At 63.2% G+C, this 228,950-nt stretch carries 195 protein-coding genes, 3 tRNA genes and 1 pseudogene; 121 read left to right on the forward strand and 78 right to left on the reverse strand.

Going from position 1 to position 228,950, the window contains the following annotated elements; all coding sequences use genetic code 11:
* Window positions 1-272 precede the first annotated feature (272 nt).
* Window positions 273-644 carry a ribonucleotide reductase subunit alpha gene (locus ACP7DW_RS03630; protein WP_071077550.1) on the reverse strand — a complete coding sequence of 124 codons (372 nt, stop codon included), beginning with the start codon at window positions 642-644 and terminating at the stop codon, window positions 273-275.
* 243 nt (window positions 645-887) lie between these two features.
* Between ACP7DW_RS03630 and ACP7DW_RS03635 the strand changes: the two genes are divergently transcribed.
* The 9 genes from ACP7DW_RS03635 to ACP7DW_RS03675 all read left to right on the forward strand — a co-directional run bounded on the left by ACP7DW_RS03635 (window position 888) and on the right by ACP7DW_RS03675 (window position 13,359).
* Window positions 888-4,586, forward strand: a complete 3,699-nt coding sequence (locus tag ACP7DW_RS03635; RefSeq protein ID WP_426053928.1) for a nitrate reductase subunit alpha — start codon at window positions 888-890, stop codon at window positions 4,584-4,586.
* Window position 4,587: 1 nt separating this feature from the next.
* Window positions 4,588-6,138: a nitrate reductase subunit beta gene (narH, locus tag ACP7DW_RS03640; protein ID WP_426053929.1), complete on the forward strand. Its 1,551-nt coding sequence runs from the start codon at window positions 4,588-4,590 to the stop codon at window positions 6,136-6,138.
* 9 nt (window positions 6,139-6,147) lie between these two features.
* Window positions 6,148-6,816, forward strand: a complete 669-nt coding sequence (gene narJ, locus ACP7DW_RS03645; protein WP_426053930.1) for a nitrate reductase molybdenum cofactor assembly chaperone — start codon at window positions 6,148-6,150, stop codon at window positions 6,814-6,816.
* Window positions 6,817-6,850: 34 nt separating this feature from the next.
* On the forward strand, window positions 6,851-7,537 hold the full coding sequence (gene narI / locus ACP7DW_RS03650; RefSeq protein WP_096235238.1) for a respiratory nitrate reductase subunit gamma: 687 nt from the start codon (window positions 6,851-6,853) through the stop codon (window positions 7,535-7,537).
* Between the two features lie 25 nt (window positions 7,538-7,562).
* A complete protein-coding gene (locus ACP7DW_RS03655) occupies window positions 7,563-8,324 on the forward strand; it encodes a peptidylprolyl isomerase (RefSeq protein WP_426053931.1) in 762 nt (253 codons plus the stop codon).
* A gap of 88 nt (window positions 8,325-8,412) precedes the next feature.
* Window positions 8,413-9,399 (forward strand): GTP 3',8-cyclase MoaA, encoded by a 987-nt coding sequence (moaA, locus tag ACP7DW_RS03660; protein WP_426053932.1) that lies wholly within the window; start codon window positions 8,413-8,415, stop codon window positions 9,397-9,399.
* A gap of 44 nt (window positions 9,400-9,443) precedes the next feature.
* Window positions 9,444-11,330 carry a type IV pili methyl-accepting chemotaxis transducer N-terminal domain-containing protein gene (locus ACP7DW_RS03665; protein ID WP_426053933.1) on the forward strand — a complete coding sequence of 629 codons (1,887 nt, stop codon included), beginning with the start codon at window positions 9,444-9,446 and terminating at the stop codon, window positions 11,328-11,330.
* Window positions 11,331-11,354: 24 nt separating this feature from the next.
* Window positions 11,355-12,017: a response regulator gene (locus tag ACP7DW_RS03670; protein ID WP_034781594.1), complete on the forward strand. Its 663-nt coding sequence runs from the start codon at window positions 11,355-11,357 to the stop codon at window positions 12,015-12,017.
* Between the two features lie 130 nt (window positions 12,018-12,147).
* Window positions 12,148-13,359 (forward strand): NnrS family protein, encoded by a 1,212-nt coding sequence (locus ACP7DW_RS03675; RefSeq protein WP_426053934.1) that lies wholly within the window; start codon window positions 12,148-12,150, stop codon window positions 13,357-13,359.
* Between the two features lie 4 nt (window positions 13,360-13,363).
* Here the strand turns inward: ACP7DW_RS03675 and ACP7DW_RS03680 are convergent, their stop codons facing one another.
* The 10 genes from ACP7DW_RS03680 to ACP7DW_RS03725 all read right to left on the reverse strand — a co-directional run bounded on the left by ACP7DW_RS03680 (window position 13,364) and on the right by ACP7DW_RS03725 (window position 25,740).
* On the reverse strand, window positions 13,364-13,489 hold the full coding sequence (locus tag ACP7DW_RS03680; RefSeq protein WP_426085189.1) for a hypothetical protein: 126 nt from the start codon (window positions 13,487-13,489) through the stop codon (window positions 13,364-13,366).
* Window positions 13,490-13,515: 26 nt separating this feature from the next.
* A complete protein-coding gene (locus ACP7DW_RS03685) occupies window positions 13,516-16,920 on the reverse strand; it encodes a response regulator (RefSeq protein WP_426053936.1) in 3,405 nt (1,134 codons plus the stop codon).
* A gap of 48 nt (window positions 16,921-16,968) precedes the next feature.
* On the reverse strand, window positions 16,969-18,678 hold the full coding sequence (locus ACP7DW_RS03690; protein WP_426053937.1) for an ATP-binding protein: 1,710 nt from the start codon (window positions 18,676-18,678) through the stop codon (window positions 16,969-16,971).
* A gap of 114 nt (window positions 18,679-18,792) precedes the next feature.
* A complete protein-coding gene (locus ACP7DW_RS03695) occupies window positions 18,793-21,054 on the reverse strand; it encodes an ATP-binding protein (protein ID WP_426053938.1) in 2,262 nt (753 codons plus the stop codon).
* Entirely contained in the window at window positions 21,051-21,413 is a 363-nt protein-coding gene (locus tag ACP7DW_RS03700) for an Hpt domain-containing protein (protein ID WP_426053939.1), read from the reverse strand. Before ACP7DW_RS03700 ends, ACP7DW_RS03695 begins: the two co-directional genes overlap by 4 nt.
* Window positions 21,414-21,446: 33 nt before the next feature.
* On the reverse strand, window positions 21,447-22,073 hold the full coding sequence (locus tag ACP7DW_RS03705; protein ID WP_426053940.1) for a response regulator: 627 nt from the start codon (window positions 22,071-22,073) through the stop codon (window positions 21,447-21,449).
* Window positions 22,074-22,147: 74 nt separating this feature from the next.
* Window positions 22,148-23,062, reverse strand: coding sequence for an HDOD domain-containing protein (locus tag ACP7DW_RS03710; RefSeq protein ID WP_426053941.1), 915 nt, complete (start codon window positions 23,060-23,062; stop codon window positions 22,148-22,150).
* Complete coding sequence (locus tag ACP7DW_RS03715) at window positions 23,059-23,691, reverse strand: hypothetical protein (RefSeq protein WP_426053942.1); 633 nt, start codon at window positions 23,689-23,691, stop codon at window positions 23,059-23,061. Before ACP7DW_RS03715 ends, ACP7DW_RS03710 begins: the two co-directional genes overlap by 4 nt.
* A 93-nt stretch (window positions 23,692-23,784) precedes the next feature.
* The gene (locus ACP7DW_RS03720) at window positions 23,785-25,488 is read right to left on the reverse strand and encodes a methyl-accepting chemotaxis protein (protein ID WP_426053943.1); all 1,704 of its coding nucleotides are present in this window, start codon (window positions 25,486-25,488) and stop codon (window positions 23,785-23,787) included.
* Between the two features lie 102 nt (window positions 25,489-25,590).
* Entirely contained in the window at window positions 25,591-25,740 is a 150-nt protein-coding gene (locus ACP7DW_RS03725; protein WP_426053944.1) for a hypothetical protein, read from the reverse strand.
* A 62-nt stretch (window positions 25,741-25,802) separates the two neighbouring features.
* On the opposite strand from ACP7DW_RS03725, the gene ACP7DW_RS03730 reads away from it, so the two are divergent.
* Both ACP7DW_RS03730 and ACP7DW_RS03735 read left to right on the forward strand, forming a co-directional pair.
* Complete coding sequence (locus ACP7DW_RS03730) at window positions 25,803-28,253, forward strand: membrane-bound PQQ-dependent dehydrogenase, glucose/quinate/shikimate family (RefSeq protein WP_426053945.1); 2,451 nt, start codon at window positions 25,803-25,805, stop codon at window positions 28,251-28,253.
* A 439-nt stretch (window positions 28,254-28,692) separates the two neighbouring features.
* The gene (locus tag ACP7DW_RS03735) at window positions 28,693-28,905 is read left to right on the forward strand and encodes a hypothetical protein (RefSeq protein ID WP_426053946.1); all 213 of its coding nucleotides are present in this window, start codon (window positions 28,693-28,695) and stop codon (window positions 28,903-28,905) included.
* Between the two features lie 424 nt (window positions 28,906-29,329).
* On the opposite strand, the gene ACP7DW_RS03740 is transcribed toward ACP7DW_RS03735, so the two are convergent.
* Window positions 29,330-32,791, reverse strand: a complete 3,462-nt coding sequence (locus tag ACP7DW_RS03740) for a DUF748 domain-containing protein (RefSeq protein ID WP_426053947.1) — start codon at window positions 32,789-32,791, stop codon at window positions 29,330-29,332.
* A 237-nt stretch (window positions 32,792-33,028) separates the two neighbouring features.
* Between ACP7DW_RS03740 and ACP7DW_RS03745 the strand changes: the two genes are divergently transcribed.
* The 10 genes from ACP7DW_RS03745 to ACP7DW_RS03790 all read left to right on the forward strand — a co-directional run bounded on the left by ACP7DW_RS03745 (window position 33,029) and on the right by ACP7DW_RS03790 (window position 42,602).
* The gene (locus tag ACP7DW_RS03745) at window positions 33,029-35,161 is read left to right on the forward strand and encodes a TonB-dependent siderophore receptor (RefSeq protein WP_426053948.1); all 2,133 of its coding nucleotides are present in this window, start codon (window positions 33,029-33,031) and stop codon (window positions 35,159-35,161) included.
* Between the two features lie 55 nt (window positions 35,162-35,216).
* On the forward strand, window positions 35,217-35,612 hold the full coding sequence (locus ACP7DW_RS03750) for a DUF2946 domain-containing protein (protein ID WP_426053949.1): 396 nt from the start codon (window positions 35,217-35,219) through the stop codon (window positions 35,610-35,612).
* 93 nt (window positions 35,613-35,705) lie between these two features.
* The gene (locus ACP7DW_RS03755; RefSeq protein WP_426053950.1) at window positions 35,706-37,784 is read left to right on the forward strand and encodes a TonB-dependent receptor; all 2,079 of its coding nucleotides are present in this window, start codon (window positions 35,706-35,708) and stop codon (window positions 37,782-37,784) included.
* 229 nt (window positions 37,785-38,013) lie between these two features.
* Window positions 38,014-38,235 carry a hypothetical protein gene (locus ACP7DW_RS03760; protein ID WP_426053951.1) on the forward strand — a complete coding sequence of 74 codons (222 nt, stop codon included), beginning with the start codon at window positions 38,014-38,016 and terminating at the stop codon, window positions 38,233-38,235.
* Between the two features lie 22 nt (window positions 38,236-38,257).
* On the forward strand, window positions 38,258-38,536 hold the full coding sequence (locus ACP7DW_RS03765) for a hypothetical protein (RefSeq protein WP_426053952.1): 279 nt from the start codon (window positions 38,258-38,260) through the stop codon (window positions 38,534-38,536).
* A gap of 44 nt (window positions 38,537-38,580) precedes the next feature.
* A complete protein-coding gene (locus tag ACP7DW_RS03770) occupies window positions 38,581-38,778 on the forward strand; it encodes a hypothetical protein (RefSeq protein ID WP_426053953.1) in 198 nt (65 codons plus the stop codon).
* Window positions 38,765-39,334 (forward strand): DUF6891 domain-containing protein, encoded by a 570-nt coding sequence (locus tag ACP7DW_RS03775; RefSeq protein ID WP_426053954.1) that lies wholly within the window; start codon window positions 38,765-38,767, stop codon window positions 39,332-39,334. Before ACP7DW_RS03770 ends, ACP7DW_RS03775 begins: the two co-directional genes overlap by 14 nt.
* A 169-nt stretch (window positions 39,335-39,503) precedes the next feature.
* Window positions 39,504-40,823, forward strand: a complete 1,320-nt coding sequence (locus ACP7DW_RS03780; RefSeq protein ID WP_426053955.1) for a D-serine ammonia-lyase — start codon at window positions 39,504-39,506, stop codon at window positions 40,821-40,823.
* Between the two features lie 11 nt (window positions 40,824-40,834).
* Window positions 40,835-41,743: a DNA-binding transcriptional regulator DsdC gene (dsdC, locus tag ACP7DW_RS03785; protein WP_426085168.1), complete on the forward strand. Its 909-nt coding sequence runs from the start codon at window positions 40,835-40,837 to the stop codon at window positions 41,741-41,743.
* A 43-nt stretch (window positions 41,744-41,786) separates the two neighbouring features.
* Window positions 41,787-42,602, forward strand: a complete 816-nt coding sequence (locus tag ACP7DW_RS03790) for a ferritin-like domain-containing protein (RefSeq protein ID WP_426053956.1) — start codon at window positions 41,787-41,789, stop codon at window positions 42,600-42,602.
* A gap of 13 nt (window positions 42,603-42,615) precedes the next feature.
* Here the strand turns inward: ACP7DW_RS03790 and ACP7DW_RS03795 are convergent, their stop codons facing one another.
* Entirely contained in the window at window positions 42,616-46,002 is a 3,387-nt protein-coding gene (locus tag ACP7DW_RS03795; RefSeq protein WP_426053957.1) for a hypothetical protein, read from the reverse strand.
* Between the two features lie 265 nt (window positions 46,003-46,267).
* Here ACP7DW_RS03795 and ACP7DW_RS03800 point away from each other — a divergent pair, with 265 nt between their 5' ends.
* Complete coding sequence (locus ACP7DW_RS03800) at window positions 46,268-46,492, forward strand: hypothetical protein (RefSeq protein ID WP_298408093.1); 225 nt, start codon at window positions 46,268-46,270, stop codon at window positions 46,490-46,492.
* Between the two features lie 156 nt (window positions 46,493-46,648).
* Window positions 46,649-47,032, forward strand: coding sequence for a YkvA family protein (locus tag ACP7DW_RS03805; RefSeq protein WP_426053958.1), 384 nt, complete (start codon window positions 46,649-46,651; stop codon window positions 47,030-47,032).
* Here ACP7DW_RS03805 and ACP7DW_RS03810 read toward each other — a convergent pair.
* Together ACP7DW_RS03810 and ACP7DW_RS03815 are read right to left on the reverse strand one after the other, a co-directional pair.
* Complete coding sequence (locus ACP7DW_RS03810) at window positions 47,029-48,219, reverse strand: serine hydrolase domain-containing protein (protein WP_426053959.1); 1,191 nt, start codon at window positions 48,217-48,219, stop codon at window positions 47,029-47,031. The genes ACP7DW_RS03805 and ACP7DW_RS03810 overlap by 4 nt on opposite strands.
* Window positions 48,220-48,445: 226 nt before the next feature.
* Entirely contained in the window at window positions 48,446-49,573 is a 1,128-nt protein-coding gene (locus ACP7DW_RS03815; RefSeq protein WP_426053960.1) for a mechanosensitive ion channel family protein, read from the reverse strand.
* Between the two features lie 260 nt (window positions 49,574-49,833).
* Here ACP7DW_RS03815 and ACP7DW_RS03820 point away from each other — a divergent pair, with 260 nt between their 5' ends.
* The 3 genes from ACP7DW_RS03820 to ACP7DW_RS03830 are packed head-to-tail and all read left to right on the forward strand — an operon-like array spanning window position 49,834 to window position 54,710.
* The gene (locus tag ACP7DW_RS03820; RefSeq protein ID WP_426053961.1) at window positions 49,834-52,101 is read left to right on the forward strand and encodes an alpha,alpha-trehalose-phosphate synthase (UDP-forming); all 2,268 of its coding nucleotides are present in this window, start codon (window positions 49,834-49,836) and stop codon (window positions 52,099-52,101) included.
* The gene (otsB, locus tag ACP7DW_RS03825) at window positions 52,101-52,865 is read left to right on the forward strand and encodes a trehalose-phosphatase (protein WP_426053962.1); all 765 of its coding nucleotides are present in this window, start codon (window positions 52,101-52,103) and stop codon (window positions 52,863-52,865) included. Before ACP7DW_RS03820 ends, otsB begins: the two co-directional genes overlap by 1 nt.
* Before the next feature lie 3 nt (window positions 52,866-52,868).
* On the forward strand, window positions 52,869-54,710 hold the full coding sequence (locus ACP7DW_RS03830) for a glycoside hydrolase family 15 protein (protein WP_426053963.1): 1,842 nt from the start codon (window positions 52,869-52,871) through the stop codon (window positions 54,708-54,710).
* A 50-nt stretch (window positions 54,711-54,760) separates the two neighbouring features.
* Here the strand turns inward: ACP7DW_RS03830 and ACP7DW_RS03835 are convergent, their stop codons facing one another.
* A complete protein-coding gene (locus tag ACP7DW_RS03835) occupies window positions 54,761-57,091 on the reverse strand; it encodes a TonB-dependent receptor (RefSeq protein ID WP_426053964.1) in 2,331 nt (776 codons plus the stop codon).
* 250 nt (window positions 57,092-57,341) lie between these two features.
* Entirely contained in the window at window positions 57,342-58,589 is a 1,248-nt protein-coding gene (locus tag ACP7DW_RS03840; RefSeq protein ID WP_426053965.1) for a PepSY-associated TM helix domain-containing protein, read from the reverse strand.
* Between the two features lie 232 nt (window positions 58,590-58,821).
* On the opposite strand from ACP7DW_RS03840, the gene ACP7DW_RS03845 reads away from it, so the two are divergent.
* The 6 genes from ACP7DW_RS03845 (at window position 58,822) to ACP7DW_RS03870 (ending at window position 64,473) form a co-directional block, all read left to right on the forward strand.
* Window positions 58,822-59,652, forward strand: coding sequence for an alpha/beta fold hydrolase (locus ACP7DW_RS03845; protein ID WP_426053966.1), 831 nt, complete (start codon window positions 58,822-58,824; stop codon window positions 59,650-59,652).
* Window positions 59,653-59,660: 8 nt separating this feature from the next.
* Window positions 59,661-61,199 (forward strand): ATP-binding protein, encoded by a 1,539-nt coding sequence (locus ACP7DW_RS03850; RefSeq protein ID WP_426053967.1) that lies wholly within the window; start codon window positions 59,661-59,663, stop codon window positions 61,197-61,199.
* A gap of 478 nt (window positions 61,200-61,677) precedes the next feature.
* Window positions 61,678-62,076 carry a hypothetical protein gene (locus ACP7DW_RS03855; protein WP_426053968.1) on the forward strand — a complete coding sequence of 133 codons (399 nt, stop codon included), beginning with the start codon at window positions 61,678-61,680 and terminating at the stop codon, window positions 62,074-62,076.
* Between the two features lie 308 nt (window positions 62,077-62,384).
* Window positions 62,385-62,906 (forward strand): hypothetical protein, encoded by a 522-nt coding sequence (locus tag ACP7DW_RS03860; protein ID WP_426053969.1) that lies wholly within the window; start codon window positions 62,385-62,387, stop codon window positions 62,904-62,906.
* A gap of 215 nt (window positions 62,907-63,121) precedes the next feature.
* A complete protein-coding gene (locus ACP7DW_RS03865) occupies window positions 63,122-64,015 on the forward strand; it encodes a hypothetical protein (protein ID WP_426053970.1) in 894 nt (297 codons plus the stop codon).
* Between the two features lie 161 nt (window positions 64,016-64,176).
* Window positions 64,177-64,473, forward strand: a complete 297-nt coding sequence (locus ACP7DW_RS03870) for an aspartate/glutamate racemase family protein (RefSeq protein WP_426053971.1) — start codon at window positions 64,177-64,179, stop codon at window positions 64,471-64,473.
* Between the two features lie 50 nt (window positions 64,474-64,523).
* Here ACP7DW_RS03870 and ACP7DW_RS03875 read toward each other — a convergent pair whose 3' ends face one another.
* Both ACP7DW_RS03875 and ACP7DW_RS03880 read right to left on the reverse strand, forming a co-directional pair.
* Window positions 64,524-65,741: an MFS transporter gene (locus ACP7DW_RS03875; RefSeq protein WP_426053972.1), complete on the reverse strand. Its 1,218-nt coding sequence runs from the start codon at window positions 65,739-65,741 to the stop codon at window positions 64,524-64,526.
* 283 nt (window positions 65,742-66,024) lie between these two features.
* The gene (locus ACP7DW_RS03880) at window positions 66,025-66,498 is read right to left on the reverse strand and encodes a DUF6328 family protein (RefSeq protein ID WP_426053973.1); all 474 of its coding nucleotides are present in this window, start codon (window positions 66,496-66,498) and stop codon (window positions 66,025-66,027) included.
* Window positions 66,499-67,030: 532 nt separating this feature from the next.
* Here ACP7DW_RS03880 and ACP7DW_RS03885 point away from each other — a divergent pair.
* Entirely contained in the window at window positions 67,031-67,450 is a 420-nt protein-coding gene (locus tag ACP7DW_RS03885; protein WP_071077506.1) for a YidB family protein, read from the forward strand.
* A 53-nt stretch (window positions 67,451-67,503) separates the two neighbouring features.
* Here the strand turns inward: ACP7DW_RS03885 and ACP7DW_RS03890 are convergent, their stop codons facing one another.
* Both ACP7DW_RS03890 and ACP7DW_RS03895 read right to left on the reverse strand, forming a co-directional pair.
* A complete protein-coding gene (locus ACP7DW_RS03890; protein ID WP_116744289.1) occupies window positions 67,504-68,613 on the reverse strand; it encodes a LacI family DNA-binding transcriptional regulator in 1,110 nt (369 codons plus the stop codon).
* A 166-nt stretch (window positions 68,614-68,779) separates the two neighbouring features.
* Entirely contained in the window at window positions 68,780-70,864 is a 2,085-nt protein-coding gene (locus tag ACP7DW_RS03895; RefSeq protein ID WP_426053974.1) for an Ig-like domain-containing protein, read from the reverse strand.
* Window positions 70,865-71,041: 177 nt separating this feature from the next.
* Between ACP7DW_RS03895 and ACP7DW_RS03900 the strand changes: the two genes are divergently transcribed.
* The 5 genes from ACP7DW_RS03900 (at window position 71,042) to ACP7DW_RS03920 (ending at window position 75,561) form a co-directional block, all read left to right on the forward strand.
* Window positions 71,042-72,292 carry an Hsp70 family protein gene (locus ACP7DW_RS03900; protein WP_426053975.1) on the forward strand — a complete coding sequence of 417 codons (1,251 nt, stop codon included), beginning with the start codon at window positions 71,042-71,044 and terminating at the stop codon, window positions 72,290-72,292.
* A 53-nt stretch (window positions 72,293-72,345) separates the two neighbouring features.
* On the forward strand, window positions 72,346-72,975 hold the full coding sequence (locus tag ACP7DW_RS03905; protein WP_180287949.1) for a 3'-5' exonuclease: 630 nt from the start codon (window positions 72,346-72,348) through the stop codon (window positions 72,973-72,975).
* A 178-nt stretch (window positions 72,976-73,153) separates the two neighbouring features.
* A complete protein-coding gene (locus tag ACP7DW_RS03910) occupies window positions 73,154-74,542 on the forward strand; it encodes a tetratricopeptide repeat protein (protein ID WP_426053976.1) in 1,389 nt (462 codons plus the stop codon).
* Between the two features lie 102 nt (window positions 74,543-74,644).
* Window positions 74,645-75,121 carry a DUF4262 domain-containing protein gene (locus ACP7DW_RS03915; protein WP_426053977.1) on the forward strand — a complete coding sequence of 159 codons (477 nt, stop codon included), beginning with the start codon at window positions 74,645-74,647 and terminating at the stop codon, window positions 75,119-75,121.
* A complete protein-coding gene (locus tag ACP7DW_RS03920; RefSeq protein WP_426053978.1) occupies window positions 75,118-75,561 on the forward strand; it encodes a DUF6386 family protein in 444 nt (147 codons plus the stop codon). Before ACP7DW_RS03915 ends, ACP7DW_RS03920 begins: the two co-directional genes overlap by 4 nt.
* A gap of 44 nt (window positions 75,562-75,605) precedes the next feature.
* Here ACP7DW_RS03920 and ACP7DW_RS03925 read toward each other — a convergent pair whose 3' ends face one another.
* A complete protein-coding gene (locus ACP7DW_RS03925) occupies window positions 75,606-77,393 on the reverse strand; it encodes a GGDEF domain-containing protein (protein WP_426054419.1) in 1,788 nt (595 codons plus the stop codon).
* A 415-nt stretch (window positions 77,394-77,808) separates the two neighbouring features.
* On the opposite strand from ACP7DW_RS03925, the gene ACP7DW_RS03930 reads away from it, so the two are divergent.
* Complete coding sequence (locus ACP7DW_RS03930; protein WP_426053979.1) at window positions 77,809-79,992, forward strand: prolyl oligopeptidase family serine peptidase; 2,184 nt, start codon at window positions 77,809-77,811, stop codon at window positions 79,990-79,992.
* Window positions 79,993-80,082: 90 nt separating this feature from the next.
* Here the strand turns inward: ACP7DW_RS03930 and ACP7DW_RS03935 are convergent, their stop codons facing one another.
* The 6 genes from ACP7DW_RS03935 to ACP7DW_RS03960 form a co-directional block, all read right to left on the reverse strand.
* Window positions 80,083-80,979: an STM4011 family radical SAM protein gene (locus tag ACP7DW_RS03935; RefSeq protein ID WP_426053980.1), complete on the reverse strand. Its 897-nt coding sequence runs from the start codon at window positions 80,977-80,979 to the stop codon at window positions 80,083-80,085.
* Complete coding sequence (locus ACP7DW_RS03940; RefSeq protein WP_426053981.1) at window positions 80,973-82,352, reverse strand: STM4012 family radical SAM protein; 1,380 nt, start codon at window positions 82,350-82,352, stop codon at window positions 80,973-80,975. The genes ACP7DW_RS03935 and ACP7DW_RS03940 overlap by 7 nt, the downstream gene beginning before the upstream one ends.
* On the reverse strand, window positions 82,349-83,191 hold the full coding sequence (locus tag ACP7DW_RS03945) for an STM4013/SEN3800 family hydrolase (RefSeq protein WP_426053982.1): 843 nt from the start codon (window positions 83,189-83,191) through the stop codon (window positions 82,349-82,351). Before ACP7DW_RS03945 ends, ACP7DW_RS03940 begins: the two co-directional genes overlap by 4 nt.
* Complete coding sequence (locus ACP7DW_RS03950) at window positions 83,184-84,272, reverse strand: STM4014 family protein (protein ID WP_426053983.1); 1,089 nt, start codon at window positions 84,270-84,272, stop codon at window positions 83,184-83,186. The genes ACP7DW_RS03945 and ACP7DW_RS03950 overlap by 8 nt, the downstream gene beginning before the upstream one ends.
* A gap of 13 nt (window positions 84,273-84,285) precedes the next feature.
* Window positions 84,286-85,212, reverse strand: a complete 927-nt coding sequence (locus tag ACP7DW_RS03955) for an STM4015 family protein (protein ID WP_426053984.1) — start codon at window positions 85,210-85,212, stop codon at window positions 84,286-84,288.
* Between the two features lie 91 nt (window positions 85,213-85,303).
* Window positions 85,304-85,879 (reverse strand): helix-turn-helix domain-containing protein, encoded by a 576-nt coding sequence (locus ACP7DW_RS03960; protein ID WP_034751403.1) that lies wholly within the window; start codon window positions 85,877-85,879, stop codon window positions 85,304-85,306.
* 200 nt (window positions 85,880-86,079) lie between these two features.
* Between ACP7DW_RS03960 and kbl the strand changes: the two genes are divergently transcribed.
* From kbl to ACP7DW_RS03975, 3 genes are read left to right on the forward strand one after another with little or no spacing between them, the layout of a single operon-like run.
* Window positions 86,080-87,306, forward strand: coding sequence for a glycine C-acetyltransferase (kbl, locus tag ACP7DW_RS03965; RefSeq protein WP_426053985.1), 1,227 nt, complete (start codon window positions 86,080-86,082; stop codon window positions 87,304-87,306).
* Window positions 87,307-87,326: 20 nt separating this feature from the next.
* The gene (locus ACP7DW_RS03970) at window positions 87,327-88,292 is read left to right on the forward strand and encodes an NAD-dependent epimerase/dehydratase family protein (RefSeq protein ID WP_426053986.1); all 966 of its coding nucleotides are present in this window, start codon (window positions 87,327-87,329) and stop codon (window positions 88,290-88,292) included.
* A gap of 48 nt (window positions 88,293-88,340) precedes the next feature.
* Window positions 88,341-89,741, forward strand: coding sequence for an L-serine ammonia-lyase (locus tag ACP7DW_RS03975; protein WP_426053987.1), 1,401 nt, complete (start codon window positions 88,341-88,343; stop codon window positions 89,739-89,741).
* A gap of 145 nt (window positions 89,742-89,886) precedes the next feature.
* Here the strand turns inward: ACP7DW_RS03975 and ACP7DW_RS03980 are convergent, their stop codons facing one another.
* From ACP7DW_RS03980 to ACP7DW_RS03990, 3 genes are all read right to left on the reverse strand, one after another.
* Entirely contained in the window at window positions 89,887-90,627 is a 741-nt protein-coding gene (locus ACP7DW_RS03980; protein WP_426053988.1) for an AAA family ATPase, read from the reverse strand.
* Window positions 90,628-90,721: 94 nt separating this feature from the next.
* The gene (locus ACP7DW_RS03985) at window positions 90,722-92,191 is read right to left on the reverse strand and encodes a hypothetical protein (protein ID WP_426053989.1); all 1,470 of its coding nucleotides are present in this window, start codon (window positions 92,189-92,191) and stop codon (window positions 90,722-90,724) included.
* A gap of 55 nt (window positions 92,192-92,246) precedes the next feature.
* The gene (locus ACP7DW_RS03990; RefSeq protein ID WP_426053990.1) at window positions 92,247-92,660 is read right to left on the reverse strand and encodes a hypothetical protein; all 414 of its coding nucleotides are present in this window, start codon (window positions 92,658-92,660) and stop codon (window positions 92,247-92,249) included.
* Between the two features lie 219 nt (window positions 92,661-92,879).
* Here ACP7DW_RS03990 and thrC point away from each other — a divergent pair, with 219 nt between their 5' ends.
* From thrC to moaD, 3 genes are read left to right on the forward strand one after another with little or no spacing between them, the layout of a single operon-like run.
* Window positions 92,880-94,361, forward strand: coding sequence for a threonine synthase (thrC, locus tag ACP7DW_RS03995; protein ID WP_426053991.1), 1,482 nt, complete (start codon window positions 92,880-92,882; stop codon window positions 94,359-94,361).
* A complete protein-coding gene (gene glp / locus ACP7DW_RS04000) occupies window positions 94,361-95,581 on the forward strand; it encodes a gephyrin-like molybdotransferase Glp (protein WP_426053992.1) in 1,221 nt (406 codons plus the stop codon). The genes thrC and glp overlap by 1 nt, the downstream gene beginning before the upstream one ends.
* 10 nt (window positions 95,582-95,591) lie before the next feature.
* Window positions 95,592-95,846 carry a molybdopterin converting factor subunit 1 gene (moaD, locus tag ACP7DW_RS04005; RefSeq protein WP_426053993.1) on the forward strand — a complete coding sequence of 85 codons (255 nt, stop codon included), beginning with the start codon at window positions 95,592-95,594 and terminating at the stop codon, window positions 95,844-95,846.
* Between the two features lie 46 nt (window positions 95,847-95,892).
* On the opposite strand, the gene ACP7DW_RS04010 is transcribed toward moaD, so the two are convergent.
* Window positions 95,893-96,135, reverse strand: coding sequence for a hypothetical protein (locus ACP7DW_RS04010; protein ID WP_426053994.1), 243 nt, complete (start codon window positions 96,133-96,135; stop codon window positions 95,893-95,895).
* Between the two features lie 155 nt (window positions 96,136-96,290).
* Here ACP7DW_RS04010 and ACP7DW_RS04015 point away from each other — a divergent pair, with 155 nt between their 5' ends.
* Window positions 96,291-97,532, forward strand: a complete 1,242-nt coding sequence (locus tag ACP7DW_RS04015; RefSeq protein WP_426053995.1) for a TIGR03862 family flavoprotein — start codon at window positions 96,291-96,293, stop codon at window positions 97,530-97,532.
* Between the two features lie 13 nt (window positions 97,533-97,545).
* Here ACP7DW_RS04015 and ACP7DW_RS04020 read toward each other — a convergent pair whose 3' ends face one another.
* The 6 genes from ACP7DW_RS04020 to hpnC all read right to left on the reverse strand — a co-directional run bounded on the left by ACP7DW_RS04020 (window position 97,546) and on the right by hpnC (window position 102,602).
* Window positions 97,546-98,352, reverse strand: coding sequence for a head GIN domain-containing protein (locus tag ACP7DW_RS04020; RefSeq protein ID WP_426053996.1), 807 nt, complete (start codon window positions 98,350-98,352; stop codon window positions 97,546-97,548).
* Window positions 98,353-98,362: 10 nt separating this feature from the next.
* Entirely contained in the window at window positions 98,363-99,151 is a 789-nt protein-coding gene (locus tag ACP7DW_RS04025) for a DUF1700 domain-containing protein (protein ID WP_426053997.1), read from the reverse strand.
* 31 nt (window positions 99,152-99,182) lie between these two features.
* Entirely contained in the window at window positions 99,183-99,338 is a 156-nt protein-coding gene (locus ACP7DW_RS04030; RefSeq protein WP_298414455.1) for a hypothetical protein, read from the reverse strand.
* 124 nt (window positions 99,339-99,462) lie between these two features.
* Window positions 99,463-100,833 carry a hydroxysqualene dehydroxylase HpnE gene (gene hpnE / locus ACP7DW_RS04035; RefSeq protein WP_426053998.1) on the reverse strand — a complete coding sequence of 457 codons (1,371 nt, stop codon included), beginning with the start codon at window positions 100,831-100,833 and terminating at the stop codon, window positions 99,463-99,465.
* A gap of 7 nt (window positions 100,834-100,840) precedes the next feature.
* Window positions 100,841-101,674: a presqualene diphosphate synthase HpnD gene (gene hpnD / locus ACP7DW_RS04040; RefSeq protein WP_426054420.1), complete on the reverse strand. Its 834-nt coding sequence runs from the start codon at window positions 101,672-101,674 to the stop codon at window positions 100,841-100,843.
* Window positions 101,675-101,720: 46 nt separating this feature from the next.
* On the reverse strand, window positions 101,721-102,602 hold the full coding sequence (gene hpnC / locus ACP7DW_RS04045; protein WP_426053999.1) for a squalene synthase HpnC: 882 nt from the start codon (window positions 102,600-102,602) through the stop codon (window positions 101,721-101,723).
* 287 nt (window positions 102,603-102,889) lie between these two features.
* On the opposite strand from hpnC, the gene ACP7DW_RS04050 reads away from it, so the two are divergent.
* The 11 genes from ACP7DW_RS04050 (at window position 102,890) to ACP7DW_RS04100 (ending at window position 117,417) form a co-directional block, all read left to right on the forward strand.
* Window positions 102,890-104,053 carry an efflux RND transporter periplasmic adaptor subunit gene (locus ACP7DW_RS04050; RefSeq protein WP_426054000.1) on the forward strand — a complete coding sequence of 388 codons (1,164 nt, stop codon included), beginning with the start codon at window positions 102,890-102,892 and terminating at the stop codon, window positions 104,051-104,053.
* Entirely contained in the window at window positions 104,050-107,148 is a 3,099-nt protein-coding gene (locus ACP7DW_RS04055; protein WP_426054001.1) for an efflux RND transporter permease subunit, read from the forward strand. The genes ACP7DW_RS04050 and ACP7DW_RS04055 overlap by 4 nt, the downstream gene beginning before the upstream one ends.
* Window positions 107,149-107,312: 164 nt before the next feature.
* A tRNA-Leu gene (locus ACP7DW_RS04060) sits at window positions 107,313-107,395 on the forward strand.
* Between the two features lie 714 nt (window positions 107,396-108,109).
* A complete protein-coding gene (tig, locus tag ACP7DW_RS04065; protein WP_099764600.1) occupies window positions 108,110-109,450 on the forward strand; it encodes a trigger factor in 1,341 nt (446 codons plus the stop codon).
* 87 nt (window positions 109,451-109,537) lie between these two features.
* Window positions 109,538-110,155: an ATP-dependent Clp endopeptidase proteolytic subunit ClpP gene (gene clpP, locus ACP7DW_RS04070; RefSeq protein ID WP_369811567.1), complete on the forward strand. Its 618-nt coding sequence runs from the start codon at window positions 109,538-109,540 to the stop codon at window positions 110,153-110,155.
* Between the two features lie 200 nt (window positions 110,156-110,355).
* On the forward strand, window positions 110,356-111,624 hold the full coding sequence (clpX, locus tag ACP7DW_RS04075) for an ATP-dependent Clp protease ATP-binding subunit ClpX (RefSeq protein ID WP_010398446.1): 1,269 nt from the start codon (window positions 110,356-110,358) through the stop codon (window positions 111,622-111,624).
* Window positions 111,625-111,897: 273 nt separating this feature from the next.
* Complete coding sequence (gene lon, locus ACP7DW_RS04080) at window positions 111,898-114,309, forward strand: endopeptidase La (protein ID WP_116744313.1); 2,412 nt, start codon at window positions 111,898-111,900, stop codon at window positions 114,307-114,309.
* A 204-nt stretch (window positions 114,310-114,513) separates the two neighbouring features.
* A complete protein-coding gene (locus ACP7DW_RS04085; protein WP_010398442.1) occupies window positions 114,514-114,786 on the forward strand; it encodes an HU family DNA-binding protein in 273 nt (90 codons plus the stop codon).
* A 125-nt stretch (window positions 114,787-114,911) separates the two neighbouring features.
* Window positions 114,912-114,988: transfer RNA gene (locus tag ACP7DW_RS04090), tRNA-Asp, on the forward strand.
* A 17-nt stretch (window positions 114,989-115,005) separates the two neighbouring features.
* Window positions 115,006-115,082 (forward strand) — tRNA-Asp (locus ACP7DW_RS04095).
* 409 nt (window positions 115,083-115,491) lie between these two features.
* The gene (locus tag ACP7DW_RS04100) at window positions 115,492-117,417 is read left to right on the forward strand and encodes a SurA N-terminal domain-containing protein (protein ID WP_426054002.1); all 1,926 of its coding nucleotides are present in this window, start codon (window positions 115,492-115,494) and stop codon (window positions 117,415-117,417) included.
* 78 nt (window positions 117,418-117,495) lie between these two features.
* Here the strand turns inward: ACP7DW_RS04100 and ACP7DW_RS04105 are convergent, their stop codons facing one another.
* On the reverse strand, window positions 117,496-118,185 hold the full coding sequence (locus ACP7DW_RS04105; RefSeq protein WP_426054003.1) for an arylesterase: 690 nt from the start codon (window positions 118,183-118,185) through the stop codon (window positions 117,496-117,498).
* On the opposite strand from ACP7DW_RS04105, the gene ACP7DW_RS04110 reads away from it, so the two are divergent.
* Entirely contained in the window at window positions 118,184-118,936 is a 753-nt protein-coding gene (locus ACP7DW_RS04110; protein WP_426054004.1) for an ABC transporter ATP-binding protein, read from the forward strand. The two genes, ACP7DW_RS04105 and ACP7DW_RS04110, sit on opposite strands and share 2 nt — an antisense overlap.
* Window positions 118,937-119,116: 180 nt before the next feature.
* Here the strand turns inward: ACP7DW_RS04110 and ACP7DW_RS04115 are convergent, their stop codons facing one another.
* Complete coding sequence (locus ACP7DW_RS04115) at window positions 119,117-120,670, reverse strand: NAD(P)H-hydrate dehydratase (RefSeq protein WP_426054005.1); 1,554 nt, start codon at window positions 120,668-120,670, stop codon at window positions 119,117-119,119.
* Between the two features lie 130 nt (window positions 120,671-120,800).
* Between ACP7DW_RS04115 and ACP7DW_RS04120 the strand changes: the two genes are divergently transcribed.
* Window positions 120,801-124,373, forward strand: a complete 3,573-nt coding sequence (locus tag ACP7DW_RS04120) for a hydantoinase B/oxoprolinase family protein (protein ID WP_426054006.1) — start codon at window positions 120,801-120,803, stop codon at window positions 124,371-124,373.
* Here ACP7DW_RS04120 and ACP7DW_RS04125 read toward each other — a convergent pair.
* A complete protein-coding gene (locus tag ACP7DW_RS04125) occupies window positions 124,355-125,323 on the reverse strand; it encodes an AraC family transcriptional regulator N-terminal domain-containing protein (protein ID WP_426054007.1) in 969 nt (322 codons plus the stop codon). The genes ACP7DW_RS04120 and ACP7DW_RS04125 overlap by 19 nt on opposite strands.
* A gap of 176 nt (window positions 125,324-125,499) precedes the next feature.
* Between ACP7DW_RS04125 and ACP7DW_RS04130 the strand changes: the two genes are divergently transcribed.
* The 5 genes from ACP7DW_RS04130 (at window position 125,500) to ACP7DW_RS04150 (ending at window position 131,203) form a co-directional block, all read left to right on the forward strand.
* Complete coding sequence (locus ACP7DW_RS04130) at window positions 125,500-126,546, forward strand: NAD(P)-dependent alcohol dehydrogenase (RefSeq protein ID WP_282408872.1); 1,047 nt, start codon at window positions 125,500-125,502, stop codon at window positions 126,544-126,546.
* Between the two features lie 363 nt (window positions 126,547-126,909).
* Window positions 126,910-129,255 (forward strand): membrane-bound PQQ-dependent dehydrogenase, glucose/quinate/shikimate family, encoded by a 2,346-nt coding sequence (locus ACP7DW_RS04135; protein WP_426054008.1) that lies wholly within the window; start codon window positions 126,910-126,912, stop codon window positions 129,253-129,255.
* Window positions 129,256-129,266: 11 nt separating this feature from the next.
* The gene (locus ACP7DW_RS04140; protein ID WP_298409340.1) at window positions 129,267-129,902 is read left to right on the forward strand and encodes a TetR/AcrR family transcriptional regulator; all 636 of its coding nucleotides are present in this window, start codon (window positions 129,267-129,269) and stop codon (window positions 129,900-129,902) included.
* 262 nt (window positions 129,903-130,164) lie between these two features.
* Window positions 130,165-130,467, forward strand: coding sequence for an HNH endonuclease (locus ACP7DW_RS04145; RefSeq protein WP_298409341.1), 303 nt, complete (start codon window positions 130,165-130,167; stop codon window positions 130,465-130,467).
* Between the two features lie 265 nt (window positions 130,468-130,732).
* Window positions 130,733-131,203: a S41 family peptidase gene (locus ACP7DW_RS04150; RefSeq protein WP_426054010.1), complete on the forward strand. Its 471-nt coding sequence runs from the start codon at window positions 130,733-130,735 to the stop codon at window positions 131,201-131,203.
* A 97-nt stretch (window positions 131,204-131,300) separates the two neighbouring features.
* Here the strand turns inward: ACP7DW_RS04150 and ACP7DW_RS04155 are convergent, their stop codons facing one another.
* Entirely contained in the window at window positions 131,301-132,422 is a 1,122-nt protein-coding gene (locus ACP7DW_RS04155; RefSeq protein WP_426054011.1) for a GGDEF domain-containing protein, read from the reverse strand.
* A gap of 360 nt (window positions 132,423-132,782) precedes the next feature.
* Window positions 132,783-134,408, reverse strand: a complete 1,626-nt coding sequence (locus ACP7DW_RS04160; protein ID WP_426054012.1) for a tetratricopeptide repeat protein — start codon at window positions 134,406-134,408, stop codon at window positions 132,783-132,785.
* A gap of 324 nt (window positions 134,409-134,732) precedes the next feature.
* Between ACP7DW_RS04160 and ACP7DW_RS04165 the strand changes: the two genes are divergently transcribed.
* Together ACP7DW_RS04165 and purL are read left to right on the forward strand one after the other, a co-directional pair.
* Complete coding sequence (locus ACP7DW_RS04165; protein ID WP_426054013.1) at window positions 134,733-135,797, forward strand: GGDEF domain-containing protein; 1,065 nt, start codon at window positions 134,733-134,735, stop codon at window positions 135,795-135,797.
* A 195-nt stretch (window positions 135,798-135,992) separates the two neighbouring features.
* A complete protein-coding gene (gene purL, locus ACP7DW_RS04170; RefSeq protein WP_426054014.1) occupies window positions 135,993-140,030 on the forward strand; it encodes a phosphoribosylformylglycinamidine synthase in 4,038 nt (1,345 codons plus the stop codon).
* 131 nt (window positions 140,031-140,161) lie between these two features.
* Here purL and ACP7DW_RS04175 read toward each other — a convergent pair whose 3' ends face one another.
* Window positions 140,162-142,504, reverse strand: coding sequence for a diguanylate cyclase (locus ACP7DW_RS04175; protein ID WP_426054015.1), 2,343 nt, complete (start codon window positions 142,502-142,504; stop codon window positions 140,162-140,164).
* Window positions 142,505-143,118: 614 nt separating this feature from the next.
* On the opposite strand from ACP7DW_RS04175, the gene ACP7DW_RS04180 reads away from it, so the two are divergent.
* Window positions 143,119-143,574: a tellurite resistance TerB family protein gene (locus ACP7DW_RS04180; protein ID WP_099763903.1), complete on the forward strand. Its 456-nt coding sequence runs from the start codon at window positions 143,119-143,121 to the stop codon at window positions 143,572-143,574.
* A 38-nt stretch (window positions 143,575-143,612) separates the two neighbouring features.
* Here ACP7DW_RS04180 and ACP7DW_RS04185 read toward each other — a convergent pair whose 3' ends face one another.
* From ACP7DW_RS04185 to ACP7DW_RS04200, 4 genes are all read right to left on the reverse strand, one after another.
* Window positions 143,613-144,134 carry a hypothetical protein gene (locus ACP7DW_RS04185; protein WP_426054016.1) on the reverse strand — a complete coding sequence of 174 codons (522 nt, stop codon included), beginning with the start codon at window positions 144,132-144,134 and terminating at the stop codon, window positions 143,613-143,615.
* Between the two features lie 61 nt (window positions 144,135-144,195).
* On the reverse strand, window positions 144,196-144,435 hold the full coding sequence (locus tag ACP7DW_RS04190; protein WP_426054017.1) for a hypothetical protein: 240 nt from the start codon (window positions 144,433-144,435) through the stop codon (window positions 144,196-144,198).
* On the reverse strand, window positions 144,432-145,589 hold the full coding sequence (locus ACP7DW_RS04195) for a helix-turn-helix transcriptional regulator (protein WP_426054018.1): 1,158 nt from the start codon (window positions 145,587-145,589) through the stop codon (window positions 144,432-144,434). The genes ACP7DW_RS04190 and ACP7DW_RS04195 overlap by 4 nt, the downstream gene beginning before the upstream one ends.
* 26 nt (window positions 145,590-145,615) lie before the next feature.
* Window positions 145,616-146,059: a hypothetical protein gene (locus tag ACP7DW_RS04200; RefSeq protein WP_426054019.1), complete on the reverse strand. Its 444-nt coding sequence runs from the start codon at window positions 146,057-146,059 to the stop codon at window positions 145,616-145,618.
* Window positions 146,060-146,334: 275 nt separating this feature from the next.
* Between ACP7DW_RS04200 and ACP7DW_RS04205 the strand changes: the two genes are divergently transcribed.
* Genes ACP7DW_RS04205 through ACP7DW_RS04225 form a run of 5 tightly spaced genes read left to right on the forward strand, consistent with a single transcriptional unit; the run spans window position 146,335 to window position 152,829 of the window.
* Window positions 146,335-147,018, forward strand: a complete 684-nt coding sequence (locus tag ACP7DW_RS04205) for a vWA domain-containing protein (RefSeq protein WP_426054020.1) — start codon at window positions 146,335-146,337, stop codon at window positions 147,016-147,018.
* 14 nt (window positions 147,019-147,032) lie between these two features.
* Window positions 147,033-147,791, forward strand: a complete 759-nt coding sequence (locus ACP7DW_RS04210; protein WP_426054021.1) for a PP2C family serine/threonine-protein phosphatase — start codon at window positions 147,033-147,035, stop codon at window positions 147,789-147,791.
* Window positions 147,788-150,133: a hypothetical protein gene (locus ACP7DW_RS04215; protein WP_426054022.1), complete on the forward strand. Its 2,346-nt coding sequence runs from the start codon at window positions 147,788-147,790 to the stop codon at window positions 150,131-150,133. Before ACP7DW_RS04210 ends, ACP7DW_RS04215 begins: the two co-directional genes overlap by 4 nt.
* 9 nt (window positions 150,134-150,142) lie before the next feature.
* Window positions 150,143-151,489, forward strand: a complete 1,347-nt coding sequence (locus tag ACP7DW_RS04220; RefSeq protein ID WP_426054023.1) for a toxin-antitoxin system YwqK family antitoxin — start codon at window positions 150,143-150,145, stop codon at window positions 151,487-151,489.
* Window positions 151,474-152,829: a toxin-antitoxin system YwqK family antitoxin gene (locus ACP7DW_RS04225; RefSeq protein ID WP_426054024.1), complete on the forward strand. Its 1,356-nt coding sequence runs from the start codon at window positions 151,474-151,476 to the stop codon at window positions 152,827-152,829. Before ACP7DW_RS04220 ends, ACP7DW_RS04225 begins: the two co-directional genes overlap by 16 nt.
* Before the next feature lie 55 nt (window positions 152,830-152,884).
* Here ACP7DW_RS04225 and ACP7DW_RS04230 read toward each other — a convergent pair whose 3' ends face one another.
* The 3 genes from ACP7DW_RS04230 to tssK (ACP7DW_RS04240) form a co-directional block, all read right to left on the reverse strand.
* Window positions 152,885-153,250 carry a helix-turn-helix domain-containing protein gene (locus ACP7DW_RS04230; protein WP_426054025.1) on the reverse strand — a complete coding sequence of 122 codons (366 nt, stop codon included), beginning with the start codon at window positions 153,248-153,250 and terminating at the stop codon, window positions 152,885-152,887.
* Between the two features lie 379 nt (window positions 153,251-153,629).
* Complete coding sequence (tssK, locus tag ACP7DW_RS04235; RefSeq protein ID WP_426054421.1) at window positions 153,630-154,508, reverse strand: type VI secretion system baseplate subunit TssK; 879 nt, start codon at window positions 154,506-154,508, stop codon at window positions 153,630-153,632.
* Window positions 154,478-154,633 carry a type VI secretion system baseplate subunit TssK gene (gene tssK, locus ACP7DW_RS04240; protein WP_426054434.1) on the reverse strand — a complete coding sequence of 52 codons (156 nt, stop codon included), beginning with the start codon at window positions 154,631-154,633 and terminating at the stop codon, window positions 154,478-154,480. The genes tssK (ACP7DW_RS04235) and tssK (ACP7DW_RS04240) overlap by 31 nt, the downstream gene beginning before the upstream one ends.
* Window positions 154,634-154,860: 227 nt before the next feature.
* Between tssK (ACP7DW_RS04240) and ACP7DW_RS04245 the strand changes: the two genes are divergently transcribed.
* The 3 genes and pseudogenes from ACP7DW_RS04245 to ACP7DW_RS04255 all read left to right on the forward strand — a co-directional run.
* Window positions 154,861-155,742, forward strand: a complete 882-nt coding sequence (locus ACP7DW_RS04245) for a type VI secretion system baseplate subunit TssF (protein ID WP_426054026.1) — start codon at window positions 154,861-154,863, stop codon at window positions 155,740-155,742.
* Window positions 155,742-156,305, forward strand: coding sequence for a hypothetical protein (locus tag ACP7DW_RS04250; RefSeq protein ID WP_426054027.1), 564 nt, complete (start codon window positions 155,742-155,744; stop codon window positions 156,303-156,305). Before ACP7DW_RS04245 ends, ACP7DW_RS04250 begins: the two co-directional genes overlap by 1 nt.
* 63 nt (window positions 156,306-156,368) lie before the next feature.
* Window positions 156,369-157,178 (forward strand): annotated as a pseudogene (locus ACP7DW_RS04255) (IS3 family transposase); the annotation flags it as partial.
* 288 nt (window positions 157,179-157,466) lie between these two features.
* Here the strand turns inward: ACP7DW_RS04255 and nadB are convergent.
* Window positions 157,467-159,080 carry an L-aspartate oxidase gene (gene nadB, locus ACP7DW_RS04260; protein WP_071078363.1) on the reverse strand — a complete coding sequence of 538 codons (1,614 nt, stop codon included), beginning with the start codon at window positions 159,078-159,080 and terminating at the stop codon, window positions 157,467-157,469.
* A 45-nt stretch (window positions 159,081-159,125) separates the two neighbouring features.
* Complete coding sequence (locus ACP7DW_RS04265) at window positions 159,126-159,305, reverse strand: hypothetical protein (protein ID WP_426085190.1); 180 nt, start codon at window positions 159,303-159,305, stop codon at window positions 159,126-159,128.
* On the opposite strand from ACP7DW_RS04265, the gene ACP7DW_RS04270 reads away from it, so the two are divergent.
* The 6 genes from ACP7DW_RS04270 (at window position 159,285) to ACP7DW_RS04295 (ending at window position 166,399) form a co-directional block, all read left to right on the forward strand.
* On the forward strand, window positions 159,285-160,673 hold the full coding sequence (locus ACP7DW_RS04270; RefSeq protein WP_426054028.1) for a TIGR03013 family XrtA/PEP-CTERM system glycosyltransferase: 1,389 nt from the start codon (window positions 159,285-159,287) through the stop codon (window positions 160,671-160,673). The genes ACP7DW_RS04265 and ACP7DW_RS04270 overlap by 21 nt on opposite strands.
* Window positions 160,670-162,772, forward strand: coding sequence for an XrtA/PEP-CTERM system histidine kinase PrsK (gene prsK / locus ACP7DW_RS04275; RefSeq protein WP_426054029.1), 2,103 nt, complete (start codon window positions 160,670-160,672; stop codon window positions 162,770-162,772). The genes ACP7DW_RS04270 and prsK overlap by 4 nt, the downstream gene beginning before the upstream one ends.
* A gap of 15 nt (window positions 162,773-162,787) precedes the next feature.
* Window positions 162,788-164,143 (forward strand): PEP-CTERM-box response regulator transcription factor, encoded by a 1,356-nt coding sequence (gene prsR, locus ACP7DW_RS04280; RefSeq protein ID WP_426054030.1) that lies wholly within the window; start codon window positions 162,788-162,790, stop codon window positions 164,141-164,143.
* Window positions 164,144-164,235: 92 nt separating this feature from the next.
* On the forward strand, window positions 164,236-164,679 hold the full coding sequence (locus ACP7DW_RS04285) for a hemerythrin domain-containing protein (protein ID WP_426054031.1): 444 nt from the start codon (window positions 164,236-164,238) through the stop codon (window positions 164,677-164,679).
* Between the two features lie 34 nt (window positions 164,680-164,713).
* A complete protein-coding gene (locus ACP7DW_RS04290) occupies window positions 164,714-165,622 on the forward strand; it encodes a hypothetical protein (protein WP_426054032.1) in 909 nt (302 codons plus the stop codon).
* A 207-nt stretch (window positions 165,623-165,829) separates the two neighbouring features.
* Window positions 165,830-166,399 carry a DUF1439 domain-containing protein gene (locus tag ACP7DW_RS04295; protein WP_426054033.1) on the forward strand — a complete coding sequence of 190 codons (570 nt, stop codon included), beginning with the start codon at window positions 165,830-165,832 and terminating at the stop codon, window positions 166,397-166,399.
* 1 nt (window position 166,400) lies between these two features.
* Here ACP7DW_RS04295 and ACP7DW_RS04300 read toward each other — a convergent pair whose 3' ends face one another.
* The gene (locus ACP7DW_RS04300; protein WP_426054034.1) at window positions 166,401-166,784 is read right to left on the reverse strand and encodes a DUF7661 family protein; all 384 of its coding nucleotides are present in this window, start codon (window positions 166,782-166,784) and stop codon (window positions 166,401-166,403) included.
* A gap of 95 nt (window positions 166,785-166,879) precedes the next feature.
* On the opposite strand from ACP7DW_RS04300, the gene ACP7DW_RS04305 reads away from it, so the two are divergent.
* Window positions 166,880-168,925 carry a M13 family metallopeptidase gene (locus ACP7DW_RS04305; protein WP_426054035.1) on the forward strand — a complete coding sequence of 682 codons (2,046 nt, stop codon included), beginning with the start codon at window positions 166,880-166,882 and terminating at the stop codon, window positions 168,923-168,925.
* A gap of 34 nt (window positions 168,926-168,959) precedes the next feature.
* Here ACP7DW_RS04305 and fdx read toward each other — a convergent pair whose 3' ends face one another.
* The 3 genes from fdx to lpxO all read right to left on the reverse strand — a co-directional run bounded on the left by fdx (window position 168,960) and on the right by lpxO (window position 170,734).
* Complete coding sequence (gene fdx, locus ACP7DW_RS04310) at window positions 168,960-169,292, reverse strand: ISC system 2Fe-2S type ferredoxin (protein ID WP_426054036.1); 333 nt, start codon at window positions 169,290-169,292, stop codon at window positions 168,960-168,962.
* Window positions 169,293-169,352: 60 nt separating this feature from the next.
* On the reverse strand, window positions 169,353-169,751 hold the full coding sequence (locus ACP7DW_RS04315; RefSeq protein WP_426054037.1) for a DUF6331 family protein: 399 nt from the start codon (window positions 169,749-169,751) through the stop codon (window positions 169,353-169,355).
* 83 nt (window positions 169,752-169,834) lie between these two features.
* A complete protein-coding gene (gene lpxO / locus ACP7DW_RS04320) occupies window positions 169,835-170,734 on the reverse strand; it encodes a lipid A hydroxylase LpxO (protein WP_426054038.1) in 900 nt (299 codons plus the stop codon).
* 144 nt (window positions 170,735-170,878) lie between these two features.
* Here lpxO and ACP7DW_RS04325 point away from each other — a divergent pair, with 144 nt between their 5' ends.
* From ACP7DW_RS04325 to ACP7DW_RS04335, 3 genes are all read left to right on the forward strand, one after another.
* Window positions 170,879-171,304, forward strand: coding sequence for a hotdog fold thioesterase (locus ACP7DW_RS04325; protein ID WP_426054039.1), 426 nt, complete (start codon window positions 170,879-170,881; stop codon window positions 171,302-171,304).
* Between the two features lie 254 nt (window positions 171,305-171,558).
* Window positions 171,559-173,139 (forward strand): methyl-accepting chemotaxis protein, encoded by a 1,581-nt coding sequence (locus ACP7DW_RS04330; protein WP_426054040.1) that lies wholly within the window; start codon window positions 171,559-171,561, stop codon window positions 173,137-173,139.
* A gap of 94 nt (window positions 173,140-173,233) precedes the next feature.
* Window positions 173,234-173,770, forward strand: a complete 537-nt coding sequence (locus tag ACP7DW_RS04335; protein WP_426054041.1) for a hypothetical protein — start codon at window positions 173,234-173,236, stop codon at window positions 173,768-173,770.
* 100 nt (window positions 173,771-173,870) lie between these two features.
* Here the strand turns inward: ACP7DW_RS04335 and ACP7DW_RS04340 are convergent, their stop codons facing one another.
* Complete coding sequence (locus tag ACP7DW_RS04340) at window positions 173,871-175,370, reverse strand: MFS transporter (RefSeq protein WP_426054042.1); 1,500 nt, start codon at window positions 175,368-175,370, stop codon at window positions 173,871-173,873.
* A gap of 108 nt (window positions 175,371-175,478) precedes the next feature.
* Between ACP7DW_RS04340 and ACP7DW_RS04345 the strand changes: the two genes are divergently transcribed.
* From ACP7DW_RS04345 to ACP7DW_RS04365, 5 genes are all read left to right on the forward strand, one after another.
* Window positions 175,479-176,366: a LysR family transcriptional regulator gene (locus ACP7DW_RS04345; RefSeq protein ID WP_426054043.1), complete on the forward strand. Its 888-nt coding sequence runs from the start codon at window positions 175,479-175,481 to the stop codon at window positions 176,364-176,366.
* A gap of 108 nt (window positions 176,367-176,474) precedes the next feature.
* A complete protein-coding gene (locus tag ACP7DW_RS04350) occupies window positions 176,475-176,972 on the forward strand; it encodes a VOC family protein (protein ID WP_426054044.1) in 498 nt (165 codons plus the stop codon).
* Window positions 176,973-177,083: 111 nt separating this feature from the next.
* Window positions 177,084-178,319 (forward strand): formate-dependent phosphoribosylglycinamide formyltransferase, encoded by a 1,236-nt coding sequence (gene purT, locus ACP7DW_RS04355; RefSeq protein ID WP_426054045.1) that lies wholly within the window; start codon window positions 177,084-177,086, stop codon window positions 178,317-178,319.
* Window positions 178,319-178,750, forward strand: coding sequence for a DUF6678 family protein (locus ACP7DW_RS04360; RefSeq protein ID WP_426054046.1), 432 nt, complete (start codon window positions 178,319-178,321; stop codon window positions 178,748-178,750). The genes purT and ACP7DW_RS04360 overlap by 1 nt, the downstream gene beginning before the upstream one ends.
* Window positions 178,751-178,766: 16 nt before the next feature.
* Entirely contained in the window at window positions 178,767-179,504 is a 738-nt protein-coding gene (locus ACP7DW_RS04365) for a hypothetical protein (RefSeq protein ID WP_426054047.1), read from the forward strand.
* Here the strand turns inward: ACP7DW_RS04365 and ACP7DW_RS04370 are convergent.
* The 6 genes from ACP7DW_RS04370 to ACP7DW_RS04395 are packed head-to-tail and all read right to left on the reverse strand — an operon-like array spanning window position 179,491 to window position 184,204.
* The gene (locus ACP7DW_RS04370; RefSeq protein WP_426054048.1) at window positions 179,491-180,186 is read right to left on the reverse strand and encodes an ABC transporter permease; all 696 of its coding nucleotides are present in this window, start codon (window positions 180,184-180,186) and stop codon (window positions 179,491-179,493) included. The genes ACP7DW_RS04365 and ACP7DW_RS04370 overlap by 14 nt on opposite strands.
* Window positions 180,183-181,469: a glycosyltransferase gene (locus tag ACP7DW_RS04375; protein WP_426054049.1), complete on the reverse strand. Its 1,287-nt coding sequence runs from the start codon at window positions 181,467-181,469 to the stop codon at window positions 180,183-180,185. The genes ACP7DW_RS04370 and ACP7DW_RS04375 overlap by 4 nt, the downstream gene beginning before the upstream one ends.
* A complete protein-coding gene (locus tag ACP7DW_RS04380) occupies window positions 181,463-182,350 on the reverse strand; it encodes a hydrolase 1, exosortase A system-associated (RefSeq protein WP_426054051.1) in 888 nt (295 codons plus the stop codon). Before ACP7DW_RS04380 ends, ACP7DW_RS04375 begins: the two co-directional genes overlap by 7 nt.
* Window positions 182,347-183,213: a hydrolase 2, exosortase A system-associated gene (locus ACP7DW_RS04385; RefSeq protein WP_426054052.1), complete on the reverse strand. Its 867-nt coding sequence runs from the start codon at window positions 183,211-183,213 to the stop codon at window positions 182,347-182,349. Before ACP7DW_RS04385 ends, ACP7DW_RS04380 begins: the two co-directional genes overlap by 4 nt.
* Window positions 183,210-183,455: an acyl carrier protein gene (locus ACP7DW_RS04390; protein ID WP_141169180.1), complete on the reverse strand. Its 246-nt coding sequence runs from the start codon at window positions 183,453-183,455 to the stop codon at window positions 183,210-183,212. Before ACP7DW_RS04390 ends, ACP7DW_RS04385 begins: the two co-directional genes overlap by 4 nt.
* Window positions 183,434-184,204, reverse strand: coding sequence for a hypothetical protein (locus tag ACP7DW_RS04395; RefSeq protein ID WP_426054053.1), 771 nt, complete (start codon window positions 184,202-184,204; stop codon window positions 183,434-183,436). The genes ACP7DW_RS04390 and ACP7DW_RS04395 overlap by 22 nt, the downstream gene beginning before the upstream one ends.
* 186 nt (window positions 184,205-184,390) lie before the next feature.
* On the opposite strand from ACP7DW_RS04395, the gene ACP7DW_RS04400 reads away from it, so the two are divergent.
* Genes ACP7DW_RS04400 through ACP7DW_RS04410 form a run of 3 tightly spaced genes read left to right on the forward strand, consistent with a single transcriptional unit; the run spans window position 184,391 to window position 189,170 of the window.
* Window positions 184,391-185,989 (forward strand): acyl-CoA ligase (AMP-forming), exosortase A system-associated, encoded by a 1,599-nt coding sequence (locus ACP7DW_RS04400; RefSeq protein WP_426054054.1) that lies wholly within the window; start codon window positions 184,391-184,393, stop codon window positions 185,987-185,989.
* Window positions 185,986-187,245, forward strand: coding sequence for a pyridoxal-dependent decarboxylase, exosortase A system-associated (locus tag ACP7DW_RS04405; protein ID WP_426054055.1), 1,260 nt, complete (start codon window positions 185,986-185,988; stop codon window positions 187,243-187,245). The genes ACP7DW_RS04400 and ACP7DW_RS04405 overlap by 4 nt, the downstream gene beginning before the upstream one ends.
* Window positions 187,242-189,170: an asparagine synthetase B family protein gene (locus tag ACP7DW_RS04410; protein ID WP_426054056.1), complete on the forward strand. Its 1,929-nt coding sequence runs from the start codon at window positions 187,242-187,244 to the stop codon at window positions 189,168-189,170. The genes ACP7DW_RS04405 and ACP7DW_RS04410 overlap by 4 nt, the downstream gene beginning before the upstream one ends.
* On the opposite strand, the gene ACP7DW_RS04415 is transcribed toward ACP7DW_RS04410, so the two are convergent.
* Both ACP7DW_RS04415 and ACP7DW_RS04420 read right to left on the reverse strand, forming a co-directional pair.
* Window positions 189,079-190,014 carry a polysaccharide deacetylase family protein gene (locus ACP7DW_RS04415; RefSeq protein WP_426054057.1) on the reverse strand — a complete coding sequence of 312 codons (936 nt, stop codon included), beginning with the start codon at window positions 190,012-190,014 and terminating at the stop codon, window positions 189,079-189,081. The genes ACP7DW_RS04410 and ACP7DW_RS04415 overlap by 92 nt on opposite strands.
* Entirely contained in the window at window positions 190,011-191,303 is a 1,293-nt protein-coding gene (locus ACP7DW_RS04420) for a putative O-glycosylation ligase, exosortase A system-associated (RefSeq protein ID WP_426054058.1), read from the reverse strand. Before ACP7DW_RS04420 ends, ACP7DW_RS04415 begins: the two co-directional genes overlap by 4 nt.
* A gap of 137 nt (window positions 191,304-191,440) precedes the next feature.
* Here ACP7DW_RS04420 and ACP7DW_RS04425 point away from each other — a divergent pair, with 137 nt between their 5' ends.
* From ACP7DW_RS04425 to ACP7DW_RS04455, 7 genes are all read left to right on the forward strand, one after another.
* Window positions 191,441-193,525: a glycosyltransferase gene (locus tag ACP7DW_RS04425; protein ID WP_426054059.1), complete on the forward strand. Its 2,085-nt coding sequence runs from the start codon at window positions 191,441-191,443 to the stop codon at window positions 193,523-193,525.
* 15 nt (window positions 193,526-193,540) lie between these two features.
* Window positions 193,541-195,019 (forward strand): lipopolysaccharide biosynthesis protein, encoded by a 1,479-nt coding sequence (locus ACP7DW_RS04430; protein WP_426054060.1) that lies wholly within the window; start codon window positions 193,541-193,543, stop codon window positions 195,017-195,019.
* Between the two features lie 37 nt (window positions 195,020-195,056).
* On the forward strand, window positions 195,057-196,130 hold the full coding sequence (locus ACP7DW_RS04435) for a glycosyltransferase family 4 protein (RefSeq protein WP_426054061.1): 1,074 nt from the start codon (window positions 195,057-195,059) through the stop codon (window positions 196,128-196,130).
* Window positions 196,120-197,667, forward strand: a complete 1,548-nt coding sequence (locus ACP7DW_RS04440) for an MBOAT family O-acyltransferase (RefSeq protein WP_426054062.1) — start codon at window positions 196,120-196,122, stop codon at window positions 197,665-197,667. The genes ACP7DW_RS04435 and ACP7DW_RS04440 overlap by 11 nt, the downstream gene beginning before the upstream one ends.
* Window positions 197,668-197,669: 2 nt before the next feature.
* On the forward strand, window positions 197,670-198,860 hold the full coding sequence (locus ACP7DW_RS04445; RefSeq protein ID WP_426054063.1) for a hypothetical protein: 1,191 nt from the start codon (window positions 197,670-197,672) through the stop codon (window positions 198,858-198,860).
* Between the two features lie 46 nt (window positions 198,861-198,906).
* The gene (locus tag ACP7DW_RS04450; RefSeq protein WP_426054064.1) at window positions 198,907-200,100 is read left to right on the forward strand and encodes a hypothetical protein; all 1,194 of its coding nucleotides are present in this window, start codon (window positions 198,907-198,909) and stop codon (window positions 200,098-200,100) included.
* Between the two features lie 87 nt (window positions 200,101-200,187).
* Window positions 200,188-201,192: a 2-hydroxyacid dehydrogenase gene (locus tag ACP7DW_RS04455; protein WP_426054065.1), complete on the forward strand. Its 1,005-nt coding sequence runs from the start codon at window positions 200,188-200,190 to the stop codon at window positions 201,190-201,192.
* On the opposite strand, the gene ACP7DW_RS04460 is transcribed toward ACP7DW_RS04455, so the two are convergent.
* On the reverse strand, window positions 201,181-201,543 hold the full coding sequence (locus tag ACP7DW_RS04460) for a TfoX/Sxy family protein (RefSeq protein ID WP_426054066.1): 363 nt from the start codon (window positions 201,541-201,543) through the stop codon (window positions 201,181-201,183). The two genes, ACP7DW_RS04455 and ACP7DW_RS04460, sit on opposite strands and share 12 nt — an antisense overlap.
* 97 nt (window positions 201,544-201,640) lie before the next feature.
* Here ACP7DW_RS04460 and ACP7DW_RS04465 point away from each other — a divergent pair, with 97 nt between their 5' ends.
* The 3 genes from ACP7DW_RS04465 to ACP7DW_RS04475 all read left to right on the forward strand — a co-directional run bounded on the left by ACP7DW_RS04465 (window position 201,641) and on the right by ACP7DW_RS04475 (window position 205,126).
* Window positions 201,641-201,874, forward strand: coding sequence for a hypothetical protein (locus ACP7DW_RS04465; RefSeq protein ID WP_426054067.1), 234 nt, complete (start codon window positions 201,641-201,643; stop codon window positions 201,872-201,874).
* A complete protein-coding gene (locus ACP7DW_RS04470; RefSeq protein WP_426054068.1) occupies window positions 201,871-202,347 on the forward strand; it encodes a MepB family protein in 477 nt (158 codons plus the stop codon). Before ACP7DW_RS04465 ends, ACP7DW_RS04470 begins: the two co-directional genes overlap by 4 nt.
* A gap of 229 nt (window positions 202,348-202,576) precedes the next feature.
* On the forward strand, window positions 202,577-205,126 hold the full coding sequence (locus tag ACP7DW_RS04475) for a cation-translocating P-type ATPase (protein WP_426054069.1): 2,550 nt from the start codon (window positions 202,577-202,579) through the stop codon (window positions 205,124-205,126).
* Window positions 205,127-205,142: 16 nt separating this feature from the next.
* Here ACP7DW_RS04475 and ACP7DW_RS04480 read toward each other — a convergent pair whose 3' ends face one another.
* The 5 genes from ACP7DW_RS04480 to ACP7DW_RS04500 form a co-directional block, all read right to left on the reverse strand.
* Window positions 205,143-206,099 carry an FAD:protein FMN transferase gene (locus tag ACP7DW_RS04480; RefSeq protein ID WP_426054070.1) on the reverse strand — a complete coding sequence of 319 codons (957 nt, stop codon included), beginning with the start codon at window positions 206,097-206,099 and terminating at the stop codon, window positions 205,143-205,145.
* Window positions 206,083-208,302 carry a PepSY domain-containing protein gene (locus ACP7DW_RS04485; protein WP_426054071.1) on the reverse strand — a complete coding sequence of 740 codons (2,220 nt, stop codon included), beginning with the start codon at window positions 208,300-208,302 and terminating at the stop codon, window positions 206,083-206,085. The genes ACP7DW_RS04480 and ACP7DW_RS04485 overlap by 17 nt, the downstream gene beginning before the upstream one ends.
* A gap of 10 nt (window positions 208,303-208,312) precedes the next feature.
* Window positions 208,313-208,783 carry a DUF2271 domain-containing protein gene (locus ACP7DW_RS04490; protein WP_071077411.1) on the reverse strand — a complete coding sequence of 157 codons (471 nt, stop codon included), beginning with the start codon at window positions 208,781-208,783 and terminating at the stop codon, window positions 208,313-208,315.
* A complete protein-coding gene (locus ACP7DW_RS04495) occupies window positions 208,780-209,121 on the reverse strand; it encodes a PepSY domain-containing protein (RefSeq protein ID WP_426054072.1) in 342 nt (113 codons plus the stop codon). Before ACP7DW_RS04495 ends, ACP7DW_RS04490 begins: the two co-directional genes overlap by 4 nt.
* Window positions 209,122-209,363: 242 nt before the next feature.
* Window positions 209,364-210,245 carry an MBL fold metallo-hydrolase gene (locus tag ACP7DW_RS04500; RefSeq protein WP_426054073.1) on the reverse strand — a complete coding sequence of 294 codons (882 nt, stop codon included), beginning with the start codon at window positions 210,243-210,245 and terminating at the stop codon, window positions 209,364-209,366.
* 229 nt (window positions 210,246-210,474) lie between these two features.
* On the opposite strand from ACP7DW_RS04500, the gene ACP7DW_RS04505 reads away from it, so the two are divergent.
* From ACP7DW_RS04505 to ACP7DW_RS04515, 3 genes are all read left to right on the forward strand, one after another.
* Entirely contained in the window at window positions 210,475-211,800 is a 1,326-nt protein-coding gene (locus ACP7DW_RS04505) for a sigma-54 interaction domain-containing protein (protein WP_426054074.1), read from the forward strand.
* Between the two features lie 229 nt (window positions 211,801-212,029).
* On the forward strand, window positions 212,030-212,221 hold the full coding sequence (locus ACP7DW_RS04510; protein WP_071077404.1) for a YgaP family membrane protein: 192 nt from the start codon (window positions 212,030-212,032) through the stop codon (window positions 212,219-212,221).
* 22 nt (window positions 212,222-212,243) lie between these two features.
* Entirely contained in the window at window positions 212,244-212,600 is a 357-nt protein-coding gene (locus ACP7DW_RS04515; protein WP_298402168.1) for a carboxymuconolactone decarboxylase family protein, read from the forward strand.
* Between the two features lie 72 nt (window positions 212,601-212,672).
* Here ACP7DW_RS04515 and ACP7DW_RS04520 read toward each other — a convergent pair whose 3' ends face one another.
* The 3 genes from ACP7DW_RS04520 to ACP7DW_RS04530 form a co-directional block, all read right to left on the reverse strand.
* Window positions 212,673-213,650 carry an ATP-binding protein gene (locus ACP7DW_RS04520; RefSeq protein ID WP_426054075.1) on the reverse strand — a complete coding sequence of 326 codons (978 nt, stop codon included), beginning with the start codon at window positions 213,648-213,650 and terminating at the stop codon, window positions 212,673-212,675.
* A gap of 11 nt (window positions 213,651-213,661) precedes the next feature.
* Window positions 213,662-214,396, reverse strand: a complete 735-nt coding sequence (locus ACP7DW_RS04525) for a response regulator (RefSeq protein ID WP_426054076.1) — start codon at window positions 214,394-214,396, stop codon at window positions 213,662-213,664.
* A gap of 66 nt (window positions 214,397-214,462) precedes the next feature.
* Window positions 214,463-215,041: a hypothetical protein gene (locus ACP7DW_RS04530; RefSeq protein ID WP_426054077.1), complete on the reverse strand. Its 579-nt coding sequence runs from the start codon at window positions 215,039-215,041 to the stop codon at window positions 214,463-214,465.
* A 357-nt stretch (window positions 215,042-215,398) separates the two neighbouring features.
* On the opposite strand from ACP7DW_RS04530, the gene ACP7DW_RS04535 reads away from it, so the two are divergent.
* From ACP7DW_RS04535 to ACP7DW_RS04560, 6 genes are all read left to right on the forward strand, one after another.
* Window positions 215,399-215,539: a hypothetical protein gene (locus tag ACP7DW_RS04535; RefSeq protein WP_426054078.1), complete on the forward strand. Its 141-nt coding sequence runs from the start codon at window positions 215,399-215,401 to the stop codon at window positions 215,537-215,539.
* A 72-nt stretch (window positions 215,540-215,611) separates the two neighbouring features.
* Complete coding sequence (locus ACP7DW_RS04540) at window positions 215,612-215,896, forward strand: hypothetical protein (protein WP_426054079.1); 285 nt, start codon at window positions 215,612-215,614, stop codon at window positions 215,894-215,896.
* 54 nt (window positions 215,897-215,950) lie between these two features.
* Window positions 215,951-216,421, forward strand: a complete 471-nt coding sequence (locus ACP7DW_RS04545; RefSeq protein ID WP_426054080.1) for a hypothetical protein — start codon at window positions 215,951-215,953, stop codon at window positions 216,419-216,421.
* Window positions 216,422-217,223: 802 nt separating this feature from the next.
* Window positions 217,224-217,406 carry a hypothetical protein gene (locus ACP7DW_RS04550; protein WP_426054081.1) on the forward strand — a complete coding sequence of 61 codons (183 nt, stop codon included), beginning with the start codon at window positions 217,224-217,226 and terminating at the stop codon, window positions 217,404-217,406.
* Between the two features lie 203 nt (window positions 217,407-217,609).
* Entirely contained in the window at window positions 217,610-217,798 is a 189-nt protein-coding gene (locus tag ACP7DW_RS04555; RefSeq protein ID WP_426054082.1) for a hypothetical protein, read from the forward strand.
* Window positions 217,799-218,059: 261 nt separating this feature from the next.
* A complete protein-coding gene (locus ACP7DW_RS04560; protein ID WP_426054083.1) occupies window positions 218,060-219,421 on the forward strand; it encodes a chitinase in 1,362 nt (453 codons plus the stop codon).
* Window positions 219,422-219,457: 36 nt separating this feature from the next.
* On the opposite strand, the gene ACP7DW_RS04565 is transcribed toward ACP7DW_RS04560, so the two are convergent.
* Complete coding sequence (locus tag ACP7DW_RS04565; RefSeq protein WP_426054084.1) at window positions 219,458-220,042, reverse strand: TetR family transcriptional regulator; 585 nt, start codon at window positions 220,040-220,042, stop codon at window positions 219,458-219,460.
* Window positions 220,043-220,134: 92 nt separating this feature from the next.
* Between ACP7DW_RS04565 and ACP7DW_RS04570 the strand changes: the two genes are divergently transcribed.
* Together ACP7DW_RS04570 and ACP7DW_RS04575 are read left to right on the forward strand one after the other, a co-directional pair.
* Window positions 220,135-220,536 (forward strand): nuclear transport factor 2 family protein, encoded by a 402-nt coding sequence (locus tag ACP7DW_RS04570; protein WP_426054085.1) that lies wholly within the window; start codon window positions 220,135-220,137, stop codon window positions 220,534-220,536.
* 164 nt (window positions 220,537-220,700) lie between these two features.
* The gene (locus tag ACP7DW_RS04575; RefSeq protein ID WP_426054086.1) at window positions 220,701-221,123 is read left to right on the forward strand and encodes a DUF2061 domain-containing protein; all 423 of its coding nucleotides are present in this window, start codon (window positions 220,701-220,703) and stop codon (window positions 221,121-221,123) included.
* 17 nt (window positions 221,124-221,140) lie between these two features.
* Here ACP7DW_RS04575 and ACP7DW_RS04580 read toward each other — a convergent pair whose 3' ends face one another.
* The gene (locus ACP7DW_RS04580; RefSeq protein ID WP_426054087.1) at window positions 221,141-222,577 is read right to left on the reverse strand and encodes an amidase; all 1,437 of its coding nucleotides are present in this window, start codon (window positions 222,575-222,577) and stop codon (window positions 221,141-221,143) included.
* Window positions 222,578-222,678: 101 nt separating this feature from the next.
* Here ACP7DW_RS04580 and ACP7DW_RS04585 point away from each other — a divergent pair, with 101 nt between their 5' ends.
* The 5 genes from ACP7DW_RS04585 (at window position 222,679) to ACP7DW_RS04605 (ending at window position 226,956) form a co-directional block, all read left to right on the forward strand.
* Window positions 222,679-223,587 carry a LysR family transcriptional regulator gene (locus ACP7DW_RS04585; RefSeq protein ID WP_426054088.1) on the forward strand — a complete coding sequence of 303 codons (909 nt, stop codon included), beginning with the start codon at window positions 222,679-222,681 and terminating at the stop codon, window positions 223,585-223,587.
* Window positions 223,588-223,798: 211 nt separating this feature from the next.
* The gene (locus tag ACP7DW_RS04590; protein WP_426054089.1) at window positions 223,799-224,311 is read left to right on the forward strand and encodes a MarR family winged helix-turn-helix transcriptional regulator; all 513 of its coding nucleotides are present in this window, start codon (window positions 223,799-223,801) and stop codon (window positions 224,309-224,311) included.
* On the forward strand, window positions 224,308-225,318 hold the full coding sequence (locus ACP7DW_RS04595) for an FAD-dependent monooxygenase (RefSeq protein ID WP_426054090.1): 1,011 nt from the start codon (window positions 224,308-224,310) through the stop codon (window positions 225,316-225,318). Before ACP7DW_RS04590 ends, ACP7DW_RS04595 begins: the two co-directional genes overlap by 4 nt.
* A gap of 18 nt (window positions 225,319-225,336) precedes the next feature.
* Window positions 225,337-225,507, forward strand: coding sequence for a hypothetical protein (locus ACP7DW_RS04600; RefSeq protein WP_426054091.1), 171 nt, complete (start codon window positions 225,337-225,339; stop codon window positions 225,505-225,507).
* Window positions 225,508-225,675: 168 nt separating this feature from the next.
* On the forward strand, window positions 225,676-226,956 hold the full coding sequence (locus ACP7DW_RS04605) for an NRAMP family divalent metal transporter (RefSeq protein WP_426054092.1): 1,281 nt from the start codon (window positions 225,676-225,678) through the stop codon (window positions 226,954-226,956).
* Between the two features lie 3 nt (window positions 226,957-226,959).
* Here ACP7DW_RS04605 and ACP7DW_RS04610 read toward each other — a convergent pair whose 3' ends face one another.
* Window positions 226,960-227,754, reverse strand: coding sequence for an SDR family NAD(P)-dependent oxidoreductase (locus tag ACP7DW_RS04610; protein ID WP_426054093.1), 795 nt, complete (start codon window positions 227,752-227,754; stop codon window positions 226,960-226,962).
* Between the two features lie 71 nt (window positions 227,755-227,825).
* On the opposite strand from ACP7DW_RS04610, the gene ACP7DW_RS04615 reads away from it, so the two are divergent.
* Together ACP7DW_RS04615 and ACP7DW_RS04620 are read left to right on the forward strand one after the other, a co-directional pair.
* Window positions 227,826-228,218: a MerR family transcriptional regulator gene (locus tag ACP7DW_RS04615; protein ID WP_071077380.1), complete on the forward strand. Its 393-nt coding sequence runs from the start codon at window positions 227,826-227,828 to the stop codon at window positions 228,216-228,218.
* A 3-nt stretch (window positions 228,219-228,221) separates the two neighbouring features.
* Window positions 228,222-228,872 (forward strand): SMI1/KNR4 family protein, encoded by a 651-nt coding sequence (locus ACP7DW_RS04620; protein WP_426054094.1) that lies wholly within the window; start codon window positions 228,222-228,224, stop codon window positions 228,870-228,872.
* Window positions 228,873-228,950 lie beyond the last annotated feature (78 nt).

The following is a 228,950-nucleotide window of genomic DNA, read 5'->3' on the forward strand; positions in this document are numbered from 1 at the left end:
GTGGTCCTCTTGCGATCTACCTTGTGAATGCGGGCTAACCGGCATGCCGGTGCCAAAGATACTGTCCGATCTTGACATGGAGGATGGGTAACTGGTGCGAGATCTACGAAACTGGCTCGAAGCCTAAGGGCGGATACGGCATCCAGTTACCCGGTCTTGATATGCCTACCAAGATTTTGACAGCGGTCGATACCGTTCGCAATATCGCGAACGGCATGAAGGGAATAATACAAGGTCGGATTAGCCCGTAGGGCGTAATCCGACAAGTCCGCTCAGCTAAAACGCAATAAATCCCCGCTGCGGTCAAACGCCAGCAGGCCGTCGATGCGGCCTTGCTCGATGGCCGTCACCATGGCGCGCAGGGGCGCTTCGCATTCCTGCGCGGCGGGCGGCTGGCCGTCCTGGCCCGCCAGTCCCGCCACGAAGACCACGTCCCAGTGCGTCTGCATCTGTTTCGACTCCTCCATCAATGTCTCGAAGCTGCCCAGTTCATCGGGCAGCTTGTCGGCGCACATCACGGGCGTGAGGGACTTGCCCTGGCCGCCTGGCTGGGCCTGCGCCTGGGTAAAGGTGAACAGCAGGCGTTGCGGCTGTTCCTGGTCGCGGGCGCTGCGCAGCAGGCTGGCGTAATCGGTAATCGACATGGTGCTCTTTCTGTGTGTTGAACGATGACGACAGGTATACCGCAGCACGCTCGCGGCGCCCATAGGCAATAGTGACTATCCGGGTGACTACGCATCTATGCATTCCTGGTGCGCGAAACCGACTTCTTGCCAATACCGCCGCCGCGCCCGCCTCGCTAGACTGTTTGTATCGACGCTTGAGCCATCCTGCTTGCAGCGTTTTTATGACCTGGCGCCGCTCCTGCGGCGCAATGTGGAGGTAGCATGAGTCACTTTCTGGACCGTCTTAAATTTTTTAGCAAGCCCGCCGAGCCGTTCTCGAACGGCCATGGCACCGTGGTCGATGAAGACCGCACCTGGGAAAACGCCTATCGCCAGCGCTGGCAGCACGACAAGATCGTGCGCTCCACGCATGGCGTGAACTGCACCGGCTCTTGCAGCTGGAAGGTGTATGTCAAGAATGGCCTGATCACCTGGGAAACCCAGCAAACCGATTACCCGCGCACGCGGCCCGACCTGCCCAACCACGAGCCGCGCGGCTGCCCGCGCGGCGCCAGCTATTCCTGGTATGTGTATTCGGCCCAGCGCGTGAAATACCCGATGGTGCGCGGCCGCCTGATGGAAATGTGGCGCGAAGCACGCAAGACCATGGACCCCGTTACCGCCTGGGACTGGATCAGCCAGGACCCCGTGCGCTCGCAGCAATACAAATCCATCCGTGGCCTGGGCGGCTTCGTGCGCGCCACGTGGGACGAATCGAATGAAATCATCGCCGCCGCGAATGCGCTGACGATCAAGAAATACGGCCCGGACCGCATCGTCGGCTTCTCGCCGATTCCCGCCATGTCCATGGTCAGCTATGCCTCCGGCACGCGTTATCTGTCCCTGATCGGCGGCGTGGCCCTGAGTTTCTATGACTGGTACTGCGACTTGCCGCCCGCCAGCCCGCAAGTGTGGGGCGAACAGACGGACGTGCCGGAATCGGCCGACTGGTATAACTCGACCTATCTGATGGTGTGGGGCTCGAACGTGCCGATGACGCGCACGCCGGACGCCCACTTCTACACGGAAGTGCGCTACAAGGGCACGAAAACCGTGGCCATCTCGCCCGACTACGGCGAAATGGTGAAGTTCGGCGACATCTGGCTGGCGCCCAAGCAGGGCACGGACGCCGCGCTGGCGCTGGCCATGGGCCACGTCATCCTCAAGGAATTCCACTCGGAAGGCCAGTCCGACTACTTCCGCGAATATGCGCGCCAGTACACGGACTTCCCCATGCTGGTGCTGCTCAAGGAGCATAACGGCACCCTGGTGCCCGATTACTTCCTGCGCGCTTCGCACCTGGACAACAACCTCGACGAAACGAACAATCCGGAATGGAAAACCCTGGTCATCGACGAAACCACGGGTGCGATTACCGCGCCGGCCGGCTCGATCGGCTTCCGCTGGGGTGAGTCGGGCAAGTGGAACCTGGAACAGAAGGCCGGCGGCAGCGGCGTGCCCATCGTGCCGATGCTCTCGATGATCAACGACAGCGACGCCGTCACGGAAGTGGGTTTCGCCTACTTCGGCGGCAAGGATGCGTCCGACATGCTGCTGCGCAAGGTGCCGGTGAAAACCATCCGCCTGGCCGACGGCACGACGGCTCTCGTCACCACCGTGTTCGACCTGACCCTGGCCAACTACGGCATCGACCGTGGCCTCGGCGGTGAAAACGTGGCGGAAAGCTATGACGACGACGTGCCGTACACGCCGGCGTGGCAGGAAAAGCACACGGGCGTGAAGCGCGCCGACGTCATCACCGTGGCGCGCCAGTTTGCGCAAAACGCGGACCAGACGCGCGGCAAGAGCATGGTCATCGTGGGCGCCGGCCTGAATCACTGGTACCACATGGACATGACCTATCGCGGCATCATCAACATGCTGATGATGTGCGGCTGTATCGGCCAGTCCGGCGGCGGCTGGGCCCATTACGTGGGCCAGGAAAAACTGCGTCCGCAAACGGGCTGGACGCCTTTGGCCTTCGCCCAGGACTGGGTACGCCCGATGCGCCAGATGAACGGCACCTCGTTCTTCTATGCGCACACCAGCCAATGGCGCCACGAAAAGCTGGAAACGGGCGACATCGCCTCGCCATCGGCGGCCGGCGGCACGGGCGACCTGACCCTGCTCGACTACAACGCCAAGGCTGAACGCATGGGCTGGCTGCCATCGGCGCCGCAGCTGCAAACCAATCCGCTGGAAGTGGCCAAGGCCGCCAAGGCGGCGGGGCAGGCGCCGGCCGCGTATGCGCTCGACCAGATCAAGGCGGGCCAGCTGCAGTTTTCGTGCGATGACCCGGACAATCCGGCCAACTTCCCGCGCAATATGTTTGTTTGGCGCTCGAACATCCTGGGCAGCTCCGGCAAGGGCCATGAGTACTTCCTGAAATACCTGCTGGGCACGCAGAATGGCTTGCTCAGCGACGAAGACGACTGCATCACGCCGAAACAGGTGAAAGTGCGTCCGGCCGCCGAAGGCAAGCTCGATCTGCTGGTGGTGCTGGACTTCCGCATGTCGACCACCTGCCTGTATGGCGACGTGGTGCTGCCGACGGCCACCTGGTATGAAAAAGACGATTTGAATACATCGGACATGCACCCGTTCATCCACCCGCTGTCCGAAGCCGTGCAGCCACTGTGGCAATCGAAGTCGGACTGGGAAATCTACAAGGGACTGGCCGAAAAATTCTCGGAAATCGGCGGCGAACTGCTGGGCACCCAGCAAGACATCATCCTGACGCCGCTGATGCACGATACGCCCGGTGAACTGGGTCAGCCTTTCGATCCGAAGGACTGGCGCGCCGGCGAATGCGACGCCATTCCAGGCAAGACCATGCCGAACATGACGGTGGTCGAGCGCAATTACCGCGACGTGTACAAGAAGTTCACCTCGATCGGGCCGCTGCTGGAAAGCATCGGCAATGGCGGCAAGGGCATTTCCTGGAAAACGGGCCATGAAGTCGAGATCCTGCGCGGCATCAACCGCACGGTGCTCGATGAAGGCGTGTCGAAGGGCCAGCCGCGCCTGGACACGGCCATCGACGCGGCGGAGATGATCCTGACGCTGGCGCCGGAAACGAATGGCCACGTGGCCGTCAAGGCCTGGGCCGCGCTGTCGTCCATCACGGGACGCGAGCACACGCATCTGGCCAAGCCGCGCGAGCATGACAGCATCCGCTTCCGCGACGTGCAGGCGCAGCCGCGCAAGATCATTTCCTCGCCCACCTGGTCGGGTCTGGAAAGCGAAGAAGTCAGCTACACGGCCGGCTATACGAATGTGCATGAAATGATCCCTTGGCGCACCCTGACGGGCCGCCAGCAGTTTTACCAGGATCACCTGTGGATGCGCGATTTCGGCGAAGGCCTGTGCGTGTACAAGCCGGCCATCAACACCAAGACGACGGAAGCGCTGCTGGGTACCAGGCCGAACGGCAACAAGGAACTGGCGCTGAACTTCCTGACGCCGCACCAGAAGTGGGGCATCCACTCGACCTATTCGGACAACCTGCGCATGCTGACCCTGTCGCGCGGCGGACCGCACGTGTGGCTGTCGGAGACCGACGCGAAGACGGCCGGCATCGTCGACAACGACTGGATCGAAGTGTTCAACGTGAACGGCAGCCTGACGGCGCGCGCCGTCGTCAGCCAGCGCATCCCGGCCGGCATGACGATGATGTACCACGCACAGGAAAAGATCATCAACGTGCCTGGCGCGGAGATGACGGGCAAGCGGGGCGGCATCCATAACTCGGTGACGCGCGCCGTGCCCAAGCCGACGCACATGATCGGCGGCTACGCCCAGCTGGCGTACGGCTTCAATTACTACGGCACGGTGGGCTCCAACCGCGATGAATTCGTATTGGTGCGCAAAATGAACAAGGTTGACTGGCTCGAAGGCCCGTTGCAGGAAGAAGGAGCATAGTATGAAAATCAGAGCGCAAATCGGCATGGTGCTGAACCTGGACAAGTGCATCGGCTGCCACACCTGTTCCGTCACCTGCAAGAACGTATGGACCAGCCGCGACGGCGTTGAGTACGCATGGTTCAATAACGTGGAAACCAAACCGGGCATCGGCTATCCGAAGCAGTGGGAAAACCAGGACAAGTGGAACGGCGGCTGGCGCCGCACGGACGCCGGCAAGATCGAGCCGCGCCAGGGCAGCCGTTTGAAAATCCTGGCGAACATCTTCGCCAACCCGAACCTGCCCGCGATTGACGAGTACTACGAGCCGTTCACCTACGACTACGAGCACCTGCAAAGCGCGCCGCTGTCGCAGACGCCGCCGACGGCCCGTCCGATCTCCGTGCTGACGGGGAAAAAGATGGAAAAAATCGAGTGGGGTCCGAACTGGGAAGATGACCTGGGCGGCGAATTTGCCCAGCGCAGCAAAGATAAGCTGTTCGATAACATGCAGAAGGAGATGTACGGCACCTTCGAAAACACCTTCATGATGTATCTGCCGCGCCTGTGCGAGCATTGCCTCAATCCGACGTGCGTGGCGTCGTGCCCGTCCGGCTCCGTGTACAAGCGCGAAGACGACGGCATCGTGCTGATCGACCAGGACAAGTGCCGCGGCTGGCGCATGTGCATCTCCGGTTGCCCATACAAGAAGATTTACTACAACTGGTCGTCCGGCAAGGCCGAGAAGTGCACCTTCTGCTTCCCGCGCATCGAGGCTGGCCAGCCTACCGTGTGCTCGGAAACGTGCGTGGGCCGCATCCGCTACCTGGGTGTGCTGCTGTATGACGCCGACAAGATCGAGGCAGCGGCCTCCGTGCCGCAAGAGCAGGACCTGTACCAGGCGCAGCTCGATCTGTTCCTCGATCCGCACGACCCGGCCATCATCGCCGAGGCGCGCCGCCAGGGCATCCCGGACCTGTGGCTGGAAGCGGCCGTCAAGTCGCCCGTCTACAAGATGGCCGTCGAGTGGAAAGTGGCGTTCCCGCTGCATCCCGAATACCGCACCTTGCCGATGGTGTGGTACGTGCCGCCGCTGTCGCCGATCCAGGCGGCCGCCGAATCGGGCAAGCTGGGTGTGAACGGCATGCTGCCGGACACGCAAAGCCTGCGCATTCCCGTGCAGTACCTGGCCAATTTGCTGACGGCCGGCGACCAGCCGCCCATCGTCACGGCGCTGGACCGCATGCTGGCCATGCGTGCCTATATGCGCAGCAAAACGGTCGAGAAGGTGGAGAACCTGACCGTATTGAAGCAAGTGGGATTGACCCAGGCGCAGGTGGAGGACATGTACCACATCATGGCGATTGCCAATTACGAAGACCGCTTCGTCATCCCCAGCAGCCACAAGGAAATGGCCGAGGACAGCTTCAACGAGAAGGGTTCGTGCGGCTTCAGCTTCGGCAACGGCTGCTCGGACGGCACCAGCGAACCGACCTTGTTCGGCAAGAAAAAACACGGTTCGGCCATCTTCATGCAGATGCCGAAGTCGCGCAAAACGGCGCCTGGCGCTTAAGGAGCTGAGATGACACACGCTATGAATCAGTATCAAATCCTCTCGCGGCTGCTGCTGTATCCCGAGCCCGAGCTGATCGCGCATCTGCCCGAGCTCGATGCCGCGCTGGCGGCCGTGCCGGAACAGCACGCGCTGTTGCGGCCCTTGCTGGCGCACCTGGAAAGCAGCAGCCTGATCGACCTGCAGCAGCAGTACGTGGCCACGTTCGACCGCAATCCGTCGCACTCGCTGCACCTGTTCGAGCATATCCACGGCGAATCGCGCGACCGGGGTCAGGCCATGGTTGACCTGATGGAGGAATACAAGCGCCATGGCTTGCAGATGACGGGCGACGATTTGCCCGACTTCGTGCCGCTGTTCCTGGAATTTTTGGCGCAGCTTGACGAGCAAGCATCGGCGCCGCTGCTGGGCGACGCCGTCCATGTACTGGCGCATATCGGCCGCAAGCTGACGGCCAATGGCAGTCCGTATGCGCCCGTCTTCACGGTGCTCGAACGCCTGAGCCCGGTGGCGGCTGAAATGCTGGCCGAGCCGCCGATCCGCGACATGGATGAAGCGCTGGAAACCTTCGGTCCCGGTGCGGATGGCGTCGAGCCCTTGCTGCGCCCAGGTTTGGGCCAGGCCCCGGGCGGCGTCCATCCCGTGCATTTTCACCCGCAGCCGCGGCGCGCCGCTTAATGGGCCGCCTGCGCCCGCATGAGGAGAGTACATCATGAGTAATTACTTGCATCAATTTGTGTATGGCATTTATCCATACATCGCGCTGGCGATCTTTTTCCTCGGCAGCCTGATCCGTTTCGACCGCGAGCAATACACGTGGAAGTCCGATTCCAGCCAGCTGTTGCACCGCGGCAGCCTGCGCCTGGGCAATATCCTGTTCCACATCGGCATCATCGGCCTGCTGTTCGGCCATGCGGCCGGCTTGCTCACGCCCGTCTGGGTGTGGGATACGCTGGGCGTGACGCACAGCCTGAAACAGGGCGTGGCCATGGCCGCTGGCGGCATCATGGGCGGCCTGTGCCTTGCCGGCCTGCTGATCCTGCTGGTGCGCCGCTTTTCCAATGACCGGCTGCGCGCCGTCACCACGGCTGGCGACAAGCTGGTGATGCTGTGGATTTTGCTGACCTTGCTGCTGGGCCTGTCGTCGATCTTTGTCTCGGCTTCGCACATGGATGGCCACATGATGGTCTTGCTGATGAACTGGGCGCAGCACATCGTCACCTTCCGCGGCGACGCCGCCAGCTTCATCGTCGATGCGCCGCTGGTGTTCAAGCTGCATCTGTTCATGGGCATGTCGCTGTTCGTCATCTTCCCGTTCACCCGCCTGGTGCACGTGTGGAGCGGCTTTGGCGCAGTTGCCTATTTGGGCCGCGCCTATCAACTGGTGCGCCGCCGCTAAGGCGGTCATTGAAAGGAGAATCATCATGGGAATTTCCGTCAATGGCATCGATATCGACGATGCCGACATCGCGCAGGAACTGCCGCACCACCAGCAGGCGGGCAATCCGTTGAAGCAGGCCGTGCATGAACTGGTGCTGCGCCGTCTGCTGCTGGACGAGGCTCGGCGCCTGGGCTTGCAGGCAGAGAGCGACGATGCCCTGGTCGAAGCGTTGTTCGCACAGGAAGTGCGCGTGCCGCCCGCCGACGATGCGGCGTGCCGCACCTTTTATGCGCAGCGCCCGCAGCTGTTTCGCAGCGGGGCGCTGGTCGAGGCGCGCCACATCCTGTTCCAGGTGACGCCGGAGGCGCCGCTGGAGCTGCTGCGCACGACGGCGCAAGCCGTGCTCGACGCCCTTAAACTGGCGCCGGAACGCTTCGCCGAACTGGCGGCGCAGTATTCGAACTGCCCCTCGGGCGCGCTGGGCGGCAACCTGGGCCAGCTGTCGCCGGGCCAGAGCGTGCCGGAATTCGACGCGCTGCTGTTCCGCCTGGAGGCGGGCGCGCTGGCAGGCCACTTGCTCGAAACGCGCTTCGGCTACCACATCGTGCAAGTGCTGCGCCGGGTCGAAGGCCAGGCCATCGCCTACGAGGCGGTACAGGCGCAGATCGCCGACCGCCTGGCGCGCGCCGCGTGGCAGCGCGCCGTGCACCAGTATCTGCACTTGCTGGTGGGGCGCGCCGAGATCGCCGGCATCGAACTGGAAGGTGCCAGCGGCGAAGGCACAGCCAGTCCATTGGTGCAATAGACCGGAAGGCGTAGGCCGCTAGGCCTTCTGGGGCACAGCCAGATCGTGCCCCAGCCTTTACAATCACGGAAGAATCAGGAGTAGCGTCATGGGTAGCGTCAAGTTGCAGGACCGTTTTGGCCGTTCGATCGATTATGTGCGGCTGTCCGTCACCGACCGCTGCGATTTGCGCTGCAGTTATTGCATGCCCAAGGGCTTTCGCGGCTTCGAGGAGCCGAAGGGCTGGCTGACGTTCGACGAGATCGAGCGCCTGCTGGGCATCTTCGTGCGCCTCGGCACGCGCCGCGTGCGCCTGACGGGCGGCGAGCCGCTGTTGCGGCGCAACCTGCCCGAGCTGGCGCAGCGGCTGTCCGCGCTGCCCGGTTTGCAGGACCTGTCGCTGTCGACGAATGCCACCCAGTTGGGCAAGCACGCCGTGGCCTTGCGCGCGGCGGGCGTGGACCGCATCAACGTCAGCCTGGACTCGCTGGACCGCGCCTGCATGCAGCAGATCACGGGACGCGACAGCCTGCAGCCTATTCTGGACGGCCTGATGGCGGGCAAGGCGGCCGGTTTCGACCCGATCAAGATCAATATGGTGGCCATGCGCGGCGTCAATGACGGCCAGATCGAGGCCATGGCGGCTTTCTGTATCGAGCAGCAGTTCATCCTGCGCCTGATCGAAGCCATGCCGATGGGCAGTACTGGCCGCAACGCCAGCTACATGCCGCTGGGCCCCGTGCGCGAGCGCCTGGCGGCCCGCTTTGGCCTGGTGCCGCAGGCGCAAGAACTCGGTGGCGGGCCGGCACGCTATATGGCGACAGCCGATGGCCGCTCGAGCATCGGCTTCATCACGCCCATGTCGCAACATTTTTGCGCCACCTGCAACCGCGTGCGCCTGTCCGTCGATGGTACCCTGTATCTGTGCCTGGGGCAGGAAGAGAAATTCGCCCTTGGCCCCATGCTGCGCGGCGGGGCCACCGATGCGGAAATTGAAGCGGCGATCCGCGCCGCCATCGAACTCAAGCCGCAGCAGCATGATTTCAATACGCAGCCCGATAAAATCATCAGGTTCATGGCGCAGACGGGCGGCTGAGGCAGTTTGCATTTACATTCAAGGGCGGTATGAAATTCAAGGCGATGTTTTCCTCCTGGCAGAAGCTGTCGACCAAGATCGTCGGCGCGCTGCTGCTCATGCTGGTGCTGGCCCTGAGCGCCATCGGCTGCACCCTGTTCCTGTCGTGGCAGCTCGAAGGCAGTTCGGCCGCCATCAACGAGACGGGGCGATTGCGCATGCAGACCTACCGCCTGACCCTCTTGATTGCCAGCGACGCCGGCGAGCAGGCGCGCCAGCAGGTGCTGCTGATCGACGAGACCCTGGCCAAGATCGGCCACGGCGACCCGCAGCGCCCCTTGTTCCTGCCCCCCAGCACTGCCATCAAGTCGGAATTCGAGCGCATCGGCGCCGCCTGGCGCGGCGCCTTGCGTCCGGCCGCACTGGCCGCCGATACGCCCGCGCGGGCGCGCCAGTTCGGGCATGACGCCGACACCTTCGTCGGCCAGGTGGACCAGCTGGTGCGCCTGATCGAGCACGATAGCGAGCAGCGCACCTTCTGGCTGCGCGCCTCGCAACTGATCCTGGTCGGCATGGCCGTCATCGGCACGGTCAGCATGATTTACCTGATGTTCATGCTCATCATCGAACCGGTGACGCGGCTGCGCCTGGGCATGCAGCGCATGAAGGAGCGCGATTTCAGCGTGCGCCTGGCCGTCGAAAGCAATGATGAATTCGGCCAGCTGGCCAGTGGCTTCAACCAGATGGCCGACCGCCTGCAGGCCCTGTACGGCAATCTGGAAGAGGGCGTGCGCAGCAAGACGGCCACGCTCGAGTACCGCAACCGCGAACTGGCGCTGCTGTACGAAAGCGCCGCTTTCCTGCAGCGCCCGCAGCCCCTGGAAGACATCTGCGGCGGCTTCATGCAGCGCATCGTCGACTATTTCGAGGCGGACGGCTCCACCGTGCGCGTGCTCGATGCGGAGCGGGGCAATCTGCACATGGTGGTGCATACGGGTCTGTCCGAGGAACTGGTGGCGTCGGAACACTGCCTGAAAGTGGGCGACTGCCTGTGCGGCACGGCCGTCGAGATGAAGGTGGCGAAGGTGCACGACATGCGCCGCATCGACAAGGCGCACGAGCTGCGCTGCCACCGCGAGGGCTTTGCCACCGTCTCCGTCTTCCATATCCATGCGCACGAACAGCACCTGGGCTTTTTCAACCTGCACTTCCGCCATGCGCGCGTGTTTTCCGCGCGCGAGCTGGCGCTGCTGGAAACCCTGGGCCAGCTGCTGGGCATCGCGCTGGAAAACCTGCGCCTGGCCGCGCGCGAGCGCGAGATGGCCATTTCCGAGGAGCGCAACCTGGTGGCGCAGGGCCTGCACGACAGCATCGCGCAAAGCCTCAATTTCCTCAACCTGCAGGTGCAGATGCTCGACGACTCCGTGCGCAATGCGCGGTTCGATGAAGTGGCGGGCATCGTGCCGGCCCTGCATGCGGGCGTGAAGGAAAGCTACGAGGACGTGCGCGAACTGCTGGCCAACTTCCGCAGCCGCCTGATGGAGGACGACCTGATCGGCTCCCTGCGCGCGGCAATCGACAAATTCCGCCGCCAGACGGGCATCGAGGCCGAGCTGCTGGCCGATGTCGACGGCGCGCCATTCCCCCGCGAGCAGCAATTGCAGTTACTATTCATCGTGCAGGAAGCGCTGTCGAACATCCGCAAGCACGCCCAGGCAAGCCACGTCGAGGTGCGCCTCGCCGATCACCAGGACTTTACCTTGACGATCAGCGATAATGGCGTCGGCTTCGATGCTGTCGCCGCGCTGGAAAAGGGCGACAGCCATGTCGGCATCCATATCATGCGCGAGCGGGCACAGCGCATCGACGCCACGTTCGACGTGCACGCCTGTCCCGGTGGCGGCACGACCGTCGAACTGCACCTGTCGCGCGAACAGCGCCGCGCCGCCTAAGCCACTATCTGAAAGTACAAAAAAATGGAGACTCCCGATAAACCGATCACCGTCATGCTGGTGGACGACCACGCGCTGTTCCGCAGCGGCATACGCTCGCTGCTGCAGCGGCATACCGATTTTTCCGTGGTGGGCGAGGCGGCCGATGGCGTCGAAGGCATCAAGCGCGCCATCCAGCTGCAGCCCGACGTGGTGCTGCTGGACCTGAACATGGCCGGCATGTCGGGCGTGGAAGCGCTGCAGCTGATGCAGCACGACTGTCCCGACACGGCCATCGTCATGCTGACCGTGTCGGAAGACGCGGAGGATCTGGCGACGGCCCTGCGCGCGGGCGCCTGCGGTTACCTGATCAAGAATATCGACGCCGACTACCTGGTGCGCGCCATCCGCCGCGCGGCCGCCGGCGAAGTCGTCATCGCCGAAGCCATGACGGGCAAGCTGGTGGCGCAGCTGCAGGCGGGCACGCGGCGCGAGGAACCCGTGTCGGAACTCGACAAGCTCACGCCGCGCGAAAAGGAAATCATCGACTGCCTGTCGCGCGGCGAGAGCAACAAGGGCATCGCGCGCACCCTCGACCTGGCCGAAAGCACGGTCAAGATCCACGTACAGAACGTGCTGAAAAAACTCAACCTCACCAGCCGCGTGCAGGCGGCCGTGTATGCGGTCGAGCACCGGCAAGGCAAGTAGCCGAGTAGTCGCGGTCTGACCCGCCGGGTCAGACCGCATGGCTGTTATCTCTCTCTAGTCCTTTTTGCCGATGGTTGTCCTTGCGCTTTTAAAGTAGTATATTGAATATATCTTTAAAAGCGAGCCCATCATGGCCATTACCCCGATCAGCGAACCTTCTCCACCTTCCACGACAGCCGGCGCCGCTCCCTGGCATGCCCGCCATGCCGTCTGGCAGCTGGGCTTTCGCCCGTTTTACCTGCTGGCGGCCGTGTTTGCGGCCATCAGCATTCCCTGGTGGCTGGCCAGTTATGCCGGCTTGCTGACGGGCGGCCTGCAGGTGGGGCTGGGCTGGCATATGCATGAAATGGTGTTCGGCTTCGCGCTGGCCGTCGTCGTGGGGTTTTTGTATACGGCGGGGCGCAACTGGACTGGCTTGCCCACGCCGCATGGTGCGCCGCTGATGGCGCTGGCGGCGCTGTGGCTGGCGGGGCGCATCGCCATGCTGTGCGGTCCCGGGCTGGTGCCGGCGCTGGTCGAGTGGCTGTTCCTGCCGCTGGCCGCCTGGCCCCTGTACCAGGTGCTGCGCCGTTCCGGCAACACGCGCAACCTGTTCCTGGTCGCTTTGCTGGCCTTGCTGGCGCTGGCCAATGGCCTGTTCCACGCGGCCGTGCTGGGCTGGCTGACGTTATCGCTATTCGTGCCCGTGCAGGCGGCCATCTTCATCATCGTGCTGATCGAATCGGTGATCGGCGCGCGCGTCATTCCCATGTTTACCCGCAATGGTGCGCCAGGCAGCACGCCCGTGGCCAGCCCGCAGCGGGCCTTGATCGCCGTGGCCTGCATGGCGGCCGCCGCCATCGCGTGGCTGGCAGGCGCGCCAGCCTGGCTGACGGCGCCGCTGGCCCTCGTGGCAAGCGGCGTGTCGCTGGCCAATCTGCTGGCCTGGCAGCCGCAGCGCACCTTGCGCGTGCCCTTGCTGTGGATCTTGCACCTGTCGTATGCGTGGATAGGCGTCGGTTTTGCGCTGCTGGCGGCCGCCAGTATGGGGCTGCTGCCGGCCAGCGCCGCATTTCACGCGCTGACGGTGGGCTCGATGGCGGGATTGATCATCGGCATGATGACGCGCACCACCCTGGGCCACACGGGCCGTCCGTTGAAGGGAGGCCGGGCGGAAGCGGCGATGTACTGGCTGATCCAGCTGGGCGCGCTGGCGCGCCTGCTGGCCGCCGTCGGTCCCGCAGGGCTGGCCATGCCGCTGCTGCTCGCTGCCGGCGCGTGCTGGTCGCTGGCCTTTGGCTTGTATGCGTGCGTGTATGCACCCTATCTGTGGCGTGTCAGGGTGGATGGGCGCGAAGGCTAAGCTGTCAGAAAGGGCGCCAGGCCAGCAGTTTTCTGATCTCCGGCGTCCAGTAGGACAGCGATTCGCCCACGACGAAGAGCAGCATGCCCAGCATCAAGGCCCTCAGCAGCAAATCCCTGCACCAGATCATGGCATCCCCCCGAGTTTTCATAGTGATCATTTTGTCATTGGCATGGCTGGCTGGCCGGGCGGCGTCTGTGCCGTGAATGCGGCGGCGGCCTCGATGGCGCGCGCCAGCGCCTGTTCCAGCGTGTCGAGCGCGGCCGACGCATCGTCGCCGGCATGCAGCAGCTGTTCCGCTTGTTGCGCGGCTTGCACGGTGGCGGGCAGGGCCAGGCTGCCCGCCTCGCCCGCCAGCTTGTGCGCCAGCGCGGCGGCATCGTCGCGCGCATCGGCGGCCAGCAGCGCGCGCATGGCGCCCACCGTATTGCGATAGTTGCTGCCAAAACGCGACAGATGCTGGCGGTAGGGCGCTTCATCGAGCCACTGCGCCATGCCTTGCTGCAGGTCGATCACGGCTGCCGCGCCGCACGGCGGCACGCGCATCGTCGCTTCGGTCACGACCGGCGGCAGGGCTGGCAGACCTTGCGCATGGCGCCGATGCGCGCGCGCGATCAGGGCGATGGTCTGCGGCACGTCGAACGGCTTGCTGATGAAATGGTTCACGCCCGCTTCCAGCGCCGCCGTGCGCTGTGTCTGGAACGCCCCGGCCGTCAGCGCCACCACGGGCAAGTCCTGAAACTGCGGCAGCTGGCGCAAGGCGCGCGTCGCCTGCAAGCCATCCATGACAGGCATCTGCACATCCATCAGCACGATGTCGACATCGGCGGGGTGGGCCAGCAGCCAGTCCAGCGCCTGCCTGCCATCGCAGGCGAACGATGGCACTGCCCCCTGGTCGCACAGGATATGCTTGACCACATCGCGGTTGATTTCGCTGTCATCGACCACCAGCACGCGCACGCCGGCGAGTACGCGTTCTTCCGGCGTACCCAGGCTGGCGTCCAGGCCGGCGGCCCGGGCGCGCTGCTGGCGCGCTTCCATCGTCGCGTTGTACAGGCTGGAAGCGGTCACCGGTTCGTTGAGGATGGCGTCGGCCGGATCGGTATCGTCGGTATGGCGGCGTGCCGGCCGCGTGGCCGGCACGCCGCCCGCTGCCAGGATGACGACGGGGCAGTCTTGTGGCGGCAGGTATTCGCGCAGCGCGCGGGCCGTCGCCTCGCCGTCCAGCTCCGGCATGCGCGCGGCCAGCAGGACGACGCCGGGCCGCGCGTCTTCGGCGCAGGCCAGCGCATAGTCGAGGGCCGCCCGCCCGTCGGAGACGGCATGCACGCGCCAGCCCAGGCCCCGCGCCACGGCGGCAACGGCCTCGCGCGCGTCGGCGTTGGCATCGGCCAGCAAGGCATGCAAGGCTCGCATGTCCGGCGAGGACAGGTTGCTGGCGGGCAGCAGTCGCAGCGGCAGCGTGAAGCTGAACTCGCTGCCCTGGCCCAGCCCGCTTTTCAGGTGCAGCGAACCGCCCATCAGGCGCACCAGCTGGCGGCAGATGGTCAGGCCCAGGCCCGTGCCGCCGAAGCGGCGCGTGGTGGACGTGTCGGCCTGGGCAAAGGCGGAAAAGATCGTTTCCTGCACCTCGGGCGCGATGCCGATGCCCGTGTCGCGCACGCTGAAACGCAGCATCGCGGCGTCGCCGTCGCGGCTTTCCAGTGCGCTCGACAGCTCGACCGTACCCTGCGCCGTGAATTTGATGGCATTGCTGGTCAGGTTGACCAGCACCTGTTCCAGCCGCAGCGCGTCGCCCAGCACCTGGTCCACGCCATCGGGCAGCGGTCCGATCCGCACGGCAATCGGCTTGTCATGCGCGGCCACGCCCATGCTGGCGGCGATCTTCTCGATCACCTCGGCCAGGCGGAACGGCGCCTGTTCGATGCTCATGTGGCCAGCCTCGATTTTCGACACGTCGAGCACGTCGTTGATGATGCCCAGCAAGGACTGGCCGGCGGCGCGGATCTTGCGCGTCATTTCAAGTCCTTCCCCGTCCAGCTTGCCCCGTTCCAGCAGCCATGCCATGCCGAGGATGGCGTTCAGCGGCGAGCGGATTTCATGGCTCATGTTGGCGAGGAATTCCGCCTTGCTGCGGTTGGCCGCCTCGGCCGCATCGCGCGCCAGCAGCATGGCCTCTTCGGCCTGCTTTTGCGCGGAAATATCCTGCGCAAAGATCAAGGTGGCCGGTCCATCCTTGAGCATCACGCGCGTGGTGGTCTTGAAGACAGGCACGGGAATGCCCATACAGATGGCTTCGAACACCTGTTCGCTGGGCGAGTCCGCCTCTATCAGCGCTTCGTTGGTGGCCAGTGCCGCCTGCGATTGCGCGGCAATCATGGCGGACCAGGGCAGACCGTTCAGATCGTCTTCGAACGAGTAGCCATGCAGCCTGCGGTAGCGCGGATTCGAGTAGATGAAGCGGCCGTGGCGCAGGATGGCGATGGCCACGGGCGCATCTTCGATCAGGGTGCGAAAGCGCGTTTCGCTGTCGGACACGGCTTGCATGGCCTGGCGCTCCGTTTCCTGTTCCGCCTGCCAGGCGGCCTGCTGCCGCCGCCGCCGCTGGCTCCAGAGCAGCAGGCTGGCCCCGGCCAGCGCCAGGATGGCAAAGCAGAGGATGTAGCCCGTCGCCTGACGCCGCAGCGGGGCGGCGATGGCCGCTTCTTCGCGGCTCAGTCCAATGATGAGGGGACGGTCCATGTGCAGCGCGAGGGGGGCGATGGTCGCCATGGTCATGACGCGGGGGGCGGCGGCGCCGGCAATCCCGACGCCGCTCAGGACGCCAGCCTGATAGCCGCTGTCGCGAAAGCGCCGCAGGAAGCTGCCGGGCAGGTCCACATTGCCGCCATTGGCGCTCCTGAGCGGATAGTTCAGGAATTGCCGCCCGTCGCCATGCACGACGACGGCCCAGACGTCGGGGGCATACATGGCGGTGCGGAACTTGGCCGTGAAGTATTCGGGGTCGAGGGTGGCCACCACCACGCCGGCAAAGCGGCCCTGCTGGTCCTGCACCATGCGCGACGCCGTGATGACCAGGTCGCCCTTGTAGGACAGGAAGGGCGCCGAGATGTACAGCATGCGCGCATCGGGGGCGTCGCGCGCCGTCTGGAAGTAGCTGCGGCGCGAAAAATCCTGCTCGGCCAGTTCCGGGACGTTGGTGGCGATCGGCTTGCCCTTCGCATCGATGACCAGCATGGTGCGCACGCCCGGCATGGCGTCGACCAGCGCGGCCAGCCGCCGCGGCAGGGCTTGCGCGGAACCCGTCGCGGCGCCATTGCCAAGATAGTCGCGGATCACGCCGTCGAGCACCAGGTTGGTCGCTGCCAGGTCGACTTCGATATTTTTTGCCAGCAGCGCCGTCAGCACGCTCAAGCGTTCACGCTCGGCCGCGTCGTGCCGCGCGGCTTCCGCCAGATGCGCGTAGGCGAAGGCGGCAGCCACGAGGAGCAAGCCGAGGAGTAATAACAGCCATTCGATCCATTGTCTGCGTACCGCCGCCGCATCTGTGTGATAGCTCATGGGGCGATGCTATACCCGATAGGCACGCAGGACAACTTTTACGTACGACTATGCATGCGAAAGTGTGGTCAATTTGCCGTCCGCCGCCGTCGCGCGGGCCGTGCCGCCCAGCGGCAGCCGCAGGCGGAAGGCGGCGCCGTGGCCCGGCGCGGATGCCACGCCGATGCTGCCGCCCATCAAGGTGACGAGCTGGCGCGCGATGGCCAGGCCCATGCCGGCGCCGCCATGGGCGCGGCTCGGCGAGTCGTCCGCCTGCGAGAATTTGTCGAAGATGTCGGCTTGCTGCGCTTGCGCGATGCCGATGCCCGTATCGCGCACCTCGATCTGCAGCTCCGCGCCACTCGCCATGACGTGGACATCGACCCGCCCTGCGGACGTGTAGCGGATGGCATTGTCGAGCAGGATATCGAGTACGCGCACCAGACGCACGCGGTCGCAATCGATGCTCAGCGGCGTTGCCGGCGCGACGTGCGCGGCCAGCAGCAGGCCCTTGTGCGCCGCGCGCTGCCGGTGCGGCGCCAGCGCCAGCGCCAGCAGCTGGTCCAGCGGCGCAGCGGCAGACTCCAGCCTCACCTGGTGGTTTTCGAGCGCGCTCAGTTCCATCGCCGCCTCCACCATGGCCAGCAACTGGCGGCCGCTGTCCTGGATCGTTTGCGCGTAGGCGGCCTGTTCCGGCTCGCGCAGCTGCTCCAGCAGCAGCTCGGAGAAACCGAGGATGCCATTGAGGGGCGTGCGCAATTCATGCGACATGTTCGACAGGAAGCGCGACTTGGCCTCGCTGGCGGCGATGGCCCTGGCGCGGCTGTCGACCAGGCGGCCGATCAGCAGCACCAGCGCCGCCCACGACAGCACGATCAGCACGCTCGTGACGGCGGCCATCAGCAAGGCCTGGTTGCGGCGCGAGACGTAGTCGGCCAATACCGTATTGCGGTCCAGTCCGACCAGCATGTAGAGCGGATAGTTGGCCAGTTTTTCGAAGGCGTAAATGCGCAGGGTGCCGTCGACGGGACTGCGCTCGGTGAAGCTGCCGCGCGTGTTACCTTGTATCAAGGAAAATACCTTGCTGCCGTCGACATCCTGGCCGATGGTGTTGACGGCGCCGACCCGGCGCGCGCGCACCACGCCGTCACTGCCGACGAGCGTGATGGAGCTGTTGTCGCCCAGGTCGACTTCGTCGTACAGGCGGGTAAAGTAATACGGGTCCATCGAGACCACCACCACGCCCTTGAAGCGGCCATCGGCATGGTTGATGCGGCGCGTCATCTGGATCGACCATTTTTTCGACACGCGCCCCAGCACCGGCTTGCTGATATACAGTTCGCCGCTGTCGCGCTGCATGTGTACCCGGATGTGTTCGCGGTCGGCCAGGTTGGTCGGTTTGAAGGGGCGGCTCGACAGTACCGTGTCGCCCCGTTCGTCGACGATGGTAAACAGGTTATACAGGGGGCCGGGATTGAGGCCTTGCTGCAGGTCCGCCACGATGTCGAGGCGGTTGCCCAGCGCCTGGTAGCGGCCGCGCAGGTAGGTGACCGCCTGGTCCGCCGCCTCGATCGTGCGGATCGCGTGTTCGTCGAAGACGCGCGCCATGCTGCGCGCCTCGCGCCCGGCATCGGTGATGGCGGCGTCGTGCGCGCGCTGCAATTGCAGCAGGGTGATGCTCCACAGTCCCGCCAGCAGGACCGCCATGAAGAGCGACAGCAGGGTGCGCGTATCAAAGCGCTCCCAGGCCATGGCCTTCCAGTATCTGTACTGCCGCATGCTGCCTCCGCAAGGTCTGCCAGGTTGTTGATTCCGCGCGGATGTCCGGCGTCACCGGCCCGTCGATTTGTTAATTATAGCGAATATAATTGATTTTATCGAATAAATTGATTTTTATGCGGAAGTGTTGTATTCAGCGCCGGCCGGTGATGAACGGGTCAGCCAGCGCTCTACCATTGCGCGCAGCTGGGCGGCCGTAAAGGGCTTGGACAGATAGTCGTCCATGCCGGCCGCCATGCAGCGCTGCCGGTCGTCCTCGGTCACGCCGGCCGTCAGGGCGATGACGGGCAGGCGCGGCGCACCGCTGGCCGCTTCGCGGGCACGCAGGGCCTGGCACGCCTGGTAGCCATCCATGACGGGCATCATGCAGTCCATCAGGACCAGGTCGTACTGCTGCCCGGCCAGGGCCTGCAGGCCCAGTGCGCCGTTCTCCGCCGTGTCGATGTGGTAGCCGCGGGAGGCCAGCTGCAGGCACACCAGTTGGCGGTTCAGCGCCGTATCCTCGACCAGCAGGATGCGCGCGCCCGGCCCTGATGCGGGCGCGCGCAGGGCCAGGGGAGCGGGCGCCGGTTCCACTTCCGCTTCCGGTCCCGTTTCTGGCGTGGGGGCGCCTGGCGCCTGCGCCACCTGGCAGGGAATGCGCACGGTGAAGCGGGAGCCGGCGCCCGGCTCGCTGCTGCAGAAAATCTCGCCGCCCAGCAGCGCCAGCAGGTGCTTGCAGATGCTCAGACCCAGTCCCGTGCCGCCATACGCGCCGCTGATGCTGTCGTCGGCCTGGCAAAACGGCTCGAAAATGCGGCTCAGCTGCTGCTGGTTCATGCCGATGCCCTGGTCGTTGACGCTGGCGACGAGGCAGGCGCTGGCGCCGTCCGGCGTGGCCGCTTCCAGGTGCAGGCGCACGGTCACGCTGCCGGAGGGTGTAAACTTGATGGCATTGCTGAGCAGGTTGCCGAGGATTTGCGCGATGCGCGTGCGGTCCGAGCACACCCGCTGCGGCACGCTGTTGCCGATCTCGCTGACAAGGTGCAGCTTCTTCCGGTCGGCTTGCGGGCGGTGCAGGGCCAGCACGTCATCGAGCAGCAGGCGCGGGTCGAAGTCGCGCAGTTCGATGTTCATCTGGCCTGCCTCGACCTTGGACAGGTCGAGGATATCGTTCAGGATGCGCATCAGGTGCTGTACGCCATCGCCGATACGCTGCGCATATTGCTGCTGTGACGCCTCGAGTTCGGTTTCCTGCAGCAGTTCGGCCATGCCGGCGATACCGGCCATGGGCGTGCGGATCTCGTGGCTCATGATGGCCAGGAAGCGCGACTTGGCGGCATTCGCCGCTTCCGCGCGCGCTTGCAGCGCCAGCGCCATGGCCGCGTCGCGCTCCTGGCGCCGCAGCAGGGCCATGATCAGTGCGATGGCCCCGGCCAGCACGAGCAGACTGACCACGGCCGCGCCGCCCATGGTGCGCAGCATGCGTCGCCAGCCCGCCAGGTAGACCTCGTCCGTGATGGTCACGTTGATGGCCAGCGGATAGTCGCGCACCAGCCGTACGCCGGCCAGGCGGTCGACCGCGCGCCCCTGCTCGGCCGCGCGCGGCGAGTCCACCTGCAGCACGCCATGCGTCTTGCCCTGTTCCAGCAGGCGGTAGGTGCTGCCCGTCAGGTTGCGCTGGCCCATCATGGCGGGCACGGCCGGCCAGCGGGCCAGCAGCGTGTAGTCGTTGCGGTACAGGGAAAAGGCCGTGTGTTCGCCGATGCTGGTGTTCTGGAAGAATTTGCTGAAGAAGTCGCACGACAGGCCCACCAGCACCACGCCCAGGAAGTGGCCGTCCGGGCTGTTGATGCGCCGGCTGATATAGAAGGTCCAGGCGCCATTGCCCTTGTTTTGCACGGGCGCGCTGACATGCATGCCGCCGTCCGGGTGGCGCCGGTGATATTCGAAGTAATCGCGCTCGCCGAGGCGGATGGGTGGCGCGGGATAGGCGCGGCTGAAGACCAGTACGCTGGCGTCGCTGCCGACGATGGACACCACATCCACTTGCGGCACGCCGCCGATCTTGTGCCGCAGCATCTGCTGCATGGCCGGGGTGCCGACGCTGGTGGCCAGCGCGTGCGCGTCCGCGGGGGCGGCGGCCTGGATGTCGTTGCTGACGCTGTCGAGCACCAGGCGGGCCGCCGTCATGCTTTGCGCCGTGTTTTCCGCCAGCAGCAGCGACAGGTTGGACAGATCCTGCTTCCAGTCATCAACGGCTTCGCGGTACAGCAGCGCGCCGGAAACGACGATGCGCAGCGCCAGCAGGCACACCAGCACCAGGCCCACCACGGCTGCCGTGGTGCGCGGGCGATAGCGGTGCGCCAGGCGCAAGACGGCCTGGCGCAGGTTCATGCCTGCGCGCCCGTGTACTCGCGCAGGCTGCGGTGTACTTCCTGCTCCACTGCGCCGACCAGCACTGCCGTTTCCGCCAGCCAGTCCGGCGCCGCCACGCCCTGGTGGCGCACCAGCTGCTCCAGTGCCGCCAGCCGAGCCGTCAGGGCACTGGCGCCCAGCAGGGCGACGGTGCCGCGCAAGGTATGGCAGCTATGCACGATGGCTGGCGCCGCGCCGCTGCGCACGGCCTGCTCGACGCGCGCATACATGGCTGGCGCCGTATCGAGGTAGGTCTGCGACAGGGCGCGGAACATCTCCAGGTCGTGGCCGGTGGCCTGGAACAGCACGGCTGGGTCGATGTGGCGATAGGCTTGCATGGGAGCTCCGTGGCGAAGGAAAACGGTGGCGCGCTAGGCGGCCAGGCTGTTGCGCCGCGCATGGCCGGCGCAGCAGGCGCGCAGATAGCCACGCAGCTCGTCGTAATTGACGGGCTTGGCAAAGAACACCACGCCGGTCGGCACGCCACCGCGTTCTTCCAGCTCCTCCGGCGTCAGGCTCGACAGCATGGCGATATGCATGTCCGCCAGCAGCGGGTCGGCCAGGATGGTGCGGATCACCTCGTAGCCGTCGATGCCTTCCATGATGATGTCGGCCAGCAGGATGTCGGGCTGGTCGCGGGCGATTTCCATCAGCGCCTGGTAGCCGTTCTCGCAAAAGCGCAAGCTTGCCTGCAAGCCCCATGAGCCGATCTGCTTTTCATACAGCGCGCGTTCGATCGGATTGTCTTCGATCACCAGGATGGACGGCGGGCGGCCCGATGGGGCGGGGCGGCTGACGCGTGCCGCGCGCTGGTCCTGGCCTTGCTGGCCGGGATTGCCCTTGTAGGCCTCGACGGCCGCGAGGGGAATGCGCCGGTGGCCGCCCTTGGTCTTCCAGGCTTCGATAACGCCCGCCTCGACCAGTTGCTGCACCGATGTGACCGAGATGCCGAGGATTTCGGCAGCCTTTTGGGTAGTGCATACGTCTGCAGTGTGCATGATGGACTTTATGGTCGAGGATGAAGTTGAATGGAATGATACGCAATCATGCTCAAAAAATCAATTTCAACAAATTAGATGAATTCACTAAAAACCTGCCGCGCGGTGGGCCCGATTCTGCTGCGCGTGCGGCCAAGGGCAATGTGGGCGTGCGGTTCCAGGATTGCGCGCCATTCGCTCCACTCCGCGTGACTGTGGCGCAGCAGCGTTTCCATGTGGTTCTCATCCAGACCCAGTACCCGCGCGGCGGCCGTGGCCGGCCCGCGCGGCCCCACGCCATTGCGCAGTATCAGGTCGGCGAAACTGCTGGCCAGTTGCAGCAGCCAGGCCAGCTCTGTCATGCGTCCGGCCTGCCCGAAGCCGGGCGGCGCGGCATGGCAGCGCACGGCGTCGCACAGGATGTCCGGCATGCCCCAGCCCCGCATGAGGCTGGCTGAAAGCGCCAGTTGATGGTGGCCGAAGCGCCGCGATTCCTCGCACAGCAGCAGCGCCCTGGCAGCACTGCCGTGCTGGCCCAGCAGTTCTCCATACGCTTGCGGATGCAGCAAGGCCAAGGCCAGTTGGCCGATGTTGGCCAGCAAGCCGCAAGTGTACAGCTCTTTGGCCGGTGCCCGTTGCAGCGCTTCGCCCACCACGCGGGCGGCGCAGGCCATGGCCTGCGAGTGCGACCAGAATCGCTGTTCGTCGAAGTGCGCACACGTGGCCGTTGGCCGGTCCGGGATGGCGAACGCCTGGCGCAGGGCGGGCAGGCCGATGGCGGCCAGCATCGCGGCGTCGATTGCCGCATGCTGGCGTGCGCCCGCCGGCACGGCCCCATTCGCCAGGCCGATGACCTTGCCGGTCAGGGCCGGATCGCAGCCCAGTTGTTCGGCCAGCTCGTCGAACGGCACCTGTTGCTGGAACAAGGTCGCCAGCCAGTGGCGCCGCCAGGCGGGCGAGGGCAGGATGGCGTCGCCGAGCAGGCTCGCCAGATCGAGCTGCGCATTCATGGCCGGCTCCCGATGCCGCTGCAGTCATGCACCTGCACGGCGCCCGTTTGCAGGGCCGTGACCGCTTGCGAGAGCACGTCGAGCGCCATCAGCAGGTCCGCATGCAGGCGGCGCAGCGCGCCCATATCGTTGGAAAAGCCCGCATGCACGGCCTGGCGCGCCAGCGCCTGCAAGGGAAGCAGGCCCATGGCGTAGCTGCTGTCGACAATTTCCTGGGCCAGTACGCGTGCCGGGGCCGGACGTTCGCAGCGCAGCGCATGGGCGATGCCGGCCAGCCGGTCGCGCGTCTCGGCCACGAAGAGCGCCAGAATCTCGCCTTGCAAGCGCCGGTCGTAGCCGAACATGGCGTCCAGGCGGGCCAGATCGAATGGCGCCGTGTCCAGCGCCTCGGGCTGTGGCGGCGGTGCCGTGTCTGCCGGCTTGGCCGGCTCGGTGGCCCTGCGCCTTTGCAGCTGCTGATGCAAATCGGCAGCTGTCGTGCTGGCGGCCGCCCTGCTCTGGCGCCAGTGGAGGCGGCGCCAGAGCAGGGCGGCCAGCAGCAGCAAGAGGCCCGCCAGCGCCAGCGCCGGCCGCATCAGCGAGACATCGTCGCAACGAAGGTAAGGATGGACCGTGAGGAAGGAGTTCATGGCAATGCCTGCATGCAGATAAAGTGGTTGACAACGGATGTCATGGCGATGCTCCGGGATCATCGATGCCGGTGAGCCTGCATGACGAGGGGTTCAGAATTCTTCCCAGTCACCGCCGGCGCTGGCGCTGGCCTTGCTGCTGGCCGGGCCGGGGGCGCGCCGGGTGACCAGCTTGAGCGGCGCCGCCTTGCGCGCTGCAGGTGGCTTGGCGGCTGGGGCTGGCGCTTGGCGCACCGGCGTGCTGTGTTGCGCCGCGCTGGCCTGGTCATGCGCCAGATTGAAGGCGCCGACCACGCTGGCCAGGTTGCTAGCCTGCTCCTGCAGCGATTGCGATGCCGCCGCCGCTTCTTCGACCAGCGCCGCATTCTGCTGCGTGACTTCATCCATTTGCGTGATGGCGCGGTTGATTTCGTCGATGCCCGTGCTTTGCTCGGCGCTGGCGGCCGAGATTTCGCTGACGATGTCGGTAACGCTGCGTACCGTGTCGACCACTTCCGTCATGGCCGCGCCGGCTTGCTGGACGAGCTTGCCACCTTGTTCCACCTGCTCCACCGAGTCGCTGATGAGTGTCTTGATTTCCTTGGCGGCCGCCGCCGAACGGTGCGCCAGGTTGCGCACTTCGGTCGCCACGACGGCGAAACCGCGTCCTTGTTCCCCGGCCCGCGCCGCTTCCACGGCCGCATTCAGGGCCAGGATGTTGGTCTGGAAGGCGATGCCGTCGATGACGCTGATGATGTCGGCGATCTTGTTGGAGGCGCTGTCGATCGCTTCCATGGTGCGTATCACGTCGCCCATCACCTCGCCGCCGCGTACCGCCTTGTCCGAGGCGCTGACGGCCATTTGCTTGGCCTGGCGGGCATTGTCCGAGTTTTGCCGCACGGTGGCCGTCAGTTCTTCCATGGCCGAGGCGGTTTCTTCCAGCGAGCCGGCCTGCTGTTCCGTGCGTGCCGACAGGTCCAGGTTGCCCGCCGCGATCTCGCTCGAAGCCGTGCCGATGGTCTCCGTGCCGGAACGCACTTCGGAGACGATGCGCACCAGGCTTTCGCTCATCTCGCTCATGGCTGTCATCAGCTGACCCACTTCATCGTTGGAGGTGGCGCTGATTTGCACGCTGAGGTCGCCTCCGGCGATGGTGTGGGCCACGTCGATGGCGTTTTTGAGCGAAGCGGCAATGCGCCGCGCCAGCAGCAATCCCATGCCGGCCACCAGCACCATCACGGCCAGGGCCACACTAATGGAAATCCAGCGCGCGCTGGCAGCGGTGGCACTGCCCTCGGCCGCACCCATGTTGGCCAGCTTTTCGTTGTAGCCGTGGTGGGCGGCAAACGCGTCGACCAGTTCCTTGATGATGGGCTGGTTGGTCAACAGCAACTCGCGCGCCGCGTCGAGCTCGCCCGCCTTCGACAGGGCCAGTACCTTGTCGCGCATGGCATCGTAGCGGGCCAGCACAGCGCGGTCGGCCGCCAGCAGCGCTTTGTCTTGCTCATCGGAGAGGTTTTCCTTTTCATACTTGTCGAGCGCCTTGCCGATGGCCGTACGTGCCTCGACGATGTCCGCTTCCAGTTTGTCGTGCTTGGTGGCATCCTTGCTGGCCAGATGCTGCCAGAGAGCCGCGCGGACTTGTGAAAAGGGCACGAATGCATCGTGGAGCGTCAGCAGGCTGGGAACGGTGTTGGTCGTGGCATAGCTGGCCGTCGTGTACACGCGATCCATTTCATAGATGCTGAAACCCGCCAGGGCGACCAGTCCCAGGACGACGGAGAGTATCAATGCATACAGGCGTTTGGCGATGGTCATGATGAGTGCCGCTCCACATGAAGGTTGAAAATCGGGAAATTCGGTTGTCAGAGTTTATGATTTGCATTTTACGATAAAAATTTGATTTATTCGAGAAATTTGTTATTTATTTGATTTATTTTGTGTTTTTTTTTGAAACCACAGAGAAAAGGCGGGCTGGCGGGAATGGTCTGTGATGAAAAGCAACACCGCGCGGATGGCGCGCTCTGGCGTGTGCCATGCTTTGCCAATTAGTGAAAAAATGGCACTCATTGATCGCCATCAACTACGGTGTGCAATCGCATGCCGCCGACTGACTCTTGTAAAGGAGCATCATGACTGCCTCTGCCCGGCCTGGACCCTTGCTTATCATTACCGCAGTCATCTTCATCCTGCTGGGCCTGGCGCTTGCGGGCGGCGGCGCCTGGCTCGTCAGCCTTGGCGGCTCCTGGTATTACGTCGTCGCCGGCATCGGCATGCTCATCACGGGTGCGCTGGTGTGGAAGGGGCGGCGCAGCGCCCAGCTGTTTCTTGCGCTGCTGCTGTTCGCCACCCTGATCTGGTCCGTCATCGAAGTGAAATTCGACTGGTGGCAATTGCTGCCGCGCCTCGATATCTGGTTCGCCGCCGCCGTCTGGCTGCTGCTGCCGTTCGTCGACCGCCGGCTCGCTCCATCGTTGAGCGCCGGAGCGAAACCGCGCGACGCGGGCAAGAGCGCGCTGGCCGCCGCCGTGGTGGCCACCGCCGCCGTGGGCGTGTTTGCGCTGTTCCAGGATTACCATACCTTGCACGGCGAAGTGCCGGCCGAGAACATGGCGGCCGCGCCGCAAGGTGATTTTGCGCCGGGCGTGGCGCCCAACGACTGGGCAGCGTATGGCCGCTCCGGCTATGGCGACCGCTACGCGCCGGCCGCGCAGATCACGCCGGCCAACGCCGCGCAGCTGAAACAGGCGTGGGTGTACCACACGGGCGACTTCAAGGGGCCAAACGACCCGGGCGAGATCGCCAACGAAGTCACGCCGCTGAAAGTGAACGGCATGCTGTACCTGTGCACGCCGCACAGCATCGTCATCGCGCTGGACCCGGACACGGGCAAGGAGCTGTGGCGCCACGATCCGAAGATCAACCGCGATGCGTCCAGCTACCAGCACATGATTTGCCGCGGCGTGGCGTACTGGGACGTCAACGCGGGCCGCGCCAAGGACGATCCGGCGCCCGAGGCGGCCGGCATGGAGTGCCCGCGCCGCATCTTCGCGCCCACCATGGACGCGACCCTGATCGCCATCAATGCCGATACGGGCGCAGCGTGCAAAAGCTTCGGCGAGAACGGCGTGATCGGCCTGTACCATGGCATGGGCATGAAGAAGCGGGGCTTTCTGATGCCGACGTCGCCACCGGCCGTGGCGCAGAACGTGGTGGTGATGGCCGCCAGCGTCACCGATAATTTTTCCACGGAAGAGCCCTCGGGCGTGATCCGCGGCTACGACCCCGTCACTGGCAAGCTGATGTGGAACTGGGATGCCGCGAATCCCGACGATACGGCGCCGATTGCCGAGGGAAAAACCTACACCAACAATTCACCGAATTCCTGGGGCGTGTCCAGCGTCGATGAAAAGCTGGGCATGGTGTACATTCCGATGGGCAATGAAACCCCCGATACCTGGGGCGGCAAGCGCAACCCGAACGGCGAGAAATACAATAGCGCCATCGTCGCGCTTGATCTTGTCACCGGGAAAGTGCGCTGGGTGTACCAGACCGTGCACCACGATATCTGGGACATGGATATCGGCGGCCAGCCCACCCTGGTCGATATCGACACGCCGAAAGGCAGAGTGCCGTCCGTCGTGGCAACCACCAAGCGCGGTGACATCTACGTGATCGACCGGCGCGACGGCAGCCTGGTGGTGCCGGCGCCGGAAAAACCCGTGCCGACGGCCAACGCCGCGCCTGGCGACAAGCTGTCGCCCACGCAGCCGTTCTCGGCCCTCACTTTCCTGCCGGAGAAACATATCAGCGAAACGGATATGTGGGGCACCACGCCGTTCGACCAGCTCGCTTGCCGCATCATCTTCCGCCAGCACCGCTACGAAGGGCCGTTCACGCCGCAAACGGTGGCCGAAGGCAAGATCAAGGGCGCCATCATCTCGCCGGGCCCCTTGGGCATCTTCGAGTGGGGCGGGGCGGCCGTCGATCCCGTGCGTCAGTTGCTGCTGGTGAATCCCGACTACATGGGCTTCCTGGAACGCCTGGTACCGCGCGCGCAAGCGAACGCGAAGGGCGGTACGGGTTCGGAAATGGGTTTACAGCCGCAGACGGGCGTGCCGTTTGCCGTGGAAATCAAGCCCTTCCTGTCGCCGCTGGGCTTCCCATGCCAGGCGCCGCCCTGGGGCTATATCGCCGCCGTCGACTTGCGTACCATGAAAAAAGTGTGGATGCACAAGAACGGCACCACGCGCGACAGCGCTCCCGTGCCCATCGCCTTGCCGCTGGGCGTACCGAGCCTGGGCGGCATGAGTACCACGGGCGGCGGCGTGGCTTTCCTCAGCAGTACGCTCGACTACACCATCCGCGGCTATGACGTGCGCAACGGCAAGACGGTATGGAAAGCCCGCCTGCCGGCCGGCGGCCAGGCCACGCCGATGAGTTACATCTCCGACAAGACGGGCAAGCAGTATGTGGTGGTGATGGCCGGTGGCCACGGTTCGCTGGGCACGAAGATGGGCGATAGCCTGGTGGCGTTTGCCTTGCCGGATGAGGCGGTGAGGGAGGCGGGGAAAGCGAAGTAAGTCAATCTGGTGCGGCACCGTCCTCACATCGGATGGCCTTTCAAGCGCAAAAGATGGGCGCAGGCACCATCAACATTTAGATGAATGCGGTGGGTGAAAAGTTAAGAGCCGAAGATCTAAATCATTCATGGGAAAGATATTGGTCATTGTGGCTGTGATTTTAAATCGATAAGGACTTGATACTATTTGTTTTTTTCTGAATTGGCTTGACAGTGCGCGCAATTGTGATAAATTCAACTGCCTGGCAATTTATATGCAAGGCAGAGCGTCACTCTTGATGTGAATGGTGTTATTAGTATTTTTGGATGAGGTGCCCAGGTAATTTTTACCGAAAGATTGCTGGCGCTATTTCTGTAACGACATGCCTGGCAATATCTGGCTGTCTCTTACGTCAGAGACCATAATAAATATGGTTATTGATTAAATTTCAGGAGCAACAATGATTGAATTGAATTTCGAGCAATTGGATTTGGTTTCCGGTGGAGATGACACGCCATCGGGGTTGACCTCGTTGGGACAGGGAGACTGGCAGGTATATACCGGGCCTTTGCCATCTGTCCATACCCGGATTAGAAGCGGCAATAAGTCGATCCTGATGCAATCCGATGGTTCGGACGGCGATACGCCGCGGCCAGCGGGTTGGGGCGGATAACCGCCATTCATTTCCAACGCTGGGCTGGAACGCCGGAAATGGCGTATCCAGTTTAAGGTGTATTGTTGCAATATTGCGGGTAACAAACCGTGAAAATGGGAACGTAAAGAGCTTTGCTCTTTACGTTTTTTATTTTCATGAACGTCATGCGGGAGAGATGCAAGCATCAATGTTTGCATTTTCAGAATGTATTTCTACGATTGCATAGCTGTCCAGTGCTGTTTTCAATGCGCGTCCTGATTCATCGAATTTGGCTAATATATTACTTTCATTTCACGCCCACATAGAAAAGCGGGGGAATGATTTGCCAAGACGTACAGCAGTTTTCCATTTTGCAGCAAATCGTTGCTACATGCGATTGCTGGACCGTGCTTTGCCGCCGCGCCTAAACAGCGTTCTTTCGGCCGTTATTTAACGCCATTTTTTATTTCGCCGCCAATCCCAGCTTCAGTCCCACCAGCTTGCCCGGCGCGGCCTCGGTTTTTTCCGGCGCACCCGCGCTGACCCTGGCCGCCGGCGTGCCGTCCTGCTGCAGGGCCGCCAGAATCGCTGCGCTGCGCTGGGCGCCCAGTTTATTCAAGGCATCGGCAGGCAGGGGTTGTTTGGCTTCCAGCTGCTCGCGCAAGCCGTTATAGAAGGCGCCCGTGTCGGCCACTTGCGGTTCGCCTTCGATCAGCTTGCCCAGGCGCTGCAGGACGGGGATTTTGGCTGTTGCCGCCGGTGCGGAGGCGGCAGCTGAGGCCGCCACTACCGCAGGAGCGGCCGACTCCGCCGCTTTCTTCTGCTTGTCCAGCTCGGCCTTGCCGAAGCGTTCGCCGTACAGCTCGCGCAGGGCGCCGCGTACCTTGCGTTCGCCCAGGTTCAACGGTCCAGGTTCTTCGCCCGCTTCGAGCTTGATGCCGCCCTTGGCGGCCACGGCGCGGCGCACGGCCTGGGCGCGCAGGGCGGCCCCGTCCGTGTCGCTGTACTGGCCCGGTACGGCCAGCTTCAGCTGTTCGCGCTTGGCGAGGATTTGCGCCACCTGCTTGAGCTTTTCCCGCTCGGGCGGCAGCAGCACGGCGCTGCCCGCATCGAAGTCGATCGATTCGAGCTTGTCGGCGCTGATGCCCAGCAAGTTGCCCAGCGCGCGGAACGGCGCCGTGACGATTTTCGTCAGCACGTTGCCCACGGCTTTCCAGATCAAGGCGCCATAGCTGAATTGCGGGTCGTTCATGTCGCCCGACACGGGCAAACCGAGGTCGATGCGCCCGTCGCTATCCTTGAGGATGGCCAGCGCCAGTTCCAAAGGCAGTTTCAAGGCGTCCGGACTGTCGATGCGTTCACCCAGGGTCAGCTTGTCGAGCACGACCTGGTTGGTGCCGTCGAGCTGGCGGTTGCGCACCTTGTATTGCAAGTCCAGCGAAATCTTGCCTTCGGCCACCTTGTAGCCGGCGAACTTCATCGTGTACGGCGAGGCGGACACCATGTCGACGTTCTTGAAAACGACGTTCAAGTCCGTGTTGTCGGTCGGCGCGAACGGATTTAATTGACCACGCACGCGGGCCAGGCCGAATTCATCGATGCGGCCATCGAGTTCGATCTGGCTGCGCGCATCGCGCTTGGTCGACAGACCCGTGACGACGCCATTGAGTTCATAAATCTTGGCGGCGAACTGGGGTCGCAAGCTCAGGTCGGCAAAGTCCAGCTTGGCGTTTTGCAGGCGCACGCGGCGCACGCGCACGGGGAAGGCAGCGTCGGCTGTTGTCGGCGTCGCCGTGGTCGCTGGCGCCGCAGCTGGTTCCGGCGCCTTGACCAGCAAACGCTGGGCATTGAGGCTGCGGTCGTTTTCGATGATCAGCTGGGCGTTCGGTTCGACCACGCGCAGCTCGGGAATGTCGACAAAATCGGGGCCCACGCTGGCCGTCAGCTTGTCGGCGCGCACGCTTTTCCACGAGGCGAAACGCTTGCCATCCGTTTCATTGAGCACCAGGCCGGCGATATCCACGCCGCCCTCATAACGGACCTTGGGCGCTGTTGGCGCGCCGCCGCCCGTCGTCAGGCGGCCGCTGCCGGAGAGGGTACCGCCTGCCAGCTTCAGTTTCACATGCTGCGCCAGCAAGGGTTGCACGGGCGCCAGGGTCAGTTGTTGCAGATTCAGCTGCGCATCGACGGCGCCCGTGCCCGGCACGAACTTGCCCTTGGCGGTGAGCAAGCCGCCTTCGCGCAAGCCCACGCCCAGCTCGAACGGCAGCGCCTGCTGCATGTCGTTGCTGACGTTTTGCAGGGACAATCTGGCATCCTGCAGGTTGCCCTTGATGCCAGTGCCCGCATCGTCGAAACGGGCGCCGAACTTGCTCAGTTCCACCTTGTCTACCTTGGTGGACCAAGGCGCGGACGGGGTTTCCCTGTCTGCGTCGGCTTTGCCGGAGGCAAACACGGGCAGCTTTTGCGCAATCGCAAACTCGCCCTGGCGGTTGCGCGCCAGGTCGATCTGCGCGCCGCTGGCCGTCACGGCGCCCAGGTGCACGGTATGCGCCGCCAGGTCGATCTTGCCGTCTCTAAATCCTAATTGGGCCAGCCTGAACGGCGTTTGCGCGCCCCGTTGCATGGCCAGATCGGCCAGGCTGAAATTGGCGCCGTCGATCACGGTGGCCATGCCCGCTGGACCTTGTTGCAAGCCCAGTTGCAGCTGCAGTTGCAACTGTTTCGCGCTCAGCTGCAGGGCCGGCGAGACGGTTTCATCAATGGCGGACACGTCCACGTTGGCCAGCGCCAGCTGATGCAAGTCCACTTTCCATTTGCCAGGTTTCGATGGCGCGGCGGGTGCGGCGGCCGACGCCGCAGGTGCGGGATTGCCTGGCAGCATCAGGTTCGCCACGTCGATCTCGCCGCGGCTGTCGCGCCGCACGGCCACCTTGCCGCCGTACAGATTGACTTTATCCACCGTGACGCTCTGGCGCGCCAGGTCCACGTTGACGCCGGCAATGCCCAAGGTGTCCAGCGATGTAAATGGCGCACCCTTGCCGTCTTGCACCAGCGCCAGGTCGCGCAAGGCCAGGCCAGCGCCTTTGACGGTCGCTTGCAGCGTGCCGTCCGCATAGGAAAAGGCGTAGGGCAGGCGCGCCGACAGCTTGCCGCTGGTCACCGTGGCGCGCGTATAGGCTTTCAGATACGCGGCCAGGCCGGGCAGGGAAGCGTCGTTCAGTATCAGTTCGCCTTCGCCACGAATCGGGCTGAGCGAAGCCGTGCCGCGCCAGTGCAGCTTGCCGCCGCGCGCCGCATCGGCGCTGAGGCTGTAGCTGCCGTTGGCGTCGGGCAGGGTGGAAATATTGTCGAGCGTAAAGTTGATTGGCGTGAAGTTGTCCGCATAGCCCGCCTTCTGGTCCTGCCAATCCACTTTGCCTTGTTCCAGCGCAAAGTGGGTGATGACGAGGCGCGGCATGCCGCCTTCGCTTTTTTCCGGGTGATTGCGTTGCCAGGTGGCCAGCACTTCAGCCAGGTTGAACTTGCCATCCGGCGTGATCGTCAGCTGCGCCTGCGGCGCCGTGATGCGGATTTCCGCCAGGCTCCAGGCGCGGCGCACGATGGATTTCCATTCCAGCTGCACGGCCAGGGCGCCGATGGACAGCAGCGGCGCATTGTTTGCGCTGGACGCTTCCCTGAAAGCGATCTGGTCCGCTTCCAGGCGCAAGGTGAACGGGTTGAAGCGCACGTCGGCGATGCTGGCCTGGCGCGCGAGTTCTTTTTCTGCAAATGTGGGCAGCTGGTGCTTGATGACGTAGGGCACCAGCCAGAAGCCGGCCGCGCTGTAGGCGGCCAGGGCGCAGCCTGTGCCAACGGCCCAGCGTTGCCAGCGTTTCCAGCGAAATGTTTTCGTCTGCACGCTTTTCTTGTCAATTGTGTTCACGAACTTACCTTTTGATCTTGTTGGGCGGCGCATCGGGTGCGCCGTGACTGTCAGTATGCCTCTTTGCGGCCTCGTCTGCAAAATCCAAACGTGTTCATATGATAACAGGCGCCATGGTGGCCTTGTTTCTTCTATAAAACTCACACAAACTCACTCTCACTTGATAATGATTCTCATTATCGGTATCATGGCCGTTAACCGTAAGTTTCCATCTGTACATATTGAAAGCCTGAACTCATGCCTGTCATTTTTCCCCGCACCCGCTTGCTTCCAGTCGCCGCCGCCCTGTCGCTGGCCTTCGCTTCCCCTGCGGCCTTTGCCACTGGGCAAGACGATTTGACGGCTGGCGATGAGAAAGTCATGCAAGCCGTGCAGGTGACGGGCGCCCGCGCCCAAGGCCTGGTGCCGCTCACCACGGAGGCGGGCAGTTTCCGTGGTGCCAGCATCATGGACGTGCCATCGACCGTCAACGTGATCACGCGCGCATTGCTGGAACAGCAAGCCGTCTCCGGCCTGTACGATGCCGTGCGCAATACGGCCGGCGTGACGCGCCAGCAAAACGGCGGCGAAACGTGGGATCAGTTGGTGATACGCGGCATCGCCGTGGAAAACCGCACGAATTACCGCCTCAACGGTTCCATGCCCATCATGAACTTCTCGCAAGTGCCCATGGAAAACAAGGAGCGCGTGGAAGTGCTGAAGGGCGCCTCGGCCCTGTACTACGGCTTTACCTCGCCGGCCGGCGTGGTCAACTTCGTCACCAAGCGGGCCGGCAGCCTACCCGTCACCAGCATGGGCCTGGTTCTGGACGACCGTGGCAGCGCGGTGGCGAATGTCGACGTGGGCCGCCGTTTTGGCGAAGAGCGGCAATTCGGCGTGCGCATCAACGCGGCCGGCGGCACCCTGGGTTCTTATCTGGACCATGTCGGCAACGGCAACCGCCGCTTCATTTCCACGGCGCTCGACTGGCGCGTGAGCAATAAACTGCTGCTGAAGGCGGACCTGGAATACGAGCGCCGCAAGGTGACGGAGCAGGCGGGCGTGGCCTTGCCCACGGCCGTGAAAGGCGTGATCAGCCTGCCGCGCGCCGTCGATCCGCGCCAGCTGATCGGCCCCGACTGGTCGGCTTTCGAAGCGCAAACGAAAAACGCGCAATTGCGCGCTGATTACGCCATCACGGACGGCTGGGCCTTGACGGTGGAAGCGGGCCATTCGGAAACGGCGCGCGACCGCCGTCTGGCGATCTTTCGCCTGAATAACGCGGCGGCACTGGCCACAGGGGCGGGGCGCATCACGGGCAATATCCAGCACAGCGTGACGGCGTCGGACTTGCTGCGCGCTGAACTGGCCGGCAATTTCCACACGGGCTACATCGCCCATGAACTGACCCTGGGCGCCTCGCGCACGGACAAGTCGCAAGATCCTATTTACCAGAGCAATTACACGATTGCATCGCAAAACCTGTACAACCCCGTGCCCGTGACGAATGTCGTGTTCGGTCCCAAGCCGGCTTCGCCCACGACGGCCGCGCTCGACACCCGTGACACGGGCTTGTACGCGCTTGACCGCATGGTCTTCAGCCCGCAATGGCAAAGCGTCATCGGCGTGCGCCGCAGCAGCTACCAAAGCGACCAGGGCGCCAGCCACTATGACGTCAGCAAGACGACGCCGATGGCGTCATTGATCTACAAGGCCACGCCCGAGCTGTCGTTCTACGCGTCCACGGCGCGCGGGCTGGAAGAGGGCGAGACGGGCCCGACGGGCACCGCCAACCAGGGCGTCAAGATGGCGCCCGGCGTGAGCAAACAGCAAGAACTGGGCGCGCGCTGGCTGACGCCGGGCGGCACCCTGGTTTCCGCCGCGCTGTTCGACATCACGCGCCCCGGCTACTACACGAATGCCAGCAATGTGTTTACGTCGGACGGCGAACAGCGCTACCGTGGCATGGAACTGTCGACGCAGGGCAAGCTGACGCGCCAGTTGTCGTGGCAGACGTCGGCGCAGTTGCTCGACCCGAAGTTTGCCCACATCAACGCCGATTACAACGGCAAGGCGCCGGAAAACGCGTCGAAACGCACGGGCAGCGCCTTTCTCGCCTACGCGTTCGACGCCGTGCCGGGCCTGTCCGTCAATGGCGGCGCGTATTACTATAGCGCCCGTCCCGTCAACGACCTGAACCAGGCTTTCCTCGGCGGGGTGACACTTTTCAGCGCGGGCGCCCGCTATGCCAGCACGCTAATGAACAAGTCTGTCGTGTGGCAGCTCAACGTGGAGAACCTTGCCGACAAGCGCTACTGGGCCGGCGCCGGCACGCGTCTGGCGTCCGGCGCGCCGCGCGCCATCAAGCTGAGCATAAAGGTGGATTTGTAAGTCAGGTTTGACCTGCGCCCTGTGCGCAGGGTGCTTGCCCTGATACAATGTTGCCATGTTCATCAGCAAAGGCAAGGCCGGCATCGTCCTGTGGATCGCGTGTATCGCCATCTTCCTGGCCACGCTCGCCCCTACGGTGTCGCGCGCGCTGACGGTCGCCAGCGGCCTGGCCGTGCCCAGCCTGGAAATCTGCTCGGTGGCCGGTGGCATGACCATGCTGCCGGCAACACTCTCCACGGACGCGCCCGATACCTCCAAGGGCAGCATGCGCATGGGCGATTGCCCGTGCTGCAGCATGCATGCGGCCACCCTCGATATTCCCCCAACGACCCTCGTGCTCGCTTCCGGAGAAATCCTCACGGGCTTGCTGCCCCTGTTGTTCTACCAATCCGCCACGCCACTGTTCGCCTGGACGCCCGTCCAGCCGCGCGGCCCGCCCGCCGCTTTCTGATCTGTCCTTTTCCCTGAACGGCCTTGCGCCGCGCGGCACTGCGCTGCGCTGGCGTCCGTTCGTCTTACCCATACAGAATCTGAAAGCAGCACCATGAAACATTTACCGTTATTGATTTCCCTCGCCATCGCCATGCCTGCCGTGGCGCAAACGCGCACTGAAGATGTTTTGCCCGAGATGAAAGTCATCGTGACAGCCATCGGTGACGGCTACCGTCCCGCCGCCGACACGGCCCTGATGCTCAGCAGCACGCCCGGCTACAGCGTGGCGGCCGGCGGCGGCGTATCCGGCTTGCCTGTAGTGAATGGCTTTGCGGACGACCGCATCAAGATTCGCATCGACGGCATGGAACTGACGTCGGCTTGCGCCAATCATATGAATGCGCCGCTGTCCTACATTGATCCGCAACAAGTGCAGCGCATCCGGCTGATCGCGGGTGTCACACCCGTCAGCGCGGGTGGCGACAGCATCGCCGGCACCATCGAGGTGCAATCGAACGCGCCCGTGTTCGCCCAGCCTGGCGCAGGGCTGCTGACGCAAGGCGGCTTTGCCGTCTCGGGGCGCAGCGTCAACAACAGCGTGGCGACCAGCGTGAACGCCTCGGCCGCCAGCGACAGCCTGAGCGTCGGCTACAGCGGCGCCTATACGCGTGGCCACAGCTATGACGATGGTCACGGCAATAAAGTGCTGGCCAGCATGTTCGAGAGCATCAACCAGGCCATCGTGCTGGCGGCGAAACGCGATGGACAGCAACTGACCCTGCGCGCCGGCGTGCAGCACATCCCGTACCAGGGTTTTCCGAACCAGTACATGGACATGACGGACAACCACGGCCAGTTCGCCAATCTCGCCTACAAAGGCGAGTTCGGCTGGGGCGTGCTCGATGCGCGCGCCTACTGGCAGCAGACTGACCATGAAATGGGCTTTTTCTCGCCTGAGCGCAAGGGCACGATGCCGATGCTCGCGCATGGCCGCAACACGGGCTATGCGCTGATGGCCAGCCTGCCGATGGCGGCGGGCGAGTTGCGCCTGGGGCAGGAGTGGCACGCTTTCCGCCTCGACGACTATTGGCCTGCCGTGCCCGGTTCCATGATGATGGGGCCGCGCACCTATTTGAACATCAACGACGGCAAGCGCGACCGCACCGTGCTGTTCGGCGAGCTGGAAACGCGGCACGATGCGCGCTGGACGAGCGTGCTGGGCGTGCGCGGCGAATCCGTGCGCATGGATGCGGGCGACGTGCAATCGTACGGCACCAACATGATGAACATGCCGGACCTGATGGCCGCCAGGGCTTTCAATGCGCGCAGCCGCAGCCAGCGCGACACGAATATCGATGCCTCGGCGCAAGCCACCTTCACGCCGGATACGGCCAGCAGCTATGCATTCGCGCTGGCGCGCAAGGTGCGCTCGCCCAACCTGTACGAGCGCTATTCGTGGGGCCGCGGCTCGATGGCCATGACCATGACCAACTGGTTTGGCGACGGCAACGGCTATGTGGGCGATATCGACTTGAAACCCGAGACGGCTTACACGGCGGCCTTCACGGCCGACTGGCATGGCGGCGGTGAGGACGGCTGGTTCCTGCGCGTCAATCCTTACTACAGCAAGGTCGACAATTACATCGACGTCGATGTGCTGGCGTCCTTCCACCCGTACATGAAAATGGGCGCGAATGGCAACTTGCTGCGCTTTGCCAACCACGACGCCAAGCTGTATGGCGTGAATCTGGCGTGGCAGCTGCCTTTGGTGCGCAGCACGCGCTGGGGCAATTTCACGGCCAGCGGCAACGCCGCATACACGCGGGGCAAGCGCAGCGATGGCGGCGACCTGTACCGCATGATGCCGTTCAACGCCTTGCTGGCCGTCGAGCACAAGCTGGGCGCCTGGAGCAGCCGCATCGAAACGAAGATCGTGGCCCGCAAGGACAAGGTCGATGCGCGCCGCGTCGAACCGGAAACGGGCGGCTACGCGCTCGTCAACCTGCGCAGCAGCGTGGCATTGAGCAAGATGGCCAGCCTGAGCGCGGGCGTGAGCAACCTGTTCAACCGCGCGTATGCGGACCCGCTCGGTGGCGTGTATTTGTCGGGGCTGAAAGCGAATGGCGGGGCGTTGCAAGCCTTGCCGGCCGAGGGCAGGTCGATTGATCTGGGGCTGCAGCTGACGTTCTAAGCCTGGCAATTGGTGTTGGCGCCTTCCTGCCGCCGTTGCGGAAGGAAGGCGCCCGCCGGTATCGCCGCAGCAGCGAGCGCCATGTTCGTGACAATGTGTGCATGTTTCATCCTGGCAATTTGTTATCCTGTCTGGCGCCTGCTTCGGCGTTTGGCGCACATGGCTACGATAATGAAGGCGGAAGGCTTTGTCTGCTGAAATGATGCTGACTTAATAAAAAAAGGTGTACATGATCGCATTTAAAGATTTTCGCTCGACCACGCCGGGCAGTCCGCTCTCTGACGGCATGGACCGGTCGCTGGTATTGGCCAATGAATGGCTGATGAATAACGGAATTCGTCCGGTTAGTATCGAAACCATCACGGAAACCAGGGGCTGGATGGCGCTAGTCAAGGTTGAGCGCGGTATTCGGGTATGGTATGAAGCCGGTTCTGCCTCGTTGAAAGCATAAGTGGATTTACTGTTGATTCAACATGAATAAAAGTAAAAATGATGTATTCATTGGATGTGTTGCCATTGCTGTCATTGTTGGCCTGTCTGCGCTTGCAGGTGGATTGAAAGTCCTGGCATATACGGGATGGGCTCTTGGTGCTGGAGTACTGATCCTTTTCCTTCTTCAGTTGAAGCGCAAGGATGCCACCATGGTGGCAGTGATGTTGATGCCGATTATTATGCTTAGGAAATTTTTTATGCCGAAGAAAGTGCGTGAGCAGTTGAAAGAAAAAAACGGTGACAGGTCGGCCCGGCCGTAAGCGGCCAGGGAAAGAAAATCACACGCTAACAACATAGGATTGCCATGGTTGCGGCCACGCTATCGCCACCTTACATTGCGCTGGAACAAGTGATGATTGATGTATTTGAAGTCATGCGGGAAAAGCAAGTACAGTTGTGTAATTTTGAGATAGTCACGTCGGGCATTTTTTTGGTGTTTGCATTGTCTATGCTGAAAATGCGGATACTGACCTTTAAAGAGGGCAGGCATGAACGAAGATGAATTGTATCTCGCAGAGCAGATCAAAAGCTGGGTATGGTCCGGTTTCTATGATAGCCGCGCGGCAAATGAATGCCTGGACGATGTATTGGACGGCGATGTCGATGAAGCGATGTTGCGGGATCTGATCGCGCAGGAATTGCATAAAAAGCAGGAGCAAGAGAAGGACTGGCCATTGCAGACCGATTGCGACCGGCTCGATGCGGTCTTTGCCGACTTGCATGGCGCGATGCTTATCGCGCTGCAAAATGCCGGTTACACGACCGATGACGCCTTTGACGACGTTGGCGAGATGCACGCCCAGCAGCCGGACGGGACTTACCGAGGCTACTGCTTTTATCATGGTCAGGACCTGGAAAGGGCCGTGGCAGGAGAGGGCATCATGCTGTCGTTTGGCGACCTGCAGGATACCGACGAAGGCAAGGCGGCGATTGCCGCGCTGATCATCAGTACCTTGCAGCGCCATGGTTTTGTTACCGAATGGAATGGCAGCGTCCAGACCCGGATCAACGTTCCGCATATTCACTGGCAGCGCAGACTGGCCCGCCAACGCGCCTGATGCCCGGCTGTCTGTGCCCGCGCGAGTCCGGACAGCTGTCCCTGGGTATGTCACTGACCCATCAGGGCGTCGATAGATGACGGTTGATCACCCATTGCCTGATCAACCATCCTTTGCCAGCGGCGCCCGGATGCGGTCTAATCATGGCTTGTTCCTTGACGAGGTTGCCATGCTGCCCACTCCCGCCATCGCCGCGCTGCGCGAAAAATTTCCCCTGATTACAGAACTGATGGCCTTGCAGCCCTTGAGCTGGTTCAATCCCGGCATTGCGCCGGCAGCCGAGGCCTTGAACGAGGTGGGCTTGACGGCGGACGATGTGGCGCAGGCCAGCGCGCGCCTGGCGCGCTTTGCGCCCTACCTGGCCAGGGCGTTTCCGGAAACGCAGGCCAGCGGTGGCATCATCGAGTCACCCGTCGTGCCGCTGCCGGCCATGCAGGCAACGTTGGGCATGACGAGCGGTCAGCTATGGCTCAAGCAGGATAGCCATCTGCCCATTTCCGGCTCGATCAAGGCGCGCGGCGGCATCTATGAAGTGCTGAAACATGCGGAAATGCTGGCGCTGGACGCCGGTTTGCTGAAGCAGGGCGACGATTACAGCCTGCTGGCCAGCGACGCCGTGCGCGCCTTCTTTGGCCAGTACGCGATCGCCGTCGGCTCCACGGGCAATCTGGGCTTGTCGATCGGCATCATGAGCGCGCGCCTGGGCTTTCGCGCCACCGTGCACATGTCGGCGGACGCGCGGCAATGGAAGAAGGACACATTGCGTAGCCATGGCGTCACCGTCGTCGAATACGCGAACGACTACAGCGTGGCCGTGGAAGCGGGGCGCAGGCAGGCGGAGAATGATCCGACTTGCCACTTCGTCGACGATGAAAACTCGCACGATCTGTTTCTCGGCTATGCGGTGGCGGGCCAGCGCCTGCAAGCCCAGTTCGCCGCAAGCGGCGTGACCGTCGATGCGCAGCACCCGCTGTTCGTGTACCTGCCGTGCGGCGTGGGCGGCGGCCCCGGCGGCGTGGCCTTCGGCTTGAAACTGGCCTTTGGCGATGCCGTCCACTGCGTCTTCGTCGAGCCGACCCACTCGCCGTGCATGCTGCTGGGCGTGCACACGGGCTTGCATGACGGCATCAGCGTGGGGGAGATCGGCATCGACAACCTCACGGCCGCCGATGGCCTGGCCGTGGGCCGCCCGTCGGGCTTTGTGGGGCGCGCCATGCAGCGGCTGATCGACGGCTACGTCACCGTCAGCGATGAAGAACTCTACCGCTTGCTGGCGCAGCTTGAGCAAACGCAAGGCCTGCGCCTGGAACCGTCCGCCGTGGCCGGTTTCGCGGGCATCGCCCCCGTGCTGGCCGCGCCGCAATATCAGCCGCACCTCGATACCGCCACGCACCTGGTGTGGGGCACGGGCGGCAGCATGGTGCCGGAGCAAGAAATGGCCGCTTACGTGGCGCGTGGCCGCGCGCTGCTGGCGGCCGGCGGCGCGTGATGCCGGCCGGCGTGGCGCTCACAGGTACGCTGACGGCCAGCCAGTTCGCCAATCTGCATACGTTTCTCGTGGCGGCGCGCCACGCCAGCTTTGCGTTGGCCGCGCAGGAACTGGCGCTCACGCCCAGCGCCGTCAGCCACCGCATCGCGCGGCTGGAGGCGAGCCTGGGCCTGCGCCTGTTCGAACGGCTGACGCGGCAAGTCAGGCTGACGCCAGACGGCGAGCGCATCTTCGCCGCGTTGCAAATTGGCTGGGACGGCTTGCAGGCGGCGCTGGCCGGCGGCGACACGCTGGCGGGCAGCGTCAGCGTGCATGCGCGCCCCTCGGTGGCGCAGTGCTGGCTGGTGCCGCGCCTGGCAAGCTTCGCTGCGCAATATCCCGATGTGTCGATCGACTTGCGCGTGGGCAATGACAGCGTGGACTTTCGCGCCGGCCAGGTCGACCTGGCCTTGCACTATGGCGACGGGAGCTTTCCCGGCCTGGCCTCGCGCAAGCTGATGGATGAATGGCTGGCGCCCGTGTGCAGCCCGCAATATGCACGCGAGCACGGCTTGCAAGATGCGCCGCAACACCTGTCCAGCGCGACGCTGTTGCACGACACGCTGGCCTGGCCCGCCTGCGCGCCCGATGCCGAATGGCGGCTGTGGCTGGACGGGCAGGCGCCTGCGGTGAACTTGCCCACGCGCAGCCTGCGCTTCGACCGCGCCGACCTGTGCGCGCAGGCGGCCATCCACCATGCGGGCGTGGCCATGGGCCGGCGCCAGCTGGTGCAGCCGTGGATCGACAGCGGCCAGCTGGTCTTGCCGTTCGGCGGGTTTGCCTTGGCCAGCCCGCAGGCGTATTACCTCGTGCATGCCGCCCGGCCACTGCCGGCGAGAGTGCAGGCGCTGCTGGATTGGCTGGTGGGGCAGGCTATTTGATACACTGCGCCCCTTGCTCAAGAACGCGCACGAAGGAAACACCATGCACGCAACATCCCCACTGACCTTCACCGCGCCGCAGGAATTGCGCGCGACTGCGCTCGCCTGCCTGCTCGAACCGGACCCGGCCACCAAGGTGGCGATGGTGGCGGCCATGGCCGAAGCGCAGCTTTCTCTCGATGCGCAATCGCCGCTGGCGCCCACCGGCTCCGTGCCGGGCCGGCCCGAGCGTCCGGAACTGGTGCCGCCGCGCCTGGTGGGGAGGCGCTCGATGATCACGCCGGAAGGGCGCGCCATGCTGGTGCACGCGCTCGCGCACATCGAGTTCAACGCGATGAACCTGGCGCTCGACGCCCTGTGGCGCTTCCCGGACTTGCCCTTTGACTACTACACGGACTGGCTGCGCGTGGCCAAGGAAGAAGCCACGCACTTTGCCATGCTGCAGGCGCACCTGCAGGTGCTGGGCCATACGTATGGCGACTTTCCCGGCCACGACAGCCTGTGGGAAATGGTCGACAAGACGCGCGGCGACGTGCTGGCGCGCATGGCGCTGGTGCCGCGCACCCTGGAAGCGCGGGGCCTCGACGCGATTCCGCCGCTGCGCGCCAAGCTGGCCCAGGCGGGAGACCTGGCCGCCGCCGCCATCCTCGACATCATCCTGCGCGATGAAGTGGGGCACGTGGAAATCGGCAACCGCTGGTATGGCTACCTGTGCGACCAAAGGGGCCTGGAACTGCGCGCCACGTATGCCGAGCTGGCGCTGCGCTACGAAGCGCCCACCCTGCGCGGCCCGTTCAACCTGGAAGCGCGGCGCCGGGCCGGGTTTTCGGAGCTGGAACTGGCCGATTTGCCCGCCTGAATCTGTCGCGGCGTCACGGATGGGCCGTCAGGCTGATGTGCCAGTGGCTCAGGTGTCCCGCTTCGATATGCACTTTGATCGGCTTGCTCCAGCTCCCCGCGCCCGGGATCTTGTCGGTCGGTGCGGCGGAAAAACGCCCGTCGACGAGGGCCAGCTTGACGAAGCTGGGGCCGATGTAGATGACGCGCGTGCTGGCCGGCGCCGCTTCCAGGGCCAGCATGGCCCGGTTCGCCGCGATCCACGCCAGCAGGGCCGCCAGTTTCGGCTTTTGTGCGGGGTTGGCCGCCACTTCCGCCTTCGCGTCGAGGATCAGCTGGTAAATGGCCGCGCCATTGTTCTGCCCGCCCAGCGCATCGGTGTAGCCGCCCGCGCCGTCCGCGTAGCGCAGGTCGATCTGCTGGCCGTCGCTGTGGCCGCTGTGGCCGAGGATGGAACGGCCCGTTGCTGTCTGCGTCACGTGCTGGCCGCTGATGTCGTCGAAGCGGTAAGCCTTGCCCGCCAGCCACGCGATGGCCAGGCGCGTGGCCCACGAATCGCCACCCGCATCGCGCGTGCCGTAGCGCCGCGCCGCCAGCGCTGCCTCGTTGTTGGCCAGGTACAGGGGGATGTAGGCCGTGTCGCCCTTGAATTCCACTTGCCCACCTTCGGCCGGATCGGAGCTGGCGTCCGTATTGTCGACTTTGCCCTTCAGGCGCAAGGTGACGACGGCCTTCTTGTCGAGTTTTGCGCCGGCAAAGGCGGGCAGCACCAGGCTGGGGAATGTCACCTTGCCCGCGCTCTTGGTATTGGCCTGGGACAATAAATTCTCCGTGCTGAATGCGGGATCGCCGCCGCCGGACGAAATACCGATATGGACTTCCGTAATCGTCGCCGCCGCCGGCGTGTAGTGCAATTCCAGCGGCAAGGTGTGCGTGGCCGTGGCCGCGCCTTGCGACACGGATACATACGGCCCCGGCAGATTGCCCGTCAGCTTGATCGGCTGCAGCACGGGATGGGCGGCCTTGTTCGGCGAGCTGAACTTCGCCTGCGTCACCTTCAAACCCTTGCATACGAGACTCAGCTCCACCGTCGTGACGGTGGCCAGGGCGCTGTCGCCGATATTCGTGGCGCTGACATTGCCGCCCAGGCTCAAATCCCCCTCCTTGGTTTGCTTGCTGACATCGACGCATTCCGTCCTGACGATGCTGCCCCGCGTGTAATGCGTCTGGTTGACGGCGCCTGTGGCGGCCAGGTTGACGCCGGGCAGTCCCGTCACGGCGTACGACCAGGTATCGTTGTACTGGCTTTGCGCCGTCGTGTAGACGGGGTACTCGGCCGTGCTGACGGTGATTTTCACGCCCACGTTTTTCGTGCCCTTGGGCACCGTGAAGGCGACGGGCGAGGTGATGGTCTGGTTTTGCGCGGCCGCCGTGGCCGTAAACGTCTTGCTGCCCTCGTCATCCTGCGGCGTGACGTCGCCCGCGGCACGGGGACTGGCGGGCACCGCGCGCACGGGCGGCGCGGCGCCATCCTGCGTGACCGTGCCCGCCACATAGCTCTGCGCCGTGGCGGCGCGCTGGGCCAGGCCGGGTCCGTACGGATACACGATGCCGACGCTGACGGTGCTGCTGTTGTCGAAGACGACGGCGCTGACGCTGACCACGTTCGGGTGGACCAGGTCGTTCAAGGTCAGCTGGTAGGTGTCGGGCAGCACGCCATCGAAGTGGAAGGCACCTGTGGCGTCGACCACGGCCACCTGGCGCTGGTGGTTGTTGTAGCCAGTCAATAACATTTTCTTGCCGGCCAGCCCTGTGGCATTGCCGCCCGCCGGTGTGCGCAGCTGTCCTTGCAGCACGCTGCCAGATTTGACGACGATCAAGGCATAGCTGGCCGTGAATTCGCCATCCTGCGAGACGAAATTGAGGTTCAGGTCATAGCTGCCGTTGGGCAAGGACGCCAGCAATTGCTGCATGGCCGTGGCGCTGATGCTGAAGGTGCCGCTGGCCGCATCGAATGCCCAATACTGTCTGAGGCTGACGGCCACGCCGTTCGGCCTGGACAGCAAGCCGTCGCTGTCGTCCTGCAGGGCCAGTGACGGCGCGCCCACCAGGCGGAACGCCAGGGCACCCGGCTGCAGGCGGTTGTTCGCTCCCAGCCCCGCAATGGCCAGCACGGGCGCGGTGGCGGGCAAGTTGCCGTCGTCGTCCGCTTCCACATAGGTTTCCACGGCCGTGGGCAGTTCCGTCTGGATCAGCAGGTTCAGGGTGGTGACGCTGTTGCCTTTGCTGAGAAAAAACTGCGCGTGCTGGTCGACGCCCGTGTCGCCGGGCGTGGAAAAGCGCAGGCTACCGTCCTGCAGCAGCACGTCCGTGACGGCGCCGCTGACCTTGACGCTGTCGGCGCCGTCCGTCAAACCCAGCTCGGCCAGCGACAGCGTCACCACTTGCGCGGGCTGCACGGGAGCGAGGACGATGCCGGCGTTGGCGCTGAAGGTCCACGTCAGGCCAGTGCTCTGGAAGGCGATGCTGCGCTCGATGCGCAGGGTGATGGTGTCGTCGGGCGTGACGGTGGTGCCCGCATCGATGCTGCCGGCCAGCACCTCGCCATCGATGATGGTGCTGCCTTCGGGCGCGCTGGCCAGCACGGCTTGCACATTGCTGGCCGCCGCGCTGCTGTTGTTGCGGATGTGCACGCGGTAGGTATAGTCCCAGACCGTGCGGCTGACGCGCTGCTCGCCCACTTTCTCCAGCCGTGTCACTTCGAAGTCCCCGGCGGCCTGGGCGGTGGTGCTGGTAGCCGCTGCGGCGGCCAGCATGACTTTCGGCGCGGGCGGCTGGGTGGGATCGTTCGGCCCGCCGCAGGCGCACAGACTCATGGCCAGCAATGGGGCCAGCGCGGCGGCGGCCAGCCGGCGCCGGCCCAGGCAGGCCATGGCCAGCACGCCAGCCAGCAGCAGCCATGGCGTGGAGGGCAGGGCGACGGCGGCCGCCTGCGTGATGCCCGTCTCGAGCTCGATGAAGGAGACGGGGTCGAGGATGGAAAAGGGCTGCGCGCCGGGGCTGCCCGCACCCAGATAATCGAAGGTGATGGAAAACCCCGTGGCCGTGGCGCCGGGATGGATGCCGCCGGCCAGCGCCAGCGCATCGAGGTAGCCGCTGGCGGGAATGGCGGGATCGGGCTGCACCAGCAGCACGTCCCAGCCCGGTGCCGTGGAAATGTCGTGCAGCATGGCGTGCTGGCCCACGCTGAAGAACAAGGTGAATTCGGCGATGGGCACGGCCAGGGTGGTATTGCTGACGGTATAGTCGTAGCGCCACTGCGTGCCGCCCAGCGGGGTCGCCGTGTAGCCGATGCTGGTGGCGTGCGCGGCAGACATTGCGCACAGCAGCAGCGCCAGCAGTACCTGTTTGATAAAGCTCATGATCGTTCCCCCGTCGACTGGCGCCAAGCGTGCCCAGGCAAGAGGTCAAGCAGGAAGCGTTCCCGTACACATTGTGCTGTCAAAACAAGGGCTTGGCTGGACGTGGCCGGTGCCGGTGTCAAGTCTGCCGACACGCGTCTCGATGGATGAACGCTGTCAGCGCTGTCCTACCCATCTTGTCGAAACTGTCCGATTGTATGCCTTGGGGAAACACGCGATGATCGTGCCCATGCTGCAACAACCAACCAGTCCGATGGAGTATGCGATGCAAAAGCCAGACCAGTCCATTCACGTGAACAAGCCGTTCCTGCTGATTTGCCTGTTTACCTTGGCGATCCTGTCGGCCACGCTGTTCACCACGGACGATGCGTCGGCGGGCGATGCCGCGCCGGCGCCTGTGGCGCGCGACGTTGGCCACGGCGCCTTGCCCGTCTGCGGCAGCGATGCCCTCACCCTGTCTGCACACTGCCAGCCGGGGCGCCAGGCTTGATCACCGGCTTGCCGCCCGGTTTTTTGCCATCGATGCGAGCACAGGCACGAGGTTTTCCGCGTTTGCGCATTGAAACAGGCCTGTTCGAACGCCCCTGCGCGCCGTTATGCTAAGGTGCGCATTCGTAACGCCGTGCGCGGCAGACAGGAGCAGCAGATGTTTGGCAGAAAAAAGAATCTGGAACAAGACCACGCCCCCCAAGCCGACAAGCAGTATGAAAAGAAATACACGGAAGACAGCTTCTGGGACAAGGTCGTCAAGTTCGCCAAGACGGCGGGACGCGAAGTCATCGAGAAAGCGCTGTGGCTGTACTACGCGGCGCAGCAGCCGAATACCCCGCTGTGGGCCAAGACGGCCATCTATGGCGCGCTCGGCTATTTCATTTCGCCCATCGATGCGATTCCCGACATCACGCCCGTGGTCGGCTATGCGGACGACCTAGCCGTGCTGGCGGCGGCCGTCGCTACGGTCGCCACCTACATCACGGCCGACGTCAAGCAGCGCGCGGCCGAGAAGCTGCGCGGCTGGTTCGGCGCCTAGCTTTTCCTGACAACTGGCGCGCCGCTGCCCCCATGCGCCAGCAGGCGCAGCACGACTTCTTTCTGGAATGAACGAAACTCCTTGTCGGCGCTGACGTTGGCGAAGGCCAGCACGGCTGTCCTGCTGGCGCGGTTGACGCAGACGACGGACGCGGCACCCGGGTCGCCGCCGCTGTGCGTGGCCAGCGGTTTGCCGTCGACATCGCGCAGCAGCCACACCAGGGCCTGGCGCACGGACGAGTCGGCAGGCACGACGGGGGTCGCTTGCGGGGCGAAAAACAATTGCAGGGTGGCATCTTGCAGATAGCGGTGGCCATCGACCCTGCCGCCATTGCTGAAAATGGCCAGGAAACGGGCAAAGTCATGCGCCGAGCTGCGCAGCAGGCCGGCCGGCCAGTCCGGATAGCCGACGGGCGGCAGCACTTGCAGGCCCGGCTCCTTGTGCGCATACGGTTGGGCCACGACGGCGCGCCGCGGCAAGCCGGCCAGGTTCCAGGCCGTGTTGTCCATGCCCAGCGGTTCGAACAGGTGCTCCTGCGCAAAGGCGTCGAGGCCGTCGGGGTTCAAGCGGCCCACCAGATAGCCGAGCAGGGCGATACCCACATTGCTGTAGCGCCATTCCGTGCCGGGCCGGGCGGCAAACGACAGATCCGCGTCGTACCAGGCGCCGCCGCGCGACAGATAGCCCTTGACGAAGTCGCGCAGCGGTAATCGCGGGTCGCCCTGCACGGCAAACGCCGTCGTCTTGTCGTACACGGCATCGGAAATGCCCGAGGTGTGATTGAGCAAATGGCGAAAGGTAATGGGCACGTCGGGAAACTTCGGATGCATGAGCGGGAAGTCCAGATAGGCCGCCACCTTGTCGTCGAGCTGGAAGGCGCCTTGTTCCAGCAGCATCATGACGGCCGTGGCGGTGACGAGCTTGCTGACTGAGGCGACATGGAACACCGTATTGGCATCGGCCTTCTTGCCGGCCTGGATGTCGGCCCAGCCATAGCCGCGCGCGAAGATGGTTTGCTCGCCGCGCACCACGGCCACGCTCATGCCCGGCGTTTCCGTGCGGGCCAGGCCATCGCGCATGAAGCCGTCAAATTCCGTTTCCCACGCCAACCGGGCCGGATCGGTGGCGCAGCCCGTTTGCAGCAGGGCCAGTGAGACGCCGAGTCCCAGCACGCTTCTTCGTTTCATTGATTCTCTCTTTTGCCATTTTTAATGATCTTAACAATATTTCCGGCCGCCATAGGGGCAATTGACAAAACATTGCTTTGCAGCAATGACAAAGGGGGCTGGCCAGTGCTTATTTGCACCCGTTATTTGCGCCAGTAGCGTTCCAGCAGGGGTTTGACGGTCAGGCCGTGCGCGACGATGGGGACGACGAGGGTGATGTTGCCCAGGCCCGCGCCGCAGGGTTTTGTCAAGCCTTGTTCTGCGCCTTGTACAGCGACACGCTGTCGTTCTGCGCCTGCATGCCATGCACCTCGATGGGGTCGTGCGTGGAACGCAAGCGGGGCAGGCTGTGCGGATAATTGCTCGTGATAAAGGCCAGCATCTGCTCGCGCACGATGCAGCGCAGCTCGAAGGCCGTGCCCGAATCGACCGCGCTGATGAGAAAGCGCACGCGCACGGCCCGCTCGTTCGAATCCGTCGCCTGCACGGTACAGACGCGGCCATCCCATTGCGCGGCGCCTTCGCAGATGCGCGTCAGTTCCGCGCGCAGCGGTTCGATCGGGACGCTGAAATCGAGCCACAGGAAGACCGTGCCCAGGATGTCCGAGGAGGTATGCGTCCAGTTCTCGAACGGATTTTCGATGAACCACTGCAGCGGCACGATCAAACGCCGTTCATCCCATACGCGCACGACCACATACGTGCCCTTGATTTCCTCGACCGTGCCCCATTCGCCATTGACGATCAGCACGTCGTCGATGCGGATGGGTTGAGAAAACGCAATTTGCAGCCCTGCAATGAAATTGCCGAGCACGGGGCGGGCGGCGATACCGGCCACCAGGCCCGCCACGCCGGCCGAAGCGAGCAGGCTGGCGCCGATCTGCCGCGCGCCGGGCAAGGTCAGCAGCACGAAGGACAGGCCCAGCAGGACCACGATGGCGTGCGCGCTGCGCGTCAGCACGCGGGCCTGGGTGATGCGGCGCCGCGCGCGCAGATTGTCGGCCGCGTCGACGGGATTGATCTGGGAAATCGTGATGGAAAGCGACTCGATGCATTGCATGGCCAGCCAGGTCAGCGCGATGATCAGCGCCACGCTGGTGATATGCGACATGGCGACCAGTGCCGGCGTGTCGTCGGGCGCGCTGGCCAGCACCATGCGCAGGCCGAAGACGATCATGGACAGCTGGCTGGCGCGGAAGGCCACGCGCGCGAGGTTGCGGGTGAATGGGTGGCCATTGGCGAGTTTTTTCAGCAAGCCGATGCCGGCCCGGTGCAGGCCGATGGCGACCATGGTGACGAGCAGGGCGGAGAGGAACACGGTCAGCGCCGAGCGCAGCGGGCCTCCCATCAGCGAGTGGAACGTGCTGAGATCCATAGGCGAAAACTCCTTCGTGATTGGTGAAATGGATGTCGGAAGCCGGTATTTTACGGGCAGATGGCGTCACGGGGGCGTGCGTTGCCGAACGGATAAGACTTGGATCAACGTGGATACTGGAGGAAATTGCTGCGCTGCGCCATGTCACGTTGACGTTTCAATACGCAAAGCAAACGCGCGTCGCCGCAGTGGAAATATAGTCATACTTGCCATGCTTTTTGTTTTTGCAAAGGAAAACGATGATAGTACGATCACTCCGAATGTCCTTGCGCTTCATCCTGCCACTGGCCCTGGTGCTGGGATTGTTTGCTTATATCGTGGTACCCTTGCTCGACAATATCACCCTGCGCTGGTATGTGCGCGACCTCGACAGCCGGGCAGAATTACTCGCCGGAACCCTCCGGCCTTCGCTCACCGACTACCTGCCCGCGCAAGACGCCACCCGCATCGGCGAACTGTTCCAGGGCGCCACGCGCGACGAACGCCTGATCGCCATCGGCTTTTGCGACAATGCGGGCCACTTGCTGTATCAATCCGCGCAATACCCGGCCTCCATCGGCTGCTGGAGCACGCCTCCCACGGGCGGCTTGTACAAATCCCTGGCGCAACTGCCGCAAGGCCAAGTCCACCTCAGCGAAACGCCCGTCATGCAGGACGCGTCCCAGCTGGGCCGCCTGGTGCTGGTGCAGGACATGAGCTTTGTCGAGCGCCGCAATACCGATACCAAGCGTTTCATTTTTGCCTTCCTGGCCGTGCTGGCCGTGCTCATTTCCCTGATGACCGTGTTCGTGGCCCACCTGAGCTGGCGCGGCTGGCTGTCCGCCGTCAAGGATATTTTACGGGGCGAATTGCTGCCGAAAAGCAATGGCGCGGTGGCCACCGCCACGGCGCCCGCCGCCGCGCCCGCGCCGCCGCCGGAAATGCAGCCGCTGATCGGCGACTTGCGCGAACTGCTGCAGGAATACCATCTGGAGCGCCAGGGCGACAACGGCTGGTCATCCGACTGGACGCCGGACAAGCTGCGCGCGCTGCTGGAAGCGGATTTGCAGGGCGACCAGGTGCTGGTGGTGTCGAACCGCGAACCGTATATCCACACGAAAACAGATACTGGCATTACCGTCCAGCGCCCCGCCAGCGGCCTGGTGACGGCCGTGGAAGCGGTGATGCGCGCCTGCTCCGGCACCTGGATCGCGCATGGCGCCGGTTCCGCCGACCGCGAGACGGTCGATAAGCTCGACCACGTGCCCGTGCCGCCCGAGAACCCCAGCTATACCTTGCGCCGCGTGTGGCTGACGCAAGAGGAAGAGCAGGGATACTATTATGGCTTTGCCAATGAAGGCATGTGGCCGCTGTGCCATATCGCCCACGTGCGCCCCGTGTTCCGCTCGTCCGACTGGGACCAGTACGTGAAAGTCAACCGCCGCTTCGCCGACGCGGTGATCGCCGAGGCGAAGACGGACAATCCCGTCGTGCTGGTGCAGGATTATCACTTCGCCTTGCTGCCGCGCATGGTGCGCGAAGCCTTGCCGAAGGCGACGATTATCACTTTCTGGCATATCCCCTGGCCCAACTCGGAATCGTTCGGCATTTGCCCTTGGCGCGAGGAAATCCTCGACGGCTTGCTGGGCAGCACGATTCTCGGTTTCCACACGCCGTTCCACCGCAAAAATTTCCTCGAAACGGTGGACCGCTATCTGGAAACCCGCATCGAACCGGAGGCATCCACGATTTCCTACGGCGGCGAGATGACGCAGGTCGAGGATTACCCGATTTCCATCGCCTGGCCCGAGGACAATCCGGCGCAGCCCGACGTGGCCACCTGCCGCGCGCAAATCCGCGCCGAACTGGGCGTATCTGCCGACCATTTGCTGGGTATCGGCGTGGACCGCCTCGATTACACCAAAGGCATCGTCGAGCGCTTCCAGGCCGTCGAGCGCATGCTGGAACAGCAGCCCGGCATGGTCGGCAATTTTACCTTCGTGCAAATCGCCGCTCCCAGCCGCGCTTCGCTCGATGAATATCAAAGTTTTGATGCCAGGGTGCGCAAGATGGTCGAGCGCATCAACCGCCGCTTCGGCAGCGGCAACTACGTGCCCATCCTGCTGAAAGCCGAACATCATGGCCAGGACGACTTGCAGCGCTACTTCCGCGCCTCCGAAGTATGCATGGTGACGAGCTTGCATGACGGCATGAATTTGGTGGCCAAGGAATTCATCGCCGCGCGCGATGACGAGCTGGGCGTGCTGGTGCTGTCGCAATTCACGGGCGCGGCGCGCGAGCTGCACGAAGCGCTGATCATCAACCCGTATCACATCGAACAGGGTGCCGATGCCCTGTACCGTGGCCTCGTGATGCCGCCCGTGGAGCAGCGCGAGCGCATGAAAAGCATGCGGGCACGTGTCAAGCATTTCAATGTCTACCGCTGGGCCGGGCGCATGCTGCTGGACGCGGCCCGCTTGCGCCAGCGCGACAAGGTCATGACCAAGATCGACGCCCACAGCCGCATCAAGCGGCGCAAGGGGCTCTGATGACGCCGACTCTTGACGATAGCGCGGCCCTGTTGCAACTGCTGAGTGCGCCCGGGACAGCCGTCTTCCTCGACTTCGACGGCACCCTGGTCGACCTGGCGCCCACGCCCGACGGCGTGCGCCTGGAGCCGGGCGTGGTCGAGGCGCTGGCGCTGCTGGCCGAGCGCCATGACGGCGCGCTGGCCCTCATTTCCGGGCGCCCCGTGGCGCAGATCGACGCCATGCTGGCCCCCCTGGTCTTGCCGGTGGCCGGCGTGCATGGCGTGGAGCGGCGCGGCGCCGATGGCGTGTTGCACGTGGCGGCCACGCCCGATGTCTCTCCCGTGCTGGCCCGTGCCCAGGCGCTGGCCGCTGTCCACCCCGGCTTGCTGGTGGAACAGAAGCGCGGCGCCGTGGCCCTGCATTACCGGCTGGCGCCCGAACTGGAGCAACTGTGTGTGCAGGAAATGACGGCCGCCGTGCAAGCGTGCCCGGGGGTGTTGCTGTTGCATGGCAAAATGGTTCTGGAAGCCAAGCCGGCCGCCACCGACAAGGGCGGCGCCATCGCCGCCTTCCTGCGCGAAGCCCCGTTTGCCGGCCGCCGGCCCGTGTTCGCGGGCGACGACACCACCGATGAGGCAGGCTTTGCCTTTGTACAACAAGCAGGCGGGCAGGGCGTGAAAGTTGGCCTCGGCCCCAGCGCCGCTGCCTTGCGCCTGGCCAGTCCGGGCGCCTTGCGCACCGCGCTGCTGGCCGCCTCCGTATCCCCGACCTCGAAGGAATAGCCCATGACGATATCCTATGACACACCCAGCGGCGCGCACGCGTCCGCCGCCAGTACGCCGCCCGCGCAGGCGTCCCTGAACTGCGGCGTGGTGGGCAATTGCGCCTTCAGCGCCCTGATCGACCAGGCCGGGCAGGTCGTCTGGTCCTGCCTGCCCCGTTTCGATGGCGATCCCGTCTTCAACACATTATTGGACGATACGCAGAACGGCAGCGTGTGGGCCATCGACATTGAAAACTATGCGCGCAGCGAGCAATGTTACGAGCCGAACACGGCCGTACTGCGCACGCGCCTGTACGACACCGAAGGGCGCGGCGTGGAAATCACGGATTTCGCGCCCCGTTTCCTCAGCCGCGACCGCATGTTCCGCCCGCTGATGCTGATCCGCCGCGTGCGCCCGCTCGACCACGCCGTGCGCATCCGCGTGCGCCTGCGCCCCCGCTACGACTGGGGCAGGCTGGCGCCGCAGATCACGCAGGGCAGCCACCACATCCGCTACGTGGGACCGGAACAGACCTTGCGCCTGAACACCGATGTATCGCTTAACTATGTGTTGAGCGAAACGTATTTCGTGCTGGGCGGCACCGCCAACTTCCTGCTGGGGCCCGATGAAACCCTGGCCGGCGGCATCGACGAGACGGCGCGCATCTTTGAAAAGGACACCATCAATTACTGGCGCACCTACACGCGCCGCCTGGCCGTGCCGCTGGAGTGGCAGGACGTGGTCATCCGCGCCGCCATCACCCTGAAACTGTCGCTGTATGAGGACACGGGCGCCATCATCGCCGCCATGACCACCAGCATCCCGGAAGCGCCGGGCAGCAGCCGCAACTGGGATTACCGCTACTGCTGGCTGCGCGACGCCTTCTTCGTCGTGCGCGCATTGAACAGCCTGTCCGAAGTGGGCACGATGGAAGAATACCTGCGCTGGCTGACGAATATCGTCGCCCGCTCGAAGGGCGGCCACATCCAGCCGCTGTACGGCATCGGCCTGGAAGAACAATTGCCGGAATCGACGCTGGACCACTTGCCCGGCTACCGGGGCAACGGTCCCGTGCGCGTGGGCAACCAGGCGCAGGAGCACTTCCAGCACGACGTCTACGGCAATATTGTATTGGGCGCCGCGCAGGCTTTCCTCGACCACCGTTTGTTCCACCGGGCGGGAAAAGCCGAGTTTGCCGCACTGGAAGCCGTGGGCGACCAGGCCTTCCGCCTGCATGCGGAGCCGGACGCGGGCATGTGGGAGCTGCGCACGCGGGCGAGGGTCCACACCTCGTCCATGCTGATGAGCTGGGCCGCCTGCGACCGCCTGGCGAAAGTCGCGCACAAGCTGGGGCTGGACGACCGCGCCGACCACTGGAACAGCCGCGCCGTGCTGATCCGCGAACGTCTGCTGCGCGAAGCGTGGAGCGAGGAGCGCCAGGCCTTCGCGGAAAGCCTGGGCGGGCGCGACCTGGACGCCTCCGTCCTGCTGATGGCGGAAGTCAACTTCATCGACCCCATGGACCCCCGTTTCATCGCCACTGTCGACGCGCTGGAAGCGTCGCTGTGCGACGGCCCCTACATGCGCCGCTACGAAGCGCCCGACGACTTCGGCAAACCGGAAACGGCCTTCAACATCTGCACCTTCTGGCGCATCGACGCGCTGGCGCGCATCGGCAGGAAAGACGAAGCGCGCAAAATCTTCGAGACGATGTTGATGGCGCGCAACCATCTGGGCTTGCTGTCGGAAGACACGCACCCCGTGACGGGCGAAATGTGGGGCAATTTTCCGCAGACGTATTCGATGGTGGGCTTGATCAATTGCGCCGTGCGCTTGTCGGCGCCGTGGGATAGCGCTGTTTAAGAGCGGGCCGGGATCGCGCTCCTGAGCGTTGTCCGTGGCGGCGCCGCGCCTTACAGCCTGGCGCTCAATCCAAGCTGGAAGCTGCGGCCCGGCAAGGGCGCGATGTATTTCAGCGGCGAATTGTGCGGCCTGGCATCCGCATCGAGCAGGTTGCTGCCGCTGATGAACACCTCGATGCCTGCAAACGGCGAATTGGGCACCTGCAATGCGCGGCTGACCTGGAAATTCACCATGGTGTAGCCGTCGAGCGGCACTTCCTCGCTGACGCTCTTGCCCAGGTACTTCTGCTTGTCATAGCGGGTGCCGGACAGTCTGGCCTTCCAGCCCTGGTTTTCCCACAGCAGATGCGCGCCGTAGCGGTTGGTGGGCATGTTGGGCAGGTAGGCGCCGTCGTTGTGCGCGCGCAGCTTGTCGGGATGGTCCGCCTTGTTCTTGACCAGGTCGGCAAATGCGGAGAGGTTCAATTTTCCGTAGCCGCCAAGCTGCACGACCTGGGAGGCGTCGACTTCGAATCCCCTGACCGTCGTATCGGTCTGTTTCCAGTACTTCAAGGGCAGGCGATTGGCCATCTGGGCTCCAGAATGGCCAAGGTAGAGATAGTTCTCGTACTGCATGACGTAGCCCGTTGCCGACAGCTGGAAGCCGCGGTTGGCGAACAGGCCGGTGAGTTCCGTACTCTTCGCGCGCTCGGCCTTCAGCTTCTGGTTGCCTTCTTCCTGGGTCATGATCGAATAGTGGCGGTTGCTCGCATACAATTCATTGACGTCGGGCGCTCTTTCGGAGGCGGCATAGCGCAGCTTCGCACCGAACAACTGGCCCAGCTTGGCCGAGGCCCCCAGGCTGTAGCTGTTCAGGCTGAACGACTTGTCATCGAGTGTGGCATTGCTCGCATTTCGCGACGTCTTGAAGCCGCTCTTGCGGATCTCGTGCTCCACTGTTTCATGGCGAAAGCCCGCATCGAAGGTGGCCCAGTCGACGTCGAGGCTTTCCTTGAGGAACAGCGCGCGGCTGACCGTGTTCGTATCGGGAAGGTAGCGCTGCGGCCCGCTGCCGGCGATATCCCGGGACTTGTGGCTCAGGCCAAGCACGCCGCTCAACGACCCTGCGCGCCGGTGCGCAATCAGCAGTTCGGCCTGATTGGTGTCGAACTGGTAGTCGTTCGCCTTGGCGGAACCCAGGCGCTCTCCCGACGCATTGTTCAGGCGGGACACGCGCAGTTGCATGCTTTCAAGGTATGCGACGGGATCGCGCAGATGGGCTTCCAGCGCATATTTATCCTGCTGTATCACCACGCCGACGGGCAGCCCTTCGTCATAGTTCGCTCCGAACGACTTGTTTTCCATGGAAAAACCCGGGACGCCGTATTCGCTATTCTTGGTATCGACGCTGACGGCCACGTAGCCACGATCGAAAAAGTAGGTGCTGCCGACGGCAAAGTGGGCATTGCTGGCATGGCTGTTGCCCAGGGTGCCGTGGTAGTCGGGCGTCACGTCCTTGTTGATCTTGCTCTTGGTCGTCGACGGCGTACCGGGCACGTAGGCGGGGTTGGCGGGATTGACGTAGGTCTTGCGCTGCCAGACGGAGGTCGGCTGATTGGTGTAGAAGGAAAAATCACCGTCCGCCCAGTCCGGATTTTCCGTCATGAACTGGTCGATAAACGGTTGCGAGGCCTTGTTGTAGATCTGCTGGATACGCGCTTCCTTCTGGCAACTGTCGGCCAGGAAGGTGTTGACTCCACCGTTTGCAGGGAACAGCTGGCTGTTGCACACGCCGGCCTTGCTGTTGCCGGGAATGTCGTAATGGCCGATTTTCTGGAAGGACAGTTGCAGATTCGTCGAGAAGCGCTTGCCATCGTTGAAGTTGACGCGCAAGCCTTGCGCGTCGGCATCGTTGAAGCCCTTGCGCAGGACCAGTTCCAGGTCTTTTGGCTTGTCCTCCATCTTCCTGGAAATGAGGCCGGAATCGACGTCGACGCTGCCGCCGATGGCATTGCCGCCGAAGCGCACGCTATCGGACGATTTGTTCACGGTGACGCTGCGCGCAAACAGCGGATCGAAGGGGATATTGATGTCGCCGCTGAGCGCATTCATGCCGAGGATGGACTGGCCATCTTCGAGGATCTGCACGCGGCTGCCGCTCAGGCTGCGGATCACTGGTGCGCCCGCATTCGGCCCGAAGGCGCTGCTTTGCACGCCCGAGACATGCTCGAGCATGCCGCCCAGGGTCCGGTTCTGGGCTTGCGTATTTTCAACGACAACGACGCTGTCGATGGTTGCTGGCTTGTCTGCGCGGATGTTGATGGTCTGCAGGGTGATGTCGTCCGCCGCGTAAGTGAGCGGGGTAGTGGACAGCATGGCGGCTGCGAATACGTGATGGCGCATGGGACTCTCTAAAAAGGCGGAATGGGGGCTGGCGCTGGACGCAGGCACAGCGGAATGCATAGATGCAATCGAGTTGCAATAATAGCTCGCGTGGAATGCTAATGCAAGTAAACTGCATTTGATGGTGCTGGCCGGGCTGGCGCATGGCAAGCGCGCAGCGCAGACAGCCGGCATGTGCCGGCTATTGGGTAGTAAAGTGCGGAAGTGCGATGGCGGCTATGCGTTGTGAAGTCGCGCGTTTAGGTGAATTTCAATGGCTCTTCGCCTGCAGCCGGCGCGCGCGGCGTTTGCGCTCCCAGATGACGATGCCCGTCACCGACAGCATGGCGACCATGATGCCCATGAAGGACATCAAGATGCGTCCCGGCAAGCCGAGGATGCGGCCCGAGTGCAGGGGGAATTGCAGTTGCACGAAGACATCGGCGGCCGTGCCTTCCCACGGCTTGTGCTGGCCGATGATGCTGCCGTCCATGCCGTCGACGTACAGGTTCGACAGGCCCATGCCGGCCGCGCCGAATTCGTCGGCGGGGTCGAAGAACGAGACGTTGTAGAACGAATAATTGCCGCCATAGTAAATGCCGCCGATGGGCGCCGTGATGCCGCGCCGCACGGCCTGCTTTTTCGCAATGGCTACCGCCTGCTCGAAGCCGATCACGGGCGTGATGTAGCTGCCGTACGGCGCCGGCGTCTGCGTTTCATACGGGCCCGGCGTGGTGGTCGACACCAGCGACATGACGGGATAAAACACTTCGCGGTACAGGTTCAACGAGAACGAGGTGAACGCGACGACGATGATGATGGCCCACACCCACAGGCCGCCCGCGCGGTGCAGGTCGAAATTGAGCTTGTAGCCGCCCGCTGCCCAGCGCACCACCCACGACGGTTTCCAGCGCTGCCACCAGCTGGCGGCGTCGCGGTGGCGCGGCGCCTCGTCCGGGGCGCGTGGGCGAAGGCAGCGTGGCGTGGTCAGGTACAACGCCACCATGCTGTCGAGCAGCCAGATCAGGGCTATGCTCCCCATCAGCCAGTAGCCCCAGCGGTCCGTGCCCCAGAAGGCGGGCACGTGCAGGCTGTAGTGCAGGTGGCGCAGGAAGGGCATCAGGCTGCGGCGCGACAGGGAAATCGCCGTCGAATCGCGCGTGCCCGTGATCTGCGCCGTGACGGGGTCGATGTACACGGTGTTGTAGTCGAGCACGAACGGCTTGCTGGTCGCCGGATCGGTCAGGGGGCGCACCATGAAGGCGGCCGCATGGCCTGCTTCCAGGCCCAGGGTCATGTAATTGACCGCCACGCGCGGGTCGGCGGCGGCGACCTTTTGCGCCAGCGCAAATGGTTGCTGCAGGGGACCGCGGCCGGGCGTGTCCATGATGTCGGCGTTGAGCCACTCGTCGAGTTCATGGTCCCATGAGGTGACGGCGCCCGTGAGGCCCGCAACGATGAGGAAGAGGGCGATGGTGAGACCAGCCCAGCGGTGTATGACAGTCCAGAAAGCGCGCATGCGGTACAAACCTTCAACATGAAACCGGCTTGTTGCCGCCAGCAGGCGCCATGGCGGCGCACAGGGAACGCCAGGCACGGGCCTGGTATTTTGATAATGGGAATCGTTCTCATTATCCGCCGTGGCAAGGCATTTGTCCAGCGCCATTGGTGTTGGCCCGGGGCAAACCGCGCATGCTAAGATGCTGGCAAGATGCCAATTTGAGTTCCATGTGGCAATACTCAGGACGAACATGCGCATAGAAGAACAGAACAATGTCCGCGTGAGCGAATGCAGCGCTGCGCCGCAGGCGGGCGCGGCAACCACCATGGTGTTCATGCATGGCTTTGGCTGCGACCAGACCATGTGGCGCTACCTGGAGCCGCTGTTTCGTCCCCGCTACCGCACGGTGCTGTTCGACCTGGTCGGCAGCGGCGCTTCCGACCTGGACGCCTATGATGTCGGCCGCTACGCGCGCCTGGACGCACATGGCGCCGATTTGCGGCAAGTCATCCATGCCGTCGGCGGCGGCCCCGTCATTTGTGTGGGCCACTCCGTCAGCGCCATGAGCGCCTTGCTGGCCAGCATCGCCGAGCCGGACTTGTTCGCCGCGCAAATCATGCTGGCGCCGTCGCCGTGTTATATCGACGACGCGGCATCTGGCTACCGGGGCGGCTTCAGCCGTGCCGACATCGACGACTTGCTGAGTGCCATGGACAGCAATTACCTGGGCTGGTCCGCCAGCATGGCGCCGGCCATCATGGGCGCGCCCGGCCAACCGGCGCTGGGCGACGACCTGGCCAGCAGCTTTTGCCGCACGGACCCCGCCATCGCCCGGCATTTCGCGCAAGCCACGTTTCTGTCCGACCACCGCGCCATCTTGCCGCACAACCGCACGCCGGCGCTGATCGTGCAATGCAGCGACGACTTCATCGCGCCACCGCCCGTGGGCGAGTATTTGCGCGACATGCTGCCGCACAGCAGCCTGCACGTGGTCGAGAACGTGGGCCATTGCCCGCACATGAGCGCGCCCGATGCCAGTTACCGCGCCATCCGTCACTTTCTCGACGGCCTGCACCTGTAATGCGCGACATGCTGCCTTCCTTGCCTGACGCCAATACCTTGTTCCAGCATGCGGCCTGCGGCTTGCTGCTGTGCACGGCCGACGGCACCATCGTGCAGGCGAACGCCACCTTTTGCGGCTGGCTCGGCTATGGCGCGGAAGAATTGCTCGGGAAAAAGAAATTGCAGGACTTGCTGACCATCGGCGGGCGCGTGTTCCACCAGACGCACTGGCTGCCCCTGATGCAGGTGCAGGGCAGCGTCTCGGAAATCCTGCTCGACATGCGCCAGCGCCAGGGGCAAGCGATTCCCATGCTGTTCAATGCCGTGCGGCGCGTGCACGAGGGCGTGCGTTATGACGAGGTCGCCGTCTTTGTCGCCAGCGACCGGCGCAAATACGAGCAGCAGCTGCAGTTGGCGCGCAAGGAGGCCGGCGAGCTCAACGAGCAGCTGGCGGCCGCCGACCGGCGCAAGGACGAATTCCTCGCCACGCTGGCACACGAGCTGCGCAGCCCGCTCGCCCCGATGCGCAATGTGCTGGAAGTGCTACGCCTGGCGCAACTGGACGACCCGCAGCTGCGCTGGGCACGCGACGTGCTGGGCCGGCAAGTGGGCCACATGACGCATCTGGTCGACGACTTGACGGAAGTGTCGCGCATCACGCGGGGCCGCCTGGAGTTGCGCCGTGCCAGCGTGGAACTGGCGCCCGTGGTGGACGCGGCCCTGCTCAGCGTCGCCGAGCTGGCGGCGCAGTCCGGCCACAAGGTGCACGTGGAGCAATGGCCGCGGCCCATCTGGCTCGACGCCGACGCCACGCGCCTGGCGCAGATGATCGCCAACCTGCTGACCAACGCCGTCAAGTACACGCCCGCCAACGGCGTCATCTGGCTGGACGTGGCATGCACGGAACACGAGGCGCGCATCAGCGTGCGCGACTCGGGCATCGGCATCGCGCACGCGCATCTGGACACCGTCTTCGACCTGTTTTCGCAGTTGCCGCCGGCCCTGTCTCTGGCCCAGGGTGGCCTGGGCATCGGCCTGTCGCTGGTGCGCGGCCTGGCCGAATTGCATGGCGGCAGCATCAGTGCGCACAGCGATGGCGTGGGGCAGGGCAGCACCTTTACATTGCGCCTTCCGCTGCCGGCCGTGCCGCTGCAGGCCCCAACGCCGGTCAACCGCCGCCTGCTGGCCGGCACGCGCGAAGGCAAGGTGCTGGTCATCGACGACAGCGCCGACGCGGCCGAAAGCCTGGCGCTGGCGCTCGACATCCTTGGCTATGACGTGCGCACGGCCTACGATGGCGCGGCCGGCATGGCGGCGGCGCAAGCCTTCATGCCGCGCGTGATCCTGCTCGACATCGGCTTGCCGCACATGAATGGCTATGACGTGGCGCGCCTGCTGCGTTCCCAGCCGTGCGGCCAACATGCCATTCTGGTCGCCGTGACGGGCTGGGGCCAGGACAAGGACCGCCAGATGGCGTCCGACGCGGGTTTTGATTTGCACCTGACCAAGCCCGTGGATTTTTATGAGCTCGATGCGGTGTTGCAGAAGATGCTGCAAACGCGCTGAGTTGCCGCAGGGCCAGTCGCGCCCATGCGGCACCCGTTGCCTGCGCCTGTTTCCCCTCTCCCCATCATCTTTTCCCGTCGGTATACCTCTATTGTTTGCGGTAAATCAAACACGGAATGTCAATATTGAATATATAAGAAATTTCATTTAAAAATTAAATGTTATTAATGGATAGATTCTAAATATTATTAAATATAATTTGACTTGAAAAAATAAATAAAATATTCTCTCTTCGTGGTTGCGGTAATGAGGATCAAAAAGTTCATTGATCTTGTGGTGCATGAACTTGTCGATAGATTTGGTGATTTATTGATATATTCCGTGTATTTTTAATTGATACATTTCGCGTATTTTTATGCGCCAGTGATCGAATCCGCTTGCGCCGATGGCGCTGCCGGTGATGTGACTGGGTCTTCATTATTTCATCGCACAAAGGATAGTTGTAATGTTTAATTCCATTCCAAAGAGGGGTAAAACCATGGCAACAATTAATGTACTGGTAGCGGTCAATGTTGGTCAGGCAGTGGCACAAGGCAATCTGAGCAGGTATGTCTTCATGGTCGATACGACCGGCTACTCGGGCAATGGCAACGAAGGCGGCAATGAGCTGGTGACAACCTGCAAGAACGGCGACACCATCGTCTGGAACGTGAGCTCGCTGGACCCGGCCGAGCAGGTTTCCATCCACAACTTTGCCGGCACTGCCATCACCAGCGGCATGGTCAACCCGGCGCCTTACCCGCAATACGACAACACCGTATGGGGCGGCCGCGTGAATGCCAAAGGCAGCAATGTGCAATATACGATGACCTTGTTGCTGGCAGGTAATACCCTGCTGACCTTCGATCCATTCATCGTGGCGTCGAATCCGCAGTAATCGGGCAAGGGCCATGTTCGGCATGCGGCGCGCATGGCCTGTTTTGATGTTTCTTTAAAAGAATAACTTCCCGATAAACCTTGGGTCTATATTTCTAATTGGTTTATTGTTTCCCTTGTTTTGATTAAATGCTGCGCTGCGCGACAATATTATTTGTTTCCCCCTCTTTCCTCTCGAAGCGCGCCCCCATTCTTTCAGTCCTTATCCCCTCCGTGGGCTTTTCACTGTCTGTCGTATAATATGCTGGCAACAACCATCCTTTCAGGTGCCGGGCACCCTTTATCGCTACGCGCTTGCGAAGAATAACAATGGAACAATTGATGGAACTTGAGCTGGAATGCTTCCGGCTGCGCCATGGAGATGGACTGGCGGAGCGCTGCGTCGACTGGGCCGTGGAACGCTTGCGCCTCGATCAGGAAGGCGACGATCTGGAAATCGTGCTGCTGGCCAGCGCCCGGGGTGTCGACGAGGTGTTGCCGCTGGCCGAAGTCATCATCGAACGTTACCGTGGCGACGCGCGTCTGGCGGAGCAATTCCTCGCTGGCAAATACATCGTCGCACTGCGCGCCGCCTACCTGGCAGGCCGGGAAAGCGTGTCGTCGCTCGATGCCATCCTGACCCGCTTGTACCCGGCGCTAGCGTATCCCGACTGGCTGGTCATGCTGAGCCGCAATTGCGAATATGCGACGGACGTGCCCGATTTCGAGCAGCCGTTCGAGGATGAATTTCACCATATCGCCAGCCTGTGGGCACAGGCGGAGAGCCTGGCCGCGTTCGAGCGCGTATACAGCCGCGAGACGTCGAACCGGCATGATGTCATGCGGGGCTAAGTAGGTCGCAATAAATTATTGTGATTTCTGACTTCCATAACCGGCGCTCTGCGGTGTTGCCCGCTGCTAGCAGTGCTCGCACTGCGTCGCAGCGGGCGCCTTGCAGAGCATCCGGTTCTGTTCGTCATAAATTCACAATAATTTCCCACGACCTACTTAGCGAATGGCCTTGCCGGCCTTGCCAACAATCCTTACGAGAAGAATCCCTACAACTGATGAAAATTGTCCACGTGTCCGATGCCGCCGGCGCAAAGAATAATGAAGATCTGGTAACGGTTTATCTGCACAATGCAGGAATCGTGGATATCCTGATTTTTGATGGTGCAAGCTCGGTCTCCGAGAAGAATTACTTCGATACGGTCGCGGGGGACGCCGCCTGGTTCGTGTCGACTTTTTCCGCCTTGTTGAAGGAGGTGGTCACGCACGGCTTGAGTCAACACGACAGCATCAAGCTGGCATTGGCGCGTTTCCAGCGCGATGTGGAGGCGAGTCTTGATCTGACGCACATTCCTGCGTATGCCTATCCCATTGCCGCCGTGACGTGGGCACGCATTATCGAGGGCGATGCTGGCGCCGCCGTGCAGATCTACGCGCTCGGCGATTGCAAGGTGTTTGTCTCGAATGCCGCCGGGGACGTGCGCGATATCGATCCCTATGAGAATGCGCAGGAAGACATACTGAAGGCGGCCATTGCGCGGTTAAAAGCGCAAGGAATCGAGGACAAGGCGCAGGTATTCGCGGCCTTGCTGCCGATGCTGCGGGAGCGCCGCGCATTTCAGAACATGCACGATGCGCCGACGATACTGTGCATGTATCCACAAGGGGAATTGAAGGCCAGGCAATATGCGTTTGACATGGACAGACAATCGCAACTGCTGGCCATGACGGATGGATTCTACCGGCTGGTCGATACCTATGGCCTGTATTCGATGGAAGGGCTGGTGCGGCGCTGCGGAGAAACGGAGCTCGATACGCTGCTGCAGCAATTGCGCCAGTTCGAACAGGATAATCTGGCATCCGGGGCACAGTCCGTCAAGAAGTCCGACGATGCCTCTGCCGTGCGTTATGCCTGGTGTGCACTCAACGGCGAGAGCACTGATGTTTCATAAGCCTGGCCACGCCTCTGCTTGAGTTGCCTCAGCGTGTAATTTACGCATTTTTTTGCCTGGGAATTGAGGTGCAACACAAAAAACAGCGGAGTCGAGGAAACGGCGAAACGGGTGCGGCAGTCGGACCTGCCTAAGGTCGGTTTGCTGGCCTCAAGCGGACGATGGCGGGCCGTTTTTATCACGACGCGCTGGAGCAGCGCGGCATCACCACGGTGACGCCCGATGCGGCCGACCAGGAAATCCTCCACGACATCATCTATACGGAACTGGTGCAGAGTATCTTTACGGATGCCAGTCGGAAGATATTCCTCTCCATCATAGAAAAACTGCGGCTGCAAGGCGTGCCGGGCGTGATATTGGGATGTATGGAGATACCGCAGCTGATCCAGCAGGTGCCGCTATTTAATACCACGGCCATGCATTGCGAGGCGGCGGTGGCGTTTGCCATCGAAGATTAAGCGCTGGCAACAGAGTGGCAGCCTGAGCAGGCTGCCACTCGCTTACACCATCAAGCCGGCTGCGCGCCGCTCACATTGCGGCTGCGGTTTTCCACCAGCACGGAAATGCCCAGCACGACGATGCCGCCGCAGGCCAGCATGGCGCCGACCCAGCCGGTCGAGCGCAAGCCCATGCCCATGGCGATGGCGATGCCGCCGGCCCAGGCGCCCAGGGCGTTGGCGATGTTGAAGGCGGAATGGTTGAGGGCGGCGGCCACCGTTTGCGCGTCGCCGGCCACGTCCATCAGCCGCGTCTGTACGGCGGGAGCGACGGCGATGCCGGCGCCGATGGCAAACAGGTTGATCGCCGTCAGCCAGACATTGCTGCTGGTATAAGTAAACGCGGCCAGCGCGGCCACGTTCCACAGCAGCACGCCGAAGATGGTCCACAGGCGCGAGCGGTCGGCCAGCCAGCCGCCGATCAGATTGCCCACCGTCATGCCGACACCGATGATGGCCAGCAAGATCGAGATGACCAGCGGCGACACTTTCGTGATTTCCAGCAAGGTGGGCGTGATGAAGGTGTAGACGGCAAACATGCCGCCGAAGCCGATCGCCACCATCAGCAGGGTCAGCCACACTTGCAGGCGGCGGAACACGCCCAGTTCGCGGCGCGGGCTGGAATCGCCGGCGGCCACCATGGGCACGAAGATGCGCACCATCAGCATGGTCAGCAAGCCCAGCGCGGCGACCAGCAAGAAGGCCGAGCGCCAGCCCAGGGTCTGGCCGATATACGTGGCCAGCGGCACGCCGAAGATATTCGCCACCGTCAAGCCCATCAGGACACGGGCGACAGCCTGGCCCCGTTTGTCCGGTTCGGCCAGGGCGGCCGCCACCAGCGCTGCCACGCCAAAGTAGGCGCCATGCGGGATGCCGGCCACGAAGCGGGCCACCACCAGCAAGCCATAATTGGGAGCGATGGCGCTGAGCAAGTTGCCGCCAGCGAACATCAGCATCAGACAGATCAGCATCAGCCGGCGCGGCATGCGCGCCAGGAAGATCGTGATCAGGGGCGCGCCGACGACCACGCCCAGCGCGTAGGCGCTGATCATGTGGCTCATTTGCGGCAAGGTCGTGCCCAGGTCGTCGGCGACCACGGGCAGGATGCTCATGGAGGCGAATTCGCCTGTGCCGATGGCCAGGCCGCCGAGGGCCAGGGCCAGGTCGGCATAGCCAGCGCCAAAAGGCGCGGTGACGCGCGGAATCAGGGGATCTACGGAGGCGTGCATGTGCTTGTTAGTTGGGTAAAGAATGACAGGGTGGAGGGGCGTGCTGTGGCCCGGCCGGAAGTGGCAATGCGCCAACAGAGTCGACGGATGGCCGGTATTTTTGGGCTGTAACAACTGCCTAGGGACAACATTGTAAAAGATTCGGGCAAGCTCTGCTGGGCGACGGCTAAAATCTGCTGCACTGCACACACCCCCGATTGCTCTTGTTGTTAACGATAACACGGAATGCATCCGCTGTTGGGGATCTTCCTGAGACCTCGCTGAAGCAGGCGGGCCTCGCCGCCTAGATTTTTCTGGCGTGCTTGAAGTGCAGGGGCAGCCACCACCACATGCAAATGATGAGTGTGCCCATCAGGACGCAGGCGACGATGCCGGCGATGTGGCCGAACACTTCCGACATCACCAGGTTGGTGCCGAGGATGAATGCCAACGCCAGCGAAAAGGCGCCGCACATCATGATACGGTCGGCCACGCGCTTGAAGCGCTCGCGGTCTTGCAGGGGACGCATCACGCGGTGCTGGATGGCTGGCGCGCTGAGCAGCACCAGGCTGGTCATGGACAGGAAAAACGTCAGCAGGAAGACGATTTTTTCCGCCTGCACGATCTTCGCGAAGCCGCCGTTGAAAGGCAGGATGATGAGGAAGGCCGTCAGCATCTGCGCGCCCGGCAGCAGGATGCGCAATTCGCTGAGCAGGTCGGACAAGTCGCCTTCGTCGCCGGGCTGGCCATCTTCATCCTGGTGTTGCGCGTGTGGCATGGGGCCGTCCTCGTGGTGGTGATGGGACCAGTCTACGCACAAGCGACCAGGCCGACTGTGGGCGAGCGCACCTTCAGGAGCATTGCGTGATGCCAGCCGCTAAGCCCCCGGAAATTGATACTCCTCCGTAAGCAGGAAAATGAATGTTACACGTTGCTGCGAACCGTCAATTGACGCTTGCATGTTGTGCTGAACTAAATATGATGGAGGTGGGTGCAGCTACGGCCGGGCCTGTTTTGGAGTTGCTCGTTAAATTGCAAATATGACATTCAAATTATATATAGTATAATTGTTGCGTGTGTCGGGGATTAAGTAATCCTCAGGAAATTATTGTGAAGTTATGACGAACAGAACCGGATGCTATGCAAGGCGCCCGCTGCGACGCAGTGCGAGCACTGCTAGCAGTGGGCAACGCCGCAGAGCGCCGGTTATGGAAGGCAGAAATCACAATAATTTATTGGGGGTTACTTAGCGCCGACCTTACCGGACGCCGCTATGCGCGGCATTGATTGACAGCGTTCAGGAGAATACGATGAGTTTGCTAGATCAACTTGCAGGACAGGCGATGAGCGCTTTGGGCAACAAGGGCGCGGAGGGGGAAGCGTCATCGGGGCTGATGGCCAGCGTGATGGAGCTGGTCAACCAGCATGGCGGTTTGCCGGGCCTGCTGCAGAAATTCCAGGAAAGCGGCCTGGGCGACCAGGTGGCCAGCTGGATCGGCACCGGCGCCAATGCGCCCGTCTCCGGCGAACAGATCAAGGATGCGCTGGGCGCCGACACGATCACCGAAATCGCTGAAAAAGCGGGCGTTGCACCGGACGCGGCCTCAGGTGGCCTGGCAGCCTTGCTGCCCCAGCTGATCGACAAGCTGACGCCGAACGGTCAAGTGCCAGAAGGCAATGACCTCGTCAGCCAGGGCTTGAATATGCTCAAGGGCAAGATCTTCGGTTGATATCCATTGCAGCAGAACGCTAAAACCTCGCAGCGATGCGAGGTTTTTTGCTTTTAAGCAGCGGCCATCATGCCGAGACGCTGCGCCATATACGCCGGTTCGCTGCTCAGCCTCGCCGTGCTCCCCTCCACCAGATACGAGCAATAGCGGCGCCGTTCGGCGTTGCCGCCGCGCCGTTCCATTAGTTCTCCCAGCATGGCGACGGCGTCGGTGGCCATCTTTTGCACGGGCTGGCGCAGGGTGGTGATGTCGTAGCTGAGCCAACCCGACGCTTCCAGCGCGTCGAAGCCGGCCACCGACATTTGCAGCGGCACCTGGATGCCCATCTGGTGGCGCGCCGTGTCCAGGCAGCCGATGGCCATGATGTCGTTGCCGCAAATGACCGCGTCCGGCACGCGGCCCAGGCGGTCGATGACCTTGCGCAGGCCCCGTCCGCCGCTGGCGTAATCGTAGTTGCCGCTGACGACGATGGGCGCGGGCAAGCCCAGCGTGAACAGCCTGTCCAGTACGCCGGCCTTGCGTTCCTGCGCCACGGCCGAGTCGCCGGGGCCGTCGATGACGGCGAACTGGCGGTGACCCGCCTCGGCCAGGCGCGACACGAGCAGGCGCGCCGCTTCCCCCTGGTCGCACAGCACGGCGTGCACGGCGTGCTCGCGGGGGCTGCGGTTGAACAGCACCAGCGGCACGTCGCGCCGGCCAAACTCAAGCATTTGCTCGTCCGACAGTCCGGCGGCCACGACGGCGCCATCGACCTGGTATTGCCACACATCGCTCAAGACTTTGCCGATGTCCGCTTCGCGCTCGAGGGTGAACAATAATAAACGCTTGCCTTGGCGGGCGATTTGCTGGCTCAGGTCGGACAGCACTTGCGGATAGTACAGATTGGCCAGGTTGGAAATGATGACGGCCACCAGGTTCGAGCGCCGCGTGATCAGGCTGCGCGCGGCCGCGTTGGGGATGTAGTCGAGACTGATGGCCGCCTGCATGACCTTGGCCTGGGTGGCGGGCGAGATGCTGGCGCCCGGCTTGAAGCAGCGCGACACGGCCGATTGCGACACGCCGGCCAGCAGGGCCACGTCATACGAGGTCACGCGCCGTCCGGCGCCGGGTACGGGGCGGGCGGTGGTGCCGGGTGTCCAGGCTACAGTATTCTTTTTTCGCATATTGGTTTGGCAAGCAATCTGTCTCAAAGTATTCCTGCAGGTCCGGCCGCTTGTGGCGGCTTGGGCGGAAAAAATGAGCATAGCGAAAATATTTCCATGTGGCAAGACTGTTTTCTTGTCCATGTTGCAAATAATTTGATTGAATGGCAAGTGGTATGCTTGCCCCTCAGTCGGGGCTGTCGCAGGGGCCGCTTCCATAGGGGCTGATGCGTCCTGGCGGGTCCACGCGGCGCGCGCTGAAGTCGCTGGCCAGCGTGGGTAATGGAAAGTCCGCCGTGGCGCTCGCTTCCGTGCCGCTGACCGTGCCGCGCACCGTCAGGGCGACGTGCACCCAGGAACCATGGTTGCGCGGATAACTGAGGGTGACGGTGGCCATGCCCAGCGCGTCGCTCAGGCCGCTGGCGCTCACGGTCAGGGGGATGCCCGGATCGAGCACGCCATTGCCGTTGCGGTCGTAGGCGGCGTCAAAAATGCCGTTGCGCAAGATATCTTCATTGGCGCAGCTGTAGCGGGGCAGGGCCAGGCGCCAGACGCCCGTGTCGGGGAACTCGGGCTTGTCCGCCTCCCACACATAATATCCCTTGGCATAGCGGCTGGGCCAGGCGGCGGCCGTGATGGCGACGCCGGACACGGCGTTGCCTGCGCTGTCGGAAACGAACACGGTAAAGTCCTTTTGCAGCACGCTGGTCGAGTATTCGCGCAGCAGGCTGCCCGTACCCAGCTTGATCGACAACGCTTGCCGCGCCACCGTCAGGCGCACGAGCGCCGTGGCCGCCGCTTGCGCTGCGCCCTCGATGCGGGCCTGGATCAGCACACCGTCGCGCCCGCTTTCGGCCGGCCCCGCCACATACACGGCGCGCGCCAGGCCGTCGCTGCCCGTCAGCACCCGGCCCGCCTGCCGCAGGTAGCCGCCGCTGGGGTCGCTCAAGATGCTGAACAGCACGGGCGCATTCTTGACCAGGTTGTTCGCCGCGCCATCGCGCACCACGGCGCCGATGGTGCTGATACTGGTGCTGGCGTTGTCGGACGAGGCCGCCGAAGTGCTCGTATTCGCGCGCAGCACGGCCGGCTCCGCCTGCACGGCCAGCTTGCTGGCGCCGCTCAGGGGCGCGACGAATTCCAGCCGTGTCTGCGCCGAGGGCCCGCCCGCCACGGCCGCCGTAATGCTGGCCACGCCCGTGTTGGCCGACTGCACATAGCTGCGCGGCAAGTTGCCATTGTTAAAGATCAAGCTGGCGGGCAAGGCCTGGCTGCAGGCGCTGTCCGCAAACAGGCTGCCGCGCGAGGTCGACAGGCTGGCGCTGCCCGTTTGCGCCACACCAGCCTTGTCGTAGCGCACGTCGATGGGCTGGCACGCCAGGGTCGCCACTTCCGGCAGCACGTCCGCGCCGCTGGCGTCCTGGCCCACGGCCGGACTCAGGCGCAGTTCGCTGCCGGCCACGGCATAGGCTTGCGTGGCGGCAGCGCCCAGCGCGCTGACGGACACGGCATCCTTGCCCAGGCTGCCTGCCGTCAGGCGCAGCAGCAGCTGGCCTTGCGCATTGCTGAGCGCCGCGCCGCCATCCTTGACGCGCAGGCCGTTGCCGGCGCCCGTGCTGTAGGCGATGGCGGCGCCGGCCACGGGCCGCTTTGCCGAGTCGCGCACGGTGACGGTGAGGTCGGCGCCCTGGCCCAGCATCAAGGCGGCCGGCCCCAGCAACTCCACGCTGCTGCCCGTGACCGCCACCGTCCCTTTGCCGCTGCGCGCGCCCACATTGGCCGTCACGGTGATGCTGCGGTTGCCGTTGGCGCCACCCGTGCCCAGCAGGGCGCGCGCCTGGCCGTTCTTGTCCGTCACGGCATCGACGCTGCCGAGGATGCCGGAATCGGCGGCAAAGGAAATCTTTGCGTTTGGCAAGGCCAGGTTGGCGCCATCCTTGACGAGGGCCGTGACGGCCACTTCACTGCCGGCCAGCCCCGCCGAGGCCAGTTCCGTGCTGGAAAACACCAGGTTGACGGCGCTGGCCAGGCTGGCAGGCTCGGGTGGCGTGACGGGCGGAATCACGGGTGGCGTTATAGGCGGGGTAACAGGCGGCGTGACGGGCGGATTGATGAGTGGCGGCGGGCTGCCGCCGCAGCCTGCCGTGCTGTGCAGCGAGCAGCCGGCGTCAGCCTGGCTATCGGTACTACCCCCGCCGCCGCAGCCGGCCAGGGATACGAGGAGGGCCGCCAGCAAAGTGGCGGACAGGCGGTGCAGGGGGGCATGGGGCACGATGGGTCTCCGGGAGCTTGCCGAGTTGCTCGGCGTCAATCCCAAGAGTAGCTTGTGCCCACCGTCGCTACTTGATGCAAAGCAAGCTTGTTGTCTTGGCCGTGCCTGAAGTATTTTTCTGGTGCAATGGCGTGCATTCTGATAAGATAACGCCCCTTTATTCAGCGAAGGGTCGACATGGCCAATGCTTGCGGCGTCGATTTCGGCACGTCAAATTCCACGGTAGGCTGGGCACGTCCCGGGCAGAGCACCATGCTCGGCCTGGAAGATGGCAAGACGACCTTACCGTCCGTCGTCTTCTTCAATGCGGAAGACGAGGAAGTCAGTTTTGGCCGCGCGGCGCTGGCCGGTTATCTGGCCGGTTACGAGGGGCGATTGATGCGCTCGCTGAAAAGCTTGCTGGGCACCAGTCTCATCGATGGCCAGACGGAAGTGGGTGGCCGCGCCTTGCCATTTCGCATGTTGCTGGCCCAATTCATTGGCGAAGTGAAACGCCGCGCCGAGCAATCGGCCGGCCGCGAATTCTCGTCGGCCGTGTTCGGTCGTCCCGTTTTCTTTATCGACGACAATGCGCAAGCCGACCAGCTGGCGCAAGACACGCTGGCCGACGTGGCACGTTCCGTGGGCTTCAAGGACGTCGCCTTCCAGTTCGAGCCGATTGCCGCCGCCTTCGACTACGAGTCGCAGATTGCCAGGGAAGAGCTGGTGCTGATCGCCGACATCGGCGGCGGTACCTCCGACTTTTCGCTGGTGCGGTTGTCGCCAGAACGGGCCAGGAAGGCCGAGCGACGCGACGACATCCTCGCCACGGGCGGCGTACACATCGGTGGCACGGACTTCGATAAATACCTGAGCCTGTCTTCGGTCATGCCTTTGCTCGGCTATGGCAGCCGCCTGCATAACAATAGCGAAGTGCCGTCCAGCTATTATTTCAACCTGGCGACCTGGCACACGATCAACCTGGCCTACACGAAGAAGATCTGGGTACAGCTGGCCGACGTGTGCCGCGATGCGCGTGAGCAAGACAAAATGGGGCGCTTGCAAAAGCTGATCGACGAGCGCGCCGGCCACTGGCTGGCCATGAAAGTGGAAGAGGGCAAGATCGCCCTGTCCGACGCGGCCGAAGTGCAGCTGGAACTGGACCGCCTGTCGCCCGCGCAGAGCCTGTTGCTCAAACGCACGCAATTCGACGACGCCATCGGCCATTTGTGCGGTTCCGTGGAAGAAACCGTGCTGCGGCTGTTGCGCGACGCGGGCGTGGCGCCGGACGCCGTCGACACCGTGTTCTTCACGGGCGGATCGAGCGGCGTGCGCTTGCTGCGTGAAAAGATCGCCGCCCTGGTGCCGGCCGCGCGCAAGGTCGAAGGCGACCTGTTCGGCAGTATCGGCGCCGGCTTGGCGCTGGACGCGGTGCGTAAATTTGGTTGATAATCATCACCCATTGAGTATCGCCCATTGCTGTAGCCACGAAAGAGCGCCCCATGAATGTGTTTGACAAACCGATCGTCATGATCGACTTCGAGACGACCGGCTTGTCGCCCGACATGGGCGACCGCATCACGGAAGTAGCGGCCTTGCGCATCGAGGGCGGGCGGATCACGGAACGCTATGTGACGCTGATCAACTGCAATGCGCGCATTCCCTCGTTCATCACGGGCTTGACGGGCATCACGCAGGCGATGGTGGACAAGGCGCCGCCCGTGGCCGAGGTGGTGCCGCAGTTACTCGATTTCATCGGCAGCGATGCCTTGTCGGCGCACAATGCCAGCTTCGATGAAAAATTCCTGCGCGCGGAAAGCGCCAGGCTGAACCTGACACCCGCGCACCAGTCGCTCGTGTGTTCCTTGAAACTGTCGCGCCGCGTGTTTCCCGGCATGGCCAGTTACAAGCTGGGCTTGCTGTCGAGCCAGCTGGGCATCGCCTTCAAGAGCGCCGCCCACAGGGCCGAGTCCGATGCGGAAGTGGCGGCGCAAGTGCTGATCCATATCGGCCGCCATTTGCGCAGCAGCTACGGCATCGCCGATGTCGACGCCGATCTGCTGGTGTCGCTCAACAAGCTGGCGGCCGCGAAAGTGCCGCAATTCCTGCAAAAGCATCCATCACGCCGCTGATCCGCGCATCGCCTCTAAGCGGGCTCATCAAAACGATGTAATTTTGTTATTTCGTTTGAGCCTGCTCAAGTCCTTCCCCCGTATCGAATTTAAAATTTAGGCAACACACACGATTTCGCCGCCCTGGGCCGCCGTTTTGCGCGTGCTGCCGGCAAGCGCAATGTGGATGGGGGCGCACATGGACAAGCACCATACTGCCAGAGATAGCCACCAGGCGTATATCTGGTTCCGCACGGCTGCCGAACAGGGCAATGCCTATGCCCAGTTCAACCTGGGCTTGATGTACAAAAAGGGTGAAGGCGTGGCGCAGGACGATGCGCGCGCCTTTGTCTGGCTGCGCCTGGCCGCGCTGCAAGGGCTGGCGTTCGCGCAGAACCACCTGGGCGCCCTGTATTACCACGGCCGCGGCGTGGCGCAGAGCGACGAAGACGCCGTGCTGTGGTTTCGCCGCGCCGCCGCCCAGGGCGATGCTTCGGCTCAGCAAAACCTGGGGCAGATGTACCGCAAGGGACGGGGCGTGCTGCAGAGCGACGAGCTGGCCCTGGCGTGGTTTTACCGCGCCTCCGAACAGGGCGTGGCCAGCGCGCAATCGATGCTGGGCGAAGCGTATGCCCAGGGGCTGGGCGCGAAAAAGAACGATGCGCTGGCCCTGGCCTGGTTCCGCAAGGCAGCCTTGCAGGGCGATGCGCAGGCGCAGCTGAACCTGGGACTCGTCTACAAGCGGGGGCAGGGCGTGGCGCAAAGCGATGCCCAGGCGCTGGCCTGGTTCCGCCAGGCCGCCGCCCAGGGCTTGGCGGTGGCGCAGCGGCAACTTGGCGTGGCGTATGCGGAAGGCCTGGGCGTGGCGCCCGACCAACTGCGCGCCTATGCCTGGCTGCAGCGGGCGGCCGAGCAGGACGATGCCGACGCCCAGTTCAACCTGGGCCTGATGCTGGCGCGCGGCCAGGGCGTGGACAAGGACGAGGCGCGCGCCGTGGTCTGGTACCGGCGCGCCGCGCTGCAGGGCCATTGCATGGCGCAATACAATCTGGGCGGCATGTATGCGGGCGGGCGCGGCATCGCCCGCGACTTGCGTCAGGCGCTGGACTGGTATGCCAGGGCGGCGGCCCAGGGCGCGTCGAATGCGCAGTTCAACCTGGGCGTGATGCATGCCAATGGCCAGGGCGTGGAACGCGACGATGTCTGCGCCGTGCGCTGGTACCGTACGGCCGCCGAGCAGGGCGATGCCAGCGCGCAAAACAATTTGGGCGTCATGTATGCGAACGGCCATGGCGTGCCGCAAGACCACGGCCTGGCCGTGCAATGGTATGCGCGTGCGGCCGGCCAGGGCCATGCGCTGGCTCAGTACAACCTGGGCGGCATGTATAACAGCGGGCGCGGCGTGGAGAAAGATGTGCTGTGCGGCTACATGTGGCTGGCGCTGGCGGCCGAGGGCGGCGATAGCGGGGCGGCCAAGGCCAGGGAAGCGGCCGCCGCCAGGCTGGAGCCGGCACAGTTGCAAGAGGCGCAGCAGCGCATGCGGCAATGGCACCAGGGACGTTCCCCGCCGCTGCCGCCGCCAGACTGAAGCGCCGGCAGCGTGCGCGCACGGACGCGCACTGCATGCGATAATTGCCGAAGAGCATGTCGCGAAGGCGGCGCGGGTTTCAGGCACAGTGAAAGGTGAAGCATGGTAAGGCAGGCAAGCGAGGATGCATCCGAGCAAAAAGTCATCGACGACATCGCCACGCATGGCTGGCATGGCGTGCATATCAGTGCTGATGAAGTCGGTCCCGGCTATGCCTTCACGATAGGCGCTTGCCACAGCTTTGGCCAGCCTGAATTTCTCATCATGGGCTTGCCGCGCGCCATGGCCCACCAGATACTCGACGTGGCGCTGGACGCCGCGCGCAGCGGCGCCATTACGGATTTCACGGCCACCACGGACGCCTTGCTGGAAGGCCATCAGTGCGCCTTCGTGCGCGTGCCCGTCGAGCAATACCGCAACTATGTCGGCTATGCGCGCTGGTATTACCAGGGCGATGCATTTACCTTGTACCAGATCGTCTGGCCGTCGCGCGATGGCCACTTTCCCTGGGATGCCGAGGCCAGCGCGCAGTACGTGGAGAGCCAGCCCCTGCTGGGTCCGGCGCCGCTGGCGGCATGACGGCAGACAAGCTCGTCACCATTGTGACCGGCACGGCCACCGTGTGCGTGTTCGACCCGGCACTGGTGCGCCACAAACTGGACGATGACTGCGACTGGTGGAGCATTCCCGGCGCGGAGCTGGCGGCCGTGAATGCGGGGCAAGTGGCGTTTTTCAACGTGGGTGGCGACGGCGCATATGACATCGCGTTGTACGCGGAACTTGCCGAGCCGCACGCGAGCGTGCATCTCGCCGTCGTCTCGGGCCGCGTCTTTATCGGCGCCGGCGAAGACGTCACGGGCGGTGGCCTGGAACCGGACACGGCCTGTGGCGGCCTGTTCGTGGACGTGCCCGCGGGCCGCTACCGCGTGCAGGCGCGCCGCGATGGCGCGCACATCAGCCTGGCATTTGTGCCCGATGCGTGCAGCAGCAATGCGTTTGGCGACCTCGTGCGTATTTGATCGTGCGTATGCTATCCCTGTTCAACTGCTGATATTGCCCCTGGCTACGCATCCAGACGCGCCACGCCCGTGCCTTGCCGCCGGTCCAGGAACAGGCTGTTGCCATGGATTTTCTTCGCCTGCTTCTTCGCTTCGGCCGCCTGCGTGGCAATCTGATGGTGCGTGTAGTACTGGTGCGCCTCGACCTTGATGACGCCCAGCGACAGGCTGATCAACGAATAAAACACTTTCTTGCCTTGCCGGTCTTCGCTGATGTAGCCGCCCCGTTCGCAGTCGCCCGTGCTGTAATAGGCGAGGATGGCGGCGGCAAAGCGCTCCAGTATGGCCTGGCAGCGCGTTTCCCAGTCTTCGCTCTGGAACAGGATCATGAAATCGTCGCCGCCGATGTGGCCGATGAAGTCGCGGTTCGGGTCGCAATGGCCGCTGAGGATTTCTCCCGTCAGCTGGATCACGTCGTCGCCCTTGCGGTAGCCGTACACGTCGTTGAAGGGCTTGAAGTGGTCGAGGTCGCAATAGCAGACCCAGAAGCGGCTGCCACTGTGCAATAAACGGTCGATATGCTCGTTGATGGGCACGTTGCCAGGCAGTTGCGTCAGCGGGTTGGCGTAGCGTGCGGCATTGATCTGCATCTGCGTGATTTCGCGCATCAGGTCGTGTCCCGTGCCCATGCCGAGGTAGCGGCCGTGCTCGGTGATGATGAAGCCGTTGAACAGATGGTGGGCGTCGGACTGCACCATGGTGTAGCTGAGTTCCTGCAAGCTCGTCTCATGGTCGGCGATCAGGGGCGTGCCATCCATGAACAGGCTGCACGATTTCTTGCCATACAGTTCGCGCTGGTAGGGGCGGGCGAAGTGGTCGATCATCTCGAAGCGGCTGATCAGGCCCAGCGGCACGCCGTCATCGACGACGGGGATGATCATCAGCTTCGGTTCCTTCAGGAAGATATCGTACACCTCGTTATTATTGAGTTGCGGCGAGACGGCCGCCACCTTGTTCAGCAGCTTGCGGATGCTGGCGCCGTTCTTTTCCAGGCTGCTGCGCTGCGGATACACGGCCACGCCGTTGCGTCCCAGTGCCTGCACCACCTCGGCCGGCAGGGCACGCGCCGGCACGGCGTTGGGCCGGCCCAGGTGATAGCCTTGTCCAAACGCCACGCCCAGGTCGCGCAAGACCAGCAATTCCGTTTGCGCCTCGATCCCTTCGGCGATCACCAGCGTGCCCGATTTTTCCGCGATTTCCTGGATCGAGCGCACGAACTGCAGTTTCACGGGGTCATGATTGATGCCCTGGATGAAATGCATGTCGATTTTCACGTATTCCGGGCGCAATTCCGACCACAGGCGCAGGCTGGAAAACCCTTCGCCCAGGTCGTCGATGGCGATCTGGAAGCCCATGTTGCGGTAATGCAGCACCGCTTCGCGCATCAGCTCGTAATCGTAGGTGGGCTGGTTTTCCGTCAGTTCGATGATGACACGGTCCGGATTGATGCCGATGTGCTCGATGTATTCCAGGGTTTCGCCATGGCGCGCATTGCGCAGCAGCAGGCATTCAGGGCTGACGTTGAGGAACAGTTTTCCTGGCAGCTGCAGTTCGGCAAAGCGTTCGAGCACCACTTGCCGGCACAGGTGTTCCACTTCCAGGGTCAGGTCATGTGCGCGCGCCACCTTGAACAGATTCATCGGCGCGTGCAGGGGGCTGTCGGACGGTCCCCGTATCAAGCCTTCGTAGCCGATGATGTCGCCGCTGTGCATGTGGATGATGGGCTGGAACAGGGCGCTGAGCTTGCGGCCTGCCAGGATCTCGTGCAAGGCATCCGTTCCTTCGATGGACATGGGGGCAGACGGCGGCTTCAGGTAAGCCACATTCGATGGCATCGCGCCGGGCGGCACGGCGGTGGTGGACGGGAGGGCGAGAGTGTGCATAGGAAGATGTGGCGGCACGGCCTCTGGACGGGCCATGAACATGTTGCCTATAGTAAAGAGGATTTATGACAGCTTGATGAAACGTATTAGCTTTTGACAATGTTTCTTGCCTGCCCGTCAGTTTGCCGATTCTCGCCAAAAACGCGATTTATCACGGTGATTCATGCAAATTGCCCAAACAAAAGACGGCAAATTCATCCGATAACTGTGCTTTAAAAGTGCCAATCCGCGCTATGATTTCTCTTGGCGAAAGTCAACATGGGCAGCCGTAGCGTGAGTGTGCACGGCCTGCTTTCTTCGACATCCAACAATGAGACAACAACCCATGCAATTACGTAGTGCAACCCTCATATTCAGCTTGCTGGCCGCTTTCGGTGGCAATGCCCTGGCACAATCCTGCCCGGCCGGCGATGGCGCCGCCGTGACGTATCCGGTCAGCAAAAAAGTCGACCAGCAGGACAGCTATTTCGGCACCACCATCGCTGATCCTTACCGCTGGCTGGAAGACGCCAACAGCGCCGAGACGGGCGAATGGGTCACGGCGCAAAACAAGCTGACGCAGTCGTACCTGGGCACCATCCCCGAGCGCGCCGCGATCAAGCAGCGCCTGACCAAGCTGTGGAATTATGAGCGTTTCTCTACGCCATCGAAGCAGGGCGGCCGCTACTTCTACAGCCGCAACGACGGCTTGCAGAACCAGGCCGTGCTGTACACGGTGAAAAAACTGACGGACGAGCCGCGCCTGCTGCTCGACCCGAACACCCTGTCCACCGACGGCACGGTGGCGCTGGCCGGCACCTCGATCAGCCCGAACGGCAAGTACCTGGCCTACGCCACGTCCGCCTCCGGTTCCGACTGGAACGAGTGGAAAGTGCGCGATATCGAATCGGGCAAGGATTTGACGGACCACATCAAGTGGGCCAAGTTCTCGGGCGCCTCGTGGACCAAGGACAACAGCGGTTTCTTCTACAGCCGCTATGACGCGCCGAATGAAGCGACCAAGCTGGCCGATATCAATTACTTCCAGAAATTGTATTTCCACAAGATCGGCACGCCGCAAAGCGACGACGTGCTGGTCTTCGACCGTCCCGACCAGAAGGAATGGGCGTTTGGCGGCAGCACCGTCAGCGACGACGGCAATTATTTGATCATCACGGCCACGCAGGGCACGGAACGCAAGAACCGCGTGTTTTACAAGGACTTGCGCCAGAAGAACGCCAAGGTCACGGGCTTGCTGGAAGCGTTCGACGCTTCGTACGCGTTCATCGACAACGACGGCCCCGTGTTCTTCTTCAAGACGGACAAGCAGGCGCCGAAATCGCGCGTGATCGCCATCGATACGCGCAAGCCTGCGCCCGCCGACTGGAAGGAAATCGTGCCGCAAGCGGCGGAAACCCTGGTCGCCGTCAACCTGATCAACAACCAGCTGGTGCTCGACTACCTCAAGGATGCGCAAACGCAAATCAAGATCGTCGACCTGAAAGGCAAGCTGGTGCGTGAAGTGGCGCTGCCGGGCATCGGTTCGGCGGGCGGCTTTGCGGGCAAGCGTGGCGACACGGAAACGTTCTACTCGTTTACCAGCTTCACGACGCCGGCGACCATCTACCGTTACGACATGAAATCGGGCAAGAGCAGCGTGTACCGCCAGCCGAAGGTCGATTTCGACCCGAATGCCTTTGAAACGCGCCAGCAATTCTTCACCAGCCGCGACGGCACCAAGGTGCCGATGTTCATCGTCTCGAAAAAAGGCATGAAGCTCGACGGTAGTAATCCGACCTATCTGTACGGCTATGGCGGCTTCAACGTATCGCTGACGCCGAGCTTCTCCGTGGCCAACTTGGCTTGGGTGGAAATGGGCGGCGTCTACGTGATGGCCAACCTGCGCGGCGGCGGTGAATACGGCGAAGCCTGGCACCAGGCTGGCACCAAGCTGAACAAGCAAAACGTGTTCGACGACTTTATCGGCGCGGCGCAATGGCTGGTGGACAACAAAGTCACCTCTCCATCGAAGCTGGCGATCGGCGGCGGCAGCAATGGCGGCCTGCTGGTGGGCGCGGCCATGACGCAGCGTCCCGACCTGTTCGCCGCAGCCATCCCGCAAGTGGGCGTGCTCGACATGTTGCGCTTCCACAAGTTCACCGTGGGCTGGGGCTGGGTGCCTGACTATGGTTCGTCGGACGACGCCGAGCAGTTCAAGGCACTGGTGAAATACTCGCCGCTGCACAACCTGAAAGCGGGCGGCTGCTATCCGGCCACCATGATCACCACGGCCGACCATGACGACCGCGTCGTGCCTGCCCACAGCTTCAAGTTCGCCGCCGCCGCCCAGGCCGCGCAAGGCGGCGCGGCACCCGTGCTGATCCGCATCGACAGCAAGGCGGGCCATGGCGCCGGCAAGCCGACGACCAAGCAGATCGAAGAAGTGGCCGACCGCTGGGGCTTCCTCAGCCGTTCGTTGAAGATGACGCCGGTAGTGGCGCCGGAACCGGCGAAAGTGGCGGCGCAGTAAAACACGGCAGGTCGGATTCGCGCGGCATCGCCGTGCGTAATCCGACACCGGCAGCGCCAACAATGTGTCGGATTACGCGGCGTGCCGCCGCTAAGCCGACCTACTCCTGACCCCAGCATTTAGCGGGGCTATCCTCGCCAGCACCCCCTCCCCAAACACCGTTTGAAACGGCAAATCCTTGCGCTGCGCATAGCCGATATAGCAGTCGCACTTGAAGCGCGGGCAGGCGCGTTCCTGCAGCATGTCCGCCAGTGTCTCCTCGTACAGATTGCCCAGCCGCTCGGGCACGAAGTGGCAGCGCGCCAGTTCGCCGTCGCCATCGACGGACAGCGACGCTTCGCCCGCCTGGCACGGCTTGCCGCGCGAGGGAGACGGACGCCGGTTTTGCGCGAACCACGGGTCGATGGCGTCGAGCCAGGCCAGGTCTTGTTCGCTGTAGTAGCCGGGGCCGCGCCGGTCATACGCGTTCAGCCACAGGTAGACGTGGGCCGGCAGGGCCGCGCGCAGGGCGGCGATGGCGTCCAGGTGTTCATGCATCGCCACGACGCCGACGGAATAGCGCACGCCCATGGCGTCCAGGCGCGCGCAGCGTGCGAGAAAGCGCGCTAGGGTCGTCTGGTCCGGGTGATAAGTGCACCACAGGCCGATCTTGTCCAGCCCGTCCATCCCCTGCAGCCAGTCCAGGGGGCCGGACAGGTTCGTCTGCAGCGCCACCTGGCGCACGTGCGGGATGGCTGCCAGGGTTTGCATGGCCGCGCGGTAGTGGCGCCGCACCAGCGCTTCGCCCCAGGGCGTAAACAGCACGCCGATGGGGCGCGTCTGCCGCGCCACCCAGTCCGTGAAGCGGACAAGCTCGCGCGCGTCGCGGGCCAGTGTGGCGCGGCTGTCGCGCTTCTTGGCGAACGGGCAGTAGCCGCAAGCGTAGTTGCAGCTCGCCAGCGTGCCGCGGTACAGCAGCGACAAGGTGCCGGGCTGCGTTGTCAGCACGCCTGGCCCTCTTGCGCCATCAGCGAGCGCACCGTATCGGAAGCCAGCCACGGGCCGATGGTGTCGGCATACGAGTAACCACGGTCGTTCAGGCGCAGCAAGGGGCCATCCTCTTGCACCAATTCCAACGCGTGCAGCTCGGCCAGCTGCGGCAGATCAAGCTCGCAGCGGCTGCCGAAGCGCGCCGCGTAGGCGTCGCGGTCCAGGCCCGGTTCGGTCAGTAGCGACTGGATCACGTAGCGCCGGCGCTGTTCTTCCTCGTCGAGCACATAGCCGTGTTCGGCGTGCGCGAAGCGCGCCTCGTCCAGCGCCAGATACTGTTCGATGATGCCGATGGTCTGCGTGCGCGCCACGGCGTACTCGCTCGAATAATGCAGGCTGGCCGTGTAGGAGCGGGCGCCCGCGCCCAGGCCCACCATGCCGTCGTTCTGGCAGCAGTAGGAGGGTCCGTTCTGTTCCGACGCATGCGGGGCGCGGAACATGCGCATCGAGACCTGCTCATAGCCCTGGGCGCGTAAATGGTCGCGCGCGGCCGCGTACAGGGCCAGGCGGCTGTCGCCGTCCTGCGCCAGCATGATGGGGTTGAGCGTCTCGGCGCCCTGGCGACGCGCGATCTTGCCGAGACCCGTTTGTTCTCGCACGTACAGCGGATACAGATAGATCTCCTCGGGCGCAAACGCCAGCGCGCTGTCGATGGAAGCGAGCAGGCTGGCGACGGTCTGCCCCGCGATGCCATAGATCAGGTCCAGGTTCAGGGTGGGGAAGCCGGCAGCGCGTATCAGGCCGATGGCGTGATGCACGGTGGCGTTTTGCTGGGGACGGGCCAGCGCGCGCATCTCGCCGGCGGCAAAGCTCTGGATGCCCAGACTGACCCGGTCGATGCCGTGCGCGCGGCAGACGGCAAGGCGTTCCGCCGTGATGGTTTCGGGCGACGCTTCGATGCCGGCCGGCGTGGTTTGCAAGTCGATGCCGAGGATATCGCGCGCGCCGCACAGCAAGGTGTCGAGCTGCGCCGGCGACAGATAGGTGGGCGTGCCGCCGCCCAGCGCGAAGCGGGCGAAGCGCCGTGCGCCCAGCGCGCCGGCCAGGGCGCGCATCTGCACCAGCACTTGCCGCACATAGCGCTCCACCATGTCGGCGCTGGGGCGTGCCATGGCGAACAGGTTGCAAAAGCCGCAGCGCATCTCGCAAAACGGAATATGGATATACGCGAACAGGGCGGAGCGGTCTTGCTGCGCCCACAGGGGCGCCAGTGGCGTTGCCTGCGGCAAGGCGCGGTAGGCCGCCTTGTGCGGATACGAATAGGAATACGCCTGGTAGGGCGTGTGGCGCATGCGCTGCGCCAGGGTGCCAGGCTGTTCGGATGGGTTCACGGTGGGGATTCCTTGGGAGGTGTATCGGGGGCGATGAAAAAGTGCGCGTACGGCACGTGCCACACGCTGTCATGGGCCACTCTATGGCCCCGGTAGCCGTCTTCGCCATACGCGCTGCCGTGATCCGAGCAGACGATGGCAAACGTCGGTGCGCGCGCGGCGCAGGCGGCGAACAATGGCGCCAGCGCGCCATCCACATAGCGCAGGGCCGCCGCATGGCTTTCCAGGCAGTCGGCGCGGCAGCCGGGCAGGTAGGCGCGGTTCGGCGTGTGCAGGGCGGCCACGTTGATGAACAAGAAGGTGCGCTGCTCGCCGTCCGCCAGGCGGGCCATGGCCAGCGCCACCTGTTTTTGCGTCGAGTGGCGGCTGGCCACGCCCATGCCCGCGCTCCAGTGGCTTTCCTGGAACAGCGACGGCAGCACCGTGCCCAAGGCGGTTTGCTTGTTGAAGAAGCCTACGCCGCCGATGCAGAGGGTGCGGTAGCCGCGCGCGGCCAGCGCGGCGGGCAGGTCCGCTTCCTCGAACGCGAACGTGTGCTTTGACGTCGTTTCGCTGCCCGCAAAAGCGCTGGCGAACAGGCGCGGATGGCGGCCCGGCGCGGCTGGCGTGGGCAGAAATCCCGCGAAGAAGGCCTGGTGCGCCGCATACGTGAACGTGGCGGGCGAGTGGCGCCGTTCCCAGCCGCCCGGTGATAAAAAACGTCCCAGCACGGGCAGTTCGCCCGCCTCGTACAGCGCTTGCGCCACGTCGTAGCGCAGGGTGTCGAGCGTGAGGAAGACGATGTCGTGGCTGCCGACGATGGCGTGCATGTCGGGGATGGGCGGTGTGTCGTTAAACATGGGTCAGTTGCGCCGTGTAGGTGTCGATGCCTTGCCACAGCAGGCCTGGCAGCAGGTCGCCGAAGGCATTCGCTTCCAGCACATGGGCCTGGCCCTGGCGCACCACCAGGTCGTAGCCCGTCACGTGGCTGTGGGGGAAGGCGCGCGCGGCCTGGGCGCTGGCCGCTTCCAGCGCCGCCAGGTCGGCGGCATTCAGCAGGCCAGATGCCTCGCCGCGCCGGTTGTCGAGGTGCAGATTCGTCATCATCTGCTTGCCGATGCGCGCCACGCGGTGCGCGGGCTGGCCGCCAAGCGTCACGACGCGCAGGTCGTAGTGGCTGTCGCCGCAGCGCGGCTTGTTCAGCCACGCTTCCGCATACAGTTCCTGCACGGCCAGCGCGTCAACGAGGGCGGCGATGTCGTGTTCGGATTCGTAGCGCGCCATGCGCTTGACGTTGAACAAGCGGGTCTTGCCATCCGCCCGCGACAAGGCGGCCGAGGTGGTGGCTTGCTGGCGGCCGGCCTTGTTCCTGCGGTAGGCGACGACGCCGGAAGCGGATGATCCATAGCGCGGTTTCAGATACACTCGGTCGAGGTCATGCTGGTGCAGCAGCGACTGCAGATGGTCGTAGCCGTGCACGGGGCCGAGCAAGGCAGGTATGGGCACGCCGTGCGCGGCCAGGTGGCGCTGGCAGGCCAGTTTGTCCGTCATGCGGACAATCTCGGCCGGCGCATTGACCACGCGTATTGCTGGCAAGGTCGCCAGTTGCCTCGCCAGGCCCTGCATCGCGTTGGAAAAGCCCGCAAACCAGGCATCCATGGCCAGCAGCTCGCCATGTGCGGGCGCAGCGACGGGCGGACGCTCCAGCAGCCGCCAGCCCGCCTGCAGTAACAGCAGGTGGGCGGCGGGATCGTCGCCGGGCGGTTCGATTTTCAGCCGGCCGGGCTGGCGCAGGGCGGCTTCCAGCAGCGCCGGCTGCGCCAGCCAGTCGCGCCATTCCAGCACGTGCGCGGGCGGCAGGCGCAGTTGCGCGCGTGCCGCCTGCATCAGGCGCACGCGCTTGCTGCCCTGCGTCGCCAGCAGGGTGAGAGGCGTGGGCAAAGGGGGAATCCGCTTATTCTCCGACAGCCACGTAACGGTAGCTTTCGCCGTCGTCTTCATCGGCTTCCTGCGGGTCGTCCAGTACCACCTCGAAGGGCAGCGCCTTCAGCTTGGCCTGGTTTTCTTCCGAGATGTAATGGTGCGACAGGTCCAGGCGCTTCAACTTGCCCAGTTGCGTGTGATGGAGTATGGCCACGGCGCCCAGGTCGCCGATGGTGCCCAGCGACAGGTCCAGCGTGTCGAGCTGCGCCACCAGCGGTTCTTCCGCCAGCCACACGGCCAGGTCGTCGGCGATCTCCGCGTCGCGCAAGCCCAGGTAGCGCAGGGTCGGCACGGTCAGCTGCGCCAGCACCTTGCGGTACAGCTCCACGTCGCCCGAGAAGCCGTATTCCTCGGTGCCCAGCCACAGTTCCAGGTGTTCCAGCTGCGGCATGCTCGATTGCGCCAGCGCCTCGGCGATCTTTTGATCGAGGCCGCCCGCTTCGATGGTGAAGCGGCGCAGGTGCTGGTGGGCGAACGGCTCGATGACGAGCTCATTGCCGCCGCGGATGCGCAATTCCTGCAGCAGCGGGAAGGCGTCCAGCAGGGGCTTGTAGCTGCCTTGCACGATCCACGAGATTTCGCATTCCTCGTACGTCATGTCGCCGATGAACAGGGCGCGCAAGTTGGGCAGCTGTGGCGCGTGGGCGATCAGCGCGGCCATCACTTCGTCGGCGCCTGCTTCGTACGGGTCGCCCCACATGCCGATGACCAGCGCCTCAAGTGCGTTCTTGTCGGTTTTTTCCAGGAAGCCGGCGATCAGGTCCGGCATCTTGCGCTTGTCGTCGTATTCGAGCGAAAGGCGGTAGACGATATCCTGCCCGGATTGCAGCGCAATATCAGGATCGTACTGGACGACCTTTTTTTGGTGGAAGAGGGTGGTGCTTTCGGAAATCGTCATTGCTAAGGCTCCATGAAAGACAGTGAAAATCTTGTCTAATCCAAAATCTTAGCATGGGCGAAAGCGCTTATTGCACACCGCTGAAAAGCAACTATCTATGGATTACCACCAATAATGCCTTGCCTTCCGTCTTGCCCAGATTGCGTATCGTATGCGGCTGGTCCGCCGGATAGCGCGCCGTGCCGCCATTCTTGACCTTTTTCTTTGCCGTTCCCACTTCCAGTTCCAGGTTGCCGTGGATCACCGTCAAATGCTCGGTGGTACCGGGATCGTGCGGCTGCGACGCCAGTTCGCCGCCCGGCGCCAGGGTCACTTCATACCATTCGTACTTGCCCGCCAGTTCCATCGGACCCAGGATGCGCAGCACGTAGCCCGCGTGGTCGCCGGGCAGGGTCGGGGTTTCGTGGGCGTCCGTGATGCGGATGGTTTCCACGGCTTTTTCCGCGCTCGACAGCAATTCGCCGATCTGCACGCCCAGGGCGTTGGCCAGGCGCCACGTGATGGCGATCGTGGGATTGGCTTTTTCGCGCTCGATTTGCGACAGCATGGACTTCGAGACGCCCGCGATGCGCGACAAATCCTCGAGTGTCAGGCCGCGCGCCAGGCGCAGCCGTTGCAGGGTGGCACCCACTTCAGGGGGAGAATTGGTCGAAACGCTGGTTTTCATCGGCAGGTGGCTTGCAAAGTTCAATAGGCTTGGGTAATATCCACTATATTGAATTTCAGTTCGACATAGTGGATTTTGAGGAGAAACACGGAAACGTGTAGACTTCAAACAGCGCTTCACGGTACAGCATATGGCGCGCGCCGGTCAAGCGGCGGCCCATACAGCCAACAGGCATACAACAGGGACACACAAGGATCATCATGAGCGAGCAAGCGAAGAACACCTTTTTCAGCGGTCTGCAACAGAATCTCGATCAACTGCGCCAGCAGGGCTTGTACAAGCCCGAGCGCGTGATCGCCTCGCGCCAGGGCGCCGAAGTGGTGTGCGATGATGGCCGTACCCTGATCAATATGTGTGCGAACAACTACCTGGGCCTGTCCGGCGACCTGCAGACGCAGGAAGCGTCGATTGCCGCCACGCAAAAATACGGCTACGGCCTGTCGTCCGTGCGCTTCATTTGCGGCACGCAAACCGTACACAAGGAACTGGAACAGGCCATTTCCAGCTTCCTCGGTACCGAAGACACGATCTTGTACGCGGCCGCATTCGACGCCAACGGCGGCGTGTTCGAGCCCCTGTTCGATGAAAACGACGCCATCATCTCGGACGCGCTGAACCACGCGTCCATCATCGACGGCATCCGCCTGTGCAAGGCTGGCCGCTACCGCTATGCGCACAACGACATGGCCGACCTGGAAGTGCAGCTGCAAGCGGCGATTGCCGCCGGCAAGCGCCATAAAGTCATCGTCACGGATGGCGTGTTCTCGATGGATGGCACGATTGCGCAACTCGACAAGATCTGCGACCTGGCCGACAAGTATGGCGCGCTGGTGATGATCGACGAATGCCACGCTTCCGGTTTCATGGGCGCGACCGGCCGCGGCACGCACGAGCATCACAATGTGATCGGCCGCATCGACATCATCACGGGCACCCTGGGCAAGGCCCTGGGCGGCGCCATGGGCGGCTTTACCTCGGCGCGCAAGGAAGTCATCGACACGCTGCGCCAGAAATCGCGCCCTTATCTGTTCTCGAACACCCTGGCGCCATCGATTGCCGGCGCTTCGCTGTCGGTACTCGAGCGCCTGGCCAAGTCGACGGAATTGCGCGACCGCCTGCATGAAAACACGGCTTTCTTCCGCAGCGAAATCGAGCGCATCGGCTTTACCATCAAGCCGGGCACGCACCCTGTCGTTCCGGTGATGCTGTTCGACGCCCCTGTAGCGCAGAAGTTCGCCGCCCGCCTGTATGAACTGGGCGTGCTGGTGACGGGCTTCTTCTATCCGGTCGTGCCGATGGGCCAGGCGCGGGTGCGCGTGCAGCTGTCGGCCGCGCATACGCGCGAACAGCTGGTGCAAGTGCTGGCCGCCTTCGAGCAGGCCGGCAAGGAACTCGGTCTGCTGACCAGCACTACCACCACTAACTAACAAGAACTCAGGAAAATAGCATGGAACGCATCTTAGTCATCGGCGCAAACGGCCAAATCGGTAGTGAGTTGGTGGGCGCGCTGGCGCAGCAGCACGGCGCGGACAACGTCATCGCCAGCGACATCGGCACGCATAATCTGTACCAGGCCAGGCGCTATGCGCAATTGAACGTGCTGGACAAGGACGGCCTGGCGAAGCTCATCGCCGATGAAGGCATCACCCAGGTGTACCAGCTGGCGGCCATGCTGTCGGCCACGGGCGAAGCGGCGCCGTTGAAGGCGTGGAGCCTGAACATGGATGGCTTGCTCAATATCCTGGAACTGGCGCGCGAGCGGGGCGAGGCGGGCAAACCGCTGCGCATCTTCTGGCCGTCGTCGATCGCCGCCTTCGGCCCGAACACGCCGCAAGTCAACACGCCGCAAATGACGGTGATGGACCCGACCTCGATGTACGGCATCAGCAAGCTGGCCGGCGAACGCCTGTGCGAGTATTACTTCAACAAGTATGGCGTGGACGTGCGCAGCATCCGCTACCCGGGCATCATCAGCTACAAATCGCCTCCGGGCGGCGGCACCACCGATTACGCCATCGCCATCTTCCACGCGGCCTTGCGCGGCGAGCGTTATGACTGCTTCCTCGATGGGAACACCACCTTGCCGATGATTTACATGCCCGACGCCATCCGCGCCACCATCGAACTGATGGACGCTCCCGCGTCACAGATCAAGATCCGTTCGTCCTACAATGTGGCCGGCGTGTCGTTCAACCCCGAGCAGCTGGCCAAAGCCATCGTGCACATGGTGCCGGACTTCAAGATCAGCTACAAACCGGACAGCCGCCAGGCCATCGCCGAGAGCTGGCCGCAAAGCCTGGACGACAGCAAGGCCAGCGCGGACTGGGGCTGGAAGGCGCAGATCGGCGTCGAGCAGATGGTCACCGACATGCTGGCCAATGTCGACGTGGGCCAGGCTGCCAAGGCAGCCTGAGTCCCATACAAGCATTCATAAAAACATACTAATATAAAGAGACACTCCATGGATATGAGCGTATTTGACCTGTTCAAGATCGGCATCGGGCCGTCGAGTTCCCACACGGTGGGGCCGATGGCGGCGGCGCGGCGTTTTCTGGTCGAATACGGTCCGCTGGACCAGGTCGTGGGCGTCGAGGCGGCCCTGTATGGCTCGCTGGCGCTGACGGGCGTGGGCCATGCCACGGACAAGGCCGTCATTCTGGGCCTGATGGGCGAAACGCCGCAAGACGTGGCGCCCGATGCGGTCGACAGCAAGTTGGCCGCCATCGAGGCGGCCGGCGAAATCGCGCTGCTGGGCGCGCACGTGGTGCCGTTTACGGCCGCCACGGGCCTGATCTGGCACAAGAGCGAATCCTTGCCCGAGCATCCGAACGGCATGCGCTTCACTTTGACACTGGCGGACGGCAGCCGGGCCGACAAGGTGTATTACTCGATCGGCGGCGGTTTTATCCGCGAGGCAGGCGAGGCACAGGCCGAAGCGGCGGTGGAGTCGGCGGCAAGCGCCCGCGTCGTCTTCCCCTTCGACACCATGCAGCAGTTGCTGGCGCATGGCGTGGAAAGCGGCCTGTCGATCCCGGAAATGCTGCGCGCGAACGAGTGCGTCAAGCGCAGCGAGACGGAACTCAATGAAGGCCTGGACCGCATCTGGCACGTCATGCGCGACTGCATCGCGCACGGCCTGGAAACGACGGGCAACCTGCCGGGCGGCTTGAACGTCAAGCGCCGCGCCGCCAAACTGTGGCGCCTGGCGCAGGAGGCGAAGGCGTCGGACAACCGCGCCAACGACTTGCCACACGACGCCGTGCACCTGGTCAGCCTGTACGCGATGGCCGTCAACGAAGAAAACGCGGCCGGCGGCCGTGTGGTCACGGCGCCGACCAACGGCGCCGCCGGCATCATCCCGGCCGTGCTGCGCTACTATGCGCAGGATTGCCGCCCCAGCGACCCGGTCGGCGGCGTGCGCCGCTTCATGCTGACGGCCGCCGCCATCGGCATGCTGTGCAAACGCAATGCCTCGATCTCGGGCGCCGAAGTGGGTTGCCAGGGCGAAGTGGGCGTGGCTTGCGCCATGGCGGCGGCCGGCCTGGTGGCGGCCCTGGGCGGCACGAATGAACAGATCGAGAACGCGGCCGAAATCGGCATCGAGCACCACCTGGGCATGACCTGCGACCCGATCGGCGGCCTGGTGCAGATCCCGTGCATCGAGCGCAATGGCATGGGCGCCGTGAAAGCCATCACGGCCGCCTCGCTGGCGCTGAAGGGCGACGGCACGCACTTCGTCAGCCTCGACGAAGTCATCGAAACCATGCGCCAGACGGGCGCGGACATGCAGGACAAGTACAAGGAAACGTCCTTGGGCGGGTTGGCAGTTCACGTCATTACCGTGAACCACGCAGCTTGCTGATGCGCTGGCGGTGGCGTCGGATTACGCGCGCAGCGCTAATCCGACCTACGCCATGACGCAAGCAACGTAGATCGCCGTCGGTCGGCGTAGGTCGGCTTAGCCCGCAGGGCGTAAGCCGACATCACCAAGGTAGCAAGCCACCACCTCACTCCTCCTCAAACAACTGCTCCAGCCTTCTCGGGTAGTGATTCAGAAAATCGCGCGTCACGGCATAGTGTTCCGTGTCTTCATATGCCACTTCGTGGATGCCGCCGCCCGTGAAGCTGAGGATTTTCGCGTTCGGGTAGGCCAGCAGGATGGGCGAATGCGTGGCGATGATCAGCTGCGAGTCGTCCTGCACCAGCTGGTGGATCACCGATAATGCCGCCATCTGGCGGCTGGGCGACAGGGCCGCCTCGGGCTCGTCCAGCAGATACAGTCCCTTGCCCCGCAGCTTGTTGATCAGGGTCGCCATGAACGCCTCGCCGTGCGATTGCGCGTGCAGCGACTTGCCGCCGTAGCTGCCCAGGTACTCGGGCATGTCGTCCATGTAGGTGGCGACGTTGAAAAATCTCTCGGCGCGCAGGAAATAGCTGTCTTCGGGCTTCTTGTAGCTCTTGCTCAGGCGCAGATGCGCATGCAAGCCCGATTCCTCGTCCGACGGCAGCGCGATGCGCACATTGCGCGTGCCGCCATCCTTGCCGAAGCCCAGTCCCACGGCCAGCGCTTCGAGCATGGTCGACTTGCCGCTGCCGTTCTCGCCCACGAAAAACGTCACGTCGCGGTGGAAATCCATGTGCACGAAGTCGCGGATGGCGGGAATGGTGAACGGATAGTGGTCCAGGTCGACGACGGCGTCGTGGCGCAGCGCGGCGCTTTGCAGATACGGTTTTTTACTCAGCGACATGGCCGGTTCCATGAATGGCCCGGAAGCGGGCCGACAAGTACGAGTGTGGCGCAAATCAGGCGCACGCGCCAGCACGGGCGCCTGATTTTTTGATTTAAGACTCGCGCATGCAATCGCCGAAGTACTCATGGTAAAAGGCGGTAGGCCTGTTATCCTTGTCGAGCAGGCCGAAATGACGGCCGACCTGGCGTCCGACCGTCATCAGGGTGCCGGCAGCACTTTTCGTTCCCGCATATCCTTTTTTCAGTAGCCAGGCTGTGCGCACCGGAGCCGACATATCCGCTGTGCGTCCAACCAGCAAAGCGTCGACCAGACAAATTCGTTCCCGCTCGGCGCTCTCCACATATGGCTCCGCGCTACCCACCGCGGCATACAGGCCGCTCTTGCCACCGGCCAAAACTTTATTCAGACGCTCTTCGCAGCTGCCAAACAGATCAAATTCGCCCGCGGAGTATGGAAAGCAGTAGGCATTGGCGGTTTTTACCGCAGCACCCTGAGTCCTTGTGTACCACCTGGCAAAAGTGGCAAGATCGTCTTTTTCCTGGCCACGGCGGAACTGTGCGTACAGAGGGAGGACTTTTTCAAAGGAACAGCCAGTCGGCACCCAGCCAAATTGCGGCACCTCGTCTTCCTCGACCGGGGCTGCGACGGCGACCGCTTCCGCGACGCGTGTCGCAGAAAAACACCGCAAGTCATACCCCAGCATGAAAAAACACGCTTCGAAGGCATGGCAGCGGGCGGCCATGTCGGCGCTATCCGCCTTGAACCAGTCGCACTGTTCCAGCACGGCGCGCAGGATCCAGCCCAGCTTGACCTGCCATTGCGCCCAGTCCTGGCACGACACGGCCTTGCCAAAGAATTGCGGTGCGCCGGCAAAGCCGACGTCGATTCCCTTGGGATTGCGGATTTGCTTGCCGCGCGCGGCGCCCGAAGGGAAGGCCAGCCAGTGTTTTTTTGCCAGCTTATTGCCCGCCTGGTTGCGGTATTGCGCGTACAGCATGGCCATGGCGGCGCCCACGCGGCTGTCGTAGATGGGCGAGCCGCTGTCATCAAATAGGGCGTGGATCTTGGTCAGGCCCGCGTCGAAGCGTTCCACGCTGTCCGTATCGAGCGCATCGAGCGAAGCGTCCGAGTCGAGCGACATCAATGGCGCCAGGCGCTTGAAGTAGGCGACCAGGCGGCCTTGTGCGTGCAGGCGCTTGAGGAAGACGATGGCGCCGCGCACGCCGCCCCATTCGAGGATGGCCAGGCAGGCGGCCAGCGCCTGGTCTTCATCCTGCCGCGCGATGGCGTCTTTCAGCCAGCCGCGCAGCATGGCCAGCGAGGCGCGCGTCTCGTGCCAGTTGCCCGAGACGACAGCCTTGCCTTGCGCATCGGTCCAGCGTGTACTCCACATATAGTGGCCCAGCACCGCTTCCAGCCCCGTCGTCTGCACGTCCAGGCCGCCCGGCACGAAGCGGCTGCGCGCCATCTTCAGGTGAAAGGGCTTGACTGGCAGTTCGGCCGCCAGCCAGTCGATAAAGCTCCGTACATCGTCCTGCTTGAGAAAATCGTCACGCTTCATGTGGCATTCCTGTTCATTGCTGTGTTGAAAAAGTGGTGGCAAAACGGAGACGGACCTACAGGTCTTGCGCCCAGCGGTCCCAGAAGCCGGGTTCGTCATGGGCCGCGTTCTGCATGGCGAGATCGAGGGTGAGCAGGTAGAAGCGCACGCCCGCATGGCGCATGCTGCCGTCCGCATGCTCGAGGTAGTCCCGCAGCTGGCAATACGCGGGCAGCGTTTCGTCATACGGCAGCTCGAAGCAGATCTGGCCGCGCCACGACGAAAAGCCCGACAGTTCGGCGTAGGGACCGCAAGGCTGCCAGGCGATCGCCTGCGCGTCAAACCAGTCGAGCATGCTGCTGCGCACGGCATCGTCGTCATGGCGGTAGAGGCGCGACTCTTCGTGGCTTTTTGGGTGGAACTCCAGGTACAGCACGGCTCGCTGGCGCTTGCGTGCGATGGCGTCGATATGGTCGATGAGCTGTGGCATGGTCGTCGTGGGCGGGCTGGCGTGCCCGGCTAGTCGGTAAAGCGGCCATGATACAGTTGCCGTGCGACAAGGTGTGTCGTTTGACAACAGACACGCCCTGCGCCGGGCGGGTGCTGCCCGGGCAAACGCGACGGATTCGCCTTGGGGAGCGGCTGGCACTATAATATCCGCTGCCATTCATGATCAACCGCACTCAGCTCAACTGGACTCTTCAAATTTATGCACTACGTGTCTACCCGCGCTGATAAAGCGCCATCGAATCCGCAGCAATTCTCCGACATCCTCCTGGGCGGCCTGGCCCCCGATGGCGGACTGTATCTCCCTGAACATTACCCGCAAGTCACTGGTGCCGAGCTCAACGCCTGGCGCACATTGTCGTATGCCGACCTGGCATTCGAAATCCTGAAGAAGTTCGCCACCGATATCCCGGCCGCGGACCTGAAGGCATTGACGGCGAAAACCTATACCAAGGCAGTCTACAAGAACGCCCGCGCCGGCGAAAACGCGGCCGATATCACGCCGCTGCGCGTGCTCGAAGAAAACGTCGTCAAGGGCGGATCGACCACCCTGATGCTGCAAGCGCTGTCGAACGGCCCGACCCTGGCCTTCAAGGACATGGCCATGCAGTTGCTGGGCAACCTGTTCGAATACACGCTGGCCAAGACGGGCGCCGAGCTCAATATCTTCGGCGCCACCTCGGGCGACACGGGCAGCGCGGCCGAATACGCGATGCGCGGCAAGAAGGGCATCCGCGTCTTCATGCTGTCGCCGCACAAGAAAATGAGCGCCTTCCAGACGGCGCAGATGTTCAGCCTGCAAGACCCGAACATCTATAACATCGCCGTCGAAGGCGTGTTCGACGATTGCCAGGATATGGTCAAGGCCGTGTCGAACGACTTGCCGTTCAAGGCGAAGCAGAAGATCGGCACCGTCAACTCGATCAACTGGGCGCGCGTCGTGGCGCAAGTCGTGTACTACTTCCGCGGCTACCTGGCGGCCACCACCAGCAACGAGCAAAAAGTGTCGTTCACGGTGCCGTCTGGCAACTTCGGCAATATCTGCGCCGGCCATATCGCCCGCATGATGGGCTTGCCGATCTCGAAACTGGTGGCGGCGACGAATGAAAACGACGTGCTCGACGAATTTTTCCGCACGGGCGTCTACCGCGTGCGCAAGTCGGCCGAGACGTATCACACGAGCAGCCCGTCGATGGATATCTCGAAAGCGTCGAATTTCGAGCGCTTCGTGTATGACCTGGTGGGCCGCGACAGCGAGCGCGTACGTGCCTTGTTTACGAAAGTGGAAACGCAGGGCGGCTTTGATTTGTCCGGCAAGCCTGGCAGCGACGGCGACGAATTCAAGCTGGTGGCCAAATACGGCTTCAAGTCGGGCAAGTCCACGCACCAGGACCGCCTCGATACCATCCGCGACGTGGCCGACGACTATGGCATCACCATCGACACGCATACGGCCGACGGCATCAAGGTGGCGCGCGAGCACCTGGAGCCGAACGTGCCGATGATCGTGCTGGAAACGGCGCTGGCGGCCAAGTTCAACGAAACCATCCTCGAAGCGCTGGGCGTGGACGCCGAGCGCCCGGCCGGCTTCGACAACATCGAAGACTTGCCGCAAAAGTTCGTCGTGATGGATGCCGACGTGGAAAAGATGAAGGCGTACATCGCCGCCAATACGGGCTTGTGATGAGCGATCCGACCGCACCACGCATGCTCTCGGTGGCCGAGGCGCAAGCGTTCATGCTGGGCGCGGCGCGTCCGGTGGCCGAAGTCGAGCTGGTCGACACCATGCGCGCCAACGGCCGCGTGCTGGCCACGGCGCAGACGTCGACCCTGAACGTGCCCGAGCGCGACAACACGCAGATGGATGGCTATGCCGTGCGCGCCAGTGACTGCGCCAGCGGCGCGGCCAGCCTGCCCGTGTCGCAGCGCATCGCGGCCGGCCACGTGGGCCAGCCATTGCAGCCGGGGACGGCGGCGCGCATCTTCACGGGCGCCCTGATCCCGGACGGCGCCGATTGCGTGGTGATGCAGGAGCAGTGCTCCGTGCTTGACGGCGTGGTGACGGTGAACCACGTGCCGCATGCGGGCCAATGGGTGCGCCGCCAGGGCGAAGATATCCGTGCCGGCGGCGTCATCCTCGGTGCGGGCCGGCGTTTGCGCAGCCAGGAAATGGGCCTGGCCGCCTCCGTGGGCCTGGCGCAAGTGCCGGTGCTGCGCAAGCTGCGCGTGGCCGTGTTTTTCACGGGCGACGAGCTGGCCATGCCCGGCGAACCTTTGGCGCCGGGCGCCGTCTACAACTCGAACCGGTTTACCCTGCGGGGACTGCTGGAAAATCTGGGTTGCGAGATCACGGACCTGGGCATCGTGCCCGACAGCCTGGAAGCGACAAAAGCCGTGCTGCGCCAGGCGGCCCAGGGCAATGATCTGATCATCACCTCGGGCGGCGTGTCCGTGGGCGAGGAAGACCATATCAAGCCGGCCGTGGAAGCGGAAGGGCGGCTGAACATGTGGCAGATCGCCGTCAAACCGGGTAAACCCTTGGCGTTCGGCGAAGTGCGGGAGGCCTTCTTTGTCGGCTTGCCCGGCAATCCCGTGTCGAGTTTCGTCACCTTCCTGCTGTTCGTGCGTCCGTTCATTTTGCGCCTGCAAGGCGTGGCGGGCAATCTGGCGCCGCGCAGCTACCAGCTGCCGGCCGCGTTTGAACGCCTGAAGGCGGACAAGCGCAACGAGTTCTTGCGCGCCAAGGTCAATGACGACGGCGAGCTGGAACTGTTCGCTAACCAGAGTTCGGGCGTGCTGACCTCCACCGTGTGGGGCGACGGCTTGATCGATTGCCCGCCGGGGCTGTCGATCGCGCGCGGCGACATGCTGCGTTTTATCCCGTTTAACGAATTGCTGTACTAAGGAAGTATCGATGAAGATCAATCTGCGATTTTTCGCCAGCGTGCGCGAGCTGGTGGGCACGGGCCAGGAAGTACTGGAAGTGGCCGCGCCGCTGACGGTGGGCGAGGTGAGAACCCTGCTGATCGCCCGCGGCGGCAACTGGGAATATGCGCTGGCGCAGGGCCGCGCGCTGCGCATGGCGCATAACCAGCTGATGTGCGATGCCCATACCGTGATTGCGGAAGGCGACGAGGTGGCATTCTTCCCGCCCGTGACGGGCGGTTGATCCCGCTTCCCAGTGAGACGGCCACTTCATCGAAGTGGCCGTTTTTTCATGACGATTTGGTTTTTGGTTTGCTGCCCGTGCTATCGCCGCAGGTGGCGCAGGCGACGGCTTTGCGGTAGCGCCAGTATTTCGAGCCGATGAAGATGGCCGACGCCACCAGCGACCAGGCCAGCGCGCTGAGGATGTCGGCGCGGCTGGTGGTGCCCTTGCTGTACTCGACCACCGTCAGGATGATGAATAAGATCGAACTGGCCAGCAAATAGCGGGAAATCCAGAATCCTGCACCCATGTGTTTCTCCTCTTGTCGTCGCGTTGTCTGGTGAAGTCAAAATACTGATCGCTGCAGCATGTCCGCGCAGTATGCATCATTTTTCGGCATTCTTGCCATCCCCGGACCTTATCTCGACTAAAATGCCGGGGTTTTCACCGTCTTTCCAGCTTGCCATGACCCATTCCAGTTCCCCTCCGTTTCACATCGCCGTCATCGGCGGCGGCCCCGCCGGCCTGATGGCCGCCCAGGCGGCTGCCGATCAGGGGGCGCAGGTGGAATTGTTCGACGCCATGCCGTCCGTCGGCCGCAAATTCCTGCTGGCCGGGCGCGGCGGCATGAATATCACGCACGCGGAAGGCTACCAGGCCTTCGTCTCGCGCTACGCCAGGCAAGCGCACCGGGTGAAACCGGCGCTGGACCAGTTCGGCCCGCAAAAGGTGCGCGACTGGGTGCACGGCCTGGGCGTGGAGACCTTCGTCGGTTCCTCGAACCGCGTGTTTCCGACCGACATGAAGGCCGCGCCTTTGCTGCGCGCCTGGCTGCACCGCTTGCGCGAAGCGGGCGTGCAATTTCACATGCGCCACCGCTGGACGGGCTGGCACGACGGCCAGCTGGCGTTTGCCACGCCCGACGGCGAACGCCTGCGCTCCTTCGACGCCGTGATCCTGGCGCTCGGTGGCGGCAGCTGGGCGCGCCTGGGTTCCGACGGCGCCTGGGTGCCGCTGCTGCAGGGGCAGGGCGTGGCCGTGGCAGCGCTGGCGCCGGCCAATTGCGGCTTCGACGTCGACTGGAGCGAACATTTCAGCAGCCGCTACGCGGGCGAGCACCTGGCCACGCTGGCCATCACGGCGCATGACCTCGATGGCTTGACGGTCAAGCGCCAGGGACAGTGCGTCATCACGGCCGGCGGCATCGAGGGCGGCCTGATTTATGCGCTGTCGGCCGCGCTGCGCGAGCAGATCGCGCGTGACGGCCACACCACCATCTGGCTCGACCTGGCGCCCGATCATAGTCATGCACGCGTGTTCGAGGAAGTCACGCGCCCGCGTGGCGCCCGCTCCATGTCCAGCCATCTGCAAAGCCGGCTGGGCATCAAGGGCGTGAAATCGGGCTTGCTGCGCGAATGCCTGAGTGCGGCCGACTTTGCCGACGAAGCCAGGCTGGCTGCCGCCATCAAGCTGCTGCCCGTCACCTTGCAGCGCGCGCGCCCCATCGATGAAGCCATCAGCAGCGCCGGCGGGGTGGCGTTCGACGGCGTCGACGGCAGCATGCTGCGCGCCATGCCGGGCGTGTTTGTCGCCGGTGAAATGCTGGACTGGGAAGCGCCCACGGGTGGCTACCTGCTGACGGCCTGCCTGGCGCAAGGCAAGGCGGCCGGCGAGCAGGCCGTGGCATGGCTGGAAAAGAGTCGTTAGAGAACCGTCATCATCAATGCCAGATGATGTCTCCTGAGCCACTCTTTTGCGCATCGCGCTGGCGCGGGTTGCCGTGGATGTGGATGTCGCCGCTGCCGCGCAAGGTCAGGTTGGCGGCGTCGCGCACGAAGACGGTGCTCGTGCCGGAGCCTTGCAGGCTGACGCTGGCCTTGTCGGCCGCCAGGTGCTCGGCATCGATATCGCCTGAGCCGCTCAGGTCGGCGCGCAGGAATTTCGTGTTGCCGCTGGCGGCGATGCGCCCGGAACCCACCATTTCCAGCACCACGCTGTCGCTGTTGCCGGCATTGATGTCGAGGTCGCCACTGCCGTTGACGGTGGCTTGTACCTGCTTGTAGCGTCCCGTGAAGCTGACGTCGCCCGAACCCGTCAATTCCAGGATGAAACTGTCGCCGGAAAATCCCGTGATCTTGCTGTCGCCATTGCCGTGCACTTCCAAGCGCGCGAGCGATGGCAGCACCAGTTCCACCTGCAGCGGCTGGCGATGGTGGAACAACATGCCTTTCGGGCCGATATGCAGCGTCGTGCCATCGGCCGTCGTGTCGACATTCGACAGCAGACGCTGTTCGCCGCTGACCTTCATCGATGGCGTGGCGCCGCGGCGCAGCACCAGGTCGATGGGGCCGGCCAGGTCGATGCTGGTGATGTTGGCGGAAATGGGGCGCGTTTCGCTGCGCACGGCGCGGCCGGCAGCGCTGCTGGGATTGCTGATCCCCTTGGCGCGCAGCGCCGCATACGACATGGCGATCAGGACCATGGCCAGCAAGAGCATGGACAGGCCAACTTTGAGCAAGCGTTTCATGGCAGCCTTTCTAGTGACCTTTGAGCAGGGAGACATTCATGGCGATGTAGCGTTTGATACCGATCAAGGTATAGCGCGTGACCACCAGACTGAGCAGGAAGATGGCGATACCACCGAGCAGCATGCCCACGCCGAAGACGGTTTGCGTGGTGCGCGCATCGCGGTCCATGTCGGTGGAGATGCGGATGCCGCCGCCGGCCAGCGCTTCGGCCCGCTCCATCATGCGCGAGGAAACGCCCGGCCCCTGGGGTTCGGCCGGTTCACGCTGCAAGGGGCCGGGCAGGTGGTCGATTTCGATGCCCGTGTCGCCGATGGTGATGCGCGTTTCGCGCCGCTCGCCGCCTTCGCCGCCGTCATCGTCATGGATGAAGACGTGGCGCAGCCGGCCATCGAGCACCAGTTCGTTGGCGCCGGACAAGCCGCTGGCCGTGATGGCGATGCCGGCCAGGTAAAAACTCAGGCCGACGGCATACAGGGTGGCCAGCAGGGCCGCGTAGACGGCGGCAGGCACGACCATGAACAGGTTGAAGATGGCCAGGCCCACCAGCGAGACGAGCAGGCGCAGCAGGTTGACGGGGGTTTTCTTTTGTTCGAAGGCCTGGCGGTGCGTGCTGCTGCGCAAGGTGAGGGCGATTTTTTTCGGATCGCCCAGATCCTCGGCGATCTCGTGCTCGCTGCGGCCGGCCGCAGCGCCTTCGATGAAGGTCTGTTCGTAATAATCGAGCGTCTTGGCCACCAGGTCCGGTGGCAAGCCTGCCAGCGCGCGCCGCAGCGCGTCGAGATAATCTTGTTTGTTCATCCTATTCTTCCTGTGCGTCCGCTTTGCCGCTTCAGCCCATGGCCGGCAGCAGCATGCTTGCCTGGCTCAGCATCAGTGGTGCTTGTGGCGTTTGCTGTCCGTGAATGACGATCAGGGTGGCCAGTGCCACACCAGCGAGCAGCGCCAGGGCTTTCAAGCTGTTTTTCAAGTGCAAGGTGGTGTGCATGGTATTCCCCGTGGCATGGCCGTTGTCGATGATCAGACTGTACCCAAGCGCGGCCTGGCGCACCAGCGCGGTGCGACAGAATGCAATTTCGCGGGGGCGAGCGACACCAGGGCAGGATGCAGCGTCAAGTCTGTTTTGACGCCTTGCCCGTGGTGAAGGCCCTGGCCGCCGCCACGCCGCTGCGCACGGCCGCCTCGATGGTGGCCGGATAGTCTTGCTTCCGGTCAGCATTGGCCGTGTAGTCGCCTGCCAGCAGCAAGCCCGGCACGCCGCTGGCGTTGCCGGGACGCCGTAGATCCGGCGTGCAGGCGAAGGTGGCGCGCTTTTCCGTGATCAGCTGGGTCCAGACGGGCTGGGCCAGTTCCGGACGCTGCAATACTTGCGCCAGTTGCGCCGCGATCGCTTGTGCCAGCGGCGCGTGGCCTTGCTCGGCGGCAGGACCGGAGGCGCTGATGACGACGGCCAGCAAGCCCGCCTGGCTGGCGTCGAGCTGGCCCCGGTCGAAGACGAACTGGCCCCAGTGCTGTTGTTCTGGCGCATCGACGAGCGCGTAAAACGGCAAGTCCAGGCGCACGCTGGCGTCGTATCGCAGGTAGCAGGTGCTGATGGCTTCCGGCGTGAACGCCTGCATACGATTGATGACGTCGGCCAGGCGTGCATCGTGCAAGTCTTGCAGCAGGCTGGCGGCCTGCACGGATGAGGTGGCCACGATCACGCCATCAAAGCTTTCCCCGTCATCGACGCCATCATCGAGTCTCCAACGGCCATCGGGCAAGGCCCGCAAGGCGGCGACCTTGGCGCCCGTGCGCACTGCGCCGCCATGCTGTTCCACATAGCGGGCAGCCGCCTCGGGCAACAGGGCACTCAGGTTCGCCTTCGGGATCAGCATGTCGGAGGCGCGCCGGCGGCTCGCCCCCAGGCTGTCGCGCAGCACGTTGAGGAAGACGCGGGCCGAGGCCCGCTCGGGCGGGGTATTCAGCGCCGCCAGGCACAGCGGGTGCCACATCAGCCGGTTCAAACGATCCGTCTGGTCAAAGCGCTGCAGCAACTCGGTCACCGAGCAATCGTTGTACAACTGCCAGCCCATCGTCCGCATGGCGGTGGAAAAGCGCATCAGGGCCAGCTTGTCGGCGCGCTGCAGCCCCTTGGCGCGCAGCAGGGCCCACGCCAGATGCAACGGCGCGGGCAGGCGCGGCGCGAGAAAATCCATGCCGCCAGAATCTGCCGGGTAGCGCATCTGCAGGGGCAGGGTGAGGATCATTGCGCTGGGGTCTTGTCCCGTCAGCTTGATCAGGCGCAAGGTTTCCGTGTAGGCGCCCAGCAAGATGTGCTGGCCGTTGTCGAGTACCGTGTTTTCCCGTTCGACGCGGCGCGCGCGGCCGCCCAGGGTGCGCGCCGCCTCGTAGACGGTGACGGCATGGCCGGCGTGCGCCAGTTCCATGGCCGCCGCGCAGCCGGCCCAGCCGGCGCCGATGACGGCGTAGCGTTGCTTCACGCTACGCTCAGCCACGAACCCAGGTCTTCCAGGCCAGCCACAGTTTGCGGATCGGCGTGAGCGAGATGCGCTGTTTCAGCACGTGGTAGCCGTCGCGCTCGACTTCATTGAGCACCGTGCGGTAGATGGCGGCCATGATCAGGCCCGGGCGCTGGGCGCGGCGGTCTTCCGCCGGCAGCAGGGCGAACGCTTCGTCATAGGCTTTCTGCGCGCGCGCCACCTGGAAACGCATGAGGTTTTCAAAGGCTTCGCTGTGGCGCGCGTTCAGCAGGTCGGCCGCCGTCACATTGAACTGCTGCAATTCGCTGATCGGCAGGTAGATGCGCCCCTTGCGCGCATCTTCGCCCACGTCGCGGATGATGTTGGTCAGCTGGAAGGCGTGGCCCAGTTTTTCCGCGTACAGCAGCGTTTCCGGGCGGGTCGCGCCAAAGATGCTGGCCGAGAGGATGCCCACCACGCTGGCCACATGCCAGCAATAGCGGCTCATGGCCTGGTAATCGAGGTAGCGGCTTTGGTTCAAATCCATTTCCATGCCGTCGATGATGGCCTGCAAATGCTTTTCTTCCAGTTTATATACTTCTAGGTGCGGCTGCAGCGCGCGCATCACGGGATGCGTGGGGTTGCCCTCGTACATGGCCTTGACTTCCTTGCGCCACCAGACCAGCTTGGTGCGTGCCACGGCTTCGTCCGTGCAGTCATCGACCGTGTCATCGACTTCGCGGCAGAAGGCGTACAGGGCCGTGATGGCCTTGCGGCGCTCGGCCGGCAGGAACAGGAAGCTGTAGTAGAAGCTGGAGCCGCTCTGGGCGGCCTTTTGTTGGCAGTATTCGTCGGGAGACATAGTCAAAAGAGCAAGGGTTGCAGATCGAAGCCGCTATTCTATCGTCTTACAGAGTGGGCGACGGGGGAAAAGCCGTTTTTACTTGTGTCTCTTGATGCAGGCTTTTGCGCGACATGCGCAGGGCGCGCCAGAAAATGATCAGCCAGTCGCGCTTTTCCAGTTTTGGGCGGCGCCTGAACACGTCGTAATTGACGGCTTCGATGGCTTCGAGGATGCGCAAGCCCCCTTGCACGACCAGGCGCAGTTCCCAGCCGATGCGCCCGCGCAAGCGCAGGGCCAAGGGCGCGCCTGATAGCATCAGGGCGCGCGTGCGGGCCACTTCGAAGCGCATCAGGGCGCTCCACTTGCCGTGCGCCTCGGGCCGCTCGAAGGCGGCGGCGGAGACGGCAAAGCGGGTCAAGTCTTCCATCGGCAGGTAGATGCGCTCTTTTTGCTGGTCGATGGCGACGTCTTGCAGGAAATTAATTAGTTGCAAAGCTGAACAAATGGCATCGGAATCGCGTACATTCTCTTCATCGGCCGCGCCGTACAGGTGCAGCATCAGCAGCCCCACGGGGTTGGCGGAACGGGCGCAGTAATCGAGCACATCGTCGTAGCTGGCGTAGCGCGTCGTTTGCACATCCTGCTTGAAGGCCGACAACAGATCGTAAAACGGCTTGAGCGGCAACTGGTGTTTGGCGATGACGGCGGCCAGGCGTTCGAACATGGCGGCGTTTTCGCCTGCATGGCCTTCGTGGCGCTCGATGCGGCCCAGCGCCTCTTCGTAGGCGTGCAGGGAGGCCAGGCGTTCGGCCGGCGTGGCGTCGCCTTCATCGGCCAGGTCGTCGGCGCTGCGCGCGAAGGCATAGATGGCTTCGACGGCGGGCACCAGGCGGCGCGGCAGTAAAAATGATGCAACAGGAAAATTTTCGTAATGGTCTACAGGCATTGAACACGCTTCTCTAGTCTTGCGTTTGTCCGCCCCCCTCCAACGCGGAATGTGGCGGACGTTGTACGGCTCAAGATTAATGACGCAAAAGTCACTAAAAACTTTTACGCACGATTATAATTAATAACCAGAAAGTCATTAGGGGGAGTCACTCCCTGTCATGATCAAGCTGATATTGTCACAAATTTAAGGATATCGCGTGCGAAAAAATTTGGCTTATCCCACTCGGCAAGCAAAAAGTTTCTCCGCATAAAAATATTACAGCCCGCATAGTAAAGGAAAATACCTTGTTTGCCCTGAAAACCCTGCGCCGCGAGACCGGCGCACCTGCGCTGCCCGCCCTGCGGCTGATTGCCGCCGCCGCCCTGGCGCTGACCTTGGCGGCCTGTTCCAAGCCCGCCGTCAAAGTGGAAGACGTGCGCCCCGTGCGCGCGATTGTGTTGTCTAGCAGTAATGTTGATGTGAGTGCCGAGCTGGCGGGCGAGGTCGTGCCCCGCGTGGTGTCGCAGCTGGGATTCCGCGTGGGCGGCAAGATCGTCGCGCGCAAGGTCGAGGTGGGCGCCAGCGTGAAAAAGGGGCAAGTGCTGATGCAGCTCGATCCCGTCGACTTGCAGCTGTCTCAGGCGCAGGCCAAGGCGTCGCTGGTCAGCGCGGAAACGAGCCGCGACCTGGCGCGCGCCGAACTGAAGCGCTACCAGGATTTGCGCGAGAAAAATTTCGTCAGTCAGGCCGTGCTCGATGGAAAAAATGCCACCTACAAGGCGGCGCAGGCGAACGTGGAAGCGGCGCAAGCCCTGTACCGTGGCCAGGCCAACCAGTCCGGCTATGCCAGCTTGCTGGCCGACGTCGATGGCGTCGTCACGCGCATCGAGGCCGAAGTGGGGCAGGTGGTGGCGCCCGGTACGCCCGTGGTGCAAGTGGCCAGGAGCGGCGAGAAGGAAGTCGTGATCGGCATTCCCGAAGACAAGGTTGACACCTTGCGCGGCGTCAAGGATGTGGTGGTGCGCCTGTGGGCCGACCCGAAGCAGGCGCTGCCCGGCAAGATACGTGTCGTGTCGCCCGTGGCCGATGCCGCCACGCGCACCTACCTGGCCAAGGTCAGCATCCCGGACGCGCCGCAAGCGCGCCTGGGCATGACGGCCGTGGTGCAGTTCGCCTCGCAGACGGCCACGCCGCAGATCAAGGTGCCGCTGACGGCGCTGTTCAATGAAAAGTCGCAAAGCTCCGTCTGGGTGGTGGAAAACGGTGCCGTGAAGCTGGTGCCGGTGACGGTGGGCGGCGTGGCGGGCAATGAGCTGCTGCTGACTTCGGGCGTGAAAGCGGGCCAGACCGTGGTCACGGCCGGCGTCAACCTGCTCAAGCCCGGGCAGAAAGTGACCATCCTTGGCGCCGAACTGGCCAGCAAGCCCGCGGTGGCCGCGGCCCCCGTCAGCGTGGGGGCTGCCAAATGAAGGGCGGCTTCAATCTGTCGCGCTGGGCCCTCGAACACATCCCGCTGACGCGTTACCTGATGGCCGTGCTGCTGATCGGCGGCATGCTCAGCTATGCCAGCCTGGGCCAGGATGAAGATCCCCCGTTCACCTTCCGCGCCATGGTCTTGCAGGCGTACTGGCCCGGCGCCACGGCGCTGCAGATGGCCGAGCAGGTGACGGACAAGCTGGAAAAGAAGCTGCAGGAAACGCCGTACATCAATGAAATCACCAGCTATTCGAAACCGGGCGAAACCTTGATCTTGCTGGAGCTGCGCGAATCGGCGCCGCCCAAGGAAACGGCCGCCGCCTGGTACCAGGTGCGCAAGAAGATCGGCGACATCAAGGGCACTTTGCCGGCCGGCGTCGTGGGCCCGTTCTTCAATGACGAGTTCGGCGACACGTACGGTTCCATCTTCGCCCTGTCCGGCGACGGTTTTACCTACGCGGAAATGAAGGATTACGCGGACAAGGTACGCCAGGAACTGCTGGCCGTGGGGCAGGTATCGAAGGTGGAACTGTTCGGCGTGCAGGATGAAAAGATCAATATCATCTTTTCGCACAAGAAATTTGCCCAGCTGGGTATTCCTTTTGACGCCATCGTGCAGCAATTGTCCGAGCAAAACAGCATCAACGCCACGGGCGTGCTGGTGACGCCGACGGACAATCTGCAAGTGCGCGTGACGGGCGCCATGGTGACCGTCAAGGACCTGGAAAACCTGGAATTGCGCGCCAACGGCACCACCTTCCGCCTCGGCGACTTTGCCACGGTGAAACGCGAATTCGTCGATCCGCCGAAGGACAAGATGCGTTTCAATGGCAAGGAAGTGATCGGCCTGGGCGTATCGATGGAAAAGGGCGGCAACATCATCGACATGGGCAAGGCCTTGCAGGCAACGGTGACGCGCATGAAGAGCGAGTTGCCGGTCGGTATAGAACTGCAGCGCGTGTCGAACCAGCCGGAAGCCGTGTCCGCCTCTGTGGGCGAGTTCGTGCATACCCTGATCGAAGCCATTCTGATCGTGCTGGCCGTCAGCTTCGTCGCGCTGGGCTTGCACACGAAACCGCTGCGCATCGACGTGCGCCCGGGCCTGGTGGTGGCGCTGACCATCCCGCTGGTGCTGGCCGTCACCTTCCTGTTCATGCGCCTGCTCGACATCGACTTGCACAAGATATCGCTGGGCGCCCTCATCATCGCGCTGGGCTTGCTGGTCGATGACGCCATCATCGCCGTCGAAATGATGGTGCGCAAGATGGAAGAGGGCATGTCGCGCTTCGATGCGGCCACGTTTGCCTACACCTCGACGGCCATGCCCATGCTGACGGGTACCTTGATCACGGTGGCGGGCTTCTTGCCCATCGGCCTGGCCAAGTCGGCCGCCGGCGAATACACGTTCTCCCTGTTCTCCGTGAATGCGCTGGCCCTGATCATTTCCTGGGTGGTGGCCGTCGTCTTCACGCCCTACATCGGCTACGTCTTGCTGAAAGTCAAACCGCACGCGCATAACGACCATGAATTGTTCGATACGCCGAATTTCCGCCGTTTCCGCCGCGCCGTCACCTGGTGCGTGGAATGGCGCAAGACGACGATCGCGGCCACGCTGGCCATCTTTGCGCTGGGTATTTACGGCTTTAGCTTTATCGAAAAGCAATTCTTCCCCGATTCCAGCCGTCCTGAACTGATGGTGGAACTGTGGTCGCCCGAAGGCACGACGTTTGCCGCGAATGAAAAGCAGGTGAAGAAATTCGAGGCCTTTGTGAGCAAGCTCGACGGCGTGGACAGCGTCACCAGTTATGTGGGCACGGGCAGTCCCCGTTTCTACCTGCCGCTGGACCAGATCTTCCCGCAGACCAATGTGTCGCAAGTGGTGATCCTGCCGAAGAGCCTGGCGGATCGCGAGCCGCTGCGTCAGAAGATCATCGATGTCTTCAAGAAGGATTTCCCGGAAGTGCGGGGCAGGGTAAAACTGTTGCCGAACGGGCCGCCAGTGCCGTATCCCGTGCAATTCCGTGTCACGGGGCCGGAAGTGGCGGGTGTGCGCGCCATCGCCGACCAGGTCAAGGATGTCCTGCGCGCCAATCCGAATACTCTGGGCGTCAATGACAACTGGAATGAGTCGGTGAAAGTGCTGCGCCTGGACCTGGACCAGGACAAGATGCGCGCGCTGGGCGTCACCTCGAAAACCGTGATGCAGGCGGCCAATACGATACTGTCCGGCACCGTCATCGGCCAGTTCCGCGAAGACAACAAGCTGATCGATATCCAGGTGCGCCAGCCGCTGGAGGAGCGGGCGACGATTTCCGTGCTGAATGACACGAATATCCCGACGGCAACAGGCAAGTCCGTGCCCATCTCGCAGCTGGCCCGCGTGCATTTCGTGTGGGAACCGGGCGTGGTCTGGCGCGACAAGCGCGAATGGGCCATTACCGTGCAGTCGGACGTGGTCGACGGCATCCAGGGCGCGACAGTCTCGACGCAGCTGGCACCGCAGCTCGACGCATTACGGGCCAAGATGCCGGACGGCTACCGCATCACCGTGAAAGGCGTGGCGGCCGACAGCGGCGAGGCGGAAGCATCGATTGCGACCAACCTGCCGCTGGCCATCTTCATCATCTTCACCCTGCTGATGCTGCAGCTGCACAGTTTCTCGCGTTCCCTGCTGGTCTTCCTGACGGGGCCGCTGGGCGTGGCGGGCGCTGCCTTTGCCTTGCTGGCGCTGGGCCGGCCACTTGGTTTTGTGGCCAACCTGGGCATCATCGCGCTGTTCGGCATGATCATCCGCAACTCGGTGATCCTGGTCGACCAGATCGAGCAAGACATCAACGATGGTTCGGCGCCATGGGACGCCATCATCGATTCGGCCGTCCGCCGCTGCCGCCCCATCGTGCTGACGGCCGCCGCCGCCGCGCTGGCCATGATTCCCCTGTCGCGCTCGGTGTTTTGGGGACCGATGGCGGTGGCCATCATGGGCGGCCTGATCCTGGCGACGGCCTTGACTTTACTGTTCCTGCCGGCCCTGTATGCGGCCTGGTTCCGGGTCAAGAAGCCGGTGGCGCTGGACAAGGAAGGGACGTGAGAATCAGTGCTGGCAAGCTGATATAAAAAAGGCGGCATTCCTCTGGGAAATCCAGTAGAATGCCGCCTTTGCTTTGCCGAGGGCTTGCTCTGTCAGTCCACGGTAGCCAGATCGTTCCCGAGTTGTTAAAATCAGGGAGCAAGTAGTACCAAGCAGTACAAAATGCGGATGTGGTGGAATTGGTAGACACGCTGGTCTTAGAAGCCAGTGCTTCGGCTTGGGAGTTCGAGTCTCCCCATCCGCACCAATCCGGGTTGTTCCAGCCCGGAGGTGCAGCACCATCAAGTTGTTCTTCAGCCTCGTTGCAGGCGTCTTTCTTGTTTTTCCTGTTGCCATTGCTGTATTTGCGTCATGCGTGATGCCTTTGTTCGCGCTATTTTTCGCCAGAGATCGGGCGGCAGGGCAGGGATTTTGCTGAAAAATGGCCAAATTGAGGTAAATCAAAGGTTTTTTGACTGAAATCTTCGTCAAGAGCGCATTTCTTTGTTTCGGACGGAGCGACAGTTCGCATATACTAATGAACGAAGCAGGCTGGAAAGCCTGTCTCTGGTGAAATAAGAAAAGCCGGGGCAAGAGTAAAGACAGGGCAATCCAGGCTGTGGCGATTCATTCGCCGCCGCTGGCATCCTCTGTGGCCGGGCTGCAAAGCCAGCCACTTTCCCGAAGTCCTTTGTTATAATGCCACGCTTTACCGAATGATGGCCGGCCTTGCATTTACTTGGAAGCAAGGCTGGACGCTCGGAGCCCTGTCGCAGTACTGGAAGCGGCGGATTGTTTGGTGCCTGGTGCGGGTTTTTCCCTCAGCCGGGTAGACCAGGTCCATCGTCCTGTTTTCAGTACTTTTACAGATGAATATGCGAGCGAGTGAAGCTGGACCCATGTCTTGCCGCCAGTGATGGCGCAAGGGGTCGGGTCTTCTTTTCTCGCACCAACAGTGTTTATTTTTTGGACGATTTTTTACATGGCAACTGCAGTCGAAACCTTGGGCAAACTCGAACGTCGTATCACGATCTCCTTCCCGCTGACGGACGTCCGCACGGAAGTTGAGAAGCGCCTGAAAGTGCAAGCCCGTACGGCTAAGGCACCGGGCTTCCGTCCGGGCAAAGTGCCGTTGAAAATGGTCGCAGCACAATACGGCTACCAAATTGAATCCGAAGTGCTGAACGATAAAGTCGGCCGCGCGTTCAACGACGCCGCCAACGAAAACAATCTGCGCGTGGCCGGTTTCCCGAACATCGTGCCGAAAGAAGAAGCAGCCGAAGGCCAGCTGGCTTTCGATGCAACCTTCGAAGTGTATCCGGAAGTCGCCATCGGCGACCTGACGGCCGTTGAAATCGAAACCGTGCAAGCCGAAGTGTCGGAAGCCGAAATCGACAAGACCATCGATATCCTGCGCAAGCAGCGCGTGCACTTCCACACCAAGGGTGAAGCTGGCGAACACGGCGACGGCGGTGAGCCGATCGCTGCCAACGGCGACCGCGTGACCGTCGACTTCGTCGGCTCGATCGACGGCGTTGAATTCCCAGGCGGCAAAGCTGAAGGCTACGCTTTCGTGCTGGGCGAAGGCCGCATGCTGCCAGAATTCGAAGCCGCGACCCTGGGCCTGAAAGTGGGCGAGTCCAAGACTTTCCCATTGTCGTTCCCTGAGGACTACCATGGCAAGGACGTGGCCGGCAAAACCGCCTCGTTCACCATCACCCTGCAAAAGCTGGAATGGGCGCACCTGCCGGAAGTCGATGCCGAATTCGCAAAGTCCTTGGGCGTTGCCGATGGCGACCTGGCCAAAATGCGCGAAGACATCAAAGTCAACCTGCAACGTGAAGTCGCTGGCCGCGTAAAAGCACGCAACAAGGAAGCCGTCATGGACGCGCTGATCAAAGTTGCCGAGCTGGACGTGCCAAAAACGCTGATCGCTCAGGATTCCGAGCGCCTGGCCGAAATGACCCGCCAGGATATGGCGCAGCGCGGCATGAACGTCAAGGACGTGCCTTTCCCAGCAGAACTGTTCGCAGAAAAAGCCGAGCGTCGCGTACGCCTGGGCCTGATCCTGTCGCAACTGGTAGGCGACAACAACCTGCAAGCGACGCCTGAGCAAGTCAAGGCGCAAATCGAAGATTTCGCCCAAAGCTACGAAGATCCACGCGAAGTGCTGAAGTACTACTACAGCGACCGTCGTCGTCTGGGTGAGATCGAAGCCCTTGTATTGGAAGAAAACGTCGTCACTTACGTGTTGGGCCTGTCGAAAGTCACGACGAAAGCAGTTGCTTTCGACGAACTGATGGGAAGCAACGCACAAGCGTAAACCAGTTGGTATCCGGACACCGCTCCCGGCCGGTAAGGCCGGCGGCGGCATCCCCTAACTGCTTCACAAGGAAATGAAATGACAGGTATGAACCGTAACCCAGCGCTGGACACAGAGATGCTCGGCCTGGTGCCGATGGTGGTGGAACAAAGCGGTCGCGGCGAGCGCTCGTACGATATTTACTCGCGCCTGCTGAAGGAACGCTTGATTTTCATGGTCGGCCCGGTCAATGATCAGATGGCCAACCTGGTTGTTGCCCAGCTGCTGTTCCTGGAAAGCGAAAATCCGGAAAAGGAAATCTCGCTCTACATCAACTCGCCAGGTGGTTCGGTCTCGGCCGGCATGGCCATCTACGACACCATGCAGTTCATCAAGCCGGACGTCTCGACCCTGTGTACCGGGATGGCTGCTTCGATGGGTGCTTTCCTGCTGGCCGCTGGCGCCAAGGGCAAGCGTTTCTCGCTGCCGAACTCGCGCATCATGATTCACCAGCCGTCCGGTGGTTCGCAAGGCATGGCGTCCGACATCGAGATCCAGGCGAAGGAAATCCTTTACCTGCGCACCCGCTTGAACGGCATCATGGCCGAGCGCACGGGCCAGACGATCGAACAGATCGCCAAGGACACCGACCGCGACCGTTTCATGTCCGCCGACGAGGCCGTTGAGTATGGTTTGATCGACAAAGTGTTGACCAGCCGCGCTTGATGAGCCCCTACCGGTATTGCTAAGTACGTAAGTTAACGCCCGGGCGCTCAAACGTTCGGGCGTTTCGCTTTTATTTCGGGTAGCATGGAGCTTGTGCACGTTGTTGACTTGCGCCATGGGTCGTAGCCTTTCTGGGCAGCAACCAATATCCGGCTTGCGATTTTGCAATATTGTTAATGCAGTTCCAACCAAAATGCCTTATGTCAGACAAAAAATCCTCTAGCGGCGAAAAATTACTGTATTGCTCGTTCTGCGGCAAAAGCCAGCACGAGGTGAAGAAACTCATCGCCGGCCCGTCCGTGTTCATTTGCGACGAGTGCATCGACCTGTGCAACGACATCATCCGTGATGAAACGTCGAGCATCGAGACGGTGACCGGTACCAAATCCGACCTGCCGACGCCGCAAGAAATTGCCGCCTTGCTCGATCAGTACGTGATCGGCCAGCAGACTGCCAAGCGCATCCTGTCGGTGGCGGTGTACAACCATTACAAGCGCCTCAAGCACCTGGGCAAGAAAGACGACATCGAACTGGCCAAGAGCAACATCTTGCTGGTCGGTCCTACCGGCTCGGGCAAGACCCTGCTGGCACAGACCCTGGCGCGCATGCTCAACGTGCCGTTCGTGATCGCCGACGCCACCACCCTGACCGAAGCCGGTTACGTGGGTGAAGACGTGGAAAACATCATCCAGAAGCTGCTGCAAAGCTGCAACTATGACGTCGAGAAAGCCCAGCGCGGCATCGTCTACATCGATGAAATCGACAAGATTTCGCGCAAGTCCGACAATCCGTCCATCACGCGCGACGTGTCGGGCGAGGGCGTGCAGCAAGCCTTGTTGAAACTCATCGAAGGCACGATGGCTTCCGTGCCGCCACAAGGCGGCCGCAAGCACCCGAACCAGGATTTCGTGCAGATCGACACGACCAACATCATGTTCATTTGCGGCGGCGCCTTTGACGGCCTGTCGAAAGTGATCGCCAACCGTTCCGAAAAGAGCGGCATCGGCTTCTCGGCCACGGTGCGCAGCAAGTCGCAAAGCTCGGCCAGCGAACTGATGTTGCAAGCGGAACCGGAAGATCTGGTCAAGTTCGGCCTGATCCCGGAGCTGGTCGGCCGTCTGCCCGTCATCGCCACCCTGGCGGAATTGACGGAAGAGGCGCTGATCCAGATCCTGGTCGAGCCGAAGAATGCGCTGATCAAGCAGTATTCGAAGCTGCTCGAGATGGAAGGCGCGGAACTGGAGATTCGTCCGGCCGCCCTGCATGCGATCGCCAAGAAGGCGCTGGCGCGCAAGACCGGTGCCCGTGGTCTGCGTTCCATCCTGGAACATGCTTTGCTGGACGTCATGTACGAACTGCCGAGCGAACAAAATGTGGTGAAGGTCGTCATCGACGAAAATACCATCACCAGCGGCGCCAAACCTTTGTTGATTTATCAAGAGACTGCCAAGGCCTCCGGAGAAAATTGATTACTGCTGAGACAAATGCATAAAAAGGGTTTTGATTCCTTAATGCATGGCAGTACAATTTAAATCAATGAGTGCAGGCTTCAATCGTAAAGCCACTCGCGGCGCTTAGCTGCGTGTGGCTTTTTTACTGTGAAAACTGCATTTGTTACAGTCATGCGGGTGTGTTTTGCGAAATAGACTTTATGTTTGTTTCACAGAATTATTTATTCTCGCCGGTCTTGTGTTTTGGCAGCGAGCGCCAACATCGTAAACACGCTTTCTATAAGGTACGCCATGACAACTTCCAAATTAACTGAGCAAACTCAACTGCCGTTATTGCCGTTGCGGGATGTCGTCGTTTTCCCGCATATGGTGATACCGCTGTTCGTTGGCCGTCCAAAGTCGATCAAGGCGCTGGAAGCTGCGATGGAGAACGGCAAGAGCATCATGCTTGCCGCTCAAAAAGCAGCCGCGAAGGACGAGCCGTCCCCTTCGGATATCTATGAAATTGGCTGTGTCGCCAATATTCTGCAAATGCTGAAGCTGCCCGATGGCACCGTCAAGGTGCTGGTCGAAGGCGCACAGCGTGCCCGAATCAACCACATCAGCGATGCGCCGACGCACTTCATCGCCGACCTGACGCCGCTCGAGTCCGAGCCGGGCGACGAGTCGGAAGTCGAAGCCATGCGCCGCGCAATCGTGCAGCAGTTCGACCAGTACGTCAAACTGAACAAAAAGATTCCTCCAGAAATCCTCGCGTCCCTGTCGGGCATCGATGATGCCGGCCGCCTGGCCGATACGGTGGCCGCGCATCTGCCCCTGAAGCTGGAGCAAAAACAAGTCATCCTGGAAATTTTCAGCGTGGCCAAGCGCCTCGAACATCTGCTGGGTCAGCTCGAAGGCGAGCTCGACATCTTGCAGGTGGAGAAACGCATCCGTGGTCGCGTCAAGCGCCAGATGGAAAAATCGCAGCGCGAGTACTACCTGAACGAGCAAGTCAAGGCGATCCAGAAAGAGCTGGGCGAGGGCGAAGATGGTGCCGACCTCGACGAGCTGGAGAAAAAAGTCGCTTCGGCCAAAATGCCGAAGGAAGCGCTCGACAAGGCTACCAACGAGCTGAAAAAGCTCAAGCTGATGTCGCCGATGTCGGCCGAAGCCACCGTCGTGCGCAACTACATCGACACCCTGGTCAACTTGCCTTGGAAAAAGAAATCCAAGGTCAATAACGACCTGGCGAATGCGGAAAAAGTGCTCGAAGGCGACCACTACGGCCTCGACAAGGTCAAGGAACGCATCCTGGAATACCTCGCGGTGCAACAGCGCGTCGACAAGCTCAAAGCGCCTATCCTGTGCTTCGTCGGTCCTCCGGGCGTCGGCAAGACCTCGCTGGGCCAGTCCATCGCCCGCGCGACGAATCGCAAGTTCGTGCGCATGGCTCTGGGCGGCGTGCGCGACGAAGCCGAGATCCGCGGCCACCGCCGCACCTACATCGGCTCGATGCCGGGCAAGATCTTGCAATCGCTGTCGAAAGTCGGCGTGCGCAATCCCTTGTTCCTGCTCGATGAAGTCGACAAGATGGGTGCCGATTTCCGTGGCGATCCTTCGTCGGCTCTGCTGGAAGTGCTCGATCCGGAACAGAACCACACGTTCTCCGACCATTACATCGAAGTCGATTTCGACTTGTCGGACGTGATGTTCGTGGCCACGTCGAACTCGTACAATATTCCGCCAGCCTTGCTTGACCGCATGGAAGTGATCCGTCTGTCCGGTTACACGGAAGATGAAAAGACCAGCATCGCGCAGCGTTATCTGCTGCCGAAGCAGATCAAGAACAATGGCTTGAAGGAAGAGGAAATCTCGGTGGCCGAGTCGGCCTTGCGCGACATCATCCGCTACTACACGCGGGAAGCCGGTGTGCGTTCGCTCGAGCGTGAAGTGTCGAAGATCTGCCGCAAGGTGGTGAAGATGCTGCTGCTGAAGAAATCCGACAAGAAAGTCATCGTCAACTCGAAGAACCTGGATAAATTCCTCGGTGTGCGCCGCTATGATTTCGGTGTCGCAGAGAAAGAAAATCAGGTAGGCCAGGTGGTCGGTCTGGCATGGACGGAAGTGGGCGGCGATCTGCTGACCATCGAAGCCGTGTCGATGCCGGGCAAGGGCGGCATCATCCGCACCGGTACCCTGGGCGACGTCATGAAAGAGTCGATCGAGGCCGCCCGCACGGTGGTGCGCAGCCGGGCACAGCGCCTGGGCATCAAGGCGGACGTGTTCGAGAAGAGCGACATCCACATCCACGTGCCGGAAGGCGCGACACCGAAGGACGGTCCTTCGGCTGGCGCGGCCATGACGGTGGCGATGGTATCGGTCTACACGGGCATCCCCGTGCGTGCCGACGTGGCGATGACGGGCGAGATCACCTTGCGCGGCGAAGTATTGCCGATCGGCGGCCTGAAAGAAAAGCTGCTGGCGGCCCATCGCGGCGGCATCAAGACGGTCCTGATTCCAGAACAGAATGTGAAAGACCTGGCCGAAATTCCGGACAACGTCAAGAACAAACTGGAGATTGTGCCCGTGCGCTGGATCGACAAAGTGCTGGAAATCGCCCTTGAGCGCATGCCGGAACCTTTGGTGGAAGTCGCTGCAGTGGAGGCTGTCACGGCTGCCGCGGCCAAGCCTGACGCGGCTGGCGAGGTGGTAAAACACTAACGTTTTACCCCTGTTTTCCCCAAACAAGCGCTTTTAGAGCGCTTGTTTTATATTGAAACGTGAATTGCGCCCCCAAAGCGCTTGACACATATACAGTGTGGCTTGTTTAATACGCCTGCACATTTTTTTCGCCGGACAGCTGTGGTGCCAAAAGTGCCGCAACGATACGGTAATCGTTTTATACCTTTGTAATTGGGGATGCTAGTGAACAAGACTGAATTGATCGACCACATTGCTGAAAAAGCTGACATTTCCAAAGCCGCCGCTGCGCGCGCACTCGACGCTGTTATCGGTGGCGTGACGGAAACTTTGAAAAACAACGACAGCGTAACGCTGGTTGGTTTTGGCACTTTCTCGGTCAGCGAACGCGCTGAGCGTACCGGCCGCAATCCGCGTACGAAAGAAGCGATCACGATCGAAGCAGCAAAAGTTCCAAAATTTAAAGCTGGTAAAGCTTTGAAGGATGCTGTAAACTAACGGACTTCGGTGAGGTGACAATCACCGGAAACATTTGGCGGCGCTTTCGGGTGCCGCGATTTCAGGGTTGAAGTTCTGCGAATCGCAACCCTGGATACAGATGCAAGCAGTACTGTGTATTTTTCGGAGTGGTAGTTCAGTTGGTTAGAATGCCGGCCTGTCACGTCGGAGGTCGCGGGTTCGAGTCCCGTCCGCTCCGCCAAAAAAATACGCTCTTAAGGAGTGGTAGTTCAGTTGGTTAGAATACCGGCCTGTCACGTCGGGGGTCGCGGGTTCGAGTCCCGTCCGCTCCGCCAGAATATAGAAGCCCGCGCTGCTGAATAAGTAGCGCGGGTTTTTCTTTTTCAGCGCCAGATTATCTCGGCGCACCTGCTTTTAAAATCCCGTCCGCCGTTCTGCATAAAAAAGCCTGCGTTTAAATCAGCTTTAAGCTGCGTCCGGTTAAATGTGCGAGCCCGGCGCCTTGCCGTCCACGCGGCGCCAGGGCAGGGCGCGCGCCCTGATTTACTCTTGCTATAGCGCTATGGGCATTGTAGAATCAGGAGATAATGGCTTGGGCGTCAGAATCCTGCTTTAGTTCCAGCGCCAAGTTGTTGAATCTAAAGGGGAAGTGGACATCTGTCCCGTCCATTCCGCCGAAGAAATCAAGGCGAACGCATGTTCGCCTTTTTTTATAGTGATCCACTCATCCCGAATTGGCTGACCATGTTTGAATTTATTCGTACCCATCGACGCTTGATGCAGTTTCTCTTGATGCTGGTCATCGTCCCGTCTTTTGCACTGGTCGGTATCAGCGGCTACCAAAGCTTCGGCGATGGCGCGAACACCATCGCCAAGGTCGGCGACCAGGTCGTTACGCAGCAGCAATATGAAGAAGCGCAACGCCAGCAGATCGACCGCTACCGCCAGATGATGGGCGAGCAGTTCGACCAGAAAATGTTCGACACGCCGGAAGCGCGCCAGAGCATCCTCGACAACCTGATCGCCGAGCGCGCCGTGGCTGCCGAAGTGGGCCGTAGCCACCTGGTCATCAGCGATGCCGTACTGCAAAAGGAAGTGCTGGAAATCCCAGGCCTGACCTTGCCGGACGGTAAATTCGACCTGGAACGCTACAAGGCCATGCTGGCCGCGCAAGGCATGTCCCCACAGCAATACGATGCGCGCCGCCGCAGCGATATGGCCCTGCAGCAACTCGCTGGCGCCGTGCAAGGCACCGCCTTCGCGCCGAACACCGTCTCCAAGCGCCTGTCCGACATCACCTCGGAAGAGCGTGAAGTGCAGGAACTGCTGTTGCCGATCACCCAGTACGTGCCGGAAGTCAAAGTGACGGACGCCATGATCAAGGCTTTCTATGACAAGAACAGCAAGTTCTTCGAAATTCCGGAACAAGCCAAGATCGAATACGTCGTGCTCGACGACAGCGCTGCCGGCGAGCAAGTCGACGTCACCGAGGCCGACGTCACCGGCTACTACGCGAAGAACCAGAAAGCCTACACGACGCCAGAAGCGCGCCAGGCCAGCCACATCCTCGTAGCCGTCAAGAAAGACGCCTCGGCCGCCGACAAGGCAGCCGCCAAGGCCAAGGCTGAAGCGATCCTCGCTGACGTGCGCAAAACGCCTGCCAGCTTTGCCGCCGTGGCCAAAGCCAAGTCGGAAGACCCGGCCTCCGCGGAACAGGGCGGCGACCTGGGCGTGATTGGCAAGGATGGCTTGCCAGCACCACTGCTGAGCGCGGTAAGCAAACTCAAGCAAGGCGAAATCAGCGATGTCGTCGCTTCCGATTTCGGCTACCACATCCTGACCGTCACCTCGCTCAAGCCACAGCACGTCAAGGCACTCGATGAAGTACGCGGTGAAATCACAGCCGACCTGCGCAAGCAATTTGCTGCCAAGAAATACTCGGAAATGGCGGAAACGTTCACCAACACGGTCTACGAGCAATCGGACAGCCTGAAACCGGTGGCCGACAAGCTGAAACTGAAAGTGGAAAGCGTCGCCAACCTGTCGCGCACGCCGTCGCCAGCACTGGGCAAGGCGCCGTTCAACAACGCCAAGTTCCTGACCGCCATCTTCTCGAACGACTCGCTGAAAGACAAGCGCAACACGGAAGCCGTCACCGTCGCACCGAACGTGCTGATCGCTGGCCGCGTGGTGGAATTCAAGCCAGCCAGCAAGCGTCCGCTGGCTGAAGTCGAAGCGATGATCCGTCAGCGCGTGACGATGGAAGAAGCGGAAAAGCTGGCCAAGAAAGCCGGCGAAGCCAAGCTGGCCGCCTTGAAGGCTTCCGGTGACGCGACCGGTTTCGGCGCGGCGCAATGGGTGTCGCGCAGCAAGCTCGACGGCATCAACCGCGCCGCCATCGCGCAAGTGATGAAAGCCGACACGAGCAAGCTGCCAGCCTACGTGGGCGTGGACCTGCCAGCCCTGGGCTACGGCATCTACCGCATCGGCAAGGTGCAGCAGCCGGCGCAAGTGGATGCAGCGCGCCGCCAGCAAGAGAAAGACCAGATCAGCGGCATCCTGGCACAACAGGAAATGTTCGATTACGTCGAGTACCTGAAAGCCAAGGCCAAGGTGAAGATCGTCAAGCCGGTCACCGCACCGGCCGCCGCCGCGCCGGAAGCGCCGTAAGATTTAGTTTCCACGCATAAAAATAGCCGCTTTCGAGCGGCTATTTTTTTGTCTGCCAAATTGGCTGGATTACTTGGCTTACTTGGCTTTCAGCAAAGGCGCCAGTTGCGGCCAGATATTTTTCAAAATCGTCGGATGCGCCTGCGCATTCGGGTGCATGCGGTCGGCCTGGAACAGCTGCGGCTGGTCGGCGATGCCTTCGAACATGAAGGGCACCAGCGGCGCCTTCCATTCCTTGGCCAGCTTGCCGTACACGCCATAAAACTGCTCGCCATAGGCGCGGCCATAGTTCGGTGGCATGCGCATGCCCACCAGCACCACCTGCGCGCCCGCTTTTTTGGCTGCCTCACCCATGGCGCGCAGATTCGCTTCGGCGGCCGCCACGGGCAAGCCGCGCAAACCGTCGTTGGCGCCCAGTTCGATCAGCACGACGTCGGGCTGGTGTTTGCTCAGCAGGGCGGGCAGGCGCGCGCGGCCGCCGCTGGTGGTTTCGCCGCTGATGCTGGCGTTGACGATGCGCGTGTCGTTCTTTTGCGCCGCCAGCCGCTGTTCCAGCAGCGCCACCCAGCCCGTCCCCCGCGCCAGACCATATTCGGCCGAGAGACTGTCGCCGAGCACCAGCAGCGTTTTTGGTGCAGAATAGGCGTTCGTCATGCCTGACACCAGGAGCAGGGCTGCCGCAGGAAGCAAGGACAAGGTGCGCCGCCGCATGCGGCTGCTGCCCTCGACACTTATTTGTTCACGAAATTTTTTAAGATAGATCAGCATGCCCGAATTCCCTAAAGCGACTTCCACCAGTTTTCTCCCGTCCGACGCGGCGGCCCAGCGGCCCGCCACACCCAACAGCCAAAATGCCCGGCCGGCCATCGAAGTGGTCCAGCTGGCCAAGCGCGTACCCGATGCCGATGGTGAGCTGACCATCCTGCATCAAGTCGATTTTACCGTGCAAACGGCCGAGACGCTGGCCATCGTCGGCGCCTCTGGTTCCGGCAAGTCGACTTTGCTGGGCTTGCTGGCCGGCCTCGACACGCCCAGCGAGGGCAAGGTCATCCTCGATGGCACCGATATCTTCGCCCTCGACGAAGACGGCCGCGCCGGTTTTCGCAAGGAAAAGCTCGGTTTCGTCTTCCAGTCCTTCCAGCTGCTGGCCCACCTGACGGCGCTGGAAAACGTCATGCTGCCGCTGGAATTGCGCGGCGACCCCGATGCGAAGGAAAAGGCGCAAGCCATGCTGGGCAGAGTCAACCTGGGCAGCCGCCTGAAGCACTATCCGAAATACCTGTCCGGCGGCGAGCAGCAGCGCGTGGCCTTGGCCCGCGCCTTTGTCACGCAGCCGCCGCTGCTGTTCGCCGACGAGCCGACGGGCAGCCTGGACGCCGCCACGGGCGAGGCCGTGATCCAGCTGATGTTCGAGCTGAACCGCGAACGGGGCTCGACCCTGGTGCTCGTCACGCATGACAGTTCCATTGCGGCCCGCTGCGGCCGCACCATCACGATTGCGGCGGGCAGGCTGGTGTGATTGCTGGTGGTGTTTGTCGGATTACGCGCTGCGCTAATCCGACCTACCCGACTGGTGTAATTGCTGCTGGTGTTTGTCGGATTACGCGCTGGCGCGCTAATCCGACCTACCCGACCTACCCGACCTCCGGGCCGTAGGTTGGATTAGCGCAGCGTAATCCAACACCACCGCACCGCATACCTATGCCGACAAGGCATTGATCAGCTTGCGGATGGCCGGGATCAATTCCCCGGCCGTCAGCCCGATCGGGCCGCTGCCTGTCGCCACCAGCGCATCGGCCGCCGCGCCGTGCAGCCACACGGCGCCGAGCGCCGCTTCCCATTCGGGCCAGCCCTGCGCCAGCAGGCTGCCGCACAGGCCTGACAGCACGTCGCCCGTGCCGGCCGTCGCCAGCGCGGGGCCGCCCGTGTTGTTGACCACCACGCTGCCATCCTGCGCGGCGATCACCGTGCCCGACCCTTTCAATACCACGATGACGCCCAGCTGGGCCGCCAGCTGGCGCGCCGCGCCCAGGCGGTCGGCTTGCACCTCGGCCACCGTCATGTCGAGCAGGCGCGCCGCTTCCAGCGGGTGCGGCGTCAATATCGTCGCCCCCGCGCCCGTGCGCACGGCCAGCGCCGATTGCAGTTCCGGCTCGGCCGCCATCAGGTTCAGCGCATCGGCGTCGAGCAGCAGCGGGCTGTCGCTCTCGAACGTGCGCTGCAGCAGTTCCACCGTATCGCCGTCGTCGCCCAGGCCTGGCCCGGCCACGAGGGCGGCAAAGTGCAGGCCCGAAAAATCCACGTCCTGGGCGCGGCGGCACATCAGCTCCGGCTGGCCGCTGTCAAACGCGGGCGGCGTGTCGGGAAAGGCGATATACACTCTTCCCGCGCCCGCATGCAGGGCCGTGCGCGCCGCCAGGATGGGCGCGCCCGCCATGCCGTGCGCGCCGCCGATGATGGCCACGCTGCCGTAGCTGCCCTTGTGCGTGTTTTGCCGGCGCGGCTGCAGCTGGCGCGCGAACAGGTGCAGGCCGCCCAGCTGTGCTTTCGCCGCAGGCAGCAGTGCAGGGTCGATGGCCAGCGCGGCCACTTCCACTTCTCCCGCATGGTCGCGGCCATTCGCCGTGTGCAGGCCTGGCTTGTCGCCGATGAAGGTGAGCGTATGCGTGGCGCGGATGGCGACGCCGTCGATGGCGCCCGTGTCCGCGTGCAGGCCACTGGGTACGTCGAGCGCCAGCACGGGGCTATCGAGATTGTTGACCAGCTGCGCCATGTCGCGGCATTCGCCGTCCAGCGGGCGCGACGCGCCGATGCCGAACAGGCCGTCGATGACCAGGTGCCACGGTGCGGCGCCCACCGCCGCCGACGCCGTGGACGTTGCCGCTTCCATCAGGCGCGCGGCGCTGTTGCGTGCGCGGCTCAGCGCCTGCTCGCGCTCGGGCGAGGTGGCTTGCGCCTCGGGCGCCAGCCATATCAGTACTTCGATGCCGCTGCCGGCCAGGTGCGCGGCCGCTTCCAGCGCATCGCCGCCGTTGTCGCCGGGGCCGGCCAGCACCAGCACGCGCCGGTGGCCCGCTTCGTCGCCGTCTTCCGTGGCGTGCAGCAGCTTCAGGGCGGCACTGGCGGCGGCCTGGCCCGCACGCTGCATCAGCAGCCCTGGCGGCAGGTCGCGCATGGCGGCTTGTTCGATGGCGCGCAGTTCGGCGATGGAATACAGAGGAAGGGCGGTGCTGGCAAAGTCGGTCTGGGTCATGGTGCATTCCAATGATTGATATGCCTTCAACATACGGCCGATCCACGCGGAAGGCAAGGCGCGCACGCCTGAAACGCGCCCCTGTTTGGCGGCTACAATAGCCATCTCACATAAGGATGGGGGCAAGACGATGGACTGGCAATTCTGGATCGACCGGGGCGGCACCTTTACGGACATCGTGGCGCGCCGTCCTGACGGTAGTCTGGCCACGCACAAGCTGCTGTCGGAGAACCCGGGCCAGTACCGCGACGCGGCGCTGGCCGGCATGCGCCGGCTGATGGGCCTTGCCGCCGATGCGCCCCTGCCCGTGGAACAGGTGGGCGCCATCAAGATGGGCACGACGGTGGCGACCAATGCGCTGCTCGAACGCAAGGGCGAGCCCACCGTGCTGGCCATCACGCGCGGTTTTCGCGACGCCTTGCGTATCGCCTACCAGAACCGCCCGCAGCTGTTCGCGCGCCAGATCATCTTGCCGGAACTGCTGTATGGCGACGTGATCGAGATCGATGAGCGCGTGGGTGCCCACGGTGACGTCGTCACGCCGCTCGATGAAGTGGCCGCGCAGGCAGCGCTGGAACACGCGCATGCGCGCGGCGAGCGCGCCATCGCCATCGTGCTGATGCACGGCTACCGCTACCACGCGCACGAGGCGCGGGTGGCGCAGCTGGCGCGCGAGGCCGGTTTTACGCAGGTGTCCGTGTCGCACGAGGTCAGCCCCATGATGAAACTGGTGGCGCGCGGCGACACCACGGTGGTCGACGCCTATCTGTCGCCGATCCTGCGCCGCTATGTCGACCAGCTGGCGATGGAGCTGCCCGGCGTGCACCTGCAATTCATGCAGTCGAACGGCGGCTTGACCGATGCACGCGCCTTTCAGGGCAAGGACAGCATCCTCTCCGGCCCCGCGGGCGGCATCGTCGGCATGGTGCGCGCCAGCGCGCTGGCCGGTTTCGAGAAGGTCATCGGCTTCGACATGGGCGGCACGTCCACCGACGTGTCGCATTACGCGGGCGAGTTCGAACGCGTGTTCGAGACGCAGATCGCCGGCGTGCGCATGCGCGCGCCCATGATGAGCATCCACACGGTGGCCGCCGGCGGCGGCTCCATCCTGCACTTCGACGGCGCCCGCTACAAGGTGGGCCCGGACAGCGCGGGCGCCAATCCCGGCCCCGCCAGCTACCGGCGCGGCGGGCCGCTGGCCGTCACCGACTGCAACGTCATGCTGGGCAAGCTGCAGCCCGCCTTTTTTCCTCGCGTCTTCGGCCCCGACGCCGATGAAGCGCTGGACGCGGCCACCGTGCGCGCCCAGTTCGCAGCGCTGGCGCGCACGGTGAGTTCGACGCCGGAACAGGTGGCCGAAGGCTATGTCGCCATCGCCGTGGGCAATATGGCCAACGCCATCAAGCAGATTTCCGTGCAGCGCGGCCACGACGTCACCGAATACACGCTCACCAGCTTTGGCGGCGCGGGCGGCCAGCATGCCTGCCTGGTGGCCGACGCGCTGGGCATGCGCACGGTCTTCATCCACAGCCTGGCGGGCGTGATGTCGGCTTACGGCATGGGCCTGGCCGACCAGAGCGCCATGCGCGAACAGGCCATCGAAGCGGCATTGGGCGCGGATCTGGCCGCCGATTTTATGCAACTGGGCGAACTGGCGCGGGGCGACTTGCTGCGCCAGGGCGTGGAGCTTGACCGCATCGCGCTGGTGTCGCGCGTGCACCTGCGCTACGAAGGCACGGATACGGCCCTCGTCGTGCTGTTCGATGCGGTGCCTGGCATGCAGGCGCAGTTCGAAGCGGCGTACAAAAAGCGCTTTTCCTTCCTGATGCCCACGCGCGCCTTGATCGTCGAAGCCATTTCCGTGGAAGCCATCGGCGCATCCGACGCGCCGGCAGTGGCCACGCCGGCCCATGCGCCCCGTGCGGGCGCGCTGGCGCCTTTGGCGACGGTGGCCATGTACTGCGCCGGCGCGTGGCGCGACAGCGGCCTGTATGGAGCCGATAGCCTGCGTCCCGGCGACGCCATCGACGGCCCGGCCATCGTCAGCGACGCCAATGCCACCACCGTGATCGAACCGGGCTGGCGTGCCGACGTGACGGCGCACGGCCATCTGATCTTGCGCAGAGTCGCCGCCTTGCCGGAGCGGCGTGCCATCGGGACGGATGCCGACCCCGTGATGCTGGAAATTTTCAATAACCTGTTCATGTCGATCGCCGAGCAGATGGGGCTGCGCCTGCAAAATACGGCCCATTCCGTCAACATCAAGGAGCGGCTCGATTTCAGCTGTGCCATCTTTGACGCACAAGGTCAGCTGATCGCCAATGCGCCGCACATGCCCGTGCACCTGGGGTCCATGGGCGAGAGCATCCGCACCGTCATGACGCGCAACGCGGGCGCCATGCGGCCGGGCGACGTCTTCATGCTGAACGACCCGTATCACGGCGGCACGCATCTGCCCGACGTGACGGTGATCTCGCCCGTCTTCGATGAAGTGGGCGAGGCCATCCTGTTCTATGTCGGTTCGCGCGGCCACCATGCGGATATCGGCGGCACGACGCCCGGCTCGATGCCGCCGGACTCCACGCGCATCGAGCAAGAGGGTGTGTTGATCGACAATTTCAAGCTGGTCGACGGCGCCACGGGCGTGATGCGCGAAGACGACACCCTGGCCCTGCTGGCGGGCGCCAGCTGGCCGGCCCGCAATCCCCGGCAAAACCTGGCCGACCTGCGCGCCCAGGTGGCGGCCAACCAGAAGGGGGCCGAGGAACTGCACAAGATGGTTGCGCATTTCGGTTTGCCGGTGGTGCAAGCCTACATGGGCCACGTGCAGGACAACGCCGAGGAAGCCGTGCGCCGGGTCATCACGACCCTGAAGGATGGCAGTTACGCGCTGGACCTGGACAACGGCGCCCGCATCCAGGTGGCGATCAGGGTCGACGTGGCCGGGCGCAGTGCCGTCATCGACTTTACGGGAACGTCCGCCCAGCTGCCGAACAACTTCAACGCGCCATCGGCCGTCTGCATGGCGGCCGTGCTGTATGTGTTCCGCACCCTGGTCGACGACGACATTCCGCTCAACGCGGGCTGTTTGAAGCCTTTGACCGTGATCATCCCGCCCGGCTCCATGCTCAATCCGCAGTATCCGGCCTCGGTCGTGTCGGGCAATGTGGAAACCTCGACCTGCATCACCAACGCCCTGTATGGCGCGCTGGGGGCAATGGCCGCCTCGCAGGGGACGATGAACAATTTCACGTTTGGCAGTGAAAAGTACCAGTATTACGAGACGATATCGGGCGGCTCGGGCGCCGGTCCCGGCTTCGACGGCACGGACGTGGTGCAGACGAACATGACCAATTCGCGCCTGACGGACCCGGAAATTCTCGAATGGCGCTTCCCCGTGCGGCTCGACAGCTACAGCATCCGCGCCGGCTCCGGCGGAACCGGGCGCTGGCACGGCGGCAATGGCGGCGTGCGCCGGGTGCGCTTTTTGGCGCCGATGACGGCGGCGATCCTGTCGAACAACCGTATCCATCCGCCTTTCGGCATGCATGGCGGCGCGCCGGGCGCGCTGGGATGCAACTATGTGGAGCGGGCGGACGGCACGGTGGAGCACTTGCCGCATATCGGCAAGACCGAGATGCAAGCCGGCGACGTCTTTGTCATCGAAACGCCGGGCGGCGGCGGTTACGGCAAAACGGAATAGGCCCTGTCAGCACTGCCATTGGCGCCGCTCAGCTGCGCGCGCACCTGGCCCACGTCGCGCATGGGCGCGCGGCCGAACTGGCGGCTGTATTCGCGGCTGAACTGCGATTCGCTGGCGTAGCCGACGCGGTAGCCGGCCGTGCCGGCGTCGATCTGCTCGACCAGCATCAAGCGCCGCGCTTCCTGCAGGCGCAGCAGTTTCTGGTACTGCATCGGCGTCATCGCCGTAATCGCCTTGAAGTGGTGGTGCAGCGACGACATGCTCATGTTCGCCATGCCGGCCAGGTGCTCGATGCGCAGCGGCTGCGCGTAATGGTGCTTGATCCAGTCGATGGCTTGCCCCACCTGGTGCGACTGGCTGCTGGCCAGCGCCATGTGGCGCAGGCGCGCGCCGACGGGGCCATTGAGCAGGCGATAGGTCAGCTCGCGGCGGATCAAGGGCGCCAGCGCGGCGATTTCCCCCGGTTTGTCGAGCAGGCGCACGAGGCGCAGCATGGCGTCGAGCAGCTCGGGCGAGACGTCGCTGACGGATATGCCGCGCGTGGCGGGCAGGATTTTCTGCTGCGCGCTGCCAGCTGCGCCGCTGGTGCTTTCACTGTCGAGCAGCGCGGCCACGTCGGCGATGTCGATGCCCAGCACCACGCACAAATGCGGCTGCTGCTCGCTCGCTTGCGCCACGCGCACCTGCACCGGCAGGTCGACGGAGGTCAGCAGATACTGCATGCGGCTGTAATGGAAGGTTTCCGTGCCCAAGGTGACATCTTTCGCCCCCTGCGCGATGATGGCCACGCTGGGGCGCGCCGCATGAAACAGCGATTCCGTGACCGAGGACTGGCGGTGAAACGTCAGGTTGCCGATGGCCGTGGCGTAGTCGCCGTTGCGCGGCGCGTGGCGGCTGATCAGGGCGGCGATTTCATCTTGCGGGGGGATCTGTGTGGACAGGGTGGACATGTGGGCCAGTATGCGTCAGGTAGGGAAGGGCAGGGCTTGATCTTACGCAGATTTGGAGGATCGTGCAAAGGTCTTGCAGGATCGCGGTAACGCCGTACGGGCTTCTCGGGCACACTTGTGCAATCGCATGCAAGGCACGCGTCCCCTTCGTCACACATATAAATACAGGAGTTTTCATGACCACCATCGCCAAAGGCTACGCCGCACTGGGCCCGACTTCCGCACTGCAACCGTTCACGTTCGAGCGCCGCGCCCCGCGCGAAGACGACGTGGCCATCTCGATCAAATACTGTGGCGTATGCCATTCCGACATCCACCAGGCGCGCGACGAATGGGGCGGCGCCGCCTTCCCGATGGTGCCCGGCCATGAAATCGCCGGCGTCGTCACGGCCGTTGGCGCCAATGTGACCAAGTTCAAGGTGGGCGATCACGTGGGCGTGGGCTGCTTCGTCGATTCCTGCACCACCTGCAAGACGCGCAACGTGGACCTGGAACAGTACATGCCAGGCCTGATCCAGACCTACAATGGCGTCGAAGCCGATGGCAAGACGGCCACGCAGGGCGGCTACTCGGACAGCATCGTCGTCAAGGAAGGCTATGTGCTGTCGATTCCCGACAACCTGCCGCTGGACGCCGCCGCGCCGCTGCTGTGCGCCGGCATCACCCTGTATTCGCCGCTGAACCACTGGAAAGCCGGCCCTGGCAAGCAGGTCGCCATCCTGGGCATGGGTGGCCTGGGCCACATGGGCGTCAAGATCGCGCACGCCATGGGCGCCGAAGTGACGGTGCTGAGCCAGACCCTGTCGAAGCGCGAAGACGGCCTGCGCCTGGGCGCCGACCACTACTACGCCACCAACGACGCGGAAACGTTTACAAAGCTGGCCGGCACCTTTGATTTGATCATCTGCACCGTGGGCGCGTCCATCGACTGGAACCAGTACATCAACCTGCTGAAAGTCGATGGCAACATGGTCATCGTCGGCATCCCGGACGGCGCCGTGCCGCCCGTGAACGCCTTCGGCCTGGTGGGCGCGCGCCGCAGCCTGTCCGGCTCGATGATCGGCTCGATCAAGGAAACCCAGGAAATGCTGGACTTCTGCGGCAAGCACAATATCGTGTCCGACATCGAGATCATCCGCATCCAGGATATCAATGAGGCGTTTGAGCGCGTTGTCAAAAGCGATGTGCGCTATCGCTTCGTGATCGACATGGCCTCGCTGTAACACCCGGCGCAGCTGTGTTTGTTGGATTACGCGCTTTGCGCTAATCCAACCTACGCATATCCAGCGTTCCGGTAGGTCGGATTAGCTCGCAGAGCGTAATCCGACATCCCACAAAATCATCCCATCCCCGCCAAAAATCAAGCTCCCTTGTCAATTTTTCTTTCCTTGCGTCAAAAATCGGCATAAAATGAAACCGTACAGTACAGTTTCACTACGTAGATTTAGAAAATCAGCCATCCCCCGGCGTGTTTGCCTGGGCAGGGGAGGCGTCATGGATAAAAAATGGACACTTCAACAAAGAATGGAGCGGCGGCGATCCCGGCGGTCTCCAGGGGCAAGCGCATTGCGCTGGCGGTTTTTGGCATGTTTCTTGGACTTTCCGGCCTGGTCCTGGCGGCGGGCGGCATCGAACTGATCACCCTTGGCGGTTCCTGGTACTACCTGCCGGCCGGTCTCGGCTTGATCCTGGCCGGCGTGCTGTATTGGCGCCGCAAACCGCTGGCCAGTGCCGTCATCGCGGTGCTGCTCATCGCCACCTTGCTGTGGGCCGTGTGGGAAACCGGCTTCGCCTTCTGGCCCATGGTGCCGCGCCTGGCGCCGTTCCTCGTTATCGGCCTGGCCGCCGCCTTGCTGCATCCTTGGCTGGCGGGACGCAAACACACGGGCCAGTCGCGCGGTTTCGCCGCGCTGTTTGCCGTCGTGCTGGCAGCCGGTTTCGCTGCCATGTTCCAGCCGCACGGCGTGCTGGAGGCCACCGCGCAGCTGCGGCAGGATGCCGTGACGGCCATCAATGACGGCAGCGCCAACTGGGCGTATTACGGTTATGGGCCGAAGGGCACGCGCTTCGCGCCGTACACGCAGATCGACAAGGCCAATGTCGACCAGCTGCAGGTGGCCTGGAGCTACCGCACGGGCGAGGTGGCCGAAGGCGCGTCCGAAGCGCAGAACACGCCGCTGCAGATCGGCGACACCATCTACACGTGCACGCCGACCAGCAAGGTGATCGCGCTCGACGCGGACACGGGCAAGCAGCGCTGGAGCTTCGACCCGAAGCCGGCCAACATCAAAACGTGGAACCGCTGCCGCGGCGTCGGCTACTACGAGCCGGCGAAAGTGACAAAGCCGTTCCGTTTTGACGGCATGCAGGCGGCCAGCGCGCCGGTGGCGGGCGCGTGCGCCAAACGCATCGTGCAAGTGACCATGGATGCGCGTTTGATCGAGATCGACGCGCAGACGGGCAAGCGGTGCGAAGGCTTCGGCGACAAGGGCTCCGTCGACCTCACCGTCGGCCTGGGCAAAGTGAAAATGAACGTGCCGTACTACGCCTACACGTCCGCGCCGACCATCGCGCGCAACCTGATCATCCTCGGCGGCTGGGTCTTTGACGGCCGCTCCACCGATGAACCATCGGGCGTCGTGCGCGCCTACAGCGCCGACACGGGGGAACTGGTGTGGGCCTGGGACCTGGGCAATCCGGCCATCACCAAGCTGCCGCCGGAAGGACAGACCTACACGCGCAGCACGCCGAACATGTGGTCGGCGCCCGCTTTTGATGATGCACTGGGCCTGGTGTACCTGCCGACGGGCAATGAGCAACCGGACTTCTGGGGCGGCAAGCGTCCGCCGCTGACGGAAAAATATGCGTCGGCCATCGTCGCCCTCGACATGGCCACGGGCCGCGAACGCTGGACATATCAAACCGTCCACCACGATATCTGGGATTACGACGTGGCGGCGCAGCCGGCCCTGTACGACGTCCCGGACGGCAAGGGCGGCACCATCCCCGCGCTGGTGCAGCTGACCAAGCGTGGCCAGATCTTCATGCTGGACCGCCGCACGGGCAAGCCGATTGCCGAAGTCATCGAAAAAGCCGTGCCGCAGGAGCACGCGGCCGGCGACTGGGTGTCAAAAACGCAGCCATACTCGACCGGCATGCCGGCCTTGGGGGCGCAGACGCTGACGGAGCGCGACATGTGGGGCGCCACCTTCTTCGACCAGCTGGCCTGCCGCATCCGCTTCCGCAAGCTCAATTACCAGGGCGAGTTCACGGCGCCCAGCACCCGCGAAACGCTGATTTACCCCGGCTACTACGGCGGCTTCAACTGGGGCGGCGCGGCCATCGATGAAAGCAATGGCTATCTGTTCGTCAACGACATCCGCATGCCGCAAGTGGTCAAGCTGGTGCCGCGCGAAACGGTGGACGTGGCCAGGCTGACGGCTGGCCACGGCGTGGGCAGCACCTATCCGATGGACGGTACGCCGTTCGTCATCGACCACAAGGCCTTCAATTCGCCGCTGGGCATACCCTGCCAAAGCCCGCCGTGGGGCGTGTTCGCCGCCATCGATTTGAAGACGCGCACGAAGGTATGGGAGCGTCCGGCCGGCACGGTGCAGGACGCCGTCATCCACGGCGTGCGCGCTAGCCTGCCCATCCCGCTGGGCATGCCGACCCTGGGCGGCGGCATGAGCACGGCGTCGGGCCTGGTGTTTTATGCGGGCACGCAGGATTATTATTTGCGCGCCATGGATATCGCCACGGGCCGTGAAGTGTGGAAGGCGCGCATGCCCGTCGGTTCGCAAGGCACGCCGATGACGTATGTGTCGCCCAGGTCGGGCCGCCAGTATGTCGTGGTGGTGGCGGGCGGCGCCCGCCAGAGTCCGGACCGGGGAGATTACGTGATAGCATACGCGCTTCCCAGGACACAGTAAGAGTTTGCTTCATGCCCCAGTTGCGCACCGTTCCAGCTTCCCCGAGTACCCGAAGCGAGGAGCGGCGCCGCAAGCTGCTGGTGGCGGCGGCGGACCTCTTCCTCGCCTCCGGCTACGACGGCGTCAGCATGGACGCCATCGTGGCCGCGGCGGGCGGCTCGAAAGCCACCGCCTACCGCTACTTCGGCAGCAAGCAGGAATTGCTGGTGGCCGTGGTCGAATACCTGTGCGCCGATTTCATCATCGCACTGCGCCAGCTCGACACGTCGCAAGTCGGCCTGGAGCAGGGCTTGCAGCTGATCCTCGACGAACTGGTGGCCGTCGTCACCAGTCCCCGCCACGTGGCTTTCTACCGCCTCGTCGTCACGGGCGCGGCCGCCGTACCGGCCGTGGGCCAGACCTGGTACGAGCACGGCCCGCAAGTGTGGCACGCATTGATTCTGCGCCTGCTGGAACAGCAGCGCGCCCAGGGCCGCATCGCGCCCGATACCTCGTTTTCCAGCCTGCCGCAGATTTTGTTCGATGCCGTCTTCTCGCACCTGACCACGCGCACTGTGATGCTGGGGCAGGGCGGCGATGCCGCCACGTTCCGTCCGTTGATTGCGGAGTTGATCGAGCTGGTGGTGGCGCGGGTGGAACGCAGGTGAGCAGCTGAAGCCATTGCGCAGCATTGATTTAGTTGTCAAGACCCGCCTGCCTGCAAACATGTTTCAGGAATAATTCTGGCTTTTTCGCCTGCCATTTCTTCATCGCCTGAATCGGCGTTTCGTTATTGAGGGCAGGCTATGGATGTTGTGTTTATAGATGTTCAGGTAATTGCGCAGTGTCGATTCGAGCGTGGCCCCTAGTCGCGTTGCGCCAGGGGCGAATGTTATACTGGCGGAAATGTATACACTGAAAGAAACTGCCATGAAAAACGACGCAACTGCTCGCCCGCAAGCAAACCAGGCACCTGTCAGGCTCAGCAAAGGGGACTTCGTCACCGCGCTGCGCAAGCTGCTGCAAGAAGCAGGAAATGCCGGCAAGACCAGTGTGGACGTACGCGCTGCGAACCTGCACACCGACGTCGGCATTTATCCGGCGCGCGGCCACTCAATGCCGACCTGTTGCACGGTGATGCATGAAGAGATGCAGCCGGGTGACGAGATACTGTTGACGCCGTCCGGCGGCAAGGGACCTACGCTGCTGGTACGGTATAAACTCCCGCGCTGATGCAGGCGATGCAGTAGCAGGCGCTTTGCTGAGGCCAGTTCGGCCGTCCACCCGTTAAAAATGCCGAAGGAGGCTATGCGACCGCCGCCAGCGTGAAGGCGTTCAGTGCGGCGCTGGAGAAGGACTTGCGGGAATTGAGCGGTGACTTGCATTTCGGCGCCGCGTTTTACGGAGGTCTTCGTGAGCGCAGCGGTGCCGACGAACTGCCCAGCCGCGCCAAGGGAGTCATTTCTTCCCGTTCGGCGACGAGCGTCACCTGATCGACATGTACGACCGCCCGACCGGTCTGACGCGGCAGTTCTGGACCGTGAAGACGGTCGCACAGCGTTACGACAAGCCCGTGTACGTGCTGACCTCGGCCCGCACGTTTTCCGGCGGGGAGGATTTCTCCTATGGCATCCAGGCGCAGAAGCGCGGCACGGTGGTTGGCGAAACCACCGGGGGTGGCTCCAATCCCGTGAGCTGGTACAACCTGGGGCAGGACATCATTGTCGCGATCCCGACCGCGCGCACGACCAATGTGGTCACCAAAACCAACTGGGAGCATGTCGGCGTGAAACCGGACATCGCCGTGCCCGCTGCGCAGGCTTTGCAGACGGCGCATGCCGCCATCCTGCGTAACCTGGTGTCATCGGCCAAGGAGGGCAAGGAGCGCCAGGAACTGCAGCGCGTGCTGGCGATGGTGGAAAAAGGGGAGTCCGAGCAGCCGGTCTACACGCTCAGGGGCGAGCGTTAATCGAAGCTGTGCGGCTTGGCTTGGCTTCGCGCCGGGAAAACTCTCAACGTACGTCACTGCAGCTCACCAAACTGTGCCGCCATAACCAGCTGCCGATTTATGCGCAGAGCATTTCCGGGCTGGCAAGCGTGCAGCCACGCCCCTGCGACTTGGCTTTGTAGAGCGCGACGTCGGCACGCTCAAGCATATTCTCTATGGTGTCGGTATTGTGCATGCGCATGGCGATGCCGCCGCTGTAAGAGAGTTCAAAACCCAGCTCCTGGAGCGAATGCCGCGCCAGCCACTGCCGCAGGCGTTCGTCGTAAGCCGTGATAGCCGCAAAGTCGGCACAGTTGAGCAGCACACAGAATTCCTCGCCGCCGTAGCGGCAGAAGAGATCGCCGACACGGCTGACAGCCCGCAAGCCGGCGACAAAAACTTGCAGCGCCCTGTCGCCACCGGCATGGCCGTGCTGGTCGTTTATTTGCTTGAAATAGTCCAGGTCAAGCATCAACACGCCGAGCGGCTGCTTGTATCGCAAACTGCTGGCCAGGTCGATCTCGGCCTTCAGTACCCAGGCGCGGCGGTTCAACGCGCCGGTCAGACCGTCTCGCGTCGCCAACCGTTCCAGTTCCCGGGCTGCCTCGTCGCGGTGCGCCAGAAGAATGGCCACCACCGACATCATCATCATCGAGTTCGATGACAAGGCAAACACGCGGTTGATCAGATACGGTCCAAAAAAATTCGGAAACTCGGCGGTGTAGAACGCGCCCAGCACGGCGCGGCCGGCAAGTACCAGCATTTGAACTGTCAGGCAGATGATTAATAGCCAACGCCAGCGTCCGACTGCCAACTGTGGCGTACGGCACAGGGGAACGATGATGGTTGCAATCTGTAATGCCAGCAGGCCATTCGCCCAGCCTACCCTGAACGGATAGTCGGAAAAACCGATGCTGTAACCGACAGTCATCAGTACCGCGATGGCGGCCGGAGCGCGAGCACTCGCCTTGCGCCCGTACCACAATTGAAAGGCCATGGCGTTGAATACCATGCCGCCCGAGACGCTGCCCATTGCCATCGTCGACAGCAGGTGATCGGCCCAGCCGCCCCGTTCAAAGGTGTTTGAGCACAGCAGGAAAACCCACCCCAACGTTTGCAGTATGATACCGGCTTGTGCATACCGCGCGGCACGGTTTACACGCCCCATGAAATAAGGGAGGGCCACGGCCATGATCGACATGTTAAGTGTCATGCCAAAGAACAGGGTCGATACATCCGTTATAGCCACTATCGCACTTTCAAAATAAGCCAGGAAACGGCATTATCCCAAGAAACCTGCCTGCGGATGGAAAATCGATACTAACTTCGCTGCTCCCGGCCGGCTGCCGTCGCCTGGAGTGGTCGCGCCGAAGCAGACTTCACAGAAAATCGGTTTCGTGAAAATGCGCCTGTGCGTAGATCGCACGCACCCCCATGACGTTCACATATGGCGTCGCGACTGTCGATGAAGCTGGTCTTGCCGGGACGCGGAAAACAAGCGCCATCCCGCCTCCGCCAGGCAGGTTCTTAACAGGTGGAGCGACGAAAATCGTCAATCAGCTCAGGTCGCGATACCATATTTGTGTTGCGTGGCTTCGTACTGCTGCTTGAGCGATTCCAGCTGAGGATGCCTGGGGTCGATCTTGCGGATCACCTGCATCTGGTGCTGCGCCTGTTCGGCCAGCGGGGCTTCCCAGCCCAGCATGTTGAGCTGGCGCAAGATGGCCTCGACGGAGGCGAACAGCACCGGCAGGTTGCCCGGCGTCTTGCGCAGGGCCTGGCGCAGCACGAAGACGGCGCCCTTGAGCTCGCCGCTTTCCGACTTGCTGGCCGCATCCTGCATCAGTTCCTGCACCTGGTGCGTGATCTGCTGGCCCATGCCTTGCGCCAGGTCATGCCGGCCCGCTTTTTCAAACACATCGACGGCCGCTTCCATCGTCACGTCGCTGTCGGCTTCGTTGACGAGTTTCATCATGACCTCGGAGGCGGCTTGCTCCAGGTTGTTTTTCAGGCAGCTTTGCACCAGGCCTACCTTCAGCTGCGTCGACAGGCCGCGCGCGTCGTCCAGGGCGGCGGCGGCCAGTTGCAGTTCGGTGGCGGCGGCGATGTCGTTGCCGGACAATTCATGCAGCATGGCGGCCGAGATGGCGCGGCAGGCTTCCACGTTGGCGCTGCCCCGCAGGGAGCGCTCCATGTCGCGCAGCACGCCGCTCGCCTGCGGCGCGTCGCCCTTTTTGACCAGCGCCCTGACCAGGTTGACGTGGTCTTCCGGGTCGCGAAATTCCGAGTACTTGGCTTTGCTCACCACCTGCTTGTAGGCCCTTTCGGCCGCGCCGATATCGCCCGTGTCATAGGCGATGCCGCCCAAGTGGCGCAGGCGGCCCAGCATGTGCGGCGAGATGGCCACCGCGTCTTCGAGGACTTTCTTCGCCTGTATCTGCTGGCCCATGGCTTCATGGTTTTGCGCCAGCAAATCGTAGGCGGCCATGAAGCGCGGATAGGTTTCCACCAGCTGCAGCAGCGCCTCCTGCGCCTCTTCGTGGCGCTGCTGTTCGAACAGCGTGCGCGCTAGCCCCAGATGGGCCCAGGCCATGGGGCGCGTGGCCAGCATGTCGGCGTACAGTTGTTCCGCTTCCTTCCATTCATCGAGGGCGATGTGCAGCTCGGCGCGCAGGCGGGTGAAATCGGCCGCCAGGCGCGGGTGCTGCAATTCGGCCGCGCGGCAGCTTTTCACGGCTTCGCGCAAGTCGCCCTTGTCGATCAGCTGATACGTGGGCAGGAAAATGGCGCGCCGTTCGATGGCGCGCGCGATGCGTCCGCTCAGCACATCGACGGTGAACGGTTTTAATATGTAGTCGGACGGGGTCAGTTCGGCCGCGCTGATCACCTTGCTGTGGATGGCTTCGGAGGTCAGCATGATGAAGATCGTCCACAGGCCGATCAGCTTGTGGTGGCGCAAGTCTTCCAGCAATTGCTGGCCATCCTGGCCGTCCGTGCCACTACCAAGATCGTATTCGCACAGGATGATGTCGAACGGTTTCTTCATCAGCAAGCGGATGGCGGTACCGGAATTGACGGCATATTCCACCTTGCTGATGGCCGCCTGGTTCAGCATATTGTGCAGATTGCCCCGCATGCTGGGGTTCGGGTCGACGATCAGGACAGATAAGTCGCTAGTTTCTGGCATTGTTCAGCTCTCGTTCATCTGTTCGGTCATTTGCGGGAACTCTTCTTATAGATATCTGCGTGGCAGTAATATTTCTTGTCAGCATACTGCAAAGGCGGGAGACACTGCCAGCAAAATACATGCAATCGGGCGCGGGGCAGGGCGGCGTTGTATTTCATGGCGGCGACGCCGCGTACTCACGCGCCGTACCGGCATTGCGCGACAGATAGTTCATCAGCGTGATAGTATTCTAATTACAACTATTGTTGAACGCCGCACCAGATTGCGGCCAGGCTTGCGCAAGGCTGTACCGGGCGCTTATCTCTTTCTGGTGTCGATACCCGTATGCGCGTTCCTGATCTGTCTACCTTGCGGCGCGTTGCCGTTCCCCTTGCATTTGGCGGCAACAGCGAGCAGCAGCATACCTATTTTGCGGAATTGCACCGCGTCGGCCTGGTCACGCAAGTGATGGGCATCATCGCCTACAGCCTGACCTGGCTGATGATGCCCGCCCCCTATCATCCGAACCTGCTGCACGCCCTGCTGGCGCTGCTGGGCATGCTGGTCAGCCTGGTGGCGCGCTACCGCTGCACCACCTTGCCCGTGCTGACCATTTCCGGCGCCTGCGCCGTGCTGGCCCTGACTTTCGGCCTGCGCACGATGGCCGACGCCGTCCAGCACGCCAGCTTCTGGGTCTTGCCCGTGGGCGTCTTCATGACCCTGGCCATCGCCTCCATCTTCAATGGCGGCCTCAGCTACCTTGCCGTGGTGGCCGGCATCTGGTGGAACGTGGGTCACGGCCTGTATCCCGTCAACGGGGGCTTGCCCGACCAATCCTGGGTGCCGCTGATGATCGCCGTCAGCGTGCTGTTCGGGCTGGCGCTGAACGTCAGTTTCAGCTTATTGCGTTTGCGCAACTATCACGCCAAGGTGGAATTGACGCGGCTCGCTTTCCAGGACAGCCTGACGGGCTTGAACAACCGCCGCATGTTCACGCAGCGCGCCCAGCAGATGCATGGCGAGTCGCAGGGTGGCATGCTGCATTTCCTGATGATCGACATCGACAATTTCAAGATCATCAATGACCAGCAGGGTCACGATGCGGGCGACGCCGTGCTCGTGCGCACGGCCGCCATCATCGCCGACAAGACGCAAGGTCATCTGTGCGGGCGCCTGGGCGGCGAGGAATTCGGCATCGTGTATGCGGGCAATCGCGACGAGGCGCGCGCCTTTGCCGGTGGTCTGGTCGAGGCCGTCAGCGAGGCTTTCCAGGCCGCGCAGTTCGTCTCGATCAGCGTGGGTGTGGCGGAACTGGACCGCGGCAAGGAACTGGGCCACAGCTACCGGCTGGCCGACGAGGCGTTGTACCTGGCCAAGCGCCAGGGCAAGAACCGCTATGTGATCGCCTGATCATCGCCGGGGCCGCTTGTTGCAAGTTGGCGAAAACTGCCCGTTTCAAGGGCAAAATGGCCGTAAAGCCATAAGTTCCGGTCATAAGGCAGGGGCAAAACGGGTATAATGCGCGCAAAGGAAATTTGCCGTACGAAAGATATTGTCATACCTACCTTTAACCCGCAGCCACGCTGCATCAACCACCTTCCAATCATGTTGATACTGCCGGGTTCCAATGCCCTGTCCCATTTCCGTAGCCACCGTCTGTTAAGCCAACTGCAAGCCGTCTCGCCTGCGATTGTTGCCGTACAAGCACGCTATGTCCATTTCATCGATGCCGGCGCGCCTCTCACCGACGACGACAGCACGCGCCTTGGCGCCTTGCTGACGTACGGCGAGCCGGCCCAGGCTGACAATACGGAAGGCGCCGCCGAAGCATTCTTCGTCATCCCCCGTTTCGGCACGATCTCGCCGTGGGCCTCGAAAGCCACCGACATCGCGCACAACTGCGGCATGGCGCACATCAAGCGCGTCGAACGCGGCATCGCTTTCCGCATCAACCTGAAATCGGGCATCCTGGGCAGCGCCATTGGCGCCGGCAAATTGACGGACGAGCAGGTACAGGCCGTGGCCGACCTGCTGCATGACCGCATGACGGAATCCGTGCTGCGCAGCGCCGACGACGCCAAGGACCTGTTCCGCACCCTGGAAGCGCGTCCGCTCGAATCGATCGACTTGCTGGGGCAGGGCAAGCGCGCGCTGGAAACGGCGAATACGGAACTGGGCCTGGCGATGTCGGAAGACGAAATCGACTACCTGGACGCCGCCTTCACCAAGGCCGGCCGCAACCCGACGGACGTGGAACTGATGATGTTCGCACAGGCGAACAGCGAGCATTGCCGCCACAAGATCTTCAACGCCGACTGGACCATCGACGGCGTTGCGCAGCCAAAATCCTTGTTCGGCATGATCAAGAACACGCACGAACTGCAGCCGAAGGGCACCGTCGTCGCCTACAGCGACAACTCGTCCATCATGGAAGGCGCCACCGTGTCGCGCTTCTACCCGCGCGGCGCCAACCACGAATACGCGGCGTCGACGGAACTGACGCATACGCTGATGAAGGTGGAGACGCACAACCACCCGACGGCCATCTCCCCCTTCCCAGGTGCCTCCACGGGCGCGGGCGGCGAGATCCGCGACGAAGGCGCGACGGGCCGCGGCGCCAAGCCTAAGGCCGGTTTGACCGGTTTCACCGTCTCGAACCTGTCGCTGCCGGACGCCGTGCGCAGCTGGGAAACGGCCGCTTCCGTGACGGCGCCACTGGCATCGCGCACGGACGCCGAGCAATATGGCAAGCCGGAGCGCATCGCTTCGCCGCTGCAGATCATGATCGAGGGTCCATTGGGCGGCGCCGCGTTCTCGAACGAATTCGGCCGTCCTGTATTGGGCGGCTACTTCCGCACGTATGAACAGAACGTCGGCGTCGACAGCGATGCGGTGTTCGGCTACCACAAGCCGATCATGATCGCCGGCGGCATCGGCAATATCTCGGCGCAGCACACGCACAAGAATGACATCCCCGTCGGCAGCCTGCTGGTGCAGCTGGGTGGCCCGGGCATGCGCATCGGCATGGGCGGCAGCGCCGCCTCGTCGATGACCACCGGCAGCAACACGGCCGACCTGGACTTCGACTCCGTCCAGCGCGGCAATCCGGAAATGGAACGCCGCGCCCAGGAAGTCATCAACGCCTGCTGGCAAATGGGCGCGGACAATCCGATCATCTCGATCCACGACGTGGGTGCGGGCGGCTTGTCGAACGCGTTCCCTGAAATCACCAACGACGCCAAGCGCGGCGCGATTTTCGACCTGCGCAAGATCCCGCTGGAAGAATCGGGCATGGCGCCGAAGGAAATCTGGAGCAATGAGTCGCAGGAACGCTATGTTCTCGCCATCGCGCCGGAAAGCCTGCCCCTGTTCAAAGCCATGTGCGAACGCGAACGCTGCCTGTTCGCCGCCGTGGGCGTGGCCACCGAAGAGCGTCAACTCAAACTGATCGACCCGGAACTGGGCAACGAGCCGGTCGACATGCCGATGGACGTCTTGCTGGGCAAACCGCCGAAGATGCAGCGCGATGTGGTCCACGTGGCCAACGATTTCCCTGCCATCGATCTGACCGGCATGGACTTGAAGGACGTGGCGCAAAAAGTGCTGCTGCTGCCGACCGTGGCCGACAAATCCTTCCTGATCACCATCGGCGACCGCAGCGTGGGCGGCATGACCGTGCGCGACCAGATGGTGGGACCATGGCAAGTGCCGGTGGCCGATTGCGCCGTCACCACCATGAGCTTTGAAGGTTACCTGGGTGAAGCGATGGCCATGGGCGAACGCACGCCGCTGGCCGTCATCGACGCAGCAGCATCCGGCCGCATGGCCGTGGGCGAAGCCGTCACCAACATCGCCGCCGCGGCGATTGCCGACATTTCCGACATCAAGCTGTCCGCCAACTGGATGGCCGCCTGCGGCCAGCCTGGCCAGGATGCAGCCCTGTACGACACGGTGAAAGCCGTCGGCATGGACCTGTGCCCGGCGCTGGGCATCAGCATCCCCGTCGGCAAGGATTCGCTGTCGATGCGCACGACGTGGAAAGACGAGAGCACGGGCGCGGCGAAATCCGTCACCTCGCCGGTGTCGCTGATCGTTTCCTCGTTCGCGCCAGTGACGGACGTGCGCAAGTCGCTCACGCCGCAGCTGAAGACGGACAAGGGCGACACGTCCTTGATCCTGATCGACCTGGGTCGCGGCAAAAACCGTTTGGGCGCCTCCGCGCTGGCACAAGTGTTGCAGCAGTTGGGCAATGAAACGCCGGACGTGGACAGCGCGGAAGACCTGAAAGGCTTCTTCGCCGCCATCCAGAAACTGAATAGCGACGACAAGCTGCTGGCCTACCATGACCGTTCGGACGGCGGCCTGTACGCCACCCTGACGGAAATGGCCTTCGCCGGCCACACGGGCATGTCCGTCAACCTGGACATGCTGACCATGGAAGGCGAGCATTCCAGCGACTGGGGCGACGCCAAGAACTGGACCGGGCAGGTAGCGGAACGCCGCAACGAACTGACCCTGCGCGCCTTGTTCAGCGAAGAGCTGGGCGCCGTCATCCAGGTGCGCGCGGAAGAAAAGTCGCTCGTCATGGACGTGCTGCGCACGTTTAACCTGGGCGCCTGCAGCCATATCATCGGCAAATTGAACGACCGCGACGTCATCGAATTCACGCGCGACGCCAAGCTGATTTACACCCAGCCGCGCGCTGACCTGCACCGACTGTGGAGCGAAACGAGCTGGCGCATCGCCCGCCTGCGCGACAATCCGGCTTGCGCCGACGCCGAATACGACCGCCTGCTGGACGTGCAAGACCCGGGCATGTCGCCGATCGTCACGTTTGACCAGAGCGAGAACATCGCCGCGCCATTCATCGCCACCGGCGTGCGTCCGCGCGTCGCCATCCTGCGCGAGCAGGGCGTCAATTCGCACATCGAGACGGCGTACGTGATGCACCAGGCAGGGTTTACGGCAGTCGACGTGCACATGAGCGACCTGATTGCGGGCAGAGTCAAACTGGACGACTTCCAGGGCGTCATCGCCGTGGGCGGTTTCTCGTACGGCGACGTACTGGGCGCGGGCGAAGGCTGGGCGAAAACGATTTTGTTCAACGCCAGCCTGGCGGAACAGTTCGCGCGCTTCTTCAACCGCACGGACAGCTTCGGCCTCGGCATCTGCAACGGCTGCCAGATGATGAGCAACCTGAAATCCATCATCCCCGGCGCCCACGCCTGGCCGAAATTCACGCGCAACAAGTCGGAGAAATTCGAAGGCCGCTTTGCCATGGTCGAAGTGATGGATTCCCCGTCGATCTTCTTCAACGGCATGGCCGGCACGCAAGCCGGCATCGCCATCGCCCACGGCGAAGGCTACGCCGACTTCTCGCAAACGGGCGACATCACCCAGGTCACCAAAGCCATGCGCTTTGTCGACAACAAGGGCGCCGCCACGGAAGCGTACCCGTACAACCCGAACGGCTCGCCGGAAGGCATCACCTCCGTCACCACGCCAGACGGCCGCTTCACAGTGTTAATGCCGCACGCGGAGCGCGTGTTCCGGTCAGTCCAGCAGTCGTATCACCCTGAAGCATGGGGCGAGGAGTCGCCATGGATGCGCATGTTCAGGAATGCACGGAAGTTTGTGGGGTAATTTTTTATCTGCGGCGCGGCGTCTTGGTTCAAGGCGCTGCTGCTGGGGTAGGAATGAGAAAGCCGCTGTCGGGAGATGGCGGCTTTTTTCATCTGAAAGACGTGGATATTTGTTTTCTCAGGCTGATATAGCTATTTTATAGGAGGTTTTTGTTTTGGTTGCTTTGTTTTGCTAATTAAAACTTCCTTTTGCTTTTCTAGCTCTGCAAGCCATCTGCGGTAATTGGATGGGATTGTTTTTTCTATACTATTATCAGTCGTCCAATTTATTAGTTCTAACAATTCATCATTGTTTAAATCCTCGCCGCTTTTCTGACATTCCAATGCGCTTTTTGCAAGAGATATTCTGTACGGTGCTGAATAGGTTGTGTCAGAGTTTATATCTTTTATTTTTGAAAGTAATTGATATGCCTCTGAATATTTCCCCATATATGCCTTTATCAATCCCAAATTAGCGCCGAAAAATCCGTGAGCAGGATCAGCTTCATTGGCAATGGAAAATGCTAATTCGGCAAGTTCAAAATTCGAAATATCTTCTGATATTAGAATTGATAGACCAAGTTGGTTCTCCATTCCAACGTCTATTATTCCATATTTTTTAAATGAGCAATAATCTGCAATCGCGTCCTTGGTCCCTTGTTCACGACGCCAAGCGAAAATTGTACGATGGCTATCGAAATAAGTAATATTTTTTTTTGTTATTTTGCTTTGACTGACATGTAAGGCGGCTTTGCTTAAGTGAAGGCAAATCTCCGGCGTTTTGTCACTAAAATTTGGATGATCACATGATAAATATATGCCAGCGTGAAATTTGAAATATTTTGATAGATTGCCCAATGTCGCATCAATTTGTCTTTTCATTTCCAAAGAGAAGTTTTCCCTTATTGCTTCGTCTTCCTCCTCATACTCATCCTCTTCGAAGTAGTAACTTCCATTTTTTATTATAATATACATGCTATCATCAGCCGATAAAAATACTTCAGTTCTTATCGGGAGAACCATGGAAATATAAGAGCTATATTGTAGTAATAAGCGGGATTTTGCATCGAAGTCTTCAGTATCTATGGTTGGAAGTAGATTTATAATTGACAGAAGATTGTTTTCATTTATTAGTGAGTTAATTCTTTTTATTAAATCCTCTGGTTTTCCATTGCTTGTTTGAAATTGCCTAGAGGAGAAAAAACGTGGTGTTGTGCCGACGTTAAGACGTTTTAGAAGCGAACCAATTGGAATTGGGTATGACGTATGTTTTTCAATTACGACACAGGTACTTAGCTGATCTTGAACGTGCACCACTTGAATTTTCGCAGATTCAACTGCAATATATTCTCCAAGTTTTTTCTTTGATCTTCCATCATCTCTAATGCAACTATCTTCTCCAGTAAAAGGAGTATAGTAAACAGAATAGATATCACCATTTTTTACGTGAACCGATTTTCCAATGTCGATAATCGCAAGATCAGAATGAGAGTGAAATTCTGCAACACGACCATGTTTAATTCTAATGTCGTCAAAAAAGCGTATGCAGTCTTTCCCATCATTTTTTGCACGATAAAGTGCGGTATCCGCAGATTGCCTAAGTTCAGATATTACTTCATTGATTTCTGATTTTTTTCCAGAAAGGGTTTTGTTGGAAATCCCTATACTGGCTAATATTTTCGTTTCGAAAATATTTTTTGAAACTTCTATTTTGTTATTTTTCTCATACTCTTTTATCTCTATTTCTGTTGATATCGATGGTTGCCTAATCTCTTGTAGTAATGTGTTGCCAATTTCCTCTAATATGTTTCTGGTGAGATTCTCCGTTGCTATTAATTCGAACTCCTCTCCTCCTGGACGGCTTAAGATGAACTTACTATCCATAGTTGCTTCTAATTTCTTAACTGAAAAATCCAATCTTTTTGCGAAAATTGCCAATACAGCATCTCCTGCTTGATGGCCGTATGTGTCATTTATTTGTTTGAAGTTGTCAATGTCAAAGCTGAAAATTGCGATAGATTCTAATAATTTTATCTTTTGCTCACCATCCTCTATAGGATTTTCTTTTTCAATTAAGTCTTGGGAGTTCTTGCTAAACTCTATTTGTGCACCATTTCTATTAAATAAACCTGTGAGTGTGTCGTGATTTGCGTGAAAATTCTGTTTTGCGTGCTCAAGGCAATTTTCCATCTCTTTTAATAATTTTTTTAAAGTCGCCTCGTGGGTTTTAGGTCTTATTTTTGCTATTATGGATATTTTGTATTTTTCCAACCAAAAAACACTCCGCCATTCTCCTTTTTCTATCTCAACTTTCAAATAATTAATTTTTGGTTTTTTATTTAATGTTGTGATCGGCCAATCATTGTCGGATGATATTTTTTCCCCTTTGATATTCCATTCATCCTGTTCGTGAAAATAAATTTCATAATCTTTTATTTCTGATATTTTTTTAATTTCACAATCAAGATATTGTAATTTTTTGCTTAATTTCTGCATGCGATTCCTTTCTTGGAAATTTATTGTACACTTCAAAAAATGGGTATATCGTTGATTTTTGTGTTTCCCAATATATTTTGTTTTTTTCTAAGTATGGTATGAATCAGAAGATTGATAGTATGGGATATTGCTTGTTATAACTGGACGCTGATGGAAACTGGGAGATCTAGATGTACACGGAATAGCCCGAGGGTGCCGATCAGGTGGATGATGAACGTCAGTGCGTAAATCAACAGCAATTGCTTGTCCATCACAACCTTGCAGTAAAGAAAAATTCATTCCATGCTGCCATGGAGTTACTTATTTTTCAACTGCAAATAAGATAATTTTCACGTTATCTAGCTTTTGTGGTGTTTTATGGGCGGTAGTGTGGCGTTGGCTGAACTTCCCCCCCAAGGCAGAAACTGGAGTCAGACCCTACAGGGGTAATGTCCCCCAATGGGGGGCATTACGATCACGAAGTGACTGACCCCGGCCTTTGCGCTTGGGTTTGGCCATGCCAGTATCGGGGGAATAGCGCGCTTCCAGTGCTTGCATTCCACCCCCGCGCCCTCATCTGTGTGGCAATGGTAGCCTGTAGCGCTGCCTCATCCGAACCAACAAGGAGAACCACCATGAGTTTCGATTCCTTTCTGTCCAAACTGAAGACCAAAGCAAGTGAACTAAAAACGGAAGCCCTGAAGTACAAGAACAAGGATTTCCTGAATGCCGCGATGGCGGGCTCGGCCTTGATCGCCATGGCCGACGGCAGTGTCAGTGCGGAAGAGAAGCAGAAGATGGTGAAGTTTATTGAAAGCAATGACGCGCTGTCGGTGTTTACCACCACGGACGTGATCAAGGCTTTCCAGGACTATGTCAGCCAGCTGGAGTTCGACAAGGATATCGGCGAAGCCAAGGCGTATCAGGCGCTGGGCAAGATGAAGTCGAATGTGGAGGCGTCGCGCTTGCTGGTGCGCATGATTATCGCCGTCGCTTCGTCGGACGGTAATTTCGACGCCAACGAGCAGCGCGTGGCCAGCAAGATCGCGCGCGAGCTGGGCTTGACTCCGGCGGAGTTCGAGCTGCAGTAACTTTTAAGCCAGCCGGCCACGGCTGTGGCTGGTCAGACTTAACCCTTGTCCCACCACGGCGGCGTGCCCGACGACCAAGGGCACGTCATTTGCACTTCGCGTATCCTGTAGCGGATCTCGATCACCTGGCCTGGGCTGAAGGGGCCGCGCTTCCAGTCGCCGGAATCAAAGACGTAGCCTTTGCCCTTGATGCAAAGACTGGTCGGGTTGTTGCCGATGGGACCGGTCGAGTGCAGGGTGACGCGCACTTCGCCGTTGGCGTCCAGCGGGGCGTCGCCACCCACGAAGAGTGGATCCGAGCCAATGTCGCAGACAGTGGTGCTGCCGATCTTGCTGCAGTGCTTGATATACGTTTGCTGGCGCGCATTGGCCAGGTAATCGTCATGCCGCATCGGCTTGCCGTCGTCATAGGTAAAGCGCAGGGTCACTTGCGTGGGCTCGCTGGCCGGATGGCGCGTGGTGCTGGTGCAGGCGGCGCTGACCAGGGCCAGCAAGGGCCAGGCCAGCAGGCGCAGGCTACGGCGCAGCAGGCGGGCTGGAATCTTTTCAGTCTGGGACATGGTGCTCCATGGAGAATGGCTGCGGCGGGGCTGCGCCGAAGGCGGCGATCATAGCACGCAACTATTTTTCCCCGGAGCACGCCAGCCTCGCGCTGGGTGCGCCGCAATTGGCACTGCCGCCAGCCGTCCCAGGCCGATGGCCGCCAGCCAGCGTGTGCGGCCCCGCATGGGACTGGAAGTCTTCGCGGCTGACGTGGCGGGGCTGGTCGGGTAATGCAGCGATGCGCTGCGGCGGCAGCACCTGGGCCGTGGCCAGGGCGCTGGCGGCGATGACGATGATGGAAATCACGGTATTTTTCATGGTGAATACTCCTTTCCGGTGAATGGGCTGGCGCTCTGGTGGATCCTGGCGATCAGCTCGCCCTGGCGCGCCGTGCCCGTCTTGTCGTAGATGTGGTGCAGATGCGTCCTGACGGTGTTGATGGAGACGCCCGTATCGGCGGCGATGCGGTCGATGGCGGCGCCTTGCGCCAGCGCCTGGGCCACCAGCGCTTCGGCCTGCGTCAGTTCAAACAGCTGCTGCAGCGCAGGCACGGCGACGGGCGGCGCCTGCGGGTCGCGCGCCAGCACCAGGGCGCACGGGCGCTGGCTGGACTGGCCTTGCGGCGGCTGGAACGGTGCCACCGTCAGGCACAGGTCGGGCGCATCCGGGCGCGGCAGGCGCAGGGCGCTGGCCACGGGCGCGGCGAGCCGCTTGCCTTTGCCGGTGCCGATGGCTTGCCGCACGGCTTGCGCCAGTTGCGGCAGCGCGCACCAGCGGGGACTGCCGCCAGCCGGGCAATGCAGGCTGCGTTCCAGGCCGGGACCGAACAGGGCCAGTGCGCTGGCATTCGCGTAGAGCACGTCGAGCCGGCTATCGACCAGCAGCACGGCCGTGTCGAGCGCGTCGAGCGCCGCGCGCGTGGTGCGTTCCTGCATGCCGCTCTGCGCCAGGCGGGCGCGGATGCGCAGGGCGCGCTGCAGGTGTGGCAGCAGCGCTTGCAGTTGCGCCTGCACCAGCGGGCTGTCCGCAAACGGCCCCTGCGTGCGCTGGCGGTGTACACCCAGCAGGGCGGCTTCCCCGGGCGCCATGGGCAAGATCGCGCAGATGACGTGGTAAAGGTCATGCGGGCGGCAAAAGTCGGCATAGAATTCCGTGCGCTCGAAATCGCGCGGACGAATGTGCTCCGCGCTGCCGTGTACCTGGCCCACGCCCAGACGGTATGCCAGTTTCGCCCAGATATCGTGCTGCCAGTAATACGCTTCATACGCGCTGGTGGTCTCCTTGCCGAAGTGCGCCGCAGGATTGAGCAGCTGCGCGCCGCTGTCGCTTTGCAGGATCAGGCTGGTTTCACTGGCGCCGCCGAAGGCATCGGCCAGGTCGCGGCACAGCTGCGGCCACAGCGCATCATCGAGCGCCGCGTCATACAGGCGGGCGATCAATGCCTGCTGCTGCGCTGTCATCGGCATGTCCATGGTGTCCGCCTGCTCGTGCCACGGCGTCAGCGGCCTGGAAAGGCCAGCGTGGCCAGATGCTCGCCTTGCGCGCTGCCATCGGCCAACTGGCGTGCCGGCACCACCATCACCAGCTCGCCGCCCACGCTGCCATCGTCGTGGTGGTCGATGCGTACTTTCAGCTGGCGGTCCAGCGCGACGAAGGCATTGCGGCTGGTGGCGACGATGCGGTGTTCGGGCTGGTTGCCGATGCGCGCATACATGATGCCGCCGGCGCGGCGCAGCTGCAGGGTGTCGCCATTCGACAGGTCGTAGGCGCCCGCGAATTGCTGGAAGTCTTCGCGCGCCATGTAACGGGGCTGGTCCGGTACGTCGATGCGCAGCGAGTGGCCCGCCACGTCCACGGTTTTATCTTGCGGCAGGGTTTGCGCGCTCGCCGCCATGCAGGTGGCGGACAGGCCCAGCAATGTGTTCAGGATGATGGTTTTCATGATGTCGTCCCTCGATGGTTGAGTGCCCCTGGCGCGGCGCCCGGTCGGGTGGGCGTGAGGCTGAAGCCAGTCTAGGCAAGGGCGCGGCGCGGCGCATCATTCATCCGAATGAGATGGGGATTGATATTTTGCGGGGTGCGGCTATCTGGCGTGAGGCAAAGTCGACCAGGGCGCCGCGTCATCAACAATCTTTCATCAAAGCAATCTCGCGCGGCAGTTTGTGGCGCGTGATGTAAGATTCGCACTATGTCTGATTTCACATTTTCCGATTGCCCATGAGTTCAATAATGATTCCCGACGTCGCGCTGGTCGACAATACCGAACAACGCACGCCGCTGGTGCTGGTGCTGGACTGTTCCGGCAGCATGGATGGCGAACCCGTCTCGCTGCTCAACGAAGGCCTGGCCTTGCTGGAACAGGAACTCAAGTCCGACGTGATCGCCGCCAAGCGCGTGCGCATCCTGGTGATTCAATATGGCGCCCACGATGAAGCGGTGGTCGCCAGCAACTGGTGCGACGCCATGGATTTCACGGCGCCCCGCCTTGAGGCGAACGGCACCACGCCGACCGGCGCGGCCGTGGAACTGGCGCTGGCGGAAATCGAGCAGGAAAAGCAGCGTTTCCGCGCCGCCGGCGTGGCGTACACGCGGCCATGGCTGTTTTTGATGTCGGACGGCGAGCCGACGGACCGCTGGCAGCACGGCGCCGAACAGGCGCGCGCGGCCGAGCAGGCGAATAAAGTGGCGATCTTCCCCATCGCCGTGGGCGACCATGCGAATATCGATACCCTGGGGCAGTTTTCCAGCCGCGGCGAGCGGGGCGTGAAGCAGCTGAAGGGCTTGCAGTTCCGCGAACTGTTCCTGTGGCTGAGCGCCAGCATGCAGGTGGTGTCGCAATCGCGTCCCGGCGCGCAGGCGCAGCTGGCTTCGACGGACGGCTGGTCTGTCGTCAATACGTGAAAGCCCGCTGATCCATGGCGATAGTCAATCAGCCTTGGCGCGTGTTCGGCGCCTCGGTCACGGGCAAGGCGCACCTGGATAAAGCCATCGCCTGCCAGGATGCGCACGCGCACGCCGTCGTGGGCGACGTGCTGGTGGCCATCGTTTGCGATGGCGCCGGTTCGGCCAGGCTCAGCGAGCAGGGCGCACAGTTTGTGGCCGCGCACACGGTGCAGGCGCTGGCCGGGCGGCTGGAGCAGGGCGCCAGCGTGCAGGATTTGCACGACGGCGCGCTGGCGGGCACGCTGGCGCAGATCCGCGCCGCGCTGGACGACATCGCCCGCGCCGCCAACGCCACCCTGGACGACTACGCTTCTACTGTGGTGGGCGTGGTCATGGGGCAAGATGCCGGCTTCTTCTTCCACCTGGGCGACGGCCTGGGCGTGGCGCAGTTGGCTGACGGTAAGGAGCTGATCTCGCTGCCCGCGAATGGCGAATATGCCAACGAAACCTATTTTCTGTCGGGCGAGCGCTGGCGCGAACAGTTGCGTCTGCTGCCGATTCCGCAAGCCGTGCGCGGCGTGGTGCTGATGTCGGACGGCTGCATGCCCTTTGCCATGAGCAAGAACAATGCAGCCTTGTACGCGCCGTTCATGGATGCCGTGCAAGGCTATCTGCGCACGGTCGAGAGCGTCGAGTTGGGCAATGCGGCGCTGGCGTCCACGCTGGCCGACCCGCGCACGCACCAGATCACGGGCGATGACAAGACCCTGCTGCTGGCCATGCGCGCATGAGCCAGAAGCAGGGCGTGACACCGGGCCTGAGTCCGGGTGGCAAAATCTGGCTGGATAAAGTGCGTACGCTGGTGCTGGGCAAACTGATTAAAAGCGGCGGCGCGGGCAGCGTGTATCTGTTGCCCGGCGCGCCTGCGCAGGTCGCCAAGCTGTACCACCCGCACCTGGACCGGGCCGCCAACCGGCGCAAGCTCGAAGCGATGCTGGAATTGTCGCCCGAGCTGCCCGACCAAGTGGAAAACGGCAAGCGCTACGTGCAGATCGCCTGGCCGCAAGCGGCCGTGTTCGACGGCCAGGGCGGCTTTGCCGGTTTTGTCATGCCTTTGCTGGACATGGCGCAGACGGCCGAGCTGGAACAGATCATGCAGGAGCGCCAGGCGCGCGCGGCCGGCCTGCCCACGGGACTCGGTCCCAAGCTGACCCTGGCCGCCAACCTGGCCGCCGTCATCGATGCCTTGCACCAGCAGCAGCATTACGTGGTCGATTTGAAGCCCGTGAACCTGCGTTTCTATCGCGATTCGCTGTACATCGCCATGCTCGATTGCGACGGTTTCAGCATCCAGGGCCATGCGGAGCGCTTTCCTGCCGAGCAATTCACGGCCGATTACCTGGCGCCGGAATTCCAGCGCAAGGGCATGCCGGCGGGCACGGAGCTGGCGCAGGACCGCTTTGCCCTGGCCGTCATCATCTTCCAGTTGCTCAACTTCGGCATCCACCCGTACAGCGGGCGCCCCGGCAATGCCCAAGTGGCGACCGATATTCCCGGGCGCATCCGCGACGGCTGCTATGCGTATGGCGTCAAACGCCACAAGCAGCTGGCGCCGAACGCCACCAGCGGCCACGCACGGATGCCGCCCGAGCTGCGCGCCATGTTCGACCGCGCCTTTTCGCCGTCGCCGCAACCGCAGCGGCCGTCGGCGGCCGACTGGGCGCAGTTGTTGCGTGGCTATGCGCAGCGCAGCGGCGGCAAGCTCGTCGTGTGTGCCGTCAATCCCGAACACCAGCATTTTGCCGGCCAGGGATGCGCGGCCTGTGCGCGCGACAAGGTCATCGTCGCGGCCGGGCAGGCGTCCGTGCTTGCCCAGCAGCAGATATTGGCTCAGTCTCAGCCGCCGCAGCGTAGCGTGCGCGGCGCGCACCATACGGCGCCGGGGCAGGCGCCCGTCGCCGTTCCCCTGGCGGGCAATACTGGCGGCGGCATCAGCGGCAAGGGCTGGGCCGTGGTGGTGCTCTTGATCGTGCTGTTCCTGATCGGCTTTACGGCCTGGACTTCGTCGCCCGATGAAACCAGGGCCAAGGCCGACTTGCAGGCGCAAGCCGAGCAGGCGGCTGGCCTGGAAGTATTCAGTTGGCGCCCGCGCAAGGCGGCTGGTTTCCAGCCGTCCGATGCGCGCAAGGCCGTGCGCAGCCTGTCGCAAGCGATCAGCAAGGGCGACGATGGCGCCGTCACGCGCGGCTTGCAATTGCTGTACCGGGCGGGCGAGGACAAATCGTCGCGCTATGAGGGCGACAAGGTGCGTGCGCGCCTGCGTACCACCTTGATGGAAGGCTTGGGCGCGATGCCCGGCTATGCCCCGGAATTGGCGAATACCTATCTCGACCAGTTGCAAGCCGACCCGCGCGACCATTTGGCGGCGGCGGCCATGGGCCGCATGCACCTGAGCCTGGACGAACCGCAGGCGGCGCGCCAGTATTTCGAACAAGCCGTGTGGGCACGACCGACCGATGGCGTGGCCTGGCTGGGTATTGCGGCCACGGGGCTGCTGCGTGGCGGCGAGGAGCGCGATGCCGTCAACATGGTGGCGCTGGCGCAGCTGACGTCTTATCGTTACGCGGTGCAGAACGCCATGCCGGCGGAACCGGGCGAGCCGGCCGACAATGGCGTCGCCGCCACGGCGCAGCGCATGGACCGGGCCGCCAAGGTGCTGCGCCTGGCTCAGGGGTGGGCTTACCAGAAACGCTGGGACAAGGCGCTGGCCGATGGCGCGCTGCTGGCGGCCAAACTCAAGGCATTGCCGCCCTTGCCGGACCAGGTCGGCGGCGTGCTGCGCGAGACGATGACGACGCAGACGTATGGCGTGCTGGACGAAAAGCATGCGACGGGCGAAAACCGCCTGACCCTGACCATCGCGGCGGACGGCAGCCTGACCTATGCGGCGGCCGAGTTGCCGATGGAGCCGATGCTTAACAAGGCGCTGCTCGATAGCGTCAAGCGCTGGACCTATTTGCCGGCCGTCAAGCATGGCCAGTTGCAGGATGCCAAGGTGGAAGTGCTGGTGCGCTATCGTAATGGCAGGGTCAGCTTTGTGCCGGCCGACGCGCATGTATCGCCGGAAGATTAAAGGAATACCATGAAAATCAAGACCTTATGTGCGCTGCTTGGCACCTCCTTGCTGTGGCCCGCGCTGTCGCAGGCGGAGATCGCGCAGCGCCTGGTGGTGACCAGCATCGCCGCGGAGCCAGATAGCGAAGGCGGCGATGTGTTCACGATTGCCGGCACGACGGCTTGCGGCGGCAAGCAGATACGCATGGATGCGCGCTCGGTGAACCTGGACGAGGCGCCGTACGAGGCGCTGAAAGCCCAGCTTGCTGAACGCATGCGCGCCAGGACGCCCATGCTTGTCACCCTGAAAGAATGCCCGGACGATGCGAGCGTGCCCATCGTGCGCCAGATCGTCGCCTGTACGCCGGCCACCTGCGCCGATGGCCGGGCGCGCCTGTATCTGCACGAACGTTTCTTCCCCATCGAGCAAGAAAAAGCACCGAACGTGCTGCTGTTGCCCTTGCCGAAAGGCAAGCTGCCAGGCACGTGGAAGGTGGACGTTTACAGCGTGGCGGGCCACAAGCTGCGCCTGTCCGGCCAGGTCAACCGCGCCGATTATGCCTCCGGCGAGCTGGTGGGCGGCTATGTCTCGTATTACCCGGATGGAAAAATCGAGAAACAGGTGGCGCAGGATGGGCAGGGACGGCAGGATGGCGTCACCAGCCTGTATCGTGCCGATGGCAGCCTGGAATCGCGTGGCAACTGGCGCCATGGCTTGCCGGAAGGCACGCACCAGCAATATCACGCGACGGGCAAGCTGCGCGAAGCCAGCGTGTACCGCGAAGGCAAGCGCGTGGACGGCCCCGTGCAGACGTTTGACGCGAATGGCAAACTGAGCACCAGTTTTGTGCTGCGCGATGGACGCATGGAAGGCGAGCTGCTCGCGTATTTCCCGGATGGAAAAGTAGCGGGCCGCACGCAAGTGAGCAAGGGCAAGTTCAATGGCAGCAGCGCGGAGTACTATCCCGATGGCGCCGTGCGCGCCAGCATGACGCTGGTCAACGACCTGCCGGTCGGGGAAGCGCTGGAGTTCTATCCTGACGGCAAGGTGCAAAGCCGCCAGCAGTATGGCGACAAAGGCGGGCTGCTGAGTATCCAGCGCTACAGCCCGCAGGGCGTGCTGGTGCTGGAAAGACGCTGGGATGCGCAATGGCGCGAGCAGGGCACGTCGCGCTCGTGGTACGAAAGCGGCAAGCCCGAGCAAGCCATCGAGTACGTGAACGACCGGCGCGACGGCTGGAGCCGCAGCTGGCGCGAGGATGGCAGCCTGAAGAATGAATGCCGGTATGTTGCCGGCAAGGCACAGGGCGACTGCGGCGAAGCGCCGCCAGCGCCGGAACTGCAGCGCAAGGAGCAGGCATGGCGCGCACTTTGAACCATTTGTTTGGCGCCATGCTGCTGTTGCCGGCGCTGGCCCACGCCGAGATTGAGCAGCGGCAAATAGTCACCGCGATCAAGGCGACGCCCGACGGCGATGTGCTGACCCTCGCCAGCGACAGCGGCTGCGGCGGGCGCCAGATGCGCATGGATGCCCGCTCGACCGGGCTGGACGCGGCGCAGTATGCGGCCATGAAGCAACAACTGGCGCCGCTGATACACGACGGCACGCCCTTGTTGATGCGCATCAGATCGTGTCCGGCGCCAGGCGCAGCGATAGCCATGCCCGAAGTTGGCAAACTGGGTGGCTGCGAGCCGCAAGCCTGTGCGGACGGCAAGGCGCGTCTGTACCTGAATCACAATTTGAGCCGTGGCGAAGTCAAGGAGCACGCGCGCTATGCGCTGCTCCTGCCGCTGCCGCCAGGCAAGACACCTGGCACCTGGCAAGTCGAAGTGTTCCACGTGGGCGAAGGCGAACCGAAGCGGCTGACCGGCCAGGTCAACGCTCCCGATTACCTGCGCGGCAAGCTGGTGGGCAACTACAGCATGTATTACCCGCATGGTCAGCTGGAAATGTTGGTGGAGCAGGATGGGCGCGGCGTGCAGGAAGGCATGCAGACGCGCTATTACCCGGACGGCCAGGTTTCCATGCGCAACACGTGGCGCAATGGCGTGCAGGAGGGGGAAGAAAAGACTTACCACCAGAGTGGCAAGCTGATCGAGTCGCGCACCTACCGCGACGGCGCCCGCGCCGATGGCCTGGTGGAAACCTTCGACCAGGATGGCAAGCTGCGCACGCGCATGACCCAGGTCAAGGGCCAGACGGAGGGCGAACTGCTGCTGTTTTATCCCGACGGCACCGTGCAAAGCCGCAGCCTGTATGTGAACGGCATCCAGACGGGACCGAGCACCAGCTATTTCCCGGATGGCAAGGTGCAGCGCACTGCCACCTACGTGGACGGCAAGCCCGCTGGCGAGAGCGTCGAATATTATCCTGACGGCAAGGTCGCCAGCAAGCGCACGCACAGCGACCATTATGTGTTGCGCAGCGAACAGCGCTTCAGCCGGGCCGGCGTATTGATCGTGCACAAGCAGTGGAATGCGGGCGGCCGCGAGGAGGGCGCATTGCGTTCCTGGTATGCCGATGGCAAGCCGAGGCAGCTGATTGAATACGTCGATGGCGAACGCCAGGGCTGGACGCGGCACTGGCGCGCAGATGGCGGGCTGGAAAGCGAATGCCGCTATGTGGCCGATGTGGCGCAGGGGGCGTGCACGGGGGAGTCTGCCAGGATGTCGTACACGGAGGATGGGATCGAGTTTGACATGCCGGAACCGTGAACAGGGGATGTCATTGCTGTTCGATCACTGATGCGTGGCTAGCCTTTTTGTTTGTTCATTTGCTCGCAGAATTGACCCACTCTGTTTGCCCCGCCTTCCACTGCCTGGCAAACGCTGCCACGCGGTCGTATGACCCTGCATAGCCCAGCTCTTTCAGGTCCTCATGGATCTGCTTCAAATTGCGCCGCTGCTTACGCGGCTTGGTCGTTTCGGCCTTGAGCCACCCGGATAGCTGCACCGAGTATTTGTCTAATCGGCTAACTGATCGCCGCTCCGCATAGGAGGGCTCAGTGGTGTCTGATCGCCGATAGCGTTGGACGGTATTGCGAGAGATATCCAGTCGCCTGGCGATTTCTCGTATTGGGACCTGGTCACGAAGGTGCCAGCGTCGAATGATACCGAGTAGAGCCACGTTGATCACTCCGATCTGCTGCCGATAAGACAGGTGGAATTGTGCTACTAACGTGGGTCAGATTCCGTTGCAAATTCGTGGGAAAGTGGGTCAATCTTCAGTGCAACTTAACACCTATAGAAGAGCTGTACGCTTCCGTCGTTGACGCTGATATTCAGCAGCTGGGGGACTATCCCATGCTCAGTGGTGAATATGCCAAGTGGCGGTGCGACGCCAAGGTCCAATGGACGCGCTCAGCATGCAATTTGACAAAAAAAACCCGCCAACTGAGGGCGGGTTGAATCCAATTCTTGGAGGAGTTGGAGGAGACAGATGAATTATGCTGCGCTGCGCCATATTTCGCCAATCATCATTTGTAATGAGATGTATCACCGGTGGGAATGACACTCTAATCGGTGATGGCGAACAACTCCATCCGCAGTTCTGTGAAGGTGCTGGGCGCATAAATGGCTATCGCCTGGGCCTTCATCATCGCCTCGTAAAGCTCACCACGATTATCAATCGAGAAATAATAAGCGTTCGGGCGGACCGGCACTTCCATCGGCACCTGGGCCATGTGGACCAGTTGCAGTCCCGGCAAGGCGCTGCGAATCAAGGCCTCGATGTCGTGGGGCGATGCGATTTTTAACTGACGCGGCACCTCCGCGACCAGATTGAGCGCCGGCATATTGGCGGTGACGGCAAGGTACAGCCCAGCTTTCCTGTCCAGTAGCGTGGCGTCAATTTTTCCCTGATGGTATGGGCCTTGTTCCTTGTCGAAGGTGAGAGGGATGACGACGTATCTGGACGACACGACCGTATCGAGCAGTTCGCAAATGATGGCGTTCAGCGCGTCGAAACCGGGAGCCGGACTCTCATGGTCGTAGGCCGGTAAATCTGATACCGAATACTTCCGGGAAAACGCCATCAGGCCGCCCGCGAGCACCATCAGCTTGTCGAACAGCCGCTCCGGATGGCAATGTCCCGACTTGGCGCAATGGGCCAGGGACGCGTTCGCGGCGCTGACCGTGCTGAGCGCGTCGGTGTAGAGGTCCAGCGTCTGCGCATCGAATGGCGCGTAGCGGGTGTCATCGTACGGGGCCTCGCCGCTGGCCAGATTGCCGCCATGTGTCTTGACGACAGGCAGGGCCGCGTAAAAGACGAAGCTTTGCTCATCCGCGGGCAGCTTGCCCAGGTCTATCGCCAAGGGCAATTCATCGGACAGCGGCGCCTGGTAGATTTCTCCATCCTTGAAAATCAGGTCCAGCGTGCAAGCTGGACGCCCCAGGTGTAGGGATTGATGGCCGACGCGATATGCCGCAAGCGGGCCTCGTGATACAGGTCCAACTGCTGGAAATGCTGCGCATCGAGCGTGAGACCTTCGGCCCACAAGACTTTGAATGAGATGCTCATGTTCTCTCCATTGGAATGCATTGCTCGTCGATAGAGTTTGACGCTGCATTTAGGAAACTCGTTGAGTTTTCGCAAGAACGATCCCAAGCCCGGCCGTTGCCACGATGACGACGAGCAAAACCCGCCACTGTCACCAGTATTGCGCAACCACAACATATTCGCCATCGCTTGATTGATACTTGAACATCTGCACACGGCTTTCGTCCGTGAGGGGCAAGGAGAGGTTGATGGAAGACCTGCTGCCGTATTTCGAGCGTGAACTGGTGTATCTGCGCCGCCTCGGACGCGAATTTTACGAGCGCTATCCGAGGTTGGGCGACTTGACGCCGCTGCGCGACGCCGACAGCTACTCGGTTCGCCTTCTGCGCCGGCCGACCCGCACCTGCCGTTTTGCCAAAGGGAGCCAGCAATGGCGATTGATTTCCCATCTGACGTTGAACCAGCACGCGCTGTTGCAAAGCGGATTGCCGGCTTTCCGCGAAATGCTGGCCCTGTACGATTTGGCACATTCGCCGATTTCGCGGCGTCAGATAGAAGGCATCACTGACTTGCAACAAGCGGCGACGGTGGCCTGGATGCGGCACAAGCATGGCGCCGCGCTGGTGCACGGAACCGAGATGCGCATGACACTCGACGAAAATGATTTTTCTGGACCTTTGGTCGCGGCTAACGGATTACAAGAAAAACACAAAGAAGATTTTTTGTTCAGCGCCAGAGGAGTTCCGATGCAAGGTACCGGAAAAGACAGCGATGGACGCTATATTGCATTGGCTCAATTACTGGGCGGGTGGCACCGAAATTCAAGGAGGGTTCCTGACCGCGTCGTATCGCAAACTGGTACATCGTTCCGACATGTTCAGAGTATTCAAGGGAAGTACGGACCAGTTACGGAAAATCATTCTATTGTAGTTGATACAAGCATCATTCCAGCTCGAGCGAAAGTCAATATTGAAGGTGTCGGAACACGTTATGCAGATGACAAGGGGAGCGCCATTAAAACCTATCATATTGATAATTTTCTTGGCGCTGGAGCGGCTGTGGTAAAAGCATGGATGCTCGGCGGTGTAAATGGAACCAGACGTCAGGTGAAATATTTGGGAGCTGAATAATGAAAAAATTCATATCAATCGCCTTGGTAATATTTACATCAAATTGTCACTCAGGAAATATCAATAAATTTGAATCCATCTACATTGACACTGCAAAGAACATTCATATTATTTTTCCTGATGGCCGAGATAAAAAGATAACAAAAAATGGCCGTGCAGCAAGAGCAACCTTGGCGCCAGATAAGCATTCCGCAGCATGGCTAGTGTTAAATTCATGGATTGCGGAGGGAGATGTAGGGCCAAGTTCCAGTCAACTTGCAATTTATAGAAATAGCAGGCTTCGATATATAAAGTGTGAACCCTTCATCCGGGATTATTGGTTCTGGATGGGAGGAAAGCAGGTCGCTATTGATTGTGGAGGCAGGCATTTTTCAGGTACTCTCATTCTATATGACGCCAATACACTGCAAAATATTGACTCTATTTTCCAGGCAGACGTTCCGGAAGACAAGCGTCCGGCTTGGTCCAGGCAGGAAAGCGCTTCGACAAATGCTAAAAACAAAATAGTGGGAACTCAACTGACAAGTCAGCTATTACCTTTCTACATGTCCAATCCCGTTTGATCATAAACGCGCTTGACGAATAGTTCCGGTTTCTTTTGCTGCCATTCTTTGAGCGCCTGGATGGGGGTTCATCCCAGCGGCTTCTATGCGTGGCGCGTTCAGCCAGAAAGCAAGCGGACCAAGGAAGACAAACGATTGCTCGGTCACATTAAGCAGTCATGGCTGGAAAGCGGCGCGGTCTACGGCTACCGCAAGGTATCCGACGACCTGCGCGACTTGGGCGAGCGATGTGGTAGCAATCGCGTTCACCGCATCATACGCTCAGCGGGGCTACGCTCACAGACCGGATACGGCAAGCGCAAGTGGAAAGGCGGCGGCATGCCGTCGGTGGTGGCGCCGAATCATCTGCAGCGGCAATTTGACGTGCCTGAGCCAAACCGGGTCTGGGTGACGGACATAACTTACATTCGAACCCATGAAGGCTGGCTGTACCTGGCAATTGTGCTCGACTTGTTTTCACGCCAGGTTGTCGGGTGGTCGATGAGTTCGCGGATCGATACGGAGTTGGCGATGAATGCGCTGCTGATGGCGGTTTGGCGACGCAAGCCGTCCGATCCGGTGATGGTTCATTCGGATCAGGGCTCGCAGTTCACCAGCAAGGACTGGCGCGATTTCTTGGCGGCGCATCGGCTGGAACCAAGCATGAGTCGACGTGGAAACTGTCACGACAATGCTGTCGCTGAGAGCTTCTTCCAGCTTCTAAAGCGCGAGCGCATCAAGCGCAAGACCTATGCAACCAGCGACGACGCCAGGCAAGACATCTTCGACTACATTGACATGTTCTACAATCCGAAGCGCCGTCACGGATTTAATGACAGGCTTTCGCCAGCAGAGTTTGAGCGAAGGCATTTTGAACGGCTCACGAGTGTCTAGCAGACTCGTGGCGATTCAGCTGCCGCTGACCTGGCAACCGCAGGCAATTGTTCAGTCACTCTGCCGATAGCCTCAATCATGAAGCGCTGAGCTAAAGACTGTTCCGCAGGGTCGTCCAGGTCCACCGCAGAGGCAATCGCATCAAAAAGTCTCTTACTCAATATTTACGTTAAATTTCCCTGATTGCTCGATGCCTGCAGCGGGGCCGCCTTTGGCAAATGGCGGAACACCGCAATGATTCATCGCACAATGCGCCAGCTTCCGGAATGAGACGGCGCTTGTTGCACGCTAGCGGTGCGGCGGCGTCAACACGCTGGCGATCGCCTTCGGCAACGTTTCCGGATAATCGCGGCTGAAGTGCAGGCCGCGGCTTTCGCGGCGGGACAGGGCGCTGTTGACGATCATCGAGGCCACGTCGACAAGATTGCGCAGTTCCAATAAGTCGTGCGTGATGCGGAAGTTGCGGTAGTACTCGTCGATTTCTTCCTTCAAGAGGGCGATGCGGTGCTGGGCCCGTTCCAGGCGCTTGGTGGTGCGCACGATGCCCACGTAATTCCACATGAAGCGGCGCAGCTCGTCCCAGTTGTGGGAAATCACCACTTCCTCGTCCGCATCGGTGACGCGGCTTTCATCCCAGTCGGGCAGGTACGGCGTGCCCAGTTTTTCCTTGCTTTCGATATCCTGCGCGCAGGCGCGGCCGATGACGATGCATTCGAGCAAGGAATTGCTCGCCAGGCGGTTCGCGCCATGCAGACCCGTGCAGGCTGTCTCGCCCACGGCGTACAGGCCCGGCAGGTCGGCGCGGCCCGCCAAGTCCGTCACCACGCCGCCGCACGTGTAGTGAGCGGCCGGCACGATGGGAATCGGCTGCTTGGTGATGTCAATGCCCAGTTCCAGGCAGCGCGCGTAGATGGTGGGGAAGTGCTCGATGAGGAATGCTGCCGGCTTGTGGCTGATGTCCAGGTGCACGTAGTCGAGGCCGCGCTTCTTGATCTCGAAGTCGATGGCGCGCGCCACCACGTCGCGCGGCGCCAGTTCGGCCCGCTCATCGTGGGCCAGCATGAAGCGCGTGCCAGCTGCCGCGCCCGCTTCGGGCGGCAGTTTCAGCAAGCCGCCTTCGCCGCGGATGGCTTCGGTGATCAGGAACGATTTGGCGTAAGGGTGGTACAGGCATGTCGGGTGGAACTGGATGAATTCCATGTTCGACACGCGGCAGCCCGCGCGCCAGGCCATGGCGATGCCGTCGCCGCTGGCCGTGTCGGGATTCGTTGTATATAAATACACCTTGCCGGCGCCGCCCGTGGCCAGCACGGTGTGCTCGGCGGCAAAGGTGTGCACCTTGCCCGTTTGTTCATCCTGCACGTACAGGCCGTGGCAATGCGGTTGCGCATTGCGGTGGGTGGGCTTCATGCCCAGCTTGTCGGAGGTGATCAGGTCGATGGCGCAATGGTGTTCGAACAGGCTGATGTTCGGGTGGGCGCGCACCTTTTCTTCCAGGGTCACTTGCACGGCGTGTCCGGTGGCGTCGGCCGCATGGATGATGCGGCGCTGGCTGTGTCCGCCTTCGCGGGTCAAATGGAAACCCAGTTCGGCCGTGGCGTCGCGCGTAAACGGCACGCCTTGCTCGATCAGCCATTCGATGGCTTCGCGGCCGTGCTCGACGATGTAGCGCGTGGCGCTCTCGTCGCACAGGCCGCCGCCGGCGATCAGGGTGTCTTCGATGTGCTGCTGGTGGCTGTCGCCCGAGTCCAGCACGGCCGCGATCCCGCCCTGCGCCCAGTTGCTGGCGCCATCGAGCAGCGCGCGTTTGGAAATGATCGCGACAGTGCGCGTTTCAGCTAAATGCAGTGCAACCGATAAACCCGCCAGGCCACTGCCGACAATCGCTACATCAAATTTCATGACATTCATCTCTTTTAGGGGAAGCATACTATATGCCATTTCCCCTCATTCGGTAATGTGTTGAGATAAATTCTGCAAGCGAAAGATAGCTGGGGCCGTAGCTTGTGGCGCATCAATGTCTTCGCGGAACAGTTCGCCATCATGGCAAGACAGCCGCAAGCCGCCCTGTGCGCGGCGTGATGCTTTTTTGCCGCAGGAGGAACCATGATCCGCATCTTCAGCCATTATGTCTCGAAAACAGCGTTTATCTTGCTGTTGCTGGAAATCCTGATCCTGCTGCTGTCGGCCACCCTGACCTCAATGCTGTGGCTGGCGGACGGCAGCCGCGTGCTGCGCGTGGGCGAGATTTACCTGTCGTCGACGATCTTTGCGCTGGTCATCGTGCTGAGCATGAGCGCGCTGGGCATGTACCAGCACCGCTCGCGCGAAGACATCCGCAACACGCTATTGCGCATCCTGCCGTCGTTCGCGCTGGGCTTTGCCGTGCTCAGCGTCTTGATCCGCTTCGTCCCGTCCCTGCATTTCGGGCGCGGCAGCGTGCTGATCTTCGGCCTGGGCGCCATCGGCGTGCTGCTGGCGCGCCTGGTGGTGTTCAAATCCTCGCAATCGGCGCTGATGGAAGGCAGGCTGATCCTGGTGGGCGGCGGGGCGCTGGCGCGCGAGTGCATGGACTTGGCAGCGAGCAAGATCGGTTTCCACCAGTTTACCGTCGTCGGCTGCATCGATGTGGCGGGAGAGCAATGCTGCGTGCCGGCCTCGGCCTTGCTGCCAGCCGAACCGTCACTGCTGGCCATGGCCCAGCGCCATGCCGCGCATGAGATCGTCGTGTCCGTCAGCGACCGGCGCAATGGCGCGTTTCCTGCCAAGCAGCTGCTGGAATGTGCGCTGGGCGGCGTCAAGGTGATCGACGCGGCCACGTTTTTCGAGCGCGAAGCGTGCCAGATCCGCATTGATTCCTTGCAACCGAGCTATCTGATCTATGGTGGCGGCTTCGACCAGAGTTTTTTCCGCGCTAGCTCGAAGCGGATGTTCGATCTGGCGGCCAGTGCGGTCATCTGCCTGGCGGCGCTGCCCGTGATGCTGGTGACGGCCGTGTGCATCCGCCTGGAAGACGGCGGCCCCGTGTTTTACCAGCAAGAGCGGGTGGGACGCGACGGCTTGCCCTTCAATGTGCTGAAATTTCGCAGCATGCGCTGCGATGCGGAGCGCGACGGCAAGCCCATCTGGGCGCAGACCAACGATGCGCGCATCACGCGCGTGGGTAATGTCATTCGCAAGCTGCGCATCGACGAGTTGCCGCAGATGCTCAATGTATTTCGCGGCGAGATGAGTTTTGTCGGGCCGCGCCCCGAGCGCGCCTATTTTGTCGAGCAATTGAAGGAACAGGTGCCGTACTACAACATCCGTCACAGCATCAAGCCGGGTATCACGGGCCTGGCGCAGGTGCGCTACCAGTATGGCGCCTCCGTCGATGACGCCGTCAAGAAGCTGCAATACGATTTGTATTATGTAAAGAATAACAGCCTGTTCCTCGACTTGCTGATCCTGCTCGACACGGTGCAGGTGGTGCTGTTTGGCAAGGGCGGCCGATGATGCTGTCGCAGTCAGACTGGCTGGCGGCGGCCGATGCGGCGGCGCTCAGCCATGGCCTGGCGTCGCTGGCCTTCTTCGTGCTGGCGCTGCTGCTCATCAGCAATTGGCGCGCGCGGCAAAATGTGCGCGCCTTGCTGGTCGCTTGCCTGGCGACGGGCGGCTGGGCCACGGGCACGGTGGTGCTGGTGCTGCTGGGGCAGCGCGTCGCGCTGGCCGGCGATGCGCTGGAACTGCTGCGCACCCTGGCCTGGCTGGTCTTCTTGCTGCTGCTGATCGAACCGTCGCGGCCCCGCTTGCGACTGGTGCTGGCCGGCATCACCCTCACGGCGCTGGCGCCCTGGCTGCTCTCGATGGCATCATCCTGGCTGGCGCTGCCCTTGCCGGCGCGTTTCATCGCCAGCGTCTGCCGTTTGCTGCTGGCCGTGCTGGGCATGTTGCTGGTGGAACAGTGGTACCGCAATACGCCGCCCCTGAAACGCTGGGGCATCAAGTTCGCCTGTCTGGGCGTGGGCGGCTTGTTCGCCTACGATTTTTACCTGTACAGCGACGCCTTGCTGTTTCGCACGGTCAACGACGACATCTGGGCCGCGCGCGGCATCGTCGACGCGCTGTGCGCGCCGCTGCTGGCCGTGTCGGCCGCGCGCAATCCGGGCTGGGCGCTGGGCCTGTCCGTCTCGCGCCAGATGCTGTACCGCTCGGCCGCCTTGCTCGGTTCGGCCATCTACCTGCTCGCCATGGCGGCCAGTGCCTATTATTTGCGCTATTTCGGCGGCACCTGGGGTTCCTTGATGCAGATGGCTTACCTGGGCGGCGCGGCCCTGCTGCTGGCGGGCGTGCTATTTTCCGGCAGCCTGCGCGCCAAGCTCAAGGTCACCATTAATAAACATTTTTATAATGCCATCTTCGATTACCGCGAAGAATGGTTGCGTTTTACGCGCGCCTTGTCCGAAGATGGCCCGGCCCTGGGCGAACGCACGATACAGGCCATGGCGCAACTGGTGGAAAGCCGCGCAGGCGCGCTGTGGATCTTGCGCGAACAGGGGCAATTCGCCCCGGCCGCCAGCTGGAACTGGCCACCGTGCACGTGGAGCGAGCCGGCGTCGGGCCCCCTGTGCCAGTTTCTGGAGGCGCGGCAATGGGTGATCGACGTGCCCGACTGCCAGCACAACCCGCTCCAGTACGGCGGCTTGCAGTTGCCGCCCGCGCTGCTGGCGCTGCCCGACGTATGGCTGCTGGTGCCCTTGATGCTGCATGGCCAGCTGTTCGCCTTTGTCGCGCTGGCGCGGCCGCGCACGCGTATCGGCCTGAACTGGGAAATCCTCGACGTGCTGAAAATTGCCGGCAGCCAGGCCGCCAGCTACCTGGCGCACCGCGAATCGCTCGACACCCTGACGGTGGCGCGCCAGTTCGACTCCTTCAACCGCATGTCCACATTCATCGTGCACGACCTCAAAAACCTCGTGTTCCAGCTGTCCTTGCTATTGAGCAATGCGGAAAAGCACCGTGCCAATCCCGCGTTCCAGGAAGACATGCTGGGCACCTTGGACCATTCCGTGCAGAAAATGAAGACCTTGCTGCAGAAGCTGGCGCGCGGCGAGGCGCCGGAAGCGCCGGCGCCGCTGCAGCTCGACGGCTTGCTGCGCCAGGCCGTGGCCGCCAAGGCCAGCCTGGCGCCGGCGCCCCGGCTGGAAATCGTCGATGGCGAGCTGACGGTGCTGGCCAACCGCGCGCGGCTGGAGCGGGTGCTCGGTCATTTGATCCAGAACGCCATCGAGGCGACGGCCAGCGATGGTACGGTGGACGTGCGGCTGCGGCGGGTACAGCACACGGCCGTGGTCGAACTCGACGATACAGGGCAGGGCATGAGCGAGCAATTCATCCGCGAGCGCTTATTTAAACCGTTCGACACGACGAAGACGGCGGGCATGGGCATCGGCGTGTTCGAAAGCCGCGAATACCTGCGCGAAGTGGGCGGCAGCCTGGAAGTGCGCAGCGAGCCGCAAGTGGGCACGACGTTTCGCGTGATCCTGCCGCTGCATGCGGCCATGGGGTCTGACCCGCCGGGTCATACCCCAGATTTCCGCTGTTCTACCCGCTGACTGGAGTGCATACGCATGGCGAAACAAAAACTGCTGGTCATCGAAGACGATCCCGGCCTGCAAAAGCAGCTGCACTGGAGTTTTGACGGCTATGACGTCTTGCTGGCGGGCGAGCGCGAAACGGCGCTGGCGCTGGTGCGGCGCCACCAGCCGGCCGTGGTGACGATGGACCTGGGCTTGCCGCCCGACCCGGACGGCGCCACGGAAGGGCTGGCCACCCTGCAGCAGATTCTTGCGCTGGCGCCGGACACGAAAGTCATCATCCTCTCGGGCAACCAGGAACGCGCGCATGCGTTGAAAGCGATTGCCCTGGGCGCCTATGATTTTCACCAGAAACCGTTTGACGCCGACATGCTGGGCCTGGTGATCGCCCGCGCGTTCTACCTGCACGCGATGCAGCAGGAAAACCGCCGCATGCTGCAGACGCAGGCCGACTCGCCCTTGGCGGGCATCGTCAGCCGCGACCCGGGCATGCTGAAACTGTGCCGCAGCGTGGAAAAAGTGGCGCCCTCGTCGGCCAGCGTGATGCTGCTGGGCGACTCGGGCAGCGGCAAGGAACTGATTGCGCGGGGCTTGCATGCGCTGTCGAGCCGTCATGCACAGCGCTTCGTTGCCATCAATTGCGCGGCGATTCCCGACAACCTGCTGGAAAGCGAGCTCTTCGGCTATGAACGGGGGGCATTTACGGGCGCGGCACGGCAAACCCTGGGCAAGATCGAGCTGGCCCACGGCGGCACCTTCTTTCTCGACGAGGTCGGCGACATGCCGATGGCGCTGCAGGCGAAAATGCTGCGCTTCTTGCAGGAAAGAGTCATCGAAAGGGTGGGCGGGCGCGCCGAGATCGCCGTCGACGTGCGCATCGTCTGCGCCACGCACCAGGATCTGAAGGCGCTGGCGGAACAGGGCCGTTTCCGCGAAGACCTGTTTTACCGGCTCAGCGAAATCGTCTTGCGCATTCCGCCGCTGCGCGAGCGGGCCGGGGATGCGGCTTTGCTGGCCCACCATTTCAAGAACAAGTTCTGCGCCAGCGAAGGACGCAGCAACCTGCATTTCAGCGCTGGTGCGCTGCAGCTGATCGAAAGCTACGGCTGGCCCGGCAATGTGCGCGAGGTGGAAAACTGCATCAAGCGGGCCGTCATCATGAGCGACGGGCCGCAGATCGCCGCCGACGACCTGGGCTTGCCCGCCAGCGTACAGGCGGCGCCCGTGGACGAGGCCATCAACCTGCGCCAGGCCCGCGAAGCGGCCGAATACAGGGTGATGGTGCGCGCGCTGGCGCGGGCCGACGGCAATATCGCCCGCGCGGCCGAGCTGCTGGGCGTGAGCCGGCCCACCCTGTACGACCTGATGGGCCACCACGGCATCAAGTAGGCAATGACTGAATATGAATTTTGTGTAAGGCGTCGCACATACGCGGGCGCTGCCGTGGCGCATCCTTGCCTCATCTACAACAAGGAGGCGCCATGAATGCGATCAGTTTATTAATGCAGGACCACAAGGCCGTGAAGGCGTTGTTTGCCCAGTATGAAGGCTTGAGCGACCGCTCATTTGCCACCAAGAAAAAGCTGGCCGACCAGATCTGCCAGGAATTGACCGTGCACACGCAGCTGGAAGAAGAAATTTTCTACCCGGCCGTGCGCCGCCCCATCCATGACGGCGACCTGATGGATGAAGCCGTCGTCGAGCACGCGAGCGCCAAGGAACTCATCGCGCAAATTAGCGCGATGGATCCCGCCGACGACCTGTATGACGCCAAGGTGAAGGTGCTGTCCGAACAGATCGACCATCACGTCAAGGAAGAAGAGGGCGACATGTTTCCCAAGGTGCGCGACACGGCCGTCGACCTCGATGCGCTGGGCCAGGAAATGGCCGCGCGCAAGGAACAACTGACGGGCGTGGCCGCCTGAACGGCCCAAGATATCATCAACCAAGGAGTATTCCATGCAAGCTACACAATTGTCCGTGTCCGACCTGAACAATCCGGGCGTTTCCTGGGGCGCCGTGCTGGCGGGCGCGGCCGCCGCGGCCGCCTTGTCCTTCATCCTGCTGATCCTCGGCGTGGGCCTGGGCCTGTCGTCCGTGTCGCCATGGTCGTTCAACGCCACGGCCATCGGCGTGTCGACCATCGTCTGGCTGGCCTTCATGCAGCTGGCCGCGTCCGGCATCGGCGGCTACATGGCGGGCCGGCTGCGCGTGAAATGGAGTTCCATCCATACGGATGAGGTGCATTTCCGCGATACGGCGCACGGCTTGCTGGCCTGGGCCGTGGCGACCTTGCTCACCGTCGCCCTGCTGGCCGGCGGCACGCGCGCCGTGCTGAGCGGCGCCATCGACGCGGGCAGCGGCGTGGCGGCGGCAGTTGGCCCGGCCGCAGCGGCTGGCGCCAAGGCGGGCGAGGGCAGTGCCAATCCGCTCGACTATTTCTCGGACATGCTGTTGCGCGCCGCGCCTGCTTCCACCAGCGGCACCGTGGCGGCACCTGTGGCCAATGCCAGCACTACCGACCAGCGCGTGGAAATCGGCAAGATCTTCGCAACCAGCCTGTCCACGGGCAGCCTGGCCGCCGATGACCGCGCCTACCTGGGCCAGGTCGTGGCCCGCCGCACGGGCGTGACGCAGGCTGAAGCGGAAGCGCGCGTCGACGCCGTCTACGCCCGCGCCACCAAGGCCGCCGCCGATGCCAAGGCCAAAGCACAGCAGGCGGCCGACACGGCCCGCAAGGCCGGTGCGCACACGGCGCTGTGGATGTTCATCGCCTTGCTGCTCGGTGCTTTCGTCGCCAGCCTGGCGGCAACGTTTGGCGGCCGCCAGCGCGACCATGAGCGCGTGCTGCGCCACGTAACCATTTAAATCATCCATTTCAATCTAGGAGTCTGCCATGCGTTCCATCCTCTTGCTGCTGATCGGCATTCCATTGCCCATCGTCATATTGATCGCCCTGTTCGTGCATTAAGCAGGCAACCATGAGAACCGGCGCCCGCTGCAAGGTGGGCGCCGGTTTTTGCGTGAAAGCGGGCGCATGTGTAAGATGGCGCCATCTTTCCACCGAGACTATCCATGAATGTGACCGCCATACGTCCCTTGCTGAAAACCGCCGCCATCGCCGCTTTTGCGTGCACCATGCTGGCCTCGTGTTCCACCCTGATCGGCCCGCGCGACGTGAATGTGTCGCTGAGCAAGATGCAGCAAGGCCTGGAGCGCCGCTTTCCCATCGACAAGCGCGTGTTGTCCGTGCTGGACGTCCAGCTGACCCACCCGCAGTTGTCGCTGCAGCCCGAGCGCGAAAGAGTCGCCCTCAGCGTGGACGCCAGCGTCTTGCCGCCGTTCATACGCCAGAGCTGGCGCGGCAGCCTGGCCATGTCGGGCCGCCTGGTGCTCGACGCCGGGCGCAACGCCGTCTACCTGAGCGAAGCGAGCGTGGACAAGGTCAGCATCGACGGCATGGACGAGTCGCAGCAGCGCCAGTTCGCCAAGGTGGCCAGCCTGGTGGCCGACCAGCTCATGCATGAAACGCCGATCTACACCTTCAAGCCCGACGAATTGCGCTATGCGGGCGTGCAATTCGTGCCCACGCAGATCAGGACCACGGGCAACGGGCTGACGGTGACGTTCGAGCCGGTGAAGTAGGCTAGGCCTCGAACGCGGACGAGCCGATTTGTGTTGCCGTGTTATTGCGCGGCGTCGCCTCTTCATGGAACAGGTCCGCCAGGTATTCGCACAAGGCATCGGCGCCAATATCGTCGGGAATGATGAAATCGGCGGGCCTGCGCTTGCCTTCCGCACCGAGATAGAAGGCGCGCCATGCTCCCTGATGCCCGCGGACGGCAATCAGCGTGCCGAAAATATTGAATCTGCATTCCTGCATCAAACTTCTCCAGTCAACGAGCCAGGCAAAAAGAGGTGGTGAACGACAGGTATGGCTATTGCCAGATGGTAACATTTGCTGATCATCGGCGCGGGCTTGAGGCGTGCTGCAGCGAACATCGGCGTACTGAAATTGTTCAACCGACATTGTTGCGCGGCAGGCAGGCCGACTATAATCCGGCCTCCCATGCCTGGACACAGCATGTTCCCCAACATGAAGTTAAAACAATTAAAGGAATCTTCGTGAAACGTTCACTCATCAGCGCCGCCTGCTGCGCCTTGTTCGCCTTTTCGTCGCCGTCGCTTTACGCCCAAGCTACCAATGCTACCGCGCCCGTCTCCGGCATCGACCTGAAAACCCTGGACCCGGCAGTGAGCCCCCGGGATGATTTCTATGGCTACGTCAACGGCGTCTGGACCCGCAACACGGACATCCCGGCCGACAAATCCGTCTGGGGCACGTATATCGAACTGCGTGAAATCGCGCAAGGCCAGCTGCGCGGCCTGATCGACGCCACCGTCAAGAACCCCGGCAAGCCCGGCAGCGAGGCGCACAAGATCGCCGACCTGTACACGAGCTTCATGAATGAGAAGGCGCGCAATGCGGCCGGCTTCAAGCCTTTGAAGGCCGAACTGGCCCGCGTGGCCAGCGTGAAAGACAAGAAAGACTTGCCGGCGCTGTTCGCCTACCTGCAGGGCAATGGCGTCGCCACGCCGTTTTCCGCCTATGTGGCGCCAGATGCGCAAGACCCCGAGCAATACACGGTCAACATCAGCCAGTCCGGCCTGGGCTTGCCTGACCGCGATTACTACCTGAAGGAGGACGACGCCAAGCTGCAAGCCGTGCGCGCCAAATACCTCAAGCATATCGAAACCATGCTGGCCATGAGCGGCGACAAGGCCGCTGCCGAGCACGCGGCGCACATTCTCGACATCGAAACGCGTTTGGCGGCGGTGCAGTGGACGCGCGTGCAGATGCGCGACCCCGTCAAATCGTACAACCGCGTCGACTTCGATAAATTTACGGCACTGGCGCCGGCCTTCGACTGGAACGCCTATTTTGCCGCCGCCGGCCTGGCGCCGAAAGCCGCTTCGGCCGTGGTGCGCCAGCCCAGCTTCATGACCGGGTTTTCCGAGACCGTGGCCGCCGTGCCGCTGGCATCGTGGAAGAGCTACCTGAACTGGCGCATCATCGAAAGCTATGCGTCTTACCTGGACAGCGCCACGGTCAAGGAGCGCTTCGCCTTCGACGGCACGGTGCTGCGCGGCGTGCCGCAAAGCGAACCGCAGTGGCAGCTGGCGCTGCGCTTCACGGATGGCGCCATCAGCGACGCCGTCGGCAAGCGCTACGTGCAAATGTATCTGCCGCCGGAAACGAAGCCACGCGTGATGGCCATGTTCGACAATTTCGTCGCCTCGTTCAAGGATGGCATCGAGCAACTCGACTGGATGGGCCCGGAAACCAAGAAGGAAGCCCAGCTCAAGCTGGCAGCCTTGAAGCCGAAGATCGCCTACCCGGATACTTGGCGCGACTACAGCAGCATGCAGACGCGGCCGAACGACCTGATCGCCAACGTGCGCGCCGCGCGCGCATGGAGCCGCCAGCAAAACCTGGCCAAATTGGGCAAACCGGTCGACCGCGACGAATGGTCGATGACGCCGCAAACCGTCAACGCCAGCTATAGCCCGGCCCTCAATGCCATCACGATTCCGGCCGCGATTTTGCAGCCGCCATTCTTCAACGTGAAAGCGGAAGATGCCGTCAATTATGGCTTGCTGGGCATCACCTTCGGCCATGAAATCAGCCATGCATTCGACGATTCCGGCAGCCAATATGATGCCAAGGGCCGTCTGCGCAACTGGTGGACGGCGCAAGACCGCACAGCCTTCAAAGCGCTGGCCGCCGGCCTCGTCAAGCAATACGGCGCCTACAGCCCTGTGCCTGGCTACCATATCAATGGCGAGCTGACCCTGGGTGAAAACATCGGCGACAATTCCGGTCTGTCGATCACCTACAAGGCCTACCAGCGTTCCTTGAACGGCAAGCCGTCGCCAGTCATCGATGGCTTGACGGGCGAACAGCGGCTGTACATCGGCTTTGCGCAGAAGTGGCGCGCCAAGCTGCGTCCGGAAGCGGCCATCGCGCAGATCAAGAGCGACCCGCATTCGCCGGGCGAATTCCGCGCCAAGGGCACGGTCAAGAACCAGCCCGGCTTTTACGAAGCGTTCGGCATCAAGCCGGGCGACCCGATGTATCTGCCGCCCGAGCAGCGCGTGATCATGTGGTAAGCATGGTCAGGTAAGCAGGCCGCCACGCCCGGGACTATTCTTTGGCGTGGTTGAGGGTGTACCTGGGTAGTTCGACCGTCAGGTCTTCCTGGGCCAGGCGCGCCTGGCACGACAGGCGCGAGTGGGGCTGCAAGCCCCAGGCCTGGTCGAGCATGTCTTCTTCATTGTCGCCCAATTCGTTGAGCGACTCGAAACCCTGCAGCACGACCACGTGGCAGGTGGAACAGGCGCCCACCTGGCCGCAGGCGTGTTCCATGTCAATCTTGTTGAGCAGCAAGGCGTCGCAAATACTCATTTTCTCTGGCGCGTCGAACACGGCGCCGTCGGGGGCCAGTTCGGGATGGGGCAGGACGGTGATGGTGGACATGCGGGATTCTCCTTGCGTTCCTTGAATACCGTTACCTTGGACCTTCCCGCCTTGGCAAGGTCAAGCCCCTGCGCGATCCGCTGCGACGATGCACTCGTCCAGATGCGCGAGCAATTGCAGGAACACGCGTTTATCGGCAAAGTGATTCATCGTGGCACTCGTCAATACATCGCTGGCAGCGGCCGTTACGGCGGCCTTGGCCGCTACGCAGGCGGCATGCAGTTGCGCGCGATCCAGTTCCAGCAGCGCCGTGGCGACAGCTTCGCGCGTGAAATCGTAGGCATCCATGCCGCAACAGCCGGCCACGCAATGCGTTTCCAGGCGGCAGATCAGCGGCCATAGGCCATCGAGCAGGGCATCGATGTCGATCGCCTGGTTGTAGCGGCCGTCAAGATCGATGAATTCGATCCAGGCGTCGTCGCCGATCTGGATATCGTACTGTCGGTCGCGTTCGGTCATTTTCTAAAATTCTCCTGGTCAGTGGCATCGCATGATAAAAAAACCGCCCGAAGGCGGTTTGATCAAACAGGCAAGGGCGCTTGCTAGATGAAGTAGATCAGCGCGATCACGCCCACCACCAGGGCCACGCGGGTGAGCTGGTAGGCCGTCTTGTTCCACGCCTTGAAGCGGCGGCGGTACTGGCCCATGGTCCAGGAAATCTGGAACAGTTTACTCACGCCGCCTACCTGGTCGCCCAGTTCGTTGGGCGAGGCGGCGGCCGTCATCAGGGTGCGCCCCAGCCAGCGGTTCAGTCCTTGCGCCCAACGGTAGCGCATCGGGCGCTCGATGTCGCAGAACAGGATGATGCGGTCGCTGTCGGCATCGTTGCGGGCCCAGTGGATATACGTTTCATCGAACATCACGGCCTGGCCATCGCGCCAGCTGTGACGTTCGCCATCGACGTCGATGAAGCAGCGGTCGTCGTTCGGCGTCTGCAAGCCCAGGTGATAGCGCAGGGAACCGGCGAACGGGTCGCGGTGCGGGTTGAGCTTGCCGCCTTGCGGCAGTTCCGCGAACATGGCCGCCTTGATCGAGGGAATCGATTGCAGCAGCGCATAGGTTTGCGGGCACATCTGCTGCGCCGACGGGTGGTTCGCGTCATACCATTTCAGGTAGAAACGCTTCCAGCCATATTTGAAGAACGAGTTGAAGCCCACGTCATTGTTCTTTTCGGCCGCCTTGATTTTTTTCATTTCCTGCATGCGCAGCGCTTCATCGCGGATGATTTGCCAGTTCTGCTGCAGCGGCGCCAGTTCCGGGAACTGCTCGACGGAAAGATATGGCGTGGCCGGCACCTTGGAAAAGGTGTGCATGAACAGGTTCAGCGGCGCCATGAACGAGGAGTGATCGAAGATCTGGCGGCGAAACGGCAGGCGTACCTTGCCACGAAAATGAATATGTAAAACAGAAAACACAAAAATGCCCAGCAAGGCCCACTTCATACACAACCTCGTTTTTTAAGAATGGGGCAATTATAACCAGTTAATGCCAGCGCCACCCCGTGCCAGGGTGAAGGAAAGATGAAGCGGCACTCGGGCGAGCACTGTCCTACAATGGACCTTTCTCCACATTGATACGAGGTAACGATGGAAATCTGGCACGCACCGCTCGACCTGGCCACGCTCAACGCCGCCAGCGAGGGCACGGCCATGCGCCACCTGGGCATCGTCTTCACGGCCTTCGGTCCCGACTGGATCGAGGCGAGCATGCCCGTCGACCACCGCACCATGCAGCCGTTCAAGCTGCTGCATGGCGGCGCTTCCGTCTTGCTGGCCGAAACCCTGGGCAGCATGGCCGCGAATGCCTGCCTGGATCATCGCCGCCATGTCAGTGTGGGACAGGAAATCAACGCCAACCACGTGCGCGGCGTACGCGGCGGCCACGTGACGGGGCGCGCCACGCCGATCCACCGGGGCCGCAGCAGCCAGGTCTGGGAAATCCGCATCGTCGATGATGGCGGAAAATTGTGCTGCATTTCGCGCATCACCATGGCCGTCATCGACGCTCCTTGACTTGCATCAAAGCATTAAAAGTGAACGCGTGGAATCATCCATAACGCTGTTCGCTTATAATTCAGTGTGCTGTTGTATGGCGTGTGGGGGTACTCCGCGCGCCTGCATTGCCCGAAATTAGAAGCTGACTGCCCAAAAAACGCCAGTTGGATACTGATATTGGTCTCTACGCAATATCGGCAAGTGACGGTGAGCAGATCGCTGGTGTTGAGATAACCAGCAACAATCAACTTTATTACAGGGCAATAACAACAATGATGTCATTCAATCGGTTGACGATAGGCGCGCGCCTGAGCGCAGGCTTCGGGCTGCTGGTGGTACTGATGCTGGTGCTGGCCGCTTTCGCGCTGCTGCGCATCGGCACCATCTCCGGCGCCATGGACGCGCAAGAAAAAGTCCAACTGGAAAAACTCGAACCCCTGTACGTGGCGCGCGAAGCGCTCGACCAGACGGGCATGGCCGCCCGCAACGCGTATATCTTCCATGAGCAGGCCGCCGCCGAAAAAGAGCTGGCCATCCTCGACAGCCAGAAGGCGCTGTACCTGGAAGCGCTGGCCCGGCTGGCGCCGCAGTTCGTTGGCGATCCCCAATTCGAGAAAGTCAGCGCGGGCCTGAAAACCATGGCGCAGGAACTGCAGCGTCCGCGCCAGTTCCGCGCCACGGGGCAGATGGAGCAGTACGGCACTTTCCTCGTCGAGGAATGCAGCCCGCTGCGGCGCCAGATCGTCGCCGACATCGATGCCGTGCTGAAAAACGTGCTGCGCGAATCGGAGCAGGCCAGCGTGGCCGCGCGCGCCATCTACGGCCAGTCGCTGCGCTGGATCGGCGTGCTGGCCGCGCTCAGTGTGCTCATTTGCATTGCGGTCGCCACCGTCATCACGCGAGGATTGCTGCGCCAGCTGGGCGGCGAACCCGCGTACGCGGCCTCGATCGCCGGGCGCATCGCGCTCGGTGAACTGGCCATCGACGTGCACACGCGCGACGGCGACGACAGCAGCCTGCTGTTCGCCATCAAGACCATGCGCGACAACCTGGCCGCCATCGTCGGCAAGGTGCGCCACGGAACGGAAAGCATCGCCACGGCCTCGACCGAGATCGCTTCGGGCAACCGCGATCTGTCGCAGCGCACGGAACAGCAGGCCGGCTCCCTCGAAGAGGTCGCCTCGTCGATGGAAGAACTGATTTCCACCGTACGCCAGAATGCGGACAACGCCCAGCAGGCAAATCACCTGGCGCGCGAAGCGTCGAAGGTGTCGGAGCAGGGCGGCAAGGCGGTGGCCGAAGTGGTGCACACCATGGGCCTGATCAATGCCTCGTCGAACAAGATCGTCGACATCATCGGCGTGATCGACAGCATCGCCTTCCAGACCAACATCCTGGCCTTGAACGCGGCCGTGGAGGCGGCGCGCGCCGGTGAGCAGGGGCGCGGCTTCGCCGTGGTCGCCACCGAGGTGCGCAGCCTGGCACAGCGTTCCGCCGCCGCCGCGCGCGAAATCAAGACCCTGATCGACGATTCCGTCAGCAAGGTGGGCACGGGCACGGTGCTCGTCGAGCAGGCGGGCGCCACCATGCATGAGGTGGTGGCCGGCATCGGCAGGGTGACGGGCATCATGGCCGAGATCAGCCACGCCACGCAGGAGCAGGGCGCCGGCATCGAGCAAGTCAACCGCGCCATCGTCGACATGGACCGCGTGACCCAGCAAAACGCGGCCCTGGTGGAACAGGCGGCCGCCGCCGCGCACGAACTGCAGCAGCAGGCGGCGCAGCTGGAACAGGAAGTGGGCATCTTCAAACTGGCCCAGCCGGCCAGCGGTCCTTTGCGCCTGGCGGCCTGACGCCGATCGCGCAGCAGCGCGGCGCGCCACCAGGCATGCGCCAACAGTCCTATTACGCGCTACAATGAGAGCTGGATCACCGCCAGGACTTCTCATGCAAGTGCGCAGCAGCCATGATCTATCGAGCCCGGACGACGACCAAGCGGCGCCGCCCGTGCTGCAACTGGCCCTTGCCGGACTGGGCTGGGGTTTACTCACCTGCGTGCTGTGCTTTGCCATCCTGTTCCTCACCAAATGGCTGCTGCCGCCCGCATACTGGGGCGTGCACACGGGCCTGGCCAAGTTCAAGCACGAAATGTCGCTGCCCCTGCTGGTGTTCTGGGTCGTCATCTATTCTCCCATCCTGGAAACCTTCCTCGGCCAGCTGCTGCCGCTGGAAATCCTCAAGCGCCTGGGCGCCAGCCGCCAGCTGAGCATTTTCATCGGCGCCCTCCTGTGGGCCATCGTGCATTTCGTCAGCGGCGGCTTGCTGCACGCCATCGTTGCGCTCGGTTCAGGCGCCATGTTCAGCTTTGTCTACCTGCGCTACCGCAGTCCCGGCGTGGCCGTTGCCTATGCGACAACGACATTTTCCCGCGCCTGCAACAATATCGCCATCCTGGTGGCCGTGTTCTACGGCCTCGACGCCTAAAGCACCTTCCAAAACCTACTGCGCGTCGGTATAGGCGGCCTGCGATGCTCACCGTACTCTAGTACGGTTGCGCTTCTCGACCACCTCTACCTTCCGCTCGCTACGGTTTTGTTAGGTGCTTTTCTTCCCTCCTGAGCAAATACGGCACCAGCGTGGCCAGCGCCACGGCCAGTCCCGCCAAGCCATTCAGCAGCTGGCGGAAGGCGGCGTCATAGCTGGCGCGCAACAGCGCTTCGTGGCCGCCCAGCAGCTGTGTCGCTTGCGCGATATCGCCGAGCGCGGCGCGGCTGGCGGCGGCCAGCACGGGCAGATCGGTCGGCAGTTGCCGCGCCAGGGCTGCACCGATCAGGCCGGCCAGCACGGCGCCCGCCAAGGCCAGCGCCACGCCATCGGCGCTGACGCGCACGGTATTGAAGATGCCCGTCGCCATGCCGGCGCGCTCAGTGTCCACCACGCTCAAGGCCATGCCATCCATCAAGCCCCACGGCAAGCCGATACCCACGCCGATCAGCAGCAGCGGGCCGGCCAATGTGCCAGCGTCACCGCCACCGAGCACCTGCGCCAGCCAGGCCAGGCCCGCCGCGGCCAGCAGCAGTCCCGCCGCGCACACGCTGCCGGCCGTGATCCAGCGCGCCAGCAGCGCCGCCAGCATGGGCACGAGCAGCAGCGGCGCGGCCAGGGCGATCATCAGGCGGCCCGCCGCCAGCGCGGACATGCCGTCGATGCCGATGAAGCGCCCCGGCAGCATGACGATGAGCACGATGAACAGGAAGGCGGGCGAGACGGCCAGCACTTGCACCGCGATAAAGCGGCGCTGGCGGAACAGCGATAAATCGAGCAGGGGCTGCGCCGTCCCCCGTTCGACCGCGATAAACATACAAAACAGCAGCGCGGACGCGGCGACGGGCAGCAGCACGGTCCCGCTGCGCCAGCCGTGTTCGGGCACCAGCAGCATGCCCAGAGTCAGCAGGCCCAGCGCGGCGCTGAAGCTGAGGGCGCCAGGCCAGTTCAGCCGGCCCTTGCCGCGCGGCGGATCGGCCGGCACGCTGCTCCATACCAGCAGCATGCCGATGGCGCCCAGCGCGGCCGTGGCGTAAAAGATGGCGGGCCAGCGGGCCAGCGCCAGCATGGCGCCGGCCGCCAGCGGACCGAAGGCCAGGCCCAGGCCAAAGGTGGTGCCGAGCACGCTCATCACGCGGCAGCGCGCCGCGACGTGGAACAGCGGCGCCAGCGACGACATGGCGGCGGCGAATGCGGCTGCGCCACCGAGGCCCTGCACGAAGCGCAGCGCGGCGATCCACGCCACGGAGGGCGCGACGGCGATGGCCAGGGTCGCCACGCAAAACAGCGCCAGCCCCGCCAGCCAGACGCGGCGCCGTCCCAGCACGTCCGTCAGGCTGCCCGCCACCATCATGGCGCTGCCATAGCTGAGGATATACGCATTGATGACCCAGTTCAGCGCGGCGGCGCTGCCGTGCAGTTCGGCGCCGAGGGCGGGCAGCACGACGGCCGGGCCCGTGAAGCACAGGGGAATGAGCAAGCCCGTCAGGCAGGCGGCCAGCACTTGCAGGGGGAGTGAAAGAGGTGAGGATGAGGGCATGGGATCGGCTCGGAAAGATGGAGCGGCGAGTATGGCGCGCCCGTCATTGAAGAAAAATGGGCTAAACTGATCAACATATCGGACACAAATGTCGTGAATGGAGCGCGGATGGATAGCTTGGGTGGCATCGCCATGTTCGTGCAGGTGGCGGACAGCGGCAGTTTCTCTGCCACTGGCCGGCTGCTGGGATTATCGTCGTCGGCTGTGGGCAAAAGCGTGGCGCGCATGGAGGCGCGGCTGGGCGCGCGCCTGTTCCAGCGCAGCACGCGGCATCTGGCGCTGACGGCGGAAGGGGAAAAATTCCTGCAGCGCTGCAAGCGCATCCTCGCGGAGGTGGCGGCGGCCGAGCGGGAATTGAGCGAGGCCAGCAGCGGGCCCAGCGGCCGGCTGCGCATCAGCCTGCCACGCTACAGCGGCCTGTTCGAGCCGGCCATCGGCGCGTTCATGCAAGCCTATCCCGCCATCGAACTCGATCTCGATTTCTCCGACGCCATGGTCAATATCGTCAGCGACGGCTTTGACGCGGCCGTGCGCACGGGCGAATTGGCCGATTCAAGCTTGATGCGGCGCAAACTATGCACATTCCGCCGCCTGCTGGTGGCGTCGCCCGCCTATCTGGCGCGCCATGGCCGGCCCGCCGATGGCGCCGCGCTGCTGCGCCACGCGCGCCTGGATTACCGTTTTCCCGCCACGGGCCGCCTGGAACCGTGGCCGTTGCTGGACGAGGCTGTCCAGCCGGCGCCCGGCATGGTCTGCAACAGCCTGGAAATGCGCGTCTACCTGGCCGTGCAGGGGCAGGGCATCGCCTACCTGCCTGCTTTTGCCGTGCAGCGCGAGCTGGCGGCCGGGCAACTGGTCTCGCTGCTGGACGAGCATACGCAGGCGCATACGGCATTCTGGCTGCTGTGGCCGGCCAGCCGTCACCTGCCGCCGCGCCTGCGTGTGTTCATCGATTTCCTGGTGGAGCAGTTACAGGATCGACATTTTGGCGGCTGATGCCTGCGCCTTGGCCGCATCGCGCGCCATGGGCGTACAAAATTGACTATATTGGTGGCTGTCCTTCCCGCGCGGGAAGACGTTCGTGTTTCGGACCAGGGAGACATCATGCATAGCGTACAAAAGATTACCCCATGTTTATGGTTCAACGGCAACGCCGAGGCGGCGGCCCGGTTGTATACGGGAATTTTTCCCAATTCCAAGATCGGCCAGATCCTGCGCTATGGCGAGGAAGGCAGGGAAATCCACGGCCAGGAGCCGGGCAGCGTGCTGACGGTGGCGTTCGAACTCGATGGCCAGACGTTTACGGGTTTGAACGGCGGCCCGTTGTTCCAGTTTTCCGAGGCGATCTCGTTCCAGGTCAATTGCGAAACCCAGGACGAGGTCGACCACTACTGGACGCAGCTATCTCAGGGCGGTCCGCCGGAAGCGCAGCAGTGCGGCTGGCTCAAGGACCGGTTCGGGGTGTCGTGGCAGATCGTGCCCACCATCATGGTCAAGCTGCTGGGCGATCCCGCCCCCATCAAGGCGCAGCGCGTGATGAAAGCCATGATGGGGATGAAAAAGATCGACATCGCCGAGATCAAGCGGGCGTACGCGGGCTAGCGTGGCCGCCAGGCAAGGGAGTGCGGCCGCACGCCAGCGGCGCGCCCTGTCCAAGAGGGCCGGCATTTGCTATAGTCCCAGCCATCTTTCCATCCGTCTACAGATCCTGCCATGACCACTAGCACCATCACCAGCAGCACCATCGCGCCCCGCACCTTCGGCACACCGCTGTCTTCCACCGCCATCAAAGTCATGCTGCTGGGCTCCGGCGAACTGGGCAAGGAAGTGATCATTGCGCTGCAGCGCCTGGGCGTGGAAGTGATCGCCGTCGACCGCTATCCGAACGCGCCGGGCCACCCGGTGGCGCACCGCTCGCACGTGATCGACATGAGCGACGGCGTGGCCCTGGCGGCCCTGATCGACCTGGAAAAGCCGGATCTGATCGTGCCGGAAATCGAAGCCATCGCCACCGAGACCCTGGCGGCGCTGGAAGCGGCCGGGCAAATCACCTGCATCCCGAACGCGCGCGCGGCCGTGCTGACGATGAACCGCGAAGGCATCCGCACCCTGGCGGCCGAAACGCTCGGCGTGGCGACATCGCCATACCGCTTCGCCAGCAGCCTGCAAGAGCTGCAGCTGGCATGCCAGGAAATCGGCTTTCCGTGCGTGGTCAAACCCGTGATGTCGTCGTCGGGCAAGGGGCAGTCCAAGCTCGATGGCCCGCAAGACGTGGACGCGGCGTGGGCGTATGCGGCCAGCGGCGGCCGCGTCGATACCGGGCGCGTGATCGTCGAAGGCTTCATCGACTTCGATTATGAAATCACCCTGCTGACGGTGCGCGCCGTCGGCGCCTCGGGACAGATCGAGACGCAGTTCTGCGAGCCGATCGGCCACTTGCAGGTGCAGGGCGATTACGTGGAATCGTGGCAGCCGGCCCGCATGGCGCCGCTGGCCCTCGAGCGTTCGCGCGAGATCGCGCGCAAGGTGACCGATAACCTGGGCGGCCTGGGGCTGTTCGGCGTGGAGCTGTTCGTCAAGGACGACATGGTGTGGTTCTCGGAAGTGAGCCCGCGTCCGCACGACACGGGCATGGTCACCATGGCCAGCCAGGTGCAGAGCGAATTCGAGCTGCACGCGAAAGCCATCCTGGGCTTGCCCGTCAACGTGGCGCTGCGTTCGCCCGGCGCCTCGGCCGTCATCTACGGCCAGCTGGAAGCGAAAGGCATCGCCTTCGAAGGCGTGGCCGACGCCTTGAGCGTGCCGGGCGCCGACCTGCGCCTGTTCGGCAAGCCCGAATCGTTCGCCCGCCGCCGCATGGGTGTGGCCCTGGCCACGGCCGACGATATCGACACGGCCCGCGCGCGCGCCGTGCTGGCCGCGTCGAAAGTCAAGCCGGTGGCGAGGTAATGGCGGGCCTGCCGCTGGCCGACGCCGGTGGCGACGACATCAAGCGCAAGCTGCGCGGCCACATCGCGCGGCGCAACCTGGCCGGCGCCGCCAACGATTGCAAGTGGAACGAACTGCTGGCCTTCATGCGCGGGCGGACTGACTGGGTGCCGTCGTACCGCTACGGTTCCGTGTCCGGTTACGTCTCGCGCTGGGACACGGAATGGGATTACCACCCGCCGTTCCCGTTCCTGGGCGTGGAATGGTTCGACATCGGCCTGACCTCGGAAGAACACGTGGCCATGCTGCTGCCAAAGAAAATCATCGACCATGGCGTGTGGATCGTGCCGGAACTGGAACGCATCGGCTTCGATTTCGAGGTGCGCGACCGGGTGGCGCGCATCTGGGGCTATTTGCCCCGCAATTATGACGACTTTCCTCCCGCCGACTAATTTAAAGACCAATCTCATGCCCGACAACGATATCCCGCAAGTAGCGCAACCGGACGACGCCGTCGTCGGCAAGGACGCAGGCGCACAGATGCTGACCACCGCCTGCGCCGCGCGCGACGCCTTCTATGCCACCCTGGGCACGCTGGATGCCGACGTGCTGGCGCCGCTGGTCAATCCCGCCTTCATGGGAGGCCCGCGCTGGCCATCGCTGCGCCAGGCCTGGAGGGTGATCCGCCGTGCCGATACCATCATCATTGCCAGCGACGGCTTGAGCGATCCGTTCGAAGATGACGACGACGTCTTCGTGCCGCGCGGCCACCTGCTGGAAGTGTGCATCGAGGCGCCGCTGGCCGCCTTCGACGGCGCTCCCGTGCAGGCATCGTGGCTCTTCGACGTGATTTATCAGGTCAGCCAGAACGTGGCCGATCACGGCTCCATCGACTTGCTGCTGCAGCGCCACGGCAGCGTCTCGATGGCGCTGGACGTGCAGCATGCGCCGGCAGGCCTCGAAGACGACAACGAACAGGTGGGCGTGCTGCTGGCGCAGGGCGCGGCCACGCTTCCCCCGTCTTTCGACACACCATATGGCGAGGTGATGCTGCTGACCGCCACCGTGCTGCAGCCGGCCGAACTGGCGCACATCGGCGAAGCCGCCGACAAGGCGCAGTCGCGGCGCGACCTGGCCGCCGCGCTGGCTGCGTCGCCGACCGGGCATTGGAGCGTGGCTGCGCGGCCGGCCGTCATTCCCCGCTAGGCGGTTCGGCCGGCGCGACGGCCGGTTTTTCCGGTTCGGCGGCCGCCGCGTCCACAGCGACGGCGGGCGGCGGTTCTTTCCACTTGCCCACCGCCTTCAGCTTGTTCTTCAGCCCCGGCAGGGGAAAGCCCAGCGCATAGGCTTTTTGCGCGTGCGCGCTGGCCTTCTCGTATTCCTTCTTTTTTACATACATCAAGCCCAGGTTGTACTGGATGGTGGCCTGCTCGGGTGCCAGGCGGCTGGCAGAGTCCAGCTGTTCCAGCGCCATGGCATCCTGGCCCGTGGCCAGCAGGTAGCTGCCGTACACCATGCGCGCCGTCACGTCGTGCGGCGCGAAGGCGATCGCCCGTTCGAAGTAGCAGCTGACCGTGTAGCGGGCGCCGTGTGGCTGCGCGCTTTTCAGGCGCAAGCCCAGCTTGGCCATCGAGGCCAGCGCCCGGTGGTGGTTCGGAAAGTGTTCCAGGGTGTAGCTGATGTCGCCACCCAGGCTGCCCGTCATGCCTTGCGTGAGCGTTTCCACGGCGCGCGAAAAATGGAATTGTTCGACCACGGACAGGTCCTTGCGGTCTTCCGCGCTCGTGTAGTCGCCGCCCGTGGTGCCCTTGACGTAGGGCGGGCAGGCGGCTGCGCCGGCGCCGGCGCAGCAGGTGGCCAGGGCGCAGGCAAGTATCAGGTGTTTCATGCTGTTCTCCTGTGGCTGACCTGGTCCAGCAAGTCGGCCAGGGCGTTGCTGCGGGCTTGCCGCGATTGCAGGTCGATGGCGGCGGGGCTGGCCAGCGGCGCGCGGCCCTGGCGCGCCAGTTGCAGGAAGCGCAGCAGCGCGCGCGCGCAGTCGGCGCTGGACGCCAGCTGGCCGATGGTGTCGATGCCGCAGTGGCGCAGCTTGGCCGCGCTGTCGCCCGCCAGGTCGGTCAGCGCCAGGATGGGCCGGCGGCAGCGCAGGTATTCATACAGCTTGGCGGGAATCTGTGCGTTGCAGTTGGCCGCCTGCAGCAGCAGCAGGCCGTCGGCCGCCAGCATTTCCTGCAGCGCCGCGCCGTGCGGCTGCAACGGTTCCAGGCGCACCAGGTCGAGGATGCCGTATTTCACCAGCAGACTGGCCAGCCATGCGTCGTGGCCCGTGGCGCGCAGCACCAGCTGGAAATTGCGCGCATGCAGCACGCCATCGTGGCGCAGCTTGGCCAGCGCCTCGAACAGTGCTTGCGGATCGCGCTCGGACGGGTAGATCACGCCGCTGTGCAGCAGCAGGAAGCGGCTGCGGTGGCCCGTGTGCGCAGGGTTGCCGTCATGGCCGTCTTCGTCGTAGCCATTCTCGATCAGGTGGAAGCGCTCGCGCCCCACCTGCGCCAGGCGCCTCCGGTGCGCATCGATGGCGCCCGGCGTGGTGCAGACGATGGCCGCGCTGCGCGCCGCGATGCGCTGTTCTATCCACGCATGCATGCGGTGCAAACGCGCATCGGACGGATACGGCGCCAGCGGGTCGCTGTCATCGAGCATGGGGTCGCGCTGGTCGGCGATCCACGGCAGGCCGCTGAGTTTTTGCAGGGTCAGCGCGATCAGGTGCGCCGTGGCGATCGGGTACGTCGACCAGATGGCGTCGGGACGGTATTCGCGAATCATGCGCAGGCCAGCCGGCACGGCGCTCAGCCACCAGGAGCTCCAGCGGTCGGGCAGGGCCAGGCAGCGCGGATAGCGCCCGCCGATGGAGAAATGGCGCGCCGCATCGAGCGCCAGGGTGCGCCGCACGGTGGCTTGCGCGCCGATCTGTGCCAGTTGCGCATCGCCGCGCTGCGCATACGCGATCGGCGCGGGACTGAGCACCAGCGGCTGCCAGCCGCAGTCGGGCAAATGGCGCGCGAAGCCCAGGGTGCGCAGGATGCCGCTCCCGCCGGCCAGCGGCGGAAAATGGTAGGCGACCATCAGCACGCGTTTTGGTCGGGCCGCGTTCGGTGAGGTTTTTACCATGACTGCAGCCACCGCGCGCACAGCTGTTCGACTTCGCCGCGCCAGGCGGCGCTGGCGAAGGTGTGGTTGGCGCCAGCGACCTGCGCCTGTGTCCATTGCGCGCGGGCGGCCACGGCGCGCCAGGCTGCATCGCCATGGAGCAGCGCTTGCCACTCGCGCGCGCCCAGGTCGTCGCCGCTGAGGATCAGCAGCACCTTGCCCTGGAATTGCGTCAGCGCCCGCAGCAGGGCCGGCGCTGGTGCGTCGTCTGCTTGCGGGGCGGCTTCCTGCGTGGCGGCCGCCACCTGCCGCAGGGAGGCCAGGCTGGCGCCCATGCGTACGCTGCCGCCGGCCAGTTTGCGCCAGAATGCGCCTTGCAGCAGGCGTGGCAAATAGTAATGGCGCAAGGTGGCGCGCGCCAGTCCGGCGCTGCTGCGCACCCACGGATTGAGCAGGATCAGGGCATGGACGCGCGCATCGCGCGGCGCATGGCAGGCGGCGGCCGTGGCGCCGTCGCACAAGCCCCACAGCGCCACTTCGCGCAAGGTCGGCACGGCATCGAAGAAGTGCGCCAGCGCGCCGGCGATGTCGGGGCCGGCGGCGCGGTAGTCGCGCGCGCTACCCTCGCTGTCGCCCATGCCGCGCAAGTCGAAACGCAGCACGGGCCAGCCTTGCGCAGCCAGGGCGCGGGCCAGCAGGACGAACTGGCGATGGCTGCCCACCCGGTACTGCGGCCCGCCCGTGACGATCAATATGCCGCGCGGACCCGGTGCGGCGGGCAGGCTGAGGATGCCGACCATGCGCGCCTGCGCTTCGCCGTCTTCGGCCGCGCTGCGAAAGCGCAGGGGCAGCTCGCGCACGCTGTGCCCTGCGAGGTGCTGCTCACTGCTGTCGCGCTTCATGGCGGCGTCCTTTCCTCGTCGAGCCAGTCACGGCACAGGGTGCGCGTGGCGGCCAGCAGTTGCGGACACGCCAGCAACTCGCCGCTGTGCCAGAACGGTCCGTCGCCGAAGCTGGCCACGTGCACGGCGGCGCCCCGTTCGCGCCATGTTCTCGCCAGCGGCGGCAGCGGTGCGCAGGCTTGCTCCGGTGCCTGGTAATCGAGCCAATACACGGGTACCGCAGGCACCGTGGGCGGCAGCGCCGCTGCGCTGACGCCATCGATGGCCAGCGCCAGCTCGGGCGCCAGCAGGTAGCCGGCCACTTCCACAGATTCACCCTGCGCCAGTGCGGCGCGCGCCTGGCCGGGCGCTTCCTGCGTGCCGCCGGCCAGCATGCTGGCCGCCAGGCGCAGGCGCAGGAAGCGGTCGATGACGCGCCGTCCATCGGTTTCCGGCTGCCATAGCAGCAATCGCGCCAGCGGCAGCGGCGCGCGGCTGGCGAAATCGAGCGCCAGCAGGGCGCCCAGGCGCAAGCCCCACACGGTCAAGGGGCCGTCGACGCGCTGCGCCAGCCACGCGCAAGCCAGGTGCAGGTCGTTGTGCCAGATGTCCCAGCGCGCTTCGCCAAAGTCGCCGCTGCTGTCGCCGCAGCCAAACAGGTCGATCTGCAGCACGCTGTAACCCAAGGCGGCAAAGGCGCGCGCCTGCGCGGCGGCCACGTGGCGGCTTTTATTGAGTTCTTCGGCGAACGGATGCACGTAGATGATGCCGCCGCGCGCGCTGCGGCCCGGCGGCGGCAGGTGCAGCAGGCAGTAGCGCTGGCCGCCGCTGGCGGGCAGGAAAAAAGGCAGCAGCGGCAGCGCGTCGAAGGCGGCGCTGTTCATGGCCGCAGCTGTGCAAACACGAAGTCGTGCAGGGTGCCCACGGTGGCGAAGTGGCGCGCGTGGATGTCGTCGTCGGCGACAATGATGCCGAAATGGTCTTCCAGCGCGGCGATCACGCCGATCACGGCCATCGAGTCGAGTTCCGGCACGCTGCCCAAGAGCGGCGTGTGCTCTTCCAGCGCGCGCCCGTTCAAGCCCAGGGTGGTGTCGAGGATGCGTTTTACTGCTTCAAGATGCGGCATGTCAGCTCCAGGGAAGGGTAGTGCGGCAGGGAAGACGTATCGAAGGCCAGGCAGGGGACATCTTCCGGGCGGCGTGACAGGTGGACATACGGCGGCAGGCTGGCGGCCATCCATTGCCAGCGCCCGCAGCGGAGAAAGGTGGCCGTGCCCAGCGCGTGCGTGCCCAGGCGCGCATGGGCGCCCAGCGAGGCGCGGTTGAAACGCGAAATGCGGCTGCACGACCAGCGCACGTCCTGCGCGTGCAGCACGGCGTTGGCTTCTTCCCACAGGCGGGCGAAGACCAGGCCGCCGCGCTGCTCGGGATGCACCCACACGTCCAGATCCCACGACGACTGCTGCGAGGCCAGCGCATAGCGGGCGCGCACCTCGTCTTCCTGGTAGCTGTGGCGCAGCAGCCAGATCCAGCCGGCCATGCCTGACTTGCCAGCGTCGTGCGAACTGCGCGCCACCAGGCATTGCGCGCCCTGGCGGTAGCGTTCGCGCAGCGCGCCGGGGCGGCGCTCGGGGCCGGGCGGCAAGTCCGCTTCCTCCTGGCAGGGCATGACGGTGATGGCCTGGCCGCGCCCGCGGCACAGCGAACCGGGCGCCACGGCCTGCGCGACGAACTGGTAGCGGTGCAGCGCGCAGCGCTCGCCCGGCACGCGTTCCAGCAAGCGCGCCACGGCCAGCCAGGCGCTGTCGCGCCAGCCCAGCTCATTGATGCTGGCGCTCAGCCGTTGCAGCAGGGAAAATTGTGGAAACAGGGCCATGGCGGTAAGGGATGAGGCGGCTATGCAGCCAACGCTGTCCATTAGAGCGCAGCGGCCAACGGCGGTCTTGCGCCGGCTCAAGCTGTGTTGCTGAAACCGTTACTTGATCAAAATCAAGACCGCTGTGGCCGTTTGTCTGAATCATAGGGGAATGCATGGCAATCATGGCAACCCGGGGGCGACACGATGGCGACACTGATACACGATCTGATCTTCGAGACGGCGCAGCGCGCGGCCCACGCGCCGGCCCTGTCCTGGCAGGGCGAAGAAATCAGCTATGGCGCGCTGGCGCAATCCGTGCGCGAAGCGGCTGGCACCTTGCTGACCCTGGGCTTGCAGCGTGGCGCGCGCGTGGCCGTGTACCTGGAAAAACGTCCGGAAAACGTAAGCGCCATGTTTGGCGCGGCGGCGGCAGGCGGCGTGTTCGTGCCCGTCAATCCGCTGCTCAAGCCGGACCAGGTGGCGTATATCCTGGCCGATTGCAACGTGGCCATCCTCGTCACCTCGCGCGAACGCCTGGCGCAGCTGGGCCCGGCGCTGGCCGCCTGCCCGGACTTGCAGACGGTGCTGCTGACGGGCGTAGCGCAGACGGAAACGCAGCTGGGCAAGGTCCGGCTGCTGCCGTGGCGCGGCCTGTCCGCCGCGCCTGCACTCCCACTGCTGTGGCATACGGTGATCGACACGGACATGGCCGCCATTTTATATACGTCGGGCAGCACGGGGCGGCCGAAAGGCGTGGTGCTGTCGCACCGCAACATGCTGGCCGGCGCGCTCAGCGTGTCTGGCTATCTGCGCAACACGCCGCAGGACCGCATCCTGTGCGTCCTGCCGCTCAGCTTTGATTACGGCCTGAGCCAGCTGACGACGGCGTTTGCCAGCGGCGCCTGCGCCGTGCTGATGAATTATCTGCTGCTGCGCGACATCGTCGAAGCCGTGGAGCAGGAAGCCATTACGGGCCTGGCCGCCGTGCCGCCCCTGTGGGTGCAGCTGTCGCAGCTGAGCTGGCCCCTGTCCACGCCCTTGCGCTACATCACCAATTCGGGCGGCGTGATGCAGCGCTCCACGCTCGACCGGCTGCGCCAGTCGCTGCCGCGCACGCAGGTCTACCTGATGTATGGCTTGACGGAAGCGTTCCGTTCCACCTATCTGGCGCCGGAACAGCTGGAGCGGCGCCCCGATTCCATCGGACAGGCGATCCCGAATGCGGAAGTGCTGGTGCTGCGCCCCGACGGCAGCGTGTGCGACGCCGACGAGCCGGGCGAACTCGTGCACCGTGGCGCGCTGGTGGCGCTCGGCTACTGGAACGATGCGGCGCGCACGGCCGAGCGCTTCAAGCCGCTGCCGCCGCAGGCGAGCGGCCTGGTGCTGCCGGAACTGGCCGTGTGGTCGGGCGACACCGTGCGCCGCGATGCGGAGGGCTATCTGTATTTCGTGGGCCGCAGCGACGACATGATCAAGACGTCCGGCTACCGGGTCAGCCCGGCCGAGATCGAGGAAGTCGCGTATGCGAGCGGGCTGGTGGGCGAGGCGGTCGCGCTGGGCCTGCCCCATGCCGTGCTGGGCCAGGCCATCGCCTTGCTCGTCACGCCCGCGCCGGGTACGCAATTGCAGCGCGACAGCATACTGGCCGCCTGCCGCGCCCGCCTGCCCAGCTATATGGTGCCGCTGTGGCTGGAAATCCGCGACGGCGTGCTGCCGCGCAATCCGAATGGCAAGATCGACCGTCCCTTGCTGGCCAGGGAACTGGCGCGTGCATATGCGGTCCAATCAGGAGAGGTGGCATGAAAGATTTGTTACGCTCGAACAGCACGCAATTGCCTTTGCACTCGTCCTTGGGCCAGCAGTTCGCGGTGGACAACGACATGCTGCAGGTGGGCGGCGTATCGTTGCAGCGGCTGGCCCAGAGGGTGGGCAGCACGCCGTTCTATGCCTATGAACGCGCGCATATCACGCGCCGCGTGGCCGAACTGCGCGCCGCCTTGCCTTCTGGCGTGCACGTGCATTACGCCATGAAGGCCAATCCCATGCCGGCCGTGGTGCAGTGGCTGGCGGGCCTGGTCGATGGCATCGACGTGGCCTCGGGCGGCGAACTGGCCACCGCTCTCGACACGCCCATGCCGGCCGAACGCATCAGTTTTGCGGGGCCGGGCAAGCGCGACGGCGAGCTGGCGCGGGCCGTGGCGGCCGGCGTCTTGATCAATGTGGAATCGGGCGCCCAGCTGGAACGGCTGGCGCTGGCCAGTGAACGGCTGGGCGTGGCGGCCCGGGTGGCCGTGCGCGTCAATCCCGATTTCGCCCTGCGCCGCACGGGCATGCGCATGGGCGGCGGCGCGCAGCCGTTTGGCGTCGATGCGGCCCTGGTGCCGGCGCTGCTGGGCCGCATCGGCCAGCTGGGCCTGGATTTCCACGGCTTTCACCTGTATGCGGGTTCGCAAAGCCTGTCGGCGACGGCCCTGGCAGAAGCGCAGGCGCTCAGCGTGCAACTGGCCCTGCAACTGGCCGACAGCGCGCCGTCACCCTTGCGCACCCTGAATATCGGCGGCGGCTTCGGCGTGCCGTACTTCCCCGGCGACCAGGCGCTGGACCTGGCGCCCGTGGCGGAGGGCTTGCAGCGGCAGCTCGGTCTCCTGGCGCAGGCGGCGCCGGGCGCGCGGCTGAACCTGGAACTGGGCCGTTATCTGGTGGCCGAGGCCGGTATTTATGTGTGCAAGGTGCTCGAACGCAAAGTGTCGCATGGGCAGGTGTTTCTCGTCACGGATGGCGGCATGCATCATCATCTGGCCGCTTCCGGCAATTTTGGCCAGTTGATCCGCAAGAATTACCCTGTCGCCATCGGCAACCGGCTGCAGGACGGGGTGCGCGAAGTGGCGTCCGTCGTGGGGCCGCTGTGCACGCCGTTGGACTTGCTGGCCGACCAGATGCAGATGGCGCGCGCCGAGGAGGGCGACCTGGTGGTGGTGTTCCAGTCGGGCGCGTATGGCTTGACGGCCAGCCCGACGGCCTTTCTCGGCCATCCTTTGCCGGCCGAGGTGCTCGTATGAGCGGCCTGTGTGGTTGGCTGGCGCCGGCGGAGAGTGTTGCGCCTGCCGATGGCGCGGCGCTGGCCGCGATGGCCAGCATGTCCGCACCGCTGTCGCGCTTCGATGGCGCGCCCGGCGCCGCCAGCTTGAGCGCCGTGGGCGGCGTGGCCGTGGCCGCCATCGACGGCAGTCGCCATGTATATCAGCAAGATGGCTTGCAAGTGGCCATCTGGGGCCGGCCCGTGCTCGACGGTTCGGCCGACGACGTGGCGAGCCGCCTCGCGTCCCTGTGGCTGAGCCGGGGCGTGGCCGTCTGCGCCAGCCTGTCCGGGCCTTTCTGTTTGGCCATCCTCGACGCCTTTTCCGGCTCGGCCCTGCTGGCCGTGGACCGTGCCGGCATCCATCCCCTCAGCTATGCGAGCAATGCGCAAGGCCTGTTCTTTGCCTCCTCGCATGACGCCTTGCTGGCGCATCCGTCCGTGCGGGGCACGCTCGATCCGCAAGCGCTGTATCACTACCTGTATTTCCACATGGTGCCTGGCCCGGCCACGGCCTATCTTGGCCAGCAGCGCTTGCTGCCCGGCGAATACCTGCATGTGCGCGGCGGCAAGCAATGCAAGGGCAGCTACTGGCAGCTGGCCTTCCAGGAGCCGGCGGCGCGCACGCGAGCCAGCTTTGCCGCCAACAAGCAGGAATTCCTGCGCCTGCTGCGCCTGGCCGTCGAAAGCAGCCTGGGCAACGATAGCGCCAGCACGGGGGCGTTTCTCAGCGGCGGCACCGACAGTTCCACCCTGGCCGCCATCATGGGGCAGGTGACGGGCCGCCCCGCACGCACGTATTCCATCGGCTTTGATGCGCCCGGCTATGACGAAATGGCGTATGCGCGCCTGGCCGCCAGCCACGCGGGCAGCATCCACCACGAGCGCTACGTGACGCCGGGCGACGTGCTGGCCGCGATCCCCGCCATGGCGGCCATCTTCGACCAGCCTTTCGGCAATGCCTCGGCCATTCCCGCCTACTATTGCGCGCAGATGGCGCGCGACGATGGCGTGACCCGCCTGCTGGGCGGCGATGGCGGCGACGAATTGTTTGGCGGCAATGAACGCTATGCGCACCAGGCCTTGCTGTCGCAGTACGAGCGCTTGCCTGTCATGCTGCGCCAGGCCATCATCGAGCCGCTGCTGTTCCGTCAACAGACAAGTAAACCGTGGCGGCTGGGCGACAAGGCGCGCCGCTACATCGAGCAAGCGAGCCTGCCGCTGCCGGCCCGCCTCGACGGCTACAACCTGCTGCTGCGCCATGGCCACCGCACGGTGCTGGAAGCGGGCTTCATCGACACGATCGACCCGGGCATGGCGCCCGGCTGCGTGAATGGCGCGTATTGGGAGCGGCAGGGCCAGGGCTTGAGCCAGATCAATGAGTTGCTGGCGCTGGACATGCGCTTTACCCTGGCCGACAACGACCTGTTCAAGGTGCGCAAGGCGTGCGAGCTGGCGGGCGTGGAAGCGGCCTTTCCCTTCCTGCACGATGCGATGGTGGCGTTTGCGTCGCGCCTGGCGCCGCGCGACAAGCTCGACGGCAGGCAGCTGCGGCCCTTCTTCAAGCGCGCGCTGGCGGAAATCCTGCCGCCGGCCATCGTGCGCAAGAAAAAGCACGGCTTCGGCTTGCCCTTCGGCCAGTGGCTGCACAGCCATGCGCCGCTGCGCGAGTTTGCGTTCGATAACCTGACGCAGCTGCGTGGGCGCGGCATCGTGCGACCCGCCTTCATCGACGATTTACAAGGGCGCTTGCTGGCGGAACACCCGGCCTATCACGGCACCATGGTGTGGCTGCTGTTGATGCTGGAACAGTGGCTCAGCCAGCATCCGGGCGCGCTGGGTGCGCTTGCCGGCGGTTTTGCCGCAAGCGCCACAGAAACGCCAGCCGTCCTCGATCCCACGGCGTAAAGCGCGGCAGCTGCAGCAAGTCCAGCCCCGCGCCGGGGCGCGCCACGCCCCAGTCCGTCGCCACGGCCGCCTTAAACCCAAGGCTGCGCACCATCGCCACGTGGGATGCGCCATAATCGCGACCGGCCTTGCCGTTCGGATACGCAAACAGGGTGACGGGCGCCTGTATCAACGCTTCCAGCTGATGCTTGCCGTTGGCGATGTCGAGCCGCGCCTCGCGCTCCGGCAAGGTGGACAATATCGGGTGGCTCATCGTATGCGCACCCAGTTCCATGCCGGCCGCATGTAATTGACGCAGCTGCGCCGTGCTCAGCATGGCTGGCGCTCCGGCCGTGGCGCCGGCCTGGCGGCGGATCTGCACGACCAGCTGCTGGCGCCGGGCGAATGGCAGGTACTTGAGCTGGCCCAGCAAGGTGGCGATGGCCGCTTGCCGCTGTGCCAGCTCGGCGACGGGCAGGCAGTCCAGCCCGAGTGCGCGCAAGTCGAGTACGGGACCTGGCGCCTGGCGCACGGCCTCGATCACCGTGTCGTTCCACATCTGTCCGCCATCCAGGTAGTCCGTGGCGATAAAAAACGTGGCGTGCATGCCGTGGCGCTGCAGCAAGGGCAGGGCGACTTGCGCATTGTCGGCATAACCGTCGTCAAACGTGATGCAGGCGGCGCGCGCGGGCAGGCTGCCATCTTGCAGCCGCTGTACGGCCTCGGCGAGCGGCAGCGGCGCATAAAAACGTTTTACAAGGCGCAACTGGCGCTCGAACAGGGCCGCATCGACTTCGCCGGGAAACAGCGGGTCGGGCCGCGCCAGGACGCGGTGATAGATCAGAATCGACAAGGTGGCGCTCATGGCTGCTCCGCGATGGCGGCCCGGGCCTTGGCTCTGGCCTGGCGCGATGTCGGGGCCGGTGCCTGCCGCTCGACGATGATGCGCGTGGCGATCAGAGCGGCCATCAGGTAGTACGGCATGTCGAAATACAGCAGGCTTAGGAAGGCGCCGCCCACGGCAAAGCCGATCAGGCTGGCCTGGCTCATGGTGGCCAGGCCGTGCGCCCAGCGTAGTTCCGGCTGGCCCCGCGTGCGGCGGATGATGGCGCCCGCCGTGCGCCAGGTGGCGATGCCCAGCGCCAGGTAGAGGAACAGGCCGACGAAGCCGTGTTCGCCCAGCACCTGAAAATAGATGCTGTGCGCCGCATGCACGTCCATGGGATTCGGTGCGTAGCGGGCAAAGATGCCGCCGTCGGAGACGTCGAAGCCGCCGCCGGGAAAACGGTCGCGCGCCAGGTTCCAGGCCATGCGCCAGGCATTCAGGCGGCCCATGGCCGATTCATCGTCCTGGTAGGTATTGATGGTGTCCATGCGTTCGGCCCAGCGGTCGGGCATGAAGGCCAGCAGCAGGGGCGCGACGGCGCCGAGCAGCGCGCCCAGCACCAGCTTGCGGTCGCTTTTCAGCCACATGAACAGGCCCATGGCGGCGATGGCCAGCAGGCCGCCACGCGAGTACGAGCCCAGCGCGGCCAGCGCCGACAGCAGCATCGCCGCGGACAAGCCGCGGCGCACCCAGCGCCTGTCCGTGTTTTGCTGCAGGTAATACATGAGGGGGATGGTGATGATCAGTGCCAGCGCCAATGCATTGTTGTCTCCAATAAATGTGTCTTCCGGCCCCCAGACCCGTTCCGTGCCGCCGCTGCGGATGGTGAAGATGCCGCCTTTCACGCCGTAATAACCGAGCGAGCCCACCAGCACCCAGATCAGGCGCACGATGTCGCGCCGCGTGCGTATCACCATCATGATGACAAAGCTCATCAGCATGATCTTCATGACCTTGTTCCACTGTATCCATGACGATGCCGGCAGCAGCGCGAACAGGGCCGTGACATTCATCCACGCCACGAACAGCAGCAGCAGCACGCTGACGGGCGTGAGCGGCAGGCTTTTCGGCTCGCGCGTCACCATCAGGCTGAGCATGGTGGCGATGGCGATGATGAAGGCGAACGGCAAGTGGGTGGCAAAGCCCCAGGCTTGCGTATGCGGATTCATCACGCTGACCCATACCCACATCAGGCCGCCGATGGCCGGTGACTTCAGGATGAAGGGCAGCGAACCGAGGATGATGATGGTAATCAGTATGTCGCGCATGAAGGGGGACGCTCCTGGTTTTGCCCGGCTTGGCAAGGTCTTGATGCCTGTCAACGGGCTGGCGGGCAGGCTCAGTACACTGGATTCATACCGTTCAGTACTTAGTTTTGTCATGGTAAGACCAAGGAGGCATGTCCTTGTTGACCGTTCTCATGGCGACCTACAATGGCGCCGGCACTTTGCCCCAGGTATTGCGCGCCTACATGGCGCTGCGCCCGCCCGTGGGCGGCTGGCGGCTGGTCATCGCCGACAATGGCAGCACGGACGCCACGGCCCGGGTGATCGCCGCCTTTCGCGGCCGCTTGCCTTTGAGCTATCTCTACGTGGCGCGGCGCGGCCGCAGTCCCGCCCTGAACGGCGCCGTCGAACACGCCTTGCGCTCAAACGGCGATGGCAGCGAGCTGTTCGTCTTTGGCGATGACGACGCCATGCCCGCGCCCGACTGGCTGTGCCGTTTGCAGGGCAGTGCGCGTGAGCACCCCGGCTACGCGCTGTTCGGCGGCGCCATCGTGCCCGCCTGGCGCGAACAACCGGCCGACTGGCTGCTGCGCCTGACGCCTGTCGGCTTGACGTGGGGCATTACCAGCCCCGATTTACGCGACGCCCCCATCTATCCGGGCCTCGTGTGGGGCGCCAACATGGCGATACGCCGCCGCATCTTCGAGGCGGGCGCCCGCTATGACGAAAGCATCGGCCCGCAGGGGAGCAATTACGCCATGGGCAGCGAAACGCGGCTCAACCTGGAAATGCATGCGGCCGGCAATCCTTCCTGGTTCTGTCCGCAGGCCAGGGTGGCGCACATCATCCGTGCCCCGCAAGTGCAGCGCGCCTGGATACTGCGCCGCGCCATGCTGTTTGGCCGGGGCCAATGCCGGCTGGCGACCTTCGCGCCCAGCGTGGAATGGCTGGGTGTGCCGCGCTGGATGCTGGGCCGATACGTGCGCGAGTCGCTCGGCGCCGTGCGGGCCTGGCTGCGGCGCGACCGGGCCGAACTGTTCCTGCGCCAGTGGGAACGCGCCTGGCTGCGCGGCTTCTTTCATGAAGCCTGGCGCGGACGTAGAAAACGCCTGCCGCGCATCGTCATCAGCAGTTATTCGGGCGAGTTGGGCGGCATGGAGCTGCGCATGGCGCAAGAGGCGAAGATGCTGGGCGCGAGCGGCTATGACAGTGTGCTGGCGCTGCGGCGCTTTCCCGGTTTTACTGCCTGGGCGCAAGACTTGCGCGCAAGGCAGATGCAAGTGCGCGTGTACGAGCCGCCCCTGTTTCTCGAACACTGGGCCTGGCGCCGCTGGAATTGGCTGCGCGCCAGGGTCACGGGCGCCTGGCGGCTGCGGCGGCTGCGGCCCGACCTGGTCCATGTGGCGTTTTGCTGGACGGCATATGGCGCTTCCATCCTGTGGCTGGCGCGGCAATGCCGCTTGCCGGCCGTGATCAGCGTGCACAACGCGTTTCCCCTGGAAACCTTCAGCGACTGGCAGCGGCCCCGGCTGGAAGAGGCGTTTCGCAGCGTCAAAGGCGTGTATGCCGTGTCGGACTCGGCCATGCGGCATTTCCTCGACCTGTACCGCGACATGCTGGCGCCGCAGACGCGGCTGGCCGTGATTCCCAACGGCGTCGATACGCAGACGTTCATCGTCTCGCCCGAACGCAGAGTCCTGGCGCGCAAGCAGCTCGGGCTGCCGCCGGATGCGCTTGTGCTTGGCTGCGTGGCCAGACTCTCCGCGCAAAAGCGCCCGCAAGCGCTGCTGGCCCTGTTCGGCAGGCTGGCGCCACAGTTCCCCAACTTATATGTAGTGCTGGTGGGCACGGGGCCGCTGGAAGCCATGCTGCGGCTGCAGGCGCAGCAGTCGGGTTTGCAGGAGCGCGTGGTGTTTGCCGGCTTCCGGCAACGCGTCGAGTTGCTGATGCCGGCCTTCGACCTGCATGTGCTGCTGAGTAAAAATGAAGGCTTCGGCATCGCCACGATTGAGGCCATGGCGTGCGGCGTGCCGGCCGTGGGCACGGATGTGCCGGGCACCCACGATATCCTGCACGATAGTGAAGGCGGCTTGCTGCTGCCGCTCGACGATGAGCACGCCGCCTGCGCGGCCGTGGCCAGCTTGCTGGTCGACGAACCCCGGCGCGTCCGCATGGGACGGCTGGCGCGCGAGGAAACCGTGCAGCGCTATTCGATGCCGCGCCTGGAACGCCAGTTGCGCCAGTTCTATGCCGGCCTCGTGTAGGCGCGGGTGGCCCGCATGAGCGCCACCCGCCATTCGTTCTTCTTCTCGTTCGCCGAAAAATACACGGTGCTGCTGCTGGGCATCGTCGCCACCATGGTGCTGTCGCGCCTGCTGACGCCGGCCGAAGTGGGCGTGTATTCGCTGGGCGCCGTGCTGGTGGCGCTGGCGCAAGTGGTGCGCGATTTCGGCGTGGGGCAATACCTGATCCAGGAAAAGCAGCTCGATGCCGTGAAACTGCGCGCCGCACTGGCCACCAGCCTGCTTGTCGCCTGGCTGCTGGCGGGCCTGGTGCTGCTGGCCAGTGCGCCGCTCGCGCAGTTCTATGGCGAACCCCGGCTGACCCTCGTGCTGCGTGTGCTGTCGGTCAATTTCCTGCTGATCCCGTTCAGCGCCTTGACACTCCCCATGTTGCGCCGGCAACTGCGCTTTCGCGCCATCTATGCCATCAACGCGGCCAATAGCGTGGTCAACCTGCTGGTGGCCGTGCTGCTGGCGCTACAGGGCTACAGTTACATGAGCATGGTATGGGCGGCGCTGGCCGGTTCCTGCGCCTCGCTGCTGGTGAGCCTGCTGGTGCGGCCGCGCGAACTGCCGTGGCTGCCGGGACGGCGCGGCATCGGCGATATCGCCCGTTTTGGCGCGTATGCGACGGGGGGCGGCCTGGTCGACGAGGCGGGCGTGGCGGCGCCGGACCTGATCATCGGCAAGCTGATCGGCATTGAAAGTCTGGCCCTGTTCGGCAAGGCGCAAAGCGTGCTCAATATCTTCAACCAGGCCATCACCAGCGCCATTTCTCCCGTGGTGTTTCCGCTGTTCGCGGCGCGCGCGCGGGAGGAGGGGGGGCAGGGGGGGAAAGGCGGGGCGCAGCTCGTGTATCTGCGCACGATCAGCTACATGACGGCGCTGGCCTGGCCGTTTTTTCTTTTTCTCGCCTGCATGGCTTTGCCCCTGGTCAAGGTGTTGTATGGCACGCAATGGCTAGGATGTGTGCCCTTGATCCGCATCATGTGCCTGTCCTCGGCCGTGTATAGCATGTTCAGCATGGCCCGCTACCTGTTCGTCGCGACGGGCCAGCTGCATGCGCAGGTGCGGCTCGATGCCTGCACTGGCGCCATCAAGGTGGCGCTGCTGCTGGCCGCGGCGCCGTTTGGCCTGGTGGCCGTGGCCTGGGCCGTGGTGCTCAGCAATGTGCTGCGCAGCTGGCTGGTGTATGGCTGCCTGCGGCGCTTGAGCGCGCTCGGCTGGCGCCCCCTGGCGCGGGCCGTGCGCAAAAGCCTGCTGCTCTGCGGTCTCAGCGGCGTGGCGCCCCTCGCTGCGCTGCTGTGGCTGCCTGTTGATACGCCGGCGCTGCTGGCGCTGACGGGCACGGCGCTGGCTACCTTGCTGTGCTGGCTGGCCGGTCTGTTCCTGTTGAAACATGAACTGGCCGGCGAATTCTTGTTGTTGCAACGTAAGCTGGCCGGTCGCTGGCTGGCCGTCAAATCACCGCACTGAGCCGTTGACAGCGGCGCGGGCGCACGAAAGGAAGACCATGCGTGTCGGTATCTTGTCCTACCCGATGCTGTTCCAGCGCGACGGCGGCTTGCAGATCCAGGTACGCGAAACCATTGCCGCCCTGAATCGGCTACCCGTGCAGCCAGGGCGTCATCTGGAAGTGCAACTGGTCGACGCCAACCACCAGCGACTGGCCGATTTCGACGTGCTGCACGTGTTTTCGGCGAGTAATGGCACCTACCGCATCATGGAAATGGCCAGCGAGCAAGGCGTGCCCGTGGTGCTGTCGCCGCTGCTGTCGCCCGGCTGGGGCCGCGCCAGCGCCTGGCGCGCGCGGCTGGCCGACCGGCTGGCAGGGCGCCTGACGGAGTGGATGGTGCAAACGAGCTATGCGCAAACACGGCGCGCCCTGCAACTGGCCGACGTGGTGATCGCCCTGGGCGACGCCGAGCGCGACGCCATCGTGCACGGTTTCGGCATGCAGGCGGAGGCCATCCGCGTCTTGCCCAACGGGATCAACCCGCATTTCTTCACGGCCAATGGCGACTTGTTCTTGCGCGAAACGGGCATCGCCGGGCCGTTCGCGTTGATGACGGGTAGCATTTCACCGTATAAAAACCAGCTGGGGCTGGCGCAGGCACTGGCAGGGACCGGCTTGCCCCTGGTGCTGATCGGCGCCGCGCCGCGCGAGCAGCAGGCGTATCTGCAGCAGTTGCTGGACTTGCCGCACGTCAGCTGGCTGGGCGCCCTCGAGCACGCCGACCCGCTGCTGGCCAGCGCCTACCATGCGGCGGCCGTGGCGGCCTTGCCCAGCCAGGGCGAAGTGTTTCCGCTATCCGTGCTGGAAGCGCTGGCGGCCGGCACGCCCGTCGTCATGACGGCGCAAAGCGCGCTGGACTTGCCCGATTCCGCGTTCGCGCTGCGCAAGGTGGCCTGGGACGATGGCCCCGCGCAGCGCCAGGCCATCCTCGACTTGCTGGCGCTGCCGCCCGAGCGCGCCCGCGTGCAAGCGCTGGTGGAACGTTTTACGTGGGAACGGGTGGCGGCGCAGATTGCCGATTGTTACTACCAGCTGCAGTCCTTGCCTGCCAGGAGGCAGCATGCTGTTTAATTCCTTCGCCTTCCTGTTCGGCTATCTGCCCATCGTGCTGGCCGGCTATTTTCTGCTGGACCGATTGACGTCCTGCGCCAGCTGGCGCCTGGCGCCTGCCGTGTGGCTGGCGCTCGCCTCGCTGTTCTTCTATGCCTGGTGGGACGTGCGCTATCTGCCGCTGCTGCTGGCGTCGATCTGCGTCAATTATGGCGCCGGGCGCCTGCTGGGGGCCAGCACGGGCGCGGCCCGCAAGCGCGTGCTGGTGGCGGCCCTGGCCTTGAACCTGGGGCTGCTCGCCTACTATAAATATGCGAATTTCTTCATCGACAGCGTCAACGCCGTGGCCATCGCCGCCGGTGCCGACGCCGCCAGCCTGCCGTGGCACGGCCTCGACATCATCCTGCCGATCGGCATCTCGTTTTTCACCTTCACACAGATCGCCTTCCTCGTCGATTGCTACCGGGGCGAGGTGCGCGAATACCGTTTCATTCATTACGTGCTGTTCGTCAGCTACTTCCCCCATTTGATCGCCGGCCCCGTGCTGCATCACCGCGACATGATGCCGCAGTTCGCCGACCCGGCCAACGCCCACCCGCGTGCCGCCAATTTCGCCATCGGCCTGTCGATCTTTACCATCGGCCTGGCCAAAAAAGTGCTGATCGCCGACAACCTGTCGCCACTGGCCATGCCCGTCTTCGCGGCCGGGGCCACGCCCACCCTGATCGAGGCGTGGATCGGCGTGCTGGCCTACACCTTCCAGCTGTACTTCGACTTTTCCGGCTATTCGGACATGGCCATCGGCCTGTCGCGCCTGTTCGGCGTGAAATTGCCGCTGAACTTCAATTCGCCGTACAAGGCGGCCAATATCGCCGATTTCTGGCGCCGCTGGCACATGACCTTGTCGCGTTTCCTGCGCGATTACTTATATATCCCCCTGGGCGGCAGCCGCCATGGCGAAGCCATGCGCTACCGCAACCTGATGCTGACCATGCTGCTGGGCGGCCTGTGGCATGGCGCCGGCTGGACCTTTGTCATCTGGGGCGGCTTGCACGGTCTGTACCTGGTGCTGCAGCAGGCGTGGCAGCGGGTGTTTGGCGCGGCGCGCTCGCATTGGTGGCCCGGCGTCCTGACCTTTCTTGCCGTGATGCTGGCCTGGGTTTTCTTCCGCGCGCCCGACGTGGCCACGGCCTGGGACATCACCGGCGCGCTGGTGGGCGCGAATGGCGTGAGCTTGCCGCGCGGCCTGGCCAGCCATGCGGCCAGTCTGGCGCAGTGGGGCTTGCACCCCGCCTTCGACGGCATCCGCTGGATCGAACTGGCGGGCCCGGGCTTGCCCGTGTTGCTGGGCGCCATGTTGCTGGCCTTCAAGGCGCCCAACACGCAAGAAATATTCTTTCTGTACGAGCCCGCCATTGAAAGAATATTTCAACCTTCAGGGCGCTGGGCCTTCAGCTGGCGCCCCACGCGCCGCTGGAGCGTGGGCTTTGCCGCGCTGTTCGTCGCCTGCATCTTCGGCATGAACCGCGTCACCGAGTTTCTCTATTTCCAGTTCTGAGCATGGACACTGCCGGCCGCCGCTATCTTGTCTGCTTCCTCGCTTGCGTCGGCCTGGTGCTCGGCGCCGTCTCGTTCCTGAATTACCAGGTCGATCCCTACCTGCTGCACCAGTGGGACAGTCCCTTGCTGCAGCGTCCGCGCCAGCTCAATGAAAAGCTCGGCGCCTGGGCCAAGACCTATGCCGTGGCGCGCTACCGGCCGGCCATCATCTACATCGGCAATTCGCGCACGGAAATGGGCTTGCCGACGCGCGTGCGTGCCTTGTTCGACGGCAAGAGGATCTTCAACAGCGCCGTCTCCGGCGCCTCGATCGGCGACGCCATCCGCCTGGCCGAGCATGCGGCCAGGGTCAGCCGCGTCGAGACCATGGTGTGGGGCATCGATGCGCCCACGTTTTCCCTGGACATGGGCGCGGCGCGCGTGGAAGACAGCCTGACGGGCGCCCGGCACGGCTTTTTCGTCCAGCGCGCCCTGGTCAACCTGAAGCGCGGCCTGACGCTGGACATGACGCAGGACAGCGTGCGCATCCTGACAGGCCATGCCGGCGATACCTGCCGCTCCAACCTGGCCGTGTACGGGCAGCGCGACGAGACGTGCACCCTCAAGGGCATCAAGCACTGGCTCGGTACCAAGGACGCCATTCCCGTGCGGCTGCAGGAATTCGGCGACGGCCTGGGGCCGACACCGCCCTCGACACCGGCGCTCGACGCCAGCATCGGCAAGCTGTGCCGGAGCGGCACGCGCCTGCGCCTGTACATCAACCCCACGCACGCGCTGACCCTGTACGCGCTGCACTGGCGCGGCAAGTGGGATGCCATGCAGGCCTGGCAACGGGGCCTGGTGCAGCTCGTCGAGCGCCACCGCGCGCAGGGCTGCGACGTGCGCCTGCATGATTTTTCCGGCTTTAACAGCATCACGACCGAAGCGACCCCGCTCGTCAGCGGCAAGCCCGACATGCATTATTACTGGGAAGTGTCGCATTACCGGGACAATGTGGGCCGCTTGATCCTGGCGCGTCTGTTCGGCGGCGACACGCCGGCGCCGGCCGATTTCGGCGTGGAGCTGACGCCAGCCAACATCGACGCCCACCAGGCGGCCACGCGCGCCGCGCGCGAGCGCTATCGCGTGGAACATGCGCGCGAGGCGGCCTATGCGCAGCGGGTGCTGGACGGGCCTTTGATCCGGCGTTGAGGCAAAGCCCCACCAATACGCCATTTTTCCACTTCCAATGCTGACCATGGACACTTCCGCCCGCCGCTACCTCGCCATCTTTTTTGCCTGCGTGCTGGCCGCGCTGGCCCTCGTTTCGGCCGTGAATTACCACGTCGACCCGTATCTGCTGCACCAGTGGGACAGCCCGCTGCTGCAGCGATTGCGGCCGACGACCGAAAAACTCAGCGTGTGGGGCAAGACGTATGCCGTGGCGCGCTACCGGCCCGCCGTCGTGTATATCGGCAACTCGCGCACGGAAATGGGCTTGCCGGCGAACAGTGCGCGCACTTTGTTCGAGGGCAAGAGCGTCTTCAACAGCGCCGTCTCGGGCGCCTCCATCGGCGAGGCCATGCGCCTGGCCGAGCACGCGGCCACGGTCAGCCATGTCGACACCATGGTGTGGGGCATCGACGCGCCCTCGTTCTCGCTGGAACTGGGCTCGGCCGGCGTGGAACCGGGCCTGACCGATGGCGGCCCCGCGTTCTTCGCGCGGCGCGCCTTGCTCAATATCAAGCGCGGCCTGACTGTCGACATGACGCGCGACACCTGGCGCATCCTCAGCGGCACCTATGACGGCGTGTGCCTGTCCAGCCTGGCGCTGCACGGCCAGCGCGACGAGTCCTGCCTCACCAGCCGCAACCGTACGTGGACCGGCACGGCGCGCGCCTTCACGCCGCGCCTGCAGGAATTTGCTGATGGCCTGGGGCCGACGGCGCCCGCGCTGCGCGCCTTCGATGCGAGTGTCGGCAAACTGTGCCGGGGCGGCACGCGCTTGCGCCTGTACATCAATCCCACGCATGCGCTCACGCTCGACGCCCTGTACTGGCGCGGCAAGTGGGACGCCATGGAAGCATGGCAGCGCGACCTGGCACAGATGGCCGGGCGCTACCGGCGCCAGGGCTGCGACGTGCGCCTGTTTGATTTTTCCGGCTTCAACAGCATCACCAGCGAGGCGATCCCGCAAGTGACGGGCGCGCGCGCGATGCGCTATTACTGGGAAGCGTCGCACTACCGCGACAATGTGGGCCGCTTCATCCTGGCGCGCCTGTTCGGCGGCCCTGAGCCGGTGCCGGCGGACTTCGGCGTCGAGCTGACGGAAACGGGCATCGCGGCCCACCAGGCGGCCACGCGCGCCGCGCGCGAGCGCTACCACCTGCGGCACGCCGAAGAAACGGCGTATCTGCGCCACGTGCTGACCTTGCCCAGGGAACCCAAATAGGCGATCAACGGTGCCAGGCGTACACCGTGGGGCAGGGCGCTTGCGCTATGATGCTGTTTTGCCATTCAGCAAGTTCCAGGAATCACCATGAAAATCGCCTTCTTTGCCAGCCAGCCCTACGACCGCCGTTTCTTCGATGAAGCCTTGCCATCCCAAGCCGACTCTGCCGGCATCGAACTGGTCTACCACAGCGCCTTGCTGAGCCAGGAAACCGCGATCCTGGCGCAAGGCGCCGAGGCCGTCTGCGTCTTCGTCAACGACGTGCTCGACGCGCCCGTGCTGGAAGCCCTGCACGGCTATGGCGTGCGCGCCATCCTGCTGCGCTGCGCCGGCTACAACAACCTTGACCTGGAAGCGGCCAGGCGCCTGGGCTTTTTTGTCGCCCGCGTGCCCGCGTATTCGCCGGAAGCCGTGGCCGAATACACGCTGGCCCTGGTGCAGACGCTGAACCGCCACACGCACCGCGCGTATGCCCGCGTGCGCGAAGGCAATTTTTCGCTGGACGGCTTGCTCGGTTCCACCTTGCACGGCAAGACGGTGGGCATCGTCGGCACGGGCAAGATCGGCCTGGCCACGGCGCGCATTTTTAAAGGTTTTGGCTGCACGGTGCTGGGCCACGACCCGTATCCGGCGCCCGCGTTCGGAGAGCTGGGCACGATGGTGGAACTGCCACAGCTGCTGGCCGAGTCCGACATCGTCTCGCTGCATTGCCCGCTGATGGACAGCACGCGCCACATGATCAGCGAAGCGACCTTGCCGCTGATGAAGAAGGGCGCCATGCTGGTCAACACTTCGCGCGGCGGCCTGATCGACACGGGCGCCGTCATCGAAGCGCTCAAATCGCGCCAGCTGGGTTCCCTGGCCATCGACGTGTACGAACAGGAAAGCAATCTGTTCTTCCAGGACCGCTCGTCCGACATCATCGATGACGACATTTTTCAACGATTGATGACGTTCCCGAACGTGCTCGTGACGGGCCATCAGGGCTTCTTCACCATCGAAGCGCTGCGCGAGATCGCCGCCATCACGTATCACAACCTGCAATGTTTCCTGCAGGGCAAAGCGTGCGAGAACAGCGTATTAGCTGCTTGACGCCGGTTTTCTGGGCTTGGGCGGCGGCTTGGGTTTCGGCAGCGGCAAGGCGTCCGCCGTGCGCCGCGCCAGCTGGGACAACCAGTCGCGCTCGTCCCACAGGCCGCCATCGATGAGGAAATACGGCTTGGCTTGCGGGTAGGGCGGCGCCTCCTGCGGCGTGCTCATCGTACTGATCCAGGCGCGGCCCGCGTCCGTCGGCTTGATGAACAGCTGGTCGTCGGCGACGATGGCGAACATCTTGCCGTCGCAGTACAAACCGTATTCGCCAAACATTTTTTTCGCGTTGACGCTGCCCGCGCCCGCCAGTTGATCGAGCAAAAAATCCACCGTGCCTTGCTGTGATGCCATGTTGTCCTCCGTTTGAAAGAGCAGTGTAGCGCAATGGCCAGGAGTCGCCGGCAAGGCTACACTACAGTTATTGATTTTTTCGCATGACCTATTTCCCATGACACCCGAGCCTATGATTCACCGCGGCATCCGCATCGTCACCCTGGCCGCCGGCCAGTCCGTCGAAACCCATTGTGCAGCGGGCCAGACCGCCATCCGCGAGCAGGCCGACGGCTGGTGGCTGTATTTTGTCGACGAAGAGGGCAAGGTCGACGGCTATGACAGCCCGTTCGCCAGCCACGCCGAGGCGCTGTGGGCGGCCAAGGCCGCAGCCGAGTTCAGCGCGCAATGAAGGCCAGTCCATGGGCCTTCCTGGGCTTGCCGCAAGCGCCCGTGCCGGAAGCGGAAAGCGCGGACTACGGCGCCTGCCGCGCCGAACTGCACGGCAGGCGGCTGGTTTTGCGCGTGGCCAAAACCACGCCGACGAAAACCGGCCAGTTCGTCACCGTCTGGAAGCGCCCCCATCCCGATGCCGAGATCGCCCCGCTCGATGAAGCGGACCCCGTCGATATCGTCATCATCGCCGTGGCTGACGATGTTGGCGCGCGGCACGGCTTTTTCATCTTTCCGCGCAGCGTGCTGCTCGAACGCGGCGTGATGTCGCGCGCGGCCAGCGGCGGCAAGCGCGCGCTGCGCGTGTATCCGCCGTGGTGTGCGCCAGAATCTGCCCAGGCCCTGCGCACGCAGCGCTGGCAGGTGGCGTGGTTTGTGGCGGCGGGGGATCAGCAAGGGCTGGATAGATTGTTTCATTGGGAAAACAAATGATTTTTATGAAAATGGATAAGCCTGTTTTCTTTCCATCTGCCCGAGCGTCTTGCGCATGGACGCGAGCACATGTGGGTGCTCAAAGCGGATCGCGATATGATTGAATGGCCGGGGCAGTCTATGGTCATCGTCGATTCGCTGACGGAAGTGCGGCCTGTATGGTCGCCCGCGGCCAAACCCTAATGCCGCTAGCCACTACACGCTGCCTCTCAGGAAAAGGATGAATGCCATGTCGGAGCCGCAGGGTAGTGAAGGGCTGACAGCCGCGCAGGCCGCGCAGCGCTTGCTGGAAAACGGGCCGAATGCCTTGCCCGCCTCGCGTCCCTTGAGTGCCTGGCGCCTGCTGCTCGATGTCGTTTCCGAACCGATGTTTTTGCTGCTGGTCGCCTGCGGCGTCATCTACCTGCTGCTGGGCGACCGCAATGAAGCGCTGATGCTGCTGGGCTTTGTTTGCATCGTCATGGGCATCACTTTTTTTCAGCGCAGGCGCACGGAACGCTCGCTGAACGCGCTAAGCGACCTCTCCTGTCCACGCGCCCTGGTGATACGCGACGGGAAGCAGGAGCGCATCGCCGGCAGGGAGCTGGTGCCGGGAGACCTGGTGCTGCTGGCCGAGGGCGACCGCGTGCCCGCCGATATCGAGCTGCTCAGCGCATCAAATTTGACGGCCGACGAGTCCATGCTCACGGGTGAGTCCGTGCCGGTCATCAAGCATGGCGCCTCCGATGCTGGCGGCAGTCCGGACAGCCTGGTGTATTCCGGCACCCTGATCACGCAAGGCACGGCCAGCGGCCTGGTGGTCGCCACCGGCCCGCACAGCGCGCTCGGCCGCATCGGCGCCTCGCTGGCCGCCATGGGGAGCGAGCTGACGCCGATTCAACGGGAAACGCGGCGCGTCGTCAGGCATGTCGCCATCGGCGGCTTGTGTCTGGCCGCCGGCCTGGCATTGGCGTATTGGTGGCTGCGCGGCGACGCCTTGCAAGGCCTGCTGGCAGGTCTCACGCTGGCCATGGCGGTGCTGCCTGAAGAATTGCCGGTGATACTGACGCTTTTCCTGGGCCTGGGCGCCTGGCGCCTGGGACGCGAAAGCATCCTGGCGCGCAGCATACCGGCGATCGAATTGCTCGGTGCGACGACGGTGCTGTGCGTCGACAAGACGGGCACGCTGACGGCCAACCGCATGGACGTGGCCCGGCTCTGCTCGGAGACCTCCACCCACGATTGTCAGGGCAATCCCGCCGCTGCCTTGCAGGAAGAGCTGCACGGCTTGCTCGAATATGCCGTCCTGGCAAGCCATCGTCGGGCGTTCGATCCGATGGAGTCGGCCATCGGCCAGACCGGCGCCCGCCTGCTGGCCAATACGGAGCACCTGCATGCCGACTGGCAACTGATCGACGATTATCCGCTGTCGCGGCAGATGCTGGCCATGTCGCGGGTGTGGCAATCGCCGGACCGTTCCGAGTTCCTGGTGGCGGCGAAGGGGGCGCCCGAGGCCATCATCGATCTGTGCCATCTGGCGCCGGCGCGCGCCGCCGCCATCGTGGCCCAGGTGCAGGCCATGGCGAACGATGGTTTGCGCGTGATCGGCGTCGCCCGCGCCACGTTTGCCGCGCCGCCGCTGCCCGACAACCAGCATGTCTTTGAGTTTGAATTCCTGGGCTTGCTTGGCTTGCACGACCCGGTCCGCCCGGAAGTGCCCGATGCGGTGGCGCAATGTCACGCGGCGGGCATACGCGTGGTGATGATCACGGGCGACCATCCCGCCACGGCATTGGCGATTGCGCGGCAGGCCGGTATCGCCGGCATGGCCAGCGGTGTGATGTCCGGCATGGACCTGGCCGCGCTGGACGACACGGCGCTCCAGGTGCGCCTGGCGGAGACCGACGTCTTTTGCCGCATCGCGCCGGAACAAAAGTTGCGCCTGGTGCAAGCTTTTCGCAGCCGTGGCGATATCGTCGCCATGACGGGCGACGGCGTCAACGACGCGCCCGCATTGAAGGCGGCCAACATCGGCGTGGCCATGGGCGCCCGTGGCACCGACGTCGCGCGCGAGGCGGCAGCGCTGGTCTTGCTCAAGGATGACTTTTCTTCGCTATTGCTGGCGGTGCAGCATGGCCGCCGCCTGTTTGCCAATCTGCGCAAGGCCATCGTCTTCATCGTCGCGGTGCACGTACCCATCGTTGGCCTGTCCATCCTGCCCGTGCTGCTGGGCTGGCCCATGCTCCTGATGCCCGTGCACATACTGTTTTTGCAAATGGTGATCGACCCCGCCTGCTCGATCGTGTTCGAGGCCGAGCCGATCGAAGCCGATGCCATGACGAGCAAACCCAGGAGGCCGGACATGCATTTGTTCGACCGTGAAATACTGCTGCGCGGCTTGCTGCAGGGGGCAGGGCTGTTGGCCATGCTGGTCGGCTTCCACGTGCTGGTGCGCTGGGCCGGCCATTCCGACGAAGTGGCGCGCACGACGACCTTCCTCAGCCTGGTGCTGTCGAACCTGGGACTGATCTATGTCAACCGCCAATGGAGCCAGCCGTCATGGCGCAGGGGGATCAAGTCGAACCGGGCGTTCGCCTGGATCAGCCTGGCGGCCTCGCTGTTGCTGTTGCTGGTGCTGGGCGTGGCGCCTGTCCGCGAGCTGTTTGCCTTCGCGCTGCCGGACATGGCTCTGCTGATGCAGTGCGCCTTCGTCGCGGTGCTCGGCATCGCCTGGTTCGAGTGCGTCAAGTGGGGGCTGGCGACATGGCGATGGCTGCGCGGCGTGGCGCTGGCGCATTGAGGCACGGCCAGGCAGCTCAGGCCACCTTCCCATCGATGAGCAGGATTTCGTCGAGCAGGGCGCCGCGGCGCAGCACGAACAGCACGTCCATGCCGCGTTTCCTGGCCAGCGCGACACCGTCCACCTCGCCCAGCACCATGAGCGCCGTGGCCCAGGCGTCTGCCAGCATGCAGCTGGGGGCCAGCACGCTCACGGCGGCGAGACGGTTCGCGACCGGTTGGCGCAAGGCCGGATGCATGGTGTGCGCATGGCGCGTGCCATCGATCTCGACCCAGCGGCGATAGTCGCCCGAGGTGGCGATGGCCACGTCGTGCAATTCCATCACGCCACCGATTTCACGGATGCCATGTGTCGGCTTTTCTATCGCCACGCTCCAGGCCTGGCCATCGGGTCTGGTCGAGCGCGCGCGCATTTCGCCGTCGATGCCGACCAGGTAGCTGGCGATGGACCAGCCATCGAGGCAATGCGCCAGCTGGTCGACGCCAAAACCCTTGGCGATGCCCGACAGGTCGAGCGTCAGCGGCGCGCGCTTGCGCACCTGCAGAGCATCCAGATCCACGTCCAGCGCCTCGGTGGCGGGGCGGTACGTTTTGCCATGCCGGGCCGCTACCTGCGGCGATGGCGCGCGTTGCGACGGCCCGAATCCCCAATCCTCCACCAGCTGGCCAACGGCCATGTCGAAGGCGCCGCCCGATTCGCGGCTGACCAGCAGCCCAGCAGCGAGCACCTGCGCCAGCTCCCGCGGCACGGCAAGCCAGGTGTTTTCCGGCGCCGCGTTCAGGCGGCACAGGTCCGAGGCGGCATTCCAGGTCGACATCTGCCGGTCGACCCTGTCGACGGCGGCAAACAGGCTGGCGCCGATGGCGGCCAGGTCCGCTTGTCCGGCCGCATAGAATACGGCCGTATAGCGGCTGCCCATGGTTTCACCATGCAGGCTGTAGCGCCGCAGCGCGGGTTCAGAAGACGTCTTCACGATACCTTCCCTTGTCGCGCAGCGCCGCCACATCGAGCTTGAGCGGCGCGAGTATCTGGTCCATGGCTTGCCTGACGCTGGCGGCCATGGCGCGGCTGCCGCAGACGAGCACCTGGCCATCGTCGGCGATCAGGCGGCGCATGTTGTCGGCGTCGTCCATCAGCCGGGTCTGCACGTGGACGCCATTTTCGACCCTTGAGAAGGCCGTGTGCAGCTGCGTCAGCCGGCGGTCGGCCAGATAGTTGCGCAGTTCGGGCTCATACAGAAAATCGGAGTCGGGATGGCGCCCGCCCCAGTACAGGTACATCGGATGCTTGCCCGTGTTGTTGCGGATGAAACCGGCCAGTGGCCCGATCCCGGTACCGGCACCGATCAGGATGACGGGCGCCTTGCCCAGGGCCGGACGAAATTGCGGATTGGGCTGGATAAAGGCCTCGATGCGGTCCCCCGGCAGCAAGTGGTACAGGTAGCTTGAACATACGCCCCCAGGCTGCTTGCGCACGCAAATTTCCAGCACGCCGTCACCCGATCCGCTCGCCAGCGAATAGAAGCGCGGCATGGAACTGCCGGGCGCCAGGACGCCAGCAAGGTCGCCGGCCTCGAAGCGGGGCAGCCGGTGGCGGGCAAGCCGGCTTTTCAGCCAGCCGGCGGGAGCCGGCGGCGGGGCGGCTATAAAGCGCAGCACCACGGTGGGATCGTGCTCCTCCTCGCCGTAGGCGATGCGCTCGCGCAACTGCAGCGCATGCGTGCGCGGATGTGCGGGCGCATAGTCGAGCACGAGCTCATGGCCCAGCAGCGCGCCGACCTGGCTCCCCCAGCGCGCGAATTGCTGCGGCGACTGGCGGTCGATCAGGGCCAGTTCCAGCGACCGGCGCCATCCGCGCGCCGCCATCGCCGCGTCGACCTCGTGCGCGAACTGGCAGAACGTGGGAAACTGGCGGTCGCCGAAACCGAGCACGGCGTAACTTGCCGCCTGCTTGGGGGCAACACCGGCCAACTTGGCCAGAAAGTGTGTGGCAGAGGCGGGGGCGTCTCCATCGCCATACGTCGCCGTCAGAATGAACAACTGGCGCGCGGCGCCGTGGCGCGACGAGAACTGGTTCATCGGCGCCGTGTGCACGCGTTGTCCTGCCTGTCGCAAGGCATCGTGCAGCGCGCGGGCAAAGCCCCAGGTACTGTTGTTTTCGCTCCCCACCAGGATCACGCTGTCGGCCGAAGCCGGAGCCGCGTTGTTGGCGATGCGCGGTTTGGCCCGCTGCCGCTGCCACCATACGGCGATGCCCGTCAGCGCCAGCCAGGGCGCGCCGAGCGCACTCAGGCCGAGTATCAGGCCCAGCCACCACAGGCCTTCGCCCGTATGCAACTGGTAGATCAGTTCAAAGGCTTCCCGGACATTGCTGTGCGCGCGGAAGGCCAGCAGCGCGCCGCTGGACTGGTCGACATAGGCGTCGCCTTGCCGCGTGCGCAGGGTATAGACGGCGCTGCTGTCACCGGCAAGCGGAAAGGAAAGCTCGCGCAGATCGACCAGCCTGGTGGCCAGCAAGGCTGGCAGGCGGGCCGCGGGCAGCGGCGAGCCGCCGGACGTGGTGGCGGGGATATCGGGCTCGTCCTGGCTGCCATCGGCAATGAAGCCGAAGGTCGCCGCCGACATGTAGCTGCCGGTCAGCGCGGACAACAGCAGGCCGGCGACAGCAAAACGGGCCACCGCGGCGTGCCAGCGCTGGCTGCGATTGCCGTGCAGTGGACGCGCCAGCTGGCGCCAACCGCCCACCCGCTTGAGCAGCAGGAAAATCCCGGAGACCGACAGCGTCAGCATCAGCAGGGCGGTGATGCCGACCGCGGCGCTGCCTGGCGTGTCGAGGAATAGTGACCTGTGCAACTCCTTGAACCAGCGCGCGTAAGCCGGCGGCGCATAGGGCGCGATCGCCATGCCGCTGGACGGGTCGACCCGGTCGACGCCCGAGACGTCGCCGGCGCTGTAGTAGACGATGATGGTTCCGGAGGCCGTGCGCTGGATCTGCTCGGCTCCCGGATAGTGGCGCGCCACCCGGCCCGCGAGTTCGGCAACGCTCACGCCCGCCGGCACGCTGGTCGCCAGCCGCTCGAGCGCGGGGTTGATCGACAGCACGGCGCCCGTCAAACCGATGAGCATGACCAGCAGTGCGCCGATCAGGCCAGCGAGCGAATGGATCTGTCGTAACATGCGTCGGTGGCTACATGTCGTAAATGAAGGACTTGACGTAGCCGCGTCCACCGACGGGTTTGCCTGCGCCCTGTTTGCTCAGTGGCGTGCGCACGTCGGCCGGATTGTCGCGCCCGTCCTCTGCCGCGCTGTCCACCCGGATCTCGTAACCTGCATCGATCAGGGTATCGGCCAGTTCGACCGTCACCTTGAGGGTCTTGCCGCTGCCGACGCTCGCGCCGCTGATCCCGTCAAATTCGCGCGCGTTCAGGCCGCTGCCGCGTGCCCAGTCGCTCAGGTGCTTGTAATACTTGGTCTTCTTTCCAGCGACCCACAACGTTTTCTTGTACTTGCCGGCGGCATCCGTGACATATACCGCCAGGTAGGCGCCGTTGCCGGCGTAATTTTTCAGTTGCGCGGTGAGTGTGACCGGGCGTGCCTGGACGAGACCGGGCAGCGCCAATGCCCCTGCAAGGCAGGCGCAGGCTGTGATGTTTTTCATTTCTTTTCCCCTTGGGATGTCGAACCTGCAGGCCGCCTGACGGGAGCCTGCGGTACAGGGCCGAGGTAGTCGGAGGCGTCGCCGTTGTTGCCGAAGTCCACCGCCAGGCTGCGCATGCGCAGCGACGCCGGGGAGTATTTGGCCTTGACTTTGTTGCCGTTGCGATCAATGGCTCTGAGCTCGTAGCAGCCATCATCGATCTTGATGCGCTGGACCGTCCAGCCGCGCTGTTCGGCTTCCCGCTGCAATTGCTCGCGAGGTTTCCAGTCGGCAATCGGATCCATGCAATGGACATCCGCATGGACCGCATTGCTGAAAACCAGGGCAGACAGCGCCATGCATGTACGCGCTAAGAACATCGCTTGCTCTCCTTGATAACCACCTGAGCATGGCAGTTCATGCTGACATCATACTGACCTGCCAGGCCTCGCGCGATGACAAATCCGGGTATTTGAGGGTCAACCATCGTCAGGTCAATTATTTGCAGAAACATGCGGCAGAATGCGCCGCCGCGCTTGTTTCCTGGCCATGGCGGGCCTATTGTTTTGTGCGCAAGGGCCGTGGATGAGTTTGCATGTTTTCAGACCGCGTTGAGCGGTATTTTCAGATAGCGTATGCCGTTCGCCTCTGGCTCGGGAAAATGCCCGGCGCGCATATTGACTTGCACCGATGGCAGGATCAGGGTCGGCATTTCCAGCGACGCATCGCGTCTGGTGCGCATGGCAACAAACTCTTCTTCGCTGATGCCGTTGCGCACATGGATATTGCCGGTGCGCTCCTCGCCGACGGTGCTGACATAGCGCACCTCGCGGCCGCCCGGCTGGTAGTCGTGACACATGTAGAGCAAGGTGTCCTCCGGCAAGCTCAGTACCTTGTTGATGGAGTGGAGCAAGGTGCGGGCATCGCCGCCGGGAAAGTCGCAGCGGGCCGTGCCATAGTCGGGCATGAACAGCGTGTCGCCGACAAAGGCGGCGCTATGCGCAGCGCCACTGACGACGTAGCTCATGCAGGCGGGGGTGTGGCCAGGCGTGTGCAGGGCGCGGCATTGCAGCGCGCCGATGGAAAACAGTTCGCCATCGGCAAACAGATGGTCGAACTGGCTGCCGTCGCGCGCCATCTCGTCGCCGGTGTTGAACAGCTTGCCGAATACCTGCTGCACGGTGGCGATATGCTGGCCGATGCCGATCTTGCCACCGAGCATTTCCTTCAGATAGGGCGCGGCGGTCAAATGATCGGCATGCACATGGGTTTCCAGTATCCATTCGACCCTGGCGTCCATGGCCGCGACGCGCGCCAGCAGCTGGTCGGCCGAGGCGGTACTGGTGCGGCCCGACTTCGGATCATAGTCGAGTACGCTATCGATCAAGGCGCAGCGGCGCGTAAGCGGATCGAGCACCAGATAGCTGACGGTGCTGGTGGCGGGGTCAAAGAAACCCTCTATTTGCGGTGATGTGTTGGTCATGAGGCGTCTATCTCCTGGGTGTGCAAGCCTGGCGTGCATGAGGTCTCACTGGTAACGCAAGACCTGTGCCAGTTCGAGATTGGGCGACCTGTCTGTCCCCAATGCCTGATTCCATGCGTTTTCCTGCCAGAGGTAAACATGCGCTACCTCTGTCTGGCGCTGCCACTGGCAGTGCCACTTGACGCATTGGCAGTCCTGCGACAGTATGGCGACACAACAAGGAGCCAGCATGCCAACGCCACCGGTCACCCGCATCGAGCCATCCCCCAGCGCGCCCATGGTGCAATCGCTGATCTCGTTTCTCGAACACGAGGCCCAGCCGATGATCGTGCTCGATCCCGATTACACGATTCTGGCCGCGAATGTCGCCTACCAGCGGCAATTTGGCAGCATCGGCGAGCCCGTGACCGGCCACAAGTGCTACCGCATCTCGCATCATTACGATGCCCCTTGCGACCAGGCCGGCGAACATTGCCCCATGAAGAAAGCGCAGGAACTGCGCGGACCCGACCGCGTGCTGCACATCCACCATACGCCGCGCGGCCCCGAGCACGTCGCCGTCGAACTGCGTCCCATTTTCGATGCCGGCGGCAGCATTACCGCGTATGTCGAGCGGCTGGAAGTGGTGCGCAGCGCTTCGGCCAAGCCCAGCGAGGAGGGACTGGTGGGCCGTTCCGCCCCATTTACCCGGGTGCTGGAGGCATTGCAGCGGGTCGCGCCGTCGATGCTGCCGGTGCTGCTGCTGGGCGAGTCAGGTACGGGCAAGGAACTGTTTGCGCGTGCCGTACACGAAAACAGCGCGCGGGCCACAGGACCGTTCGTCGTGGTCGATTGCTCCGGACTGACCGAAACGCTGTTCGAAAGCGAATTGTTCGGACACGAAAAGGGCGCTTTCACGGGCGCGACTTCGCGCAAGCCGGGGCTGGTCGATACGGCACAAGGCGGTACCTTGTTTCTCGACGAAATAGGCGACGTGCCCCTTGCCATGCAAGTCAAGCTGCTGCGCCTGATCGAGTCGGGCACTTACCGGCGCGTGGGCAGCGTCGAGACCCAGCACGCCAATTTCCGCCTGGTCGCCGCGACCCACAAATCGCTGGAACACATGATGGCGCGGGGCGAGTTCCGGCAGGACTTGTATTACCGCATCAGTGCCTTTCCCATCGCCTTGCCGCCGCTGCGCGCGCGGCCCGACGACATCGCCTTGCTGGTGCAGTCATTCCTGCGCCGCGCGGGCGCGGGCAAGCGCACGCTGACGCTAGACGCCCAAGCCCTGGCGCAGTTGCAGCAACGCCCATGGCCGGGCAATATCCGCGAACTGCGCAACGTGCTGGACAGGGCCAGCCTGTTCGCCGATGATGGCGTGATCCGCGTCGAGCAACTGCTGGCGGCGCCGGTGGAGCAGGGCGCCGCGCCATCCACGCCGGTGCGCGGCGACAGCATCGCGCTGGCCGAGCTGCACGCCAGCTTCGGCGGCACGCGCAAGGAACTCGCGGCGCACCTGGGCCTCAGCGAGCGCACCTTGTACCGCCGCCTGAAAGCGCTGGGTATCGCCTAGGCCTGGCAGCACTGCCATGCTGCCAGTGTGGCAGTGCCACCCGTCGGCTGGCAGCGCGCTGCTGCCTGCCGCATCGCCCCAAGTCCCTGTTTTCTATCCTATCCTCACATGGTGTAACGCTGGCATGAAATATGCTCAGATAGCAGCATGACGCATACCTGAAACTTGGGCGTGTGTCGCGTGTTGTCATCGCAACGCTTAGGCAGATTAACCATTGAGGAGCAAGACCATGAACGCGAACGTCGGCAATATTGATCGTGCCATTCGGATACTGCTGGGGCTGGGCCTGATCGTGGCCACCCTGGCCGGTGCCATCGGCGCCTGGGGCTGGCTGGGTGTGATTCCCCTGGCGACAGGCATTTTCCGCTTCTGTCCCGCGTATCTGCCATTTGGCATCCGTACCTGTGCGGTGAAAAAATGACGCGGGCAACGGAGGTGACAACATGAGCACGCAAGCTGGCGGCTATCGCGCCTTGACGCAGTCGGTGTCGCAACAACTGGCGACCCTGCGCGCGGATATTCCCGACGTGATGAAAGGCTTTGGCGATCTGGCGCGCGCGGCAACGCGCGATGGTGCGCTGGACAAGAAAACCAAGGAGTTCATCGCGCTGGCCCTGGGCATCGCGGCCCATTGCGATGCCTGCATCGGCTTTCATGTGCAGGCCCTGGTCAAGCTGGGCGCCACCCGGGCCGAATTCGAAGAAACCCTGGGCATGGCCATTTACATGGGCGGCGGGCCGTCGGCGATGTATTGCGCCAATGCGCTGGCGGCATTCGAGGAATTCTCGGCCCCGGCGTGAGGGGATTCGGTCGGCTGCGGTGTTCGTGCAGGCATTGACCACGCGCAACGGATGCGCATCGGCTGGCGCCGCTCAACATTTGTTCGGTCGCAACAGCACTGTGGCGACCAGGCCGCCTTCGGGGGCGTTGTACAAGGTGAGCGTGCCGCCCTGTCTCTCGATGGCTTCGCACGCGATGGCTAATCCGAGGCCCACGCCACCACTGGCTTTGTTACGCGACGACTCCAGGCGGTAGAACGGCTGCATGACGGCGGTCAGTTCGGCGGCCGGAATGCCTGGGCCCTGGTCGTGGATCGTGATGGCCAGTCCGGATGGGTGCATGGCGCACTCAACCTTCGTCATGCCGCCGTAACGCAGCGCATTTTCCATCAAATTGGCCAGGGCGCGCCGCAACGCGATTGGCTGCGCCAGAATGGGCGTGACGACGCCTGCGCATTCGATGGCGTGTCCCTGCTCATGATAATCTTCAGTCATTGAACTCACCAGGGCTTGCACATCGAGCATGGCCGGGACCTCGACGGCCGCTTCGCCGCGCAGATACTCCAGTGTGGCGTCGAGCATGGCGGCCATCTCGGTGGCATCGGCGTGCAGTTGGGCGCGCACATCGGGCTCGGCCAACTGTTCGACGCGCAGCCGTATTCGCGTCAGCGGGGTGCGCAGGTCGTGCGAAACGGCGGCGAGAAAGTGGCCGCGGGCAGCCAGTTGCTGGCGCAGATCGGACTGCATGCGGTTGAAAGCGCGCGCCGCCAGCTGCGCCTCGACAGGGCCGCTTTCCGGCAGGGCCGAGCGGTTCACGTCGTTGCCGAGTTCAACTGCGGCGGCCGCCAATTGCTGGATCGGACGCGCGATGCTGCGCGCGCCCAGCCAGGCGGCCGTGGCCAGTGCCAACAACTCCGTGACGACTCCGATGACCACGCCGCCCAGCGGCGGCTGCGGGTGGCAGCGAGCCGCATCGTGATAGAGCATGAAAAACAGGCCAAAGGCGATGGCGTGGCTGGCCACGATGGCGCCCACTGCCAAGGCGAACAGGCGAGAGAACAGCGTGTCCACGAACCTGAACCTCATGCGTCGAATGCCACGTCGAGCAGATAACCCTCGCCGCGGATAGTGCGCAACAGCGGCTTGGCCGTGCTGTCGGTGTCGAGTTTCTGGCGCAGCCGGGACACCAGCAAGTCGATGGTTCGGTCGTACGCCTCCATGCTGCGCCCGCGCGCCGCACTCAACAGATAGCTACGGCTGAGGACACTTTGCGGCTTCTCGATGAACGCCGACAACAGCCGGAATTCACCGTAGGACAGGGGGATCAGCAACTGCGCGGGCGAGGTCAGTTCGCGAGTGGCGCGGTTCAGCCGCCAGCCACCGAAGCAGATGTCGTTGGCCGGCGGCGGCCTGCGCTCCAGCATCGGCGGCGCTCCCACGCCGCGGCCACGAATGCGCCGCAAGATGGTGTGCAGTCGCGCCACCAGCTCGCGCGGGTCGAACGGTTTCATCACGTAATCGTCGGCGCCAGCCTCCAGTCCGGCCACCTTGTCGCCGCGCTCGCCCCGCGCCGTGAGCATCAGTATGGGAATATCAGACAGGAAGCGGATGCTGTGGCACAGAGACAGGCCGTCTTCACCCGGCAACATCAAATCCAGGATGATGATGTCGAAGCGCTGCCGGGCAAGAGACGAGCGCATCGCGGTGCCGTCATGGACCGCTTGGGCGCGGATGCCGAAATCACCGAGATAGGCGACTAGCAGGGTACAGATATCGGGATCATCGTCGACGATGAGCACTTCGGCAGTTGTTGGCATGGTCTACTTGAAACAGGAACGAAACGGTAAGCGGGAGCAGTTTAACTGATACCCACCATTGTAGTGTCAGGCCTGTGTCGCAATGGCGGACCGTGGTGGTTCGGCGAAGGATGCCGCGCCATTCACGTAGGCATCGACCGCGACCTTGACTTTTGCGTTGGCAGCGGCTTCGGGATGCTTGTTGAGATAGGCGTTGGTTTCCTTGTAGTCCGCGCGCTCCTGCTCGGTGACCTCGCCGTTTTCGTTCTTGTCTTCGGCTTCGTAAGTCTCGCTGGAACTCGCCGTAGCGGTGAGGCTGGCGTCATCGCTGACGGCCGACGCGTCAGCCGCGCCGGCCTGTTCGGTACCGCCGGCTTTGGCCGTGTCGGCGCTGCCGGTCTCAGTCTTGGCGGCGCGTCCATCGACAGCCGACGTGTCTACGCGCGAGGCGTCGTACTGGCTCTGCAGCGTGTTCGACAACGCTGCCGCGCCGTTCGGCGCCTTGCTGGCCGTCGCGCCAGCGACTTCCGCATTGGCACCCTGCGGCGGCTCGCTGACCGGCGCGGCGACCTTTTGCTCTGCGGCACTCGCCGCGCTGGTGACTTCTTTTTTGCTTTGCGTAGGGATAAATCCCGTACCGCCGCTGACTGCTGATATTCCTGCCATACGATCTCTCCTGTTGGTGCGGCAGAACGTTGTTGTTCATGCCTTGCATAGGTCAACGGCAGGAATCCGCGAAACTATTGAACAGCTTTGTAGCATGTTTGTATCATTTGAAATAAAAGGGGGTTGTTCACTTGCTCTATACAGCGCAAACCACGAGGAAAACGCGGCGAATCGAGCCAGCGCGAAGCGAATGATGACGATGCGGGCAGGCGCGCAAAGAAGAATGTATGACTTTGCTGCAAGCAAATCGGTGCTGATCGCATGGTGACGTTGACCTACCGAGAAAACATGCTGGACCGTGAACTTGCATTAAAACACTGAAAAGGCATCCTGGGGCGCGGCCCGAACGGCGAACAGATGGGGCAAGTCCACGTCCGCGACCCGCACCGTTTCGGCTTCGGCGTGGCCGGGGCGCACAAGATCGCCAGCTACATAGCGAAATACTGCGGGAAGGAAATGCAGTGCAGGGCGCTTGACCAGAAACGCTACTTCCGCTAATGCCACAAGTGGTGGACGATTATCCGTTCTGACAGTTACTCCACCTTGATTGACGGGGAGGAGGGACGTGCTTTGGCAAATTTTGACGCTGATTCACTGCGGATACTTAAGAAAATTGAGGATGAATTCCGCAAGCAGTACCGGATCATTTGCAATTCCAGGCGGATAAACTGGCCGGCAGTGAACCGCACGAGAATGCTTGGCGATTTTATGTACATGCTTGGGGTGCCAAAATGGGCAGTTAACAGGCACGATATTGTCTTCGTCTGCGCGTCTGCGAAAGATGCTTTAGAGATGAAATACGCTGTCACAGCATTTGTGGCCGGGCTAAACGTGGGGATTTTAATACGTGACTAACGTATTTGTATGATGGTAAGGTGTCAAGAGTGAAAATCTCAAGGGAAACTCCCTATGCAAAGCTTTGTTCATCGCTTACCGGAAAAGACTTTTGTTTACGGCTTTGTTGTTTCTTATGGCACTTCATTTTTTTTGATAGAAGACCATTTGATTTTTGCTCTAGTGTTGCTTTTTACCTCGTTACTTTTTTATTTCTTGAGCAGACGATCGAACGCTTCAAGAGGGATTACGACAGAGGATTGGATTTTCCTCGTAGTTTTTTACCTGCCCGCTCTTGCACTATTTACCTATAAATATATTGAATCAACTGAGTTGAGAAATTTCAAGCGTTACTTGACTGCTCATGATTGCGAGTACGTGCGCGAAGACATAGTGCGAGTCAATAGCGGTAAATGTGATAGTAGAACAGGAATGTGCGATGAAGGTGATGATACTAAGGAGGCAATATATAACTGTTCCACTGGCAACGAAATTTCTTTTCGCGATTTCGTTGCTGGGGGCTACGGCGTGAGGTTTGACAACTAAGCTTTAGATGGTACAGGGTAAACTAAAAGTACCTTCCTCTTCATTCCATAATTTTACATAATATAAATTATGCGAAGTTATGGATAAATTCGTCAAATGCCCCTTTTTGCAACTTGTACAATCGCAAATGCGATTTTAGCCCTTCGCGCGCCGCCTGGCACCCTGACTTTTTCGTCATGGGCTTGTGCAGTCCCTTTGCGCTTCGATACGCTGGCCAGCTCCAGGCTGGCGCGCAGGATTCCAGGTGTTTGCTGCCGCGCGCTGCGCGTCAGTCTGCGGGTGCAATGCTGGCGGTTCTGCGTGCCTGCTGGCCTGCCGCGCGCAGCGCTGGTGTGCGCTGTGTCTGGCCGCAGATCTGGTGCGTCCGTGCAGCTGCTCGTGTGGCTGCGCAACTTCGGCCGCGATCTGCCACGGCTACCGTGCGCCGGCGTATTTGGCTGGTGCCTTGGGCCAAACTGTCCATGCGGACCATTTCGATGGACTTGACCGGGCATTGGCGGCCAGGCATGGCTCAACGGACGCGGCGCGTTGACGGCACAGCACAGTGCTTGCCGCACCAGCAATCGCTTTCCGGACGGCTTGCGTCATGTTTGCGCCTTGGACGCAAGGCAGCGCCGCGCGCGGCTTGCCGCCGCCATCGTCCACGTTGCGCACGATTGCATTGCAAATCCATAACAATGTGTGTGCCGGGACGTGCTCGTGTAAGATTGCCCGCCTTATCTTTTTTGCCGGGCATGCCTTGACTTCCTCGACGTTTTTTTCGGTGAAACACAATAATGAAATCAGGGGTTTGCAGGTGATTATGAAGGTAAAGTCTCACAATATTTCACGCTATCTGCTGCGCGCGGGCGCCGCTTTGGCCATCGCGACCGCCTTGTCCGCCTGTGCCAGCAAGCCCGGCCCATGGCCTTCGCGCGCCCAGCCTGCAAACGCTGCCGTGACGGTCGACGCCACGCAATTCCTGTCCAGGATCGCCCCGGCATGAAGCGTATATCGACGTGTTGCATGAACGCCTGGCGCGCGCCGGTGTCAAACAACTGCGCTTTGAACCGGTCAGCTTGCGGCAATGGTCGGTGGAGGCGGAACACTGGGGCCTGGAAGTGCTCGATGGCGAGCGGCCCGGCGTGCTGCCTTCGGCTGGCTATACAGTGCGCAGGGGGGGCCTGGCCCGATGCAGGCCAGACGTTCGTGGCTGCGCAACGCCTACCGACGCTAAGTTATGCCAAGGCGCCGACCTATCAGCTCAGCTATGGCATCGGTACGGTGACCCAGATGGTCTACGGGCTGATGCAGCGCGAAACCGTGGCCTTGACGCGGATGCTGCTGGATCTGTCGCGCGTGCCGTATGCCGATTTGCGCAAGGAAACAGCGCCGTAGCCGTTGCGAGAGTACTCCGCCCTTCCCCACCCTGCTCCCGGCGCTCTTTCGTACACCATACCAGCGCACTCGAAAACAGGCACTGGTATGGCCCGCATCGCCCATCCTCTGGGGTACGGCTGCAACTGGTATTGTGATCTTTCGCAAAGAATAAAACCAGTTGACGACCACTTGCAATGCTTGCACTCTGAAACAGCGGACGGTGTCCAGCCGCCCGGCCATACTAAAAACACACAAGGAGATGCGATGCACCGGACAGTCATGAATAGCCTCATCATTACCCTCTTCGGCGGTAGCCTGGCCGCCTGCGGCGGCGGCAGTGACGGCGCCAGCGGAGGCGCGAGCCAGCTGTTGGCCGGCGCCGCCGAAGCGGTGGCCTGCTACACGCCGTGGAACAGCGGCACCGCCTACAATGGCGGCGCCAAGGCCAGTGATAACAACGTCAATTACACGGCCAACTGGTGGACGCAAGGCAATAACCCATCGACCAGCAGCGGCGGCGCCGGCAGCGGCCAGCCCTGGACGGTGGTGGGAGACTGCGGCACGCCAACACCTACGCCGACTCCCACCCCCACCCCAACGCCTACCCCGACTCCTACGCCAACTCCCACCCCGACACCTACCCCGACACCTACCCCGACTCCGACTCCGACCCCGACCCCGACCCCGACCCCCACCGGCCTGGCGAAACATGCGCTGATCGGCTACTGGCACAACTTCACCAACCCCAGCGGCGCCACGTATCCGATCAGCCAGGTCAGCGACGAATGGGATGTGATCGTCGTCTCGTTCGGCGACAACGCGGGCGGCGGCAATGTCAGCCTGACCATCGATCCGGGCGCGGGCACGGAAGCGCAGTTCATCGCCGACGTGGCCGCCAAGCGGGCGAAAGGCAAGAAAGTCATCCTGTCGCTGGGTGGGCAAAACGGCTCCGTTTCTGTCGGCAACACGGCCGAAGCGACGAATTTCACGAACAGCCTGTACGCCATCATCACCAAATATGGCTTCGACGGCATCGACCTGGACCTGGAAAATGGCGTGGCGCAAGGCGCGGCCATCCAGACCTATCTGCCGCTCGCCGTGAAAAACCTGAAAACCAAGGTCGGCAGCAGCTTTTATCTGTCGATGGCGCCGGAATGGGTGTATGTGGAGGGGGGATATACGAGCTACGGCAGCATCTGGGGCGCCTACATTCCCATCATCAATGCCTTGCGCAGCGAACTGACGGTGCTGCACCCGCAGTACTACAACAATGGCGACATCTACACGCCGTACGCCACGGGCGCCATCAAGGCCGGTTCGGCCGACCAGCTGGTGGCCACGGCGCGCATGCTGATCGAAGGTTTTAACTATGGCGGCAATACCTTCGCCGGCCTGCGTCCGGACCAGGTGGGCTTCGGCGTGCCGTCGGGCCGCAGCTCGGCCGGCTCGGGTTTTACGACGAATGCCGACGTCAGCAACGCCCTGAATTGCCTGACGCGCCTGCTCAATTGCGGCACCATCAAGCCACTGCAGGCGTATCCGGACTTCCGCGGCGTGATGACGTGGTCGATCAACTGGGACCGTCACGACAACTATAATTTCTCCGTGCCGACCAAGAATGTGCTGAAGACCCTGCCGTAACCGCCTTTGTCCGACTGCGCATGGGAGCCGCGATGCTCACATGCGCAGCAGCGCCGCGCCCAGCACGCGCATCTGCAGCGCAATGCCCTGGCGCAGCGCCTCCCCTCCCCCTTGCGTGTGCTTGATGCCATCCATGCTGGCCACCAGCAAGGCGGCCACTTGCGCGGCAGTCGCGTCCACCCGCCGCAGAGCGATATCGCCCGCCGCTTCGGCCTGTTCCAGCGCGCCGGCCAATGACGCCACCAAGGTTGCCCGCGCGCTCAAGGTGATGTCGGCGGCCAGGGTCATGTTGGCATCGAACAATTCCTGCCCATGCGCGCTGGCTGAAATGTCCGCCATCAAGCCTTGCTGGAATGCCAGCAGCGCCGTTTCGATGCGCGTGAACACGGGGCCGGGTTCGGCCAGCGCCGCTGCCACTTGCGCCATCACGCTGGCATGCGCCCGTTCGGAGCCGGCGCGAAACACGTCTTCCTTGTTCTTGAAGTGCAGGTACAGCGCGCCGCGCGACATATCGGCCGCCTGCGCGATGTCGAGCATGGAGGTCTTGCGGTAGCCGTAACGGCAAAACACGGCCAGCGCCGCATCGAGTATCCGCTGGGTTTTCAGGGTGTGGAGTGACATGCTGGCATGTTGACACTATGGATATATAGTGTCAACATGACTTTTGGACAAAAAACGTCAAAGTGTCAATCACCTACTCGAACAGGACTGCCGTGAACGATTTTAATGCCGCACTGACTGAAGAACAGCAGATGGACCTGCTGCGCCACACGGAACGCAGCCGTTTGCGCGCCCTCGTGGCCGCCGATACGCAGGCGGCGCGCGCCCTGCACGCCGACGACTTCCAGCTGGTCACGCCCATCGGCAGCATGCTGTCCCGCGAGGAATATCTGGGCGCCATCGCGGCAGGCCACATGCGCTATCTGAGCTGGGAACCGGGCGAGATCGCAGTGCGCCTGTATGGCAACGCGGCTGTCCTGCGCTATCAGGCCCAGCTGGAAATCAATTTCGGCGGCCAGGCCATACCCCGGTCGCGCTACTGGCATATCGATAGCTATGAATGGCGCGATGGGCGCTGGCAAGCTGTCTGGTCGCAGGCGACGGCGATACGTTGACGGCGATGGCCGCAGATGGATGCGCCGGCCGTAGGGGCAATTGATTATTCTCAATCCATAGTTTCAATCTATGGATTCAGTTGAAATATTTTACTTCCTTTTGTAAATGAGAATCGTTACTATCTAAATCAAGGATAAGCGAATTCAACAGAAAGGAGCCTCCCTTGTTCACTGCCATCAAAACATTCAGCCAGGTCTGCACGCACATGTCGATCGCCTTCGGCCTCGCCTATTTGCTGACGGGGTCGCTCGCGCTCGGTGGCTTGGCCGCCATCATCGAACCGATCATCAACGTGGCCCTGCTGCCATGGCATGAAAAAGCCTGGCACGCGATCCGCCGCCGCCATGCCGCCAGCCGCCTGGGCTTTGCCGCCCTGGCCGGCGAAAAGCTGAGCCAGACGGCGCTGCACATGGGCGTGGCGTTCGGCGTCATGTACTGGGCCACCGGTTCCATGGCCTTCGGCGGCTTGCTGGCCGTGGTCGAACCGATCTGCAACGTGATCGTCCTGCCCTTCCACGACCGGCTGTGGGAAAAAGTCCGCTTGCGCCTGGAAAACCGGGGTGCGGCGCGCCTCGCCGCCCTGTAGTCTTCCTCCTCCCCTTCTTAATTGCCCGCCCAAACGGGTGGCCGCCTTGAAAGCCATGGCGCCGCCCGCTCCAGCTGCCCTGCCAGGCGCAGCAGCGTTCCATCCTGAGCATAGCCCGCCATGAACTGCATGCCGATCGGCAACCCTTCATTCGACATGGCCAGCGGCACGGACATGGCCGGCAAACCCGCCACGTTGGCCAGCGGCGTGTAGGGCGAGTGCTCGAACAGGCGCGCCGTCCAGCCCAGCCCATCAAGCTGTGCCTCGTCTTTGCCATAACGGCCCAGTTGCCATGGCACATCCGGCATGGTGGGCGTCAGCAAGACGTCGTACTGGCCGAACAGGGCGGCGGCGTGGCGCGTGACGGTATTGCGTAGGTCGAGGGCGGCGACGAAATCGACGGCCGACACCGTCTGCCCGTACTGGTAGCAGGCCAGGGTCGCCGGCTCCAGGTTGTCCAGCGACACGGCGCGCCCGCTTTCCTGCGCCAGGACAGCTATCCACGGTACCAGGTTGGCGCACCAGATGCGGGCATTCGCATGCACGAAGGCTGGCCACGACACGCCCAGCGCGGGCGCTGCTTCTTCCACGTGGTGGCCCAGGCTTTCCAGCAGGCGCACGGTGTCTTGCAGGGCGGTATCGACAGCAGGCACGGGTCGGGCGCCATTGGAAGCCATGCGCTGTACGCCGATGCGCAGCCTGCCCGGCACCACATCCACCTGCGACAGCCAGGTGACATTGGGCGCATGCGTCACATACGGTTCACCTGCCATCACGCCCTGCACGCAGTCGAGCAAGGCGGCGCTGTCGCGCACCGTGCGGCTCACGCCCAGCTGCACGCCCAGGCCGCTGAAGATCTCGTCCATGGCGGGGCCATTCGAGACCCGGCCACGGCTCGGTTTCAAGCCGAACAGGCCCGTCGAAGCGGCCGGCACGCGGATGGAACCTGCCGCGTCCGTCGCATGCGCCAGGGGTACGATGCCCGCCGCCACGGCCGCCGCCGCGCCGCCGCTGGAGCCGCCCGCGCTCAAGCTGACGTTCCACGGGTTGCGCGTGGCGCCATATAAAACGGCTTCCGTGGTGGTGGCAAAGGCCATTTCGGGCGTACTCGTGCGGCCGAAGGTCGTCAGCCCGGCGGCGCGGAACTGCGTCATCAGATGGGAATCAATGGGCGCGACATGGCCGGCGCCCAGACGGCTGCCCGCTTCGCTGCGCTGGCCCGCCATCGTGATGGCCACGTCCTTGATCAGAAACGGTACGCCGGCGAACGGCGCCGTATGGTCCAGGGTGGAAAAATCGGCCGGCCACAGCTCAACCACGGCATTGATCCGCGGGTTGACGGCGGCGCAGGCGCGCAAGGCGGCGTCGTGCAGTTCGGCCGCCGAGACGCTGCCTTCGCGCAGCAGCTGGGCCAGTCCCAGACCATCAAAGCTTGTATATTCATGCAGTTGCATCGGTTAGCTCCTGTAAAAGATGAAGGGTGAGGATCACAGGAACAACTGTAGGGCTTGCGCTATCATAGTGGAAATGAATAGTTAACATACAAGGTATAGTCATGAGCAATTTGCACAAGCTGGACTTGAACCTGCTGCTGACCCTGAACGCGCTGTTGATCGAGCGCAACGTCACGCGGGCGGCGGCGCGGCTGCACCTGAGCCAGCCTTCCGTCAGCGTGCAGCTGGGCAAGCTGCGCACCGCCTTCGATGATCCGCTGCTCTTGCCCGGTCCGCGCGGCATGCTGCCCACGGCCCGCGCGTTGGCCCTGTTCGCGCCGCTGCAAGCCGTGCTGGCCCAGCTGGAGCAAGTCTTGCAGCCGGAATCGGCCTTCGATCCGGCCACCGCCGAGGTGCGCTGGAATCTGGCGGCGGCCGACGCCGCCGAGTATGCGATCTTGCTGCCCCTGCTGGCATCCCTGCGCATGCAGGCTCCCCTGTCGCGCATGGCCGTGTTCGAAGCGGTGCCGGCGCGCATGGCGCACGAGCTGGAAAGCGGCCAGGTCGACCTGGGCTTTTTGGCGCAGGAAGAAGCGCCGCCGGGCTTGCGCCACCGCACCCTGTTCACCGAGCATTATGTATTGGCGGGCCGGCGCGACCACCCGCTGCTGCAGGCGCCGCCCGACCTCGAGCAGTTCTGCGCGCTGGAATTCATCGTCGTCTCGCCGAATGGCGGCGGTTTCCGCAGCAATGTCGACACGGCACTGGAACAGCTGGGGCGCACGCGCAAGGTGGTGCTGTCCGTGCCGCATTTCCTGATCGTCCCGCCCCTGCTGGCGGCATCCGACATGGTGGCCCTGCTGCCGTCGCGCCTGCTGAAGAATGCGCTGGGCGCGCTGCGCACGTGGGAGCCGCCCGTCACCCTGCCCGACTACGACATGGCCATGGTCTGGCACGAGCGCATGCACCTGGACGCGGCGCACCGCTGGCTGCGCGAGCGCATCATGGAGTGGAACGAAAAACCGGATTGAGCCATTGACAAGGATCATCAGGCCGTATACTGTCTCGCTTTATTACTAACTAAGTTAGTTATTAATTTTCGCTACATGGATCGAGTCGCTGCGCGCCGGTGTCCAGCTTGGCGCAGTGCCGCATGGACGATCCAAACTTGCATACTTGTCGCTTGCATAGCTGTGACGTTCGTCTTTCCCACTGCTGCAAAATCTGAATTTGAGGTAAATCATGCTTGACCAGGAAACACACACTGAAGCATTCGGGGCCGAAGATCCCCGCGGCATGCATATCGCCGGGGATGTCATCGGCCGCCAGTTGCAGGAGATCGCGATCCTGACGCGCGAAACGGCGTTGCACCTGAGCACCGCGATGGGCATCAACCAGACCGATCTGGCCTTGATGGAGCAGTTGATTACGCATGGTCCCTTGTCTCCCAATGAGCTTGCCACGCGTCTTTCCGTCACGACGGCGGGAATAACGCTCGTCATCGATCGCCTGGAACGCGCCGGCCACGTGACGCGTGTACGCCAGCGTGACGACAAGCGCCGCGTGCTCGTGCATCCCGTGCAGGCATCGGTGGCGCAAACGTACAGGCATATCGCGCCAATGCTCAACGGGCTGGACGCGGTGTTGAGCAATCTGTCCGCCACCCAACGGACGACGATAGAACACTTCCTCAAGCAAGTGATTACTGTTTACCAGACCACTTTGCCAATCACAGCAGAAAAGAAAATCAAATGACGATCAAACGAAAAATCCTGATCACGGGCGCCAGCGTCGCCGGCCCGACCCTGGCTTACTGGCTGTCGCGCCTGGGCATGGACGTCACCGTTGTCGAGCGGGCGCCCGAGTTTCGCGATGGCGGACAAACGATCGACGTGCGCGGCGCGGGCAAGCTGGTGGCGCAGCGCATGGGGCTCGAGAGCGCCATCCGCGCCAGGACCACGCATGAGGATGGACTCCGGTTTGTCGACGCGCAAGACCGCACCCAGGCGGAATTCGGCATCGGGGCTTTTGGCGGCAACGGTCCTGTGGCCGAGCTGGAAATTTTGCGGGGGGAACTGGCCAAGCTGTTGATCGAGCATGGCCGCGACGCGGTCGACTACCGCTTTGGCGACAGCATTGCCGCGCTCGAAGAATTGCCCGAAGGCGTCAAGGTGCGCTTCGAACAGGGCGGCGAAGAAGTGTTCGATCTCGTCATCGGCGCCGAAGGCGTCGGTTCGCATACGCGCAAACTCGTGTTCGGGGACGAAGTCCAACGCCGCTCGTTCAAGCTCTACACGGCCTATTTCACCATCCCTCGTACGCCAGGCGATGCACGCCAGATGCGCTGGTTCAACGCTCCTGGCGGCTTGAGCGTGTGCCTGCGTCCCGATAACCTGGGCACCACCCGCGCCCTGCTATCGTTCCAGGAAGCACCCGGCGCCTACGAAAAACTGCCGATTGCCGAGCAAAAAGCCCTGCTGAAGGAGAAATTCGGCGCCCTGAAGTGGGAGACGCCGCGCATCCTGGCGGCCCTGGAGGACGCCACCGACCTGTATTTCGACCAGATTTCCCAGGTCAAAATGCCGCGCTGGTCGAAGGGACGGATTGCCCTCGTTGGCGACGCCGCCTATTGCGCCTCGCCCATCAGCGGCATGGGCACGAGCCTGGGCATGTGCGGCGCCTACGTGCTGGCGGGGGAACTGGGACGCCATGACGATCACGCGCAAGCGTTTGCCGCGTATGAAGCGATCATGCGTCCCTAAGTTGACCAGGCGCAAAGCGTGCCCACCTTCGCGCCGCGCCTGGCCTCGCCGCACTCGCGCGCCGGGATCGCCCTCGGCCATGCCGTGTTGCGCATGTCAAATGTGCCCATTATCAAGACGATCCTGGCCAGGTTCTTGACGCCCAAGGCCGATGCCATCGCGCTGCCCGAGTATGCGAACATGGCCTGAGGCAGGCGGGCGGCAGGCGTTGGCACACACTCATTGTTGCTGCCGCGTCCGGACTTCCCCGACAAGTTCAAGGATGCGCGCTACTGAATCGTGTTTCCCGCGACGGCGCCCCTTCTTGACGCCGCCCTCCTGTGCTACGCTGCTCGCTTCACCACACAGGAGCCACGCATGCAGACCGACAGCGGCCGCGCGGACGCATCCGACACCTGGCTGGGCAAGCTTGGGCCGGGCCTGATCACGGGCGCGGCCGACGACGACCCCAGCGGCATCGCCACGTATGCGCAGGCGGGCGCCCAGTTCGGCTTCGGCATGCTGTGGACGGTGTGCCTGACCTTCCCGCTGATGCTCGGTATCCAGGTCATCAGCGCCAAGATTGGCCGGGTCAGCGGCCACGGGCTGGCGACGAATATCCGCCGCCACTATCCCCGTTCCTTGCTGTACGCCATCGTTGGCTTGTTGCTGCTGGCCAATGTCATCAATATCGCCGCCGACGTGGCCGCCATGGGCGATGCCTTGACCCTGATCATCGGCGGCCCCACGCACCTTTACGCCGTGGGCTTCGGCCTGCTGTCGCTGCTGCTGCAAGTGTTCATTCCGTATCAACAGTACGTGCGCCTCCTGAAATGGCTGACCCTGGGCTTGCTGGCCTATGTGGCTACGGTGCTGACGGTGCATATCCCGTGGAGCGAAGTGGCGCTGCGCACCGTCTGGCCGCAGTTCGCCTGGTCGGCCGCCTCGGTGACCATGATCGTGGCCGTGTTCGGCACCACCATCAGTCCCTATCTATTTTTCTGGCAAGCATCGCAGGAAGTGGAAGACTTGCAGGCCGATGCCGGTGCGCAAGCCTTGCGCCGCGCGCCCGAGCAGGCGCCCCGGCAATTCCAGCGCATCAAGATGGACACGGCCATCGGCATGGGCTTTTCCAATCTGGTGGCGTTTTTCATCATGCTGACCACGGCCGTGACCCTGGGCGCGCAAGGCATCACGCATATCGACACGTCCGCCCAGGCCGCCTCCGCCCTGCGTCCCATCGCGGGCGAGTTCGCCTTTGCGCTGTTCAGCCTGGGCATCATCGGCACGGGCTTGCTGGCCATTCCCGTGCTGGCCGGCTCGGCCGCCTACGCCATGGCGGGCGCCTTTCACTGGAAAAACAGCCTGGAACTGGCGCCCAGGGCCGCCAAGAAGTTCTACGGCATCATCGTCACGGCCACCGTGATCGGCGCGGCCCTGTGCTTTACGCCGCTCGACCCCATCAAGGCCCTGTACTGGAGCGCCGTCATCAATGGCGTCATTTCCGTGCCCATCATGGCCCTGATGATGCTGATGGCGTCGCGTCCGGCCATCATGGGCAGCTTGACCATTTCGCGCCGCCTCAAGGCGCTGGGCTGGCTGGCTACCCTCGTCATGGCGACGGCCGTGCTGGCCATGTTCGCCACGATGGCGTTCTGATGCCTACGCCGCCTTCGGCTTGAGCATGCCTTCCACGATGCCCAGCACGGTCTGGCGCGGCAACAAGCGCGGCAGCCAGGCCAGCAGGCGGTTCGGCCGGCCCGCCACGTGGCTGCTGCGGCCACGGTCCAGCGCCAGCAGCGCTTCATCGACGACGGTTTGAGGATCCATGCGCTGGCCCACGGCCGCTTCGGGCGCGGCCACCACGTCAAAGAAGGCCGTTTCCGTGGCGCCCGGACACAGGGCCAGCACGCGCACGCCGCGGCTGCGGTTTTCCGCCCACAGCGCTTCCGAAAACGACAGCACGAACGCCTTGCTGGCGCCGTAGACCGCCATATACGGATCGGGCTGCAGGGCCGCCGTGGACGCCACGTTGATGATGGCGCCCCGCCCTTGCGCCAGCATGTGCGGCAAGGCGCAGTGCGTCAGCTCCATCAGAGCCGTGCAATTGACGGTCACCTCGGCCGCCTGGCGCGCAAGCGGGATGGTCTCGAACCTGCCATGTGTGGCGAACCCTGCGTTATTGATCAGCACGTCGGGCGGCATGCCCAAGGCGCAGGCCTGCGCATGGGCGTCGGCTGCGGCGCCGGGCAGGCTGAGGTCGGCCACCAGCGCCTGCGCGCGGATGCCGTGGCGCTGGGAAAGTTCCCTGGCCAGGCTGTCGAGCACGGCGCCGGAGCGGGCCAGCAGCAGCAAATGCGCGCCGCGCGCGGCCAGGGTTTCCGCAAAGACGCGGCCGATGCCGGACGAGGCGCCCGTGATCATCACGGTCTGCTTGGTATAGTTGATGGCGGTCATGGCAATTGAATCGTAGTGAAGAGAAATTCACTGTAAACTGTGGTCTTTAGTCCACGGTCAATAGAAAAACGATGCGCATCGGAGAAATCACCCGCCTGACGGGCGTCAGCAAGGACACGGTGCGCTTCTACGAGCGCCAGGGGCTGCTGGACGAAGCGCCGAAGCCGGGCATGACGAACAACTATAAAGAGTACTCGGCGCAAGCCTTGCGCCGGATCGAGTTGATCGGCCACGCCAAGGCGCTGGGTTTTACCCTGAAAGAAATCGCCGAAGTCATTGCCGTCTGGCAGGAAAATGCGCTCGATGCGGCCACCAAGCGGGTCATGCTGGAAACGAAAATCGCCCAGATCGACGACAAGGCCCGCTCGATGGCCGTACTGCGCGCCGGACTCGTCGATGCGCTGGCGAAGGTCGAGACGGGCTGCGAGGATGGCGTCGCGGTCGCAAGAAACTTACAAGGATAATCAATGACTTATTACACGCAATACCGCCATCTGGCGCTCGAGGGCGGCAAGCCGGCGCCCACGGCGCAGCAGATCGCCGCCATCGAAACCTTGCTGGAAGCGCCGTTGCCGCCCGCCTTCCTGGCTTTCTTGCAAGTGGCCAACGGCGCCTGGTTCGACTACACCACGGATGTGCCGGACGGCAATGGCGGCGTGGAAAAAATGGGGTTCAATACCTTCTTCAGTGCCGACGAGGGCGATTTCTGCGATGAAACCTTGGTGGGCGAGATCCGCGCCGCGCGCCAGCATACGGACATGCCGGTGCGCATCCTGCCCTTCGCCCGCGATGGCGGCAATTCCATGGTCTACCTGGACCTGACGGAAGAAGGCGGTGGCCGCGTGCTCGCCTATGTGCAAGAGTTGCCGGAGTGGACGGGCAAGCGCGCCCACGGCTTCATCGAGCTGGCGCCCTCCTTCGACGCCTGGCTGGACAGCCTGTATATCGACCGCGACACGGTGCTCGACGAACTCGAACACAGCGTCTCGGAGCCATCGCACCTGGACGCGATGGAAGAATGGCTCGATATCGGCATGCCCGCCTGGCGCCGCGATGCCGGCATCGCCGCCTTGTTTGCGCTGAAACAAGTCGAATTGTGCGCTAACGAACAGGACTAGTCCTACGGGGATCATCGTGCCTGTCCTATGGGTGTGCGCAGGCTGGAGGCTTAACATTGTCATCAGCTTGCAGAAAAA

The sequence above is a fragment of the Janthinobacterium sp. PSRC1-1 genome (assembly GCF_049897525.1).
Classification (GTDB): domain Bacteria; phylum Pseudomonadota; class Gammaproteobacteria; order Burkholderiales; family Burkholderiaceae_D; genus Janthinobacterium; species Janthinobacterium tructae.

Excerpts from the sequence above, each read along its gene's own strand:
- ACP7DW_RS04435 (WP_426054061.1), top strand. The coding sequence starts at position 195,057 with ATGCGTGTCGGTATCTTGTCCTACCCGATGCTGTTCCAGCGCGACGGC.
- ACP7DW_RS03845 (WP_426053966.1), top strand. The coding sequence starts at position 58,822 with ATGCGCATAGAAGAACAGAACAATGTCCGCGTGAGCGAATGCAGCGCT.
- ACP7DW_RS04475 (WP_426054069.1), top strand. The coding sequence starts at position 202,577 with ATGTCGGAGCCGCAGGGTAGTGAAGGGCTGACAGCCGCGCAGGCCGCG.
- ACP7DW_RS04105 (WP_426054003.1), bottom strand. The coding sequence starts at position 118,185 with ATGCTGATCTATCTTAAAAAATTTCGTGAACAAATAAGTGTCGAGGGC.
- ACP7DW_RS04560 (WP_426054083.1), top strand. The coding sequence starts at position 218,060 with ATGAATAGCCTCATCATTACCCTCTTCGGCGGTAGCCTGGCCGCCTGC.
- ACP7DW_RS03730 (WP_426053945.1), top strand. The coding sequence starts at position 25,803 with ATGACTGCCTCTGCCCGGCCTGGACCCTTGCTTATCATTACCGCAGTC.
- ACP7DW_RS03690 (WP_426053937.1), bottom strand. The coding sequence starts at position 18,678 with ATGCGGCAGTACAGATACTGGAAGGCCATGGCCTGGGAGCGCTTTGAT.
- ACP7DW_RS03875 (WP_426053972.1), bottom strand. The coding sequence starts at position 65,741 with ATGCACGCCTCCGTAGATCCCCTGATTCCGCGCGTCACCGCGCCTTTT.
- ACP7DW_RS04225 (WP_426054024.1), top strand. The coding sequence starts at position 151,474 with ATGGCGCGCACTTTGAACCATTTGTTTGGCGCCATGCTGCTGTTGCCG.
- ACP7DW_RS04300 (WP_426054034.1), bottom strand. The coding sequence starts at position 166,784 with ATGTCGGTTGAACAATTTCAGTACGCCGATGTTCGCTGCAGCACGCCT.
- ACP7DW_RS04415 (WP_426054057.1), bottom strand. The coding sequence starts at position 190,014 with ATGAGCGCCACCTTGTCGATTCTGATCTATCACCGCGTCCTGGCGCGG.
- ACP7DW_RS04620 (WP_426054094.1), top strand. The coding sequence starts at position 228,222 with ATGACTTATTACACGCAATACCGCCATCTGGCGCTCGAGGGCGGCAAG.
- ACP7DW_RS03900 (WP_426053975.1), top strand. The coding sequence starts at position 71,042 with ATGGCCAATGCTTGCGGCGTCGATTTCGGCACGTCAAATTCCACGGTA.
- ACP7DW_RS03765 (WP_426053952.1), top strand. The coding sequence starts at position 38,258 with ATGAATAAAAGTAAAAATGATGTATTCATTGGATGTGTTGCCATTGCT.
- ACP7DW_RS03655 (WP_426053931.1), top strand. The coding sequence starts at position 7,563 with ATGGGAATTTCCGTCAATGGCATCGATATCGACGATGCCGACATCGCG.
- ACP7DW_RS04145 (WP_298409341.1), top strand. The coding sequence starts at position 130,165 with ATGAAAAACGACGCAACTGCTCGCCCGCAAGCAAACCAGGCACCTGTC.
- ACP7DW_RS04525 (WP_426054076.1), bottom strand. The coding sequence starts at position 214,396 with ATGCCAACAACTGCCGAAGTGCTCATCGTCGACGATGATCCCGATATC.
- ACP7DW_RS03960 (WP_034751403.1), bottom strand. The coding sequence starts at position 85,879 with ATGAAAACCAGCGTTTCGACCAATTCTCCCCCTGAAGTGGGTGCCACC.
- ACP7DW_RS04445 (WP_426054063.1), top strand. The coding sequence starts at position 197,670 with ATGGACACTGCCGGCCGCCGCTATCTTGTCTGCTTCCTCGCTTGCGTC.
- ACP7DW_RS03870 (WP_426053971.1), top strand. The coding sequence starts at position 64,177 with ATGGCGGGCCGTTTTTATCACGACGCGCTGGAGCAGCGCGGCATCACC.
- ACP7DW_RS04390 (WP_141169180.1), bottom strand. The coding sequence starts at position 183,455 with ATGCCGCATCTTGAAGCAGTAAAACGCATCCTCGACACCACCCTGGGC.
- ACP7DW_RS04025 (WP_426053997.1), bottom strand. The coding sequence starts at position 99,151 with ATGAACAAACAAGATTATCTCGACGCGCTGCGGCGCGCGCTGGCAGGC.
- ACP7DW_RS04175 (WP_426054015.1), bottom strand. The coding sequence starts at position 142,504 with ATGCAGAAATTAAGCAAAAAATTACAATATCTTGATTGTGAAATTAAA.
- ACP7DW_RS03890 (WP_116744289.1), bottom strand. The coding sequence starts at position 68,613 with ATGCGAAAAAAGAATACTGTAGCCTGGACACCCGGCACCACCGCCCGC.
- ACP7DW_RS04200 (WP_426054019.1), bottom strand. The coding sequence starts at position 146,059 with ATGAAAACCATCATCCTGAACACATTGCTGGGCCTGTCCGCCACCTGC.
- ACP7DW_RS03815 (WP_426053960.1), bottom strand. The coding sequence starts at position 49,573 with ATGGATCTCAGCACGTTCCACTCGCTGATGGGAGGCCCGCTGCGCTCG.
- ACP7DW_RS03910 (WP_426053976.1), top strand. The coding sequence starts at position 73,154 with ATGGACAAGCACCATACTGCCAGAGATAGCCACCAGGCGTATATCTGG.
- ACP7DW_RS03735 (WP_426053946.1), top strand. The coding sequence starts at position 28,693 with ATGATTGAATTGAATTTCGAGCAATTGGATTTGGTTTCCGGTGGAGAT.
- ACP7DW_RS04510 (WP_071077404.1), top strand. The coding sequence starts at position 212,030 with ATGAACGCGAACGTCGGCAATATTGATCGTGCCATTCGGATACTGCTG.
- ACP7DW_RS04285 (WP_426054031.1), top strand. The coding sequence starts at position 164,236 with ATGAATGCGATCAGTTTATTAATGCAGGACCACAAGGCCGTGAAGGCG.
- ACP7DW_RS04385 (WP_426054052.1), bottom strand. The coding sequence starts at position 183,213 with ATGAACAGCGCCGCCTTCGACGCGCTGCCGCTGCTGCCTTTTTTCCTG.
- narH (WP_426053929.1), top strand. The coding sequence starts at position 4,588 with ATGAAAATCAGAGCGCAAATCGGCATGGTGCTGAACCTGGACAAGTGC.
- ACP7DW_RS04020 (WP_426053996.1), bottom strand. The coding sequence starts at position 98,352 with ATGAAACGCTTGCTCAAAGTTGGCCTGTCCATGCTCTTGCTGGCCATG.
- ACP7DW_RS03955 (WP_426053984.1), bottom strand. The coding sequence starts at position 85,212 with ATGACGATTTCCGAAAGCACCACCCTCTTCCACCAAAAAAAGGTCGTC.
- ACP7DW_RS04290 (WP_426054032.1), top strand. The coding sequence starts at position 164,714 with ATGCAAGCTACACAATTGTCCGTGTCCGACCTGAACAATCCGGGCGTT.
- ACP7DW_RS04485 (WP_426054071.1), bottom strand. The coding sequence starts at position 208,302 with ATGTTACGACAGATCCATTCGCTCGCTGGCCTGATCGGCGCACTGCTG.
- ACP7DW_RS04345 (WP_426054043.1), top strand. The coding sequence starts at position 175,479 with ATGGATAGCTTGGGTGGCATCGCCATGTTCGTGCAGGTGGCGGACAGC.
- ACP7DW_RS03920 (WP_426053978.1), top strand. The coding sequence starts at position 75,118 with ATGACGGCAGACAAGCTCGTCACCATTGTGACCGGCACGGCCACCGTG.
- ACP7DW_RS03840 (WP_426053965.1), bottom strand. The coding sequence starts at position 58,589 with ATGCGCGCTTTCTGGACTGTCATACACCGCTGGGCTGGTCTCACCATC.
- ACP7DW_RS03795 (WP_426053957.1), bottom strand. The coding sequence starts at position 46,002 with ATGAGCTTTATCAAACAGGTACTGCTGGCGCTGCTGCTGTGCGCAATG.
- ACP7DW_RS03820 (WP_426053961.1), top strand. The coding sequence starts at position 49,834 with ATGTCCTTGCGCTTCATCCTGCCACTGGCCCTGGTGCTGGGATTGTTT.
- thrC (WP_426053991.1), top strand. The coding sequence starts at position 92,880 with ATGCACTACGTGTCTACCCGCGCTGATAAAGCGCCATCGAATCCGCAG.
- ACP7DW_RS03855 (WP_426053968.1), top strand. The coding sequence starts at position 61,678 with ATGGCAACAATTAATGTACTGGTAGCGGTCAATGTTGGTCAGGCAGTG.
- ACP7DW_RS04430 (WP_426054060.1), top strand. The coding sequence starts at position 193,541 with ATGAGCGCCACCCGCCATTCGTTCTTCTTCTCGTTCGCCGAAAAATAC.
- prsR (WP_426054030.1), top strand. The coding sequence starts at position 162,788 with ATGGCGAAACAAAAACTGCTGGTCATCGAAGACGATCCCGGCCTGCAA.
- purL (WP_426054014.1), top strand. The coding sequence starts at position 135,993 with ATGTTGATACTGCCGGGTTCCAATGCCCTGTCCCATTTCCGTAGCCAC.
- ACP7DW_RS03755 (WP_426053950.1), top strand. The coding sequence starts at position 35,706 with ATGAAACATTTACCGTTATTGATTTCCCTCGCCATCGCCATGCCTGCC.
- ACP7DW_RS03880 (WP_426053973.1), bottom strand. The coding sequence starts at position 66,498 with ATGCCACACGCGCAACACCAGGATGAAGATGGCCAGCCCGGCGACGAA.
- ACP7DW_RS03725 (WP_426053944.1), bottom strand. The coding sequence starts at position 25,740 with ATGAGTGCCATTTTTTCACTAATTGGCAAAGCATGGCACACGCCAGAG.
- ACP7DW_RS04055 (WP_426054001.1), top strand. The coding sequence starts at position 104,050 with ATGAAGGGCGGCTTCAATCTGTCGCGCTGGGCCCTCGAACACATCCCG.
- ACP7DW_RS04250 (WP_426054027.1), top strand. The coding sequence starts at position 155,742 with ATGAAAAAATTCATATCAATCGCCTTGGTAATATTTACATCAAATTGT.
- ACP7DW_RS04270 (WP_426054028.1), top strand. The coding sequence starts at position 159,285 with ATGATCCGCATCTTCAGCCATTATGTCTCGAAAACAGCGTTTATCTTG.
- purT (WP_426054045.1), top strand. The coding sequence starts at position 177,084 with ATGACCACTAGCACCATCACCAGCAGCACCATCGCGCCCCGCACCTTC.
- ACP7DW_RS04595 (WP_426054090.1), top strand. The coding sequence starts at position 224,308 with ATGACGATCAAACGAAAAATCCTGATCACGGGCGCCAGCGTCGCCGGC.
- ACP7DW_RS04150 (WP_426054010.1), top strand. The coding sequence starts at position 130,733 with ATGTACGACCGCCCGACCGGTCTGACGCGGCAGTTCTGGACCGTGAAG.
- otsB (WP_426053962.1), top strand. The coding sequence starts at position 52,101 with ATGACGCCGACTCTTGACGATAGCGCGGCCCTGTTGCAACTGCTGAGT.
- ACP7DW_RS03630 (WP_071077550.1), bottom strand. The coding sequence starts at position 644 with ATGTCGATTACCGATTACGCCAGCCTGCTGCGCAGCGCCCGCGACCAG.
- ACP7DW_RS03790 (WP_426053956.1), top strand. The coding sequence starts at position 41,787 with ATGCACGCAACATCCCCACTGACCTTCACCGCGCCGCAGGAATTGCGC.
- ACP7DW_RS03850 (WP_426053967.1), top strand. The coding sequence starts at position 59,661 with ATGCTGCCTTCCTTGCCTGACGCCAATACCTTGTTCCAGCATGCGGCC.
- narJ (WP_426053930.1), top strand. The coding sequence starts at position 6,148 with ATGACACACGCTATGAATCAGTATCAAATCCTCTCGCGGCTGCTGCTG.
- ACP7DW_RS03770 (WP_426053953.1), top strand. The coding sequence starts at position 38,581 with ATGGTTGCGGCCACGCTATCGCCACCTTACATTGCGCTGGAACAAGTG.
- lon (WP_116744313.1), top strand. The coding sequence starts at position 111,898 with ATGACAACTTCCAAATTAACTGAGCAAACTCAACTGCCGTTATTGCCG.
- ACP7DW_RS04190 (WP_426054017.1), bottom strand. The coding sequence starts at position 144,435 with ATGAAAAATACCGTGATTTCCATCATCGTCATCGCCGCCAGCGCCCTG.
- ACP7DW_RS04490 (WP_071077411.1), bottom strand. The coding sequence starts at position 208,783 with ATGAAAAACATCACAGCCTGCGCCTGCCTTGCAGGGGCATTGGCGCTG.
- ACP7DW_RS04330 (WP_426054040.1), top strand. The coding sequence starts at position 171,559 with ATGATGTCATTCAATCGGTTGACGATAGGCGCGCGCCTGAGCGCAGGC.
- ACP7DW_RS04115 (WP_426054005.1), bottom strand. The coding sequence starts at position 120,670 with ATGACCCAGACCGACTTTGCCAGCACCGCCCTTCCTCTGTATTCCATC.
- ACP7DW_RS03760 (WP_426053951.1), top strand. The coding sequence starts at position 38,014 with ATGATCGCATTTAAAGATTTTCGCTCGACCACGCCGGGCAGTCCGCTC.
- ACP7DW_RS03705 (WP_426053940.1), bottom strand. The coding sequence starts at position 22,073 with ATGCACACTGCAGACGTATGCACTACCCAAAAGGCTGCCGAAATCCTC.
- ACP7DW_RS03680 (WP_426085189.1), bottom strand. The coding sequence starts at position 13,489 with ATGATCTGGTGCAGGGATTTGCTGCTGAGGGCCTTGATGCTGGGCATG.
- ACP7DW_RS04015 (WP_426053995.1), top strand. The coding sequence starts at position 96,291 with ATGACCCATTCCAGTTCCCCTCCGTTTCACATCGCCGTCATCGGCGGC.
- ACP7DW_RS04460 (WP_426054066.1), bottom strand. The coding sequence starts at position 201,543 with ATGGCATCACAGCAAGGCACGGTGGATTTTTTGCTCGATCAACTGGCG.
- ACP7DW_RS04530 (WP_426054077.1), bottom strand. The coding sequence starts at position 215,041 with ATGGCAGGAATATCAGCAGTCAGCGGCGGTACGGGATTTATCCCTACG.
- ACP7DW_RS04210 (WP_426054021.1), top strand. The coding sequence starts at position 147,033 with ATGGCGATAGTCAATCAGCCTTGGCGCGTGTTCGGCGCCTCGGTCACG.
- ACP7DW_RS03750 (WP_426053949.1), top strand. The coding sequence starts at position 35,217 with ATGTTCATCAGCAAAGGCAAGGCCGGCATCGTCCTGTGGATCGCGTGT.
- hpnD (WP_426054420.1), bottom strand. The coding sequence starts at position 101,674 with ATGTCTCCCGACGAATACTGCCAACAAAAGGCCGCCCAGAGCGGCTCC.
- ACP7DW_RS04455 (WP_426054065.1), top strand. The coding sequence starts at position 200,188 with ATGAAAATCGCCTTCTTTGCCAGCCAGCCCTACGACCGCCGTTTCTTC.
- ACP7DW_RS04420 (WP_426054058.1), bottom strand. The coding sequence starts at position 191,303 with ATGCGCGACATACTGATTACCATCATCATCCTCGGTTCGCTGCCCTTC.
- ACP7DW_RS03695 (WP_426053938.1), bottom strand. The coding sequence starts at position 21,054 with ATGAACCTGCGCCAGGCCGTCTTGCGCCTGGCGCACCGCTATCGCCCG.
- ACP7DW_RS04100 (WP_426054002.1), top strand. The coding sequence starts at position 115,492 with ATGTTTGAATTTATTCGTACCCATCGACGCTTGATGCAGTTTCTCTTG.
- ACP7DW_RS04495 (WP_426054072.1), bottom strand. The coding sequence starts at position 209,121 with ATGGCGCTGTCTGCCCTGGTTTTCAGCAATGCGGTCCATGCGGATGTC.
- moaA (WP_426053932.1), top strand. The coding sequence starts at position 8,413 with ATGGGTAGCGTCAAGTTGCAGGACCGTTTTGGCCGTTCGATCGATTAT.
- ACP7DW_RS03700 (WP_426053939.1), bottom strand. The coding sequence starts at position 21,413 with ATGCAAGCCTATCGCCACATCGACCCAGCCGTGCTGTTCCAGGCCACC.
- ACP7DW_RS03780 (WP_426053955.1), top strand. The coding sequence starts at position 39,504 with ATGCTGCCCACTCCCGCCATCGCCGCGCTGCGCGAAAAATTTCCCCTG.
- ACP7DW_RS03720 (WP_426053943.1), bottom strand. The coding sequence starts at position 25,488 with ATGACCATCGCCAAACGCCTGTATGCATTGATACTCTCCGTCGTCCTG.
- ACP7DW_RS04180 (WP_099763903.1), top strand. The coding sequence starts at position 143,119 with ATGAGTTTCGATTCCTTTCTGTCCAAACTGAAGACCAAAGCAAGTGAA.
- ACP7DW_RS04205 (WP_426054020.1), top strand. The coding sequence starts at position 146,335 with ATGAGTTCAATAATGATTCCCGACGTCGCGCTGGTCGACAATACCGAA.
- ACP7DW_RS03685 (WP_426053936.1), bottom strand. The coding sequence starts at position 16,920 with ATGAGCTATCACACAGATGCGGCGGCGGTACGCAGACAATGGATCGAA.
- ACP7DW_RS04265 (WP_426085190.1), bottom strand. The coding sequence starts at position 159,305 with ATGGCTGAAGATGCGGATCATGGTTCCTCCTGCGGCAAAAAAGCATCA.
- lpxO (WP_426054038.1), bottom strand. The coding sequence starts at position 170,734 with ATGAAGTGGGCCTTGCTGGGCATTTTTGTGTTTTCTGTTTTACATATT.
- glp (WP_426053992.1), top strand. The coding sequence starts at position 94,361 with ATGAGCGATCCGACCGCACCACGCATGCTCTCGGTGGCCGAGGCGCAA.
- ACP7DW_RS04465 (WP_426054067.1), top strand. The coding sequence starts at position 201,641 with ATGACACCCGAGCCTATGATTCACCGCGGCATCCGCATCGTCACCCTG.
- clpP (WP_369811567.1), top strand. The coding sequence starts at position 109,538 with ATGAACCGTAACCCAGCGCTGGACACAGAGATGCTCGGCCTGGTGCCG.
- ACP7DW_RS04155 (WP_426054011.1), bottom strand. The coding sequence starts at position 132,422 with ATGTCGATCATGGCCGTGGCCCTCCCTTATTTCATGGGGCGTGTAAAC.
- ACP7DW_RS03805 (WP_426053958.1), top strand. The coding sequence starts at position 46,649 with ATGTTTGGCAGAAAAAAGAATCTGGAACAAGACCACGCCCCCCAAGCC.
- ACP7DW_RS04030 (WP_298414455.1), bottom strand. The coding sequence starts at position 99,338 with ATGCACACCACCTTGCACTTGAAAAACAGCTTGAAAGCCCTGGCGCTG.
- ACP7DW_RS03665 (WP_426053933.1), top strand. The coding sequence starts at position 9,444 with ATGTTTTCCTCCTGGCAGAAGCTGTCGACCAAGATCGTCGGCGCGCTG.
- ACP7DW_RS04400 (WP_426054054.1), top strand. The coding sequence starts at position 184,391 with ATGGCGACACTGATACACGATCTGATCTTCGAGACGGCGCAGCGCGCG.
- ACP7DW_RS04165 (WP_426054013.1), top strand. The coding sequence starts at position 134,733 with ATGCGCGTTCCTGATCTGTCTACCTTGCGGCGCGTTGCCGTTCCCCTT.
- ACP7DW_RS03860 (WP_426053969.1), top strand. The coding sequence starts at position 62,385 with ATGGAACAATTGATGGAACTTGAGCTGGAATGCTTCCGGCTGCGCCAT.
- ACP7DW_RS04470 (WP_426054068.1), top strand. The coding sequence starts at position 201,871 with ATGAAGGCCAGTCCATGGGCCTTCCTGGGCTTGCCGCAAGCGCCCGTG.
- hpnC (WP_426053999.1), bottom strand. The coding sequence starts at position 102,602 with ATGCCTGTAGACCATTACGAAAATTTTCCTGTTGCATCATTTTTACTG.
- ACP7DW_RS04135 (WP_426054008.1), top strand. The coding sequence starts at position 126,910 with ATGTTTCTTGGACTTTCCGGCCTGGTCCTGGCGGCGGGCGGCATCGAA.
- ACP7DW_RS03970 (WP_426053986.1), top strand. The coding sequence starts at position 87,327 with ATGGAACGCATCTTAGTCATCGGCGCAAACGGCCAAATCGGTAGTGAG.
- ACP7DW_RS03925 (WP_426054419.1), bottom strand. The coding sequence starts at position 77,393 with ATGTCCATCGAAGGAACGGATGCCTTGCACGAGATCCTGGCAGGCCGC.
- ACP7DW_RS04410 (WP_426054056.1), top strand. The coding sequence starts at position 187,242 with ATGAGCGGCCTGTGTGGTTGGCTGGCGCCGGCGGAGAGTGTTGCGCCT.
- ACP7DW_RS04515 (WP_298402168.1), top strand. The coding sequence starts at position 212,244 with ATGAGCACGCAAGCTGGCGGCTATCGCGCCTTGACGCAGTCGGTGTCG.
- ACP7DW_RS04215 (WP_426054022.1), top strand. The coding sequence starts at position 147,788 with ATGAGCCAGAAGCAGGGCGTGACACCGGGCCTGAGTCCGGGTGGCAAA.
- ACP7DW_RS04545 (WP_426054080.1), top strand. The coding sequence starts at position 215,951 with ATGCAAAGCTTTGTTCATCGCTTACCGGAAAAGACTTTTGTTTACGGC.
- ACP7DW_RS04335 (WP_426054041.1), top strand. The coding sequence starts at position 173,234 with ATGCAAGTGCGCAGCAGCCATGATCTATCGAGCCCGGACGACGACCAA.
- narI (WP_096235238.1), top strand. The coding sequence starts at position 6,851 with ATGAGTAATTACTTGCATCAATTTGTGTATGGCATTTATCCATACATC.
- ACP7DW_RS03885 (WP_071077506.1), top strand. The coding sequence starts at position 67,031 with ATGAGTTTGCTAGATCAACTTGCAGGACAGGCGATGAGCGCTTTGGGC.
- ACP7DW_RS03830 (WP_426053963.1), top strand. The coding sequence starts at position 52,869 with ATGACGATATCCTATGACACACCCAGCGGCGCGCACGCGTCCGCCGCC.
- ACP7DW_RS04375 (WP_426054049.1), bottom strand. The coding sequence starts at position 181,469 with ATGGTAAAAACCTCACCGAACGCGGCCCGACCAAAACGCGTGCTGATG.
- ACP7DW_RS04580 (WP_426054087.1), bottom strand. The coding sequence starts at position 222,577 with ATGCAACTGCATGAATATACAAGCTTTGATGGTCTGGGACTGGCCCAG.
- ACP7DW_RS03915 (WP_426053977.1), top strand. The coding sequence starts at position 74,645 with ATGGTAAGGCAGGCAAGCGAGGATGCATCCGAGCAAAAAGTCATCGAC.
- ACP7DW_RS04605 (WP_426054092.1), top strand. The coding sequence starts at position 225,676 with ATGCAGACCGACAGCGGCCGCGCGGACGCATCCGACACCTGGCTGGGC.
- ACP7DW_RS04125 (WP_426054007.1), bottom strand. The coding sequence starts at position 125,323 with ATGTCCACCCTGTCCACACAGATCCCCCCGCAAGATGAAATCGCCGCC.
- nadB (WP_071078363.1), bottom strand. The coding sequence starts at position 159,080 with ATGAAATTTGATGTAGCGATTGTCGGCAGTGGCCTGGCGGGTTTATCG.
- ACP7DW_RS04160 (WP_426054012.1), bottom strand. The coding sequence starts at position 134,408 with ATGCCAGAAACTAGCGACTTATCTGTCCTGATCGTCGACCCGAACCCC.
- ACP7DW_RS04110 (WP_426054004.1), top strand. The coding sequence starts at position 118,184 with ATGCCCGAATTCCCTAAAGCGACTTCCACCAGTTTTCTCCCGTCCGAC.
- ACP7DW_RS04315 (WP_426054037.1), bottom strand. The coding sequence starts at position 169,751 with ATGACCGAACGCGACCGACAGTACGATATCCAGATCGGCGACGACGCC.
- ACP7DW_RS04325 (WP_426054039.1), top strand. The coding sequence starts at position 170,879 with ATGGAAATCTGGCACGCACCGCTCGACCTGGCCACGCTCAACGCCGCC.
- ACP7DW_RS04590 (WP_426054089.1), top strand. The coding sequence starts at position 223,799 with ATGCTTGACCAGGAAACACACACTGAAGCATTCGGGGCCGAAGATCCC.
- ACP7DW_RS03990 (WP_426053990.1), bottom strand. The coding sequence starts at position 92,660 with ATGCCACAGCTCATCGACCATATCGACGCCATCGCACGCAAGCGCCAG.
- ACP7DW_RS04615 (WP_071077380.1), top strand. The coding sequence starts at position 227,826 with ATGCGCATCGGAGAAATCACCCGCCTGACGGGCGTCAGCAAGGACACG.
- ACP7DW_RS04195 (WP_426054018.1), bottom strand. The coding sequence starts at position 145,589 with ATGGACATGCCGATGACAGCGCAGCAGCAGGCATTGATCGCCCGCCTG.
- ACP7DW_RS04535 (WP_426054078.1), top strand. The coding sequence starts at position 215,399 with ATGGGGCAAGTCCACGTCCGCGACCCGCACCGTTTCGGCTTCGGCGTG.
- ACP7DW_RS03865 (WP_426053970.1), top strand. The coding sequence starts at position 63,122 with ATGAAAATTGTCCACGTGTCCGATGCCGCCGGCGCAAAGAATAATGAA.
- ACP7DW_RS03635 (WP_426053928.1), top strand. The coding sequence starts at position 888 with ATGAGTCACTTTCTGGACCGTCTTAAATTTTTTAGCAAGCCCGCCGAG.
- ACP7DW_RS03745 (WP_426053948.1), top strand. The coding sequence starts at position 33,029 with ATGCCTGTCATTTTTCCCCGCACCCGCTTGCTTCCAGTCGCCGCCGCC.
- ACP7DW_RS04505 (WP_426054074.1), top strand. The coding sequence starts at position 210,475 with ATGCCAACGCCACCGGTCACCCGCATCGAGCCATCCCCCAGCGCGCCC.
- ACP7DW_RS04550 (WP_426054081.1), top strand. The coding sequence starts at position 217,224 with ATGAAGGTAAAGTCTCACAATATTTCACGCTATCTGCTGCGCGCGGGC.
- ACP7DW_RS03930 (WP_426053979.1), top strand. The coding sequence starts at position 77,809 with ATGCAATTACGTAGTGCAACCCTCATATTCAGCTTGCTGGCCGCTTTC.
- ACP7DW_RS04340 (WP_426054042.1), bottom strand. The coding sequence starts at position 175,370 with ATGCCCTCATCCTCACCTCTTTCACTCCCCCTGCAAGTGCTGGCCGCC.
- ACP7DW_RS04500 (WP_426054073.1), bottom strand. The coding sequence starts at position 210,245 with ATGACCAACACATCACCGCAAATAGAGGGTTTCTTTGACCCCGCCACC.
- ACP7DW_RS03975 (WP_426053987.1), top strand. The coding sequence starts at position 88,341 with ATGGATATGAGCGTATTTGACCTGTTCAAGATCGGCATCGGGCCGTCG.
- ACP7DW_RS03715 (WP_426053942.1), bottom strand. The coding sequence starts at position 23,691 with ATGAACTCCTTCCTCACGGTCCATCCTTACCTTCGTTGCGACGATGTC.
- ACP7DW_RS04010 (WP_426053994.1), bottom strand. The coding sequence starts at position 96,135 with ATGGGTGCAGGATTCTGGATTTCCCGCTATTTGCTGGCCAGTTCGATC.
- ACP7DW_RS04585 (WP_426054088.1), top strand. The coding sequence starts at position 222,679 with ATGAGCAATTTGCACAAGCTGGACTTGAACCTGCTGCTGACCCTGAAC.
- ACP7DW_RS04395 (WP_426054053.1), bottom strand. The coding sequence starts at position 184,204 with ATGGCCCTGTTTCCACAATTTTCCCTGCTGCAACGGCTGAGCGCCAGC.
- ACP7DW_RS04405 (WP_426054055.1), top strand. The coding sequence starts at position 185,986 with ATGAAAGATTTGTTACGCTCGAACAGCACGCAATTGCCTTTGCACTCG.
- ACP7DW_RS04380 (WP_426054051.1), bottom strand. The coding sequence starts at position 182,350 with ATGAAGCGCGACAGCAGTGAGCAGCACCTCGCAGGGCACAGCGTGCGC.
- ACP7DW_RS04245 (WP_426054026.1), top strand. The coding sequence starts at position 154,861 with ATGGAAGACCTGCTGCCGTATTTCGAGCGTGAACTGGTGTATCTGCGC.
- ACP7DW_RS04140 (WP_298409340.1), top strand. The coding sequence starts at position 129,267 with ATGCCCCAGTTGCGCACCGTTCCAGCTTCCCCGAGTACCCGAAGCGAG.
- ACP7DW_RS04365 (WP_426054047.1), top strand. The coding sequence starts at position 178,767 with ATGCCCGACAACGATATCCCGCAAGTAGCGCAACCGGACGACGCCGTC.
- ACP7DW_RS03835 (WP_426053964.1), bottom strand. The coding sequence starts at position 57,091 with ATGCGCCATCACGTATTCGCAGCCGCCATGCTGTCCACTACCCCGCTC.
- ACP7DW_RS04610 (WP_426054093.1), bottom strand. The coding sequence starts at position 227,754 with ATGACCGCCATCAACTATACCAAGCAGACCGTGATGATCACGGGCGCC.
- ACP7DW_RS04370 (WP_426054048.1), bottom strand. The coding sequence starts at position 180,186 with ATGAAACACCTGATACTTGCCTGCGCCCTGGCCACCTGCTGCGCCGGC.
- kbl (WP_426053985.1), top strand. The coding sequence starts at position 86,080 with ATGAGCGAGCAAGCGAAGAACACCTTTTTCAGCGGTCTGCAACAGAAT.
- moaD (WP_426053993.1), top strand. The coding sequence starts at position 95,592 with ATGAAGATCAATCTGCGATTTTTCGCCAGCGTGCGCGAGCTGGTGGGC.
- ACP7DW_RS04450 (WP_426054064.1), top strand. The coding sequence starts at position 198,907 with ATGGACACTTCCGCCCGCCGCTACCTCGCCATCTTTTTTGCCTGCGTG.
- ACP7DW_RS04565 (WP_426054084.1), bottom strand. The coding sequence starts at position 220,042 with ATGTCACTCCACACCCTGAAAACCCAGCGGATACTCGATGCGGCGCTG.
- ACP7DW_RS03810 (WP_426053959.1), bottom strand. The coding sequence starts at position 48,219 with ATGAAACGAAGAAGCGTGCTGGGACTCGGCGTCTCACTGGCCCTGCTG.
- ACP7DW_RS04360 (WP_426054046.1), top strand. The coding sequence starts at position 178,319 with ATGGCGGGCCTGCCGCTGGCCGACGCCGGTGGCGACGACATCAAGCGC.
- ACP7DW_RS04295 (WP_426054033.1), top strand. The coding sequence starts at position 165,830 with ATGAATGTGACCGCCATACGTCCCTTGCTGAAAACCGCCGCCATCGCC.
- ACP7DW_RS04220 (WP_426054023.1), top strand. The coding sequence starts at position 150,143 with ATGAAAATCAAGACCTTATGTGCGCTGCTTGGCACCTCCTTGCTGTGG.
- clpX (WP_010398446.1), top strand. The coding sequence starts at position 110,356 with ATGTCAGACAAAAAATCCTCTAGCGGCGAAAAATTACTGTATTGCTCG.
- ACP7DW_RS03980 (WP_426053988.1), bottom strand. The coding sequence starts at position 90,627 with ATGTCGCTGAGTAAAAAACCGTATCTGCAAAGCGCCGCGCTGCGCCAC.
- ACP7DW_RS04130 (WP_282408872.1), top strand. The coding sequence starts at position 125,500 with ATGACCACCATCGCCAAAGGCTACGCCGCACTGGGCCCGACTTCCGCA.
- ACP7DW_RS03945 (WP_426053982.1), bottom strand. The coding sequence starts at position 83,191 with ATGTTTAACGACACACCGCCCATCCCCGACATGCACGCCATCGTCGGC.
- ACP7DW_RS03670 (WP_034781594.1), top strand. The coding sequence starts at position 11,355 with ATGGAGACTCCCGATAAACCGATCACCGTCATGCTGGTGGACGACCAC.
- ACP7DW_RS03675 (WP_426053934.1), top strand. The coding sequence starts at position 12,148 with ATGGCCATTACCCCGATCAGCGAACCTTCTCCACCTTCCACGACAGCC.
- ACP7DW_RS03800 (WP_298408093.1), top strand. The coding sequence starts at position 46,268 with ATGCAAAAGCCAGACCAGTCCATTCACGTGAACAAGCCGTTCCTGCTG.
- tssK (WP_426054434.1), bottom strand. The coding sequence starts at position 154,633 with ATGAGCATCTCATTCAAAGTCTTGTGGGCCGAAGGTCTCACGCTCGAT.
- ACP7DW_RS04440 (WP_426054062.1), top strand. The coding sequence starts at position 196,120 with ATGCTGTTTAATTCCTTCGCCTTCCTGTTCGGCTATCTGCCCATCGTG.
- ACP7DW_RS03775 (WP_426053954.1), top strand. The coding sequence starts at position 38,765 with ATGAACGAAGATGAATTGTATCTCGCAGAGCAGATCAAAAGCTGGGTA.
- prsK (WP_426054029.1), top strand. The coding sequence starts at position 160,670 with ATGATGCTGTCGCAGTCAGACTGGCTGGCGGCGGCCGATGCGGCGGCG.
- ACP7DW_RS03905 (WP_180287949.1), top strand. The coding sequence starts at position 72,346 with ATGAATGTGTTTGACAAACCGATCGTCATGATCGACTTCGAGACGACC.
- ACP7DW_RS04185 (WP_426054016.1), bottom strand. The coding sequence starts at position 144,134 with ATGTCCCAGACTGAAAAGATTCCAGCCCGCCTGCTGCGCCGTAGCCTG.
- ACP7DW_RS04350 (WP_426054044.1), top strand. The coding sequence starts at position 176,475 with ATGCATAGCGTACAAAAGATTACCCCATGTTTATGGTTCAACGGCAAC.
- ACP7DW_RS04120 (WP_426054006.1), top strand. The coding sequence starts at position 120,801 with ATGGACTGGCAATTCTGGATCGACCGGGGCGGCACCTTTACGGACATC.
- fdx (WP_426054036.1), bottom strand. The coding sequence starts at position 169,292 with ATGTCCACCATCACCGTCCTGCCCCATCCCGAACTGGCCCCCGACGGC.
- ACP7DW_RS03985 (WP_426053989.1), bottom strand. The coding sequence starts at position 92,191 with ATGAAGCGTGACGATTTTCTCAAGCAGGACGATGTACGGAGCTTTATC.
- ACP7DW_RS03710 (WP_426053941.1), bottom strand. The coding sequence starts at position 23,062 with ATGAATGCGCAGCTCGATCTGGCGAGCCTGCTCGGCGACGCCATCCTG.
- tig (WP_099764600.1), top strand. The coding sequence starts at position 108,110 with ATGGCAACTGCAGTCGAAACCTTGGGCAAACTCGAACGTCGTATCACG.